This window comes from Chryseobacterium sp. KMC2, assembly GCF_016756935.1.
GTDB lineage: Bacteria > Bacteroidota > Bacteroidia > Flavobacteriales > Weeksellaceae > Chryseobacterium > Chryseobacterium rhizosphaerae.
The window spans coordinates 1-230,341 of the sequence record NZ_JAESIT010000009.1 but is presented as its reverse complement, the minus strand read 5'-3'; the positions used below and the strand labels follow the sequence as shown (position 1 = coordinate 230,341).

Annotated in this window: 208 protein-coding genes, 16 tRNA genes and 1 riboswitch; of the genes, 123 read left to right on the top strand and 101 right to left on the bottom strand. The window is 36.1% G+C overall.

The window, feature by feature from the left end:
* From JML65_RS13015 to JML65_RS12890, 26 genes are all read left to right on the top strand, one after another.
* A partial coding sequence (locus tag JML65_RS13015; RefSeq protein ID WP_202271101.1) for a hypothetical protein occupies window positions 1-605 on the top strand: 605 nt, incomplete at its 5' end.
* Window positions 596-2,974, top strand: a complete 2,379-nt coding sequence (locus JML65_RS13010) for a hypothetical protein (protein WP_202271100.1) — start codon at window positions 596-598, stop codon at window positions 2,972-2,974. The genes JML65_RS13015 and JML65_RS13010, both read left to right, overlap by 10 nt.
* Entirely contained in the window at window positions 2,964-4,658 is a 1,695-nt protein-coding gene (locus JML65_RS13005) for an APC family permease (RefSeq protein WP_202271099.1), read from the top strand. Before JML65_RS13010 ends, JML65_RS13005 begins: the two co-directional genes overlap by 11 nt.
* On the top strand, window positions 4,648-5,670 hold the full coding sequence (locus JML65_RS13000) for a soluble NSF attachment family protein (RefSeq protein WP_228406229.1): 1,023 nt from the start codon (window positions 4,648-4,650) through the stop codon (window positions 5,668-5,670). The genes JML65_RS13005 and JML65_RS13000 overlap by 11 nt, the downstream gene beginning before the upstream one ends.
* Before the next feature lie 156 nt (window positions 5,671-5,826).
* Window positions 5,827-5,955, top strand: a complete 129-nt coding sequence (locus tag JML65_RS12995) for a penicillin-binding protein (protein WP_167449355.1) — start codon at window positions 5,827-5,829, stop codon at window positions 5,953-5,955.
* A gap of 568 nt (window positions 5,956-6,523) precedes the next feature.
* A tRNA-His gene (locus JML65_RS12990) sits at window positions 6,524-6,596 on the top strand.
* A 5-nt stretch (window positions 6,597-6,601) separates the two neighbouring features.
* Window positions 6,602-6,675 (top strand) — tRNA-Ile (locus JML65_RS12985).
* Window positions 6,676-6,682: 7 nt separating this feature from the next.
* Window positions 6,683-6,756: transfer RNA gene (locus JML65_RS12980), tRNA-Arg, on the top strand.
* Window positions 6,757-6,824: 68 nt separating this feature from the next.
* Window positions 6,825-6,896, top strand: a tRNA-Pro gene (locus JML65_RS12975).
* Between the two features lie 90 nt (window positions 6,897-6,986).
* Window positions 6,987-7,060 (top strand) — tRNA-Ile (locus JML65_RS12970).
* A 5-nt stretch (window positions 7,061-7,065) separates the two neighbouring features.
* Window positions 7,066-7,137 (top strand) — tRNA-Asn (locus JML65_RS12965).
* A 483-nt stretch (window positions 7,138-7,620) separates the two neighbouring features.
* Window positions 7,621-7,704: transfer RNA gene (locus JML65_RS12960), tRNA-Tyr, on the top strand.
* An 81-nt stretch (window positions 7,705-7,785) separates the two neighbouring features.
* Window positions 7,786-7,857, top strand: a tRNA-Glu gene (locus JML65_RS12955).
* Between the two features lie 236 nt (window positions 7,858-8,093).
* Window positions 8,094-8,169: transfer RNA gene (locus JML65_RS12950), tRNA-Leu, on the top strand.
* 71 nt (window positions 8,170-8,240) lie between these two features.
* Window positions 8,241-8,313, top strand: a tRNA-Phe gene (locus tag JML65_RS12945).
* Between the two features lie 66 nt (window positions 8,314-8,379).
* Window positions 8,380-8,452: transfer RNA gene (locus JML65_RS12940), tRNA-Gln, on the top strand.
* 8 nt (window positions 8,453-8,460) lie between these two features.
* A tRNA-Trp gene (locus JML65_RS12935) sits at window positions 8,461-8,531 on the top strand.
* 109 nt (window positions 8,532-8,640) lie between these two features.
* Window positions 8,641-9,126, top strand: coding sequence for a ribonuclease H-like YkuK family protein (locus JML65_RS12930; protein ID WP_047489429.1), 486 nt, complete (start codon window positions 8,641-8,643; stop codon window positions 9,124-9,126).
* Between the two features lie 141 nt (window positions 9,127-9,267).
* A complete protein-coding gene (locus JML65_RS12925; RefSeq protein ID WP_237390876.1) occupies window positions 9,268-9,639 on the top strand; it encodes a cyclic-phosphate processing receiver domain-containing protein in 372 nt (123 codons plus the stop codon).
* 6 nt (window positions 9,640-9,645) lie between these two features.
* Window positions 9,646-10,659 carry an RNA ligase, Rnl2 family gene (locus JML65_RS12920; protein ID WP_115918055.1) on the top strand — a complete coding sequence of 338 codons (1,014 nt, stop codon included), beginning with the start codon at window positions 9,646-9,648 and terminating at the stop codon, window positions 10,657-10,659.
* Between the two features lie 242 nt (window positions 10,660-10,901).
* A complete protein-coding gene (locus tag JML65_RS12915) occupies window positions 10,902-11,465 on the top strand; it encodes a metallophosphoesterase (protein ID WP_084086766.1) in 564 nt (187 codons plus the stop codon).
* A 150-nt stretch (window positions 11,466-11,615) separates the two neighbouring features.
* Window positions 11,616-12,167: a 3'-5' exonuclease gene (locus JML65_RS12910; RefSeq protein WP_047489426.1), complete on the top strand. Its 552-nt coding sequence runs from the start codon at window positions 11,616-11,618 to the stop codon at window positions 12,165-12,167.
* Window positions 12,168-12,286: 119 nt separating this feature from the next.
* A complete protein-coding gene (locus JML65_RS12905; RefSeq protein ID WP_237390875.1) occupies window positions 12,287-14,260 on the top strand; it encodes an AAA family ATPase in 1,974 nt (657 codons plus the stop codon).
* Between the two features lie 316 nt (window positions 14,261-14,576).
* Window positions 14,577-17,108 carry a DUF6493 family protein gene (locus JML65_RS12900; protein ID WP_202271098.1) on the top strand — a complete coding sequence of 844 codons (2,532 nt, stop codon included), beginning with the start codon at window positions 14,577-14,579 and terminating at the stop codon, window positions 17,106-17,108.
* Window positions 17,089-19,788: a DUF6493 family protein gene (locus JML65_RS12895; RefSeq protein WP_202271097.1), complete on the top strand. Its 2,700-nt coding sequence runs from the start codon at window positions 17,089-17,091 to the stop codon at window positions 19,786-19,788. The genes JML65_RS12900 and JML65_RS12895 overlap by 20 nt, the downstream gene beginning before the upstream one ends.
* A gap of 4 nt (window positions 19,789-19,792) precedes the next feature.
* Window positions 19,793-21,142: an SWIM zinc finger family protein gene (locus tag JML65_RS12890; RefSeq protein WP_202271096.1), complete on the top strand. Its 1,350-nt coding sequence runs from the start codon at window positions 19,793-19,795 to the stop codon at window positions 21,140-21,142.
* Between the two features lie 76 nt (window positions 21,143-21,218).
* Here the strand turns inward: JML65_RS12890 and JML65_RS12885 are convergent, their stop codons facing one another.
* The 3 genes from JML65_RS12885 to JML65_RS12875 all read right to left on the bottom strand — a co-directional run bounded on the left by JML65_RS12885 (window position 21,219) and on the right by JML65_RS12875 (window position 23,989).
* Window positions 21,219-22,643, bottom strand: coding sequence for an MFS transporter (locus JML65_RS12885; protein ID WP_202271095.1), 1,425 nt, complete (start codon window positions 22,641-22,643; stop codon window positions 21,219-21,221).
* An 82-nt stretch (window positions 22,644-22,725) separates the two neighbouring features.
* Window positions 22,726-23,535 (bottom strand): helix-turn-helix domain-containing protein, encoded by an 810-nt coding sequence (locus JML65_RS12880; protein ID WP_202271094.1) that lies wholly within the window; start codon window positions 23,533-23,535, stop codon window positions 22,726-22,728.
* A gap of 7 nt (window positions 23,536-23,542) precedes the next feature.
* Window positions 23,543-23,989: a VOC family protein gene (locus tag JML65_RS12875; RefSeq protein ID WP_047489409.1), complete on the bottom strand. Its 447-nt coding sequence runs from the start codon at window positions 23,987-23,989 to the stop codon at window positions 23,543-23,545.
* Window positions 23,990-24,384: 395 nt separating this feature from the next.
* Here JML65_RS12875 and JML65_RS12870 point away from each other — a divergent pair, with 395 nt between their 5' ends.
* A complete protein-coding gene (locus JML65_RS12870) occupies window positions 24,385-25,902 on the top strand; it encodes a TROVE domain-containing protein (RefSeq protein ID WP_202271093.1) in 1,518 nt (505 codons plus the stop codon).
* A gap of 1,349 nt (window positions 25,903-27,251) precedes the next feature.
* Here JML65_RS12870 and JML65_RS12865 read toward each other — a convergent pair.
* Together JML65_RS12865 and JML65_RS12860 are read right to left on the bottom strand one after the other, a co-directional pair.
* Entirely contained in the window at window positions 27,252-27,590 is a 339-nt protein-coding gene (locus tag JML65_RS12865; RefSeq protein ID WP_047489406.1) for a hypothetical protein, read from the bottom strand.
* Window positions 27,591-27,601: 11 nt separating this feature from the next.
* The gene (locus JML65_RS12860) at window positions 27,602-28,030 is read right to left on the bottom strand and encodes a transposase (protein WP_202271092.1); all 429 of its coding nucleotides are present in this window, start codon (window positions 28,028-28,030) and stop codon (window positions 27,602-27,604) included.
* Between the two features lie 586 nt (window positions 28,031-28,616).
* Here JML65_RS12860 and JML65_RS12855 point away from each other — a divergent pair.
* The 10 genes from JML65_RS12855 to JML65_RS12810 all read left to right on the top strand — a co-directional run bounded on the left by JML65_RS12855 (window position 28,617) and on the right by JML65_RS12810 (window position 37,556).
* Entirely contained in the window at window positions 28,617-30,155 is a 1,539-nt protein-coding gene (locus tag JML65_RS12855; RefSeq protein WP_202271091.1) for a SulP family inorganic anion transporter, read from the top strand.
* Window positions 30,156-30,485: 330 nt separating this feature from the next.
* Window positions 30,486-31,154: an HAD family hydrolase gene (locus JML65_RS12850; RefSeq protein ID WP_202271090.1), complete on the top strand. Its 669-nt coding sequence runs from the start codon at window positions 30,486-30,488 to the stop codon at window positions 31,152-31,154.
* A 7-nt stretch (window positions 31,155-31,161) separates the two neighbouring features.
* Window positions 31,162-31,986 carry a phosphoribosyltransferase family protein gene (locus tag JML65_RS12845; protein ID WP_202271089.1) on the top strand — a complete coding sequence of 275 codons (825 nt, stop codon included), beginning with the start codon at window positions 31,162-31,164 and terminating at the stop codon, window positions 31,984-31,986.
* Entirely contained in the window at window positions 31,976-32,533 is a 558-nt protein-coding gene (locus JML65_RS12840) for a TerD family protein (protein ID WP_047489391.1), read from the top strand. The genes JML65_RS12845 and JML65_RS12840 overlap by 11 nt, the downstream gene beginning before the upstream one ends.
* Window positions 32,534-32,535: 2 nt before the next feature.
* Window positions 32,536-33,705: a toxic anion resistance protein gene (locus tag JML65_RS12835; RefSeq protein WP_174772382.1), complete on the top strand. Its 1,170-nt coding sequence runs from the start codon at window positions 32,536-32,538 to the stop codon at window positions 33,703-33,705.
* 16 nt (window positions 33,706-33,721) lie between these two features.
* Window positions 33,722-34,669: a hypothetical protein gene (locus JML65_RS12830; RefSeq protein WP_202271088.1), complete on the top strand. Its 948-nt coding sequence runs from the start codon at window positions 33,722-33,724 to the stop codon at window positions 34,667-34,669.
* Window positions 34,670-34,743: 74 nt separating this feature from the next.
* Window positions 34,744-35,352: a TerD family protein gene (locus JML65_RS12825; RefSeq protein WP_047489388.1), complete on the top strand. Its 609-nt coding sequence runs from the start codon at window positions 34,744-34,746 to the stop codon at window positions 35,350-35,352.
* An 87-nt stretch (window positions 35,353-35,439) separates the two neighbouring features.
* Window positions 35,440-36,480, top strand: coding sequence for a TerC/Alx family metal homeostasis membrane protein (locus JML65_RS12820; protein ID WP_047489384.1), 1,041 nt, complete (start codon window positions 35,440-35,442; stop codon window positions 36,478-36,480).
* A 131-nt stretch (window positions 36,481-36,611) separates the two neighbouring features.
* The gene (locus JML65_RS12815) at window positions 36,612-37,139 is read left to right on the top strand and encodes a TetR/AcrR family transcriptional regulator (RefSeq protein WP_202271087.1); all 528 of its coding nucleotides are present in this window, start codon (window positions 36,612-36,614) and stop codon (window positions 37,137-37,139) included.
* Window positions 37,140-37,142: 3 nt separating this feature from the next.
* Window positions 37,143-37,556, top strand: a complete 414-nt coding sequence (locus JML65_RS12810; RefSeq protein ID WP_084086755.1) for a nuclear transport factor 2 family protein — start codon at window positions 37,143-37,145, stop codon at window positions 37,554-37,556.
* A gap of 47 nt (window positions 37,557-37,603) precedes the next feature.
* Here the strand turns inward: JML65_RS12810 and JML65_RS12805 are convergent, their stop codons facing one another.
* The gene (locus JML65_RS12805) at window positions 37,604-38,614 is read right to left on the bottom strand and encodes a catalase (protein ID WP_047489374.1); all 1,011 of its coding nucleotides are present in this window, start codon (window positions 38,612-38,614) and stop codon (window positions 37,604-37,606) included.
* Between the two features lie 222 nt (window positions 38,615-38,836).
* Here JML65_RS12805 and JML65_RS12800 point away from each other — a divergent pair, with 222 nt between their 5' ends.
* The 5 genes from JML65_RS12800 to JML65_RS12780 all read left to right on the top strand — a co-directional run bounded on the left by JML65_RS12800 (window position 38,837) and on the right by JML65_RS12780 (window position 42,763).
* Window positions 38,837-39,271 carry an FKBP-type peptidyl-prolyl cis-trans isomerase gene (locus JML65_RS12800; protein ID WP_052188618.1) on the top strand — a complete coding sequence of 145 codons (435 nt, stop codon included), beginning with the start codon at window positions 38,837-38,839 and terminating at the stop codon, window positions 39,269-39,271.
* 157 nt (window positions 39,272-39,428) lie between these two features.
* Window positions 39,429-40,379, top strand: coding sequence for a hypothetical protein (locus tag JML65_RS12795; protein WP_047489373.1), 951 nt, complete (start codon window positions 39,429-39,431; stop codon window positions 40,377-40,379).
* Between the two features lie 66 nt (window positions 40,380-40,445).
* Window positions 40,446-40,856 (top strand): Rrf2 family transcriptional regulator, encoded by a 411-nt coding sequence (locus JML65_RS12790; protein WP_202271086.1) that lies wholly within the window; start codon window positions 40,446-40,448, stop codon window positions 40,854-40,856.
* A 59-nt stretch (window positions 40,857-40,915) separates the two neighbouring features.
* Window positions 40,916-41,569 carry an NAD(P)-dependent oxidoreductase gene (locus tag JML65_RS12785; RefSeq protein WP_202271085.1) on the top strand — a complete coding sequence of 218 codons (654 nt, stop codon included), beginning with the start codon at window positions 40,916-40,918 and terminating at the stop codon, window positions 41,567-41,569.
* A gap of 18 nt (window positions 41,570-41,587) precedes the next feature.
* Entirely contained in the window at window positions 41,588-42,763 is a 1,176-nt protein-coding gene (locus tag JML65_RS12780) for an MBL fold metallo-hydrolase (protein ID WP_202271084.1), read from the top strand.
* A gap of 153 nt (window positions 42,764-42,916) precedes the next feature.
* Here JML65_RS12780 and JML65_RS12775 read toward each other — a convergent pair whose 3' ends face one another.
* Window positions 42,917-43,951, bottom strand: coding sequence for a M23 family metallopeptidase (locus JML65_RS12775; protein ID WP_202271083.1), 1,035 nt, complete (start codon window positions 43,949-43,951; stop codon window positions 42,917-42,919).
* Window positions 43,952-44,195: 244 nt separating this feature from the next.
* On the opposite strand from JML65_RS12775, the gene JML65_RS12770 reads away from it, so the two are divergent.
* From JML65_RS12770 to JML65_RS12755, 4 genes are all read left to right on the top strand, one after another.
* Window positions 44,196-45,218, top strand: a complete 1,023-nt coding sequence (locus JML65_RS12770; protein ID WP_052188629.1) for an NAD(P)H-dependent glycerol-3-phosphate dehydrogenase — start codon at window positions 44,196-44,198, stop codon at window positions 45,216-45,218.
* Window positions 45,219-45,516: 298 nt separating this feature from the next.
* The gene (gene mqo / locus JML65_RS12765; protein WP_202271082.1) at window positions 45,517-47,022 is read left to right on the top strand and encodes a malate dehydrogenase (quinone); all 1,506 of its coding nucleotides are present in this window, start codon (window positions 45,517-45,519) and stop codon (window positions 47,020-47,022) included.
* A gap of 76 nt (window positions 47,023-47,098) precedes the next feature.
* A complete protein-coding gene (locus JML65_RS12760) occupies window positions 47,099-47,497 on the top strand; it encodes a hypothetical protein (protein ID WP_047489356.1) in 399 nt (132 codons plus the stop codon).
* A gap of 5 nt (window positions 47,498-47,502) precedes the next feature.
* Complete coding sequence (locus JML65_RS12755) at window positions 47,503-48,369, top strand: AadS family aminoglycoside 6-adenylyltransferase (RefSeq protein WP_202271081.1); 867 nt, start codon at window positions 47,503-47,505, stop codon at window positions 48,367-48,369.
* A 1-nt stretch (window position 48,370) separates the two neighbouring features.
* Here JML65_RS12755 and JML65_RS12750 read toward each other — a convergent pair whose 3' ends face one another.
* Window positions 48,371-49,951: a GMC family oxidoreductase N-terminal domain-containing protein gene (locus JML65_RS12750; protein WP_202271080.1), complete on the bottom strand. Its 1,581-nt coding sequence runs from the start codon at window positions 49,949-49,951 to the stop codon at window positions 48,371-48,373.
* Between the two features lie 133 nt (window positions 49,952-50,084).
* On the opposite strand from JML65_RS12750, the gene JML65_RS12745 reads away from it, so the two are divergent.
* From JML65_RS12745 to JML65_RS12730, 4 genes are all read left to right on the top strand, one after another.
* Window positions 50,085-50,702 (top strand): DUF1684 domain-containing protein, encoded by a 618-nt coding sequence (locus tag JML65_RS12745; protein WP_202271079.1) that lies wholly within the window; start codon window positions 50,085-50,087, stop codon window positions 50,700-50,702.
* An 8-nt stretch (window positions 50,703-50,710) separates the two neighbouring features.
* Window positions 50,711-51,184: a GNAT family N-acetyltransferase gene (locus tag JML65_RS12740; RefSeq protein WP_202271078.1), complete on the top strand. Its 474-nt coding sequence runs from the start codon at window positions 50,711-50,713 to the stop codon at window positions 51,182-51,184.
* A gap of 73 nt (window positions 51,185-51,257) precedes the next feature.
* On the top strand, window positions 51,258-52,067 hold the full coding sequence (locus JML65_RS12735) for a glucose 1-dehydrogenase (protein ID WP_202271077.1): 810 nt from the start codon (window positions 51,258-51,260) through the stop codon (window positions 52,065-52,067).
* Window positions 52,068-52,142: 75 nt separating this feature from the next.
* On the top strand, window positions 52,143-54,797 hold the full coding sequence (locus tag JML65_RS12730) for an MGH1-like glycoside hydrolase domain-containing protein (protein ID WP_202271076.1): 2,655 nt from the start codon (window positions 52,143-52,145) through the stop codon (window positions 54,795-54,797).
* Window positions 54,798-54,827: 30 nt separating this feature from the next.
* Here JML65_RS12730 and recO read toward each other — a convergent pair whose 3' ends face one another.
* From recO to JML65_RS12710, 4 genes are read right to left on the bottom strand one after another with little or no spacing between them, the layout of a single operon-like run.
* Window positions 54,828-55,514 carry a DNA repair protein RecO gene (gene recO, locus JML65_RS12725; protein WP_202271075.1) on the bottom strand — a complete coding sequence of 229 codons (687 nt, stop codon included), beginning with the start codon at window positions 55,512-55,514 and terminating at the stop codon, window positions 54,828-54,830.
* On the bottom strand, window positions 55,514-57,769 hold the full coding sequence (locus JML65_RS12720) for a hypothetical protein (protein WP_202271074.1): 2,256 nt from the start codon (window positions 57,767-57,769) through the stop codon (window positions 55,514-55,516). Before JML65_RS12720 ends, recO begins: the two co-directional genes overlap by 1 nt.
* Before the next feature lies 1 nt (window position 57,770).
* Window positions 57,771-58,721, bottom strand: a complete 951-nt coding sequence (locus JML65_RS12715) for a bifunctional metallophosphatase/5'-nucleotidase (RefSeq protein ID WP_202271073.1) — start codon at window positions 58,719-58,721, stop codon at window positions 57,771-57,773.
* A complete protein-coding gene (locus JML65_RS12710; protein WP_202271072.1) occupies window positions 58,721-59,479 on the bottom strand; it encodes a 5'-nucleotidase C-terminal domain-containing protein in 759 nt (252 codons plus the stop codon). Before JML65_RS12710 ends, JML65_RS12715 begins: the two co-directional genes overlap by 1 nt.
* Window positions 59,480-59,586: 107 nt before the next feature.
* Between JML65_RS12710 and dapA the strand changes: the two genes are divergently transcribed.
* The 4 genes from dapA (at window position 59,587) to JML65_RS12690 (ending at window position 62,405) form a co-directional block, all read left to right on the top strand.
* The gene (gene dapA, locus JML65_RS12705) at window positions 59,587-60,459 is read left to right on the top strand and encodes a 4-hydroxy-tetrahydrodipicolinate synthase (RefSeq protein ID WP_202271071.1); all 873 of its coding nucleotides are present in this window, start codon (window positions 59,587-59,589) and stop codon (window positions 60,457-60,459) included.
* A gap of 132 nt (window positions 60,460-60,591) precedes the next feature.
* The gene (locus JML65_RS12700; RefSeq protein ID WP_202271070.1) at window positions 60,592-61,095 is read left to right on the top strand and encodes a GNAT family N-acetyltransferase; all 504 of its coding nucleotides are present in this window, start codon (window positions 60,592-60,594) and stop codon (window positions 61,093-61,095) included.
* A gap of 289 nt (window positions 61,096-61,384) precedes the next feature.
* Window positions 61,385-61,966 carry a helix-turn-helix domain-containing protein gene (locus JML65_RS12695; RefSeq protein WP_047489319.1) on the top strand — a complete coding sequence of 194 codons (582 nt, stop codon included), beginning with the start codon at window positions 61,385-61,387 and terminating at the stop codon, window positions 61,964-61,966.
* On the top strand, window positions 61,959-62,405 hold the full coding sequence (locus JML65_RS12690) for a response regulator (protein ID WP_084086741.1): 447 nt from the start codon (window positions 61,959-61,961) through the stop codon (window positions 62,403-62,405). Before JML65_RS12695 ends, JML65_RS12690 begins: the two co-directional genes overlap by 8 nt.
* Window positions 62,406-63,008: 603 nt before the next feature.
* Here JML65_RS12690 and recG read toward each other — a convergent pair.
* The 6 genes from recG to JML65_RS12660 form a co-directional block, all read right to left on the bottom strand.
* Window positions 63,009-65,093 (bottom strand): ATP-dependent DNA helicase RecG, encoded by a 2,085-nt coding sequence (recG, locus tag JML65_RS12685; RefSeq protein WP_202271069.1) that lies wholly within the window; start codon window positions 65,091-65,093, stop codon window positions 63,009-63,011.
* A gap of 115 nt (window positions 65,094-65,208) precedes the next feature.
* Entirely contained in the window at window positions 65,209-65,742 is a 534-nt protein-coding gene (locus JML65_RS12680) for a thioredoxin family protein (protein WP_047489311.1), read from the bottom strand.
* Window positions 65,743-65,788: 46 nt separating this feature from the next.
* Window positions 65,789-67,264 carry a peptide MFS transporter gene (locus tag JML65_RS12675; protein ID WP_115920446.1) on the bottom strand — a complete coding sequence of 492 codons (1,476 nt, stop codon included), beginning with the start codon at window positions 67,262-67,264 and terminating at the stop codon, window positions 65,789-65,791.
* Between the two features lie 44 nt (window positions 67,265-67,308).
* Window positions 67,309-67,980 (bottom strand): DUF1016 N-terminal domain-containing protein, encoded by a 672-nt coding sequence (locus tag JML65_RS23855; RefSeq protein ID WP_237390874.1) that lies wholly within the window; start codon window positions 67,978-67,980, stop codon window positions 67,309-67,311.
* A 62-nt stretch (window positions 67,981-68,042) separates the two neighbouring features.
* Entirely contained in the window at window positions 68,043-69,797 is a 1,755-nt protein-coding gene (locus JML65_RS12665) for a peptide MFS transporter (RefSeq protein ID WP_047489302.1), read from the bottom strand.
* Window positions 69,798-69,930: 133 nt separating this feature from the next.
* On the bottom strand, window positions 69,931-71,586 hold the full coding sequence (locus tag JML65_RS12660) for a peptide MFS transporter (protein WP_202271068.1): 1,656 nt from the start codon (window positions 71,584-71,586) through the stop codon (window positions 69,931-69,933).
* A 286-nt stretch (window positions 71,587-71,872) separates the two neighbouring features.
* On the opposite strand from JML65_RS12660, the gene JML65_RS12655 reads away from it, so the two are divergent.
* The 4 genes from JML65_RS12655 (at window position 71,873) to JML65_RS12640 (ending at window position 75,726) form a co-directional block, all read left to right on the top strand.
* Window positions 71,873-72,061, top strand: a complete 189-nt coding sequence (locus tag JML65_RS12655) for a hypothetical protein (RefSeq protein WP_202271067.1) — start codon at window positions 71,873-71,875, stop codon at window positions 72,059-72,061.
* Between the two features lie 70 nt (window positions 72,062-72,131).
* Window positions 72,132-73,694, top strand: a complete 1,563-nt coding sequence (locus JML65_RS12650) for a vitamin K epoxide reductase family protein (RefSeq protein WP_202271066.1) — start codon at window positions 72,132-72,134, stop codon at window positions 73,692-73,694.
* Window positions 73,695-73,702: 8 nt separating this feature from the next.
* Window positions 73,703-74,521 carry a GLPGLI family protein gene (locus tag JML65_RS12645; RefSeq protein ID WP_202271065.1) on the top strand — a complete coding sequence of 273 codons (819 nt, stop codon included), beginning with the start codon at window positions 73,703-73,705 and terminating at the stop codon, window positions 74,519-74,521.
* 77 nt (window positions 74,522-74,598) lie between these two features.
* On the top strand, window positions 74,599-75,726 hold the full coding sequence (locus tag JML65_RS12640) for a TlpA family protein disulfide reductase (protein ID WP_202271064.1): 1,128 nt from the start codon (window positions 74,599-74,601) through the stop codon (window positions 75,724-75,726).
* A gap of 188 nt (window positions 75,727-75,914) precedes the next feature.
* Here JML65_RS12640 and JML65_RS12635 read toward each other — a convergent pair whose 3' ends face one another.
* Window positions 75,915-78,044 (bottom strand): S9 family peptidase, encoded by a 2,130-nt coding sequence (locus tag JML65_RS12635; protein ID WP_202271063.1) that lies wholly within the window; start codon window positions 78,042-78,044, stop codon window positions 75,915-75,917.
* Window positions 78,045-78,166: 122 nt separating this feature from the next.
* On the opposite strand from JML65_RS12635, the gene JML65_RS12630 reads away from it, so the two are divergent.
* Both JML65_RS12630 and JML65_RS12625 read left to right on the top strand, forming a co-directional pair.
* A complete protein-coding gene (locus tag JML65_RS12630) occupies window positions 78,167-78,640 on the top strand; it encodes a hypothetical protein (RefSeq protein WP_202271062.1) in 474 nt (157 codons plus the stop codon).
* Between the two features lie 11 nt (window positions 78,641-78,651).
* Complete coding sequence (locus JML65_RS12625) at window positions 78,652-78,840, top strand: DUF6496 domain-containing protein (protein WP_047489275.1); 189 nt, start codon at window positions 78,652-78,654, stop codon at window positions 78,838-78,840.
* Between the two features lie 77 nt (window positions 78,841-78,917).
* Here JML65_RS12625 and glgP read toward each other — a convergent pair whose 3' ends face one another.
* Window positions 78,918-80,582 carry an alpha-glucan family phosphorylase gene (gene glgP, locus JML65_RS12620; RefSeq protein WP_202271061.1) on the bottom strand — a complete coding sequence of 555 codons (1,665 nt, stop codon included), beginning with the start codon at window positions 80,580-80,582 and terminating at the stop codon, window positions 78,918-78,920.
* Between the two features lie 204 nt (window positions 80,583-80,786).
* Between glgP and JML65_RS12615 the strand changes: the two genes are divergently transcribed.
* The 5 genes from JML65_RS12615 (at window position 80,787) to JML65_RS12595 (ending at window position 87,521) form a co-directional block, all read left to right on the top strand.
* The gene (locus JML65_RS12615) at window positions 80,787-81,584 is read left to right on the top strand and encodes a hypothetical protein (protein WP_047489269.1); all 798 of its coding nucleotides are present in this window, start codon (window positions 80,787-80,789) and stop codon (window positions 81,582-81,584) included.
* Between the two features lie 158 nt (window positions 81,585-81,742).
* On the top strand, window positions 81,743-83,848 hold the full coding sequence (locus JML65_RS12610) for a T9SS type B sorting domain-containing protein (RefSeq protein ID WP_202271060.1): 2,106 nt from the start codon (window positions 81,743-81,745) through the stop codon (window positions 83,846-83,848).
* A gap of 98 nt (window positions 83,849-83,946) precedes the next feature.
* Window positions 83,947-84,537: a DUF1572 domain-containing protein gene (locus JML65_RS12605; protein WP_084086857.1), complete on the top strand. Its 591-nt coding sequence runs from the start codon at window positions 83,947-83,949 to the stop codon at window positions 84,535-84,537.
* 67 nt (window positions 84,538-84,604) lie between these two features.
* The gene (gene mtaB, locus JML65_RS12600) at window positions 84,605-85,951 is read left to right on the top strand and encodes a tRNA (N(6)-L-threonylcarbamoyladenosine(37)-C(2))-methylthiotransferase MtaB (RefSeq protein ID WP_202271059.1); all 1,347 of its coding nucleotides are present in this window, start codon (window positions 84,605-84,607) and stop codon (window positions 85,949-85,951) included.
* A 52-nt stretch (window positions 85,952-86,003) separates the two neighbouring features.
* On the top strand, window positions 86,004-87,521 hold the full coding sequence (locus tag JML65_RS12595) for an FMN-binding glutamate synthase family protein (RefSeq protein WP_047489261.1): 1,518 nt from the start codon (window positions 86,004-86,006) through the stop codon (window positions 87,519-87,521).
* 70 nt (window positions 87,522-87,591) lie between these two features.
* On the opposite strand, the gene JML65_RS12590 is transcribed toward JML65_RS12595, so the two are convergent.
* Window positions 87,592-88,335: a hypothetical protein gene (locus JML65_RS12590; RefSeq protein WP_202271058.1), complete on the bottom strand. Its 744-nt coding sequence runs from the start codon at window positions 88,333-88,335 to the stop codon at window positions 87,592-87,594.
* A gap of 55 nt (window positions 88,336-88,390) precedes the next feature.
* On the opposite strand from JML65_RS12590, the gene JML65_RS12585 reads away from it, so the two are divergent.
* Window positions 88,391-88,828, top strand: a complete 438-nt coding sequence (locus tag JML65_RS12585) for an RNA-binding S4 domain-containing protein (RefSeq protein WP_115920283.1) — start codon at window positions 88,391-88,393, stop codon at window positions 88,826-88,828.
* Between the two features lie 14 nt (window positions 88,829-88,842).
* Here JML65_RS12585 and JML65_RS12580 read toward each other — a convergent pair whose 3' ends face one another.
* The gene (locus JML65_RS12580) at window positions 88,843-89,358 is read right to left on the bottom strand and encodes a shikimate kinase (protein ID WP_047489542.1); all 516 of its coding nucleotides are present in this window, start codon (window positions 89,356-89,358) and stop codon (window positions 88,843-88,845) included.
* Window positions 89,359-89,472: 114 nt separating this feature from the next.
* Between JML65_RS12580 and JML65_RS12575 the strand changes: the two genes are divergently transcribed.
* The 4 genes from JML65_RS12575 to JML65_RS12560 all read left to right on the top strand — a co-directional run bounded on the left by JML65_RS12575 (window position 89,473) and on the right by JML65_RS12560 (window position 90,246).
* Window positions 89,473-89,545 (top strand) — tRNA-Lys (locus JML65_RS12575).
* A gap of 38 nt (window positions 89,546-89,583) precedes the next feature.
* Window positions 89,584-89,666: transfer RNA gene (locus JML65_RS12570), tRNA-Leu, on the top strand.
* Window positions 89,667-89,719: 53 nt separating this feature from the next.
* Window positions 89,720-89,792: transfer RNA gene (locus JML65_RS12565), tRNA-Lys, on the top strand.
* A 115-nt stretch (window positions 89,793-89,907) separates the two neighbouring features.
* The gene (locus JML65_RS12560) at window positions 89,908-90,246 is read left to right on the top strand and encodes a hypothetical protein (protein ID WP_202271057.1); all 339 of its coding nucleotides are present in this window, start codon (window positions 89,908-89,910) and stop codon (window positions 90,244-90,246) included.
* A 53-nt stretch (window positions 90,247-90,299) separates the two neighbouring features.
* Here the strand turns inward: JML65_RS12560 and panC are convergent, their stop codons facing one another.
* A complete protein-coding gene (panC, locus tag JML65_RS12555) occupies window positions 90,300-91,148 on the bottom strand; it encodes a pantoate--beta-alanine ligase (protein ID WP_047489249.1) in 849 nt (282 codons plus the stop codon).
* Window positions 91,149-91,320: 172 nt separating this feature from the next.
* Here panC and JML65_RS12550 point away from each other — a divergent pair, with 172 nt between their 5' ends.
* The 9 genes from JML65_RS12550 to JML65_RS12510 all read left to right on the top strand — a co-directional run bounded on the left by JML65_RS12550 (window position 91,321) and on the right by JML65_RS12510 (window position 101,911).
* The gene (locus JML65_RS12550) at window positions 91,321-92,091 is read left to right on the top strand and encodes a glycogen/starch synthase (RefSeq protein WP_047489246.1); all 771 of its coding nucleotides are present in this window, start codon (window positions 91,321-91,323) and stop codon (window positions 92,089-92,091) included.
* Window positions 92,092-92,105: 14 nt separating this feature from the next.
* Window positions 92,106-93,734, top strand: coding sequence for a DUF4270 family protein (locus JML65_RS12545; RefSeq protein ID WP_202271056.1), 1,629 nt, complete (start codon window positions 92,106-92,108; stop codon window positions 93,732-93,734).
* Window positions 93,735-93,769: 35 nt separating this feature from the next.
* Window positions 93,770-95,623 carry a glutamine--fructose-6-phosphate transaminase (isomerizing) gene (glmS, locus tag JML65_RS12540; protein WP_047489243.1) on the top strand — a complete coding sequence of 618 codons (1,854 nt, stop codon included), beginning with the start codon at window positions 93,770-93,772 and terminating at the stop codon, window positions 95,621-95,623.
* 108 nt (window positions 95,624-95,731) lie between these two features.
* Window positions 95,732-97,153 carry a gliding motility lipoprotein GldK gene (gene gldK / locus JML65_RS12535; protein ID WP_047489237.1) on the top strand — a complete coding sequence of 474 codons (1,422 nt, stop codon included), beginning with the start codon at window positions 95,732-95,734 and terminating at the stop codon, window positions 97,151-97,153.
* A 54-nt stretch (window positions 97,154-97,207) separates the two neighbouring features.
* Window positions 97,208-97,906, top strand: a complete 699-nt coding sequence (gldL, locus tag JML65_RS12530) for a gliding motility protein GldL (RefSeq protein WP_047489234.1) — start codon at window positions 97,208-97,210, stop codon at window positions 97,904-97,906.
* 50 nt (window positions 97,907-97,956) lie between these two features.
* Window positions 97,957-99,546, top strand: a complete 1,590-nt coding sequence (locus tag JML65_RS12525) for a GldM family protein (RefSeq protein ID WP_047489231.1) — start codon at window positions 97,957-97,959, stop codon at window positions 99,544-99,546.
* 20 nt (window positions 99,547-99,566) lie between these two features.
* The gene (gldN, locus tag JML65_RS12520; protein ID WP_047489230.1) at window positions 99,567-100,505 is read left to right on the top strand and encodes a gliding motility protein GldN; all 939 of its coding nucleotides are present in this window, start codon (window positions 99,567-99,569) and stop codon (window positions 100,503-100,505) included.
* Window positions 100,506-100,560: 55 nt separating this feature from the next.
* Window positions 100,561-101,592 carry an NAD(P)/FAD-dependent oxidoreductase gene (locus JML65_RS12515; RefSeq protein WP_202271055.1) on the top strand — a complete coding sequence of 344 codons (1,032 nt, stop codon included), beginning with the start codon at window positions 100,561-100,563 and terminating at the stop codon, window positions 101,590-101,592.
* A gap of 58 nt (window positions 101,593-101,650) precedes the next feature.
* Complete coding sequence (locus JML65_RS12510) at window positions 101,651-101,911, top strand: SemiSWEET transporter (protein ID WP_202271054.1); 261 nt, start codon at window positions 101,651-101,653, stop codon at window positions 101,909-101,911.
* A 56-nt stretch (window positions 101,912-101,967) separates the two neighbouring features.
* Here JML65_RS12510 and JML65_RS12505 read toward each other — a convergent pair whose 3' ends face one another.
* From JML65_RS12505 to JML65_RS12495, 3 genes are all read right to left on the bottom strand, one after another.
* Window positions 101,968-102,396, bottom strand: coding sequence for an META domain-containing protein (locus JML65_RS12505; RefSeq protein WP_202271053.1), 429 nt, complete (start codon window positions 102,394-102,396; stop codon window positions 101,968-101,970).
* A gap of 34 nt (window positions 102,397-102,430) precedes the next feature.
* Window positions 102,431-102,820, bottom strand: coding sequence for a hypothetical protein (locus JML65_RS12500; protein ID WP_047489223.1), 390 nt, complete (start codon window positions 102,818-102,820; stop codon window positions 102,431-102,433).
* A 473-nt stretch (window positions 102,821-103,293) separates the two neighbouring features.
* On the bottom strand, window positions 103,294-104,283 hold the full coding sequence (locus tag JML65_RS12495) for a hypothetical protein (protein ID WP_202271052.1): 990 nt from the start codon (window positions 104,281-104,283) through the stop codon (window positions 103,294-103,296).
* A 687-nt stretch (window positions 104,284-104,970) separates the two neighbouring features.
* Between JML65_RS12495 and JML65_RS12490 the strand changes: the two genes are divergently transcribed.
* The 4 genes from JML65_RS12490 to JML65_RS12475 all read left to right on the top strand — a co-directional run bounded on the left by JML65_RS12490 (window position 104,971) and on the right by JML65_RS12475 (window position 111,233).
* Window positions 104,971-105,357 (top strand): hypothetical protein, encoded by a 387-nt coding sequence (locus JML65_RS12490; RefSeq protein WP_202271051.1) that lies wholly within the window; start codon window positions 104,971-104,973, stop codon window positions 105,355-105,357.
* A 151-nt stretch (window positions 105,358-105,508) separates the two neighbouring features.
* Window positions 105,509-106,591, top strand: a complete 1,083-nt coding sequence (locus JML65_RS12485; RefSeq protein WP_374709642.1) for an efflux RND transporter periplasmic adaptor subunit — start codon at window positions 105,509-105,511, stop codon at window positions 106,589-106,591.
* Between the two features lie 21 nt (window positions 106,592-106,612).
* The gene (locus tag JML65_RS12480) at window positions 106,613-109,804 is read left to right on the top strand and encodes an efflux RND transporter permease subunit (protein ID WP_115920297.1); all 3,192 of its coding nucleotides are present in this window, start codon (window positions 106,613-106,615) and stop codon (window positions 109,802-109,804) included.
* Window positions 109,776-111,233: a TolC family protein gene (locus JML65_RS12475; RefSeq protein ID WP_202271049.1), complete on the top strand. Its 1,458-nt coding sequence runs from the start codon at window positions 109,776-109,778 to the stop codon at window positions 111,231-111,233. The genes JML65_RS12480 and JML65_RS12475 overlap by 29 nt, the downstream gene beginning before the upstream one ends.
* 434 nt (window positions 111,234-111,667) lie before the next feature.
* Here JML65_RS12475 and JML65_RS12470 read toward each other — a convergent pair whose 3' ends face one another.
* The gene (locus JML65_RS12470; RefSeq protein ID WP_157969921.1) at window positions 111,668-113,344 is read right to left on the bottom strand and encodes a helix-turn-helix domain-containing protein; all 1,677 of its coding nucleotides are present in this window, start codon (window positions 113,342-113,344) and stop codon (window positions 111,668-111,670) included.
* Window positions 113,345-113,648: 304 nt separating this feature from the next.
* Between JML65_RS12470 and JML65_RS12465 the strand changes: the two genes are divergently transcribed.
* The 6 genes from JML65_RS12465 to JML65_RS12440 all read left to right on the top strand — a co-directional run bounded on the left by JML65_RS12465 (window position 113,649) and on the right by JML65_RS12440 (window position 119,216).
* Complete coding sequence (locus JML65_RS12465) at window positions 113,649-113,915, top strand: hypothetical protein (protein WP_123863356.1); 267 nt, start codon at window positions 113,649-113,651, stop codon at window positions 113,913-113,915.
* A 391-nt stretch (window positions 113,916-114,306) separates the two neighbouring features.
* The gene (locus JML65_RS12460; protein ID WP_084086722.1) at window positions 114,307-114,534 is read left to right on the top strand and encodes a hypothetical protein; all 228 of its coding nucleotides are present in this window, start codon (window positions 114,307-114,309) and stop codon (window positions 114,532-114,534) included.
* A 64-nt stretch (window positions 114,535-114,598) separates the two neighbouring features.
* The gene (locus JML65_RS12455) at window positions 114,599-115,849 is read left to right on the top strand and encodes a radical SAM protein (protein WP_115920300.1); all 1,251 of its coding nucleotides are present in this window, start codon (window positions 114,599-114,601) and stop codon (window positions 115,847-115,849) included.
* Complete coding sequence (locus JML65_RS12450; protein ID WP_202271048.1) at window positions 115,843-116,658, top strand: hypothetical protein; 816 nt, start codon at window positions 115,843-115,845, stop codon at window positions 116,656-116,658. Before JML65_RS12455 ends, JML65_RS12450 begins: the two co-directional genes overlap by 7 nt.
* A gap of 4 nt (window positions 116,659-116,662) precedes the next feature.
* On the top strand, window positions 116,663-117,541 hold the full coding sequence (locus JML65_RS12445) for a hypothetical protein (protein WP_202271047.1): 879 nt from the start codon (window positions 116,663-116,665) through the stop codon (window positions 117,539-117,541).
* Between the two features lie 142 nt (window positions 117,542-117,683).
* Window positions 117,684-119,216: a M20/M25/M40 family metallo-hydrolase gene (locus JML65_RS12440; protein WP_202271046.1), complete on the top strand. Its 1,533-nt coding sequence runs from the start codon at window positions 117,684-117,686 to the stop codon at window positions 119,214-119,216.
* Window positions 119,217-119,245: 29 nt separating this feature from the next.
* On the opposite strand, the gene JML65_RS12435 is transcribed toward JML65_RS12440, so the two are convergent.
* On the bottom strand, window positions 119,246-119,677 hold the full coding sequence (locus JML65_RS12435) for a MoaF-related domain-containing protein (protein ID WP_202271045.1): 432 nt from the start codon (window positions 119,675-119,677) through the stop codon (window positions 119,246-119,248).
* 330 nt (window positions 119,678-120,007) lie between these two features.
* On the opposite strand from JML65_RS12435, the gene JML65_RS12430 reads away from it, so the two are divergent.
* Window positions 120,008-121,234: a right-handed parallel beta-helix repeat-containing protein gene (locus tag JML65_RS12430; protein ID WP_202271044.1), complete on the top strand. Its 1,227-nt coding sequence runs from the start codon at window positions 120,008-120,010 to the stop codon at window positions 121,232-121,234.
* Window positions 121,235-121,438: 204 nt separating this feature from the next.
* The gene (locus tag JML65_RS12425) at window positions 121,439-122,134 is read left to right on the top strand and encodes a hypothetical protein (protein ID WP_202271043.1); all 696 of its coding nucleotides are present in this window, start codon (window positions 121,439-121,441) and stop codon (window positions 122,132-122,134) included.
* 103 nt (window positions 122,135-122,237) lie between these two features.
* Here the strand turns inward: JML65_RS12425 and JML65_RS12420 are convergent, their stop codons facing one another.
* Complete coding sequence (locus JML65_RS12420; protein ID WP_202271042.1) at window positions 122,238-123,041, bottom strand: DUF2490 domain-containing protein; 804 nt, start codon at window positions 123,039-123,041, stop codon at window positions 122,238-122,240.
* Window positions 123,042-123,371: 330 nt separating this feature from the next.
* Here JML65_RS12420 and JML65_RS12415 point away from each other — a divergent pair, with 330 nt between their 5' ends.
* The gene (locus JML65_RS12415; RefSeq protein ID WP_237390873.1) at window positions 123,372-125,846 is read left to right on the top strand and encodes a TonB-dependent receptor; all 2,475 of its coding nucleotides are present in this window, start codon (window positions 123,372-123,374) and stop codon (window positions 125,844-125,846) included.
* A 69-nt stretch (window positions 125,847-125,915) separates the two neighbouring features.
* Here the strand turns inward: JML65_RS12415 and JML65_RS12410 are convergent, their stop codons facing one another.
* The 6 genes from JML65_RS12410 to JML65_RS12385 form a co-directional block, all read right to left on the bottom strand.
* Window positions 125,916-126,644: a hypothetical protein gene (locus tag JML65_RS12410; RefSeq protein WP_202271041.1), complete on the bottom strand. Its 729-nt coding sequence runs from the start codon at window positions 126,642-126,644 to the stop codon at window positions 125,916-125,918.
* Window positions 126,645-126,759: 115 nt separating this feature from the next.
* The gene (locus tag JML65_RS12405) at window positions 126,760-127,674 is read right to left on the bottom strand and encodes a hypothetical protein (protein ID WP_202271040.1); all 915 of its coding nucleotides are present in this window, start codon (window positions 127,672-127,674) and stop codon (window positions 126,760-126,762) included.
* Between the two features lie 86 nt (window positions 127,675-127,760).
* Window positions 127,761-128,303, bottom strand: coding sequence for a helix-turn-helix domain-containing protein (locus JML65_RS12400; protein ID WP_202271039.1), 543 nt, complete (start codon window positions 128,301-128,303; stop codon window positions 127,761-127,763).
* Between the two features lie 340 nt (window positions 128,304-128,643).
* The gene (locus JML65_RS12395) at window positions 128,644-129,057 is read right to left on the bottom strand and encodes a hypothetical protein (protein WP_047489169.1); all 414 of its coding nucleotides are present in this window, start codon (window positions 129,055-129,057) and stop codon (window positions 128,644-128,646) included.
* Between the two features lie 216 nt (window positions 129,058-129,273).
* Window positions 129,274-129,360 (bottom strand) — tRNA-Ser (locus JML65_RS12390).
* Window positions 129,361-129,415: 55 nt separating this feature from the next.
* The gene (locus JML65_RS12385) at window positions 129,416-130,432 is read right to left on the bottom strand and encodes an asparaginase (RefSeq protein WP_202271038.1); all 1,017 of its coding nucleotides are present in this window, start codon (window positions 130,430-130,432) and stop codon (window positions 129,416-129,418) included.
* An 81-nt stretch (window positions 130,433-130,513) separates the two neighbouring features.
* Between JML65_RS12385 and JML65_RS12380 the strand changes: the two genes are divergently transcribed.
* The 3 genes from JML65_RS12380 to JML65_RS12370 are packed head-to-tail and all read left to right on the top strand — an operon-like array spanning window position 130,514 to window position 132,472.
* Window positions 130,514-131,182: a TrmH family RNA methyltransferase gene (locus JML65_RS12380; protein ID WP_202271037.1), complete on the top strand. Its 669-nt coding sequence runs from the start codon at window positions 130,514-130,516 to the stop codon at window positions 131,180-131,182.
* Between the two features lie 4 nt (window positions 131,183-131,186).
* On the top strand, window positions 131,187-131,618 hold the full coding sequence (locus JML65_RS12375) for a hypothetical protein (RefSeq protein ID WP_123863359.1): 432 nt from the start codon (window positions 131,187-131,189) through the stop codon (window positions 131,616-131,618).
* Complete coding sequence (locus JML65_RS12370) at window positions 131,618-132,472, top strand: hypothetical protein (RefSeq protein ID WP_202271036.1); 855 nt, start codon at window positions 131,618-131,620, stop codon at window positions 132,470-132,472. Before JML65_RS12375 ends, JML65_RS12370 begins: the two co-directional genes overlap by 1 nt.
* On the opposite strand, the gene JML65_RS12365 is transcribed toward JML65_RS12370, so the two are convergent.
* The 3 genes from JML65_RS12365 to tsaD are packed head-to-tail and all read right to left on the bottom strand — an operon-like array spanning window position 132,469 to window position 134,569.
* On the bottom strand, window positions 132,469-133,164 hold the full coding sequence (locus JML65_RS12365; protein WP_202271035.1) for an RsmE family RNA methyltransferase: 696 nt from the start codon (window positions 133,162-133,164) through the stop codon (window positions 132,469-132,471). The two genes, JML65_RS12370 and JML65_RS12365, sit on opposite strands and share 4 nt — an antisense overlap.
* Window positions 133,161-133,556 carry a hypothetical protein gene (locus JML65_RS12360; protein WP_202271034.1) on the bottom strand — a complete coding sequence of 132 codons (396 nt, stop codon included), beginning with the start codon at window positions 133,554-133,556 and terminating at the stop codon, window positions 133,161-133,163. The genes JML65_RS12365 and JML65_RS12360 overlap by 4 nt, the downstream gene beginning before the upstream one ends.
* Window positions 133,553-134,569 carry a tRNA (adenosine(37)-N6)-threonylcarbamoyltransferase complex transferase subunit TsaD gene (gene tsaD, locus JML65_RS12355; RefSeq protein WP_047489148.1) on the bottom strand — a complete coding sequence of 339 codons (1,017 nt, stop codon included), beginning with the start codon at window positions 134,567-134,569 and terminating at the stop codon, window positions 133,553-133,555. Before tsaD ends, JML65_RS12360 begins: the two co-directional genes overlap by 4 nt.
* 4 nt (window positions 134,570-134,573) lie before the next feature.
* Between tsaD and JML65_RS12350 the strand changes: the two genes are divergently transcribed.
* From JML65_RS12350 to JML65_RS12340, 3 genes are all read left to right on the top strand, one after another.
* Entirely contained in the window at window positions 134,574-139,364 is a 4,791-nt protein-coding gene (locus tag JML65_RS12350; RefSeq protein ID WP_202271033.1) for a translocation/assembly module TamB, read from the top strand.
* Window positions 139,365-139,498: 134 nt separating this feature from the next.
* Window positions 139,499-139,969 carry an Lrp/AsnC family transcriptional regulator gene (locus JML65_RS12345; RefSeq protein WP_202271032.1) on the top strand — a complete coding sequence of 157 codons (471 nt, stop codon included), beginning with the start codon at window positions 139,499-139,501 and terminating at the stop codon, window positions 139,967-139,969.
* Window positions 139,970-140,037: 68 nt separating this feature from the next.
* On the top strand, window positions 140,038-140,415 hold the full coding sequence (locus JML65_RS12340; protein ID WP_047489138.1) for a hypothetical protein: 378 nt from the start codon (window positions 140,038-140,040) through the stop codon (window positions 140,413-140,415).
* Between the two features lie 37 nt (window positions 140,416-140,452).
* Here JML65_RS12340 and gwsS read toward each other — a convergent pair whose 3' ends face one another.
* From gwsS to JML65_RS12315, 5 genes are all read right to left on the bottom strand, one after another.
* Window positions 140,453-141,523 carry a grasp-with-spasm system SPASM domain peptide maturase gene (gene gwsS / locus JML65_RS12335; protein ID WP_202271031.1) on the bottom strand — a complete coding sequence of 357 codons (1,071 nt, stop codon included), beginning with the start codon at window positions 141,521-141,523 and terminating at the stop codon, window positions 140,453-140,455.
* 239 nt (window positions 141,524-141,762) lie between these two features.
* The gene (locus JML65_RS12330) at window positions 141,763-142,662 is read right to left on the bottom strand and encodes a hypothetical protein (protein ID WP_202271030.1); all 900 of its coding nucleotides are present in this window, start codon (window positions 142,660-142,662) and stop codon (window positions 141,763-141,765) included.
* Between the two features lie 294 nt (window positions 142,663-142,956).
* Window positions 142,957-143,859 carry a grasp-with-spasm system ATP-grasp peptide maturase gene (gene gwsG / locus JML65_RS12325; protein ID WP_202271029.1) on the bottom strand — a complete coding sequence of 301 codons (903 nt, stop codon included), beginning with the start codon at window positions 143,857-143,859 and terminating at the stop codon, window positions 142,957-142,959.
* A complete protein-coding gene (locus JML65_RS12320) occupies window positions 143,837-144,709 on the bottom strand; it encodes a hypothetical protein (protein ID WP_202271028.1) in 873 nt (290 codons plus the stop codon). Before JML65_RS12320 ends, gwsG begins: the two co-directional genes overlap by 23 nt.
* A gap of 47 nt (window positions 144,710-144,756) precedes the next feature.
* Window positions 144,757-144,954: a TIGR04139 family peptide modification target gene (locus tag JML65_RS12315; RefSeq protein ID WP_202271027.1), complete on the bottom strand. Its 198-nt coding sequence runs from the start codon at window positions 144,952-144,954 to the stop codon at window positions 144,757-144,759.
* Between the two features lie 603 nt (window positions 144,955-145,557).
* On the opposite strand from JML65_RS12315, the gene JML65_RS12310 reads away from it, so the two are divergent.
* The 4 genes from JML65_RS12310 to JML65_RS12295 are packed head-to-tail and all read left to right on the top strand — an operon-like array spanning window position 145,558 to window position 147,687.
* Window positions 145,558-146,091, top strand: coding sequence for a DUF4303 domain-containing protein (locus tag JML65_RS12310; RefSeq protein WP_202271026.1), 534 nt, complete (start codon window positions 145,558-145,560; stop codon window positions 146,089-146,091).
* Between the two features lie 41 nt (window positions 146,092-146,132).
* Window positions 146,133-146,675, top strand: a complete 543-nt coding sequence (locus JML65_RS12305) for a hypothetical protein (RefSeq protein WP_047489114.1) — start codon at window positions 146,133-146,135, stop codon at window positions 146,673-146,675.
* Between the two features lie 33 nt (window positions 146,676-146,708).
* A complete protein-coding gene (locus JML65_RS12300; RefSeq protein WP_202271025.1) occupies window positions 146,709-147,191 on the top strand; it encodes a hypothetical protein in 483 nt (160 codons plus the stop codon).
* Window positions 147,166-147,687, top strand: a complete 522-nt coding sequence (locus tag JML65_RS12295) for a hypothetical protein (RefSeq protein ID WP_237390872.1) — start codon at window positions 147,166-147,168, stop codon at window positions 147,685-147,687. The genes JML65_RS12300 and JML65_RS12295 overlap by 26 nt, the downstream gene beginning before the upstream one ends.
* 111 nt (window positions 147,688-147,798) lie before the next feature.
* Here the strand turns inward: JML65_RS12295 and JML65_RS12290 are convergent, their stop codons facing one another.
* The 3 genes from JML65_RS12290 to JML65_RS12280 all read right to left on the bottom strand — a co-directional run bounded on the left by JML65_RS12290 (window position 147,799) and on the right by JML65_RS12280 (window position 150,258).
* The gene (locus tag JML65_RS12290; protein ID WP_047489107.1) at window positions 147,799-148,746 is read right to left on the bottom strand and encodes a transketolase family protein; all 948 of its coding nucleotides are present in this window, start codon (window positions 148,744-148,746) and stop codon (window positions 147,799-147,801) included.
* Between the two features lie 30 nt (window positions 148,747-148,776).
* Window positions 148,777-149,631, bottom strand: a complete 855-nt coding sequence (locus JML65_RS12285) for a transketolase (protein WP_262484699.1) — start codon at window positions 149,629-149,631, stop codon at window positions 148,777-148,779.
* A gap of 108 nt (window positions 149,632-149,739) precedes the next feature.
* The gene (locus JML65_RS12280; RefSeq protein WP_202271024.1) at window positions 149,740-150,258 is read right to left on the bottom strand and encodes a hypothetical protein; all 519 of its coding nucleotides are present in this window, start codon (window positions 150,256-150,258) and stop codon (window positions 149,740-149,742) included.
* A 318-nt stretch (window positions 150,259-150,576) separates the two neighbouring features.
* On the opposite strand from JML65_RS12280, the gene JML65_RS12275 reads away from it, so the two are divergent.
* On the top strand, window positions 150,577-152,805 hold the full coding sequence (locus JML65_RS12275; RefSeq protein ID WP_052188613.1) for a reprolysin-like metallopeptidase: 2,229 nt from the start codon (window positions 150,577-150,579) through the stop codon (window positions 152,803-152,805).
* 105 nt (window positions 152,806-152,910) lie between these two features.
* On the opposite strand, the gene JML65_RS12270 is transcribed toward JML65_RS12275, so the two are convergent.
* From JML65_RS12270 to JML65_RS12205, 14 genes are all read right to left on the bottom strand, one after another.
* Window positions 152,911-154,470, bottom strand: a complete 1,560-nt coding sequence (locus JML65_RS12270) for a sodium:solute symporter (protein WP_202271023.1) — start codon at window positions 154,468-154,470, stop codon at window positions 152,911-152,913.
* A 185-nt stretch (window positions 154,471-154,655) separates the two neighbouring features.
* Window positions 154,656-154,943 carry a GNAT family N-acetyltransferase gene (locus JML65_RS12265; protein ID WP_002984420.1) on the bottom strand — a complete coding sequence of 96 codons (288 nt, stop codon included), beginning with the start codon at window positions 154,941-154,943 and terminating at the stop codon, window positions 154,656-154,658.
* 1 nt (window position 154,944) lies between these two features.
* Window positions 154,945-155,340, bottom strand: a complete 396-nt coding sequence (locus tag JML65_RS12260; protein ID WP_047489096.1) for an OsmC family protein — start codon at window positions 155,338-155,340, stop codon at window positions 154,945-154,947.
* Window positions 155,340-155,558: a (4Fe-4S)-binding protein gene (locus JML65_RS12255; protein WP_047489091.1), complete on the bottom strand. Its 219-nt coding sequence runs from the start codon at window positions 155,556-155,558 to the stop codon at window positions 155,340-155,342. The genes JML65_RS12260 and JML65_RS12255 overlap by 1 nt, the downstream gene beginning before the upstream one ends.
* 1 nt (window position 155,559) lies before the next feature.
* Window positions 155,560-156,138 carry a TMEM175 family protein gene (locus JML65_RS12250; RefSeq protein ID WP_047489088.1) on the bottom strand — a complete coding sequence of 193 codons (579 nt, stop codon included), beginning with the start codon at window positions 156,136-156,138 and terminating at the stop codon, window positions 155,560-155,562.
* On the bottom strand, window positions 156,131-156,670 hold the full coding sequence (locus JML65_RS12245; protein WP_202271022.1) for an NADPH-dependent FMN reductase: 540 nt from the start codon (window positions 156,668-156,670) through the stop codon (window positions 156,131-156,133). Before JML65_RS12245 ends, JML65_RS12250 begins: the two co-directional genes overlap by 8 nt.
* A 24-nt stretch (window positions 156,671-156,694) precedes the next feature.
* A complete protein-coding gene (locus tag JML65_RS12240; protein WP_115920906.1) occupies window positions 156,695-157,594 on the bottom strand; it encodes a pirin family protein in 900 nt (299 codons plus the stop codon).
* Between the two features lie 55 nt (window positions 157,595-157,649).
* Entirely contained in the window at window positions 157,650-157,961 is a 312-nt protein-coding gene (locus JML65_RS12235; RefSeq protein WP_047489077.1) for a GNAT family N-acetyltransferase, read from the bottom strand.
* Window positions 157,962-158,210: 249 nt separating this feature from the next.
* The gene (locus JML65_RS12230) at window positions 158,211-159,086 is read right to left on the bottom strand and encodes a pirin family protein (RefSeq protein ID WP_202271021.1); all 876 of its coding nucleotides are present in this window, start codon (window positions 159,084-159,086) and stop codon (window positions 158,211-158,213) included.
* Window positions 159,087-159,347: 261 nt separating this feature from the next.
* Window positions 159,348-160,754 (bottom strand): MFS transporter, encoded by a 1,407-nt coding sequence (locus JML65_RS12225; protein WP_202271020.1) that lies wholly within the window; start codon window positions 160,752-160,754, stop codon window positions 159,348-159,350.
* A 141-nt stretch (window positions 160,755-160,895) separates the two neighbouring features.
* A complete protein-coding gene (locus JML65_RS12220; protein ID WP_047489069.1) occupies window positions 160,896-161,708 on the bottom strand; it encodes a hypothetical protein in 813 nt (270 codons plus the stop codon).
* A gap of 324 nt (window positions 161,709-162,032) precedes the next feature.
* A complete protein-coding gene (gene asnB / locus JML65_RS12215) occupies window positions 162,033-163,700 on the bottom strand; it encodes an asparagine synthase B (RefSeq protein ID WP_047489066.1) in 1,668 nt (555 codons plus the stop codon).
* A gap of 319 nt (window positions 163,701-164,019) precedes the next feature.
* Complete coding sequence (locus tag JML65_RS12210) at window positions 164,020-165,687, bottom strand: GLPGLI family protein (RefSeq protein WP_202271019.1); 1,668 nt, start codon at window positions 165,685-165,687, stop codon at window positions 164,020-164,022.
* 168 nt (window positions 165,688-165,855) lie between these two features.
* Window positions 165,856-167,061 carry an RsmB/NOP family class I SAM-dependent RNA methyltransferase gene (locus JML65_RS12205; protein WP_047495226.1) on the bottom strand — a complete coding sequence of 402 codons (1,206 nt, stop codon included), beginning with the start codon at window positions 167,059-167,061 and terminating at the stop codon, window positions 165,856-165,858.
* Between the two features lie 277 nt (window positions 167,062-167,338).
* Between JML65_RS12205 and JML65_RS12200 the strand changes: the two genes are divergently transcribed.
* Window positions 167,339-167,683 (top strand): zinc ribbon domain-containing protein YjdM, encoded by a 345-nt coding sequence (locus JML65_RS12200; RefSeq protein ID WP_047495223.1) that lies wholly within the window; start codon window positions 167,339-167,341, stop codon window positions 167,681-167,683.
* A gap of 332 nt (window positions 167,684-168,015) precedes the next feature.
* Here the strand turns inward: JML65_RS12200 and JML65_RS12195 are convergent, their stop codons facing one another.
* Window positions 168,016-168,951 carry a sulfate/molybdate ABC transporter ATP-binding protein gene (locus JML65_RS12195; protein ID WP_202271018.1) on the bottom strand — a complete coding sequence of 312 codons (936 nt, stop codon included), beginning with the start codon at window positions 168,949-168,951 and terminating at the stop codon, window positions 168,016-168,018.
* Window positions 168,952-169,026: 75 nt separating this feature from the next.
* Between JML65_RS12195 and JML65_RS12190 the strand changes: the two genes are divergently transcribed.
* Together JML65_RS12190 and pheS are read left to right on the top strand one after the other, a co-directional pair.
* The gene (locus JML65_RS12190) at window positions 169,027-169,686 is read left to right on the top strand and encodes a YceI family protein (protein WP_084086693.1); all 660 of its coding nucleotides are present in this window, start codon (window positions 169,027-169,029) and stop codon (window positions 169,684-169,686) included.
* A gap of 127 nt (window positions 169,687-169,813) precedes the next feature.
* On the top strand, window positions 169,814-170,824 hold the full coding sequence (pheS, locus tag JML65_RS12185; protein WP_047495215.1) for a phenylalanine--tRNA ligase subunit alpha: 1,011 nt from the start codon (window positions 169,814-169,816) through the stop codon (window positions 170,822-170,824).
* 269 nt (window positions 170,825-171,093) lie between these two features.
* Here the strand turns inward: pheS and JML65_RS12180 are convergent, their stop codons facing one another.
* A complete protein-coding gene (locus JML65_RS12180; protein WP_084086692.1) occupies window positions 171,094-171,864 on the bottom strand; it encodes a DUF3108 domain-containing protein in 771 nt (256 codons plus the stop codon).
* 153 nt (window positions 171,865-172,017) lie between these two features.
* On the opposite strand from JML65_RS12180, the gene JML65_RS12175 reads away from it, so the two are divergent.
* A complete protein-coding gene (locus tag JML65_RS12175; protein ID WP_047495207.1) occupies window positions 172,018-173,073 on the top strand; it encodes an NAD(P)/FAD-dependent oxidoreductase in 1,056 nt (351 codons plus the stop codon).
* Window positions 173,074-173,085: 12 nt separating this feature from the next.
* Window positions 173,086-173,415 carry a 2Fe-2S iron-sulfur cluster-binding protein gene (locus JML65_RS12170; protein WP_047495204.1) on the top strand — a complete coding sequence of 110 codons (330 nt, stop codon included), beginning with the start codon at window positions 173,086-173,088 and terminating at the stop codon, window positions 173,413-173,415.
* A 75-nt stretch (window positions 173,416-173,490) separates the two neighbouring features.
* Here JML65_RS12170 and JML65_RS12165 read toward each other — a convergent pair whose 3' ends face one another.
* The 5 genes from JML65_RS12165 to JML65_RS12145 all read right to left on the bottom strand — a co-directional run bounded on the left by JML65_RS12165 (window position 173,491) and on the right by JML65_RS12145 (window position 179,108).
* Entirely contained in the window at window positions 173,491-175,641 is a 2,151-nt protein-coding gene (locus JML65_RS12165; RefSeq protein WP_202271017.1) for a prolyl oligopeptidase family serine peptidase, read from the bottom strand.
* Between the two features lie 120 nt (window positions 175,642-175,761).
* Window positions 175,762-176,343: a TIGR00730 family Rossman fold protein gene (locus JML65_RS12160; protein WP_084086689.1), complete on the bottom strand. Its 582-nt coding sequence runs from the start codon at window positions 176,341-176,343 to the stop codon at window positions 175,762-175,764.
* A gap of 79 nt (window positions 176,344-176,422) precedes the next feature.
* Window positions 176,423-177,865 carry an aminoacyl-histidine dipeptidase gene (locus tag JML65_RS12155; protein ID WP_202271016.1) on the bottom strand — a complete coding sequence of 481 codons (1,443 nt, stop codon included), beginning with the start codon at window positions 177,863-177,865 and terminating at the stop codon, window positions 176,423-176,425.
* A 125-nt stretch (window positions 177,866-177,990) separates the two neighbouring features.
* Window positions 177,991-178,482, bottom strand: coding sequence for a hypothetical protein (locus JML65_RS12150; RefSeq protein ID WP_047493839.1), 492 nt, complete (start codon window positions 178,480-178,482; stop codon window positions 177,991-177,993).
* Window positions 178,483-178,502: 20 nt separating this feature from the next.
* Window positions 178,503-179,108, bottom strand: coding sequence for a hypothetical protein (locus tag JML65_RS12145; RefSeq protein WP_047493842.1), 606 nt, complete (start codon window positions 179,106-179,108; stop codon window positions 178,503-178,505).
* A 465-nt stretch (window positions 179,109-179,573) separates the two neighbouring features.
* Between JML65_RS12145 and recR the strand changes: the two genes are divergently transcribed.
* Window positions 179,574-180,185 (top strand): recombination mediator RecR, encoded by a 612-nt coding sequence (gene recR, locus JML65_RS12140; RefSeq protein WP_047493845.1) that lies wholly within the window; start codon window positions 179,574-179,576, stop codon window positions 180,183-180,185.
* Window positions 180,181-181,020 (top strand): glycosyltransferase family 2 protein, encoded by an 840-nt coding sequence (locus JML65_RS12135; RefSeq protein ID WP_202271102.1) that lies wholly within the window; start codon window positions 180,181-180,183, stop codon window positions 181,018-181,020. The genes recR and JML65_RS12135 overlap by 5 nt, the downstream gene beginning before the upstream one ends.
* Window positions 181,021-181,071: 51 nt before the next feature.
* On the opposite strand, the gene secG is transcribed toward JML65_RS12135, so the two are convergent.
* The 3 genes from secG to JML65_RS12120 all read right to left on the bottom strand — a co-directional run bounded on the left by secG (window position 181,072) and on the right by JML65_RS12120 (window position 185,087).
* Window positions 181,072-181,425 carry a preprotein translocase subunit SecG gene (secG, locus tag JML65_RS12130; RefSeq protein ID WP_047493852.1) on the bottom strand — a complete coding sequence of 118 codons (354 nt, stop codon included), beginning with the start codon at window positions 181,423-181,425 and terminating at the stop codon, window positions 181,072-181,074.
* A gap of 310 nt (window positions 181,426-181,735) precedes the next feature.
* On the bottom strand, window positions 181,736-183,766 hold the full coding sequence (locus JML65_RS12125) for a M16 family metallopeptidase (protein ID WP_202271015.1): 2,031 nt from the start codon (window positions 183,764-183,766) through the stop codon (window positions 181,736-181,738).
* A 7-nt stretch (window positions 183,767-183,773) separates the two neighbouring features.
* Complete coding sequence (locus JML65_RS12120; protein WP_202271014.1) at window positions 183,774-185,087, bottom strand: M16 family metallopeptidase; 1,314 nt, start codon at window positions 185,085-185,087, stop codon at window positions 183,774-183,776.
* A 287-nt stretch (window positions 185,088-185,374) separates the two neighbouring features.
* Between JML65_RS12120 and JML65_RS12115 the strand changes: the two genes are divergently transcribed.
* Window positions 185,375-187,705 carry an ATP-dependent helicase gene (locus JML65_RS12115; protein ID WP_047493862.1) on the top strand — a complete coding sequence of 777 codons (2,331 nt, stop codon included), beginning with the start codon at window positions 185,375-185,377 and terminating at the stop codon, window positions 187,703-187,705.
* A 518-nt stretch (window positions 187,706-188,223) separates the two neighbouring features.
* Complete coding sequence (locus JML65_RS12110; protein WP_237390870.1) at window positions 188,224-191,001, top strand: TonB-dependent receptor plug domain-containing protein; 2,778 nt, start codon at window positions 188,224-188,226, stop codon at window positions 190,999-191,001.
* 81 nt (window positions 191,002-191,082) lie between these two features.
* Here JML65_RS12110 and tenA read toward each other — a convergent pair whose 3' ends face one another.
* From tenA to JML65_RS12070, 8 genes are all read right to left on the bottom strand, one after another.
* On the bottom strand, window positions 191,083-191,733 hold the full coding sequence (tenA, locus tag JML65_RS12105) for a thiaminase II (RefSeq protein WP_202271013.1): 651 nt from the start codon (window positions 191,731-191,733) through the stop codon (window positions 191,083-191,085).
* Window positions 191,720-192,553: a bifunctional hydroxymethylpyrimidine kinase/phosphomethylpyrimidine kinase gene (gene thiD / locus JML65_RS12100; protein ID WP_202271012.1), complete on the bottom strand. Its 834-nt coding sequence runs from the start codon at window positions 192,551-192,553 to the stop codon at window positions 191,720-191,722. The genes tenA and thiD overlap by 14 nt, the downstream gene beginning before the upstream one ends.
* Window positions 192,550-193,185, bottom strand: coding sequence for a thiamine phosphate synthase (gene thiE / locus JML65_RS12095; protein ID WP_202271011.1), 636 nt, complete (start codon window positions 193,183-193,185; stop codon window positions 192,550-192,552). The genes thiD and thiE overlap by 4 nt, the downstream gene beginning before the upstream one ends.
* A complete protein-coding gene (gene thiM, locus JML65_RS12090) occupies window positions 193,182-193,979 on the bottom strand; it encodes a hydroxyethylthiazole kinase (RefSeq protein ID WP_202271010.1) in 798 nt (265 codons plus the stop codon). Before thiM ends, thiE begins: the two co-directional genes overlap by 4 nt.
* Before the next feature lie 67 nt (window positions 193,980-194,046).
* Window positions 194,047-194,140, bottom strand: a riboswitch (TPP riboswitch).
* Window positions 194,141-194,186: 46 nt separating this feature from the next.
* The gene (locus tag JML65_RS12085; RefSeq protein ID WP_179140069.1) at window positions 194,187-196,028 is read right to left on the bottom strand and encodes a carbon starvation protein A; all 1,842 of its coding nucleotides are present in this window, start codon (window positions 196,026-196,028) and stop codon (window positions 194,187-194,189) included.
* A 210-nt stretch (window positions 196,029-196,238) separates the two neighbouring features.
* A complete protein-coding gene (locus tag JML65_RS12080; protein WP_202271009.1) occupies window positions 196,239-197,270 on the bottom strand; it encodes an alpha/beta hydrolase in 1,032 nt (343 codons plus the stop codon).
* 21 nt (window positions 197,271-197,291) lie between these two features.
* Complete coding sequence (locus JML65_RS12075; protein WP_047493883.1) at window positions 197,292-197,675, bottom strand: DUF3037 domain-containing protein; 384 nt, start codon at window positions 197,673-197,675, stop codon at window positions 197,292-197,294.
* The gene (locus JML65_RS12070; protein ID WP_047493885.1) at window positions 197,662-198,435 is read right to left on the bottom strand and encodes a HipA family kinase; all 774 of its coding nucleotides are present in this window, start codon (window positions 198,433-198,435) and stop codon (window positions 197,662-197,664) included. The genes JML65_RS12075 and JML65_RS12070 overlap by 14 nt, the downstream gene beginning before the upstream one ends.
* A gap of 70 nt (window positions 198,436-198,505) precedes the next feature.
* On the opposite strand from JML65_RS12070, the gene JML65_RS12065 reads away from it, so the two are divergent.
* A complete protein-coding gene (locus JML65_RS12065) occupies window positions 198,506-199,345 on the top strand; it encodes an alpha/beta fold hydrolase (protein ID WP_202271008.1) in 840 nt (279 codons plus the stop codon).
* Between the two features lie 67 nt (window positions 199,346-199,412).
* Window positions 199,413-199,928, top strand: a complete 516-nt coding sequence (locus tag JML65_RS12060) for a hypothetical protein (protein WP_052188740.1) — start codon at window positions 199,413-199,415, stop codon at window positions 199,926-199,928.
* Between the two features lie 60 nt (window positions 199,929-199,988).
* Here JML65_RS12060 and JML65_RS12055 read toward each other — a convergent pair whose 3' ends face one another.
* From JML65_RS12055 to JML65_RS12015, 9 genes are all read right to left on the bottom strand, one after another.
* On the bottom strand, window positions 199,989-200,813 hold the full coding sequence (locus JML65_RS12055) for a flavin reductase family protein (RefSeq protein WP_115919660.1): 825 nt from the start codon (window positions 200,811-200,813) through the stop codon (window positions 199,989-199,991).
* Between the two features lie 86 nt (window positions 200,814-200,899).
* Window positions 200,900-201,316, bottom strand: a complete 417-nt coding sequence (locus JML65_RS12050) for a GxxExxY protein (protein WP_047493895.1) — start codon at window positions 201,314-201,316, stop codon at window positions 200,900-200,902.
* Window positions 201,317-201,414: 98 nt separating this feature from the next.
* Window positions 201,415-202,662, bottom strand: a complete 1,248-nt coding sequence (gene fahA / locus JML65_RS12045; protein ID WP_047493899.1) for a fumarylacetoacetase — start codon at window positions 202,660-202,662, stop codon at window positions 201,415-201,417.
* Window positions 202,663-202,724: 62 nt separating this feature from the next.
* Window positions 202,725-203,186, bottom strand: coding sequence for a hypothetical protein (locus JML65_RS12040; RefSeq protein ID WP_047493902.1), 462 nt, complete (start codon window positions 203,184-203,186; stop codon window positions 202,725-202,727).
* A gap of 70 nt (window positions 203,187-203,256) precedes the next feature.
* Window positions 203,257-204,387 (bottom strand): 4-hydroxyphenylpyruvate dioxygenase, encoded by a 1,131-nt coding sequence (gene hppD / locus JML65_RS12035; RefSeq protein ID WP_047493905.1) that lies wholly within the window; start codon window positions 204,385-204,387, stop codon window positions 203,257-203,259.
* A gap of 237 nt (window positions 204,388-204,624) precedes the next feature.
* The gene (locus JML65_RS12030; RefSeq protein ID WP_047493907.1) at window positions 204,625-205,416 is read right to left on the bottom strand and encodes a hypothetical protein; all 792 of its coding nucleotides are present in this window, start codon (window positions 205,414-205,416) and stop codon (window positions 204,625-204,627) included.
* A 136-nt stretch (window positions 205,417-205,552) separates the two neighbouring features.
* Window positions 205,553-206,827 (bottom strand): acetyl-CoA hydrolase/transferase family protein, encoded by a 1,275-nt coding sequence (locus JML65_RS12025; RefSeq protein WP_047493911.1) that lies wholly within the window; start codon window positions 206,825-206,827, stop codon window positions 205,553-205,555.
* A gap of 198 nt (window positions 206,828-207,025) precedes the next feature.
* Window positions 207,026-208,537, bottom strand: coding sequence for a succinate CoA transferase (locus JML65_RS12020; protein ID WP_047493914.1), 1,512 nt, complete (start codon window positions 208,535-208,537; stop codon window positions 207,026-207,028).
* Between the two features lie 322 nt (window positions 208,538-208,859).
* Window positions 208,860-210,011, bottom strand: a complete 1,152-nt coding sequence (locus JML65_RS12015) for a homogentisate 1,2-dioxygenase (RefSeq protein ID WP_047493917.1) — start codon at window positions 210,009-210,011, stop codon at window positions 208,860-208,862.
* Between the two features lie 123 nt (window positions 210,012-210,134).
* Here JML65_RS12015 and JML65_RS12010 point away from each other — a divergent pair, with 123 nt between their 5' ends.
* The gene (locus JML65_RS12010) at window positions 210,135-212,204 is read left to right on the top strand and encodes a TonB-dependent receptor plug domain-containing protein (RefSeq protein ID WP_202271007.1); all 2,070 of its coding nucleotides are present in this window, start codon (window positions 210,135-210,137) and stop codon (window positions 212,202-212,204) included.
* Complete coding sequence (locus tag JML65_RS12005) at window positions 212,201-212,662, top strand: thiol:disulfide interchange protein (RefSeq protein WP_202271006.1); 462 nt, start codon at window positions 212,201-212,203, stop codon at window positions 212,660-212,662. The genes JML65_RS12010 and JML65_RS12005 overlap by 4 nt, the downstream gene beginning before the upstream one ends.
* A 281-nt stretch (window positions 212,663-212,943) precedes the next feature.
* On the opposite strand, the gene JML65_RS12000 is transcribed toward JML65_RS12005, so the two are convergent.
* Both JML65_RS12000 and JML65_RS11995 read right to left on the bottom strand, forming a co-directional pair.
* The gene (locus tag JML65_RS12000) at window positions 212,944-213,420 is read right to left on the bottom strand and encodes a cupin domain-containing protein (protein WP_202271005.1); all 477 of its coding nucleotides are present in this window, start codon (window positions 213,418-213,420) and stop codon (window positions 212,944-212,946) included.
* Window positions 213,421-213,423: 3 nt separating this feature from the next.
* Window positions 213,424-214,413 carry an NADP-dependent oxidoreductase gene (locus JML65_RS11995; RefSeq protein ID WP_202271004.1) on the bottom strand — a complete coding sequence of 330 codons (990 nt, stop codon included), beginning with the start codon at window positions 214,411-214,413 and terminating at the stop codon, window positions 213,424-213,426.
* 170 nt (window positions 214,414-214,583) lie between these two features.
* Between JML65_RS11995 and JML65_RS11990 the strand changes: the two genes are divergently transcribed.
* Window positions 214,584-214,973 (top strand): winged helix-turn-helix transcriptional regulator, encoded by a 390-nt coding sequence (locus JML65_RS11990; RefSeq protein ID WP_047493989.1) that lies wholly within the window; start codon window positions 214,584-214,586, stop codon window positions 214,971-214,973.
* Between the two features lie 67 nt (window positions 214,974-215,040).
* Here JML65_RS11990 and JML65_RS11985 read toward each other — a convergent pair whose 3' ends face one another.
* The 4 genes from JML65_RS11985 to JML65_RS11970 form a co-directional block, all read right to left on the bottom strand.
* On the bottom strand, window positions 215,041-215,895 hold the full coding sequence (locus tag JML65_RS11985; RefSeq protein WP_202271003.1) for a glycine betaine ABC transporter substrate-binding protein: 855 nt from the start codon (window positions 215,893-215,895) through the stop codon (window positions 215,041-215,043).
* A gap of 1 nt (window position 215,896) precedes the next feature.
* Window positions 215,897-216,724, bottom strand: a complete 828-nt coding sequence (locus tag JML65_RS11980; protein ID WP_047493936.1) for an ABC transporter permease — start codon at window positions 216,722-216,724, stop codon at window positions 215,897-215,899.
* Window position 216,725: 1 nt separating this feature from the next.
* The gene (locus JML65_RS11975; RefSeq protein ID WP_047493939.1) at window positions 216,726-217,976 is read right to left on the bottom strand and encodes a glycine betaine/L-proline ABC transporter ATP-binding protein; all 1,251 of its coding nucleotides are present in this window, start codon (window positions 217,974-217,976) and stop codon (window positions 216,726-216,728) included.
* A 540-nt stretch (window positions 217,977-218,516) separates the two neighbouring features.
* Window positions 218,517-218,882: a DUF1304 domain-containing protein gene (locus JML65_RS11970; RefSeq protein ID WP_047493942.1), complete on the bottom strand. Its 366-nt coding sequence runs from the start codon at window positions 218,880-218,882 to the stop codon at window positions 218,517-218,519.
* Between the two features lie 65 nt (window positions 218,883-218,947).
* Between JML65_RS11970 and JML65_RS11965 the strand changes: the two genes are divergently transcribed.
* The 3 genes from JML65_RS11965 to JML65_RS11955 all read left to right on the top strand — a co-directional run bounded on the left by JML65_RS11965 (window position 218,948) and on the right by JML65_RS11955 (window position 220,463).
* Window positions 218,948-219,520: a Crp/Fnr family transcriptional regulator gene (locus tag JML65_RS11965; protein WP_047493945.1), complete on the top strand. Its 573-nt coding sequence runs from the start codon at window positions 218,948-218,950 to the stop codon at window positions 219,518-219,520.
* Window positions 219,521-219,583: 63 nt separating this feature from the next.
* Entirely contained in the window at window positions 219,584-220,012 is a 429-nt protein-coding gene (locus JML65_RS11960; protein WP_237390868.1) for a DoxX family membrane protein, read from the top strand.
* A 7-nt stretch (window positions 220,013-220,019) separates the two neighbouring features.
* Complete coding sequence (locus JML65_RS11955) at window positions 220,020-220,463, top strand: carboxymuconolactone decarboxylase family protein (protein ID WP_047493948.1); 444 nt, start codon at window positions 220,020-220,022, stop codon at window positions 220,461-220,463.
* 266 nt (window positions 220,464-220,729) lie between these two features.
* On the opposite strand, the gene JML65_RS11950 is transcribed toward JML65_RS11955, so the two are convergent.
* From JML65_RS11950 to JML65_RS11925, 6 genes are all read right to left on the bottom strand, one after another.
* The gene (locus tag JML65_RS11950; protein ID WP_202271001.1) at window positions 220,730-221,698 is read right to left on the bottom strand and encodes a cyclase family protein; all 969 of its coding nucleotides are present in this window, start codon (window positions 221,696-221,698) and stop codon (window positions 220,730-220,732) included.
* Between the two features lie 78 nt (window positions 221,699-221,776).
* On the bottom strand, window positions 221,777-222,760 hold the full coding sequence (locus JML65_RS11945) for an aldo/keto reductase (protein ID WP_047493995.1): 984 nt from the start codon (window positions 222,758-222,760) through the stop codon (window positions 221,777-221,779).
* A gap of 175 nt (window positions 222,761-222,935) precedes the next feature.
* Window positions 222,936-223,610: a type 1 glutamine amidotransferase domain-containing protein gene (locus JML65_RS11940; protein WP_202271000.1), complete on the bottom strand. Its 675-nt coding sequence runs from the start codon at window positions 223,608-223,610 to the stop codon at window positions 222,936-222,938.
* 80 nt (window positions 223,611-223,690) lie between these two features.
* Window positions 223,691-223,978: a putative quinol monooxygenase gene (locus tag JML65_RS11935; protein WP_202270999.1), complete on the bottom strand. Its 288-nt coding sequence runs from the start codon at window positions 223,976-223,978 to the stop codon at window positions 223,691-223,693.
* 2 nt (window positions 223,979-223,980) lie between these two features.
* The gene (locus JML65_RS11930; protein WP_202270998.1) at window positions 223,981-224,865 is read right to left on the bottom strand and encodes an NAD-dependent epimerase/dehydratase family protein; all 885 of its coding nucleotides are present in this window, start codon (window positions 224,863-224,865) and stop codon (window positions 223,981-223,983) included.
* Window positions 224,865-225,479, bottom strand: a complete 615-nt coding sequence (locus tag JML65_RS11925) for an NAD(P)H-dependent oxidoreductase (RefSeq protein WP_202270997.1) — start codon at window positions 225,477-225,479, stop codon at window positions 224,865-224,867. The genes JML65_RS11930 and JML65_RS11925 overlap by 1 nt, the downstream gene beginning before the upstream one ends.
* A 261-nt stretch (window positions 225,480-225,740) precedes the next feature.
* Here JML65_RS11925 and JML65_RS11920 point away from each other — a divergent pair, with 261 nt between their 5' ends.
* From JML65_RS11920 to JML65_RS11910, 3 genes are all read left to right on the top strand, one after another.
* Window positions 225,741-226,487 (top strand): metallophosphoesterase family protein, encoded by a 747-nt coding sequence (locus tag JML65_RS11920; RefSeq protein WP_202270996.1) that lies wholly within the window; start codon window positions 225,741-225,743, stop codon window positions 226,485-226,487.
* A 393-nt stretch (window positions 226,488-226,880) separates the two neighbouring features.
* The gene (locus JML65_RS11915; RefSeq protein WP_237390867.1) at window positions 226,881-227,768 is read left to right on the top strand and encodes an alpha/beta fold hydrolase; all 888 of its coding nucleotides are present in this window, start codon (window positions 226,881-226,883) and stop codon (window positions 227,766-227,768) included.
* 254 nt (window positions 227,769-228,022) lie between these two features.
* A complete protein-coding gene (locus JML65_RS11910; RefSeq protein ID WP_047493969.1) occupies window positions 228,023-228,922 on the top strand; it encodes a LysR family transcriptional regulator in 900 nt (299 codons plus the stop codon).
* On the opposite strand, the gene JML65_RS11905 is transcribed toward JML65_RS11910, so the two are convergent.
* Together JML65_RS11905 and JML65_RS11900 are read right to left on the bottom strand one after the other, a co-directional pair.
* Window positions 228,896-229,363, bottom strand: coding sequence for a GNAT family N-acetyltransferase (locus JML65_RS11905; RefSeq protein ID WP_202270994.1), 468 nt, complete (start codon window positions 229,361-229,363; stop codon window positions 228,896-228,898). The genes JML65_RS11910 and JML65_RS11905 overlap by 27 nt on opposite strands.
* Window positions 229,363-229,797 carry a GNAT family N-acetyltransferase gene (locus JML65_RS11900; protein ID WP_202270993.1) on the bottom strand — a complete coding sequence of 145 codons (435 nt, stop codon included), beginning with the start codon at window positions 229,795-229,797 and terminating at the stop codon, window positions 229,363-229,365. The genes JML65_RS11905 and JML65_RS11900 overlap by 1 nt, the downstream gene beginning before the upstream one ends.
* Window positions 229,798-230,341: the final 544 nt, after the last annotated feature.

Genomic DNA, 230,341 nt, shown 5'->3' with positions numbered 1-230,341 from the left:
TTACCGATGAACAGGTTATAGCTTCGGAAATTCATCAGTTTCCAGATTTTTTACTGTATGAGCTGCATGATGGTCTTTTATTCCGGAAAGATGCGTTGGTTCCAAGTAAAAAGATGCGCTCTGCTTTACTTTGGACGCCGATAGATAAGGCATTGTGCCTTACATTTCCGGCTTCTAATCAAAATTATTTCGGAATTAGTGAAAAAATTCAGATCCGCTTAAAAGAAAATAATGAAGAACAGCCGGTAATTGCTTTATTAAGCCGAATATCAGATATTAGTGAAAGCATAGCCGGAACAGCAAAATTTAAGCTTGAAAGAATAAACTGGACAACCATAGGAGATAAAGCACTGTTCTTAGGAACGCCGTTATTAAGCCTTCCGGGAAAAACATATTGGACAAAAGACAAGCATCTTCTGCCTTCAGGTTTGGATTTTGAGTTTAAAAATATGAGTACATTTTTACAGCAGAAATATAATAAAGAATCAGACGGGTGGCTTTTATGGGATGAAAATGGAAATTATTTTTCCTTAAAGGATACTGATTTCCGTCAGTTGTCTGTCAGCTCATTCCGTCTTACTGAAAAATCAAAAGAATGGAATTAAAGGTATACTTCCAGTCCTATGAAAATTATTTCTGGGAATGGAAAACCGATGAAGATGTTCCCGGAGATTCCGGGTATCATGATCATAACCTGCTCTCTGTCCCGGGAGTGGGAGCCATTGCTTACAGACCCTATGTAATGGAAATCCTGAAAGAGCTGCAGCTGCAGGGATGGCCTCCGTTTGGAGCATTGCTTATGGTTTTATATGCCATGCAGGAAGGATATACCGATTTTGAAACTCCCTTAAAACGTACAGCTGACTTCTACAGTATGGGGAATTTTGAGTTTAATGCAGTAAGAGAAATTGAATTTCTTGAAAAAATAAAATCACTCCCCAAAACTTATAAACAGGGACAAAATAGAATTATACTTTTGCAGATTCTCTTTAAAGATGTACATCACAGGATCTCTTCTGTGAATGCAGAACTTAATCTGAATGCCTATTATAAAAGACCTCACGAACTGGCTTCAAGTGCAGAAAAAAAATATGCCGGACCATCTGTTTTGAATAGAGATTTAAAAGCATTGGATCTCAATGAGAAATTTCCTACCGTTCAGTCTATCATTGATGCAATGAAAGGACTTGTGGAGGAACCTGAACTGGATGATGAACTGGTACAGGAAGAAACAACCTCAGATACAGATAAAGACTTTATCAGGGAATTGGTGGAAGAGCCCAAAACATTTCAGGTAGGAAGCCTTATCAAAAGGATCTGGAGCGGACTGAAAATTCCGATGCGTCACCTTTCTCCGGGAGAGCAACCCATTGGAGGAATTTCTGATATGACTAATAAAGGCGACTTTCACAGAATGCTTCTTTCAGAATTTGCCAATGAAGATGAAATATTTATGAGCCGTGTGGCCAATAATGAGGCCCTTTATATACAAAGAGAAATTCCCCCTGAAGAAAATATTTTTGAGCGGGTAATCCTGATCGACACCTCCCTTAGAAATTGGGGAACCCCAAAAGTGTTGGCTTTTGCTTCAGCTTTGGCAATTATTAAACATCCCAAAGCCCATTCAGAATGCAGGGTTTTTGCCTTGGGACAAGATAGTGTTCCGATGTCGTTCAACAAGGTAGAAGAAGTTATTGAAAACCTTAACAAAGTGAGCCCCGTTCTTGAGGTTTCAGAGACACTGGAAAGTTTTTTTAGCGGACAGTATTCTGAAAAAGATATTGAAGTTTTCTTTATTACCCATCAGGAAAATATAAAAGATGAAAAGGTTCAGAGAGTAATCCATGAAAACAGAGAAAAACTCAAATTTCTGGTAACAACTACATCAGACGGCGAGATCAATTTTTATAAACATGATAAAGGAGCAAGAAAACATATTCAGAAAATAAAGCTTCCTCTACAGGAGTTATGGGCTAATCCGCCACGAAGAAAGCATGTGGCTGAAAATATCAATGGGAAAAAAACGGATCTTCCTCAAAATTATCCTATTTTATTTCCAATGCCTGTCAGTAAGATCGCTCAGTTTTTATATGAAGGGGAATTTTTTGTTTTAAGTTCCAAAAAGCATTTGCTGAAAACCTATCTGTCAGATAACTATTATGACAGACATTCTTATGACTATTATAAAACATTCCATGGCTGTGAGGTTTTATTTGAAAAGATTTCTGTAAAACCAAGAGGACAGTTTGCATTGGCGAAAAATAAACAGCAGCATTTTATCCTGTGTCAATATCAGGCCGATAAAAAATTAATTTCCAAGCTTAACATCAATACAAAAGAATATTCTGAGCAGAATCTCACCGGAATGAATATTGGAGACTCCTATGAACTGCTGTATTTTGGTAAAAGTTTTTATCTGTACCATTCTGCCAATCCAGTTCATTACAAAATAAATATTGATGGAAATGTTTCGCTGGAAGCTATTTCCGGTAAGGAAAAAGAGATAGAAAGAAACAAAGCGAAAGTTGAGGTGGAAGTAGCCAAACTCGATAGAAGCGGATTAAAAATTATCAATAGTTTTAATAAAATAGGAATTAATGAAAATCATAATCTGGTGATTTCAGATAATGAGCTTAGCAGTCTCTACGAAAATTCATTAAATCTTAGCAAAAACAAATCTGAAATTAAAATTTTTGCAGAGCAGAATAAAAATAAATTTACCTTTCCCGATGGAAGCGAAATTATTACAGATTCCCGGGGAATACTGACTTTTATAAGCAGTAATAAAAGAATTGAAGAGTTTTTTGTTCCCTCCACAGCATACGGATTTTTATCGTTGGCTACGTATACAGAATTTGGAGGTTCAGAATATTATCTTCCCGAACATGCCTTGTTGAAAGTGAAAACTATGGAAGAAATGTGTTCCCGGTTTTTAAAAGCATTTATAGAACAGATCTTGGATTATGGAGCTTAGAATTAAACCTTTTCCGAAAAACAGATATCCTAAAAAAGGGCTTTTAATTAAAGGCTCTTCACCTGTAGTATGGCTTCAGGAAATGGAGGTACTTGAGATCAACCTAAATCACGTTCAATCTTTTGCTATCCCATCAGATATTCCCAATTTACTGTATGGGTGTTTTCTTATTTTTAACGATCAAATTCCACATGAGATTGGGAGAAATGCTTACTTTCAGTCGGTAAATGACAGGTTTTTTATACCTGAAAATACAACCTTTTATCCTAAGATTAATCCGGAAGACTGGGAACATCTGGATTCCCGGCTTATCATTATGCATCCAGAGTTTGGATTGGTCAAACTATCGGAAGAAATCGATTGGATTACTTTAATTCAGGAACCTGACAAAATAAAGGAAATAATCAGAAAACCATTAAGTGGTGTTCATATTCCTCAGAACATTGAGAGCTATACTGTAGAAATGGATGATGAAAAAATCCTGGAAGCATTACAGCCAAAACAAACTGAAGAAGAATGGATGAAAAACCTGCCTTTTGATCTCAAAAAGGTAATGGCCGGAAATAAAAAAGAAATTGAAAAGTATTTAAAATATATTGAAAAATATCCTGAAAGAGCTATCGAGCTAGGAGTTCCTTTGGATATTATGGGAACTTCCAGAGGAGATGGTTTTGAAAAATTTACCTGGTTTGAAGGTTTATTTGGAAGCTCTGATGGTAAACCTGAAACTAAAAGGGTGAGAAACTCAAGACGGATTTTTTGGGCAGTATTGGTGATTGCTGTTATTTTAAGATTTGCATTGCCATCCGATAAAAATAAGAAAGAGCAGGAAGAGACTGGCATTTCTTCAGGAAGTATTGTTACCGATGCAGTCAAAGCCCCTTCAGATATGGTGGCCTTTCAATCCGGAATCTCGGAAATAGATCAGAAAATTGATTCTATATATCAGGAAAAAAGAACAGCCTTATCTAAGGAAGTACGTGTGGCGAGTACAATGATAGCGGCCAAAGAGAAGGAAAGGGAACAGTACAGAAAAGCAGGAGGAAGAAGCCTTAATGAAATCAGTCCTGATATAGACAAGCTTGTTACCAAAGAAAAACAGAGCAGGGATTCTCTCAAAATAGTGTACACCAAGAAGATTAAAAAGCATATTGAAGAGAGAACAGAAAAACTGAAACGGAGGCTTTCAGATTCCCTGAAACAATATAGCAGAGGAGAACCTGTCAATGGAGATGTGGTAAAATACCTGGTCAAGAAGAAACAAGTCCTGATGGCAGATTCTTTAGGACGACTTTATGGTACCATAGATCTCATAGATGCTTCTTCAGCACCTGTTGGAAAATCTAAGGTAAAAGGAGTGGAAGCAGGAGGGAGCAAGCCGGAAGAAAAGGCTCCGGTTTCAGATATTCTTTATCTGATTATTTTTATGATTGGTGCAGTGGGAATCTATCTCTTTATCTTTAAGAAAAAAGCCTTACATCTCGGAGGTGATAATGTACCGGGCTGGATAAAATTTCTTTTAATTGCCATACTTATCACCATGTTGGTATACCTGTTTTATCCGTTGGTGAAAATGTTTGGTTATAACTGGTTTGTATGGGCCCTTATCATTTGTGTTATATTACTTCTTTACCGTCTGTTCAGGGAAGATAAAACCATTTTAAACACTGAAGATGATGAATAAACAGAAATTTATAGACAAATTCATGGCTGCCTTTGTCCTTTTAGTGATGTTTAAGGTGATCGGAATCGTAGCCCAGCTATTTCATGAAAGTTTCTGGAGTGTGGTGGGTACTTTGGTGATTTTCTTAGTAGTGGCATTTATTATCCTTATTGTAATTGCTGCTTTAAAAGATAAAGAACGGAATGCACAAAACTCAGGAAAAAGAGGTGCAGGTGGAGGAAGCTTTTATCTGGAAAGCTCATTGTTTGACAGAATAAGAAGTAAATATGAAGAACTCGCTGAGAAATATATTGCAGAAAAAGAGTATAAAAAAGCAGCAAGAGTCTACATGAATTTACTTCAGGATAATTACAGAGGAGCAAAAACCCTGGAAGATGGGGCATTTTACAATGAAGCTGCGGCGGTATATCTTAAGAAATTAAACAATAAATCTGATGCTGCCATCTGCTATGAAAAAGCAAAACAATACAAAAAGTCTATTGATCTTTACAAAGAGATGGAGCAGAAGGAGAAGGTAGGTGATCTTTATAAAAAAATCAATGACCTTGAAAACGCCCATACTTATTACCAAATGGTTGCTGATGACTATACAGCCAATAATCAGATGGTAAAGGCTTCTTTGGTCTATCGTAAAAAGATGGAAAATAGAGAAGAGGCACAAAAAGTATTGTTGAAAGGATGGGAGGAGGATAAAGATCCTTTCAACTGCCTGAATAACTATTTTGCCAATATCCATGATGTTCAGAAGCTGGAAACGGAAATTAGGAATTTATATGAAAAGACTCCGGATTATAAAAAGATGACCTACCTGGATGCCATGAAACATGAGTTCAGAAAAGATCCGAAATTACAAACAACAACCAGAAACATTGCTTATCAAATCATTGCCGAAAAAGTAGGAACACGTTCGGAAATTGTAAACGAACTGAAATTTTTCAATCCCGATGACGAGGTGATCCTGAAAGATATCTCCAGATTTAAGACCGGAAGAAATAAGATGTTCAGACATTGAAAGTAAATGTTACATTTAAAATCCATTAGAAAATAGTACGAATTTTAAAGCCAGGTGTAGCAAAAAAATGAGCGCTCAAAACAACTGTTTTATTACCCCATCCTGTGAAAATTATAAAATAATTACAAAAAAGATTTATCTTTGCCCCAGAAAATTATGACAATACAAAGAGCACATATCAATGCAGAACTATGCGGACGCCCATCTACAAAGGGGTTATTCGGATATGAATGGACGATATGGAATGAGGCAAAATGTGCTGACTTTGGAAATTATTTACTGTAAACCCGTAAAAATTTAATCAAAATACTGCAAAAACGCCTCGATTTTTCGAGGCGTTTTTTGTTTTTTAGGTCAGAAATTATTTAGAATGAAAAAAAATAACCATAAACATGAAAATTTAATAACTAACAATGAAACTTTAATACGATAAAATAGAGTGATAAGCAACCCGGTGAGAGACAGTCATTTAGGTAATTAAGATATCCGCAATATATTGCGGACAGGTATTTCTTATTCTTAAAATACGATATAATCCACTGATTTTCAATGAGTTAATTTGAAAATTTATTTGCGGGTTTCAAAAAATCATATTTACTTTGCAACCGAAAATTGAAAGCAACAGGTTTTCAGAATTTCAAAAAATAATTTAAAAACAAACAAAAAATAAAATGAAACAATTACATAACATATTCAATCTGTATTCAAGAGTATTCGGACAAGAGCCGATATCTCCTCTGTGTATTATTGATGGTGGAATTGTGGATAAAAGGTGCTTATATACGTGGGTCAGTGAATGATTTCTTACGTTAGAATATATAAAGCACCTCCCGAAAAGAGGTGCTTTTTTTATGGTTTCTTTAGCTTATTTGGTAAAGCGCCGGTCTGTGGAACCGGAGAACAGGGTTCGATCCCCGAAGATACCCAAAATGATCTCATAGCTCAAGTGGTTAGAGTATCGGTCTTATACACCGAAGGTTGAAGGTTCAAGTCCTTCTGAGATTACAAAAATGGTTCCGTAGCTCAACTGGATAGAGCATGGGTTTTCTAAACCCAGGATTAGAGGTTCGACTCCTTTCGGAATCACAAAGATTCACGGAAAATTTCAGCTCCGACTGTCTCTCGGAAAAGAATTTTGAAGTGAATCTGTAAAACTGGAAAGATAACGGTGGTTGTTTACCCGTCTTGGACGCGGGAGGTCGCAAGTTCGAATCTTGCTTTCCAGACAAAAAAGTGAATAAGTCAATGGTAAATGTTGCTATATAAGTGAATTAAAAAACAACCATAAAGAACACTGACTGTTCACATAGTAAAATGATTTCGTAGCTCAAGTGGTTAGAGTGTCGGTCTGATACACCGAAGGTTGAAGGTTCGAGTCCTTCCGGAATTACAAAAGATTTTGTAGCTCAATGGTAGAGCACCGGTTTGTTAAACCGGAAGTTGAAAGTTCGAGTCTTTCCAGAATCGCAGATAATAAAATGTTAATTGTTTCAGGAGAAAAGTAAAAGTTTGTCGAGAGCAGAAGATCTTTACGCCAAACACGAAAATTATAGACAAGCTTTTTCCTTCTCCCACAAACTGATTGCCATTGATAAAAAAAGAAGAGTTTGTCGAGCGTAGAAGTTCTTATATCAAATAAAAAATAATGACAGGCTCTTGTTTTTAAATATCTAAACGAGATGATAGTGGTAAAAATCAATCCATTACCATTCATCATTTATCATCTGATGGTTCGTCGAAGTGGAAGAGTCGGGGCGGTCTGCAAAACCGTTGCATATGCTGAGTGGGTTTGAATCCCATAGCCATCTCAAATAACTAAAATGAGATTAGTTCAGGAGAAAATATAAAAGTTTGTCGAGCGTAGAAGTTCTTATATCAAACAAAAAAATAAAGACAAACTTTATTTCCTCCCTTGGAAAACGGGACTCATTGCTAGTTACTCATGAAAATGGAAGTACGCCGAAGTTGGAGAGTCGGGGCAGACTGTAAATCTGTTGCTTCATTGCTGAGTAGGTTCGAATCCTACTACTTCCACAACCGCTGATAATGTAATGGCAGCATGCAGGAAATATACTCTTGTTGTTTAGGTTCGATTCCTGATCAGTTGGTTTTATTGCTCTATTCGTCTAATGGTGAGGATGCCTGCCTTTCGAGCAGAAAATAAGGGTTCGATCCCCTTATAGAGTACAGAATGTACATGAACTGGTCAATATTGAATGACAATGATACCATGAAAATTCAAGTTTGAAAATACATTTGGCCAGTCATCATGCACATGGAAATTAGGAAAAGAGAAAGGTTTGTCAAGCGCAGTTGATCTTTACAAATACTAACAGGCATAGTTTTTAAATAGACAGAGCTTTCTCAAACCTAAATAAGTAATGAATAATCATTGAAAAACAAATCATTACTAATAAAAAACTGCGGGAATGGTGGAATGGCAGACACACCTGATTTAGGATCAGGGTTTTAAGAGTTCGAGTCCCTTTTTCCGTACCAAAACATAAATGATAAGCAATGAGCAATGAGAAAATTAATAATTATCGATGACTCATTACTTATAAAAAGCCGGAAGAGTGGTGTACAAGGTGTGCACGTTAGTCTGAAAAACTAAAGGTACAGGTTCAATTCCTGTCTGTTCCACAAAACATGAATGATAAGTAATCATTACTTCCTGATTAGTTCTGGCATCGCTTATTACTCATAGCCTGATTCATAGTGTAATGGTTGAGCACACAAGATTTTGATTCTTGTAGTTTAGGTTCGAATCCTAATGAATTAACATCATCCACTCCGATATTGTAATGGTAGCATTTCAGTCTCCAAAACTGACAGTATTGGTTCGAGTCCAGTTCGGAGTGCAAAAAAATGAAGAGTCAATCCGCATTGCGGTCAGTTTTTTAAATTCACTGTTGGCCATTCATCAATCAGTAATCATTTATTAATTATCAATAAACATATGTAGAAAAAATGGAAACGCAACAACAAACATGGCAGAATATGAACGGAAAGATTTTCCAACACTCTATCACACAGCTGGTAGAAGAAGCCATCATTCGCGAATTGGCAAACGGACACCGTCTGAAAGTATGCGTGGGATCAGATTCTCATGTATATGGAGAAGCCATCAATTATGCTACGGCAGTAGTATTTATTCGTGAAGGAAAAGGAGCGTTTACCTTTATTAGAAAAGAAAGAGAAATACAGAGTATCAGTATCAAAGAGAGAATGCTGAATGAAGTCAACAAATCTGTGGAAATTGCCTACACAATTTGTTCTGTATTGGATACCTATGGAGTAGAAATGGAGGTACACGCGGATATTAATACCGATCCTGATTTTAAATCCAATGTAGCATTAAAAGATGCGATGGGATATATTCTGGGAATGGGATATGTCTTCAAAGCAAAGCCTTTTGCTTTCGCAAGTTCCAATTGTGCTGATATGATGGTATAAGGAGATATTGTGATCATTGATTCATATGGTAAAAAGTAAATAAAAGAACCTTTAAAAATTAATAACCATGTTTTTCTTAGTTCAGTCTAGTGCAAATTGGGAGCAGTAAGAAATGCAAGTTATAAAGATTAAATTATAGAAATGACAAAAAGATTATTATTTCTGGATGATATAAGGTTTCCTGTTGAAGCATATCATTATACCAAACAGGAAATTTTTCTCAGAAAAGACTGGCATATCGTTCGGAATTACGAACAGTTTGTCAATAGGATTTTGGAAAAAGGACTTCCGGAAATGATCTCTTTTGACCACGACCTTGCAGATGTAAGTTATCTGAAAACAGATTCCCCGGAAGGTGTTGAAAAAACAGGATATGAGTGCGCCAAATGGCTGATAGAATTTTGTATGGATAATTCTTTAGACTTACCCAAATTCTACTGCCACTCGATGAATCCTGTAGGAAAGGACAATATTATGAGCCTTTTAAAAAATTTTAAAACTATTAAAAACTAAAAAAAAATGATTTTCAAAACATATAACTCTATAGAAAATGCTTACCAGGCCCGCGTGATCGAACAGATCAGGATGCAGGGTTTTGGAGATGAGGTTTTCATCGTACAGGAAAAAGTTCACGGTGCCAATTTCTCATTCTTTACCGACGGAAAGGAAATTAAGATCGCGAAGAGAACTGCTTTTATTGAAAAAGATGAAAAATTTTTCAATGCCCATCAGATTTTGGAACGTTACAGGAAAAATGTAATTAAAGTGTTTCAGAAAGTGAAAACTATTGATCCGAATGTTGAAACTATAGTGATCTATGGCGAATTGTTCGGTGGTGGCTACGAACATAAAGATGTAGAACCGGTAAAAGGTGCTGTAAAAGTGCAAAAAGGTATTGAGTATGCCCCTTACAACGAATTTTATGCTTTCGATATCAAATTAAACGGAGTCACTTATCTGGATACAGAAATGATCAATTCAATTTTTGAGGAAACGGGATTTTTCTATGCTAAGACCTTGTTTCAGGGTAGCCTGGAAGAAGCTTTGAGGTTCCCTAATGTTTTCAATTCTAAAATTCCAACCTGGTTAGGGTTACCGGAAATGAACAATATGTGTGAAGGAACTATTGTAAAGACTTTGAAAACGAAATATTTTGGAAACGGTGCAAGAGTCATTCTAAAAAATAAGAATGAAAAATGGATTGAAAAATCTAAAATGGTGAGAAAACAGGCTAAAACCGTTCAAAAACAAATCCATTTTAGTGAAACAGCTCAGAATATTTGGGAAGAAATACAAAGGTATGCAACAGTCAACAGGCTGAATAATGTAGTGAGCAAGATTGGTGAATTTGAACCTAAAATCATAGGGAAAGTTATCGGTCTTTTTGCTCAGGATATTTTGGAAGATTTTGAAAAAGACTTTCCGGCAGTCTTCACAACCATTGAAAAAGAAGAGCAGAAAAGAATCAACAAAAAGTTGAATGCATTAGTCATTGATTTTATCAAAGAAGAATTGATGACCGTTAAAGTTTAGTTTCGGTATTTTTTACCGGAACTTTTTTATGTATAAAACCTAAACCACAAAAGAAGGTAAGCATTTAGTTATTTTTTAGTCACGATGAATCGTTTGAGAAGAACACCTATGTTATTTTGAAAATACTTGATTTTCATAATACATCCAGTTGGTCATTCCGTAGGAATCTCAACAGCAAATAAAGAAGATCAGATGACTATTTATTGTGAAGTCCTTTGGTGGTTAAACAACAATTAAAAAAAATGAAACCTAATATATTTTTTACCGCAGACCATCATTTTGGTCACGAAAATATTATAAAATTTTCCGAAAGACCTTTTGAGTCTTTGGAACATATGAATGAAGAACTGATTAAAAGATGGAATGAGAAAATCGGACCCGGGGATACCGTGTACCATTTGGGAGATATCAGTTTAGGAAAACCTGATTTTACTAAAGAAATTTTAGACAGGCTGAATGGTAATATCCATTTAATAAAAGGAAATCATGAAGGGGCAGCATTGACTTACCCCAAACGGTTTGCTTCGATAAGGGATTACCATGAGCTTAAGGTTGATGAACCCGAGAACGGTAATGGAAAACAGAAAATTATTCTCTTTCATTACGCCATGCGCACCTGGAACGGATCCCATCGTGGAATCTGGCAATTATACGGGCACTCACACGGAACATTACCGGATGATGAAATGGCGTTGAGCTTTGACGTAGGGGTAGACTGTCATGATTTCTATCCGGTTTCCTATGAGGAAGTTAAAGAAATAATGAAAAAGAAAAAATGGACACCTCCATTTGGACCGAGAGAATAATGAGTGAGTTATAGAGCAGGAGAATTTTTGCCCCAAAAGCTAAACGTAAGGTTAGGTATTTAAATTTCCCGACCTCTTGAATCTTGGTTCTTGGTTCTTGAATCTTAGCTCTTAACCTTTTAATTAAAACATTTTAAAAAATTTAAACAAGTGAAAACAACAGAAAATATATTAATTGTAGACCTGGAAGCAACGTGCTGGGACAACCGCCCGCCCAGAGGTCAGGAAAGTGAGATCATCGAAATCGGGGTTTGTATTATGAATGCAAAGACTGGAAAGATCTCTAAAAATGAAGGTATTTTGGTGAAGCCGCAATACTCGAAAGTAAGCCCTTTTTGTACGGAACTTACAACCCTTACCCAGAACATGTTGGATAACGAAGGAATCATGCTGGAAGATGCATTTGACATCCTGAGAGCAGAGTACGATTCTGAAGAATTGACATGGGCCAGCTATGGAAACTACGACCTGAATATGCTTAAAGATCAGGCACAGAGATTTTATCTGGATTATCCCATGGGAGATGACCATATGAATGTGAAAACCTTATTCGGAGAGATTCATCCTACCATAAGAAAAAGTGTCGGGATGAACAGGGCCCTAGGTGAATTGGGACTTACATTGGAAGGAACCCATCACCGGGGAGTTGATGATGCCAGGAATATTGCAAAGATTCTGCACTGGTGCCTGAAAAACTATTAAAATACAGTCGTCAGCTAAACGATATGATCCTATGGACTCCCTTGAAAAAGGGAGTTTTTTTATGGCTACTATTGCGAATCGCTTTTTATGATTTAACTTTGATTAAAACTTTTTATTCATTGGAGGCACTCGTCGAATTACTCGAACATACAAACAGAAGCGTATTTTTGACAGGCAAAGCAGGAACGGGGAAGACGACCTTCCTCAACGATTTTGTAAAAAAAACGCGTAAAAAGCATATCATTGTGGCACCAACGGGTATTGCTGCAATAAATGCCGGTGGCGTAACAATTCATTCGCTGTTTGCTATTCCGTCACGAACGTTTGTGCCCACCACAGAACACATTGATCCTAATCTGGCAATGAATATCAATGAGCTCTTTCCTTATTTCAAATACAGAAAAGACAAACTGGATCTTTTCCGCGAGATCGAACTGATTGTTATTGATGAAGTATCCATGTTAAGAGCAGATCTTCTGGATATGATGGATCATTCTCTGAGACGGGTCAGAAGAAATCAGCTACCATTTGGAGGAACGCAGCTTCTGCTAATAGGGGACTTATACCAGCTGCCTCCGGTAGTAAGAGATGACGCAGCCCAAATTTTATCCAAATTCTATGAAACACCGTTTTTCTTTTCTGCCAAAGCATTACAGAAAGTATCTTTGGTGACCGTAGAGCTCATGAAAGTTTACCGTCAGAAGGACGAAGAATTTCTCGATATTCTTAACGCAGTCCGGCATGCAGATATTAGCAGTCAAAAGCTTGATCAGTTGAATAGCCGGTACAAACCGGAATTTGAACCTGACAATGAATCCTATATCCACCTGTGTTCACACAATCGTATTGCAGATCATATTAACCAGAAAAAACTGGCTGAGCTCGCTGAGGATTCCCACTTGTATAAGGCTACAGTGATTGGTGATTTTAAAGAATCCCAATATCCGAATGAGGAAACTCTGGAGTTAAAAGAAGGAGCCCAGATTATGTTCATAAGAAATGATTCATCACCTGCTAAAAAATTCTATAACGGTAAACTTGCAGAAATCTCTTATTTGGATGATGAGACTGTAAAAGCCATATTACATGAAACCAAAGAAGAAATAACGCTGACGCAGGAGGTCTGGGAACATAAAAAATACAGCCTTGATGCTGATAAGAATATCAAAACAGAAGTCCTGGGTAGTTTTGAACAGTATCCTATACGTCTGGCATGGGCTGTTACCATTCATAAAAGTCAGGGACTGACATTTGATCGTGTGATTATTGATGCCGGAAAATCTTTTGCCAGTGGTCAGGTATATGTAGCATTAAGCCGTTGTCGTACACTGGATGGAATTGTTCTGAAATCTGAAATTCCGCAGAAAGCAATCTATAAAGATCCCAGGATTGAAGATTTTCAGACTGCTACCGACGCTACTGATATTCTGGAGGAGCTCCTTGAACAGGAAAAATATGATCATACGCTGCATAAAGTTCAGATGACCATAGATGCAGGATGGTTAAAAGATGCAGTAATGGTCTGGACAAATACTGCATTATCAGCAGACATTCCGGATCAGAAAAGATGGGAAGTGTTGTCAAAGAATTGTAAAGCAGAAAGTGAAAAACTTTTTAAAATATCTGAAAGATTTAAAAGGGTCATTCAGCAAATGGCCAAAAGCTTTACAGCAGGAAATAGTCAATGGTCCGAAATTGAAGATAAATGTAAAGGCGCGGTAACCTTTTTTTATAAAAGTGTGGCTGAAGATTTTTTGCTGCCTTTAAAAAATTTTTACTCAGAAACGATAGGTACTAAAGGTTTAAAAGCTTATAATGAAGAAACTAAGATATTCCTTGCTGACCTTGCAGACTATATCGACAGGCTGAAAGCATGTTATTTGCTGGATGTTGCTTTATTTGATGAAGTCAATGAAATGGATACTTCTATACTTGTTGTAAAAAAGCCCACGCACCTTATTACATTCCAATTATTTGATGAGGGAATGCCTCCTTTTGAAATTGCCGAAAAAAGAAATCTCAGCCTGGCAACAGTCTACAGGCATCTGGCAAAAATGGGTTTAACAGAAGTGGAAAGAACTTTTAAAATGTAATCCATTTTCTCGAGGTAATCAACGATATCTTTTCCGTAGTGCTGCTGAAAAACAGGATCATTTTTTAACCCATTTTTTAGAATGTAGAATAAGGTTGAAATGAAACAAACAAACCCAAGGTTTAATCTAAGGTGGGAAGTGAATTCCTGACCCCATTGTAAACATATATCTTAAATAGGGGATTTTAGTTTAATATGTAAAATATGTGGTACAACGGCTTTTATTAACTTAATATTTTGTTAAAAAAATCACTTTTATGGGATAATTTACTGCGTGTCTGGCATTTTTTGTTATTTTAGCCGCCAAGAATGAATTTATGCTTATTGAGGAGGGGTTTAAAGCCATATATTTAAACTATAAAATTAAGGAGATTGTTCCTTTTCTGAAGAAGCTTACACCGAAAGACAAAAAAGAAATTGCCGCTCTTTTAAAGAAATTTATAAATAAAGAATGGGGGCACAATAGTATTTCTGTGTTGGCGGCTTTGGCGTGCTGTAAAACCAAAAATGAATATGAAAAAGTAAGCCCGGGATATTATTCTATGCCGGTAGCACTTATTGATGAGTTATTGGAATCTTATGTTCCCGAATGGCTGGGAGAAAGCTATTCATTTTTACGAGAAGTTGGATATTTAAAAATGCTGGAATGGGAGCAGAAAGGTTATCTTACCGTGAATGATGAAATAGGTGCATCCCTGCTTACATCATCACTTTCAGAAGATGAATTATCTATCTATCCGGTTACCCTGGAGTCACATATCTGGCTTTTATTTGAATATGAAAGCAGTGTTACGGAACGTTATGGTGATAGAAACTGGAAGGATCTGTTAAAAAATCTTGTTGAGCAAAATAAAATTGACCGGAACAGGGTGCTAAAATCAGCTCTGCAGGCTATTCACTTTAATTTTTCCAAAGAATATAACGCCTGGTACCTGGAGCTTTTTGCCCATCTTGAGCCTACAGATAAAGAAATTTTGAGATTACAGGAAGAGCTGTTTCTTGTCTTTCATTCTACACAACAGTCATTGTTCTCCGGAATACTAAAGATTTTAAATCCTGTTATTACCGAAAAAGATTTTAAAACAGAAGCATTTTTAGATGCTGTAGAACCTCTGTTGACACTCTCTACCAAGAATGTTTTAAATGGGGTACTGCTGGCATTGGAAAAGATTGCCAAAAGCAATGAAGAATTCAGAGAAAAGATAGGTGTTCTTTTGATGCCTGTATTTTTAAATAAAGATAAAACGATACAGACGAAAGGAGCCAAAATTATTGTTAAATATGGTAACCCGGAATCTCATATTATAAAAGAAGAACTCAAGTATTATAAAGAGAATTTTCTTTCAGATACCCACACATTATTAGGTCAGTTTCTGATTGATGAAGAAAAACCTGAACATCAGGAAGGACAGAACTTTGTAAGTGGTTTGTGGTATGAACCACAACCTATAGCTTCTGTAGAAACGATAGAAGATTTTATATTTTTGGCTTCCCGGGTGTTCAATAACAAAGAAACTTATCATATCGATCAGTTTCTGGCAACGTTGATGAGGCTTAATCACGAACTTGAAGATGATCATTTTAATAAGCTTGAGCCCGCATTTAAAGCAGCCTATAAATTAAAAGGAACATCGGGGCTACACAATTTATTAGCTACATTTTTCATCAATTATGGCTTGCTGAAGCAAAAGAAAGCTTCTGAAGTTCTGCTGAAGGCCCGGTTAGAATTTCCCCGATTGGAAAATTGGGGTGAAAAAAGAACCCCTTTAATTTTCAAAGCCTATCAACAGTTTTTTTTAGATATTTTCGAATCCTTAAAAGAAGGAAAGAAGTTTCCGCTTCTTTCAGTTCCGGATCATACCCCCTGCTGGATTTCTGCTTTTACACTGATTGATAAAATAAAGATATACCAGGATCAGCATGAGCAGCCTATAGCTTTCGACCTTCAAATGGCTGTCCTTCGGGTGAAAAAAGAAAATCTGAAACAAGCTGAACAATATGCAAAAGAACTACTAAATGCAGAATATTTTAATTTTCTGAAACCTGTTTTTAACCCGGATTACTTTACAGACAGGTATGAGAATGCCTATCTTGAAGGTAATTTTGATTGGAAACTAAGCAGCAGAAAAGTCTATAAATGGAATAATACGGAGGAAATCCCTCAATTATTGGTAAGTATTGAAAACCGGAAAGAAATTCCGGAAGATTCAACTCTTTTAGATTATTTATTCAATTCTTATCATGGCGTTTATCATGATGACCTGACTTGTATTCTATATACAGCTCCTTATTTTTCAGGCTCTGTTTTCGCAAAAAAATATAATGAGACTTTATCCAATGCTGTTTATCAGTATGATATTAAAGGAAATATAAAATTCCTTGATGCATGGATGAAGCTGAATTTACCTTTTCAGCCTATACATTATGTATTTCTATCTGCCGGCTTGCTGAATAAAGATAGAACATTCTCTGGTATGGCTTTTGAAGTACTGATAAATAGGGCGTTTTCAAAGGATTTTGATGCCCGGGAACTAGGAATGTTAATCGGTGAAAATATCAATTTTGAATTGGCTCCGGTTAAAAGACTGACAGACGGACTGGCTGGATGTATCAATTTGAGTTCCAGACATAATCAGCTTTTTGAGAAACTGCTGATCTCCACCCTTACAGCCATTGAAAAACCTGTTTTTAATCTGAAAAAAATCCTTGAGCTTTATTATGAACTACTAAACCTGAACCAATCCGAAGCAGACGAAGCTATTGCTGATAAGCTCCAGGATTGGGAAAGAGAAAATAACCTGAAAAAAATTATTCATCAAATTAAAACACATGAAAGAAAGACTTTATGAGATCCTTAATGAGGGAAAAATACATGAGATCGTACCTTTTTTGAAACAACTTTCTGTTGACGAAAGAAAAGCACTCGTACCGACGATAAAAAAAATGGACAGGGAGATCAATAAGATCGTCATGACTAAAAACTCCTACCATACTGCCGGTTCTGTAGATCAGCATTCTATTGTAGATATTGCATCACTTGCCTGTATGGATCAGAAAAATTTTGGGAAAAACTATTGGAGTCTTTTCCGGAATATAGAGCAGACTGAGAAAATACTGGAGTGGGGATGCCCGGACTGGTTTTCAGACTTTATCAATGAATCTGTAGAGGCAGAATCTACAACATTTAATTATCAGAACGTTTTGGAATGGGCTGAGAAAGGATATATACACCCTAAACCTGAGCTGTTGGGGTATCATTTGTGCAATTATCCGAAGAACCTGGATAAACACCCTGAAACATTGAAAACCCATTTCTGGTATTTGTGTGAATATCCTTCTAAATCATTACCATTCCATAAAGAATGGTTTCCTATCATTCAAAAGCTGGTTGCAGAAAAGAAAATTGACAGAAAAAGATTTTTGAGAGAATGCCTGCTGGCTTCCAATAGGAACTTTAATAAAAATGTTACCGGTTGGTTTATGGATGCATTTACTGCATTAAAACCAACAGATGAGGAGCTTGTGGAGCTTCAGAATGAATTATTGGCAGGATTAACGTCTGCCCAATCCAAAGCAATCAATACCATATTGATACATTTGAAAAAAATAATTCAGAATCCTGAATTTAAAATAGATGAATTTTCCCATTATCTGCCTAATTTATTAAGTTCTGAAGTCAAAACCGTAGTGGCCTCCAGCCTTATCCTTACGGAAAAAATTTTTCAGAGAAGAAGAGTTAACCCGGAGATGTTGGGAATAGCTTTAAGCACGGCATTTGTAAGTAAGGATGACGGAATACAGTCTAAAGCATCAAAGATTATTATAAAATATATCCCTGTTTCTGAAAATATAAAAGAAGCCCTTTCTCATTATTCAGATAATATACTGACTAATATACGTCCTGTTTTGGCAAAGTATATTGAAGATACACAGCAACAAGAGCTGGAGGATATTACAACTGAGAAATTAGCATTAATTACCAAAGAAAACAGGGTTGAAGAACCTAAAAGCTTTGAAGATTTAATGTTCCTTCTTCCGTTGGCAATAGAAAATCCGGAAAGCTATTATTATGATATTGCGTTGGCTGGGCTCATCCGTTTTGGTGATGAAGTGAATACAGAATCTGTAATATTAATAGAACCTGTATTTCTGAAAGCCTGTAAAACAATTGCGAAATGGGAGGTTCCCTATTTTAATGTGATCCTCTGCAACCTTGTTATTAATTATGGGTTAAGCTTATTGAAGAAATTCCCATTAGAACTGAAAAACCTGGAGAAAATATATGCTAAGACGCGTGAAAATGAGGCGTCAAGAGAATCCTATTCAAGTTATTATAAAAAAATAGGCCCAATAGAAGGGGTTGGTGTAGGAGGTCTTGCTATGAACGTATTCAAGGAAATTGCCATGGATGCTTATCATAAAATCCAATCGGGTGATAAGACCCCACTGCTGTCTACCATAACCCATGCTCCTTGCTGGATTTCTCCGGTGAAGCTGGTAGAAAGATTTGAGGCCTACCAAAATAAAAATATTGAGCCTAATCCGCTGGATGTGCAGCTGGCTTTACAACGATGTGCATTAGACCATGTTTCTGAAGCAGTGTCACTGGCTGAGAAAAATCTGAAAGGAGAATATAAAGATCTCCTGTTGTTCCTGTTTGGAAAACATAAAAGCCCTAAAGGAAAATTTGAACATCCTGCCTGGTGGGTGACCGCTGGAATCACACGATCTCAAGATATTGCTTTTGATGAGTTTAAAGATTTTGGCTATGAAAATATCCCTCAGGAGTTTTTTTCCGGAATTTATGAATGGAAGACAATAGACAGTAATAAGAATTCATATTACCCTGTTGAGCTGAACATAAGCATTCCAAAATACCGTTTTGAAAAGAGAAAGGATCAGCTGCTTATGGAGTATTTCATTGCGGAGCAAAAGGATTTTTCTGAAATTCCTGCTTTTATGTGGAGTTTCCCCAATGCCCAGGCCAATATTCTTGCCAGAGTGATTAAAATATGTCTGTTCTATTCGGGATTGGCAGAAGTATATGAAAGAAATCTGGTTCTGAATACTGCCAAGGCCCTGTATCAGATTAAAAAGCCTTTGGATGAAATGGGATATCTCTTTTTGGGAACTATTTTCCTGGATGGCGATAAAACAATCAGGGGGATTGCTGCCGAAATATGGTTGGAACATGTTTCCCATCAAATGATCAACAATGCACAGTTAGGAAAAGTGATCGGCTTGCATGAAAAACTGGAATGGGCGCCTGTTAAAAGGCTAACTGATCTTATGCAGCATCATATGCTGAATGTCAGTAAAAATCATAATCATGCACTGGAAGAATTAATATCAAATATATTACTTCAAATGGAAGAACCTGTCACTAATTTAAAAAAATTACTGGAGGTTTATCACGAAGTCTTAGCTTTAAACCAGTCGGAAGCTAATGGAGATGTACAACAAAAATTAAACGACTGGAAAGAAAACTCAAGCCTGAAAAAAATCTGCAATCTTCTTCTTAAAAAATAAATTTATGGAAGATACGCTTATTTACAACTATTCCAGATCATCATCTTTGGTAAAAAAGGGAGCGCTGGAAGAACTGTTTCTTGCAAAATATAGCGAGATTCAGAAGAATACTGATGTCCCCTGTTTTTTCTGGGGCAATGTGAGACAGCCATTTATCCTGGCCCGATGCCTGATTAGTCTTTCAAATATTGTAAAGTCGAGCTTTAATCTTTCTCCATTTCAAATGGCCTTGCTTAAAGATCCTATTGTGACTGCAGGGAATGAAAGATTACGTTTTGAAGGATTTTCGCACTGTGCAGGAGTGTATGCACGTATAGATGTTCTGCCTGATGGATTGGATGGAGAATTTCTGGAAAGTGGTACTACAAATGTAGATTTTAATCAACCTATGATTAATGCTTTAGGAAGCATTCGTCCCAACGAGAGTATTGTACTTTCGGTAGGCGAAAAAGAAGTGGGCCTGTATAAAGAAGAAACAAAAGTAGTGGAGAGGAAAGTTCCTCTGCCTTTAAAATGGATCAATGGATTGGGAACGGTTCAGGTTTATTTATCCAAATCAGAAAGGCTGCATACATTCAATAAAATTCAGACACAACAGCTGTTCAGAGGAATGCCGAAAGGAGTAGTGAAATCAGACTATTACCTTATTGTAAGAGGAAATAAACCCATGTTTTCTCCTGTGAAATCTATGGATGCAGTTTGTGTGGGAGGTATTCACAGGCTTCGTCTGCTGGAACCTCTTCTTCCTTATATAGATCATATGAAGGTTTTTGCCCATCCCAATATGCAGTCTACTACATGGCAGCTTTATATGGGGAATATAAAATTCAGTTTTTCTTTATCAAGAGAAAGCTGGCGTGGATTTTCCGGAGAAGGTGCTGTATTAGATAATTTAATTAATGATGTTGCTGATGAGTGGATAGATGCATTGGATAAATATGCTTATGCCAATCAATCTTTTAGCACAACAGTTCTGGCATTGGAAGAAAATGTCAGCCTGAAAAAGGTTGCTGATCTTACAGGTAGGCTGGCAGCAATGGGAATGCTGGGCTATGATTTGGATGATAATGGATTTTTCTACCGGAAACTGCCTTTTAAACTGAGTCGTATTGTAGGGTTAAATCCCCGTCTGAAAAATGCTGAAAAATTAATTGAAGACGGAAAGGTTGAAATCTTACATCATACTCAAGAAAGAACTGAGGCCAGAGTAGAAGGAACAGGCGTTCATCATACGGTAATTATTGAAGATAAAAAAGAACGCTGTACCTGCGAATGGTTCAGTAAATACCAGGGAGAGAGAGGCCCCTGCAAACATGTTCTGGCAGTGAAAAAGATTGTGAATAAGGCCGATTAAGGTTTAATATATAGTTCCGGCAAGCCCAAAGGGCTTGCCGGAGTCCGTTAGAATAACGATAATATTCAATACCTATTTATTTTTTATTTCTAAACACTATAATTATCATCGCAAGGAGAGGGGCTAATGAAAATGTTCCGTATAATACTAAGGATGCATTTTGGGTACCTTCAAAACCTCCGGGATTTGTGATGCCTCCAATATTTGACACGAGACCTGCCAATGCAGCTCCAAAAGCTGTGGCGATGAGCTGTACTGTAGTTACTGAAGTTGAAGTCAGTTCCTCTTCTCCCTTAGGAGCTAAAGAGAATACTTTGGTTAATAAATGAGGCCAGCCGGCTCCGATTCCCATACCTATGGCAAACAGGAAAATACAGGTTAAAACAAGCTTTGTAGATGTTGAGATGATATCCATAGGAAAGGAAATGATAGTGAGCCCGGATAGACCTATAAGCATCAGGGTGCATCCGGAGAGAATCAGCTTGTTGGAAAAATCAGCCTTCACCCCCGAAAATAGTATAGAAGAGAGAGTCCAGCCGATAGCGATAAGTACGGTAAGGTATCCAGACTGTATCGGTGAGAATCCATTAAGTACCTGAGCAAAGTAAGGGACAAAAATTTCAATGGAGGTTGCAATTGTCAAAAGGGACATAACAGCATATACTTTTCCTAAAGAGGAAGAGAGGCTATAAGAACCGGAAGGAAGAAGACGGACTTCTGAATTTTTATTTTCTCTGATCTTTACCATATACAGGAAAAATAAGGCAAGAACTACTCCGGCAATATTGACTGAACTATTCTCAAAAATACTTCCGGCCGAAACAGAAAAAGAAGCAAGAACAAGCATTAAAAGTTTCAAAAAAGGAATGGAAGGAATCTCCTTTGCACTTTTTGTATTAGGAAGAATAAGGGAAGAGATGATCAGTATAACCATGCAAATAATCAAAAGAATTCCAAACGCCCATCGCCATTCATTTTGTTCCGCAAAAATTCCCCCTATAAACGGCCCTGAAAAAGCTGCAATACCCCACATTCCTGAAATGAGTGCCATAGCACGGGGCCATAAATTTTCCGAAAATACAATTCTGATCATGGCATATGACAATGCAAACAACAATCCTCCACCAAGTCCCTGTATAAACCTGCCTAGTAGTAAAATAGGCATTGATGAAGCCAGGGAGCAGACTAAGGTTCCCACTGAAAAAACCAGAATGGCCAACTGATAAGATTTTCTGGGCCCCAGCTTTGATATCCGGTTAGCAGAAATAACAGAGCCGATAACGGAAGCTACTACAAATAGAGTAGTATTCCATGCGTAATATTCTAATCCTCCAATTTCTTTTATAATAGAAGGCATCACTGTTGTAGCAAGATAAACATTGGTAGCGTGAAGCATAACCCCCAATGCCAAGGTGACGGCTTTTATTCCGTTTCCATTAGAAAATAAAGCATACCAGGAGGTATTTTCTATAGCTGTTGATCGATTGTTTGTACCCTTCATATGGTGTGATAATATAAGAGTACAAATTTCAGGACTAAGCCAAAGAAAGGCAATATCTAAACTGCGGTTTATCTGTCACATTTTACGGTTGACAACGATATGTATTAGGATTACTGCCGGTATTGTTTTTAAAAAAACGGGTGAAATAGGAAGGACTTTCGAATCCCAAAATATAGGCACATTCCTTGACAGAGCAAGTTGTATGCTTTAATAAATATTGACTTTCCAGCAACAGCCTTTCATGGATAAGTTGTAATGCCGTATATCCGGTTTCTATCTTGATGACTTCTGTGAGGTGTTTAGCCGTGATCCCTAAAAAAGAAGAGTAATCTGCCACTGTTTTCCAATGGGTAAAATTTTTGTCAACCAGTTTTTTGAACTCATAAGTGATCTGATAATTACGATTCATATTTTTTTTGAAGCCGAGCAAACAGAATTCGCAAGCCCTGTTGTACTCATATAATATTTCTAATGTGATCAGACGCACGAGATCCAGATGATAAGCTGACTGCTCTGTCAGTTCATTCCTGATGGATCTGAATTTTTCCAGCACACGGGGGAAAGAATCATCCAGAGCATAAACAGGAGGATAGTCGGTATTCAGTTCTAAAAGTTCATCTACAATCCCTTCCCGTACAAAAGTTTTATTGAGAAATGATTGATCAAAATGTAATTGAATAACTTCCAGATCAACTGAAGGATTTTCGGTAGAAAAAATTTTACCGGGCGAAAGAATAGAAATCATATTCGGACCAAGCTCAAAACTATGATGCCCGATTTTAACCAGTGTATTTCCTTTCAAGCATAATAAAACCACATAATAATTGTTTTTTTGCGGAATAGCTGCCAGAAAACGGTCAGTATCCTGGGTATAAAGGATTTCAGGATTCATATGGGATTTATTGAAGATTGATCCATTCTTCATAGGTAAGTACTCCCAGCTCTGGTTTTCCTTCACCCTCCAGAATTGAAATAAACTCAAGTTGGTTGCCATCCGGATCATTAAAATAAATGGCCAGAGCCGGCATCCATGCAAAAACCATTGGCTGAACGGTGCCGTTCTTTAAAAAATTATAAGGTTGTAAATTTTTAGTTTCTAAAAATTTCACAGAATAATTCAGGATATCTTCTTTATGGCTCGTAAATGCAAAATGTCTGGTTTGAAGATTCTCTTTTTGCTCCCATAATCCCAACATAAATTTCTTGTCCTCTCCAATCCACAAAAAGGCGATAGGCCTTGTCTCATCTCTGTGTGCTAATTGTAATCCTAATACTTTTGTATAAAACGCTACTGCCTTTTCTAAATCGCTTACCTGAACATGTGTTTCATATAATCCTGTAATCATAGTTCTAATTTTTAATCATCACAAAGCTAGACAACCGACACTTAAAAAGCTGGTATCTGTGATTTTTTAACGTGAAATGAATGATAGACGGTTTTTATAATGTATAATGTATAATGTAATCATTAAACATCATTTTCTCTGTCAATAGAAGTGAGCTTTGCCTGCTTTTCAATAGGATGACGGCAAGACCTAAAAATAAAGTGCTTAGATTTTTAACAGTAATCCGCTATAAATTTCCGATAAACACTCAGTTTCCTATGATTCAAAATAAAAATGCAAAAAAATTTTCAATAAAAATATCTGCGCAAAATGATTGCGTAATAAGGTGTTTACTTTGCATCAGAAATTAGAGAGGAAGATATAGATTCCTAATGTTTAACAAAAAAACAGTAATCATGAAATTTAATTTTTTAAGAAAAGAGACTAAAGTAGTTAGGAACTACGAAGGTGCAAAAGCGTATGTGATGACACCTGCCGAAGAATTATATAGTGCTGTTGTTACAACAGGACTGTCCAATACATCTTATGAAAAAGGAAATGACAGGTTGGAAAGAATCCAGTCTCTGGTTAAAAAAAATGATCCGGAGTTTGTGGCGAAATTAGCGGTCTATGCAAGAAGAGATATGTACCTGCGCTCTATACCATTGGTTTTGACAACTGAGCTGGCAAAGCAGACTTCAGGTACGGATTTAGTAAGCCGGACAGTGGATGGTATTGTTCAGAGAGCGGATGAAATCACAGAGCTATTGGCTTACTACCAACTTGCCAATGAAAGAACAGAAACAAAAAAACTGAATAAATTATCAAAACAGATTCAGAAAGGTTTGGTAAAATCATTCAATAAATTTGATGAATACCAGTTTGCAAAATACAATAGAAAAGCTGAGATCACATTGAAAGATGCATTGTTCCTGGTTCACCCAAAAGCAAAAGATGAGAACCAACAGGCTGTTTTCAACAAGATTGTAAATGGTACTCTGGAGGCTCCTTATACTTGGGAAGTTGAACTTTCAGTATTAGGGCAGAAGAAATTCGCTACTGACGAAGAAAGAAAAGTAGCCTTCAAAAGCAAATGGGAAGAATTGATCTTCAGCAATAAGCTGGGCTATATGGCAACCTTACGAAATCTTAGAAATATTTTAGAAGCGGGAGTGTCATCTTCAGCAATGGATAAAGTATGCCGGTACTTGGCCGATGAAAAAGCGGTTGGTAACTCAAAACAGCTACCATTCAGATTCCTGGCAGCTTATAGAGAGTTGAAAAATACTGATTCTCCATACTTGTCCTCTCTTTTGGAAGCCCTTGAAAATGCAGTAATGATAAGTGCAAAGAATATTAAAGGCTTTGGTTTTGATACTTCAGTGGTCATTGCAGCGGATGTTTCAGGTTCAATGCAGAAACCGGTGTCCAATAAGAGTAAAGTCCTGTTGTATGATATAGGATTGCTGATGTCTATGATCCTGCAGTCACAGTGTAATAATGTAGTAACAGGTATATTCGGTGACCGTTGGATGCGTGTTCCGATGCCCAAAAATAGCATTTTAAGAAATGTTGATGAGTTCTACAAACGTGAAGGAGAAGTGGGCTACTCTACAAATGGTTATCTCGTTATCGAAGATTTGATCAAGAGAAGGGAAAAAGTGGATAAACTAATGTTGTTCACAGATACCCAGATGTGGGATAGCCATGGCTTGAAAAACTCTTTTGAAGACTCCTGGAACAGGTACAAAACCATAGCTCCGAATGCGAAGCTGTATATTTTTGATCTGGCGGGTTATGGTAGACAGCCTTTAGAGGTCAGAAAAAATGATGTATACCTTATTGCAGGTTGGTCGGACAAAATTTTCGATGTATTGAATGCATTGGAAGACCAAAAATCGGCAGTAGAAATGATAAAAAAAGTAGTGCTGTAAGAGGCACTGCTTTTAAAATAAAAGATAATAAAAAACAAACTGCGTAAAAAGAATGCGTATTTAGCTTGTAATTTTGCAGTAGTAAAATACCGGTGCCGCAAGAAAAGACGTTCTTCGAATCCAAACTGACAGAGTCTTTCACCACATTGCCCGGTATAAAATAACCAATGCCGTTGATAAGAGTTCCATCGTCAACTTTTAATTGAATACCATACACTCTTATTATTCATTGCTTGGTTTTTTAATAAAAAAATTAGTACGTAATATAGAATGCGCAGAAGCTGCATAAATTTAACGAGAAATTAATAACAATGAAATTATTATAAACAACAGTAAAGGGGTAAGTGCCGTAGAGCAGAGTTACTTCGTTGGGGTAACAAAGGTACAGGTTCAAGTCCTGTTCTGTGGAATCAGATGGTGTAAAGATAGCACCTTGTTAATACGTCTCTGTTTGAATCATTGCCTTGCTCAACTTATATCAAGTGTCGTTTTAGGATCATACTTCGGAATTTTAATCATTGGGTCGCAGGTTCGAACCCTGCCTTCTCCCCCGAAAAGGAGAGGTAGCTCAGAAGGTAGAGCAAATGCACGACAGATCCTAAGAATATTACCTTGATTATTATCAAACAGCACAATGACTGATAAAAAATAAAATACATACTCAAGTGTCGTTTTGGAATCATACTTCGATTGCACATCATAAGGTCGCAGGTTCGATTCCTGCCATCCCTGTTGTAAACGGGATGTAGCTCAGAAGGTAGAGCATATGGAAAAGAAAGATTCCGCAATTTTACCTTGATGTAATAAAGAGTGCCGTAGAGAAGGCTTACTTCGGTTTAATTTGGTTCAACTCCAGAATAGGTCATGAGAATGATCTTATAAAAGTCTTCTCTTATTTTTGCCTCTTTTTATTAAAAAAAACTAACAAGTGCCGTAAAATAGTGTTACTTCGATTATCACGACGGGGACACGGGTTCGAATCCCGTCTCTTTCACAAAAAATTACGATGTGTAGTAGGAAGAGTAGCTCAGGGGTTAGAGCACGACATCACTTTTTGCTTATTGCCTTGTTTTATAAAAGAAAAGCTGGAAGCTGTGAGACATCTTTGTATCATAATTTTCTACAATGTCCGATTGATTGTTTTCTTTCAGACTTTTACAATGTCCGTCTTTGCACTTTCAGCTTTATTTTAATAATAATATAAGTGTCGTTAGGAAAAATTTCATCGTTACGCAACTATGGGAGGAATAGCGCAATCGGTAACTCCGGTAAGGCTATCCGGTTCGATTCCGGCTCAACGTACAGCCCGCTTTTTCCTTATCATTACCTTTAAAAAAAATGCCGGTAGATTATTTACCGGCATTTTTCGTTGTATTTTCAAGGTCTTCCTCAAACATCATCTTCCATTTTGAGAGTGTTGTTCTGCTTATTTTATATTTTTTAGACATATAACTGGTAGAATGCCCGTGCTTCTTTTGATATTGAAGAAGCTTCAGCATTGTCTTTTTGTCGTATGTTTTTAGCTTTTGGTTTTCTCTGGACTGCTGAAATAATTTTTCATTAAACTTCAGGACATCTTCAGAGGTATTCAGCTTTTCAAGAAGCTCTTTGATTTTAGGGTCTTGTAATTTCTCAGGATGTTCCAGTGTAAGCATATCATGGTAAATCTTTTTGTAATTCGGGCGCATTCTGTATCTGTTTATCCGTTAGTATTATCAACCTTTTGAAGCCATCGGTGGAGTGTGCTTTTAGGAATAGAATATTCTTTAATAACATCAGTTTGTGTCATCTCTCCCGAATGAATCCTTTTCATGATAAATTCTTTAATCTCCTGAGTATAAATATTTTTTCTGAAATATGGAATTTTATCAGATTTCTGCTGGTTTTTATTTACTGCAGAAGGAGGAGCATATAATATTAAGTGAGAACTATACAGTCTGAAAAAATCATACTCTAATAATTTGCTCCATCGTAGAAGAATATCCGCCTCTAGTGATTTTTTTTCGTACATCTTTTCAACAGATTCTTCATCCTTTCCCAAAAATTTACATATTCTCTCAATAGTTATTTCATTTTCATCAACTCTCTCCTTAATAAACTTTCCGATATGGATCTCTTTGTATAACATTTTTATTGAATATTATCTTGATTAAACTTATGTATGCATTGAAAAAATAGGCAGTATATATTAAAGTATGGACGAGCGGATTAGCTTGATTTTGAAGTCAATAGAGTATTGGAGTAATAATGCTCCAAAAAATGTTCAAGATGAATTTAATATCTTAAAAGAATGGGGGCATTGCCACTTTAATTGATCTTAGAATATATTTCTTATTTTCATTTGGTTGATCAACTCTCTTCTCTTTCAAACCTCTTTTTTCTACCATTTGTGTAAATAATATATAACCTATTAAAGTTTCTTCATGCAATTCTATCTATTTAAGTAGTTATTTACAAGGGGTTATGTGTTTTGATAACAAAACTTTACGTAAACATTCCCTATCAATAGTAAATAATTTGCTTAATTGTTTTCAAATTTAAACAAAAATTGGAAGTAAGCAGAATAAGAATGGTAAAAAAGTTTATTTATAGTAAAATTTTAATTAAAATTAACATATTGTATAACGGTGGTGTGAATTATTTAAAAAGATTAGAAGAAAGATCAAAAGAAAATAATTGTATGCCATTGTACAAGTACATACCTTTGTCTATCAATGAAAAATACCATAAGCTTATTCGATTTTTCGAAGAAAATCAATTATAAAAATGAATTGCTGGCAGGCTTTACCGTAGCCATGACCATGATTCCGGAATCTCTTTCATTTGCTATTCTGGCGGGGCTTTCACCACTTACAGGTCTTTATGCAGCTTTTATAATGGGACTGGTGACAGCCGTTTTAGGGGGGCGTCCCGGAATGGTATCAGGAGGAGCTGGTGCTACCATTGTTGTTCTGATTGCATTGATCCAATCTCACGGGATAGAATATCTTTTTGCAACTGTAGTATTGGCGGGCATATTTCAAATGCTGGTAGGGATCTTTAAGCTGGGGAAATTTGTCAGGCTCATTCCACAACCTGTTATGTATGGATTTCTGAACGGATTGGCTATTATTATCTTTATGGCACAGGTTGAACAGTTTAAAATTACAGGGACTAATGGAGCCGTCAGCTGGCTTCAGGGGATTCCTTTATATATTATGGGCGGATTGACTGCCTTAACGATTGCCGTAGTATATTTTTTTCCAAAGATCACAAAAGTTGTACCCGCTTCTTTGGTTGCTATTATCGTAGTATTTGCAGTGGTTCTGGGTTTTAATATTCCCACAAAAACAGTGGCTGATATTGCCCATATAAGTGGAAATCTTCCAAGTTTTCATATTCCGCAGATTCCTTTCTCTTTGGAAACATTACAGATTATTTTTCCGTATGCCCTTATTATGGCCGGAGTAGGACTGATAGAGTCACTACTGACATTGTCTATGGTGGATGAAATTACAAATTCAAAAGGAAATGCCAACAAAGAATCTGTTGCGCAGGGTCTTGCCAATATGACCAACGGCTTTTTTGGTGGAATGGGCGGCTGTGCAATGGTGGCACAGACACTGGTAAATCTCAATGCAGGATCAAGAGCCAGGTTGTCAGGGATTATCGCTTCTTTGATGATTCTGATGATCATCCTGTTTGGAGCTCCTGTTATTGAAAAAATCCCTATGGCTGCATTGGTAGGAGTAATGATGATGGTGGCTATAAGTACTTTTCAGTGGGTTTCTATCAGAATTATTAATAAAATGCCGAAATCAGATATCGTGGTAGGAATTACGGTGGCTCTGATAACGGTCATTCTGCACAATCTTGCATTGGCAGTTTTGGTGGGGGTCATTATTTCTGCATTGGTTTTTGCCTGGGATAATGCTAAAAGAATACGGGCGAAAAAATATACGGATGAAAACGGGGTAAGGCATTATGAAATATATGGCCCGTTATTTTTCGGTTCTGTCACCACATTTTTGGATAAATTTGACCCAATAAATGATCCTGATGAGGTGATCATCGATTTCAAAGAAAGCAGAGTAGTAGATATGAGCGCCCTGGATGCTCTTGATAAGCTGTCAAAGCGGTATAAACAGGAAAATAAAACATTATACCTTCGCCATCTTAGTGAAGATTGTCGCAAAATGCTTAAAAATGCTGAAGCCGTGATTGAGGTTAATATTCAGGAAGATCCCACATATAAAGTAATGCCTGAAAAATAGGTGATTGTCAACCGTGAATTTTGCTTCGCAAGCTAGCGGTGCTATGAGTGTAAATGAAAAGATTGACAAGCGTAGCGTATTGAACGTTCACGACTCCTAGATAGGTATTCATAAATTAAACAAGGACCGTAAAAAGAAAATTACGGTCCTTGTTTTTGCTTTTATTTCATTCCATAAATCATAAAATATCTTAAAACAGGAAACTAAAGTAATGCATTTCTGATAAATATTTTATCTTTGGGAATAAGTAGAAAACTAAACACTTTTTGATGATTAATAAAATTTAAATCTTTTTCAAAAAAGCTAAATAAAACTTTTAACTAAAACATATTGAAAACAGATATCGACATTCATAACCACTGTCATTTTTCCTTTGACTTGTGGCTCACATTAATCAAATCTCATCCTGAATTTAAAACAAAAAGAGTTGAGCTGTTCTCCTCGTTTTTTGATGTAGACAAACCCATAGAAGACGTTGCCAAAACTGTAAAATATTACGATGATCTTTGCAATACAATTAATGAGGTAACAGGAGGTAATATAGATACTTTTGAAATCTATCTGATGATCTTGGGCGCATTGAATATTGATATAAAGCTTTTAAATAAAGAAAAACTGAACGAATTTTATCTTAAAAGCGAAGCGCTTTTTTTAGAATACAAACCGGTAATTATTTTTGAAAATATTCATGATTTTTTTGATGATATCAAAAACCAGGGTAAAACCATTAATATTCTAAGCAATACCGGGTTTATCAAAGGTAAAACGATGAGGAAATTTCTGATTCATGAAAATCTGGATCAGTATATAGATTTTCATATCTACTCCGATGAGATAAACTGTTCCAAACCGAACCCACTTATTTTTCAGGAAGTGAAGAATAAGATTAAAGATCAGGATATTCCAATGCATCAGATTCTGCATATCGGAGACAACCCTGTGGCAGATTATAAAGGAGCGAAAGACTTCGGTTTCAGTGCACATTTACTTAAACACTAAAATAAACATGAATACAAGATACAGCTTACACCACATTCATTCTGCAGATGAGTTCACTTTCTCACCGGCAGAATACAGCTATTTCAAATATGGCGATAAGTCGTATGCTGAAAAATTTGCAAAGGAATTATTCGAGGGGTTTATCTCTCAGAATAAAGAGATTTTAGATACAGATAAAGAAATTGTGGTACTTCCAAGCCCATACATGGCAATTCCTACCGCTTCCAACTTTTTATGTTTCTTCTTTAAAAAATACCTGGATTTTTATCTCTTTCAAAAAGGAAAAAAATCAAGTATTTTATCTAAAATCAATAGAAACCATACCTATATTACAGATTATGGGAACCTTAATTTTGAAGATCGTAAAAATCTGATTGCCAATGATACTTATTATATAGATAAGGATTTTTTAAGAGGAAAACTTTGTATTTTTATAGACGATATAAAAATTACCGGAAGTCATGAATATACAGTGAACAGAATCCTGAATGAATATAAGGTAGAAGCTGATTTTATGTTCCTGTACTACGCTGAACTGATGAATTTTGACCTTGATCCTAAGATTGAAAACTATTTCAATTACTATGCAGTACAAAATGTACATCATATTGCTGAAGTGATGGGAAAATCGAGTTTTGAATTCAATACAAGGATCGTGAAATATATTTTAGGCCTTAATTCAAGTAATTTTGATTATCTTACGTCTAAAGTAAAAAAAGAACAGATGGACCTTCTTTTGGAGCTGGCCATCAGTAACAATTATCATTTAATAAAAGAATACGAAAATAACATCAATACTTTAACACAAACGGAATTATATTATGGCTATTAACTTACAAAAAGGACAAAGAGAAAACATTAACGCACCTAAATTTACTGTAGGTTTAGGATGGGATATCAATAATACTTCTACAGGAACAGCATTTGACCTTGACGCTTCTTTATTTTTACTGGGTGAAGACAAAAAATTAGTGTCAGACAGCCACTTTATTTTTTATAACAACCTTGAGTCTCCGGATAAATCAGTAATTCATACCGGGGATAACCTTACAGGAGAAGGTTCAGGTGATGATGAGCAGATTAAAATCGATCTTACAAAAATTGATGCTGCCATTCAGGAAATTACAGTAGTCGTTACTATTCACGATGCAGATGCTAGAAAGCAAAACTTTGGACAGGTAAGAAATTCTTTCATTAGAATTTTTAATTCAGATACGAATGAAGAAATCTTAAAATATGAACTGGATGAAGATTTCTCAATCGAAACGGCTGTAGAGTTCGGAAGAATCTACAACAGAAACGGAGAATGGAAATTTGAGGCTGTAGGAGCAGGACAAAGAGACGGCCTTGAGAAGTTTGTATCAATTTATCAGAAATAAGTATGGATAATCAGGAAAATCAACCCATAGATCCGCTAGGATCAATTGAACCTCTTAAAACATTTGAACCTACGCCAATGGCTCCGCCGAGTCAGCCTGTTCAAAATGCAGCACCGGCAGTTCTTGTAGACAGAGAGGGAAATGTAAGCCTTAGTCAGTTGCAGCCGGAAGAACGCCAGAAGTATGAGCTTCTTGCCAACTCCATTGACGAAGCTAATCCGGGATCTATTGTGAATTTTGGAGCTGAGCTTCAGAAAACATTATCGAACCAGAGTGACAGTTTCTTAGGAAATGTAAGAAGATCAAACTCAGGAGAAGTAGGTGTACTTATCAATGATCTTTTGGTAGAGCTTAATTATGTAGACGTAGAAGAGCTTAATGGAAATAAAGTAAAGAGTTTCCTAAGCAAATTGCCTTTCATGAAAAAGATCATGACTCAGGTGGAAAACCTATTTACGAAATACGATAAGATCATCAATAATATTGAGCAGATCTCTTATAAAGTAAATGCGGGGATCATTACTTCTACAAAAGATAATGCTGTATTGCAGACTATTTTTGAAAGCAATGTAAATTCCATTAAGCAAATTGAAGAGCTGGTAATTGCTGGAAATGTAAGAATGGAAAGAGCTGCAGGAGAGCTTGCCCTGATGGAAGCCAGCCCTGAAAGCTATCAGGATTATCAGATTGCAGATAAAAGAGATTTCATTGCAAGATTAGACAGAAGAATGGCTGATCTTAAGGTGGTACGTGTCATCATGATGCAGTCGCTGCCACAGATCAGGTTAGTACAGAATAATAATGTTTCTATTGCTGAAAAAGCACAAACAATTCTTACCACGACACTTCCGGTATGGAAAAACCAGCTTTCTCTGGCTGTTGCCATGTACAGACAGCAGCAGAATATTGAAATTCAGCAGAAAGTATCTTCCACTACTGAGGCTATCTTAAAAAAGAATGCAGAACGTCTTGGTCAGAATTCAGTGAATGTAGCCAGAGCCAATGAACAGACTATTGTATCTGTAGAAACACTAAGAGAAACAACTTCAATGCTTATCAATACGCTAAACGAAGTGAAACAGATTCAGAAGCAAGGTGCTGATAACCGAAGAAAACTGGATCAGGATCTTCAGACATTGGAGCATGAATTAAAAGCTAATGTCAGAGGTTAATTAACAGGGTACCAAGGTGGGGGATGATGCAGCAACCATATTGTCGCAAAGCAAAAGAAGGTTAACAAAGCTTAAACTTCTGGCTAATTTTTTTGAACATATTGACATAATATCCATTTACATCAAAACAGATATTATCCACAATCTGTTCCAGGAGAATACTGCTTTGGATTATAGCAAACTGGAGCTTTTTCACCTTCAATATACCGACAGCCTTATAGAATTGCTGACCAAGATCAAAAGACAGAAGGAAAATGATATGCTGACTGTCATCAATGAAATTGGTATTAATAAAAAATATATTTCAGGTTTTGAAGAAAGACGGGTAGACAGTTTTCAGACGGACAGGAAAATGTACAGTGGCGTATTTTCACAACATTTGAAAACATTGTATAAAGATCTTACGGAAGATGTTTTTACCGCCAATTGGGATAATGTACTCTATTTCCATAAGAAGTATGCTCAGGAATTTTACAGGAATGAAGCAGATGAATCGCTGCTGAAGTCTGAATCTTTTCCTGCCTATCAGTATCTGGATTATTCCATTGAAAGAAAACTGTTGGGGAGACTTAATATACAGGGATTTAAAGTACGTTTTGTTTGTGGCTACCTTTTTGGAATTCATGAGTATGAACTTTTCAAGATCTTTCAGTCTGATGATTATTTTATTTTCAGTGTAGACGAGAAGAAACTTTATCTTTTAGACAAAGAACTGGATCAACTCGATATTTCTGAAAATCAATCGAATCAGGGAACTATTATCGATCAGTTGAAAAGGAAAAATGAATACCTGGAAAATAGTATGAACGAAAGAAAACGCAGTATACCCACAGAAGTGGAAGGTGTTTTGAAAGACTATTTAAAAAACCTGGAAAATATAGATATTATGAGCAAAATATTTGATTTCGATGAAGAAACAAATATCCTGAGGGCAATGCTTAATTTGAATTTGAATAATAACTGATACGAAATTTGAAAAGTGAAAAAGCAAATCCGCTCTTTCACAAAAAAAAGTAAATAACAACTAAACATAAAAAGATGGCTATCAACTTACAAAAAGGTCAAAGAATTAACCTTAAAAAAGAAAACGGCGCAGAACTTTCCCAAGCTTGTGTAGGAATCAACTGGGGAGCAATTGAAAAAAAAGGTCTTTTTGGAACTAAAAAAGAAGCAGTAGACTTAGATGGAAGCTGTATTTTATATGATTCAAACAAAAATGTAACAGAAGTCATTTATTTCGGAAACCTGAAATCCAGAAACGGATCTGTAAAGCACAGTGGAGATGACCTTACAGGGGATATAAATGGAGATGATGGTTTGGATAACGAAGTAATCACAGTAGATTTCAGCCAACTGGAACCCAACATCGAACATGTTGCAATGGTTCTAAACAGTTACCAAGGTCAGGATTTCGGAACAATTCCTTTTGCTTCTATCCGTATTTATGAAGGATCTCCTACCAACGTAAGAGAAGTTTTTGCTAAATATGATATCGCAAACGATGCCTCTTTCAGAGGACATGTTGCTATGGTAATGGGAGTATTCTATAAGAGAAACGGAGAATGGAAGTTCAATGCGATCGGAGATCCTACAGCAGATAGAAAACTGGAACAGACAATTCAGACTGTACAGATGAATTACTTATAAACAATTATCAATCAATAGATAAATAAATTAGCAATATTTGTACCTTGTACACTTATTGCTTTTATCATATAATAACATATAACTCAAGTGGAACATCAAAGTATTTTAGAACTGCACCCTGGCCTGGTCTGGGGATTCGCGATAACGGTTGTTATCATGCTGCTCCTGGATTTAGGGGTATTCAATAAAAAAAGTCACGAAGTCTCGTCCAAAGAAGCGACCATCTGGTCTATCGTGTGGATCTCACTTTCTATGATCTTTTCAGGCGTAGTGTATTGGGTTTTCAATACAGACGGAACACCGGAAAGTCATGCTATTGCGGTAGAGAAATTTACACAGTATCAGGCCGCCTACTGGATTGAGAAAGCCCTTTCTGTGGATAACTTATTCGTGTTTATTCTTGTTTTCGGCTTCTTTAAAGTTCCGAAATACCTTCATCATAAAGTGTTGTTCTGGGGAATTATCGGTGCACTGATATTCAGAGCTATATTTATCTTTGCTGGAGTAGGACTTATTAACCTTACTTATCTTCCTGAAATGAATGTTTTCGGAAAACCGGTACAGATCAATGTAGTGATGGCCCTGTTCGGACTGTTTCTTGTGTACGCAGGAATCAAATCCTGGGGTGACGGAGGCGATGATGACGATGAAGACTACAGCAATACAGCAGGAGCAAGACTGATTAAAAGCTTCTGGAAAGTTTCTGACAATTATGATGGTGACAAATTCTTCACCATTCAGAATGGAATCAAGATGGCAACACCTCTTTTGGTAGTGGTGGGGGTTATTGAATTTACAGACGTTCTTTTTGCTGTGGATTCTATTCCTGCAATCTTTGCGATCTCAAATGATCCTTTCATTCTTTACACATCGAACATCTTTGCTATCTTAGGTCTTAGATCATTATATTTCCTACTGGCAAACTTTATTCACATGTTCAGCAAACTTCCATACGGTCTGGCCATTATCCTTTCATTTATTGGAGTTAAAATGCTTATTGCACCGTGGATTCACATTCCATCTCCTGTTTCTTTAGGAATTGTAGGAGGAGTATTGGTGATCTCGGTTCTTTTATCCATTATATTCCCTGAAAAAGAAGAAGCGGAAAAAGAAAAATTAGAAGACTAAACGTTTTTAAAATAAAAAAAGCCCTGAGAACTAAACCTCAGGGCTTTTTTTATGGCTTCATATTAAAACAGACAGACAAGTTTGTCTGTTTTGTTTTTTTATCATACATTTGTCATACAAAACAAAAAGAGATGAATTCTCCAAGAGACAGAATAATTGAAACAACATTTGATTTGTTTGTAAAACAGGGATATAATTCCACGGGTATTAATCAGATCATTTCCGATGCAGGAGTGGCTAAAGCAAGTTTTTATCTGCACTTTAAATCCAAAGAAGACCTATGTGTAGAATTTTTGAAGGTAAGACATCAGTTTTGGTTCAGCGAACTTCATCATTTTTCATCATCGGCAAAAGATCTTCAGTCTAAAATCATCAGTGCTTTTGATTTTTTAATCTATATGAATCAGAAGGAAAACTTCAGAGGATGCAGCTTTCTGAATATTTTATCAGAAATCCCAATGGATAATGTCAAAATACTCAGCGTAATTCAGTCACATAAAGCGGACCTTAGAAACTACTTTTTAGAATTGTTGGCGGATGATGTACTTTCCGATCATATGTATATGCTTTTTGAGAGCAGTATCATTGAAAGTCAGCTTTTCAAGTCTAATGAATTGATTGAGAAAACAAAAAGAATAGTCACCAATTTAATACAATAAACAATGGAACAGAAACATCCGCTTCCCCCTTTCACTCTTGAAACGGCGTTGGAAAAAATTCAAATGGCAGAAGATGCCTGGAACAGTCAGGACCCTGAAAAAGTATCTAAAGCATATACAATAAACAGTGAGTGGAGAAATAGGGATACCTTTATCAATGGAAGAGAAGAGATTGTTATATTTCTTCGTAAGAAATGGGAAAGAGAACTCCATTATAAACTCAAAAAAGAATACTGGGCACATACTGACAACCGTATTGCGGTTCGTTTTGAATATGAATATCAAACAAAAGATGGCAACTGGTTCAGGGCCTATGGAAATGAGAACTGGGAATTTGATGAAAACGGACTCATGCAGAAAAGGTATGCAAGCATCAATGATCTGTCGATTACTGAAAAAGACAGGAAGTTCAGATAAAACCAAGAGACTGTTATCATGACAGTCTTTCTTAGTGTCAGGCTAATTTATAAAGCTCCTTTTCCATGTAAGAGTTTATTTATTTTCCTTCTGGTCTGTACAGAAACCTTGTATGCTTCGTCCCGAAGCTTCTGTATTTTTCCTACGGGCTGGAAAATAGTTTTGCTTTCAAAAGGATTGAATGAAAGCAGTTCATTCGTGCAGGTTTGTGCGTTAAGCAAAGAACCTTTATTGATCTTCAGTTCACCAATTTTGACATAAGGTGAGTTTTTCCATTCCACATTCAGCTTATTGATAGGCTGATCTTTTAAGTCATAGCAGAACTGGATCAAAACATCAGCTGTGAAGTCATGAGTCTGAAAATAAGTTTTTAAGGTGTCTTTTATTTTTTGATTCTTACCCATATTCTTATCTACAGATTTTGGGCTTAATTTTATCTTGATCATATAATCCCCAAGACGGTAGGCTCCTACTGAGTGATAATCAAAAGACAGAATAAAATCGTTTTTCTTGCGCAGAAGCTTTACCATATTCTTTAAGAAAGAACCCGATAAAACTGCAGGGATTATTTTAACTGCCTGACCGAGTATAGGAAATAGACCACTCCATTTTTTCATATACGATCTGTTGATAGCAGTAAATAGCTTTAAAAAAGTGGAAACAGAATTAACAGGAAATAAAGGAAAATTGGCCAATGGGAAATTGGCGAGAAGACCTCCATTTTCATCTTTAATCTGTACTGCCATTCCATATGCAGGAATATCTTTTTTAGCATTATTAATGGTGAGCTGAGCATTGGAAAACCTGATGATAAGATCAAATTTCTCTTTATCAAAAAAAGCATGCAGCGATTCAGGAATATTGGGATTAACCCATAATGTTCCTTCAGCTACAGCATAGGTTTTTGCATGAGCATTTCTTGTAGCATAATTGACATCACTGATGGAAGAGGATTGCTCAACAAAATCTGCAATCGATTTTTTATTGATCTCCAAAAGCTTCTTTTCCTCTTCATTGAGTTCATCGAATTTCTTATTATATTTTAGTGGTGTTGGCATTTAGTTTTTAAATTCAATTATAACGCCAAGTTTCGGAATCTGTGTTAACTGAGTATTACAAATGTTTGAATTTTACTGAGATGACGCACCGAAAGCTGAAATATTAAACGGTATTAAGAAACAGGATCAGAATAAATAGTTTTAAGTGCCTGATTAATAATACTTCCTGTTTCTGACTTCCAATTTCCGGCAACAAATCTTATCTTTGTAAAAAATTAAAGTATGGGAGTAGCAGATTTGTTATTTAAACGTAAAAAAGAATTGGCAGAAAAAAACCTTAACGATGGTAAGGAATATATGGTAGAGTACGGTAAGAGAGAAAGTGTTGTACAATTGCCAAGCGGTTTGCAGTATGAAATCATTACTGAAGGAGATGGTGCCAAGCCAGGACCTAAGTCTACTGTAAAATGCCACTATCATGGAACTACTATTTCAGGTAAAGTTTTCGATAGCTCTGTAAAAAGAGGTACTCCTGCATCTTTTCCTTTAAACAGAGTAATTTCAGGATGGACAGAAGCTCTTCAGCTTATGCCGGTGGGAAGCAAATGGAGATTGATTATTCCTCCGCATTTAGCCTATGGAGATCAGGAAATCAGCAAAGAAATCGGACCTAACAGTACGCTTGTTTTTGAAGTTGAATTACTGGATATTAAATAATTCTTCTTAAAAATAGATTAAAAAATTTACCTGAACTCAGGTAAATTTTTTTATTTGTATTATATTCGTATAAATGAATCATCATAAAAGCATAGTTGTCCGGAAACAGGCAATCATGATTATGGTCATTCAGATACTGCACAAATTTTATAAATGAATGAAAAATCTATTCTACCTTTTGGCTATTTTTAGCTTAATGATATCTTGTGTTTCCAGAAAAACTCAGGCTATTCAACAGAATATATTGACCCTGAAGGATAGCTATTGTAAGGCACCCTTTAAATATAACTTTATTAACAAACTGCCTTCGTATAATTCTGACTCCATTCTGACAGCTAATAAAGAACTTAAAAATGTACTTTCTGAGCAAAGTATTCTGATCCTGAATGCCCTGAATAATCTGGATGAGGTATATAAAATTATAGAGCTTAAAAAAGATTCTTCTATTACTTCCCAGCTTAAAGTTTTGCAGCTTAAAGGAAAGATCAATAACAAGATTGCTATTTCCTTAACGGAATTGGATGCTGTTGCCGCAGAATTCGACTGTGAAGGAGAAAGGGTAGAGCAAATTGAAAATTATGTGAATGATCTTAACAGTTCCAGAAATAATAAACTGATTTTATATTCTATCATCGCAGGAGCAGCAGCTTCCATAGCCGGTGGTATTGTAAAAAGTGATGGATGGAGTAATGCAATTGATATTGGCGGGGGGGCTTTAGGAGCCGGCTTTGGGTTGGCAACACTTAACCCGAAAGGAAGAAAAGTGGAATTTATCCATAATAGAAATCTGCTGAGGGATATCTGGACAGAAAAATTGGGATCATCGAATTTTCCTCCGTTTATTTGGTATATGTACACCGAGAAAAGGTTTTCAAGCATGGAAAAAAAATCTATTATCGCCAACATAAAAGAAATATGGCTGCATTATCAGTTCGATGGTAATAAAGACGCTGCTGATCATTCGGTGATTTTCAGTGACGGTGGGATCTACAGGGCCGGAGATCTTCACAGTCGTGCATCGATGCTCAATCAGATGCAGTCTGCTACCCGAAAGATCAATCAAAATATAAGTTATCTCTTATTGGATCTGGACCGTCTTATACTGTAAGAAAAAAATAATTGTAATAAAATTTGTTACAATTAAAAAAATGCTTACCTTTGCCATGTAATTATAATGAACAATACAAGATTTGCTACGGCAGTACATATTATGACCTTATTGGCAAAAAGTCCTCAGGAGTGGCTCACTTCAGAATGGATTGCCGGTAGTATCAATGTAAATCCGGTAATTGTCCGAAAGGAGATGAGTGTATTGAGAGAAGCGGGTCTTATTGCTAGCAGACAAGGAAAAGAAGGAGGGAGCCAGCTGGCTAAGAATGAAGAATTGATTACAATTTCTGAGATCTATAAAGCGGTAAAAAATACAGAAGTATTGGGTAAAAAAAATCAGAATCCCAATCCTGCATGTAGCGTTGGAAAGGAAATCAATGTTCATTTAAATACATTGTTTGAAGAAACAGATCAATTGGTAGTTAACTTTTTAGGAGATAAATCATTGAGAGAATTCGCTGATCAGTTCGATTAAAATTTTTTTAACTATAAATGTAACAAATTTTATTACAATTTAATTTAAAATATAACATTATGAAAAAAGTAGCAGTAATAGGTGCAACAGGATTTGTAGGAGCACACGTGGTAACAGAATTAACTGAAAGAGGGTATGCGGTAGAAGCTTTGGTAAGAGATGCATCGAAGGTGAAAACACAAGATAACGTAACGGCAAAAAGCGTTGACGTAAACAATGTAGATGAATTGGCAGATGCTCTAAAAGGAAGTGATGCTGTAATCAGTGCTTTCAATGCCGGATGGACGAATCCAAACCTTTACAATGATTTCTTAAATGGTTCTGTAAACATTGAAAAAGCAGTAGGACAGGCAGGCGTAAAAAGACTTATCGTAGTAGGGGGAGCAGGAAGCCTATATACTCCGGACAACGTACAGATTGTGGATACTCCTGATTTCCCGGAAGCATACAAACCGGGAGCAACGGCAGCAAGAGATTATTTAAACAAAATCAAAGAAAATAATACATTGGATTGGACTTTCTTCAGCCCGGCAGTAGAAATGAATCAGGCTAATGTAGGAGCAAGAACTGCACAGTACAGAACATCATTGGAAACTCCCGTATTTGACGACAACGGAAGAAGCCGTCTTTCTGTTGAAGATGTAGCCGTAGTTTTAGTAGATGAATTGGAACAGAATAATCACATCCGTGAACGTTTTACAGCCGCTTACTAATTATAAAAAATAACAAATATGTTTAAAAAGAAATTATTATCCTTGGCAGTAATGCTTGGTTTTGCAAGTATTGTATGGGCTGGTAACCTTAAAGTAAAAGTCTATAATCCCGGATCTAAAGCAATTTTTTCCATTACCTCAACAATCATTTATGGGGATAAAGATGCCATACTTGTTGATGCTCAGTTTCAGAAACAATATGCGGAACAATTGGTGAAAGAAATAAAAGCAACAGGTAAAAATCTGAAAACCGTTTATATTTCACATAGTGACCCTGATTTTTATTTTGGATTGGATGTGATCAAAAAAGCCTTTCCAAATGCTAAGATTATTTCAACAGCTCAGACTGCCTATTTGATAGCTGCTTCAAAGGATGATAAAATGGCTGTTTGGAAACCACAGATGAAAGGAGATGCTCCTTCAGAAATCATAGTTCCGGAAGCTGTTACTGCCATTCCTGATCTTGAAGGAAATAAAATTGAGATCAGACAGAATCCTGAAGATCCTGCCCATAGTTTTCTCTGGATCCCGTCTTTAAAAACAGTGGCTGGAGGGATATCAGTTTCTACAGGTTCACATCTTTGGATGGCCGATACTCAAAATGTAAAAGCTATTGATCAGTGGATAGCACAGATTGATGCTATGAAAGCTTTACAGCCTCAGCAGGTGATTCCTTCCCATTTTTCAGAACAGTCACTATCTCCTCAGTCCCTGGATTTTGTTAAAGGTTATCTTGAAAACTATAAAAAAGCAGTTACAGAAAATAAAACAAGCTCTGCCATTGTAGATTTTATGGTGAAAAAATATACCACTCTTCCCGGAAAAGAGGAATTGGAAATGGGTGTGAAAGTGTTTATGGGAGAAATGGCCTGGGATTTAAAATCACCTTATCCGGCGATTGGAAATAAAGTAGAGGTAGATTTTGGAACAACAAAATTCATTCTGGATTTTAAAGATAACAAAACCATGTCATTCCTTGGAACAGCCGGACCTTCGAAAGATACCACAGATACGGTGCAATATACTGCAGTGGAAGTGGCTAAGAATGTCTTTATGGTATATTGGCATGAACCTCATCTGGGTTTCAATGTAACCCATATTCAGGATTATAATAAAAATATAATATATTCAAATATTGCAGGACCTGACGGTACATTTACCCATCCGAAAGGAAGTCTGAAGATTTTAAAATAAAAAAGAATCTGCCTATTGATTCTATTTTTCAGCACCTTTAAGATCAAGATATAAACAGTAAAACTTAGTATGAAATACATATCAATTTCATAACTCACAAAGTTTTTAATTGGATATAACAAGAAAAAGGCTGTCCGATGGGACAGCCTTTTTTTATAAATTCATAAACAGCTTCGGATTAACCGGAGTATTGTTTTTGTGTACTTCATAGTGAAGGTGAGGGCCTGTAGAACGGCCTGAATTTCCGGATTTTGCAATTACCTGGCCTACTTTTACCTTATCATTTACTTTTGAAACAAGCTGTGATAAATGTCCATATAGAGTTGCTAATCCATTTCCGTGGGAAACAATAACACAGTTTCCATAACCTCCTTTCTGTCCGGAAAAAATGATTGTTCCTGCAGCGGCAGCTCTTACATCAGAACCATATGCAACAGCAATATCTAATCCTTTATGAAACTGCATCTGATCTGCTTCAGCAGGTGGGTTGTTTTTTTCAGCAGTTGCGATGGTCTTAGAAGAAGAAGTGGTACCGGCCGCAGCTTTTGCAGCAGTGGGAGCCGGAGCAGCAGCCACAGGAGCCGCTTTTGGAGTTACCATTACCTTGATTTCCCTTTTAATACCATAGCTGTCTGTCACTTCAATAATTTTTTCCACTGGTTCAGCTTTTACTTCCGGCTTTGGAGCTGCTACCACTACAGGCTTAGACTCTGTGGCAGCACTTGTTTTTACAGAAGCATAAACAGTTTTATATGGAATAGGATTTTTTCTAATCCCAAAATTTGATGAAATATATCCGTCAGTAGGCATTCCCAAGGGAACCTGCATTAGTTTTTTCTGCAGATCCATTAAATACTGACTATATCGGTTGGCCTGTTTGGCGAGATAAATAGAGTTTGAAATGCTATCCTGACTGAGAACCATCAGTTTTTCATTAGAAATATCCTTAGATTTCAGGAAAGAATTGAGCTGTGAAACAGTCTGATCTACAAGATTAAGATCTGTTTTCATTTTCAAATAATCTACACTGTCCCTTTCAGTGTTTATTTTTACAAGATTTACTTCGTAATTTTTGTCATCCTTCTCTGAGAATAACTTGGCAATACATATCCCTTGTGCAAAAACTACTAGTAAAAGCCCTCCGAGGAGAATGTTTACGTTCTTCTTGCTGTTTAGAAATTTTTTCATATTTCCTCTCTTAGTAAGTTTAAAACGGTTTTGAAGCTGCAAATTTAATTAAAATTAGTCTTTGTGACTTATTTTTAATTAAAATTCATGATTTTTTGTATTTAACGTATAATTAGATATTTAATTGTGTTTAAGTGTTAATTTTTTCAGAAAATGGCTTTTATCATTGTTTCAAAAGCTTTGTTACGTCTATGTTTTAATATCTTTGCAGTTCACATTCCAATTTATGGCTAAAAAGAAAATAATGTCAGAATCTTCTCATCCAAAAAAGAATAAAAAAGATATTTCTGTAGGGGTAGTAGGAAGCGGAAGTTTTGCAACCGCTATCGTAAAAATGCTTGTTGAAAACTGTAAAGTTGTACACTGGTGTGTAAGAAGTGAGTTTGTAAAAGGAGCGATTGAGCTTCGTGGACATAACCCTACCTATCTTACAGCGGCTCATTTTAATCTTAAAAGTTTAAAACTGACCACGGATATCAATGAATTGGTTTCTGCCTGTGATGTTATTGTTTTGGCAACGCCATCCATTTACCTGTCTGATACGTTAGATAAAATGACGTGTGAGTATTCAGATAAAATATTTATCTCTGCTATTAAAGGAATTATTCCTAAAGTAAATGATGTGGTAGCCCATTATTTACGTGATGAATTTAAAATTGGTTTCAGAAATCAGGCAGTTATTGCAGGACCATGTCATGCAGAGGAAGTAGCAATGGAAAGACTTTCTTATCTTACAATTGCAACGGTAGAGGATGAAACTTCTGAAAAGCTAAAAGAAATTTTCAGTTCAGATTTTATCAAAGTTCAAACCAGTAAAGATATTTTAGGAAATGAATACAGTGCTATTCTTAAAAATATTTTTGCCATTGGAGCCGGAATAGCAAGTGGATTGGGGTATGGAGATAACTTTACAGCAGTTTTTGTATCCAATGCGATTCGTGAAATGGAAACCTTCCTCGAAGCCATTTATGAAGCACCAAGAGATGTGAATGAAAGTGCCTATCTGGGAGACCTTTTGGTAACCGCTTATTCACTTTTCTCAAGAAACAGAAACCTAGGAAACCTTATCGGGAAAGGATATACCGTAAAATCGGCAATCCAATCGATGAATATGGTGGCAGAAGGGTATTACGCCGCAGATTCCATCTATAAAACAGCAAAACAGAAAAAACTTAAATTACCAATTATTGATACAGTGTATGCCATTCTTTATGAAGGTAAAAATGCTGAAAAGCAGTTCAAAAAACTGACAGCGAAACTGAATTAAAAAAAGAAGGTTTGCATAAACCTTGTTTTAATATATTTTAACCTAAGCCCCCCAGCTTGGGTTTTTTTATGGATTTATTTCTGTGATGATCAAAGATAGTAGCTAAGACCCGGGACTGTATTTTTGAGTTTTTACTATTTGAAATGTTGCTATTATCAATCATTTCAATGAAGACGTATTGAAATTTTCCATGATTTTTTGTTGTTTACTAAAGAAGTCTGTTTCCTGAAAAATTAACGTGTTAAAATCGTTTCTCTTTTTAAAACTTTTCCCGAAATTTGAAGTAAAATTTAAAATTATGTCACAATCGCTTACAAGCAGAACGCCGAAACCTAGATATGACGTTGTACTGATAGGTGGCGGAATTATGAGCGCCACTTTAGCAACAATGCTCCATGAATTTGATCCCAGTCTTGAAATTGCGATCTTCGAAAGACTCGGAAGATTTGCTAAAGAAAGTACAGCCGCATGGAACAATGCCGGAACAGGACATTCTGCATTTTGTGAGCTAAACTATACCCCTGAAAAACCGGATGGCAGCATTGATATAACAAAAGCAGAAAGTATTGCTGAACAATTTGAAATTTCAAAACAATTTTGGTCTTACCTGATTACAAAGGGATATATTAAAGAGCCTAAAGAGTTTATCAATTCATGTCCACATATGAGTTTGGTATTTGGTGAAAAAGATGCGGAATATCTTAGAAAGCGTCATGATAAAATGGTTGATTCAGTTCTTTTTTCGGGAATGGAATTTTCTTCTGATCACGAGAAACTGAAAGAATGGATTCCTTTGGTAATGAGCAAAAGGAATCAATCTGAAATAATGGCAGCTACGAAAATGGATATGGGGACGGATGTCAACTTTGGAACGTTAACCCGAAAAATGGGAAGACACCTGCTTGAAGATTCTAATGTAGAGGTTTTCTTATACCATGAAGTGAAAGATATTGACCCAAGAGAAGACGGTAAATGGGAAATGAAGGTAAAAGACAGAATTCATAGCCACAAACAGGAGGTTGTTGCTGATTTTGTATTTATCGGAGCTGGAGGATATGCACTTCAGTTATTAGACAGTTCGGATATTAAAGAAAGCGAAGGCTATGGAGGTTTTCCTGTTTCAGGACAGTGGTTGGTAAGCCATAATCAGGAGCTGGTAAAAAAACATCAGGCTAAAGTATATACACAGGCAACAGTGGATGCCCCACCAATGTCTGTTCCGCACCTTGACCTTAGAATTATCGATGGCGAGAAAGCTCTTCTTTTCGGACCTTTTGCAGGGTTTTCAACAAAATTCCTGAAAGAAGGAAGTTACCTTGATCTGCCTGAAAGTGTTAATACAAAAAATTTAAAATCATTATTTGGTGCCTGGTGGCATAATATCCCGTTGACAAAATACCTTATTCAGCAGGTTGCCATGACAAAATCCCAGAGAATGCAGCATTTGAGAGAATTTGTAAAAGATGCCAAAGAGGAAGACTGGGAACTGAAAGTAGCAGGACAGAGAGTTCAGGTTATTAAAAAAGACGAAAAAGAAGGAGGTAAACTGGAATTTGGAACTGAAGTGGTTGTAAACAAGAGCGGTACTATTGCTTCTTTGTTGGGGGCTTCACCAGGAGCTTCCACAGCGGTATATGCTATGCTGAATGTTCTTGAAAAATGTTTCCCGGAAAAAATTCAGGGAGAATGGAAAGGTAAATTGCTTGAGATGGTTCCTTCTTACGGGAAGAAATTGGCAGAACATCCGGAGCTTACTGAAGAGGTGAGAAATTATACAAAAGAAAAATTAGAATTAGAATATTAACATCAGCAGTAAGCAATGGGTAGTAAGCAATACAAGCAGAATTACTCATTGCTTACTACTTATTACTTATAAAAAGGTGGAAGAAGTAGTTGTAAAGCCGCTCATAGCAAAAGAACTCCTGGAGTCCCTTCAAACGAAAATAGAAGAGGAGAAACAGGTGATTATACATTGTTGTTTTCCGGCATCACCATTCCTGGGAAATCTGATCAGGATCTGGCATTCCACGTATCTTTTTGATAATCAGTCTGAGCATAGAAGTAAGCTGATTCATGCAGAAAATATCTCAATTTCCCCTTATTGGACACCGGTTCCCTTCATGAAAGATTTTTGGTTTACCCTGATATTCTCGGGGCTTCCGAAAGACTGTAAAAGTTTTGATTTAAAAGAAGTGATTCCTGAAGAAGGAGGGTTCTTTGTAGAATCTATTAAGAGAAATTCTTCAGATGTGTATCGTGTAAAAATATCAGAATTCTGAATGATATGAAAATAAGAGAGGAAAAGCTGGAACAAATTATTCAGTGGGCTGAAAATAATCCCGATATCCGGGCTGTTCTTCTGACCAGCTCATTGGTGAATCCTTATGCTCCGGTAGATGACCTGAGTGATCTTGATGTAGAACTGGTTTTTGAAAGCCGAAAAGACTATGAATCCGGAAATAGCTGGCTTCAGCTTTTTGGAGATCCCATTTCTATGATTGAGGAAGATGATACTGTTTTTGAAGGAAGACATGCCATGAAAATGGTTTTGTACAGAGATCATGTAAAAGTTGATTTTAAGCTGTATCAGGTGTCTGAATTTATGGAAGAAGTACAAAAAGGAGCACTTCCAGAAGATTGGGATGTAGGATATAAAGTGCTGATTGATAAAGATGGCCTGACAAAAGATCTGAAACCTCCCACTTATCAGTCTATCATGATTCATAAGCCTGATGAAAAAGAATTTCAACAGCTGATGAATGATTTCTGGTGGGATACCACCTATGTGGCAAAATGTCTGAAACGGGGTGATATTTTTTATGCTAAATTCATGTCTGAGAATATCCTGAGAGCAGAATATTTGGTTAGTCTGGTTGAATGGCATATTGGTAACGACCATAACTGGGATAACATGACTACCAATAAGCATGGAAGACTTTTTAAAAAATACCTGCCTGAAGATTTATGGAGTAGAGTGGAGGCTACATTTTCCGGAAGCTCCATTGACAAAAACTGGACTGCTCTGTTTGCTTTCGCTGACCTGGTTCATGAGCTGGGAACTGCTTTAGCTCAAAAACTGAACTTTACGTATCCTTCTAAACTTGAAAGTGACATCAGAACTTATCTTCTTGAAGTAAAATCAATGCCGTGATTTAAGCAAATTCATTCCCTTTGATCAGGTTTTCAATACAGTATTCTGCAATGGCAGTAATGGTAACAAAAGGATTTACTCCAATTGTTCCGGGGATTAATGACCCATCTAAAACATAGAGATTTTCATGTTCCTTTAATTTACCATATTCATTAGTGGTTTCACTCAGTACACATCCTCCGAGCGGATGATAGCAGATATCTGCTCCAAAACCATTATTGAACAGGAAATGACTTCTGGTTCCTCCATTGGCTTTATTCATTTTTCTGACAAAGTATTTGGCATTTTCCTTCATTTTGACCGTATGGCTTTCATCCCAATTCAACTTCAGAGACCGATTGATGGTATCATATGTCACTTCTCCTTTTTTATCAACCCGGTTAATTAATAAATACAAGGCAGTGGCTACATCCATTCCCATAGGCAAAGGTGCAATCTCAGTAAAGAAGGGATGTTCCTTATCATCCCAGTTGTCAATACCACCTACCGGAATGGTAGATTGCTTTGCTCCTGTTCCTCCGGACAGAGGCTTTACCCAATTCCTTCCGGTCATAAAGTTCCCATTGTTACCCCAGTTTTTTCCGATGCCTTCGTGAAGAGGCAATCCGTTTACAGCATTGGATCGCAACAGAAGCTGTAAAGTTCCCATTGTACCTGCAGCAAGAATAAGCTTTTTACAATGGAATATTTTATCAGCAATTAGAGCACCTGATGTATCAGTCTGTTGTACGTTTACGGTATAGGTTTTATCATCATTCAGTTTTATATCATCTACCCGGTGAAGATCAAGAATTTCAAGATTTCCCGTTTCCAGTGCTTTCTTAAGATAGGTTTTGTCTAAACTGTTTTTACCATGATTGTTTCCATAGATCACTTCAGTATTAAGAGCAGAGCGGGGAACTTCATTTCGAAATTCTTTCTCCATATATTTAAAATCATATACATTGGGAACTCTCATCGTTTTAAAACCAGCCTGATGAGCTTCCTCTTCTCCCACCCGTGTAAATTTGTAATAAGGACAGTCTTTTAAAAACTCCTCATCAATGATATTTACCTTAAGCTCTTCGTGAACCAAAGGGAAATAATGATGATAAAACTTCTCTGCATCCAGCTGGGGGAAAACTTCTTTGAAATAACTTTCTTTAGGAGTTACTGCCATTCCTCCGTTAACGAGCGATCCACCGCCAACACCCCGCCCAACCCAGATATTAATATGATCAAAATCTAAACGGTCCAGGGTTCCGGTAAAAGGAGTTAAAGAAAAAATATTCATGAATGGGGCAATGCTTTTCTTTTTAAGCCAAGCAGAACTTTTTCCCGGTTTCAGCAGGTTAGAAAAAGGAATTCCTGACTTTTCCCAGTTGAGCCCCATTTCCAGCAACACTACTTTTTTTCCGGCTTCACAAAGACGTAAAGCAGATACAGCCCCTCCATACCCACTACCAATGATAACAATCGGAGCTTCTATAATTTTGTTTTGCTTATCGCTTGTCCGCTCTGCAGCCCAGAATAGATTAGATTGAAGAAAATAAAAGCCTGATACTGCTAATACACTTGTCTTAATGAATTTTTTCCTGTCCATGAGCTTTGCTTCTCAAAAAGCATGCTAACTTCACAAAAGCGTGTTTTATTTAAAACAGATTATACTTTTTATTATAATTTTAACTGTTTAAACCCTGAAAAATTCATAGTTTTACTTATAATTTATAGCATTTATGAAAAAAATTATATGGCTCTTTTTGATCCTTCCTTTTTGGGCTTTTCCCCAAAAAACGACTTCTAAAGAAGTGATGGATGTGAAAAAATTTCAGAAAGAACTCAATGCTGAATATCTGAATCCGAAAGAAACGCCCTTGCGGGGAGATAACTTTAAAAATTTTAAAGAACATCCTTTCTTTCCAATCGATATAAAATATAGAATTACGGCAAAATTTGTTAAATCAAAAGATACAAAGCCTTTTGATCTTCCAACTTCTTCAGGGAAAACAAAGTCTTACCAGGAATATGGAAAGGCAAGCTTTGAGCTGGACGGAAAGCCCTATACCCTTACTTTATACCAAAGCCTGGATTTAATTAAGCAGAAGAAATATCAGGACTATCTTTTTCTTCCATTCCGGGATGCTACCAATGAAAAAGAAACCTATGGTGGGGGAAAATATTTGGATCTGAAAATTCCAAAAGGAAATACAATAGTACTGGATTTTAATCAGTCCTACCATCCTTATTGTGCTTACAATGCCTACGATTATAACTGCCCTATTGTGCCTGAAGAAAATAAACTTCCTGTGGAAATACGTGCAGGGGTAATGTATGAAGATATCTATCATCACTAAATTTGACTATGATAAGCTTAGAATTTTATACTCCGGAACATCTTTCAGCCATTACATATACGCTGGACGAAAAGCAATCACAATTTACAGCATTAGCAGAAGAAGCTTTGCAGAGAATAGAAGAAAGGGATGATCATGATGCATTTCCTGTTACCATTTTTGAGGATGGGAATCCTGTCGGCTTTTTCGTACTTGATTTTGGTCAAGATAAGCTGGAACTGACTGATAACAAAAATTCTGTTCTGGTAAGATCATTATCTGTAAATCCTGAAATGCAGGGAAAAGGAATAGGAAAAACAGCCATGATGAAAGTGGATGATTTTATCAGAAATCATTTCAAAGATTGCCATGAAATTGTTCTTGCTGTGAATCAGAAAAATGAGTCAGCCTATCATATTTACCTTAAGGCGGGATATTCCTATGAAGGGAAAACGAGAATCGGAAGAAGTGGACCTCAGTATCTTATGTACAAGAAACTTTAAGAAAATTTTAAATTCAAAATTCCCGTCCTCCTGATTTCTTTCCATAACTTTGAGTATCACCAAATGACAAAACATGGAAATATCACTTCATAATCAGGTGGCTATCGTTACAGGAGCCTCCAGTGGAATAGGTTCAGGAATTGCAAAATCTTTGGCTGCTGCAGGCGCTGCCGTTGTTGTCAACCACTCCTCACAAAGGTCTTTAGAAGAAGCACAGGCTGTTTTAAAAGAAATTACTGATGCAGGAGGGAAAGGTATCACCTACCAGTGTGATGTTTCTAAAGAAGATCAGGTCATTGCCATGTTTCAGGATGTTGTCTCTCAATTGGGTACTGTGGATATATTGGTTAATAATGCGGGGATTCAAAAAGATGCCCAATTTACAGAGATGACAATAGATCAATGGAATGCCGTGATTGGTGTCAACCTGACGGGACAATTCCTCTGCGCAAGAGAAGCTGTCAAAGAATTTTTACGTCGGGGCATTGATCCATCCCGATCTATTGCCTGTGGTAAAATTATTCACATCAGTTCCGTTCATGAAATTATTCCCTGGGCAGGGCATGCCAACTATGCATCGAGTAAAGGGGCTGTCAGAATGCTGATGCAGACCTTAGCCCAGGAATACGGAGCGGATAGGATCCGGGTCAATTCTATTTGTCCGGGAGCCATCCAGACTCCAATAAATAAAGAGGCCTGGGAAACTCCCGAAGCACTTAATGCTCTTCTTACCCTGATCCCTTACAACAGAATCGGACAGCCGCAAGATATAGGAAACTTAGCAGCATTTCTCGCCAGTGACCTAGCAGATTATATAACCGGAACCAGCATTTTTGTTGATGGGGGAATGACTACGTTTGAGAGCTTTTCAACCGGAGGATAGGTGAGGGTTATAAGTTGGGTGTGGCAGGTTTTAAAATTTCAAAGTAGAGGATGTTGAATTACTAATGATTTCATTATGTCAGAAAAACAGAGAATTTCAGATATTTCATGGAAAAAATGGGGCCCCTATGTAAGTAATCGTGAATGGGGACTGGTACGTGAGGATTACAGCGAGAACGGGGATGCCTGGAATTATACCAGTCATAATACTGCAGAAGCTAAAACATACAGATGGGGTGAAGAAGGGATATGTGGCATCTGTGATGACCTTCAGCAATTGGTCTTTTCTGTCGGATTCTGGAATAAAAAGGATGAAATGGTGAAAGAACGGTTCTTTGGTCTTACCAACGGACAGGGAAATCATGGTGAGGATGTGAAGGAATACTTTTATTACCTGGATTCTACCCCTACCCATTCTTATATGAAGATGTTGTACAAATATCCGCAAAATGCTTTCCCATATGCAGATCTTGTGAAAACCAATGCAGAAAGAGGTAAAACAGAACCTGAATATGAGCTCATTGATACAGGAATTTTTGATACTAATGAATACTTTGATATTTTCATTGAATATGCTAAAGAAGGTCCAAATGATATTTTAATAAGACTTACCATTATCAACAAGACTGAAAAAGAATCTTCTCTTGTTATACTGCCTACCGTCTGGTTCAGAAATACATGGAATTGGGGGTATGATGAATATCAACCGGAGATGAGCGCCCATGAAGCAGATCATATCAGACTAAGTCATAAAGACCTTGAAATAAAAAATATCTATGCAAAACAATCTATAAAAACCTTGTTTTGTGATAATGAAACCAATAACAAAAGACTTTATCGGTCACCTAATACATCAGAATACTGCAAAGACGGGATTAATAATTTTATATTGACAGGGAATGCTCAGTCGGTTAACTCCCAAAATGTAGGCACAAAAGCCTCGTTCTTTATTGATGAAGATTTTAAAGGTAAAGAGTCAAAAACCTTTGAATTCAGGATGACGGATAAAGAATTGAAAGAACCCTTTAATGATTTTGATCCTATTTTTAATCTGAGACAGAAAGAAGCAGATGAATTTTATGCTGAAGTCCAGAAGGGGATTCAGTCAGAAGATGAAAAAATGGTGCAGAGACAGGCATTTGCAGGAATGCTCTGGAATAAAATGTTCTATCATTACAATGTAGAAAAATGGCTGAAAGGAGATCCTACAGAAATATCACCACCAAAATCCAGGGATAAAATAAGAAATTATGACTGGAAGCATCTAAACAATGCCCATATTATCTCCATGCCTGATAAATGGGAATATCCATGGTATGCAACCTGGGATCTGGCTTTCCATACTATCAGCTTTTCATTAATAGATCCTGATTTTGCCAAACATCAGCTTAAACTTTTCCTGTTTGAATGGTATATGCATCCTAACGGCCAGCTTCCTGCCTATGAATGGAATTTCAGCGATGTTAATCCTCCGGTACATGCGTGGGCTGTTTTCAGGGTGTTTAAAATTGATGAATATATACGAGGCAAACCGGATCTTGAATTTCTTGAAAGTGCATTTCAGAAACTGCTGATGAACTTTACCTGGTGGGTGAACAAAAAAGACAGTAACGGGAATAATATTTTTGAAGGAGGATTTTTAGGGCTTGATAATATTGGTGTTTTCGACAGGAATTCTGTGCTTCCCAATGGTGAGCAGCTCGAACAGGCTGACGGGACAAGCTGGATGGCCATGTTTGCCCTTAATATGATGAGAATAGCACTCGAACTGGCATTATATAATAAGGTGTATGAAGAAATGGCTATGAAGTTTTTTGAACATTTTCTGTCTATTGCCCATTCGTTGGATAATATGGGTGATGAAAATTTCAGCCTTTGGGATGAGGAAGATGAATTTTTTTATGATGCGATTGCCTCCAGTGACAATACCCATATGTACTTAAGGTTAAGGACAATTGTAGGGTTGATACCGATGTTTGCCGTTGAGGTCATAGATGACGAAATGATTGAAAATCTTCCCAATTTTAAGAAGAGAATGAAATGGGTACTGGAAAATAAACCGGAACTCGCTTCTCTGGTTTCCAGATGGGAAGTTAAAGGACAGGATTCTAAACACCTCTTATCTTTGCTTCGCGGCCATCGTCTAAAAAGACTGTTGAGCAGGATGCTGAATCCGGAGGAATTTTTAAGTGATTACGGAGTCAGAGCTTTGTCGAAAGAATATGAGCAAAATCCATATACTTTACAGCTTAATGAAACGGATTATTGTGTGAAATACACCCCTGCAGAAAGTGATAGCGGGCTCTTTGGTGGAAATAGCAACTGGCGTGGACCCGTTTGGTTTCCTATTAATTTTCTTATTATTGAAAGTCTTCAGCGTTTTTTCTTCTACTACAGCCCGGATTTTATGGTAGAATACCCTACAGGGAGTGGGAATTACTCTAATCTGGATCAGATAGCGGATGCTTTAAGTAAAAGACTCTCGAAAATATTTTTAAAAGACGAAAATGGGAAACGCCCAGTGAATGGTCAGTACGAAAGATTCCAGACGGATCCGGATTTTAAAGATTATATTTTATTTTATGAATATTTTCATGGTGATAATGGCCGTGGGGTAGGGGCTTCTCATCAGACAGGCTGGACGGGATTGATCGCGAAAATTCTGCAGCCAAGATTCACCAAAAAAGAAATTGCAGAATCTGAAACTGAAATGCCGGAGGAAGCGAAATAGCGAAAAATAAATTTGCTGGTTAGCTTTACTCTATTCGAATATCTGCTGTATAATTTCCAATGAAGCAGGTGTTTTAAAATCGGTGATATGATAATGGTAATAGACCAAAAGACTATCCAGGAAATCTTTCCTCACAGAAGAATGGATTTTAATGGTATAAAAATTTTGGGCAGTGAGAGCTGTTCTCCATAGTAATGAGATTTCTTCACTGAAGATGTGGTGGGTGGAACTGGCTGAAAAAGTGCCCGTTTCCGGATCTAAAAATCTTCCTTCACCAATTAAGGGAGCAACTCCCTGAATTTTTAAAACAGCAAGTAAAAAAAGAAGATGTGATTGATAATTTTTGTTGATAAGCTGATCAATAAATTCATCAATACTAAAAAATATATTGAGGTTTTTATTTTCAAACTTAAGAATCTGACTAAGGAAATCCGAAATAAAAAAAATAATGGTATTTACTTTTATATCATTATAAATATCATTGTTTTTTACCAGTTCAAACTTTGATACTGATGCTATGCCGTTACCTCTTATTGGGTTTATGGAAAAGCTGAGTTTGCTCAACGGCTGCAGCAGGGCTTTCTTTTTATTTCTCTTGGAGTAAACCCCTTTAAGAAAATAAGTCTGAAAACCCTCCTCTTCTGTAAAACAATGCAGTACAGCATCATTTTCTCCATACTTTATAAATGAAAGTAAAAATCCGTTTTGTGAATTCATTAATTGACTACCCCTATTTTGGCTGTAGCTTTATCAGAACCGTCTTCATTAGTCATTAATACAAAATAAATACCTGAAGCTACTCTTGTTCCTCTCTGATTGTTAAGATCCCATTCGTAGTAGCCACCTCTTGCCACAGCCGAATGTACTACATTTCCTGCTGCATCTACAATTCTTATGTTCGTTTTTTCTGCCAGACCTTTAATGGTAACCTTTCCCTTAAAGTTAGAATATACTACAGGATTCGGGTACACTAATACATCTCCAAAATTTGAATTTACATCTGCAACATCTCCCTGATAAGTGACAATACCGTTATAGGTGACGAAATATACTTTACCGGTCTTCTTATCTACCTTGATATCTGTTATACTATTGGTAGGAAGGGGGGAGTTTTCTTTTGTAAAATGTTTTATTGTCTTTTCTCCATTAGAAGAAAGATAGTATACACCACCACCTTCTACAGATACCCACTTATAATCCCCTGCATCCACTTCAATCTGAAGAATCTGTGAGTCTCTGAAAAGTTCTTCCGGAAGACCATTTTGTTCTATAATAATAGGGGATGCTGTAGGACTTGGAGTTTTTATCTCAGAAGCTGCGTTGGGAAGAATTCTTAACCCATTATCACTGCCAATCCATGCATCTCCGGATTTATCAAATGCTACAGATAAAGTTCCTTCACCTGCAATTCCATTAGATTCCTTTAATAAATAATCGGTATCGTCAGAAAGATTGGTTGCATTCTTATAGTCATACACCCAGAAATTATTTGTTCTCGGTAGAGGTGTCCAAAGCATATTTTCATATAGAATAGGTTTTTGTACCCCTGAACTTGAAATAGTATATTTTTTAATGATAAAATCATCTGCTGCTTTATCATAAATTCCCATTGAAGGAATACCGTTGTCGGTAAATGCAATTGAAACAAAAAGGTTGCTTTGAGCATCTGTAGCAAAACCTACAGGACGTCGGTAAAAAGGTTCTCCCCCTACATTATAATATTTTACCAATTCAAAGTCTTTGCTGCTTGCATTGTATTTCATTTTATAGACTCCATTGTTAAACATAGTATAATTGGTAAAGAATACTTCATTATTACTGATGGGGCTCATGACTGCATCGAGTACATTGACTTGCCCTACATCCGCCTTATTAAAATAGGAAGGATATATCCATTCGGTACCGTTAAAATAATAGAACCCTGGTTTTTTAGGATTTTCTACCGGGAAGTTATAGATATCTGCTCTTGCCCCACTGGAGACAAGCATCTGATTGTTATCGTACAGATTTAATTTATAGGTAAAATTAAAATACGGACCAGAAGGTTTATAAGTATTGTTACCTTCATCTTTTATTCCGGATAATACAGTTCCTCCGAACACTTTTCCACCTGCCATTGTAGCCGTGTTACAATCTTCTCCAAGACTTATAGCATTTAAAGAAATACCGTTGAGTCCAAAGGTATAGATTCTGTTATCGGTTACTACAATATTATTTGGGGTGATCACCACATCCTGAATATTTGCAAAACTGGCAGGAAGTGGAGTGGGAGTACCATTATTATACATGAATGCCGAGGTGGCGGATGAAAACACCAATTCAGATTCAGCATCTATATTTTTGAATGCTCCCGGAACTTCTGTTGTCCATGTAGAAAATACAGGGAATGTAGTATTAATCTCATGGCTTTTCAATCCTGTATTGGTTACAGAATAAATTTTGTTTCCAAATATGGTCGCTTCGTTACTGGCTTCGTATATCCCTCCACTAAGGAAAAATGCAGAATCTCCAAATTCTTTCTTTTTAAGATCAAATATAGAGACTCCATACCCTACAGAAATAACTGCCTTATCTCCTGTAATAGAAATATGGTTAACTTTTTTATTTCCATTGTAACCTGTGGCTTTAGGAATATCAACAATGTATTTAATTTCCTGAGGACTAATCACATCCATAGATCCATCGGAATACCCAATAAGACCTGTCTTGGTTTGTGAATTATAATCAAAAGCGGTGATTCCGATATTATGGAGTCCGTTAGCTTTAGACAGTTTTGTAATCTCTCCACTTCCTATAGTATAATAGAATAATCCGTTTTCTGTTGCGGCTATTATTTTTCCATTGTCTTCTTTCATGGCCAGGACATTATTGTAGGAAAACAGATCTGACCATTTTTTTGATGAAATGACCTGCGCTTTTGTAAACTGCAGGGATGCTAAAATACCAAGAGAAATTAAAGAGAGTTTTTTCATATTATGCTATTATGCTGCTGTCTATTACCTGATTGTTCCAGGAGATATGCTGTACGTTTTTATTTGTATCAAAGTGAAAATCTATTCTTCCCAAAAGAAGCCCTGCCCATCCAACCTGGTTAACCAAGACATTCTTACCTTGTCTGTTGGTGAAAGTTTGAGGCTCAGGAAGGAACGTGTGGGTATGGCCGCCTAAAATAATATCAATATTTTCTGTACTGGCAGCTAAAATTTTATCACTTATTTTATTAGGTTCGTCTTTGTAATCATACCCAATGTGGGAAAGACAGATTACAAGATCACATTTTTGGTCTTTTTTCAGAAAGTTTGAATAATGCTGTGCTACATCAATAGGGTTAGAGTATACGGTTTCTCCATATTGCTTTTTACCCACAAGACCATCCAGCTGGATGCCTACTCCAAAAATTCCTACTTTAATACCGTTTTTATTAAAGATCTTATATGGAGAAGTTTTTCCGTCAAGTATTGTATTCTTGAAATCATAATTAGAACAGATAAATGGGAACTTTGCAGTAGGAAGAACCTTTGAAAATCCATCTAAACCATTGTCAAAATCATGATTTCCCATGGTAGAAGCATCATACTTCATCATGGACATTAATTTAAATTCCAGCTCACCTCCAAAGAAGTTAAAATAGGGAGTTCCCTGAAAAATATCTCCGGAATCAAGAAGTAATACATTAGATTCCTGATTTCTGATCTGTTGAATTAAGCTAGCTCTTCTGGCAAAACCTCCCTGATTTGGGTTTTTGGTATAGCTTGCATCAAAAGGCTCTATTCTGCTATGCTGATCATTGGTATGAAGAATAGTCAGTTTAGTTGCGGATTGTAATCCAGGAATAGCTAATCCTTCCGCCTTCATCATATTAGGAGCTAAAGCCATTGCTAAAGTTCCACCACCTATTGCTTTTAAAAAACTTTTTCTATCCATTACTTTTTACCGATAAAATTTAAACGAACATCTGTATTAGGCACTACTTCCGGAGTTTTCTTGAAATATTCAATAAATAAATCTCTAAGTTTTATTCCTGTCGGAATTGATTCTCCTTTGGCAAAGAATTTCATATTATCTCCACCCAAAGCAAGATAGTCTGAGGTAGCGATATAATAGTCTTTATCAGTGTCTATTTTTTGTCCGTTAATTAACGATTGATTAAGCTGTCCGTTTTTTGTTTCAATATACAGATGGGAAACAGGGTTGTTGACCTGGGTTTTTGCATAATAATCAAAAAGACCCTGAAGATCTGTCCCTTTCATTTTCACAATAATCATCTCATTTTCGAAAGGCATTACTTCAAAAACGTTTTTCAGCATAATATCACCTTTTCCAATGGTTGTACGGATTCCTCCGATATTGATCAAGGCAGCATCTACATTTTTCTTAAGATTTATTTTTGCCCATTCATTCCCTCCTTCAAATGTATAATCTGCTAAAAGATTACCGAGATTGCTGTTGTCTCCCTGCTTTGTAAGGTCTACATTTGTATGAGAAATTTTCTGATTCATTTCCCGGTCCAGTTTCTCTTTATAAGGTTCAATTACCTTTACAAACTCCTCATCATTCTTTAGCTCGTTATTAATAGAAATATTCTGCTGGGGCTGTACGTTTGCAAGCTGCAGCGTGGATGCTGTTTTGCAGGCGGTAAGCGATGCCAGAGCAATTCCTAGTAACAAGAATTTATTTTTCATAATATCTTTTAGTATATGCAAATATAACCATATGAATAATAAAACATTATTATTTATTACAAATTCTTATTGTAAATTATTAAATTTGACAAAAATAATTCGAACAGATGAGCATTTTAAAAGGAGTAGGTGTTGCATTGGTAACACCCTTTAATGAAGATTTATCCGTTGACTTCGACAGTTTAACCAAACTTGTTGAATACAATATTGAAAACGGAACCAATTATTTGGTAGTATTGGGAACTACGGCAGAAGCCGCTACGCTTTCTGATGAAGAAAAGAAACAGGTAATTGAGCATATCATTAAGGTAAATAATAAACGTCTTCCTTTGGTATTAGGAATTGGCGGTAACAATACTCTTGAAGTAAAGAAACAGATTGAAGAAGCAGATCTTTCTGCATTTGAAGCAGTGCTTTCTGTATCTCCATATTACAATAAGCCTAACCAGGAAGGACTTTACCAACATTACAAGGTGTTGGCTTCCACAGGGAAAAAAATCATCATCTACAATGTTCCTTCAAGAACAGGGCAGAATATTGATGCAGATACTACTATTCGTATTGCAAAGGAATTTCCTAATCTGTTTATGATCAAGGAAGCAGCACCCAATATTCTTCAGTATTTTGATATTTTAAGGAAAAAGCCTGAAGGGTTTTCATTGGTTTCCGGTGATGATGAGTATACACTTCCTGTGACGTTGGCTGGTGGAAATGGTGTTATTTCTGTGATTGGACAGGGATATCCTAAAGAGTTTTCCACAATGGTACAGCTGGCTTTTGAAGGAAAGGTGAAAGAAGCTTATGAAATTCATAATAAGCTGGTTGAAATCACACGTTTAATTTTTGCTGAAGGGAATCCTTGTGGGATTAAAGTAATTCTTGCTAAAAAAGGAATTATTAAAAACCACCTTAGACTTCCTTTGGTTCCTGCTTCAGAAGGTCTTTATGCAAAGATCAAAGCTGAAATGGCAAATATTTAAATAGAATATCAAGCGTCAGCAGTGAATAGAAATTAATATAGACCGACTCATTGTTGAAAACAGATAATTGATATAATCTCATAAAGTGAAAAGTTCAGACTTTTCACTTTTTTTAATCATAAAATAAAAATAATGAAATTAATAGAAGCGACAGCAAAGGACATTCCTTTGATTCAGGATTTAGCAAGAAGATCCTGGGAAAATGCTTATGCAGATATTCTTTCGGCTGAACAGATGGAGTATATGCTTGCAGAAATGTATTCTGAGACTGAAATTGAAAATCATCTCCAAAATCCGGATTATCATTATTATCTGATTCAGGATGAAAATAACAGTTCCTTTGAAGGTTTTATCGGATATGAACACGATTATGAACCTCAGACCACAAAGCTCCACCGTATTTATCTGGTTCCGGAAAGCAAAGGAAAAGGATTTGGAAAAGAGGCACTTCAATTTTTGAATCTTAAAGTAGCTGAAAATGGAAATGAAAGAATTATTTTGAATGTTAATAAATATAATTCTGCCAGAAATTTTTATGAATCCCAGGGATACAAGGTGTTTGGGGAAGGAACTTTTGATATTGGAAGAGGGTTTGTAATGGACGATTTTTTGATGGAGTTTCTAATTCACAAATGATTGACTTAAAATCTTGTAACTTTCTCTTGTAATTCTATAACAAGTGATTTCTTTTTTTGAATCATCTTTGCTTCAGAACCAAATCACTTTTAATAATACATTCATATGCTTGGTTTTGAGCTGATTTAGCTTTTTATCAGTATATTTTTTTCATCCTTAGTGTTTAAATTCCTGTATTCTTGAATGCAGGAATTTTTTTGTGGATACATTGTCGAAAAAAAGAAACCTATTTCACATTTAATTGAAATAAATCATTATATTTACTGAAAATTTGACTTACTATAATAGGATGAAAATGTATGTAAAATTTGATTTCAACACTCTCTGTAAGAAAGTGTTAGATGAAAAACTTAAAGAACACGGGCTGAAATACAGGTTGCTGAACTTTGGAGAGGTAGAGTTTTACGAACCCCTAACGCAGGAACAACATCATCTTTTTAAGAAACATCTTGGAGAGTATGGTATCGAAATTATTGAAAGCCAGAAAACGGCTTTGGTACAAAAAATAAAAGATGCTATCGTAGAACTTGTTTTTTCTGAAGAGATTATCCCTGTAAAAGCATCTATTTATATTTCTGAAAAGCTGAATCACAGCTATGGATATCTTTCCAATCTTTTTTCAGAAGTTGCTTTTACTTCTATTGAGAACTTTATTATTTTGCAAAAAATAGAACATGCTAAAGTGTTAATTATAAGAAATAAGCAAAGCCTCACAGAAATTGCCCACAAATTGAATTACTCCAGTGTAGCTCATCTAAGTACTCAGTTTAAAAATACAACCGGAATCACCCCCTCCCAGTTTCAAAAAATACTAGGGAAAAGACGCAGAGCCCAAAATACGGCCATAAACCATAAAATGCAGTATGAATAAAGAATTTCTGAACGTAATCGTAGCAGATGATAATGAAAACACTCTAATTTTTTTTAAAAATATATTTAAAGAGCTAAAAATTTCTATAAAAGTTCAATGTTTTAACAGTGGGATATCCTTAATGAAGTATCTGAATAATGAAGAGGCTGTTATTCCTGAAATTGTCTTTATGAGGTATGAAATTCCTGAGAAAAATAGTTTAGAATGGATTGAGGAGATTAGGGATAACCAGAAGTTTAACAATATGGTAATAGCCATATATTCTGAATCAATTCCCGAAAATGAAGTGGAAGATATCTTTGTAAAAGGAGGAAATGTATATATCAAAAAACCGGAAGCATTTGATCAGCTGAAAAAAGTACTCACAGAAGTTATTACGATCAATTGGCAGTATCATACTTCGGGTTTAAATAAAGAGAATTTTATTCTGAAAGTGTAAGTAGTGATAGTTTTTTTAATTCCATTTTTTGATAATTTAACGATATTTATCACATAGTATTCACAAATAGGTGAAAATTTTATAATTAATAACTGAAATAATATAAAAAGGTTTTCAATAAAAATGCAGACTTTTGTAGTATAGAATCAGTGACACAAATTTGATATAAATAAAAGATACAGATGAATGAAGAGTAATTGTTTCACAGCAAGTATTTATATAAATCACGATGTTATTTAACAAAATGAATTATATTAATTTCCAATTATAAAGCATAGAAGATCTTTAAACAAAACGGTACAATCATGAAAACTCAAAGTAGTTGGAGACATATTTATTCGTTTCATTCCCTCGTCTCCATCTATATTCAGTTAGTTTTTATAATAAGCAAGTTGGAAAAATAATTCATTTTGTTTTTTTATAATTTATTTTAATAGTTATGGTTTGAAATCTATTCAAATAATACATAAATATTTTCACACCACATCACAAAATATTAAACCTAAACTATTAAAATAAATTTTCTTTAGGCAGACAAGAAGTAATTTCTTCTAAATAACAGTTTTATAAGGGGACCGCAGGAAAGATTTTCTGCGGTTTTTTTTATGAAATTTTGCTCCACTTATTCTTTCCTTTGTAATACCTGATGTAATAATTTTTGATGATGAGATTATCAGGTCTTGCCAGCATTGGATCAGCCTCCAGAATTCTGTCTACAGTATTTTTTGTAGTCTTAATGATTGCCGAATCATTGATAAGGTCTAATCTTTTGAAATCTACGACACCGCTCTGCTGAGTTCCCAGGATATCTCCAGGACCTCGAAGTTGCATGTCGACTTCCGATATTTTGAAACCATCATTGGTCTCTGTCATTGTTCTGATACGGGTTCTGCTTTCCTTGGATAATTTATCTGAGGTCATCAAAATACAATAGCTTTGTTCTGCTCCTCTTCCTACACGTCCTCTAAGCTGGTGAAGTTGTGAAAGACCAAATCTTTCTGCACTTTCAATAACCATTACAGATGCATTGGGAACGTTGACTCCCACCTCAATAACCGTTGTAGCTACCATAATTTCTGCTTTTCCTGAAGCAAAATAAGTCATGGCAGCATCTTTTTCATCAGGCTTCATTTTTCCATGAAGCATGGTGACATTATAATCTGAGAAGTATTCCATGACATGCTCTATCCCCTCCATCAGATTTTTGTAATCTAAAGTTTCAGACTCTTCAATAAGTGGGTAAACAAAATAAATTTGTCTTCCTTTCTTGATCTCATCTTTACAGAAATTGTACACATACGCCCTATCTTTTTCACGCCTGTGAGCAGTGATTATAGGTTTTCTCCCCACTGGCATTTCGTCAATCACAGACACATCAAGATCTGAATAAAAACTCATCGCCAATGTTCTTGGAATAGGAGTTGCGGTCATCACAAGAATGTGAGGTGGAATTTTATTTTTTGCCCAAAGTTTTGCCCGTTGTGCTACTCCGAATCTATGCTGCTCATCAATAATAGCGAGTCCTAAATTTTTAAATTTAACCTTATCTTCTAATACGGCATGAGTGCCAACCAGAATGGAAAGGCTGCCACTTTCAAGCTCCGCGTGAATGATTTTCCTTTCAGAAGCTTTGGTAGAGCCGGTGAGAAGCCGGATATTGATATTTGTTTCCTGTAATAAATCCTTCATTCCGTTATAATGCTGCTGGGCAAGGATTTCTGTAGGAGCCATCATACAGCTCTGAAAACCGTTATCCATTGCAATCAGCATGGTAAGTAATCCTACCATTGTTTTTCCGGATCCTACATCACCCTGTAAAAGCCTGTTCATCTGAATAGGCTTTTTCATATCCATACGGATTTCTTTTAAAACCCTTTTCTGAGCATTTGTAAGATCAAAAGGAAGGTGATTTTCATAAAAATCATTGAAATGATCCCCAATAATGGGAAAAGGATTGCCGTGAGACTGGGTTTTATGATGAAGCTTTTTTAAGCCATAGCCCAATTGGAAAAAGAATGACTCTTCAAATTTAAGTCTGAAGTCAGCCTTATCAAAATGCTCCATATCTTTTGGGAAATGCACATTTAGAAAAGCATGCTGCCTTGAGATAAACTTGAAGGTTTTCATTAAATATTCCGGGAAATTTTCCTCAATAAGTTGAGGAATCTCTTTGCAGATATTCCTGAGAGCATTTTGAAAGAATTTTTGGCCCAGTCCTCTTTTGGTAAGTTTTTCAGAACTTGGATAAATAGGTTTCAGGCGGACGTCACTATCTTTACTTTCCTCAGCTTCTATTTCCGGATGTGGCATAGAAAACTGTCTGTTGAAAACATTGATCTTTCCAAAGATATAGACATCACGGTTGATAGGAATCTGTTCCTTCAGCCATTTTGAATATTGAAACCATACAAGATCTATACTGCCAGTATGGTCATTAAATTTAGCGGAAAGTCTTTTTGTTTTTCCGGTCTGGATTTCCTGTATCTGGGTGATTTTCCCTTTCAGCTGGATATCAAGATTACTTTCCTCAAGCTGAGAGACTGTATAAATTTTACTTTTATCCAGATAGCGGATAGGGTAGAAGTTCAGAAGATCTTCCACGGTGGAAAGGCCCAGCACACTTTTGATGAGTTTGGCTCTTTCAGGACCTATTCCTTTTACATATTCTATTGAAGTATCTAAAGTCATTTAAAAAACGAGCCCTAATTTCGGTAAAATAGCTGGGATTTAAAATTTTTAGCACCAAAATATTGGTGTAAATATCTAAAAAAGGCTCTCAGATTCTGAAAGCCTTTGATTTATATTAGTCTTTGATTTTAGATTTGAACTTTTTCTGGTAATCTTCCCACTGTTCTCTGGTACGGATCTTTTTAAATAAATCTTTTGAGATAAGTTCCAGATAGGGTTCCAGCTCTTTAGCGGATAATTCTCCCTGTAGAATGGTGATTGGATCTCCATGCTCATCCAGGAAAACAGTACTTGGTACAGCCCCTACATTCATATATTGTGTAAACTCATGCAGAGAATTTTTTCCTTTTTTATGCTCTGTATTTGGATTTGAGAATGTTCTTCCAAAGATTTCAACACTATTTTTTTCTTCAGCATTAAATTTTACAGGATAGTAATTCTCATTTAAGATCTGGGAAATCACGGCATGGCCGTATGTTTTTTTATCCATAATCTTACACGGTCCGCACCAGTCTGCATAAAAATCAATAAGAATTTTTTTAGGATGCGTTTTCTGAGCTTTTAAAGCTTCCTCAATAGTCATCCACTTTATTTGTGCAAAACTAAAATTCAATAATAATAAGAGTACTATGCTTAAAATTTTCTTCATAATGATTTGTGATATTTATGTAAAAATAAGCATAATAGTTTATTCTTTATTTTACATCTTGCATTAATTTTTTTACGAAGGATGATAGCAAAATCAATACCACACCTGCAATTAATGCATAGATTCCCAGAGTTTTGTATCCATCAGTATAGGCGATCAGTTTACTCATATTGGTATTCCCTGTATTTGATTCAGATAAACTCGCTCCAATTTTCCCTGCTGCAAACTGCCCGAATGCACTGGCTAGAAACCAAAGCCCCATCATCATACCAAACATCTTTTTAGGAGATAGTTTTGTAATAATAGACATCCCAATAGGACCTAAACACAACTCTCCGAATGTGATAACAAGCCACGTAAAGGTAAATAAATTAAGAGATGATTTACCATCTGCACCTGCAAAATATCTTAAACTGTAGAATAAGAAAAATCCGGCAGCGAGAAATAAAAATCCAATTCCAAATTTATTAATAGTATTGGGCTCAAGTTTCTTTTTGTTTAAGCCTACCCAAGCTAATCCGATTAGAGGACTGAAAATAATAATGAAAAATGAATTCGCACTGTTGTTGATAACATTAGGATCCATACCAAATCCCAATAAGTTGTGAACAAGGTTGTCCTTGGCAAATAAAGACAATGAACCACCACTTTGCTCATAAATGGAATTAAATAGGAAGTACATGAAAATAAAAACAAAAGCAGCGATAAGCTTCTTCTGATAAGGTGTTGTCTGTTTCAGTGTTTCTAGGATAAAATATCCTACGGCAGCGATACCAATCAAATACATAAAATAGTCTGTATAATCGGTATTTTTAACCATAATAAAAATAAGAGGCATGCTTAATAAAGCTCCAATATAAACTAAAACCTCACGTAGGGTTCTTTTAGATTGGGGAAGAATTTGTAGGGGAGAATCGCCAATTGGTCCCAATGATTTTTTGGTAGCAAAAAAAGTAATTAATCCTAAAATCATCACTATTGCCGCTGCCAGGAAGCACCATGACCAGGAGTGGTATTTTCCAAGATATACACATAGTGCTCCTCCCAGAAGCCCACCAATATTAATTCCGGCATAAAAAAGACCATATCCCGCATCTCTTCGGGCATCATCTTCCTTGTAGAGTTCTCCTACCATTGAGGAAATATTCGGTTTGAAAAATCCGGTTCCAATAATAGAGCAGGTAATCCCAAAATAAAAGAAGTCATGAGGTGACAGTGCTATAATAAGATTTCCAACTGCCATAATAAGTCCCCCAAAAACCAGAGACTTTTTAAATCCTAAGATTTTATCCGCAAAAATACCTCCTATAAAGGTAAAGGCATAAATAAAAGCCTGTATGGCTCCATATTGTAAATTAGCCTTGTCTTCCAGCAGTCCCAGCTGGTCTACCATAAAAATTGTAAGAACTCCCCGCATTCCGTAAAAACAAAAGCGTTCCCACATTTCTACAGTGAATAAGGTCCAAAGTTGCTTTGGATACTTTCCTTTAAAGTTTTGTATTTCTTCTAGAGTTAAGCTCATAATGATATATGATTGTTTTTATTAGGGGTTTTTATTATCCTGATCTAGTTCAAAACGAATTCTGTCCTGATCGATGATTTGTTTAATTCTTCTTTTGGGAGGTACAGCAGGTATTTGCTGGCAAATAAATTATTTTTATCATTGAACACAGAGTATTTTACAATAGTTTCATCTTTTTCAGAAAACTGTTCGTCTGCCTTTATGCCAAAAAATTCAAAAATGTAGGTATCTTTTAAAACACTGTAGATGCTTTCTGGTGAAGACTCTTTATGTTTTAAAACTCTTTCGTAGGCAAGAGAGTTCATCTGCCTTTTTAGATCTCTTACATTCCAATTGTTTTGTACAGCTTCATTAGGATAATATTGTCTTTTATTCTTATCATCCTGGCTGGAAAGCAGTTGGTAATGAGACCAGCTCAATTGTTGAGATAATGTGTCAACAATAGGAAAAGCGATGTAAAACTTACGCATATTAGAAAGGTTTGTATAGTCAAACCCTTTTCCAAATTCTAAAGTAAGCTTCTGAGAAAGATTTTTTAAGGTGTATTTTCCGTATTCAGCACGTTCTTTTCCCTGTTGTTCATCTTCAACAATAAGTTTTCCAATCTGCCAATAAGTAAGCAGTAGTGTAGAATTCGCTATTCGAAAAACCTTTTCGCGCGACTGTCTAATGATCTCCTTTACGGATTGGAATAAAGATTCTTCGGAAATTTCCATCGTACGAAATTAAAAAAAACCTCTGACTTAGCAGAGGTTTTATTCATATTTTGTTAACACACTTAGTTTACACCGTGCATCATTTTCTTTAAGATAGGTGAAAGTAAAGCTAAAATTACTGAAGCAATACCACAAAGTACCACAAATACCATGAAGAATTCAAATAAATTGTGAATCTCAAATCCTACAAAAGTAGGGTTATGTAATGGTAACTGAGCTTTTTCAAATGCAGCTGTCTGATCAGCGGTTAATGTTACTTTTTTATCTAAAACATCCTGAAGGTTTACTCCTATTTCCTGTGCTTTTGTAAATTTATCACCTGTTGCAGGGATCAAAGCTCCTAAAGAACCTGCCAAAGCATATCCTGCCGCATTGGAAATAAAGAAAACTCCATATAATAATGAGGCGAATCTTTTTGGTGCCAGTTTACCTACCAGTGATAATCCGATTGGAGATAAACAAAGCTCTCCACAAGTTTGGATGAAGTATAGAAGCATTAACCATTTTATTGCCAGTAGACCTGAGTTTCCTAGATCTTTTACATTATGTGCTATGATAAAGTAACTTAAAGCTATTAATGCAAGTCCCATTGCTTGTTTGAATGGTGATACCGGCTCTTTTCCTTTTGCTCTTAGTTTATCCCAACACAAACTGAAAGGAACGGCTAATAGCACAACGAAAATACCATTAAAGATCTGAACCATTGATGGTGGCATATTCCACCCCAAAATGTTTCTATCAGTTTGATTATCTGCAATAAATGTTAATGAAGAACCTGCCTGTTCGAAAGCTGCCCAGAAAAAGATAATAAAGAATGAAACAATATAAATTACCCAGATTCTCTGTCTTTCAATTTTGTTTTCTGCAGAGCTCATAATAAGGAAGGCCAAAGAAATACCTGCTGAATAAATGAAAGGATAAATAACTCCTTTGATCAGTTGACCCATTTCTACAGCTTTAAATCCAATTTCTCCTACCAATGCATATCGGAAAACAAAGAATAAAACAACAAATATAAGTCCGGTAATACCTAAAGCCATTCCCGAGAATTTTGCTGTTTGAGTTTCCCCTTCTTCAAAATCTGCACTGGTATTATTTTTTGGTAATCCACCGATAGGTCTTCCTTCCGGCGTTACTACATATTTATTTTTAAGGATAAAGAATGTAATAGTTCCAATAACCATAGCAATTGAAGCTGCTAAGAATCCCCATTTAAAGGCGAAAATATCTCTTACTCCTGTTGCAGCGTCTTTTACGTCCCCTACATAAGGACAGATAAACTGACCTAAAAACGCTCCAATGTTGATCCCCATGTAGAAAATAGTGAAAGCGGAATCCAGTTTAGACTTCTCTTGTTTTGGATAAAGGCTTCCCACCATGGATGAGATGTTCGGTTTGAAAAATCCATTACCAAAAATAATAACGAATAAAGCCAGCCACATGATAAGTTTGGCGCTTCCAATATCTGCGGAAAAAGTTGAAGCACTGATGAATAATAAAAACTGACCAATGGCCATTAATGACCCTCCAATGATAATAGCAAATCTGTTTCCGATATATTTATCTGCAATAAATCCTCCTAAAAGGGGAGTTAAATAACATAAAGCTAAAAATCCACCATAGATAATAGCTGCATCAGCTTCTTTTATCAATAAGGAATTTACCATAAAGAGCGTCAAAAGAGCTCTCATTCCGTAAAAGTTGAAACGCTCCCACATTTCCGTTCCGAACAGAACCCACAATCCTTTCGGATGTCTGGAATTCTTATTCTCTACAAATTCATCCGGTTTCGGACTTATTGCTTCAATATTATCCATTTCTATTGTTAATTTTTGTTAAGACTGACAAATATAGTTTATTTTGGGTTTTTGGCAAGGTTTTAATTTTATTTTTAAATAAAAAAGCTGCAGAACCATTCTGCAGCTTTATATTCTTTATAAATACTAAGGATTAGTGCCCTTTTTCCTTCATGATTTTATTTAATCTTTTTAACATAGAAAGGCCTAAAAGAGTAGCAAATATTAACAAACCGAAATTAACAAGAAAATAATTCGTCTTATTTTCGTAGTTATACCAGGTGCTGGCAAGAATCCCTGAAAGCTTGTTTCCTACGGAGTTGGCAAGGAAGAATCCTCCCATCATCAGGGCTGTAATTCTTGCCGGTGAAAGTTTTGAGACAAAAGAAAGTCCCATAGGCGAGAGGCATAATTCCCCAATAGTAATCACACCATAACTGGCTACCAGCCATAAAGGAGAAACCTTTACGGCTCCGTTATCTCCAGCCATTACTGCTAATACCATCACCAGACAGGATAGTCCTGAAATAAATAGCCCTAAAACTATTTTAGTAGGGGTTAACGGCTCTTTGCCTTTTCGTCTTAAAAGAGCCCAAAAACCGACTATGACAGGTGTCAGAGCAATTACCCAAAATGGATTAATTGACTGGAATAATTCGGTATTGTACAGATATACTTTGTTTTCAGGATTCTTTTCAAGAGCAGCCCGCTGTTCGGGAGAAATATTTTTAAAATAAACATCTTTTCCTGTTTCTTTCCTGGTATCTCCCTTTTCATTTTTTTGAGATCTGAACTGGTTGTCATATACAGGGGTTTCTTTATCTTCATAGCTCTTCCCATCCACCATGTAAATTCCTTCCAGCGGCTTTTCTAAAGAGGCCGGAACACTTCTGTCTGTATAATAATTGGCCCATCTTGTCAAGGCAGTACCATTTTGTTTAAATACAGCCCAGAAAAACATACTGATCAGGAATACGGATAATAGGGCACCAATAGAAGCTTTTTCATCCGGTTTAGCTTTGAAATAAAGAGAGGCATAAAAGTAAATAACAGGAACGCATGCAAATATAAAGGCATCTGTGCTGTCACTCCCAAAAATATTGTTAGGAATAAACCAACCGATTGCTCCGGCAATAATAGCGGGAACAAATACTTTAAGCATAATTTCAGAAAGTTTGGTGTCTCCTTCCTGCACCGGTTTCATCTGTGCAGCATGGATATAGTGTTTTCTTCCGATCGTGAAAATTACCATACCGATCAGCATTCCTACTCCGGCAGTGATGAATGCTTCACCCCATCCGAATTTATTACGCATGAAGGCAGCAATAATATTACAGATAAATGCACCGATATTGATTCCCATATAGAAAATATTATATCCGGAATCTTTATTGGCTTTATAGGGTTCTTCAGAATACAGGTTTCCTAAAAGAGTAGAGATTGTAGGCTTAAAAAAACCATTTCCAATGATAATTAAAGCTAAAGACGAATAAAATAGAGGCAGGTCTTTGAAAACTCCCATCCCAATATATCCTGCAGCCATTAAAAATCCACCGATATAAATAGATCTGATATATCCTAAAACCCTGTCAGCTAAAAATCCGCCAATGAAAGGGGTAAGGTATGTCAGGGCAATATAGGTCCCGAAAATATCATCAGCTGTTTTGTCTGGCAGTCCAAGGCCTCCCTTCATACCTGTGGGCTCAATAACATATAGTACAAAGATTCCAAGAATCAGGTAGTATCCGAAACGCTCCCACATTTCAGTGAAAAAGAGGAAGGGTAGCCCTTTAGGATGTTTAGTCTTCATATAATCAATTTTCAAATTTCCCAAAAATAAGTTTTTAATTTCAATTGATAAAATAAATAATACTGAGCGAAATGATTAATGAAATAAATAGAAGCCCTTTATTTCTGAAAGGATAAAATTAACTTTTGTAAAACCTGATCAATTTACATCTACAAGACGTACATATTGCACATATTATGAATAAAAAATTGCAAATAATATACAATACATATCTCTCGTCGAGGTGATTTTTGTTTTTAGTTTTGAAAGGTCAACAGTGACACAGAACAATTTTATAAAAAACAACATGAAAAAAATCGATTTAAAAAAATTGAAAGGAAGCTTATCCAGAAATGAGCAGAGAACGATTAAAGGAGGTGTAAGAGCCGAAGATCCCATTACAGACTTGGGGTGTGCATGTACGAATGCACAATGTGCTGCTTCTCATGGAGGTAATGGAGATTCTTATTGCAATGGAACTTTTTGTTGCGGATAATTAAGACTCATTCTTTAAAATGGCAACAGGAAACTGTTGCCGTTTTTTGAAACGCAAATGATGTAAAAAAATGACACACAAAAGCTACACTGCTGTTATCAATTATTTAGATGATAATAAAATATATGTTGATCGGGATGAATTTGAGCTTCAGTTGGAAGGGCATCCGGATTTTCCTAGTCTTTTAGCATTTTCTGATGCATTACACTTTTTCAATATTGAAAACTACAGCTACAGAATAGATAATGACGAAAAAGATATTTTGCCTGAAAATTTTCTGGCTTTAGTAGAAGGAGAGCTGGCTGCTGTGAAAAATAAGAATGATAAATTGATAATTAATGGTTCCCCAATGAATGATTTTTTTTCAAAATGGGAAAATATAATACTTGTTATTGAAAAAGAAGGTGAACTTGCAACTACAAAATCAAAACTAAATTATTCTTATATCAATTGGGGAATCCTTATACTATTGTTTTTATTTCTTTTGGGATCTAATTCTTCCAGTATAATTTTACAATTAGCTTTCGCACTTACTTCTTTATTGGGGTTTGTTTTTGCTTATGAAGCTTATAAGAAAACCCATGGTAAAGGAACATTTATTCCGGTGGGAGTGTGCAAAAGTAATTACTTGAATACGGATTGCGACTTGGTTTTTAATTCAAAAAAATGGAAAATTTTCAATAAAATAGATTTATCTGAGATATCAATGTTGTTTTTTACCAGCCAAATAACGTGCTTCATTTTATTTTCCTTGGCAAAAGACATCGAATTCTTTTTTGCTGTCTATCAATATGCTTTATTTACCTTTATACCCATAGCTTGCTTATCTTTATATTATCAGGTATTTGTGGTCAGGAAATATTGTCCGGTGTGTATGATCATTATAACCTGTGTTTGTATCCAATTACTTGCAGCTAATCTTATACCTTTTGATCCCAAGAAAATAAATCTGGGTTCTATAATTTTATTTTTAACTGGAATTTTTGGTTCCTTAATCGTTCTCTTGAATCTAAGGATGAAAAACGAGATTGCACAGAAAAATGAAAATACCATTAAGAGAAACCTGAAATTCAGGAGAAACTATTTGTTTTTTAAAAATAACCTGTCCTTTCAGAAAAAATTAATTGATACAGATGTTTCGGGTGCTTTTGTATTTGGAAATAAACATGCCGATCAAAGTTTGACCTTTATTACCAACCCTTTTTGTAAGCATTGCAAAGAATTTTATCCTGCTTTTCTAAAGTTGGTTAAGATGTATTCTGCTGAACTGAGAATCAATATTTTCTTCGATATAGACCTTAACAGAGATGACGAGGATAATAAAACAGTTCATGTCAACCTTACCAATATATACCTTAACAGTGAAAATAAAACTGAGTTTTTAGAAGGCTTAAACAGCTGGTATGCGGTTCAGGGGTATACTGAAAATAAAAACGGATGGTATAAAAGGTATTCTAAATATTTTGGAAGTTCAGAAGTGGCACTTAATGTTTTAAAAGATCATGAAAAATGGTGCACCAACAATAGCGTTCACTTTACACCTGATATTTTTCTCAATGATATGGAATATCCCATCCAATATGAGAGAGCTGATCTGGAGTATTTTATCCCCGAGTTTTTATCAGAAAATTAAAATTGATTATGAAAAGTTTATTAATTATACTACTAGGAACTGTGATGTTTTTTTCTCAGAATAACAGGTTCATCTATGAAGTGAAATACAAGAAGGATTCAACTTCAAAAGAGATCACCAGAGAAAATTATTATCTTGATATTACAAAAGATGATCTGGCCTATTATAACAGACTGAATTATATTAATGATTCAATATTCAGTGTTACCGGGCAATATACATCTGGTAGGCTGACTTCTTTCCTTATCAAAAAGAACAATAGCAACATCTTTCAAAACTATGAATATATCGGTGATGCAACCTTCTATAAATTATCTGAAGAACCCAAACAACAATGGACTATTACAGACAGTATAAAAGTTTCTAATAATTTCCGGCTTCAAAAAGCTAGTACTCAATTCGGAGGAAGAAACTGGATCGCATGGTTTACTAAAGATATTCCAATGCCCTACGGACCTTATAAGTTTAACGGATTACCGGGATTGATTATGGAATTGTATGATACTCAAAAGAATTACTATTTTAATGTGATTAAGAGTGAAAAGATTCCGGATGATTATAAACGTAATTCATTAAATAATTATATACTCAGAGCAATTCCCGTTACGCAGAAAGATTTAAATAAACTAAGGTTGGACCTCTATTCCAATCCCTTTAAATATGTATTGAATGGAAATTTGACCATGCGCGAAGGGCAGAAATTGTTGTTGGAAGACGGAACCGTTCTCTCCAAAGAACAGCTGAAACCTGCCGAAGGTAATGAGAGAAAAAAAATAAAAGCTTTTAATAACCCCATAGAACTGGATAAGGTGGTGAAATATCCATAAATAAAATGTGAAAAATGCTGCTGTTCTCAGCTTTTTTGTGTTTTTAGTTATATTTATTATTGTAAAATAAGCTTTAAATGAAATATAGGTTTTTCATATTCAGTATCAGCCTCATTTCTCTGAATTTTTTTTCTCAGAATAAATTAATTGTTGCTGGAAAAGAGATTAAAAATCAATATCAAGAAACGCTAAAGTTATTAAGTGCATGTAATGAAAAGTATTATAAAGGGTTTACCGGAGATTCTTCTGTTATAAAAAATAATATTTACAACTTCAGTATTCCAGATTATAATGATGATATTCCCAGACCTTTTCGTTTTTTATTTAAAACTGGGAAAAATAAAGTATTTAAAGTTTCAGACATTTTTTATCTTTCTAAAAAGACTAGTAGAGTGAATTTTAATTTTGGAAATAATGAAATTATACTCAATAGAAAGGATAAGGTTTATAATGAAATACTTAATTATGAATCTTATATGAAATCATACACAGCTAAAAAAAATGAATTGGATAGCATTACGTTTCGTATTAATGAAAGCAATCATTTTAAACTTGAGAAAATAACAACAGACAGTTTGCAAAATTTATATAAAAAACTTGATCAGTCTGAAGATTCTCTGTTGTTAAGCCTGTCAAAAAAAACACCGGATTCTTATATTTTATTTTGGAGATTAGTACAAAAATTTGAATCTAAGGGATATAAAAATGGATACGATCAGATTTTCAATAATCTAAACACTTCAGTAAAGAAATCTTCTGTTGGGTTGATTTTTGATGATCAGTTAAAAAAATCAGAAAAGATAGCTCTAGGCAGTTTATTTCCTGATTTAATTTTTAATAACAGACATGTTCTGGCAGAGTTGGGTATTAAGTATACTCTTATAGATTTTTGGTTTTCTTATTGTCAACCCTGCATAGCTGATTTTCCAAAATACAAGGAAATGTATTCAAAATATCATCATAGTGGTTTTGAAATTTTAAATATCTCTACTGACAGAACTAAAGATAAAGACAATTGGAAGAGAGTAATTAAAGAAAAGGAACTTATCTGGGATCATTTTTTAGATGAAAATGGTATGAAAGCTAAGCAGTATAATATTAATAAATTTCCTACGAATTTTCTTTTGGATGTTTCTGGAAGAATTATTAAAAAAGATATTACTCCTGAAGAACTGGAAATTTATTTAAATGAGAATCTAAAGTAATGATCGCTAAATTATTTATTCAAAGAGAATGCTTTAAGGCTTATTAAATGAATGAGAGATGAAAAATAAAAGCTTTTAATAACCCCATAGAATTGGATAAAGCGGTGAAATATCCATGAACAAAATAAAAATCCCTTTCAAATTTTGAAAGGGATCTATAGTAAGTTTTATTTGTAAGAAGTACTTTCTTATAAATTGTTTAAGATAAAATCAGTCATTTTCTGATAAAGCTGTGGTCTTGTCTGTCCTCCATAAATTCCGTGATTTTTATCCGGATAAGCCATGAAATCAAACTGTTTTTTATTTTGAATCAAAGCTTCGGAAAATTCCATGGAATTCTGGAAATGTACGTTGTCATCAGCTGTTCCGTGGATCAACAGGAATTTGCCTTTCAATAAATTAGCATATTCTGTAGGTGAGTTTTTATCATATCCATCAGCATTTTCCTGAGGGGTTCTCATAAATCTTTCAGTGTATACAGAGTCATAATATCTCCAGTTGGTTACCGGTGCAACAGCAATTCCCATCTTGAAAACATCTGCTCCCTTAGTCATTGCCAAACTTGTCATATAGCCTCCGAAGCTCCATCCGAACATTCCGATTCTGCTCTTGTCAATATAAGATTGGGTACCGAACCATTTAGCCGCAGTAATCTGATCTTCAATCTCATATTTACCTAAGTTCATATACGTTACTTTCTTATATTTAGCTCCTTTATAGCCTGTTCCACGTCCATCTACACAAGCAACGATATACCCTTTCTGCACCAAATGATTGAACCACATGGCATTTCCGTTATCCCAGGAATTGGAAACCTGCTGAGATCCCGGTCCTGAATATTGGAACATGAATAAAGGATATTTCTTAGTAGGATCAAAGTTTTTAGGTTTCATGATCCATGCATTCATCTGATCACCTACTGCATTGGGAATGGTAATGAATTCCTTTTCAGCAAAATTATCAGTTTTTAATTTTTGTAACTGATCATTATTGTTCTGAAGTTCTTTTACAGCCTTTCCATTTCCGTCTTTTAAAACATAAGTATAAGGTTTTGAAGCCGTAGAAGAGGTCTCAATGAAATAATTATAATTTTTGCTGAAGTTGGCAGAATTGTTTCCTTCCGTATTAGAGATAAGCTGAGATTTTCCGTTTTCAATATTTACTTTAGAAATTACCTTGTTGATACTTCCTTTTTCAGTAGTCTGAACATAGATTTCTTTAGATTTTGGATTGAAACCATAATAATCCGTTACCTCCCAGTTTCCTTTAGTGATTTGCTTCTTAAGCTTACCATCTTTGTCATACCAGTATAAATGACGGTTTCCATCTCTTTCAGAAGCCCAAAGGAAAGAATTGTCTTCTAAAAATTCTAAAGTAGGACTATCCGTATCAATCCATTTGTCATCCGTTTCAGTAAATAATTTCTGAACAGCTCCGGTTTTAGTATTGACCTTTAAAATATCTGAAGCGTTTTGAATTCTTTCGGAAGTAATCAAAACAATTTCATCAGCTTTTGCCGTTTGAAAAACGTTAGGAATATAATAGTTTTTAAAAGATCCTAAATTCAATGGCATTGTTTTTCCGCTGTCCAGACGGTATAATTGTGCAGAAACTACAGAATTCTTTTCACCAGCCTTAGGATATTTGTAACGCATTTCAGCAGGATAAAGATTTTTTCCATAGATAGGAATATAAATTTCCGGAACCTGGCTCTCATCAGATTTTACAAATACAATAGCATCAGAATTTTTTGTCCATTCATATTGTCTTGCATGCCCGAATTCTTCTTCATATACCCAGTCTGCCAATCCATTGATAATAGAATTCTTCTTACCCTCATTGGTTATTTGTGTGATCTTTCCGGAAGTCAGATCCTGATAGAATAAATTATTATCAGAGATAAAAGCTATTTTCGTAGCATCAGGGGAAAATCTAGGTTCCTGAACAGTTTTGCCTTCATTTAAGCTGATTACTTTTCCTGATTTTAAATCTTTTACATCAAATTTTCCAAGAAAAGAATGCCTGTAAATAGGCTGGCTTCCTACTTGTAAGAGAATTTTAGACTCATCATCAGAAAATTCATAGCTTTCAAATTTTCCATCTACAAGGTTTCCTTCTTTCTGAGAAGTTTTGTAAGAATATTTTGCGATTCCTGCCGGTTCTATAACCAGATAGTTTTCGCCGTTTTTCATAGATGTAATCCCGGCAATACCCTTACCACGGTAATATCCTGAATATATTTTATCTAAAGTAATTTCCTGTGCCGATACAGTTTGGAATGCCGCAGCAATCGTAAGCGTTAAGAATAGTTTTTTCATTTCTAGCATTAATGGATTTCAAAGATAATAATTTTATTAAAATGTGTAAAAAAAGCTTTTCAAATAAGACTTTTGGCAGAAAAATTGAATATCATTAAGTATAATCAAATCAAATAATAATTATGGAAACAAATGCATACAACCAGAAACTAAACCGTTATGTATTGAATGACAGAATTGTTTATACAGGTTTTTCCAGTTTTAAAGACGCTGAAGAATGTGCCCAAAAAAAAGGAGGAACATTAGTGGAAGTGAGTTTTAAAGATGGAAATGATAACCCTCAGATTACAGATGAAGCCGGTTTAATAGAAAAAAAACTTCATTACTATGTGTATGCAGGCGATGAATATAAATTTATCCATTCATCTGATCCCGGATTTAGAAAATATGCTGATGAGTTGCAGAAAATAAAAGCAAGAAATGATAAAACAAGTCCGGATGAACGGTATTTTGCCAATTTTGAGATCGAAAATGCAGAAGACCCGATTATTATCCTGAAAAATGATCAATTTGAGTCAGTAACTTCACGAGAACGTTCAAAATATATGAAACATGCCTGTGTTTATGAATTAGGGGTATCCCTGGTAAAATCTTAAAAAAAACGATCATGAGCAAGACAAAATATTCAGATAAAGCTCAGGACAAAGTAGGAAAAGTAATGCACGAATTCAAGGAAGGGAAATTGAAATCTTCTTCCGGAGAAAAGGTGACCAACAGAAAACAAGCCGTAGCAATCGGTATTTCTGAAGCAAGAGAAAAAGGCTTAAAAGTGCCTGCAAAAAAGAAAAGCAAATAATCTTTAATGAAAAATCCGTGGAGAACTTCTTCACGGATTTTTATATTTTAATATTTAGGATTTTCCTTGTAATCTTTTTATTGCTGACCGTTATAAAGTATCCTGTAATATTCATCCGCCATGCGATCACTGTTGAACTGATCCTTTACATCATTCATTGCATTATGCTGGATTTTTCTCCATTGATCAGGATGGTCATAATATGTCGGAAGAATTTCGTTTTCAAGGATTTCATATAGTTTATGTAAATCATAATTATCCTGCTCATAGATGCTCATATTCAGATAATCTGCCTTAGGAACCACAAAAGAATTTTCTCCATGCTTGGCGAATTCAGGAATCCAGCCGTCATCTGTGGATAAATTCACAGAACCATTCATAGCGGCCGTCATTCCGGAGGTTCCGGAAGCTTCTCTGGGAACTCTCGGATTGTTTAACCATAGATCGGAACCTTGCTTTAAAGATTTACTTAAAGAAAGCTCATACCCTGTAAGCACGGCTATACTTTTATGATTTTTACTCTCCTCAACCAATGTATTGAAGATAGAAATAGCAGAATAATCCATGGGATAAGGCTTACCCGCCCATATGATCTGTACAGGATATTTAGGATTATTCAGAAGTCTGTAAAACCTGTCTTTATCATGTAAAAGAAGTTCTGCACGTTTGTATCCTGCAAACCTTCTGGCCCATACAATGGTGAAAATATCAGGATTAAATAAATTTCCTGTTTGATCAGCAACAATACTGAAGAGCTTTTTCTTTAAATGCTTTTTTCTATAATCGAAAGCACTTGCATCATTTTCATCTTTAGCATGGTAAAGAGGCTTATCTGCCCAATATTTGAATTCCTGAGCATTGGTAATGGATGTGATTTCACAGATTCCCGGATATTTACTCCACATTGTTCTGGAAACTGTTCCATGAAGCTGAGAAACCCCATTGGCCTTTCTAGCCATTTTTAAAGCACAAAGAGAATGATTAAATCGTTCATCATCCGTTCCTTCTATACTTTTTATTTCTTCCATACTGTAACCGGAAAAATAAGACATATCATAGCACAATTTGAGATTGTGCTTTTCGTTTCCTGCCTCTTCCGGAGTGTGGGTGGTAAATACTAGTTTTTCTCTGACTTTATTGAGGTCTCCATTGTATTTTTTCAACAGGTGGAATGCCGCAGGAAGTCCATGGGCTTCATTCAGATGATATACCTCTCTTTCAACGTTCATCTCTTCCAGTAGTTTAGCGCCACCTTTTCCCAGTAAAATATACTGAGCAAGCTTGGTAGATTCGTTGGCATCGTAAAGTTTGTGACAGATTGTTTTGGAAACATGGTCATTTTCCGGAACATCCGTTGAAAGAAAGAACATAGGAGCTGTATTGAAAGTCTCAGGATCAAGATACCATACTTTTACCCAAACCGGAGCACTGTGGATTTCGATCTGAAATTTTATCCCGGTGTCTACAAGAAAGCTGTACATTTTTCTTGTCCATACCGGTTGTAGTGTTTGATCGTGATTTCTTGCCTGATCATAATAACCAAATTTCCAAAGGATTCCGATTCCGATAAGGTCCTGCTTCAGGTTATATGCACTCCTCATATGGGAGCCTGCTAAAAATCCGAGTCCTCCGGAATATATTTTCAACACCTGCTCAAGGGCAAATTCCATTGAGAAATAGGCGGTTTTTTTTGAATATTGGGGATTAACGCTGTAAGGTATTTTGAAATTCCTGAAATCCATAAATGCTGATTTGTGTTAGAAGGAGCAAAGGTATTGATTATGAAAATAAACTCTACATTAATTATTTGATAAATAAACCTGGAAAGTAAATATCGGATTGTTTTTTTACTTACCTTTAAGAGTGTAAAATTTTGATTATCAAAAACTTTTAGTGGTGAAAACCGATGATTGCATGTGTTCTTTAATTCAATAAAAAAATCACACATGAAAAAGACATTTTCTGAAGAAGATCTGATAAAGAATCTAAGTTTATATTACCTGAACAGGCATTTGAAAAAAAAGCCCATAGAAAAGTACCACCGTACAATAGATGAATCTCAGCTGCATGACCGTGAAAAATATAGAAAGAAGTCCGAAATATTACTTCTCAACTCTTTTATGCATCATTTTCCCGAGGTGAAGTTTGAGGATTTCACTTGTGAAAGTCCCGATTTTATTGCGAAATTAAATGATAAAAAAATTGGAATAGAGCTGACTGAAGTCATCAATCATCTGGAAATGAAGAAGGTGGAAAGTACCTTGAATAAGATATTCCGTCAGGCAGAAATATTATTGGAACAGGAAGACACTACGAAATATCGTGGTGTTTATTTTTTAGAATTCCATACCAATGTAAGATTTGATAATCTTGAACATCAGGAAGAAAATATAATCAGTATTTACAAAAGCATTAAAAAAAATAAAGCAGTCGGCTGTGTGAAAAGTCTTCGGAAATCTTTCCACCGCAGGAATGTCTTTATCACCCATGAATATAGTATGAACCTTTTTGATGAGCTCTGCTCGGAAAAGATTTTGGAACTTATTGAAAAGAAAAATGAAAAATTTCCATACTATGACACTTCTGTAGATGAGTGCTGGCTGGTCATAGTTTCAGATATGAATTCTATTGCTTCCCGATATACTTTTATTCAGGACAAAGAACATCTGAACGAAGTGAAAAGTCCTTTTCATAAAATCTTTCACCTTGAAAATCTCTGTGGAAATATTACAAGTATAAAATAAACTAATGTAATGCTTGGATTTTACAAAGATTTATTGTTTTAATTTGTAATATTTCAAAATTATTTGAATTTTATTGTTTGTAATTAAATTATAGGTATATTTGGTATAGGTTGGTATCAGCCTGATTTAAACTGATTTAACCATAAAAACATATATCTATGAGGAAACTTTTACTTTTCATTCTTTTTTGTATATCTCAAACTTTTTATTCCCAGGCAGATTGTGCAACGGCATTAGCTGTTTGTGGAAACTCAGATATTACCTACAGTCCTACAGGATATGGTAATATAAAAGAATTGGTAAATTCTGGAAGTTGTTTGGATGCAACGGGTGAGCATAATTCAATTTGGTATAAAATTACGATTGCCACAGGCGGAACACTTACCTTTGATCTGGTTCCCAATAATCCGGATGCCGATTATGACTGGGCTATTTTTGGGCCCAATGTAACCTGCGGAAGTCTGGGAGCACCCATACGTTGTAATGCAGCAACAGTGATTGGAGTAGGCCCCTCTACAGGACTAAATATGACAAGTACGCTTCTAAGTGCTGTAGGAGGTTCTACCACTCCTTACTGTAAATATATGGATGTTTTACCCGGACAAACTTATTATTTGTTTATTGACAACTGGGTGAGCAGCACCAGCAGTACGACAGCTCCATTTTCTTTGACTTGGGGTGGTACAGCTACACTGGCATCGCCGTTTACAGATCCGAATATTCAGACGTATCCTTTTATTCCCCCAGGGATTGCTCCGGTAAATCCGGCTGATCCAAGGGAAGTTATTATATGTGGAAGTACTGAATTATTTGATTTTTCTATTTTATCCGCCGGAATACTTAATGGAAACCAAAGCTTTAGCGTGAGTTATCATACCAGTCAGAATGAAGCACTAACGGGAACTAATCCTATTACTGCTCCAAGAACAGTGAATACCACTACCGTTTTTTATTATAGTATTAGCTACACAGATGCGACAAATCCAAATAATCCACTTAATAAATGTAAACAGATCGGGAAATTTAAATTCAAAGATGGTTCTATCAAAGTGAAAAATGCTACATTGACAGCATGTAACAATAATAATATGGGTACGGCATTGTTTGATCTGACATCAGCAGACATTATTGCGAGTACTACTGTGGTTAAGAAATACTATCATTCTATGGCTGATCTCAATGCCGGAACTAATGAGATTACTACACCAATGGCATTTCTATCTGCTGAAGCTACAGTTTATGTAAAAGTAATTTCTGAGTTCGGATGTAGTGCTGTTGCTCAAATTACTTTGAAATTTTATCCACAAATCATTGTCACTGATGCTACGATAAGATCATGTTTTATTGAAACAAACCCTTCTACGGCATTATTTAATCTTACAGGAGCCAGTGTAACTACACAGCCGGGAGCCGGGAAAAAATATTATCCGTCACTTACAGACGCGATCAATCAAACCAATGAAATTTCTAATTCTTCCAATTATATTGCTCCAAGCGGATATGTATATGTAAGGGTTTATAATGCACAGGGTTGTTATAATATTGCCAGAATTACACTGGCCGTTATCCCACCGGTATATTCGGATATCCTTAAAGACAAAAACATTTGTGCAGAAGATACCACTACTTTAGATGCAGGACCTGGATTTAAAAGTTATGAGTGGAGTACAGGAGCCACTACTCAAAGCATTACCAATGTAGGAATAGGAACCTATTGGGTGAAACTTAAGACTGGAGATTGTACTGCCATACAGAATGTAAAAGTATTGCCATCTGATCAGCCAGTAGTTTCAGGAATTGATATCACGAATAATACTGTTACCGTATCTGTAACGGGTGGAAATCCTCCATATAAATATTCTATGGATAACATAAACTGGCAGGATTCCAATGTCTTCAAAAATGTATCAAGAGGTGATCATAAAGTATTTGTAAAAGATGCTTACAATTGTGACCCTATTGAAGTGGATATTGTTGTTCCGAACTTAGTGAATGTGATCACTCCCAATCAGGATGGCGTGAATGATGTTATTGATTACTCTGCATTGGCCGGTAAACAGAACTTTGTCATGGATATTTTTGATAGGTATGGAAATAGAATTTTCAGGGCCGATAGAACCAATGGTTACAAATGGGATGGCACAGAAGGAGGAAAAAAAGTATCCACAGGAACGTATTGGTATTCTGTAACCTGGAATGAGAGTGATAAAAAGAATACGCCTATCAAATTTTCCGGATGGGCACTGGTGAAAAACAGAGAGTAATAGACATGAATTATTAAATACAATACATAGATAAAACCACTTCATTTGAAGTGGTTTTTTTCTTAAAAAGTCTTATTTTAGATATCAAAATTAAAAGCATGAAGCAACTCTTTATTAAGCGTTTCGAATATTATAAATCTCTCGGTGATAAGACATTCGGACAATTGTCCGAGGAACAGATTTTCTGGCAGTATAACGAAGAAAGTAATTCTATTGCTGTCATTGTAAAACATATTGCAGGAAATATGCTTTCGAGATGGACTCATTTTTTGACTGAAGACGGCGAAAAATCATGGCGTCACCGTGATGAGGAGTTTAAGAACACTTTCAAAACAAAGCAAGAAGTTACTGAATATTGGGAAAAGGGGTGGGCATGTCTCTTTGATGCTTTAAACCAGATTACTGATGATAATATCTATTCCACGATTTATATTAGAGGAGAAGCTCATTCTGTGGTTGATGCTGTCTTCAGGCAGCTTGCTCATTATCCTTATCACGTAGGACAAATTGTATACCTGGCAAAAATGATGAAAAATGAAGAGTGGAAGACACTTTCTATTGCAAGGAATAAGTCACAGGAGTTTAATACAGAGATGATAAATAAAGTTTCAAGGGAAGAATCCGATCCCAATTCATCTCCTGTATGTTTTCAAAATAGCCCCGAAGTAAGGGATGAATACAAGCAATAGATTGAATCAATCTTTAGTTCTTATTAAAAATTACTATCTTTGCACCCATAAAATTCAGGAGTAACAAATGTCTACTTTTCACAGAACTGCCGCGTTTCACACACTTGGCTGCAAATTAAACTTTGCAGAAACATCTACTATTGCCCGTCAATTAACAGATGCAGGTTATGATAAGGTAAGCTTTGATGATAAGGCTAATGTGTATGTAATCAATACATGTTCGGTAACAGAAAATGCAGACCGTGAATGTAAACTTCACGTAAAAAGAGCAATGAAGGCTAACCCGGAAGGGCTGGTTGTTATTGTAGGATGTTATGCACAGCTGAAACCCGAAGAGATTTCACAGATTGACGGAGTAGATTTGGTATTGGGAGCGAAAGAAAAATTCAATATCCTAAGTTACCTGGATGATCTGGAGAAAACAGAAAACGAAGGAATTGTTCACTCATGTGAAATTGAAGAAACCGACTTTTTTATCGGAAGTTATTCGATTGGGGACAGGACCAGAGCCTTTCTTAAAGTTCAGGACGGATGTGATTACAAATGTACTTACTGTACCATTCCATTAGCAAGAGGGATTTCACGTTCCGATACTATTGGAAATGTCCTTAAAAATGCTACAGAAATTGCGGCAAAAGATATTAAAGAAATTGTTCTTACAGGCGTAAATATTGGGGATTACGGAAAAGGAGAGTTTGGAAACAAAAAACATGAACATACGTTCCTGGATCTTATTTCCGAACTTAATAAAGTGGAAGGAATAGAAAGAATCCGTATCTCATCTATTGAGCCTAATCTTTTAAAAGATGAAAGTATAGAACTGGTTTCGAAAAGTAAAAGTTTTGTTCCGCATTTCCATATTCCATTGCAATCCGGAAGTGATGATTTGTTGAAAAAAATGAAACGTCGTTATCTTACCAAGCTCTATAATGACAGGGTGAATAAGATTCGCGAAGTAATGCCTGATGCTGCTATCGGAGTAGACGTTATCGTTGGATTTCCGGGCGAAACTGAGGAAAGATTTATGGAAACGTATAATTTCCTGAATGAACTTCCCATTACTTATCTTCATGTATTTACTTATTCTGAAAGAGAAAATACAGAAGCGGCTGAGATGGAAGGAGTAGTTCCTGTAGCTGAAAGAAAAAAACGTAATAAAATGTTGAGAATTCTTTCTGAAAAGAAGAAAATGGCATTTTATCAGACTCAATTGGGTAAAACGCTTCCTGTACTTTGGGAGCATGAAAATAAAGATGGAAAAATGTTTGGCTTCACAGAAAACTATGTGAGAGTCCAGAAAGACTTTGATCCTGCCTTTGTAAATCAAATAGAATTTCTAAATTTAGAAAAAATCCTGTCAGATGGCACGGTTTCTGTGCAATCTTCTTACCAAAATTTTTTAGCAAAAGCATAGGCTCTTTGCAAAAATTCTACTAAATTTATTTTTAACTTTAAATACTACATTCATGAGAGATAAGTTTTTATCTTGGGGAATTGTATTAGTAACTGCTACGTGGATTGTAGCGTTACTGATCAGAGCGCACTATTGGATACCCATCCTGCTGTCCGCCATCTATGCATTAGGTGTTTACAATGCGTACCAGTCTAAACATGCTATTCTGAGGAACTTTCCTGTATTAGGGTACTTCAGGTACTTCTTTGAAAGTATTTCACCGGAAATGCAGCAGTACTTCATCGAGAGGGAGACAGATGGGAAGCCATTTCCAAGAAATCAGCGTTCTGCAGTATACAGACGTGCCAAAAATTTAAGTGATACTGTTGCTTTTGGTACACAGCTGGAGGTTAATCATAGAAAATATGAAGGAATTAAGCATTCTATTTATGCAAAGTCACCATCAGAAGAGCTTCCAAGAGTTTGGGTAGGTGGAGAACAATGTACACAGCCTTACCATGCTTCTTTATTTAATATTTCAGCAATGAGTTTTGGTGCATTAAGCGACAGAGCTCAGATCTCTTTAAATAGAGGTGCTAAAAAAGGTAATTTTTACCACAATACTGGAGAAGGAGGAATATCTCCCCACCATATGGAAGGAGGCGATTTATGCTGGCAGATTGGGACCGGTTATTTTGGATGCCGTGATGAAGAAGGAAAATTTAATCCTGAATTATTCACGAAATACTCAAACTTGCCGAATGTGAAAATGATCGAGATCAAATTGTCTCAAGGTGCTAAACCAGGACATGGAGGGGTGCTTCCGGGAGTGAAAAATACTCCGGAAATTGCAGCAATCCGTCACGTCACACCGGGGATGACCGTTATTTCACCACCATCACACTCTTCTTTTCATGATGCAGCAGGATTGCTGAAGTTTGTACAGCATCTGAGAGAGCTTTCCGGAGGTAAGCCGATCGGGTTTAAGCTTTGTATAGGAGATACTAAAGAATTTGAAGATATCTGTGTACAAATGAACGTACTGAAAATCTATCCTGACTTTATCACTATTGATGGAGCAGAAGGGGGGACAGGAGCTGCTCCGCCAGAATTTTCAGATGGTGTAGGAATGCCTTTGGAGCCGGCACTGATCTTTGTAAACAGAACACTGAATAGCTACAACGTAAGAAATAAATTAAGAGTAATTGCCAGTGGTAAAGTACTTACCAGTCTGGATATTTTAAGAGCTGTTGCTATGGGAGCTGATATGTGTAACAACGCCAGAGGTTTTATGTTCTCTTTAGGATGTATTCAGGCCTTACGTTGTAATTCCAATAACTGTCCTACCGGAGTGGCTACTCAGGATAAAATGCTGATTAAAGGATTAGATGTTACCGATAAAAGCGAGAGGGTATATCACTTCCACAAAAATACGCTTCATACCTGCAATGAATTGATTGCTGCTGCCGGAAGAAGTTCTTATGAAGAAGTAGATGCTACCATGTTTATGAGAGGTGATGAATTTGACCATCTTGCCGACTTATACTTCCCGGATATTCTGGGTAATGTAAAGCAAAAAGCTAGATCTTAAATGTAAAACAGAGTATAAAATAAAATCCCCACAATGTTTCATTGTGGGGATTTATTATTTTTTATCGAGCTTAATCAGCTGCCCTTGGTGTATTTTTATAGACCTGGAAGTTGAAGACAAAAGTCCTGTTTCTGAAAGAATACCCACTGTAATTGTAATGAGAATCTCTTGCAAAAGCAGCTCTGGACGGTACTATAATAACCCCTTGAAGATTATAGCTTTCTCCATCTGCTTTATCAAAAGCTTTATATTTCTGTAAAGCCTCATTAAAGCCTTCAATCATATAATAACTTTTTTGCTTTGCTATATCTGTAGTCGCATTTTTGATTAATTTATTGTTGTTTTTGATATAGTAGAATTTCGGATCAACTACTGGAATTCCGGTTTCACTGATGGTGTTGTAATTAGTCAAAGGTGTTTTTGCTCCATATACAATACTTCCGTTGTTATCAGTGGCTACAAAAGTCAGCGCGTTCATCATGATACGTAAACTGTCCCCTTTAGCAATTGCTACTCCATTAGTAGGCTGGGCATCAGGTCTTGTAATGAAAACCGTACCTGATGGTAAAGTTTCGTTAGGAAGAGCTGATAATTTCTTTTCATTATCATCACTGGCGTCTGTTGTACTGAAAGTTCTTACATTTCCCTGTGCATCAAGGTAATTTTCATCCATAAACTTTTTAATCGCCTGATCATCATAGCTGTTTTGGACGTTAATGTCTTCAGGTTCATTAATGGTATCTACTACATCATCTTTTTTACACGCCGTAAAACATAAAGATCCTGCAAGGATATATAAAAATATTTTTTTCATTTCAAAAAAGTTTAATTACTTTACAAATAATATAACGGCAAAAGTATAAAAAATTATGAGAATAGATAAATTTTTATGGTGCATTCGTTTTTATAAGACGAGAAGTATTGCAACAGAGGAAATTAAAAAGAACAGGGTTTCAATGGGAACGTCCGCCGTAAAGTCGTCAAAAGAGGTAAAAGAAGGAGATGTTATCAAAATTCGGAAAAATCAGATTGATTATAAAATAAAGGTAGTTCAGATTCCTAAAAGCAGGATAGGAGCAAAGCTTGTCTCCCTTCACATACAGGATGTGACAGATAAGGAACAGTATGAATTGCTGAAACTTCGTAAAATGTCCCAGGATTATTACAGGAACAAAGGGGAAGGCAGACCTACTAAAAAAGACAGAAGAGAAATGGACGAATATGTGGGTAATGATATTGATGCAGACTTTACAGATTGGGATGATTTCTTTGGAGAAACAGGTGACGAAACCGAAAAAGAAGATTAAAAATAAAAAAAGCTCTAGAGATAGAGCTTTTCTATTATTTCCTTGACGATGTCTTCAGGTTCTCTGGAATCCGTACTTAAACTGTATTGTGCCTTACTGTAAAATTGATTTCTTTCAAACAGATGCTTGGCAATGAATTCCGGAAGGTCTTCATCCGTAATATTAGCAATTATTGGTCTTTTTTCTTTCTGTTTTGAAAGTCTTTCTACCAATGTTCCTACCGATGTTCTTAAAAATATACTCTTTGAGTTATGATTGATGATCTCCATATTATTATAATAAACAGGAGTCCCTCCGCCAAGGCTTAAAACCACGTTTTCTTCAGAAGCCAGAATTTCTTCCAATGCCTCTCTTTCTAGCTTTCTAAAATAGATTTCTCCTCTTTTTTCGAATATTTCAGGAATGGTTAATTTATTTCTCCTGACGATCTCTTTATCGAGGTCAATTAATTTAAAATCTATTTTTTCGCTTAATATTTTGGAAATGTGAGATTTGCCACTTCCCATGTATCCAATCAGTGAAATTATCATGAATTTTTTTTGAACAAATTTGCGAAAAAGTTTTGAGATAAAGAAAAAAGTCATATCTTTGCACCACTTAAAACAAGGGACATTACTTAAATGAAACTTGATGCATAAGTGACCGACTCGGTAGCTCAGCTGGTAGAGCAATACACTTTTAATGTATGGGTCCTGGGTTCGAATCCCAGCCGGGTCACTAGCAATAAAAATTACTTAATTTTTTGTAATTTTATTGCCTGCGTGGTGAAATTGGTAGACACGCCATCTTGAGGGGGTGGTTTCCTAAGGATGTGCTGGTTCGAGTCCAGTCGCAGGCACTGCAAAGAAAATTTAATAATTAATAGTGAAGTAATTCACTTTAATTGTGGCCGACTCGGTAGCTCAGCTGGTAGAGCAATACACTTTTAATGTATGGGTCCTGGGTTCGAATCCCAGCCGGGTCACAAGTTTACTGAAAAGTAAATTTTTTTCATATTAATATTTTGTGATTTGGTGTTTCAAAGGTCTCCTCAAGAGGCCTTTGATTTTTTTTTGTTAATACTTAATTATAAAAGAAATATGAGTGATATTAGTATCATTGATGAAAAATTAGCCTGGATGATTCTTGTCGTATTATTGTCTGCAGGAGTTTTCTTTTTAATTTTTTTATATCACGTAGTTTGTGGCTACTTAAAATCCAATCGGGAGAAAGTAAAATTTAAAGATACCAGATCCTATGGCTATGTTTTAGGAGGAACTGCTGTAATGGGTTTTGAATTCTTTTGTCTATTATTTCTTGGAATAAAAAATGAGAGTATTGAAAATGTTGTAGTAGGAATCTTTTCTGTGGTATTATTTTTCTCTCCCGTGATTATTTGGTTATTCGGTTCTTATTATAATACATCAAAAAAACTCTGACGTTACCATCAGAGTTTGTATTCTATAAAAGCATACATATTGTATAGCTTTTTTTAATCTAAATGCATATTGTCAATTAATCTTACACCATCTACCACTACCACGATAAAGGCTCTGAAACTTCTGTCTTTATAGAAGAAATCAGTTTCTTTTAATGTGTTTTCATCGGCAATCAGGAAATATTCCAGATGCATTCCTTGCTGGTTGTCAAAAATATCCGTTACCCTTTCCTTAATTTCTGCAATCGTTACCGTTCGGAACCAGTCGTTTACTTTATTCAGGGTTTCATAAATAATTTTTGAAGCTTCTTTTCGGTCTTCGTGAAGTCTTTGGTTTCTTGAGCTTAGTGCAAGTCCGTTTTCGGCTCTATAAATGGGAACACCTGTTATTTTAACCGGGAGATGTGTCTTTTCAACCATTTTCTTAATAATGGCTAATTGTTGGAAATCTTTTTCTCCAAAATAAGCACTGTCAGGCTGTACCTGTCTGAAAAGCTCTTCTACGACGGTTCCTACTCCGTCAAAGTGTCCAGGTCGTGATTTTCCTTCCATTTCATTCTCAAGTCCATCAAAATCATAATGCTTGCTTTCTGCTTTTTCAGGATAAATATCTGCTATTTCAGGAATATATACAGCATCTACAAGCCCTGAGTTTTCAAGGATTAAAATATCTCTGTTAATGTCCCTTGGGTACTTTTCAAGGTCTTCAGGATTGTTAAATTGAGTGGGATTTACAAAAATTGATGAAATAACAAGATCATTCTCCTTTTTTGCTTCTTCATATAGAGAAAGATGACCCTTATGAAGAGCTCCCATAGTAGGGGCAAAGCCTATTCTTTTTCCCATTTCTTTCTGTCTTTCAATGAAATCCTGAAGGACTTTCCTATTTCTTATAACTTCCATAGTTTATTTTAATACTATTTCAAAAATACTAAAAATATCACATAATAAAGTGTGTTTTTAATAATTTGGAAAAGGTAATTTTCGTAAAAAAATGTTAATTAAAATAATGTTGGATGTTTTTTTGTAATTTTGCACATTAAAGCATTTTTACAAAAAATTAGATAGAAAGTTTATGCCGAATCAAAAAATACTGTACATTACTACAGAGATGTATCCATATCAGGAAGATACCAATATGGCTGCAGTGGTAAACAAAATGGCACTTAAGATGCACAATGAAGGCAATGATGTAAGAGTTTTTATGCCAAGATTTGGACAAATAAGTGAGAGGAAATTCCAGCTTCATGAGGTAATCCGTCTTTCAGGAATGAATATTATTATCAATGACCTGGACCAGCCCTTAATTATTAAAGTAGCGTCTCTTCCGGGGGAAAGACTTCAGGTTTACTTTATTGATAATGAAGAATACTTCAAAAGAAAGCAATACTATTTTGACGACGAAGAAAATCCTTTCGAGGATAACGACGAAAGAGCTATTTTCTTTGCAAGAGGAGTTATTGAAACCATCAAAAAGCTGAACTGGGTACCGGATGTTATCCACCTGAACGGATGGATGTCTTCTTTTGTCCCTATTTACCTTAAAACGTATTACGAATCAGATACTTATTTCAAAGACGCTAAAATTGTTCTTTCTCTGTATAATGAGAAAGACGCTGCTCTGGATAAAAAGATTGATGAAAAATTGAAGTTTGATAATATTTCAGGATTAAAAGCGTTAGATAATCCAACAATTAAAAGCTTTGTTATCGAAAGTATGAACTACGTGGATGCAGTTGTAAAAGGAGATGAGTTTCTGGATGAAGACCTTGACCAGGCTTTCAATGAAACAGCTACTAAAAAGTCAGAGTATCTTGACGTAGATTCTATAAACCAACTTTATTAAAAAACACATTTTTAATGACTCATAATCTTAAAAAGACATTCGCCGTACTTTTACTGGCGATTTTCGGAAGTACCATTCTTTATAACTGTGAACCGGATGTAGATTCCCTTGGGGAACAGCTGTTTATAAAAGATCAGGTAGATGGTAATGAAACATTATATGATCTTATTGCATATAATATTGATAATCATGATTCCATCAGAAGTGATGCTTCTAAATTGATCAGTGAACAAAATGCTGCAGGAGGATTCACAACCGTTGGTGTTCTGGGAGCTTTTACCGAAAATCAGTTTGGAGGACAAAAAGCATCTTATATTACACAATTGAGAATGCCTACCGATAACTTTGATTTTACCGGACCTAACGCAAAAGTAGACTCTGTTGTTCTGGTGATGAAAACACCATACTATATCACAGACTCAGTAAAAGCACCTGGTGCTTATGACAGAAGTGATTTCCCGGTAGGAAATGAAACGGTACCGGTTTCTATAGATAAAAAGACATATCCTGTTTTTAAATATGGTAAAATAGGGGGGCAGTATAACTCTATGACCATAAATGTACATGAGGTTACAACTTTCCTGGATGCTAACGCTAAACCTTTCACCCGTTCAAATGTAGATGTGAGCACGGGCGGATTATTAGGTTCAGCAGTATTTGACGGTAGAGTAAGTACGATAGCCGTGACTAAAAAATCTGACAATACAGCTGTATTCAATTCAACTAATGATTTTAGAATGAGATTGGATAAAGACTTCTTCCAAACCAGAATTGTAGATAAAAAAGGAATGCCTGAATTGCAAAATACAGCAAACTTTATCAGATATCTAAGAGGAATCAAGATTTCAGTAAGTGAAACGGATAAATACCTTTTCCAGTTTTCGCCTAATGATATGGAGATTGTGATGTACTATAAATATGATAAAACAGATAATGGTACAACGACTCGACCACAAACTACACTTAAATTTAATTTAGGAGGAGGTAATGTCCACATAGGTCAGTATGCTTACAATAGAACAGGATCGCAAGTTTCATCTGCATTAGCAGCAAGTAATGATACCACTGGTGATCCGAAGCTTTATGCTCAGGGAATGGGAGGACCTTCTATAGGAGTGAAAATTCCGGAAGAGGCTATTAATAAGCTTAAAAGTTTATATGAAAAAGATAAAGCAGGAATTGTAAGTGCAAAAATCAGAATTTATGTAGATCCATTAACATGGTCTAATAAACATTCGAAATTTGGAGACAGTAGATTTTCACTCCTTCCGGTAAATAAAGATAAAGGAAAAGACGGCGAGTTTGTTTCGCCAGGCTTTACTTCAGATTTAATGGCAGGATTCCCTCTTTATCTGATCAATGAAAAACCAGCGTATTATGACTTTGTGATAACAAAGACCATTAAAGGTATTGTTGAAGGTCCTGCAGATGGTATTAAAATTACTACGGATAATGAGTATCAGTTTAAAAATAATGTATTACTTATCAATCAGGGTGCATTTGCAAGAATTGTAAGTTCAGGAGCCTATTTTGGACCAACATTTACAACAAGAGCATTTGATATGAATAGAACGATATTGGTCGGAAGTGACAAAAGTGCGAATAGAATTCAGCTAAGAGTTACTTACGGTACAAAAAAATAAACAAAAAAAATAACAACACACTAGACAAAATAAATATGTGCGGAATAGTAGGATATACAGGTTTTCAAGACGCTTACGAAATAGTAATCAATGGTCTTAGAAGATTAGAATACAGAGGATATGACAGTGCAGGAATTGTTTTAGAAAATACTGAAAAGAAATTTTCAGTAGAAAAAACAAAAGGTAAGGTTGATGATTTGGTGAATATTTCAGCAGAATTGAAAGGAACAGCCAAAATTGGGATGGGACATACACGTTGGGCGACTCACGGTGTTCCAAGTGACAGAAACTCACACCCGCATTTGTCAAATAATGGAAAAATAGCTATTGTGCATAATGGTATCATTGAGAATTATGATACTATTAAAAAAATGCTTACTGAGAAAGGGTATACTTTCCAATCAGAAACTGATACTGAAGTATTGGTGAACCTTATTCAGTATTTCATGGAACTGAATCCTGAGATTGATTTCCCAACAGCGGTGAGATATGCATTGAATGAAGTATATGGAGCCTATGCAATTACTGTACTTCATGAAGATTATCCTGGAGTATTGGTAGTGGGAAGATTAGGTTCGCCTCTAGCAATAGGAATCGGAGAAAATGAATACTTTATTGCTTCAGATGCTTCTCCTTTTGTAGAATTTACAAAAGAAGCAATTTATCTGGAAGAAGGACATATGGCTATCATTTCTCTTGAAAAAGGAGTAGATATTAGAACAATCAATGAAAACTCTAAGATCGAGCCGGAAATCCAAAAGCTTAAACTGAGCCTGGAGCAAATTGAAAAAGGAGGTTACGAGCATTTTATGCTTAAAGAAATCTTTGAACAGCCAAAGTCTATCCATGATACAATGAGAGGGAGACTTCTTGTAGATGAGGGAGTTATTAAAATGGCTGGAATCTGGGATCATGTTGAAAGATTCAAAAATGCCAACAGGATTATTATTATAGCTTGTGGTACTTCTTGGCATGCAGGACTTATCGGAGAATATCTTATTGAAGAATATGCAAGAATTCCTGTTGAAGTAGAATATGCTTCAGAATTCAGATATAGAAATCCTATTATCACTGATAAGGATGTGGTTATAGCAATTTCTCAGTCTGGAGAAACAGCAGATACAATGGCTGCTTTAAAGCTGGCAAAAGAAAAAGGTGCATTTATATATGGTATATGTAATGTGGTAGATTCGTCTATTGCTAGAATTACAGATGCAGGTTCTTATACCCATGCAGGTCCTGAGATTGGGGTAGCTTCTACCAAAGCATTTACTGCTCAGCTTACCATTCTTACACTGATTGCATTTAAATTAGGTAAACATAACGGAAACTTGGGGAATGCTGAATTTATGAGCTTAATTGCTGAATTAGATGCTATCCCTAAGAGAATTGAAGAAGTTTTAAATGCTACCCATGAGCAGGTTCAGGAAATTGCAAAAGATTTCGTGGAAACTACTAATTTCCTATACTTAGGAAGAGGGTACAACTATCCTGCGGCCTTAGAAGGAGCCTTAAAATTGAAAGAAATTTCTTATATCCATGCAGAAGGATACCCGGCAGCAGAAATGAAGCATGGCCCTATTGCGTTGATCGATGAAAACATGCCAATTGTTATTATAGCACCTAAAAAAGGTCATTATGATAAAATTGTAAGTAATGTTCAGGAAATTAAGGCAAGAAAAGGGAAAATTATCGCTGTAGTCAACAAAGGAGATCGCCAGGTAAGTGAGATGTCAGATTATGTGATCGAAATTCCTGAAACTTCAGAATGTTTCTCTCCAATCGTTGCATCAGTGCCCCTACAGTTGCTTGCTTATTATATTGCAGTTTATAGAGGTGCAAACGTTGATCAACCGAGAAACTTAGCAAAATCTGTTACTGTTGAATAAAAAGTTGTTGTAAATAAAATAAATTTAGATTTCTTCCGTTATTTCAAAAAAAATCTTAAAAGTTTCTTAAAAAAATTATATATTTACGGCTTAATTATAAAAATTAACATGAAAAGGATATTTCTTTTATTATTGTCTGCATCGGTAGCATCGGTATCTTGTTCAGGTGGTGGCAGCTCTTCTGTAGGGAAGCCTGGAACAAAAGGAGAATTGATACCAAGAGAAAAAACGAAATCATTTGTTGCGGAAAGACCATACGGAATGGTCGCAATTCCTGCAGGTTCATTTGTTGCTGGTCTGGCAGATCAGGATCCAACACATACACCTGAAAAAACAGCATTGAAAACCGTTACTGTTTCATCTTTCTTCATGGATGAAGCAGAAACTACCAACTCAGAATACAGGGTATTTATCAATTATGTAAGAGATTCTATTGCGAGAACTTTACTTGCTGAAGCTGCCGGAGAAGGTGGAGATGAAGGCGGACGTAAAGGAGCTAGCATAGGAGATTACGCATACCTTGCTAAAAAAGAAGAAAATTTAACACCTTATCAGGAATATATGGAAGGCCAGGGAGGCCGTGAAGATGGAACCTATGATGCAAGCAAAAGATTAGATTGGAAAATTCCATTACATTGGAGTACTTCAAAATATCCGGATGTAGAATATGCAGAGGTTTTAGAAGCATTGTACTTGCCTGCATCTTCCAGAATTGGAAACGAAAGAATTTTAGATGTAAGTAAGCTTAAATATACTTACCGTTGGGGAGATATGGACGCTGCAATTGCAGATAACGAAAGAGGAGTTAATTACCTTAAAAGCGAAAGTATCGCGATTTATCCGGATACTACAGTTTGGGTAAAAGATTTCCACTTTGCTTACAATGAGCCATTATTTGAACAATATTTCTGGCACAAAGCTTACAAAAACTACCCGGTAGTTGGAGTAACATGGGATCAGGCAAGAGCTTATTGTAGCTTCAGATCTAAATTGAAAACTGATTACAACGAAAGTTTAAAAAGAAAAAAACAAAGACCATTGCAGTTCCGTCTTCCAACAGAAATTGAATGGGAATATGCTGCAAGAGGTGGTATGCAAAATGCCACTTACCCTTGGGGAGGTCCATATTTAATGGATGACAGAGGTTGCTACTTAGCGAACTTTAAGCCTAAGAGAGGTAACTACATGGAAGACGAGAAAAAAGGGACTTATACATATACAGCTCCAGTTAAGAAATTTAAGAAAAATGGATTTGGGTTGTTTGATATGGCTGGAAACGTTTCTGAATGGACAGTATCTGCATATAACAATTCTTCATATGGATTCTCTTCTACATTAAATCCTTCTACAAAAGATAAAAAGGATACTAAAAAATCTGTAAGAGGTGGATCTTGGAAAGATATAGGATATGCATTGATGACGGGAGCAAGAGATTGGGAAAGAAAGGATTCTGCTAGAAGCTATATCGGATTCAGAACTGTTCAGGATATTCCTGAAGCAGCTGTGAAACCAAGAAGAGTTAACAGATAACGAGACAATTATTTTTCAAAACAATTTTATTTAACATAAAAAAACTAACTCAATATGTTTAAGACTAAAGATGCTTGGATGAATTTCTTTTATTCATTCGGTGCTGCAATTGTAATTCTTGGAGCTTGGCTTAAAATTACTCACATTACCTTGGGACCCATTAATGGTAATATAGCTCTTACAGTAGGGCTTATTACAGAGGCAATTATCTTTATCATTTTTGCATTCGACCCTCCAAAATCTGAAGAGTCTTATGCATGGGAAAATGTTTATCCTGAACTATTAGATAAGCATGCTAACCCAAACCCTTTACATTCTAATGTTTCTTCTAGAAATAACAATGCTGCAGCTCAATTTGCTGAATTGGAAAATTCTCTTTCTAAGAAATTAGATAAAATGCTTGAGGATGCTAAATTGGATGTTCAGTTATTTGACAGATTAAGAACAGGAATTGATAAATTTTCAAATTCTGTAGATCAAATTAACCAAACTGTAGATGTATCAGCTTCTACGCATAAATATAATGATCAGTTGAATAAAGCTGCTCAGCATATGGAAAGCATGAATGCTCTTTATACTATGCAACTTGAGAATGGTAAAAAACAATCTGAGTACGCAAACAAATATGTTGCTGATATGCAGAAATCTGCAGAGCAATCTGAAAAATTCAACCAAGAGCTACAAGGTTTAACCTCTAATCTGAATAATTTAAATAGAGTTTATGGTGGTATGTTAACTGCTATGAAGTCTTAACTCCTAAACCATTTCTAAATAACTATTTAATCTAAAAAAAGAAACAGAGAATGGCACAAGGAAAACAGACCCCTCGTCAGAAGATGATCAACCTGATGTATCTGGTGTTCATCGCGATGATGGCCCTAAACATTGATGCAGAAATCATCAGATCATATTACGACTCTACCAGAGCATTAAATGAAACCAGAACTTTAACAGAAAGAAAGAACGAGAAAATCTTTGAAAAGACGCTTGAAGCTAAAGCTCAGCAAGTTCCAGATACTTACGAACAGCCTTGGGCACAGTACAAAGTATTGAAAACTAAGATTGATGCGTTGGTGAAATCTTCTCAGGATATCAAAGATCTTTTGAAAAAGCAATCTGAGTTTCATGATAAAGATAAAGACGGAAAAGATGTTGATGTAAGTGAGAATTTTGCAGCACTTAACAATAACGAAGCAACTACAGAATATTTCTTTAAAGAAGGAGATGAAAATACACCTTCAAAGAATGCATTAGACTTAAAAGCTAAAATTGATGATGTAAGAAACTACATTAATGCTACTTTTGGGAACAATGCTCAGCTTAAAGATTTAGTAGAAAGAGCTAATAAATCTCTTATTGCAGAATATCCTAAAGGAAAATCTCCAAATGATAAGACCTGGTTTCAGAATAAATTCTATCACCAGCCTTTAATTGCAGCTATTTCCAATTTAGAGATTATCCAAAATGATGCCAGAAATGTTCAGTCTGATGCATTGGCGTTATTACTTCAGGAGAAAGTAGATGCAAGCATTAAATTTACAAGTTATGAAGCTATTGTTGCAGGTCCGGTGGATATCCAGGCTGGTAAGCAGGCTGAAGTAAAAGTAATGTTGGGTAACTATTCTAACAGTAATAAAATCAGTATCTCAGGTGTAAGCAAACTGGAGAACGGAAAAGGTATTATTCCTATCTCTGGTGCTGGTATCGGTGAACATAAATTAGGAGGTGTAATTACATTGACAGATGCTACAGGTAAAGCTCAAAACTTCCCTTGGACGCATACTTACAACGTAATTGCAGGACCAAGAGAAGTAAAACTTGAAAAAGGATTATTACTTTCTGCTGACAAAATGAATGTAATGTATAGAGGACTTGAGAACCCTGTTTCAGGATCAATCTTAGGGGCAGACAATGCTAAACTTTCATTATCAGCTCCGGGAGCATCTGTGAAAAGTACAGGTCCTGGTAAATGGAATGTAAAACCTGGTGCTGGTACTACAGTTAAGTTGACATTATCAGGTCTTGATCCTTATGGTAAATCAGTATCTCAGGTATTTGAATATAGAATCAAGAATGTACCGCCACCACAGGGACAAATGAGAGGACAGAATATATTGTCGATGCCGGCAACTTCTATCCCGAACCAAACTGTACAGGCAACTATTCCTGACTTTGACTTCCCAGTATCATTCACTGTAACTCAGTTTATGGTAAGAGTACCTGGAAAAGCAGCATTGCTGATCCATGGAAATTCTTTAGGTGAAGCAGCTGGATTAGTTAGAAACTTAAGATCAGGAGATGTATTTTCAATATTTGATATTAAAGCAACAGCTCAAGGTTTAGAAGGGCAACAGATTAAAAACATTACTCCTATATTAATTAATGTTCAATAGGACTAAAATTGTAATTTATTATGAAAAAATATATTAGCACCCTTTTAGTATTAGTTTCGGGATTTGCTTTGTCCCAGACTATTCTGAACGCTTCTTCTCCAGAAGAGTTTAGAAAGATGAGAGAGGAGAATAAACAGAAAGTCGGTGATACAATTATTGATAAAACAGTAAAACCTCTTGAATATGGTTTTGTAGAAGATAAAGATATCCTTAAGAGTATGTTTGTTTGGGAAATCATTGATATGAACGATAAGATCAATCAGCCGTTCTATTATGATAATCCGGATGGATTGCTTTCTACACCTACAAGATCTTTATATAAATTGTTGCTTGATGCCGCTTTAAGTGGTAAAATTGAGCAGGTTTACAACGACGAAAATTTTGTAGATAAACTTACTCCGGAAGCCATTAAGAAAAGATTGGTTAATGTGAAAATCAGTGATGCAGCGATTGATATCCTGAACTCTGGAAGACAGTTAACTGAGCAGGAGAAAAAAGAATATACCGATATTATTGAAACGACTACTGATAAAGTAAAAGTTCTTAAAATTATGGGTATGTGGTTCATTGATAAGAGAGACGGACAGATGAAATACAGACCTCTTGGTATTGCAGCTATGGGTCCTGACCCGGCAGTACAGGGAGTGATAGGTCCTGATGGTAAGCCACTTGCGAGCAATGATGAGCTTATCGATCTATTCTGGATCTTCTATCCGAATGCAAGAGATATCTTAGCAAACAATTATGTTTTCAACAGAAAAAACTCTTCAGCTGATTTATCTTTCGATGATATTATCAATGCGAGAAGGTTCTCTTCTGTAATCTACAAATCTTCAGCTGGTTTAGGAGATGGTACTATTAAGGACTATATCCCTAGAGATGCTGATGATCAGCTAGATGAAAGCGACAGAATCAAGACGCAGATCCTTGAAATGGAAAATGATATGTGGAATTACTAAATTTCACTTGATATTTATAGAAAACCTGAGTACTTTTACTCAGGTTTTTTTTATTATGAGAAATGTAGATTATATTATAGTGGGGGATGGATATGCAGGACTTTTCTTCGCTCACCAGCTAATTAAAAACAATAAGTCCTTTGTAATATTCTCGGAAGGAAGAAAAAGTGCTTCTCAAATCTCAGCCGGTATCATTAATCCTGTTGTTCTTAAGAAGTTTACAACCTTCTGGAAAGCTCAGGAACAGATTGATTTCCTTAAAAATACGCTGGAGGAAATAGAATCATATACAGGAGAAAATTATTTGGTAGAAAAATCTATCCATAGAATTTTTCATGATGAAAATGAACAGAAATTATGGCTGAAGAAATCAGAAAATGAAGAATTATCTGGTTTTCTTACTAAAAATTTTGAGTCTTTAAATGGGGTAAAAAACGATTTTCTCAGCGGAAAGGTGTCTCAGTCAGCCAGGCTGAATGTTAATGGGTTTTTTGAGGGTTTATTCAATTATTTTGAAAAAAATGACCTTTTGGTAAAAGAAAAATTTGAGTATGAGAAACTGAATCCTTCTGAATCTTCTTATCGGGATTTTACTTTTAAAAATATTGTTTTCTGTGAAGGAATGGGGGTGAAGGAAAATCCTTATTTTTCAGAAGTTGCTGTCATTCCAAATAAAGGACACCACATTAAAGTGAAACTTTCCGAAGCTGTGCCGGATATCACCATCAAAAAGAAACATTTTTTATTTCCTGTTGGAAACGGGCTGCATTTCTATGGTGGAACATATGATAGAGAACAGCTGCACCATCATATAGATGAATCTGCGGTAAAACAGTTGGTAAATGGTCTCTCAGAATTTTATTCCCATGATTTCGAAGTGGAAGAAGTTCATTTTGGTTTCCGCCCGACAGTAAAGGACAGGAGACCTATCATTGGCCGGCATGAGTCATTAAAAAACTTATATGTCTTTAATGGCATGGGGGCAAGGGGAATTCTGAATGGATGTTATTTTTCAAAAAACCTTTATGATTTTATCGAGAATGATATTCCTCTTCATGAAGAAGTTTCTGCAGATAGGTTCAAATAATCAGAATTTTTCTTGATCCTGACATTCTTTAATTCTTATCAACAGAAAAAACAGAACCATGAATGAAAATATATTAGGAATTGTTGCAGGGGTTTTAACCTCTATTTCAATGATTCCCCAGCTTATAAAAGTGATCAAGGAAAAGAATGTGGAAGATATTTCTCTTCTTATGCTCCTTGTTCTTATTTCGGGACTTTCTCTCTGGGTGTGGTATGGTTTTATGAATGATGAATTGCCCATTATTGTTTCCAATTCATTTGCAGTTTTGGTCAATATAAGTCTTTTAATCTGTTATATAATATACAACAAGAAAGGATAAAAAAAGACGCTCTGCAATTGCAGAGCGTCTTTGTATTTTTATTGTGATTTCAATACTTACTGAAGTACAAATTTAGCTAAAGGAGCCATTCTTGCTTTGTTTAAAGACAAAGTATTCCCGTTTACAGAATAATTATCTGCAGAAAGTAAAGCCTTTGTAAATTGATTTTCAATATCAAGATCTTCACATGCCATCATAGTAGACATTCCCTGATTGAATTTAATTCTCATAATATCAGGCTTTATTTCAAAAGTACCTCCAAGACCGTTGCATCCTGCATGTCCTTCATATCTCATACCATTGGTGTCAAGCTTAAAATGAGGATTATTCTTAGGATTTTTTAACTGAATGGGTTGTCCGTTAAGTTCAACAAGTTTCCATGTCTTTCCTGTAATATCTGTAGACTTCTGTACTGCAGGAGTTTTACAGGCAACAAGAAATACAGCAAGAAAAAGAGCTGATAGGTAGTAATACAAGTTTTTCATAAAGTTTAATTTAAATGTATGTTTAACTCTTTAGCTAATATGATGCCATTTTAGCCGGGCCAGATTCTTTTTTATCCTTTTTAAGATGAAAGAGAACCATGTCTACATTTTTCTTCAAAAAAGTAATATTGCCTTTAATTTCAGAATACTGATACTCTTCATTTGAAGCGGTATATTCTGGCAAAGCTTCACTTTTTTTGAGATCATATGTTTTGCCATTCAAATGTACTGTTGCTGTATTTTTAGTACTGTTTATGGTAACTTCTATTTTTTCTCCATAGCTATCTACATAAACATTTTTAGAAATATCATCCTTGTTTTCCGGTGCAGCAGTTAGAATGTCGGCTTCTTTACCGGGGTGTTTACACGCTGTTGAGGAAAGAATTGTCAAACCCAAAAGGATTGATGGTAATAAATTTTTCATAGTGATAAGTGATTTTAAAGTGTTTCATGAATTGTGGTGTTAATACTATATAAATTTACAACTATTTTTATAAAAAATATGTTAGTTTATGTAAAATTAACACTATGTTTTAATCGGATGTGTTTTTATGTTTATTAGAAACAGATCTTTTGAAACAGAATAATAGTGATGAGGGATTTAAGTTTTAGTTGGTAAAAGCAGAGAAGTATATTCTGCTCATTCTAAATGAGATAAAGTATAAATTTTTCATTTTGTATTTGTTGTTTTAATTTTCGGCAAAAATAATTCAAAAAGAAGAGAATAACAATAGGATTTTGTAAATAATTGGAAATCATGATAAAAGTTAGTTTTTTATAATAGATTCTCCTTATCAAAACGTACGTCATCAGGCAATGACAGCCTATTCATCAATAAAAAAGAAGAACTGAATTCTTCAGTCCTTCTTTTGGATCATATGAAGCAGGTGAAGTTGATTAAGGAGCTTTAACCTGATCTATGGTGAAAAATGCTTTTGTTGTGTTGCATATGCCGCCAGGACATGTTGTTGCATTTCCTGCACTGGCTGGAGTAGAGGAACCCATCATAAAGTACATTTTGTAGAAAACTTTATCATTACCATCGGTGGTAGTCCATGAATAGAGTCTTTGTTCCGGAACGCCACTGGCATATACACCAGGATCTCCCCAGTATGGATTGGTAAGGGCTGTTTGTATTCTTGCTCCGGTTGTTGCATCAATTAGTGCCTGTGAAGTAGTTGCATTATCACCAGCCCATGCTGCAGATGGTAATCTCAGTTGGTTTTGCTGGTATCCTCCAGCCCCGGACCATAAATAATGCCCGTTTGAAATGATATCTACTGTTGGAATATCATTATTTCTGATCTGTAAATTAACATCAGCAAATAGACTTCCTGAAGGAATAAAGCAACGTACAGAAAATCTGCCGTCAGGTGTTGTTACAACAATGGCGTAGCCGGCTCTGCCATTATCTGTGGTGGCTGTCAGGGGCCCCATTACAGCTTTAGTCTCTACAGTGGCATTAACACCGCTGTTATCTGTTGTAGAGTCTAATTTTTGCCATTGTATGCCATCCCAAAAGTAGTACCCTGTTTTTAAGGGAGTTGAAGAAGTATTGTAAACCAATAGTCCCGTAGCATTAGGATTGGCGCTAAGCTGCATATTGGCAGAGGTGAGGACCACTCTGGGTGGTAAAATCCCTTTGTTGGGAGAATTCACTTCCAACATGGCGGAAGGATCGGGAGTAGTGGTTCCGATTCCTGTACTGCCACTGGAAGTTACAATTACGTCATTGGCCTGTTGAGTGGAGGAGGGAGCTCCTGTTGCGGGATTGTCTTTTGCTCCGTCTACATGAAATGTGTTTTGAGGATTGGAGGTGTGTATCCCTACCTGTGCGTTAAGGATTGAAACAAAAACTAATCCCAGTAAAGATAAATTCTTTCTCATAAGTAAAATATTTTGGTTGTTGTGTGTAGGTTTGTTAAAATACAAGTCAAAAATTGGGAAGCCTATTTCCGCGGTATTATAAAAACTATCGGCTTTTAAAGGAAAAGCACAGCTAGGTAAATATAAATTTGGAAAAATGATTGTACCTGGTGATGTGAAGACGGAAAAGGAATTTACTAAAGAGCAGAGCACCTTATAACCCTCAGAAAAATTAGGGTGAAAATTCTCTTTTGGATAATTTGAAATATAAACTAAATTTATCATATTTAGTTGTTTATTTTTATAAATATACAAATTATTATAAATTAATTGACAAAATAATTTACTTATTGTGTATAATTTTCTATTTTAAGTTCATGTTTATATAAATCAAGTATAGGTGAATAAGGTGAAGTGAAAAAGCGATAAAAAGCCTGTACATCTATGAAAATTGCATATAGGATTGAAAAAAGGAACTAAAGAGTATTCTTATACATTAAGAGGAGTGAATACATAAAATGTCAAAAAAAACTATCAGAAATTTATAATTTATAAAATAAAGAATAGCTTGTCATTTTTCTTTCAGACAAACAGGAAAGTAAAAAAAATACTATATAATTTCTACATTCAGGTTATTTAAAGAATCGTTAAATTTTGTTAATCTACTATGATTATATCATAATCTAAATGTACATTTGCGACTTCAAAATGAGAAACTTTATAGTATATTTTTTAACAAGCCTTTTTCTGCTCTTTATAGTGGAAAGCAAGCTTAACGTTAAAACACTTCGCAATGACTATTCAGGTCATGTTTCTCATCACATTCCTAAAAGAGCTAACCGTCTGAACCAGACTTACGAAAAACTATCAGTTCAGCAGAAGGCAGACAATGTAGACAATTCCACTTTAGAACTTACCGAAAATGATTTTCAGCTGTCTGATGTATTTCAGGCTATTGTTGTTTTTAGCGGTATTTTCAGTTTGGTCTATATTTTCGGATTAAAAAGTTATAAACAGTTTAAACCGCACATTCACGGTTTTGTTTTTGGTGTTTCGGCCAAAAAGTTTCTTTTCATCCGTTCCATTAGAATTTAGAAATTCATTTTTCCGTTTATTTTCTGCCTGATGTCAGGTGGAGAGTTTTCTTGCGTTGTGACCTTCCGGTAATCATCACACCGTAGCATTCCCGATTACCATTCTTATTTCTATTCAAACATTAACGATTTATATAAACTCTAGAATTATGATAAAAAGAGTTGCCCCAGGCATTGCTTTAAGCATTCTGCTACTGGCTGTTGGCTGTACCAAGAAAAAAGAGGAAAAAGAAGAAACCTCTATTTATCCGGTAACGTCCCCGGTAGTCCAGGATACTGTAATTAATAAAGAATATGTTGCTCAGATCCAGTCAGTGAAGAACATTGAAATCCGGGCACAGGAAAAAGGTTTCCTTGAAAAGATTTTCGTAGACGAAGGACAGTATGTACAGGCCGGACAGACTTTATTCCGGATTATGCCTAAACTGTATCAGGCAGAGCTATTAAAGGCACAGGCAGAAGTAGAACAGGCGTCTATTGAATTGAAAAATGCCAGTACACTGGCCAATAACAATATTGTGTCTAAAAATGAAAAAGCGATGGCAAAAGCTAAATTGGATGCTGCCAATGCAGAAATGAAGTTAGCACAAATCCACCTCTCATTTACGGATATCAAAGCTCCGTTTTCCGGGGTGATCAACAGAATCCCTTTAAAACTTGGAAGTTTGGTAGATGAGGGAGATCTTCTTACTTCATTATCAGATAATACCAATATTTATACTTACTTCAATGTTTCAGAACCTGAATATTTAAGCTACCAGACTCATGTGGCAGATCGTGGCAGCAATGAAGTGGCATTGATTACTGCTAATGGTGAAACCTATACCCATAAAGGAGAAATTCAGACTATCGAAGGAGAGTTTGATAATGAAACCGGAAATATTGCTTTCCGTGCAAAGTTTCCGAATCCGGAAAAACTGCTGAGAAATGGGGAAACCGGTAAAGTTCAAATGGTAATGCCGGTTCACAATGCATTGATCATTCCTCAAAAAGCAACGTACGAGATTCAGGATCAGAAATATGTATTTGTCATTGATAAAAACGGAACCGCAAAATCCCGAAACATTAAAATTGCTTATGAACTTCCGGATCTCTATGTTGTAGCTTCCGGGCTGTCAAAAGGAGATCAGATTCTTCTGGAAGGAGTTCAGAAAGTGAAAGACGACCAAAAGATAAAAACAAAATTCCAGGATCCTAAAAAGGTTCTTCAATCATTGAAATTAAAAGCAGAGTAGTCTACTCTAAAATGAAGAAGTATGTTTAAGAAATTCATTCGCAGACCTGTTCTGTCTATTGTAATCTCATTGATTATAGTATTTTTAGGGATTCTGTCCTTAGTGAAACTTCCTGTGACGCAGTTTCCATCCATTTCTCCACCTAAAGTTAATATTACGGCAGAGTATCCGGGAGCCAACAACGAGCTACTGATCAAATCCGTAGTGATTCCGTTGGAAAGAGGATTGAATGGTGTTCCCGGTATGAAATACATGACCTCGGATGCCGGAAATGATGGGGAAGCCTCTATTCAGATTGTATTTGATCTGGGTACAGACCCCAATGTTGCTGCAGTAAATGTACAAAACAGGGTATCTTCGGTAGTGAACAAATTACCTCCGCTGGTCGTACGTGAAGGGGTGAAAATTACCCGCGAAGAGCCCAATATGTTGATGTATATTAACCTCTACAGTGATGATCCCAAAGCTGACCAGAAATTCCTTTTCAACTATGCAGATATCAATGTAATGTCTGAATTGAGAAGGGTAAGTGGAGTAGGTTTTGCCGATATCCTTGGAACCCGTGAATATGCAATGCGTATCTGGCTTAAACCGGATAGGCTTACAGCATATAATATTTCAGCTGATGAAGTGATGGAATCACTGAATGAGCAGAGTTTGGAGGCTTCTCCCGGAAAAACAGGAGAAAGTTCAGGAAAACGTTCTCAGTCTTTTGAATATGTTTTAAAATATCCGGGACGTTTTAATAATGAAAAAGATTACGGAAATATTATTCTAAAGGCGAAACCTGATGGAGAATCCGTAAGGTTAAAAGATGTCGCGGATATAGAGTTTGGAAGTTCCATGTATGATATTTATTCTACGTTAAATGGAAAACCTTCTGCAGCAATTACGGTAAAGCAGTCCTATGGATCCAATGCTAGTGACGTTATCAAAAATGTAAAAGCATTGATGAAGGATCTTGAAAAAAATAACTTTCCAAAAGGAATGCACTATGATATCAGCTATGATGTTTCCAGATTCCTGGATGCTTCTATGGAAAAAGTGATACATACCCTGTTTGAGGCATTTATATTGGTGGCTATTGTTGTATTTCTTTTCCTTGGAGACTGGCGTTCAACGCTTATTCCTGCACTGGCAGTTCCTGTTTCACTGGTAGGTACATTTGCTGTAATGTCTGCATTTGGAATTACCCTGAATATGATCTCACTCTTTGCCCTGGTAATGGCAATCGGGGTCGTAGTGGATGATGCGATTGTAGTGATTGAAGCCGTCCATGCCAAGATGGAAGAAAAACACCTTTCTCCTTTAAAAGCAACTGAAGAGGCGATGCATGAGATCAGTGGTGCTATTATCGCTATAACATTGGTAATGGCATCCGTATTCATCCCGATTGCATTTATGTCCGGACCTGTTGGGGTATTTTATCGCCAGTTCTCTATTACAATGGCATCGTCTATTATTTTATCCGGAATTGTAGCGCTTACGCTGACTCCTGCATTATGTGCTTTAATTCTGAGAAATAACCACGGAAAAGCTAAAAAGAAAACTCCGATTTCCATATTCCTGGATAAATTCAATAATATTTTTACGAAAGGAGCCGGAAAATATGAGAAAATGCTTAATAAAACGGTTACGAAAAAAACAATTACGTTACCATTATTACTGGCTTTTTGTGCTTGTACTTATTTTCTCAGCAACTCCCTTCCTTCAGGATTTATTCCCGCGGAAGATCAGGGGATGATTTATGCAATTATCCAGACTCCACCAGGATCTACATTGGAAAGAACGAATCAGATTGCAAAGGAACTTTTAAGAGAATCTGAAGATATTGACGGGGTACAGTCTGTTTCTTCACTGGCAGGATATGAAATTCTGACCGAAGGAACGGGATCTAACTCGGGAACTTGTCTGATCAACCTTAAAAGCTGGGAAGAACGTAAAGAATCAGCCTCAGAAATTATTGAAAAACTTGAAGAAAAGGCTAAGAATATTCCTGGAGCCAATATTGAATTCTTCCAGCCACCTTCAGTTCCGGGTTATGGGGCTGCAGGAGGTTTTGAACTCCGTCTGCTGGATAAAGCAGGAAGTGGGGATTATCATAAAATGGAACAGGTAAGTAATGATTTTGTAAAAGAGCTTAAAAAGCGTCCGGAACTCGGTTCGGCATTTACGTTTTATTCTGCAAGTTTCCCTCAATATATGCTTAGAATAGATAATGACCTTGCGGAACAGAAAGGGGTGACCATTGAAAAGGCAATGGACAACTTATCAACCCTTATCGGTTCCAACTATGAGACGAGTTTTATCCGTTTTGACAGACCTTACAAGGTAATTGTACAGGCAGGACCCCAGTATCGTGCGCTGCCAACAGATCTGTTGAAATTATATGTTAAAAATGATAAAGACCAGATGGTGCCATATTCAGATTTTATGAGACTTGAAAAAGTGTATGGATTATCTGAAATTACAAGACATAATATGTATAACTCGGCGGAGGTAAGTGGAACTCCGGCTCCCGGATACAGTAGTGGACAGGCCATTAAAGCCATTCAGGAAGTTGCGGATAAAACACTTCCAAGAGGTTTTGGTATAGACTGGGCCGGGATTTCTAAAGATGAAGTAAGCCGTGGAAATGAAGCTGTATTTATCTTTCTTGTGTGTTTAGGATTCGTTTACCTGATCCTTTCTGCACAGTATGAAAGTTTCATTCTTCCGTTACCGGTGATTCTATCTCTTCCGGTAGGTATTTTCGGAGCATTCTTATGCTTAAAGCTTTTAGGGCTGGAAAACAATATCTATGCACAGGTTGCCATGGTAATGCTTATCGGGCTTCTGGGTAAAAATGCGGTACTGATTGTAGAATTTGCGGTACAGAAGAAAGCTGAAGAAGGTATTCCGGTAGCAAAAGCAGCGATTGAAGGTGCTGCAATCCGTTTCCGTCCTATCCTGATGACCTCATTTGCGTTCGTTGCCGGGTTAATTCCGTTGGTAATTGCAACCGGGCCTGGTGCAGTGGGTAACCGAACGATTGGTACTGCTGCCGCAGGAGGAATGTTGATAGGAACCATTTTCGGATTAATGATTATTCCGGGGTTATATTATATTTTCGGAACGATTGCGGATAAATCGAGATTGGCACGATATGAAGAGGAAAATCCTTTAACAGAACAAACTGAACCTTATGAACATGATGGAAAATTTGAAGACTAAAAATATAATCACAACCATTGCTTTATCTCTTGTTCTGGCAAGCTGTAAAGCTCCGATGGCGACAGTCATAAAAGATGAGGTTAAAGAGAATATACCTCAAAATTTTAACCAGGAAGAACAGCAGGATGCTAATAATAACAGCGGAACAACACCGTGGAGACAATTCTTTACTGATCCCAATCTTGTAAACCTTATTGAAATCTCTCTAAAGAACAATCAGGAACTTCTGATCACGCTTCAGGAGATTGAAATTGCCAAGAGTGGTGTGTTAGCTAAAAAAGGAAAACTGAGCCCAACTGTTTCTGCCGGGATAGGTGCCGGGCTGAAAAAAGCCGGGCGTTATACCAGTGAAGGGGCAGGGGATGCCACAACAGAAATAGAACCGGGAAGAGAAATGCCGGATCCACTGGGAAATTTTGAAGGAGGATTAATGGCGAATTGGGAGATTGATATCTGGAAAAAGCTCAGAACCGAGAAAGAATCAGCTGTTGCTCACTATCTTTCTACAGTGGAGGGGAAAAATTTTGTGTTGTCTAATCTGATTGAAGAGGTAGCTGACAGTTATTATGAGTTGCTGGCTCTTGATAATCAGTTGGATATCATACAGCAGTACATTAAGCTTCAGCAAAAAGCTTTGGAAATTTCCAAAATCCAGAAGGAAGCTGCAGCGACAACAGAATTGGCGGTGAAGAAATTTGAAGCCGAACTGGCCAAGTCGAAAGCTGCAGAATATACGATCCGTCAGCAAATTACTGAAAAGGAAAACGGTATCAATGCTTTGCTAGGAAGATATCCACAGCCGATTGTAAGGACAAAAGAAAGTTTTATGTCTACAATTCCGCAGACGGTTTATACGGGAATTCCATCACAATTGCTTTCCAACCGTCCGGATATAAAACGTGCAGAACTTGAATTGAAATCTTCAAAATTAGATGTGGAGGCAGCAAGAAAAGAGTTTTATCCTTCATTGGAAATATCTGCAACCCTGGGATTGGAGGCCTTTAAACCATCTTATTTGGTTAAAATGCCGGAATCTATCGCCTATAATCTTGTTGGAGAGATGGCTGGACCACTGATCAACAAAAGTGCTATCAAAGCCAATTTCCAAACAGCTGATGCAAGACAGGTTCAGGCGCTGTATGAGTATGATAAAACGATTTTGAATGCGTATCTGGATGTTGCCAATATGATGTCCAAGATCAAGAATATAGACCAGTATTATCAATTAAAATCCCAGGAAACCAAAGCATTGGATCAATCCATAGATATTGCCAACCAATTGTTCCGAAATTCCAGAGCAGATTATCTTGAAGTTCTGTTGAACCAAAGAGATGCACTGGATGCAAAAATGGAACTTATTGAAGCCAAGCAAAAACAGCTGAGTACAGTAGTAGATATCTATAAAAGTTTAGGTGGAGGCTGGAAATAAAAAACATCATAATTCAGTAAACAGTTAATGTTTGGGGCCAATTCTTTTTGGGATTGGCCCTTTTTGTGTTTTGATGTGATCATTTTATAGGTATTTTAACCATGTATTATCCAGAGTACATTGAAAATTTATGGCCTAAATGATAGATTCCGGTACTTTTATCTCTACTTTCAATCATTAAAATAAATAAGATTCAAAACCTAGTTTATAAAATCTTATTCTCTTGTAAATCAGTAGAAAAGAAGATGCGTTTTTTTAAGTTTTTTAAGTTTTTGGGTCTTCTTTTTTAAGTTTTCAACCCTCCGGAGGCCCCTTGTTTTGATATTATATCAGGATAATAACTAATTTAGCTTCAGCGTTAGAGCAGATGGTAAAACCCATAAGGGAAATAGAGCCATTTTAAAATAAGGGACACAGTTTACATTAACAACATATTAATCATTTTTTAATTCATTATCCGTAGCGATTATATCGCTTTCCAATTCTTTATTGGAATTAAGCTTTTTCAAGAAAAATGAAGGGGAAACCCCGAATTTTTCTTGAAATTTTTTTGAAAAGCTTTGCGAATTACTGAATCCTGCCTTACTTGCAATATCCTGTATAGAGTATCTTCTACTCTTTTTACTTCCCCGCCAAAGATTCATGACATAATTAAGCCTTAAATCATTGAGATAGGTTTTGAAATTTTGCTTTTTATAATGGTTGATAATTTTAGAAAGATAGGCGGTATTGGTTCCACACTGTAGTGAAAGGCTTTCCAGATTTACTTTTTTCTTTAAAAAGTCTTTATTCTTTTCAAACAGATCAAGTTCTTTAAGAACATTTTCTACAAGTTTTGGATTGATATCAATATCATCAATATCATCCAGGATATCCGGTTCTGTATCAGAATCGGAATCAATATCATAAGCGTCTATAAATTCTGCTGTCACAGGATCTTCGTCAAGAAGTTCTTCATCTAAATCTTCACTACTCTTGATACTGATAAATTCTTTGTACAGTTTCTGGTATTTATTCCTTTTCTTAATTCCTTTATAGATAATGGATATAAGGAAAATAATAAGTCCAATTCCGATGGCAATACTGATCTTATATATGATCTTGCCCTTTTTTATCTTGTTTTCTAATATTGTTTTGGTTTCGATTAGTTTTTTATTATCAAACTCTTTGTGCATGGTGGAAAACAGGAGTTTGTAATCCTTTTCGTATTTAGCATCAATTGATAATAGTTTCTTTACGTATTCCAGCTCTTTGTCCTTATCACCGGTTTTCTCATAATACTTGATCAACATTTCAAACGCAGAACGGAATTTCGGGTCTATTTTCCCCGTTTTATCGTAGGCATCATCAATCTGCTGTAAAAAAGTATACGCCTGCTTAGTATTACCCTGTTCCCAATAGCTGAGGGCAAGGTAAAGTTTATCCGTTAAATGCTGAAATTGGTCTGTGTATAGCTTTTCTGCAGAAGTTATTTTTCTGATGGCTTCACTATAATTCTTATTGTAATATTCATCAACTCCTTCTGCTGCCAGAAAATAAGGGTAATATCCTGATTGGTTGGTGTTTTTAATAAAATCCATTCCTTCTTTTACTAAGGCGCTGTTATTGTCTCTTTTCAGATACCAATTGGTTTCAATAAGAGCAAGCTGTCCATATGTAAAATATAAGTGGGATTCTTCAGTATTTATTGATTTGAGATTCTTTAAGGCAGGTTTTAAGAGATTGTAGGCTCCATCATAATCTCCCATATACAATTTAACCCTTGCCAGAAAGGTAATTGATTTGTTGATGGCCAGCTGATTATTGGTTTTTGAAAGCATACTATATGCATTGATATAGTTATCCAGCGCTTCAGGATAATTTTCTATGCTTTCACCATTCATCCCCAACCACATATAAGCTTCTCCAATCAGCTTATCGTCTTTCAGCTCTTTTGCGGTTATTAAAAGACTATCTAAGTAGTTCTTCTGATTTTTCGCTCCCATCAATGCCGCATTTTCATAGGCATCATAAAGTTTCTTAAATTCCTTATTTTTTTTAGAATTCTTTATTTGAAGTGAAATTTTTTTCCATTTTTCTTCGTCACTGAGCGAATCTTTCGCTTTTTCCATTTTTTGTCCTCTTATTAATGAAGAACAAAAAATGCTCAGTATTAAGCATAATTGAAAAAGTGGTAGAAAATATATTTTTTTCATTCTAGAAAATTACAAAAATCACAAAAAAAACTCTAACAAAAATAGTGATTAATCTTTTAAAAATACAAAAAAGTAAAACATTGATATTTAGTTACTTATAATAATTGTGTGGTTGATTTTTTTATGATTTAATATATTTTTTTTAAGAAATGACACTTGTTGATAATTAAATTTGTAGTTTCGGCTACTAGGATTACATAAATTGTATAAAAAAACTGTTATGACAAAAAGGATATTTCTACTAAGCATATTATACGCATGTGCTATTGCATTTTTAACTGTATCGTGCAGACAGGATGATGACCAAGACCTCCCTGCACCAACAGCAAAAATGAAGCCAACAAGTAATTCTGAAGAGTTACAGAGAAGCAGTCCTATGAATGCGTCAGATTCTTTAATTATGAAAAATAGTTGGGAAAATACCGAAGAGTCTGCTTATGACGGAGGACCAAAATCTCCACCAATTCCTCCAGTAAAAGTTCAGTAAGCTTAAAAAATAACTAATAACTATACGATGAATCACTTATTTCTACCCTTTCTTTTATTTGGGGTAATTTCTTCTTGTTTTCATATGCAGAGAATAGCAGAAGTAATTACTTATACAAATCGTTTATAACAGCCTTTAACATTCTTTTGAAAGACAAGATGGTTTACCCATACCTTGTTTATCTAACGTGAAAATTGCCAATCAGAATATACCCCTTAGACTAAGGGGGAATTGCTGAGCAAACTAACCAACAGATATACAATGTACAGCTGTTACCATCAGCATCAGCATAACCAACACAAACACTATAATAATTGCTCATTTTATAAATGAGGGGCGATTGCCATGTCCTTACTGATGGCATTTATTTTATTAATCTTAAATTTTTTTTATGAAAAAAAGAGTTAAACTAGTTTCAAACTTAGAGCACAAAAGCATTTTAAAAGAAACTATTCAATCTTCAGGTACAGAGAAGATGGATCTGTACAAAGCTGTTTTCGGAGGAAAGGGGATCACCAATCCTGGAACCGGAATTGGACTGGATAATTGCAATGTTGCCGTTGAAGGCGGTGGCGGATCTGCAGCGTACAGCAAGTATGATCCATTTTTAAGAGTATAAGTACTCTTTTTATTCTCCATTAGCTAAAAACCGGCTAATGGAGAGTTTCTCTTAAATAAAATTTATGGAAAATATTGTCTCATTTGTTTTAAAGGTTGCGAGTAGATGCAACCTCAATTGTTCTTACTGTTACATGTATAATCTGGGCGATAAAACCTATCTCTCCCAACCTAAATTCATGTCTATGGAAACAATTACAGTTTTTGCTCAAAAACTCCATACCTATTGCCAAGAAAAGAAGGCAAGATATGTTCAAATCGTATTTCATGGTGGGGAACCTATGTTGTGGGGTAAAGAAAATTATAAACAGGCCATTGAAATTTTTACAACCATTGTAAAAGATGTGGATTTTGGCTTTGCAATGCAGACAAACGGCGTAAGCCTTACCCATGATTGGTATAAACTGTTTAAAGAACTTAATATCCGGGTGGGAATCAGCATGGACGGTCCCAAAGAACACCATGACAGATACCGCGTATTTCATAATGGAAAAGGATCTTATGAAAAAGTAGTAAAGGCTATAGAGCTTGGAAAGCAATATGGCATGAGTAATATCCTGTCTGTTGTTAATCTGAATATTTCTCCTTCAGAATTTTATCAGGAAGTGAAAAATTTAGGAGTACCGAGTTTTAACCTGTTATTACCGGATGGGCACTATGATAATTTACCCGATAGTTTTGAAAAATTAAAAGTAAATACATTACATCATACTCCCTATGCTGATTGGCTTATTGAAATATTCGAGATATGGAAAACAGATAGTGACAGACCTATGATACGTTTTTTCCGGACGTTGATTGAACTGATCATGGGAGAGCAGACAGGCGATCAAATGGTGGGAAGGCTGACCAATGGTGTCGCTGTTTTGGAAACAAACGGAGCACTTGAAGTGTCGGATTCTATCCGGGCCTGCTATGAAGGAATTACTAGGAATGACCTGAATATTCATACCCATTCTATTGACGATCTGTATAATGATCCATTATTTGAGGTCTTTTTTCACAGTCATAATATGGTGAATGATACATGTCTGACCTGTCCGATATATGATATATGTGGCGGTGGGTTCCTGGGAAACCGTTATTCCAATGAGGAAGGTTTTGATAACCCTACCATTTACTGCCATGATATGATAAAACTGGTTTCTCATATTCAAAATGATATCGTCAACAGCCTTCCGGATGAGGTCTGTGCTTCTTTGGATGCTAGCGAGGCTCATTATGAAGAAATCGTAGAAGAGCTAAAAGAAATATCACTTATAAAAGCTCATGATGAAATAAAAAACAAATTAAAATCATTTAGTTTAGTATGTTAAGAAAAGGACTTCAATTATACAATAGCGGGATTGATAATATCGGACAGCAGATCTTAATCAATACCGGTACTGAATCGGCAGAGCATATTACAACTGTTGAATATTCCGGTAATGCTTTTATTCCCAAAAAAAGCTGGAGACCCCTTACCCGAAAAGAGCACAGCATTATCATGACCAATGATCATTTTAATCCACTGTCAAAATCGGTTTCTGTGGGAAGAATTCCCCAAAAAGTAATTAATCTTATTAAAAAGTTACAATTATCAGAATGTACAAGTCTGTTTGATATTGAACCTAAATTTCAGGAGAACGAAGAACTCGTTATGAAGATCAATAAAGAACTGGATGAGTTTTTGAAAAATAAATCTTCAGTTCAGCAGTATAAGTTCCATCGTATTGCCAAAGCCCAGCCTAACAGAGAAACGACAACTTTTCATTTTATAAATAAAGAATATATCCGATATACAGGTCTGCATATTGATGAGAGCCGGAAATTTACTCCTCATACGGCTTATAAGTCAGACAACAGGATATCTATTAATATCAGTAGCGAATCCCGTTATCTGTATTATATCAACCTGAGTTTAAGACAAATTTATAAACTATACCACAGAAGAAAAATAACCACAGAAAATATTGTAGAAAATTTCTTAAATGACTTTCCTGATTATCCTGTAATCAGATTAGAAATAAAACCTTATCAGTATTATATTGCTCCCACTGATAATTTTATCCATGACGGAAGCACTTTAGGAAATAAAGAATTTGATATCACCATCGTTTACACTGGAAAATTTGATAATTATTAACACTATGAAATTAAAAAGCGGAATAAAGATTTTTTGTACGGACAGGAAATTTGAGGAAACTGTAACAATTAATACCGGCAGTCATTCCAGTAAATACAGACAGCCTACCAAGGTTTCATTTGGAGAAGTAGATTTCGAGCCACAATATGAAGATGAAGCTTATCTTCCCAAAAGGGATTGGGGAAAAGTGGAGGGGCAGGTTGTATCCAGAATCCAGACGGCCCGCTTTCTAAAAGATTATAATACTGCTGCTATAGGGAGAATTCCTGAAGAATTGCAAAGTTTATGTAAGCAGCTTAATCTTCACGGAGCGACCAGTGAAAAGGAAGTTCTTGAATGCTTTTACAATAATAAAGAAATCGTAGAGCGACTGAATGAGGGATTAAATGATTTTTTACAAGACCTATCTGCAGATTATTCTTTTCACTGTATTGCAGCCGGTTACCCTAACTGTGAAACCACTTCGGTAGACAGAAGGAATCTGCGGGAAGGATATCAGCCGCATGAGATGAGGTTCATTGGACTTCACAAAGATTCTTCCGACCGGAAAATGACAATCGGATCATCTCATAGACATGGTAATCGTCTAACAATCAATCTTGGTCAGGAATCAAGATATTTTTTATTTATCAATCTGACCATGATCCAGATCTATAATATGCTGAAGAAAAAAACTGATGTAAAAAAAGAAAATATTACCAATAAGAATATCATTGAGTATTTTTTTAAATATTTCCCGGACTATCCGGTACTTAAAATAGAACAAAAACCCTATGATTTTTATATAGCTCCTACGGATAATTGTATTCATGACGGTTCTACATTAGATACAAAGACTTTAGATATTACCATGGTATTTCTAGGACACTTTACTATGTTATAAAAATTGGGTAGTGGGTTTTTAGATATGCCACATAATTGGTTTTCATTTCCTCTGATTTTCGATATCTGACTGGAATTATTGCTGCAGCAAAAAGACTTTCTTATATTTATAGAACCAAACCATCATACAAAATCAGTTGATCATGAAAAAAGCTCTTCTAATTGTTTTAGGTATTCTTGTTATCCTCGTTGCTGTCTTACTTATTAAAACGTATACTTATCCGTTTAAGAAAAATACAGCTGAAGCCGGAGAAGGATGGAAGCCTGTGAAAAATGATTCAGCCATAATGAGATTTTCCAACGGCATAAAAATTCCAACGGTATCCACCGGGAGTTTGGGAGAATTCAACTATACACCTTTTGATGAGTTTAAAGAATATCTGAAAAGATCATATCCATTGGTTTATCAGAATACAGAGAATTTCGAAGTAAATAAATATGGATTGGTATTCAGGCTGAAAGGAAGTAATCCTGCTCTTGAGCCTATCCTGTTTCTTTCCCATATGGACGTTGTACCTCCAGGAGATGCTGATATAAAAAACAAAGAAGAAAATATATTCCGTCCCGATGATAAAGTACTGCCTCCTGTTTCAAAAGTTGCTGAAGATTGGGATTATTCCCCTTTTGCAGGAGTGGTTGCCAATGGCAGGATTTATGGAAGAGGAGCAATAGACATGAAAGGTATGCTCTTCTCCCTGATGGAGTCTATGAACAATTTGATTAAAAGTAAACAAATTCCGCAACGTGATATTTACCTTGCTTTCGGTTTTGATGAAGAAGTAGGGGGACAAAAAGGAGCTATTCAGATTGCTGATTATTTTAAGAAAAAAGGATTGAAGTTTGATGCAGTATATGATGAAGGAGGGTTGATTATGCAGAAAGGAAGTGTAGCCGGAATAGATTCTGATGTTGCTGTAGTAGGATGTGCTGAAAAAGGATTTCTTTCTGCAAAAATAAAAGTAAAAGGACTCGGTGGGCATTCATCCATGCCTCCTATGGAAAGTGCTATTGGAAAAGCTGCTGTTATTATGCAGCGTCTGGAAGATGATCAGATGAAACCCGTGATTACCCCACTAATCAAAGAGTTTTTTGATAATATCGGTGGTGCTATGCCATTCTCCAGCAGACTTGCAATTGCCAACCAATGGCTTTTAAAACCTGTGCTGTTATCTCAGCTTACCAAAAATAATACAACCAATGCGTTGGTACGGACGACTACAGCTTTAACCATGATGAAAGGAAGTGATGGAACGAATGTCCTTTCTCCGGAAGTTGAATTTGTTGTTAATTTCAGGCTCCTTCCGGGAAATACGGTCAAAGATGTCAGAGAACATATTGCAAAACTTACACAGGGGTTCGATGTTGAGGTGGAAGAGATTGATAATACACGGGAAGCTTCAAAAATATCACCTACCAATACCAAAGCATACCAACTGATACAAGCCGGAATAAAGGAAATTCATCCGGGAGCTATTGTTACTCCTTATCTTACAATGGCAGGAACAGATGCAGCAAAATATGAAATTGTGAGCAAGAATGTATACCGGTTCATGCCAATCAAAATAAACAGTTCGGAGCAGCAAAGTATTCATAGTACCAACGAATATCTCAGCATAGAAAACTATCTGAAGATGATCCATTACTTTGAATATATGATGAAAAACTATGACAGGTAGCTACCCTGATGCAAATGGGTAACGTATTGCTATTTTATCTTTTTTATTTTACCGGGATTAACATATAAACTACCATTCTGACTACCATGAGTGTAAAGGTTCATGGTTTCAAAATCGAGTACAGCAGATATGCCCAATCCACTTTTTTCAATCCACGAGATGAAAATCTTAGTCTGATCTAATGGTGAATACACATATGTATCCGTTTCTTCAGTGGCACCGGGATAGTCCCCTTTAATTAATTTCCAGTGGACCATTGAATCTGATAGTAACGTGATATGATAAGTGTATTCTTTGTACTTCCATTCGTAAGTGCTGCCAATTAAATTCCGGATATTTACCATATTGTTGGTCTTGTTCGTTATTTCTTGCTTCTTTTCAGTTTTTGGTTTTTCTGTACAGGCATTTGAAACCAGAGAAGCCATCACTATTAAAAATAGGGTTAATAAATTCTTATTCATCAGATTTGTTTTAGTTGTTTTAGTTGTTTTTTCTTTTAGTAGACCTTACTCAAATATCTGAAAGTTTAATAAAACAAACAAATAAAAACTAATTTGCTTTAATGAGGAAGGAGTCTTTAATGGATTGATTATTCGTTGATTGCAAAAGTCTTTAGAAGGTTTTAAAGGTAAAACAGAGTAAATGATCCGATTTATTAATATGGTAGATAAAAAGGATTATTTTTTTTAAAACTTTTTTTAGAGAATATGGATTTCGGGCAAGGAACAATATAAAATACGTCAAGTTCTGTCGCATTCATCATATATATTTGTAAGACAAATTACAATATTATGATTTATACAGAAGATTTTTTCGCACAAAACAGTCCATATCCAAATGATGATTTGGTGCAGTTAGTTGATAATTTAACCAAGGAAAATGTTAATTACAAAAAAATTGCCGTTTGGATGGATGGTACTTCCATAAACTCGTCTAACGAAGCAAATTTAATTGATGGGAAAATTTATAGAAAGAAGGGAACCGAGTATTATGTGAATACGCTCATTTTATCAGGTTCAGAATTAAATGCCGGTCTTTTCGGGGTAAAGGCTGATGGGATTACAGATGATTCCGACGCATTACAAAAGGCTTTTGACTTTTGTGGGAAGAATGGCTGGAAGCTGAAGTTGCCTATTGGGGAAATTGTTATATCAAAGAATATAGTGTGTGCTATAACAACTAATGCCGTTACTGATGTCAATCGATTTCAATTAGTTGGTTCAGGAGTTAATTTAACATTTTTCCGTTCAATTGGAACGACAGGAGGATTGCATTTTATTTCAGATGGTCCTAAAGGTTCTAGTTATTTGACGATTTCTGGATTTACAATTACAAGACCAAATGTAACAAATGCTTCCGGTGGTGCTGGTGTGTATGTAAAGAATATTATGGAGCTTACCATAAAAGATGTCGAGGTATTTAAATTTAATATAGGAATGCAGATAATGGATACCTGTTCTTCTCTTTTTGAAAATGTAAAAACTCATTGGGGTGACAAAGGTTTCTATAGTGAAGAGGTGACTGTTACCCCTCCCAATTTACTAACATTTATTAATTGTCATTTTAATTCAAATGCTGTTAAAGGAGTAGAATTATATAGAATACATAATGTGAAGTTTGATGGATGTGGATTTGAGGGTAATGGTGGAAATGCCTTAGAGGCTTCATTTGCAACAGCTAATGGAAGGGTGGGATTAAACTTAATCAATAACTACTTTGAAGGAACTTCTAATGGTGTTGATGTTTATTATACTTTAAATAGCGGTGGAACAGCGAATTTCATTGGCAATACATTTAATAGATTAACAGCCAGTATTTATACTTCAGTTTTTGTTCTTTCGAATACTGCTGAAAAAAGTTACTTGAACTTTGTAGGAAATGGGTTTATGAATGGTGGCAAATTTATTCCCAACGGAGATAAGCCTGCTGTTTTAATAACCGGGAATACAGCCAATATTCATTATACAGATACTAATTATTATGAAACACCTTCAGATGAGCTCATCTGCCTTCCATAATATATAGTGTGAAGAATATTCAAAATATTTCTCAACTATAAGCCAGATCATTGATCTGGTTTTTTCTGTAAAAAAGATAAAAAGGTTCATTATTATGACATAGCTTTTGGAAAGAACTGGATGTTGGTCAGAGAATAAAAATAAAAACACGTCAAGTTTTGTCGCATTACGACAATAGCTTTGCTTTATCAAAATTACAGAGCTATGGAATTGCCATTTTACTTAAACTTTAAAGACTTTGAAAGTTATTATTACGACAACCTTGAAAAATGGTTTGAAGAATATCATAATACGAGTGAAACAGATTATCTGAAAGCTCTTGCAGCTTTATATAGTCCTTATCTGTATTACAATTTTGCAGAAGATAGAGTACAGGCAGATGCTTCTATTGAGGTTAAAGATTGTTTTTTTCCTTATCATGAAAAAATTGGACTCTCTTTTTGTACAAGCTGTGAAAATGGAAAATCATCTAAAAAAGGACTAAGCCATGTATTTGAATGGAAAACCGTTTCAATGATGGAGTATGCCCAGCATATTCTGGATAAAATCAACCGATATTGTTCAAAAAACAGCAATGCCCTGAATGGTGGTAAAAATATCCTGGATTATATCAATGAGCATGATATTGTAACCTCCAGAGAAGGAGTTGGATATTGTATCAACTACAACAAACATCAAATGGCTGTTCCTTTCCTGAAAGCTTATCTTCCTTACTATGGACAAACGGTCAATATGGCTGTATACCGGGATTTTATTTTCTCTCTTGTAGAAATAGCAGAATTTATCGATCAGAAGCTGAAAACAGTGCAGGCCTTTGAGCATACCATTTATGTACATTCAAAATCAGAAGCTAAATTTAAAGTACAGATGAGTAGGCAGTTCCTTACCCTATGCAATTAAATGAAACCAAATATTCATACTAATTATATTGTTGAAAAACCCTGGTTTTTCAAACAAAAATCCCAATCAGGAATGATCGGGATTTTTTATGATATCAAATAGATTAGTTCTTATGATAGGGGATATTCCAGATAATATCCGCTGCCAGATAATGAACACCCCCGTGATGAATACTTCTGCTATCTCTGATAAGGTCATTCATATAGCCTACATCTACAGTAAAAGGAGAGTGGGGAATCGTAAACATATAATAGGCTGCAATACGCATTTCACGATATCTAAAAGAAGTCCACTGTGGATCCGGTTCGTTAAGGTGGCTTATAGAAAACAGGGCTTCGGCACTTAATGCTAATTTCTGGTTATTTGTTGGTGATAGATTGTACGTCAGCTGACTTTTGATACGGGTTCTCAATTGGAAATCCTCTTCCACTTTGCTAAAATCAGCAGCGAAAAATTTTCTGAATTCCTGTCGGACCGTATTTTTTAATTTCCACTTTTTTCCAAGATCAAAAGTATAGGCATATCTTCCGTAGATCCTGAATTCCTGTTCCGTGCTTTCTTTTTCATAAGGGGCACTGCTTTCATATTGAGGTTGACGCCGATAGCTAAGAGCATAGCTGTATTGCTGATGTGGGGCAAAAGAATGGTAAACCTCATGGTTTACTACAAGAATAGCCTGTTTGGAAAGGAGGTTGTCATTGTTCGGACTGCTTTTACGGCCTATAGCAATATAGCTTAAAGCTTGCTTTTTTCCTAATGAGTCCAGCTGACGCTTTACTCCAAAAGCTGTCCATAATGCTGTATTGGCATCACCCAAACCTGGTGGACTGATCTGTGCTTTTAAGGTATTTCCTATAAAACCAATTAAAAATAGGGTTGCTAAAATTTTCTTTATACTACACATCATGGATCACTTCTTCAATATTAATGTTTAATGTCTGCGGGATCATAAGAATGAATGACTTACAAAAAGAGTATTTCTCATTACAAAGTTATAAGAGGCTACGCACTCATTGTTTACTTAAATTCTTTTAATACTATTTAAAAACATGACAAAACTAGCCGATGATTTAGGAAAAATTTAGGAATGCATAGAATTTGTAATACTTATGGAATCATAGTTCAGGGATAGCATTATTTATTTTATTTAGAATAAGTCAAATTAATATTGTGGGTGAGGTTTGTATTCTGTTATTTTGCATTTTCATTTATAATTATTTTAAATAAGGCTGGAAAAATGATAGGATGTAGTGAAAATGTACCTCTGCTAAAGGAAATAATCAATCCTGGAAAAACAAAAAACACCAATAAACTTTTAAAAACTAAAATGCCGCAATGGACCAAGCTCCTCTTCATCTTGGTTTTTTCTCTGATAAATCTGGTAAAAGTGTATGCACAAGATACTCAGGGTGGAATTGGTGGAAAAGTGAATATGATTGACGGGCAGCCTCTGAGAGCAATATCAGTTTCATTATTGGGTACGGATCATCAGACGTTGACAGATGATGAGGGAGCTTATCGTTTTGTGAATCTGAATACGGGCAGTTATACTGTAAAATTTCAAATTTTAGGAAGTAAAGAGATCCGTCTTCCGGTTGAGGTGAAAGCAGGTGAGACAACAACATTGGATTATCAGCTGACAAAAGAAAATATCCTTGCCATTCAGGAAGTGGTCATTATGAAAAATACCAATAGGTTTTCCAAAAAAGAAAGCGGATTTGTCGCCAGATTGCCCTTGAAAAACTTAGAAAATCCTCAGGTCTATAATACGGTTACTAAAGAATTGTTTCAGGAACAGGTGGCTGTAGATCTGGGAAGTATTTCTAAAAATGTACCTGGTGCAGGAGTACCTATGATTGCTAATCAGGGAAGAGTAACATTCCGTTCAAGGGGATTTGAAACAGAACCTAATGCGCGGAATGGTGTGGCTGGAGCCGCTTTCTCGGTAATTGATCCTGTAAATTTGGAACGTATAGAAGCTATTAAAGGTCCTTCAGCAACTTTATTTGGAAAAAGTGTTGCCAGTAGTTATGGAGGGGTATACAATCGCGTTACAAAAAAACCTTATAATGATTTTGGTGGTGAAATAGGGTACGTGGGTGGAAGCTGGAGCTATAACCGACTGACCGTGGACGTTAATACACCGGTCAATAAAGACAGAACCGCTCTTTTTCGTCTGAATGCTGCAGGAACTTTTGAGAAAAGTTTTCAGGATCTGGGATTCACTAATTCTTTGGCTATTGCCCCAAGCTTTTCTTACCAGATCAATGACCGTATGGCACTTCTTTTAGATGTAGAATTCAATCAGGCAAAAGGAACTTCCGTAGTACGTTTTAACCCTTATACTGGAAGTAATAAAACTCAGTCTATTGCAGATATGAAGTTTCCTTATTATAAAAATTTCTTAGGTGATGATCTTGCCTATGAAACACAGATGATGAATATTTTTGCCCAGCTGAATTATAAAGTTTCGGAAAACTGGACTTCACAAACGATACTATCAAGAGCCAGATCAACAATTAATGGATATATCTCTGCGATCAACGGAAAAACAGACTCTACGGCCAGTGCTCAGGTAATGGTAGGAACTACCTCTTTTATTGCAACAAATATTCAACAGAATTTCATCGGAGATTTTCATATAGGACGCTTTAGAAACAGAATGGTAGTAGGGCTGGATTATTATAATAATTCTAATCATTTTGACCGTTATCATACAAACACTAAAGTATTTAATTTTGTTCATCCTTCAGCAGACTTTAGAGTAAATCACAATACAATTGATGCTCTTACTGCAACTTCTGCTATGAGAAAGGAAAATAATGGTGATAATACTTATGCAGCCTATGTTTCGGATGTATTTAATATTACAGATCAGCTTATGGTAATGGCTAGTTTGAGGGTCGATCGGTTCCAGTTCAAAGGAGTATATGATATTACTACAGGGGAAATTAAAGGCGGGTTGAGTAATAGCGGAGCACAGTCAGGACCTTATGGACAGACTGCATTTTCACCAAAATTAGGAGTGGTTTATGAAGTTCTTAAAAATAAACTTTCATTATTTGGAAACTATATGAATGGCTTTAATAATGTTAGTGGAGTAGATATAAGCGGTAATACCTTCAGGCCGGAATATGCTAATCAACTGGAATTTGGGGTGAAAGGAGATGTTTTCAATCATAGGTTGGTAGGTACTTTGAGTTATTATAATATCCGTGTGGACAATATTTTAAGAACCAACCCTGATGATATTAATTACTCAATTCAGGATGGGACACAGCTTAGTAAAGGAATAGAAGCAGAGCTAACTGCTAACCCTTTCGATGGATTGAATATTGTTGCCGGTTATGCCTATAATGACAGTAAATATACCAATGCAAACCCTTCCGTTAATGGTTTAAGACCTGCGTTATCTGGTCCTGCGAATATGTTCAATTTCTGGATCAGTTATCGTATTTCCCAAGGTAAGCTGAAAGGCTTAGGAATTGGTGGTGGTGGAAATATGGGATCTTCTTCTTTTCAGACCAATACACAAACTGCCAAAGTGATTATTCCTTCTTATAAAATGTTTGATTTAGGGATTTTCTATGATCAACCTAAGTATAGAGTGGGATTGAAATTTGATAATATTACCAATGAAAAAGCCTGGTCTGTTCGTTTAACACCACAAGCTCCTGCACGTTTTCTTGGAAGTGTTTCCCTTAAATTCTAAAATGAAAGTTATACATAGAAAAGCCCTGATGAATGCATCAGGGCTTTTTATATTTTTTATCTAATTATTTTAGTCGATCCAAAGACAGTAGTTATTGCGATATCGTATTTTACCATATGCTTTGCCTTGAAAAGTTCCGGGTGTGTTATCAGACCAATCCTGTCGGATGACATAGAGCCCAGGCATAGTAGGCTTAAAAACCACCTGCTGACTTTCATTAACCAGAATGTTCTTCTCCCAGTTTTCAGGGTTAAATATTCGCAGAAGCGTTCCTTTCTCTGCCGGTTTCAAATTGCGATAAGGAAAAATAGTATAAATACCATTTTTCTCCTGAAGGATAATATCCATAAACTGAACAGGTATCATATTATTGGCAGAATGACTTCCCACATTATAAGCGCCACACATAAAATCAATAGGGCGTATATTTTCATGTGAATTTTTGGAGCGCATAAGAACAGGAAGCTGATCATTCATTCCTAATATTCGATAAGTTCCTTCCTTATCTGGAGTAAAGCTCCCTTCCCAATGATCTTCTTTAGGCTGTAATTCAATCTTTAATTTTTCCCCTTTATCATTAAGAATAAAAAAATTAAAATGCTGTATTTCCTTAAACTCTGGACCATTGGTACGGTGTCGCTCACTTAAATCATCAATAAAACCGTAGCATACCTGGATTTTGACAACTTCATTCACTTTTCCTGATCCATGTATTTCCATCCAGTAAGCACTTGCTTTTATAACCTGAGGAAATAGAAAAACCATTGAAAATAATAATAAAGAGATAGGTTTTTTCAAACTGTATATTTTGATTGGTAAATATTTTGTACCCATAAAATCAAGGAAGTTGTTAATAATTGAAGGACAAATTTAAAGAAAGAATGTAAAAAGGATGGATTAAAAAAACATCTTTTTATTCAATTCCCAGTCTCTCTTTGGTGCAATCAATGTAGATTATATTTTTTAAAAAGATTTTATTACCCAGCATTCCTGTCATGCCGGAAAACTTCATCAGCATATATTGGGTCTGGGAAAATCCTTCCACATAAGTGATTTCATGTAAAGGAATGTCTTTGTTTCCCAAACGGATACTATGGTTGCTTTCAGTAGTGTAAGTGGTTAAAATATGAGGTCTGGACTGTGCTTTTTCTATGATCACTTTGGAATGAGGTAATTTTAAATCCTGCCAGTTTTCTTTGTTAGTCAACAGTTCATAAGCACTTGTTCCCGAATCGAACAGGAATTTTTCCTCTTTCCCTTTTAAAGTTCCTCGGATAATAATTTTCCTCTTTTTGAATTTAAAATCGATGAGGTTCTTTTTAAATTCAGCTGGTTCATGGGCTATATTGAAAACAATAAAGTTCTTTTTAAAATTAATCATTGTTTTCCTGTTTTCAAGAATATCTGCTCCCAGTGTCCCGATTATTTTAATAGAATCTCTGGGGTCTGTTTTTCTTCCCGTATCTGAAATTTTAATTTGATCAGAAGAGATCTTTGATTTTCCAATATAGAACAAAGAGGTAGCTAATTTATTATGAACTGTAATTCCCTTCAGGTTCTTTATTGAATGGCTGTAAAATTCTGTATAGGCAGCCCCGGTATCAAACTGCAGATAATAAGTTATGGAGTCTTCAGGAAAATGTATGGGTAAAAGCAAAGCAGATTTGTGGTTGCCTGGCCATACGATCGGAATATTCCCGCTTTCGTTTTCGATGTTCAGGTAGTTCTTTTCCGGAGTGAATTTTTGATCAAAATAAATATAACCACCCAATAGTAATAGGGTGATCATCCCTAAAATAGACACTGCCGTTTTTTTGATAGTTCTCATGCTGTTTTTTGTGCAAGATTCGGAAATACAAATCTGTTTCTACACAAAAACAGGCCGACACTTGTACGACACTTGTACGACTTTTATTATAAAAAATTGGTTTTCAGTTTGATATGAATATCATGTTTTTTGTTTAAACTGATGCCATTACTGATGATGATCAATATTTTCACAGAAAGAAACAGCATGATGAGAATGATGAAAAGTGGAAACTTCCATGAGAAAAACTTTTGTATAAATGGGCTGATGATCAGCGAAGCTGAAAAAGCTGTTGCCAGTATAATTTGGATACATACCATACTTTTCCCCAGTTCTTTATTGTTTGAATCCTTTGTTTGGTAGGTTAGGATAAGAGGAAAGATGACACCGCCAAACGGAATGATCATACCTGATAAGATAGAGAGGTTAATTATTTTTGCCCTGTTGATATTCTCCTGTTCTTTGGCCTGATCAATAAGATGTTCGGGATGGGTATCCAATGCCTGAGCAATAGCTTTCAATGTGAAACCTTTTAGCATACCTCCGGCTTCTACTCTTTGAACCGTTCGCAGAGAAAGACCCGATTGTTCAGCAAGCTCATTTTGGGTCATATTTTTTGCTTCCCTCAAAATCTTGATCTGATTTTTCATGATTAATATAATGGCCGTTTTTTAGAATATTTTCAGTTGCTAAAGTAGCGAAAAAGGGATATAGGTAAGTAGCGAATGAATTGAAAAATGTTTTTTGTGGAAAACTTGTGGAAAACATGTTGATTGTTTGTGAACAACCTTCGCGTTTATCTCCTTAATTGTGATGGATAATGAAATAATACGCTGTATATCAGTTGTTTTGTTTGTAATATTTTTTTGAACGATAATAAAATATAAATTGCCCCAGTATTCTTTTTGCAGGTACAAAATGTATGATATAAACCTACATCTTGATGATTACAAAAAATACTGTGGCAATTGGGGAATATAAAATAGTTTATTAATTTCCTGTTTTGCACATAGCATCCCAGGTTGTCCAGAAATGCGCATTGATAGCACCAATAAGTGGATGAGTGCTGTCAGCAACAATACCCACCATGGAAGCACAGTTAGAATTGCATCCTATTTCATTGTAGCTTCCTGCCTGAGGAGGAATTTGTCGCCAGGTGCCTGTTGAACCACTTAATAGTTCTACTTTAATATCAAAGATCCCTGAAAGGTTAGGGGTTTGGATTTGTTTGGTAGGATTGTCACTGGAGATAGAATCGCTCCAATTTCCCTGTGAGAATGTTACTCGCCATGTAGTGATCATTACAGAGGTGTCGTTTTGAGGGGAAAGATAAACCCAGAACTGGGCACCGCCCCCAAGTTGAACCTGGCCGGATGAATTTGCGTTTACACTGGTTGTTGTCATGGTAATTTAAGTTTGGTTGGTTATTTCTATTTCAAAGTAACAAAGAAGAGAGCAGATGGTGTAGAGTACAAATAACCAATTGTAATTTTGAGTATAAATACCTATGCTTTAAGAATATATCAACCGTTGTTTTTATATATGGAAAGTATTTCGGGGTTTGATATATCCCACAAAAAATAAGCCCATGCTGTTTTAGCATGGGCTTATTTTAACTTGCAGAAAGGAAGGGATTCGAACCCTCGATACAGTTACCCGTATACTACCTTTCCAGGGTAGCTCCTTCAACCACTCGGACACCTTTCTTTTTGAGATTGCAAAAATAGAGTATTTTCTTGAATATCCAAATTATTATTGCAATTTAATCTGTAATTTCTCCACAAAGACTCCTTGTGAAGTGATCGGCAAAGCTTCCAGGGTAATTAGGGTTATCAATTAAGTGCATTGCCTTGGTAATGGCTGTTTCAGCTGTCATGTCCCTGCCGCTGATAGCACCTATTCTTGAGAAAATATTACTGTTCTCATACTTTCCAAAGGAGATACCCCCTGAAATACACTGGCTTACCACTACGATTTCTGTTCCATTATTTCTGATTTCCTGAAGGGCTTCCTGGGTTTTTTCACTGCTGAAAATAGTTCCGGAACCAAAAACCTGCAGAATAAGCACTTTCATTTTGGGGATTTCTCTGAAATGGCTCAAGTGCATTCCCGGGAAAATTCTCCAGAATAAAATATCTTCTGAAATATGTTCATCAACATGAAATTCTACTGCCGGATCACATCGGAAAAGGTTGTCTTTAATAATATTTAAATGTACTCCAGATTGTCCTAAAATAGGATAGTTTGGACTTGCATAGGCATCAAAATATTCTGCTGAATATTTCAGTGTTCTGTTTCCTCTTAACAATTTGTATTCAAAATAGACCGCCACTTCCTGGATAACAGCTTCATCATTTTCATATAGGCTGGCGTAATAGAGACTGGTCAAAAGATTTTCCTTAGCATCTGTTCTCAGATCACCAATAGGGAGCTGAGATCCCGTCATGATCACCGGTTTTCTTAATCCTTTTAGCATAAAGCTTAATGCAGATGCCGTATAAGACATGGTATCTGTTCCGTGCAGGATCAGGAAACCGTCAAAGTCATTATAGTTTTTAAGGATGTAATTGGCAATAATTTTCCATTCCTCGGGTCCCATATCTGAAGAGTCCAGCGGTTTGGCGAAAGGATGAACAAAAACCTCACATTCCATGAGCTTCATTTCAGGCATCTTTTCAAATATATTTCCAAAGTCAAAGGCGCGGAGGCTACCGGTTTCATAATCTTTTTCCATACCGATGGTTCCCCCGGTATAGATGAGCAGGACTTTTCGCTTCATGTACTATTTTTAATTAAGAATTTGAGGCAGGTTAAGGTTCATAGCCCAAAATTACGTTAATTTGCAAAGATTTGAAAATGGATGAAAGATTTAGCAGAAACTTTTGAGTATTTAAAACAATTTTTAACAGACGAAAGACTGTCCAAAATTGAACATTTCTCCCAGGAAAGTTCAGATTTTATACTTCCTGTGATGGATGACGTGTATCAGTTCAGAAATGCGGCAGCTATTATAAGGTCCGTAGAAGCCTGTGCTTTTCACAAAGTGATTGCGATGGAGGAGGAGAATGTTTTTAATCCTAACCTTACGGTAACCAAAGGCGCCGAAACCTGGGTAGAGGTTGAAAAAGTCCCAAAGAATATAGCTTCCTTACAAAATATCAAAGACAGAGGGTATAAAATACTGGCAGTATCCCTGGAAAAAAATGCAGTTATGCTTCCTGATTATGAAATTACGGAACCTATAGCACTTGTTTTTGGAACAGAATTGAAAGGTGTTTCTCAGGAAGTAATAGATTTTGCAGATGAAACACTGGCTATTCCTATGTATGGCCTTACCAAAAGTTTCAATGTTTCCGTAGCAGCAGGAATCTGTATGTATGAGCTGAAACAGAAACTGATGAGATCGGGAATTGATTATAAACTGAATGATCAAAAACGTCTGGAAATGAAACTTCGATGGGCTGTGAACTCTATAAAAAGCGGGAAAGAAATTCTGGCAAAGTACCGTAAAGATCATAATATGCAATAGCCTGATGAAAAAATATACCCAATACTTATTCTTTTTTTCACTTATTATGTCTTTGACCAGTCTTGCTATTAAAGAAAAAGGTTATAATGAAATATATCCTTTTGCAAGCTGGAAACTGTTTACTGTACCAAGTGGGGGAGAAGCTTCCGGAGAAAGATATAAACTCTATGGAATCAATCATGGTGATACCATAAGGATTTTAAATACTCCTGTTAAAAGCTATGAAGCCAATGATGAGGAATTTATTGTCAACACCTATGGCGGGAAGATTGACCACAATGAAGATAAAAAGGGAAATATGAAGAAGCTTTTGATTTTTGCCAAAGATACAAGACCTGAATTTCAGGAGTATCTTTTGTATAAAGAAACATACAGCCCCCGTGAGATAGGTGAAAAAAAGATGAAAATTGATAAAAAAATTATTACGAGACTTTAATGAACTACCCTCAGCTTACCGTATTTAATTATAAAACGGTTTATTACGTATTAAGAGTATTCAGTCTATATTGGCTGGCGGTTCAATTTCTGAAGTTTATTGAATTGGAAAATAGGCCAAAAGAAATTTATGATCCTGTTTTTGGGTTCGAAAAAATGATATTTCCTGAGTTTCCCGGGATATATATAGCTACCGGGCTTATTGTTGCCTGTGGGGCATTTATAATAGCTTCTGTTTTTAAACCCTCTTATGTGTTTAATATCATGATCTTTTTATTAATGGCCGTTATAAACCTTCCATTGTCCGCTAACTTTGGAGTTCATCATGACAATCATGTAATCATCCTGGTTTATTTTCTCAGTATTTTTTTACTGCCCAAAAATCTTGAAGATAAAGACTATAAACTGGTACAATATTTCTATCTGGGTGTTTTGATGACCTATACGCTTGCCGGGATGGGTAAGTTTTTAGGGACGGCTAAGAATATCATTAAGCATACCCCCAAACTTACATGGCTGGATAAAAATGCAGCAAAGCTGAATACTTATGATAATTATTGGGCAGCCGATATGGCAATCCCTGATTGGATGAAAGAAATATATGCCTATGAAAACTTTTGGGTAGTATTGACGGTGGTGGGAATTGGCCTTCAGTTCCTTTGCTTTTTAGGAGCCTTTAACAGGAAGTTGCTGACCTTTTTTATGCTGTTTCTTTATATATTCCATACCTACACAGCAAAGTTTGTACTGGCAGATTTTGAGAATACAAACTATTTACTTCTTGTCATTTTCTTCCCGTATCACATCTTACCCCCTCTTTTCAAAAGGGGTGAAGCTAAAGTACTCAACACTTAAATCATTTTATTATAATTCCAGGCGGCAACAAATACACCTGCAGTCTCTGTTCTCAGTCTTTGGTTACCCAGAGATACAGCTTTTATATTGTTTTCGGATAAATATCCGATTTCTCTTTCGGAAAAATCACCTTCAGGGCCTATCAGGAAAGTATAATTTTCAGATGACGGAATCTTGTTAAGGTCAACTCTTTCCAGGTTTTCGTGGCAGTGTGCTACAAAAGTATTTTGAGGATCAATGTTTTTCAGAAAATCAGATAGCTTGATAGAATCATTGATCACAGGAAAATGAAATCTTAGACTTTGTTTTGACGCGGCAATACTCTGTTTTCTGATTTTATCAATATTGATATTTTTACGTTCCGTTTTTTCTGTAATGATGATGCTGATCTCTGAAATCCCCATTTCTACAGCTTTTTCTACGAAAAATTCTATCCTGTCAATATTTTTTGTGGGAGCAATAGCAATATGAAGCTTGGGGTCGAAATCAGACAGGTTTTCTTTGATTTCCAATACCTCAATACCTGCTCTTTTACCTTCTATGATAAGTTTCCCAGAAGCTAAACGCCCTTTTCCATCAGTCACATGAATATCTTCACCCGCTCTCATGCGGAGAACTTTTACAATATGCTGTTGTTCCTCGTCGTTGATGATGACCTTCTGACCTTCTATTTCTCCGTAAAATAGTTTCATATATCCTGCGTTAAGAATGCAACTCCTGTTTTTATTGTAGTGTAAATGTCTGTATCACAGTCACGGTAAGTACAGATGAAAATTTCTTCTTTCCAACTGTTATTGATGAAAATTAAATTCAGGTATTCCTGTTTTCTTAAATTATTTTTAATAGATAAATAATCCCCTTCTTTCGGAGTGTAAGGAAAACTGAAAAGATTCTCTGCATTTATTTTTTCTATGATTTCCTCTTTTACATCCTGAATATATCCTTTTTCAGAACTCGATGGAAGGTAATCTAAAGAATTTCCCGGATCATCATTTTTCCCCGTAATAGTTTCTAATACCCAATAATATTTTGAGTTCTTTTTAGAATGGGTTCCGAGTACTTTTTCTTCTAAGAGTATTTTCATAAATCATATTTTGCTGTTGCTGAAGTTCTCAGGTCTGTAAATTCACCTTTGTCAAACTTCAATTTTGCTACCATAGCAATCATGGCTGCATTGTCTGTTGTATATTCAAATTTTGGAATGTAAATATTCCATCCCAATCTATCCTTATTGTCTTCCATTGCTTTTCGTAATGCAGAATTGGCAGAAACACCGCCTGCAATAGCAACTTCTTTGATGTTGAGGTCTTTAGCAGCTTTCTCAAGCTTATTCATTAGGATCTCAATGATAGATCTTTGTACCGAAGCACAAAGGTCGTTAAGATTTTCTTTAATGAAATCCGGGTTTTTTCGGACTTCTTTCTGGATAAAATATAATACTGATGTTTTAATACCACTGAAAGAATAATTGTATTCTTCTAGTTTGGGTTTATTAAATGTAAAAGCATGAGGATTTCCTTCTTTGGCAAGTCGGTCAATAATAGGACCGGCAGGATAATCCAGATCAAAAATCTTTCCTATTTTATCAAATGCTTCTCCTGCAGCATCATCAATTGTTTTTCCAATGATTTCCATTTCAAAATAATCTTTTACCAGTACAATCATGGTATGACCCCCACTTACGGTAAGACATAGAAAAGGAAAGGCTGGCGGCATAGGATTTGCATCCTCAATAAAATGGGCTAAAATGTGAGCTTGGAGGTGATTTACTTCTATTAAAGGGACATTGAGGCTCATTGCCAAAGATTTAGCAAATGATGTTCCTACAAGAAGTGATCCTAAAAGTCCGGGACCGCGTGTAAATCCTATAGCTGAGATTGCATTTTGTTGTATATTTGCTTTAGTAAAAGATTTTTCAACAACGGGGATAATATTTTGCTGATGAGCTCGTGAAGCTAATTCAGGAACTACACCACCATATTCTTTATGGATGGCCTGGCTTGCGGCAATGTTTGAAAGAATAGAATTCCCCTTGATGATAGCTGCTGAGGTGTCGTCGCAAGACGATTCAATACCTAAAATTATAGAGTCGCTCATAATAATGGCAAAGTTAGAGAATAATAACGAGAATGAGAATAAAAAATCTGTAGCTGAAAACCTAGGGGATCAGGTACAGAAAACTGTTGATAATGTTGAGGAAAAGGTTAGGGAAACAGTAAAAGAAGCCTCTGAACTTGCTTCAGACGCTATTCATCATCCTGTAGAAACAGCTGAAGAATTCGGTAAGCAGGCAATGAAAGACGTCACCAGCTATTCCTGGTGGGCAAAGCTTCTTTTGATTCTTTTCTGGCTGGGAATTGTTGTTGTGGGTGGAATCCTGATAACGATCAATCTTCCGGTCACCAAACAATGGGCGGCCAATCAGGCATTGAAGCTTGTTAACAATGACTTTAAATCCGGTTTTTCTACAGAAAGTGTAGATGTCAATTATTTCGGAAATGTAACTATCAAAGGATTAAAAGTAAAGGATTATAAGGGCCTGAATTTTATTACGGCACGTGAATTTCGAGCCGATTCAGACTGGATATCTCTTGCGGTAAATGCCATTTCAGGGAAAAGCAATTCTTTAAGCTTTAATTCTCTGACCCTCGTGAATGCCGATGTAAAAGTAATTACCTATAAAGGAGACAGTATTTCCAATTTTGTACGGTTTACAGAACTTTTTGATGATGGTAAGAAAAGAGATCCTAAAAAGAAACCTTTTGAGCTGAATTCAAGGATACAGATTATTGATTCTAAAGTTTCCATTGTGAATCAGAATTCTCCGGGAGAACAGGGGAAGTGGCTTACTGCTACAAAATTTAATTTAAAAGCACCGAATCTTAAAGTTAATGGTCCTAATGTATCTGCATTGATCAACAATATGTCATTTGTGACCTCAAGATGGGGGAAATCACATATTGTAGATACTTTTTCAACGGAACTTTCTTTAACCCACCAGTTTTTATCATTAAAAGATTTAACATTAAATACCGATCATACCTTACTTCAGGGGGATATCAAATTTAACCTTCATGATGGTTCATGGTCTGATTTTGCTGATAGAGTTCGATGGGATATGAATATTCAGCAGGGAAGTCAGGTAAGTGGATATGACATCAGCTATTTTGTAACCAACTGGGATAACAGTAAGCCATTCAATATTGCCGGAAAAATGACAGGCCCTTTGAATAAGTTTCATCTTGAAAACTTTCTGATCAGAAATCCTGATGTCAATATTGCAACCCAAACTATGAAAGTTGATAATCTGCTGAAAGGAAATTTTGCTATTGAAACCAAAAACCTTTCTGCTGATTTTACCTATAAGGATTTAAAAGCAATGATGCCTTCATTTATTTCTAAAAAAATGAAAAATTTTGCTGATGATTTTGGAAAACTGAAGTACAATGGAACAGCAAAAGTAACCCCGGAACAGGTTTATGTGGAAAACGGGAATTTACTGACAGGAATTGGGCAGGCTAAAATATCCAAATTATCACTTACAGCGTATAGCAGTACGATGCCGAAATATTCAGGGTATCTTGAGGTAAAAGATCTTAATACTTCTGTTATTACTAAGAATAAAACAGTGGGGCTGATTTCGGGTAAATTTGATCTTAACGGACAAAGCTTCGATGTTAATACCATGCGTCTGACTACTAAATCTCAGATTGCCAGTATTGAAATTATGGATAAGGTGATCAGTAACCTGTATCTTGACGGTTTATTGGATCATAAAAAATACAACGGACTTATTACGGTAAATGATGATCAGGCGAAGGCAACAATCAAGGGACTTATCGATTTCAGCACGTCTAAAGTTGCGATGGATGTCAATGCAGATGTAGGTTATCTGAATATGAATTATTTTACCAACAAACCGGGAAGCCAGATTGTAAGCGGGAAGGTAGATGGTAAAATGTCTATGTCTTCCATTAATGACCTTACCTTAGATGTAAACGCTAATGACCTTCAATTTGCTACTGCAACTCAAAAATATACAATCCCCAATGCCAAAATAAAAACATTTGTTGATGGAGGAGGGCGTGTCATTGATGTAGATGCTCCGGGAGCAGCCACAGGAAAAATCTCTGGAAGATACAGTCTTGCAGATCTTGCCGGAATGGTAGAAAACGGAGTAGGAAAAATATTGGTAGGTCCACCGCCAAGAAAGTTGTACCGTGGGCAGAATTTTGCCTTGAACTTTGATATACAGCAGGGATTGGTTAATTATTTTCTGCCGGATCTGAAACTTCCTCATGGGGCTAAAGTAGAAGGAGAATATGATGGCAATTCCAATAATTTAATTTTAAATCTGGATGCTTCTTCTTTGAAATACATTATGACAAAAGAAGATGAAATTACAGATGCAGATAAGGCTTTAGCGGCCTCAAATCCGGATTATAAGATTAATGACCGTAAAAATATCAGCAAAGACAGTGCTGTAGTGGATAGTGTTAAAGTTCGAATTAATACGGCAGACCTTAATCAGCAATTGTATGCCAAAATAAACAGAGTCATATATAATAAGAATGTCATTAAAGACTTTGAACTTAAAGGTAATAATGAAAACAGCAATACCCTGCATTTATCAACAGTATTTAAGCATGGCAGTCCGGAAGATGAGATTGAAGATAAACTCAAGGAATATGCTATCAACGTTGATCAGTCTACAGATGCTGCCGGAGACTATGTTTTCAGGTTTGAGCCTACTGAAGTTAAATTCAATGAAGTTACCTGGGCAATAGATACCAGTCCTGAGCTTAATCATTCCATTACCTATAGAAAGAAAACCGGCGACTTTGATATCAGAAACCTGAGGGTATATTCTGATAAAAGTGCCTTGTTTATTAAGGAAGCCCAGTTTAAATCGGCTAAAGATTTCTATGTAGATGCTGACATTAATGATTTTGCCATAGAGAAACTTCTGGATATGCAGTCCGGAGGGAATGGTATGGATATAAAAGGTCTTGCTAATGGAAGTGTAAAGATCAAAATGGATAAGAGCACACTCCAGCCTTTGGTAGATCTTAATATTGATGATATTAAAATGAATGGTAATGATATGGGGGATATCTCCATTTCTGCCACCAACGGTTTCTCACTGAATGTTTATGATATTGATGTAAAAGTAAATTCAGCAGGTGTACTTGGAAACAATAGTCTGAATCTGACGGGTACCGTTAATAATAATACTGCTTCGCCGATTATTGACCTGACAGCGGAAATGCGGGATTTTGATCTTTCATTTACCCAACAGTTTGTCCATACGGTTTTTGGAAATTTAAGAGGAAAGGCAACGGGAGATCTTAAAATTAACGGTAAGCTCAATAATCTTGATTATAGTGGGGATATTGCCTTAAAAGATTTTGGATTGAAATTATTGTTCACGGGAGTAGACTATTCATTTGATGATACTGTCATTCAGTTGACCCGGGGACTTGCGATCCTTAACAATATAGAGGTACATGATGGCAGATCGAATTCTAAAGGAAATATTTCCGGAGCGATTCAGTTTGAAACTCTTTCTTCAATGGGGGTCAACCTGGTAATGAGAGCAGACAATCTATTGGTACTGAACAGTACTCAGAAGGATTCTGACTTATTCTGGGGAAGAGTATATGGTCAGGGAGATCTCTATGTGGACGGACCTGTTTCTGGATTGAGTATTACAACCCCTAATATGAAGGCTCTTAACGGAAGTACCTTTACCTTTAATTCCGGCTCTACATCCAATGTGGAAGAGTTTAAAATGCTGAGGTTCCTGAAAGAAGGAAAAGACGGACTGATTACTTTGGAAGAAAAGAAAAAGACCGGGGCTAATATGAATATTGATTTTAACCTGGCTATAGATAAAGGAACCACCGTGAATGTACTTATTGGTGATGATGTAGGAAATATTACCGTAAAAGGAGCGGCTGACCCACTGAAGTTCCAGATGAACAGACAGGGGAATATAGCGATGAACGGGACATATAAAGTAGATAACGGAACTTTTGTTTCGAAAGCTATTCTTAATAAAACGTTCCAGATCGAAAAGAACAGCAGTATCAGATGGGATGGTGATGCTATGAAGCCTACCCTTGATATTACAGCCAATTACATGAGGATGGTTTCCAATGCCGGAGAGTATCTCAGTCTTGGAAAACTTCAGCCTATCAGTATTTTATTACAGGCTAACATCAGCAGGTCTCTGATAGATCCTAAAGTAGATCTTGATGTGACGGCCATGGATGTTTCCAGCCAGGTAAGGGAAACATTAGCCGCGAAAATGAGCCAGGAAGGGGAGAAGGTTCTTCAGTTTGGTTCAGTATTGCTATTGAGTACCTTTAATGTATCCAATACCGGTGGTGTGGAAGTTAATGTTGGAAACGTAGCGGAATCATCCGGATATAATATGCTTCTTAAACAGCTGGGATCTGTTCTGAATACCATGAGTAACGAATTCCAGATTGACCTGAATTATGTAAAAGGGGATCAGAATGCCAATATCGGAGATAGAGCCAATGCAGGAGTAAGTGTAGCTCTTTCACCAAGGGTAAATGTGAAAACAGGATTGGGTATTCCGTTAACAAAAACTGAGGGAACACAGACGAATTATCTCTCCGGAGAGGGATCTATAGAGTACGATCTTTCTAAAAAGAATGACGGTACGCTGGTCCTGAGAGGGTATTCAAAACCTACCAACATTGGTATGGTAAGTACCAACGGTTCTGCTAATCAAGCCTATGGAATGGGAGTTGTATGGAGTAAAAGCTTTAATTCTTTGTTTAAAAAGAAGAAAAAAGATAAAAAACCTTCTGAGGCTAAAAGTGAAATAAAAACAGATTCTATAAAATCAGCAGGGAAATAATCTGAATATTTTAATGATTTTTATCATCCGTGTTAATTATTGTTAATGTTTGATATAATTTTTTTAGTTAAATTATTTTTTATAAATTTGCAAAAAATACATAGATTTTTTAAAGAAATTGTAATTTAACTAATATGAACTATCAACTGGACGAAATAGACAAGAAGATTCTTGATTTCTTAGTAGAAAACACAAGAATGCCTTTTACAGAAATTGCAAAGCAGATGGATGTTTCTGCTGGAACAATTCACGTAAGAGTGAAAAAGATGGAAGATGCAGGTATTATTTTGGGATCATCTCTTAATATTGATTATGGTAAACTAGATTATCATTTCACTGCTTTCATCGGGATACTTTTGACAAAATCAAACCGTACTCAGGAAGTACTGAAAGAATTGTCAATAATTCCTAACGTAATTGAAGCTAGCGTTATTTCAGGAAAATATAATATTTTCTGTAAAGTAAGAGCTAAGAACACCGAAGATGCAAAAAGAATTATCTACCAGATAGATGATATTCAGGATGTAATGAGAACAGAAAGTATGATCTCTATGGAAGAGTACTTGAGTGACAAAAACAGACTGATCAACGCGATCTCAATCTAATTCAAATTTTAAACGAATTATTATAAAAGAACTTATGAAATCTCTCATAAGTTCTTTATTTTTGTACTATGGAAGAATACAGCTATTTTGATGAAGATCCGAAGAAGGGATGGGGATTTGTACTGGCATTTGCTGCCCTGATGTTATTTACGATTATGGGACTTGGAATTGATGTGGATGAATACTTACAGCATGAATACCTTGAAATTCCAAGATGGTACTTTTACGTTATCTTTTCCATTGATCTGTTTATGATGATCGGATTGGTATTGATGTTCTTCTACAGAAAAGTGGGGATCTTTATGTTCCCGGCACTGCTGGTGCTGCATTTCTTTATGCACAATTATTACCTGTCTACTTTCTTATATACCGATGTTACCAATCTTTTCCTTTTTACAGGATTTGGAATGCTGGCTATTATCCCGAAATGGAAATTTTTCAGATAACAGATACTTTGTATTGGGTGAGAGTGGAAGAGGTTTTTTACAGCGCTCTATACTGTTGAATGGCCTTTGATTTTAATGGGTTTTGGGTCCATTCTTCCCATTCTCCGGAATAAGGGTTATACCCACACTTCAAAGGTTTTGATATATCCAGTCCATCTTTGTTTATATGAGTCAGCTCTGTATACGCTCTACAGTCTGTACAGATATTCCTGAACTCACAATCTTTGCAGGTTTCTATATGATCTTTGGTGAGATTCCAGTATTTTTTAAATCCTGGCTGCTTTAAAACTTCTTCAAGGCTGTTGTGGTTAATATTACCATAGATTTCCGGCATTAAAGGACAGTTTTTAATATTACCGTTGATATCAATTCCGATTTTTTTGTGTAAACATGAATTATGATTGATAGCTTCAAGAACTTTTGGAAGATTGGTATTGAAATATTTTAGATCTACTTTTCCGCAGGAAGATATCTTTACATCCTGTTGTATGAAATTGACGGTAAATCTAAGCCTATTGTTTACTTTAAAAGATGAAGAGGCGGAATTGTAGAATACAAGGTTGTGAATTCTGGAAACCTTTTCACTCAGTTCTTCAAGATAATGATGATCGAGCTGGTGATGATGTGATGAGAAAATCTCAATATTCTCTAAAGAGGTGTTTGTAAACAACTGGTCAATCTTCAGAAGCTCATCAAAAGAAAATTGACTTGTAGAGAAAATAACAAGATGTCTGATTCCCAGATTTTCGATCGAATGTTTTACTTGATGCAGAATATCTACATTCCCGAGCTCTATAAAAATATTAGAAACTGTACTGTACTCGTTGTATTCATAAGATAATGGAGAAAAATTATGATCCCAGTCGTTTTCAGTGATGAAGCCATATTCTTTTTCAAGCAGTAGATCTACATATTCATGTACAATCTCTCTGGACTCCTGATCATAATTTCTGAGGATATGGTCAATAGGATGGGCTTTAAGTTCTTGTATAAGCTCATACAGCTCCAGCGGATACAGTTCTGACGTGTTTCTTTGTAAATCCGACACCAGGATTCTTCTTGCCCCTTTTGTGATAAAAATAGTGCTGAATAGATTGAAGTATTTCATGTTAGTCGTATGAGGAATTTATTGGATTTCAGTTTTACATCGTAGTATATGACTTTTCTCTCTTTTTATTTTTTACAACTTTCACATATTTATAGATAAGAAAGAGAAGGTATTTTTCTTTTGTTTTAATTCAAAGCACTTCTGCTTCTTCGTGAATACTATGAAGCTTTTATCCATCCTGAACCACCACTTTATGACCTCGGTTGTGGTAATCTCTTTATTTTGAGAAATAATCAGAATCATTTTTCCGTTTTATTATAATCTTTAATAATAGCATTTCCGTGTTTCATACTTGGCAATCCTATGCTTTTTCGGTTACGATTGATAGCTGCAGAATCTTTTACAGGATTTTGTCCTACATATATGTAATAAGGAGTATCTTTTTTAAGGACATACAGATAATATCGGTCTATCATAGCAGCATAATCCCGGGGAGGGCATTCACCTGATTTTACATATTCTAATATTTTGGTTTTGAAATATTGGTGATATTCGCCATAATTAGCTATATGAAGCAACAACGAACCTGAAGGTATTAAAAAATCACCATTCCATAAACCTATTTTCTGTAGACTGGGAAATCCCTCATTCTCAAACATCCACTTCAGCATTTCAGCATTTTTTTTGTCATTTTTGAACAAATCTTCATAGTTTGAATCTTTACGACTACCCTGATCACGCTTAAATGCAACGGTGAATGAATCTATCATTTTTTTATTAAGGCCTTTCTCCCATTGTGAAATTTCTTTTTCCATTTCCCGCCTGTCTATGCCATAGTTTTGATAGAGTTGAATAAAGCTTGCATCTTTATTTTTATATTTCCAATTAGGAGCAACCAAAGGGATTAGTTTATAGAGGCTTTTTTTTCCACCAAAGTTTTTATGTTGCTGATCGGCAAGCCTGATGTAGGTTTCATATTCCTGAATACGGTCCTGGTTTTTTGGGGAATATTTTTTGAATAGCTTTTTATATTGTCTGATAACTGTTAAAGTATCCTTCTGGAAACGGTAAATGCTGTCTATGTCATTCACCTTGTTATAATAGGTGATATAATTTAAATTTCTGTTCTTGCATGCAGAAAGAATTAAAAAAATAATAATTAAGATACATGAAGAATAGCTCTTAATATATTTTACCATAGATTATACAGATTAATGTTTAGGGTTGAATACAAATGAAATTGAGCACTTTTTTTCAGCTCGCAATATTGAATTTAAAAATAATTTAAAATATTCTATAATATTCTATAATATTCTATAATAACCGGGTAAGAGACTTTATGGGCATTTCCCTCAAAAGATAATCTGTTTGGAACTTCTCACATGGTACATAATTTCCGGTACTATTATTTTTGTTATTTTTTTTAGTTCTAAGCTCTTCAATATATTTGAAGGTAAGAGGTAATTTATTTTTTTCTTTTTTAAATAACTTTTTCATAAATATTGTGCTATTTCTTTTTCCAATGAATAGTTACAAGCAGTTGATAAGCCCAAAAATTGGCCTAGAGGATTAACCTCTAAAAAGTAGAATGTATTCCCACTTTTTATAAAATCTATAGACCCGCAGTTCAAGTCCAATAACTCCATAAGCTGATGTGTTTTTTGTTCAATACTTTCAGGTAGCTGATAGGGTACTTTTCTGTTGGGTTTTTTATAATTATATTTTCTAAAATCGGTTTTGGTCTGTTCATCGCTTTGAGAAATAATAGCTGTAGACCACGTTTTACCACTTAAATAAAAGCTCCTGATTTCAAAATCTTTCTCAATTTTTTCTTGAAAAAAAGTAATAAAAAAATTTTCTTTTTCTTTTTCCTCTATTATTGAAGTGTATATAATAGCATCTGAATACTTATTGATAGAATCTAATATAACATTTTCTGTAATCGCTTTTGTAATCGTTGTATTGACAACTACTTCATCGGTGTTTTCTGCTAAAAAGTACTTTGGAACGTTTAATCCTGCTTTTTGAGCTTGTTCTAATACGAACAGCTTATTCACATGACTATTAGTTTGTTTGTTGATCGTTTTTTTTGATTCTAACGTTTTTATTACATAATCTTCCAGCCAATGTTGAGTTTCATCCATATGAATATTAATAGAATCATTATCGTAAGATAGACGCTTGAATTTTAATCTCCCTCTTCTGTACCATGTACTGGTGATTTCATCCAGGAAAAACTGATGTCTTTCACTTACCATATAAATTCTTTTTTTATCTGTTTTAATCTCAAAAAACTCATCTTCGTGCACACGAATAAATGGCTTTCTCATTGCTGAAAGATATTTGATGACTTGTGTTGTCGTAGTATCTCCGTTATTCGATATAATGAGTATCATTTTCTTTCAGTTTTTTAAAATAATCCTGTCTTATCTTAGCACTGTGTTTCATGCTCGGTATTCCCAGGGTTTTCCGATTGCGGTCTGTCTGTATACTATCTTTCACAAGAATCATATTAAAACCATATAATGTGGTATTGTTGTGAGATCCCATATCCGTATCCACCATTCTCGCATAATCACGGGGTGAGCAGTCTCCTGATTTAACAAATTCCAGTAACTTTTCGCTTATATAAGGATAATGTTTTTTAGATTCAACCATATGGGTTATAAAGGTTGGCATAGGGAACCATCCTATTTTTTTTGATGTAGGGAATCCATTATTTTTAAATGTCCAGATAAGAAGCTTTGCATTTTTTTCTACGTTTTTCCTGACCAGTGCAGTATCATCAGGTCTTCCCTGTTGATCCCGAATCAAAGCAATTCTGAAAGAATCAACCAATTTTTTATCCAGTCCTTGTTTCCATTCTGTTATTTTTTGTTGTACTTCCGTACTATTTATTCCATATTTCTTAAAAAGTGGAAGGTATTTCTTGTATTCATGATTATATGGAGCTACTAAAGTTATTAGTTGATATAAGCTTTTCTTTCCTCCGAAATCTTCATTGTATTTGTCTGCTAGAGCTATATAAGTGGCATATTCTTCAATACGATCTTGATTTTTGGGAGTATATTCCTTGAAAAGTTTTCGGTATTCTTTAATAGCCAACTTAGGATTATTGGTAAACCTATAGATGCTGTCAATTTCGTTGACCTTATTATAATAGATAATATAATTTTTCCTGCACGATGAAAGAGATAGCAAAACAATAAAAAGAATACTGTAGCTAATTGCACTTTGTTTTTTCATAACTTAATTAATTAATAAAGAGGGGAGCTCACCCTCCTTATTTCTTATTAGCAAACAATTACTCTGCCTTGATATGGTCCTCCGTTATATGCATAATGGTCTGACTCATAACATCCTGACGGTGCCACATTAGATTCAATTGTGTACTGTTGAAGACTACCGTTAATAAATTTTAAATCATTTCTTTTTATTCTTTTGTTTTCCAGTGAAGAAAAGTTTTTCTTCATTCCTTTAAGCTTTTTCATTTTTTTGAATTTTTTAAGTTAATGTATTGTCTGTCATATAATCCCTGACATGGGTTAGATTATTCCCATATTAACTTTGTACTGTACACATACAATTAAATATGCAGAACATATCCATCAACGTTGATTTTTCAAAGCTAAATATAAATACATCACATGATAGGGATATGATTTGCAATTATTTTGCAATTTTAATAGGAAAATGTGCATATTTAAAAGGTGAAGGAAGTACGTGTTTTTAAATGAATTTCAAAGCTTAAAGAAAATATAAAAGGTATTGAAATAATAAGGCAATAAGTATTCATATAATGTTTTAAACTTTGAAAAAATTTCAATTGTACACAATAATGCAAGGCTACTGATAAGTTGTTTTTGGAAATATTTTTGTGTTATATATTCGTCATTTAGATAGTCTTTCTGAAGCATTAAATCTTATTAGTCTTGTTAATTTTAAACTCCTCCAAAGATTCGGATCCATTAACATCAGGGTTTGAAATGATGAATAAAGTAGCTATAATCCTGAAAACAGACATAGCTTTATGAAAATTAGTATGCTGGTTTAGTAGGATAAGGGTACTTTTATCGGCTCTTTAAAAAAGAAGTATGGATTTCGAAATTTTAAAACAACAGATAGAAAAAGCGGCGAAGAAAGCTTTTTTGGAAATGTATGCCCAGCATGGTGCGGAGAAGATTTATAGTTTTGCATTATACAGTGATGAAGGAGCTATGACCGTATGTCCTGCTACAAATACCTTTACGATGCTTGAAAATGCAGATGAAGATGATGCGTTGTATTATAAATATGAACCCGCTGAATGGACATATGAGATGGATGGGGCAGAGGAAGAATTCAATGATATCTGTACTCAGTTGAGAACAGAACTTGATAAGCATGATGAAGATGATAAATGGTTTGAAGGATTTCAAAGCAAATTATATTCAAGCTGTATTGAAGTGTTGGAAAAACTTAAAAATGAGAATTTCTTTAGCCAGATTACGGGTGAAGATATATTTCTGATTTTTACAGTTTCAGAATATGAATTTGAAACGGAAGATTTGAAAAATATCATTACGAGGCTCAACGATAATGAATATAAAAATGAATACCTGACCTGGATGAATACATGGGGGAGCTGATCCCCAATATAGAGTAAGAAAACACCTTAGATTATAAAAATATGAAACTGAATAAAATAATTGTTTCAGATACCTCTTTCAATAGCAACGAACCTTATGACGTGATTAGTTCTAATATTTCCGTTATCAATCTGCTGAATGAAGAAGGTATGGAACAAGATCATATGCATGAAGATTCAATAACCAGCTACTTTATTGATTACTATCTGTCCCAATATAAAAATGGGAATTTTTCCCAGTTTGTCTGGAATTCGGGATGGTCGTCTGAACTTAACGGAATTATAAAAGATGGGCTTAAAAAAATAGGGGCTCACAAAAATCTGGATTTATTTCTTGAGCAGTGTTTCAAGGTAGAAAATTTAGAAGAAGGAGAACTTCAGAAGTTTTTAGAAAGCGAGTATTTCGGTCCCAATAAAACAAGAGACAAACTTAAAAACGATTCATTCTACAGTCTGGAGGAGGATATCGTAGATTTAAATGCTCAATGGCTTAAAAATCACCCTGATCTCGAGGTGTTAAGCATTGAAAATATGTTTGGGAAGCTGGAAAAGCTGATTGGACGGGAAATAGACAGGGAAAATTAATCCAAATCAAATAAAGAACAGAAAATATTAATTATGAATACACTAAAATATTACAAAAAAGAAGGAAACCAGTACACTTTTAAAAACCAGCCGGTGTTTGTTTTTATAGTGGCTATCTTTTTTATTGCCACTGCCATATTGTTTTACAGAATAGATGTAAAATGGTTATCCTATGTGATGATAGCCGTTGTTGTACTTATTGCGATCAATTTCTTTACAAAGAAGTTTATCATTGATATGGACCGGCAGACCATTACAGGAAAGCACACCGTTTTTAGTCCCGCAAAAACATATCACCTAAAAGATTTCACGAATTTTGAAGTTCTGGCGACGAAATATATGGGGTTTATTACCACCAATGTGCTTCTTACCATCCATTTTCATGCAGAGGGAAAAGATAAAAAATTAGTTTTAGGGCAAGCCGTTTCCCATAAAGGAATACAGAAAATGATCAATGAAACGGAAGATATTATGAACAGCAATACTTTGAATGATGAACGTAGTAGATCGGTATAGGTTCAGGGAAGACGGAAATGAAATCCGTATAATGCCCCAATACAGCTTTATCCGTTTTTTGGTGTGGTGGCTTGTAGTTGGGATTATGGCACTTCCCGTTATTTATTTTTACAGAACCCAGATGTCTTTGAATACCTTTCAAATCGCTGTGGGATTATGGGGTGTTTATATGATCTACTTTCTGTTTGATCTTATTTTCAGAATTCCGGTAACCTATATTTTTGACAAATCTCAGAAATGCATTTACAAAAAACTGTATTTCTCCAGAAAGATCATGAACTTTGATGAAATGACCTATTTTATTCATGAAGAATGGGGTACTTATTATTTCTCAATTGGAAAAAAAAGAAATCAGTTTGTGAAAAATTACAGAATCAGTAATTATTTTTCAGGTTCTAAGGCTTCAAACAGGAGGGAAGATGATTATATAGAAAAAGTATTATGCCCGGTACTGCAGGCAGTGGGAATTCCGATGAATACCGCGGGAGGACGGTAATATTCCGGATCTCATCCTTATCATGATTCAATAAGTAATGATTACCAAATACAAAAAACCCGGCTGTTTCGAAGAAACAGCCGGGTTTTTATAATAATGTTATAGCGTATCTTAGTTCGCTAAAATTCTTTTTACAGCTTCTTTTACAGCTTCAGCATCAATTTTATACTTCTTCATCAGCTCAGCAGGCGTTGCAGATTCTCCAAAAGTATCATTTACTGCTACAAATTCCTGTCTTGTAGGTCTTTTTCTTGCAAGCATTCCTGCAACAGACTCTCCTAAACCACCAAGGTAGTTATGCTCTTCAGCAGTAACGATCTTTCCTGTTTTTTCAACAGATTTTAAGATGATCTCTTCGTCTAAAGGTTTAATGGTGTGGATATTGATCACTTCACAAGAAATACCTTCTTTTTCAAGCTCTTCAGCCGCTACAAGAGATTCCCATACAAGGTGCCCTGTTGCAACAATTGTTACGTCAGTACCTTCCTGTAGCATAATCCCTTTTCCAATTTCGAAAGGCATATCTTCAGGAATAAATACAGGAACTACCGGTCTTCCGAATCTTAAATATACAGGACCTTCAAAATCAGCAATTGCCAATGTAGCAGCTTTAGTCTGATTGTAGTCACAAGTATTGATAACCGTCATTCCAGGAAGCATTTTCATCATTCCGATATCTTCCAAAACCTGGTGAGTAGCTCCATCTTCCCCTAAAGTAAGACCTGCGTGAGATGCACAGATTTTCACATTTTTTCCAGAATAAGCGATAGACTGACGGATCTGGTCATATACTCTTGAAGTAGAGAAGTTAGCGAAAGTTCCTGTAAAAGGAATTTTTCCTGTAATGCTAAGTCCTGCAGCAATACCCATCATATTAGCTTCTGCAATCCCTATCTGGAAGAATCTTTCAGGTGCTTTTTCAATGAATTTCTCCATTTTTAAAGAACCGATAAGGTCTGCACAAAGTGCTACTACATTAGGGTTTTTGTCAGCCAGCTCTGCTAATCCAGCTCCAAATCCTGAACGTGTATCTTTTTTTTCTGTATATGTATATTTCATTTTTATTTTTTTAATCGAGATGTTAAGATATTAGTAATCTGCCGGAGCTTCTAAATACAACTGCTTGAATGCTGCATCCAACTGCTCATCATTAGGAGCTTTTCCATGCCAAGCGTGGCTTCCCATCATATAATCTACACCATAACCCATTTCAGTATGAAGGATGATTACTACAGGTTTTCCTTTTCCTGTTTCAGTTTTTGCTTTCTCAAGAATAGCAATCACGGCTTCAAGATCGTTTCCGTTTTTCTCCTCAAGTACAGTCCATCCGAATGCTTCAAGTTTAGCATGAAGATTTCCTAAGCTCAATACATCATCTGTATCTCCGTCAATCTGACGTCCGTTGTAGTCAATAGTAGAGATAATGTTGTCTACTTTTTTAGCAGCAGCATACATTAAAGCTTCCCAGATCTGACCCTCCTGAAGTTCACCATCTCCGTGAAGTGTGTAAACAAGAGATTGATCTCCGTCTAATTTTTTACCCTGTGCTACACCAAGTGCTACAGAAAGCCCCTGTCCAAGAGAACCTGAAGCGATTCTGATTCCAGGAAGTCCCTCGTGAGTAGTTGGGTGCCCTTGTAATCTTGAATCCAGTTTTCTGAAAGTCTTCAGTTCTTCCACCGGAAAGAAATCAAATCTTGCCAAAGTAGAGTAGAAAACAGGTGAAATATGCCCGTTTGATAGATAAAAATGATCTTCATTTTTCCCTTCCATCGTAAAAGGAAGATGATAGTTCATCACCTTTCCGTAAAGTGCTGTGAAGTATTCTGTACAACCTAAACTTCCGCCCGGGTGGCCTGAATTAACAGCATGAACCATTCTTAAAATGTCTCTTCTGATCTGTGTAGTAAGAGATTTTAACTCTTCAATACTTTTACTCATTATATCTGATTTATTTGCACGCGAATTTACAATTTTTTACCGGCTTATGGAAATGTAAAAATCCGGATATGAAAATCCGGATTTTGACTTATGTGTATATTTTCCCTGCTTTTAACAGCCCTCGTTGAGGTAAACAGAAATTTCAGTAACAATATTATTAACAAATTTAAAATTCAACTGTGTTCCTGCATCGCTGTCTTCCAGGGTGAAATAACCGGTATCCTTTATCGGTTTTCCATTTTGATCCCAATCCGGGCGTACGCTAAAGTTGGAATAATTTCTATAAGCATTGATAAGGTCATCTCTGGTACTTCCCACTCCAATTCCACTTTTAGTTTTAAACTTTTTACTGGAGGTAGTCATATAAGTAACGGAAGGAACGCTTGGATTAGCCTCATTAATGTAATTATCGAAAATGTCAATTTGGATTGTTTCGCCGCTGTATTTTACAATGTTTTTTTTATCTCCGTCTGAAGTCTTCAGTTTGGTACCGGAAATTTTTTCAGCTTCAGCTTTTGGCATGAAAACCTTATATGGGCCAATTCTTAAAGTAGAAACTTCAAAATTATCCTGAGCATTCACAAAGCCTAGGGTTAATATGAAGACGAAAATTGAAATAATTTTTTTCATAGTTTTTAATTTTGTTTTTTATGGGGTTATACTTGTTATCTGCTGCAAAGATATCTAAAATAGACAATTCTGAGAAGCTTACGATCATTAATTCTGTCAGGAATAGGTAAGCATTCTTCTCCTTAATATGGAAAATAGAAAATTTTCACGATCAAAAAGTAAATGGATGATTATTTTGCAGCAATGTCATATTTGTTTATCTTTTTTTATAAACTTCCATTGATTTTCTGTTTTTTTAATATAATGTTTGTTGTTATTTTATTGTTTTGATAATTATTTGTAATTTGGAGTGTTATTTTAAACCACAAACTTATAAATATGAAAATTAAACAATTCCTTTATCTGGGGGTCTTCATTCTATCCATTTCCCTTGGAAAAGCACAGGACTTTTTTACCGGGATCAATGAAAGGTCCATTAAAGCAGAGCCTGAAAAAAGAACCGTACAGCCCGAGAAGTTTCTTACCTATAAACTGGATGTGGCTGGAATGAAAAGTTATTTCAATTCAGTTCCGGAACTGAGAGATAATGATGTTAAAGATAAAGCCCCTATTATTGTCTTACCTATGCCGGACGGGACCAAAGCAAAATTCAAAATTTGGAAATCTTCGGTAATGGCTCCGCAGCTGGCCGATAAGTTTCCTCAAATTGTTACTTTTACAGGACAGGGGGTGGATGACCCATATGCTACTGTAAAACTGGATTTTACGGAACTCGGGTTTCACGCGCAGATAAAATCTGTAGTAGGTGGTGATGCATATATTGATCCTTATGTAAAAAATGACGTTAATAATTATATCATTTACAAAAAAAGTGATTTAATTGATAAGCAGCCAAGCATATGCGGTACAAAGGATGAGGATGCACCATTAGAAAAAAAAAACGTACAAAAAACCGTTACCGCAAGCGTAGGGACTCAAATTAGAGTTTTCCGGTTTGCTGTGGCTTGTACCGGTGAGTATGCAAAAGCCGCCACAGGGTTAGCCACACCTACAGTTGCTCAAACCTTATCTGCGATTGTAACGACAGTCAACAGAGTGAATGGAGTATATGAGCAGGAGGTCGCTGTGAGGTTGGTCTTAATTCCTAATGAAACCAGTATTATCTTTACGGATCCCAATACAGACCCTTTTGCAGGAAATAATGATGCCTATACATTAATTGATGAAAGCCAGGCTCAAATTGATGCTATCATTGGAACTGCAAATTATGATGTAGGACATACATTTAGTACAGGCGGCGGCGGATTAGCCAGTTATGGCATATGTGATCCTGATTATAAAGCAAGCGGAATTACAGGCAAATCTAACCCTGTTGGTGATCCTTATGATATTGATTATGTTGCTCACGAAGTAGGACACCAGTTTTGGGGACCTCATACTTTTAACGCAACCACATCAAGTTGTAATGGCAATCGTAGTAGCAGTAATGCTGTAGAACCCGGAAGCGGAATCACCATTATGGCATATGCAGGTATTTGTGGCAGTATAAATAATTTAGCGCCTAATAGTATTTCTATTTTTCATACCCGCTCATTCCAGTCTATCACAACAGCAGTTCAGTCATCAACATGCCAGGTGACAATTCCTGCTGCCAATACAGCTCCTATTGTAAATGCCGGGAATAATTATACCATTCCTAAGAGTACTCCTTTTAAATTAACAGGCTCCGCAACAGATGCTGAAAATAATGGACTTACCTATTGTTGGGAACAAAATGATACGGGGCCGGCAGGAAACTGGAATGCTCCAGCCGGAAATGCTCCTTTATTCAGATCATTTATGCCTACTACTGTTCCTTACAGATATTTTCCTCAAATTACAGATGTGATCAATAATGTTTCTACCAGAGGAGAAATTTTACCATCCTATGGAAGAACTATGGAATTCAGACTGACTGTAAGAGATAATAATGCCGGTTGTGGCGGAGTTGCCAATGATGATGCCTCTGTTACTGTTGACGGAAATTCAGGACCATTCTTAGTAACAGCACCTGCTTCCGCTGTAAACTGGAATGGTGACACTTCTCAAACAATAACCTGGGATGTAGCAAATACAACTGCAGCTCCTGTAAGTTGTGCCAATGTAAGTATTTTACTTTCAACAGACGGTGGTCTTACGTATCCTATCACGATCGCAGCTTCTACACCAAATGATGGCTCGGAAACTGTAACCATTCCTAATGTGAGCACGGCACAAGCCAGAATTATGGTTGCTGGAGAAGGAAATGTCTTTTATAATATTAACCCTGTTAATTTCACGATTAGTAAGGTATTAGGGGTTAACGAAACTAAAGGAAACAACGATGTATTTGTAGTGTATCCTAATCCAAGCAAAGGCCTTCTGAATATCAAGTTTACCAATTCAAATGAAATCTATGATATTGCGATCTATGATGTAAGTGGTAAATTGGTATTGAGCAAGTCCAATAATAAAGCGGATCATGATCAAGTGGGTACCTTTAATTTAACCCACTTAGTTAAAGGTGATTATTTAATTAATGTTAAAACTAAAAATATGGATAAAACCATCAAATGGATTAAAGAATAAATACCATATTAATTATACAATAAAGGCTGTTTTACTCGTAAAACAGCCTTTATTATTTTTATTATTTATCAGGTTATTGAGCTAATACTGGCTCAATGAGTCTGGTTAAACCACTCTTAAATATTGTTTATCCTTTACCATCCATAAACCGATAAACGTCAACAGTCCATTCAGAACAATCAGTTCTACACCAATCCGGTAATCGGTATAAGAAGTTACCGCAAAATTGATCAGATAGGTAAGGACAGGAGCTAAAATGGTTACGATAAGAATAGAATATTTTCTTGATATTTTAAATTTGGTAAAAATTCCGAAAGCAAAAAGACCTAAAAGCGGTCCGTAAGTATATCCGGCAACTTCCATAATAAGATAGACAATCGATTTATCATTCATCGTTTTGAAAACCATAATCAGGATAAAGAAAACCACGGTGAAAATCAAATGTACTTTCATACGAAGGTGTTTTTTTTCTTTTTCAGATTTGGTTTTGTCTTCATTAAGATTTAAAAGGTCTACACAGTAAGAGCTTGTCACAGCTGTTAAAGCTCCATCTGCTGAAGGGAATAATGCTGAAATTAAACCGATAATAAAAATGATGGAAATAGCCATCGGGAAATATCCCTGAAGTGATAAGGCCGGGAAAAGGTCGTCACCCATAATGTTTTTTATATTTCCTGATGCGTCTTTAAATCCGAAAATATTGGTCACCGTTTCAGAATTTATCACTCCATATTCTGCTCCGTTTTGCAATGCAAAAAGATAAAGTAAACCGCCTAAAAATAAGAACGCAAGATTTACAAACAGAAGCGTTCCTGCAAAAGTCAGCATGTTTTTCTTTGAGTTCTTAAGGTTATCCACAGAAATGTTTTTTTGCATCATTTCCTGATCCAGACCCGTCATAGCAATCGTAATGAAGATTCCTCCCAAAATTGTTTTTAGAAAAAATGTCTTGGAATTGGGATCAAAATTGATAAAATGGGTATAGTTTTTCTGTTCTAAAATAGTATAGGCTTCACCAAATGATAAATTCAGATTGGATAAAATATAGACAATACACGCCACCAAACTGATGATCATAAAAGAGGTCTGTAATGTATCCGTAATCACAATAGTTTTTACCCCGCCTTCAAAGGTGTATAAAAGAACCATCAGCAAAAGCACAAGAGCAGTAACCCAAAAAGGAACACCTAATCCCTCAAGTAAAAATATTTGTAAAACATTCACCACCAGATATAACCTTGCAGTAGCACCTATAGCTCTGGATATGATAAAAAATATAGATCCTATTTTATGGGCTTCCACATTAAATCTTTTTCCAAGATAGGTGTAAATGGAAGTAAGGTTCATCTTATAATACAATGGAAGGAGTATGGCTGCAACAATAAAATACCCGATGAAAAAACCAATCACCATCATATAATATTCGAAACCTCCAAAAATATATTCTGAGCCGGTCATTTTTCCGACTGTTCCCGGAACGGAAATAAAAGTAACCCCACTTAAGCTGGTTCCTATCATTCCAAATGCAACGAGCCACCATTTACTTTTTTTATTACCGATAAAAAAGGACTGATTATCAGAATTTCGGCTTGTGAAATAAGAAATCACTAAAAGGCCGATGAAATAGATAAAAACAAATAGCAAAAGGATAGTTCCGGAATTCATGCTTATATTTTAAATTTCAGCAAATATATAAAAAAGATCAGTCGTGAATGAGGAATTTACTTCACAGTCGATTTTTATAGGTTGATAACATGAAATATTTGCAGGTTTTGCATTTAAAACAGGAAAATAAAAAACCTTCCAGATACGTACTGAAAGGTTAATATGGTAAGGGTGGAGAATAGTGATTAATTCACTAAAACATCTTGTAATTCCTCACTCTTCTGGAAGCTTGCTTTAGCGAAAGGGCAGAGGGGGATAATCTTCTTGCCGTTCTTTCTGGCAAAATCTACAGCTGCCAAAAGCATTTCTTTACCTACTCCTTTTCCGTTGTAGGCTTCTTCCACTTCAGTGTGGTCAATAATAAATCTTTCTTCTCCTGCCCAAGTGTAAGTCATCATTCCTGCGCGTCTTCCATCTATGAAAGCTTCAAAACTTCCGTGTTTCTCGTCGTTGTTTTGTTTTACTTCGATCATGTTATGAGAATTTAGTTAGTATTTCTATATCGTTGGTTAGTATTTTATGAACAGGGCAGGCATCGGCAATAGTGTGCAGTCTTTTCATCTGCTCATCATCCAGAACTCCTTCAAAGGTAATGTCTCTTTTGAAAATTGCTCTTTTGGTCAGCGGATAATTTTCAAGCTCTACCTCTACATTGATGTTTTCCACATCCCACTCCTTTCTTTCGATATACATTCTTAAAGTGGCCGCTGTACAGCTAGCCAGAGAGGTTGCCAGAATTTCCATAGGGTTGAAACCTTTGTTCTGCCCACCTTTATCAATAGGTTCGTCAGTGATGATTTTATTATCACCAGCTGTTACCTCTGTATAATATTTTGTTTTTCCTAAACTAGCTTTTACTGTTACCGCCATTATTTTTGTGTGTTGAATTTATAACTTAATGCTCCTGACGGGCATTGATCTATTTGTTCTTTAAGTTCTCCAGGTGTTGCATTTTCTGCTTTTATCCAGGGTCTGTCTTTAGGATTATAGACTTTAGGAAGCATTTTTACACATACAGCCGAGTGGATACACTTTTGAGGCTGCCAGATGACAGTAATGTCGCCGTTGGGATATTCGTGTGTTTCCATATTAATTTTCTTTTAATGTTTTTTCGATTCTTCTGTCCGGAATCAGCCATATGAGAGCCACGATATAATAAAAACCTATGGCAATATAAGGATAAAAAAATGAAGTAGCGATTCCCAGAACGTAAAATATAATAGAGATGTATTCTTTATATTTCGAATGTATTGCTTCTTTCAGCTTTGAATTTTCTCCCTCACACCGGATGATGACATGCTCCAGAATGGTGTAGGCAATAGCAGCCATGATAAGCCCGAAACCATATGCGGCCACTGGATTTTTGGCAAAATGGGTTGTTCCAATCCACTCTGTTGCAATAGGCATCATAGAGAGCCAGAACAGAAGGTGAAGATTCGCCCAGAGAATACTGCCGTTTACTTTTTTTACCGTCTGAAACAGATGATGATGGTTGTTCCAGTAAATTCCTACATAGATAAAGCTGAAAATATAGGCTAGAAATTTAGGAAGAAGAGGCTTGAGACTAGACCAGCTACTACCTTCAGGTACTTTCAGTTCAAGTACCATAATGGTAATGATGATGGCTAAAACGCCGTCACTGAATGCTTCCAGTCTTCCTTTATTCATTAGCTTTTATCTGAGATTTAAAATTTTCTATCTTAGTTTTCAAATCATTCAGCATATCGGGATTGATAACACCGGTTTCAAGGTCGAAATTTTCATAAAATTTGGGCAATGAAAAAGTATCCTTGATATCTGCTGCAAACTGAGGGAAAAACGTTTTGGCTGTATTCATTACATTTCCGCCGCCATAACCGCCGGGAGAGGTACTCATCAAAAGCATGGGCTTGTTCTGAAATACCTTAACATTAATCCTTGAGGCCCAGTCGAAAACATTTTTAAATGCTGCGCTGTAAGATCTGTTGTGCTCTGCAAGAGAACAGATAATGACATCACAGTCTTCAATCACTTGGAGAAACTGATGCGCCTCATCCGGAAAACCTTTCTTTTCAAGATCTACGGAAAAAACAGGCATGCTGAAATTATTGAGGTCAATAAAATTGATCTCTTCATCCTGAAAATCCTTTAAGACAAACTTTACCAGTTCTCTGTTGATGGAAGTGGAAGAAGTACTTCCTGCAAATGCTAATATTTTCATGGTTTTTTATACTGCTGGCTGAATTTATTTTCTGTTTAAAATAGCTTTAGGAAGTGGAACGTATTCCTGCTCGTCACCAGGAACCAAAGGAAATGCCTCATGATTCTGATCGTTCCAGTTTACTTTAGCTTGGTCTAGCATCTCTTTATCAGAGTTTACAAAATTCCAGAATATAAACCTTTCCTCATCAAAAGGTTCTCCTCCGAAAAGATAAACTGTTCCTTTTTCACTCATCTCGAATTCACAAAGTGTTGTATCCTTTGCAATCATCAGCTGTTTTGATCCATAAGAGTTTCCATCCGTGGTTACTGTTCCATCCAGAACATACATGGCTGCTTCCCCATAAAGATCTTTTCCTATGCTTATTTTTTTTGCTTCTTTTGTTTTAATCTCAAGGAAAAAAAGTTTGCTGTGTACAGGAACAGGAGATGTTCTTCCAAATGCCTCACCGGCAATAAGTTTGTACTGAATTCCATCCTCTTCCCAAACTGGAATATCATTTTCTTCGATGTGGTGAAAAGTAGGTTCAGACTGCTCGAGATGCTTTGGAAGACCTACCCAGATCTGAAATCCGTGAAGCCTTTTATCGCTGTGTCTTAAATATTCGGGGGTTCTCTCAGAATGTACCACACCTTTTCCGGCGGTCATCCAATTAACAGCACCGGGCTTTATTTCAACCGCACTTCCTATGCTGTCTCTATGAAAAATAGATCCTTCAAGCAGGTAAGTTAATGTTGATAACCCGATATGTGGATGCGGTGGAACATCGAGATTTTGATAATCTTTTAGCTCCGAAGGGCCCATATGGTCGATAAAAACGAAAGGGCCTACCGCTCTTTTCTCACGGAAAGGAAGAAGTCTTCCTACCAGGAAATTTCCGATATCTGCTGCTTTTTCTTCGATGATAAGTCCAATATTTGACATTGTATAATGATACTTTTTTATGGTTTAATTTAATTGAAATACTTGTAGGATGGAATTAAAGTTGATGATATCCTTCAAATTTTTCATCAACAATACGCTTCCATTCCGGATGTTTTTTGATATAAGCGAAAACGTAAGGACAAAATGGTAAAAGTTTCTTTCCGCTTTCCTCAATAAAGTTCAATGTTTTTTCTACAACGGCTACCGCTGCCCCGGTTCCTGCAAGCTCAGGCTCGGCCTCCGTATGGATAAGTGCAATTTGATGAGTCGTTTCGCGATAATCAATGAATGCATAATGTCCGTTAAATTCTATTTCAAATCTTGTATCTGCTTTTACAAGAGGTATATTTTCAAATTCTGGTTTCATAAACTGTGGTATTAAAAAATGATAGGCTGAAAAATCTTCTCTGATGGATAAAAATGACTGATGACTAAACCTTACAGATTTCTGTAGTCTGTAAGGCTGTCAACAAATCATATATTATCTACTGTAATAATTTTTTAAATATTGTTTATTAAATACTGAGTCTATTAAATAAACATCCTATGGTTAACCTAACATTATATAAAGTTAGTAAAAAAGGAATAAGTAAAGATTAAGAGAAATTTAATTCTGCTAATCTTCCAGGTAACCGAATTTTCCGGTATTAAAATCTTCAAAAGCCTGCATGATTTCTTCTCTGGAATTCATTACAAATGGACCATGAGGATAGATAGGTTCACTGATCGGTTCACCGCTTAAAATTAAAACAACAGCATCTTCAGTAGCTTCGATCGTGAAAGTGTTGCCTTCATTCTTAAACAGTGCCAGATGATCTGCTTTTACTTTTTCTTCTCCATTGATGATGATACTTCCCTCAATCACCAACGCGGTGGTATTGAAGTGTGCCGGGAAATTAAATTCTGCTTTTCCCCCTGCTTTAAGTTTTGCATTCATCATGTTAATGGGAGTGAAAGTAGTGGCAGGACCTTTGTGTCCTTGATATTCTCCTGCAATAACTTCTACCAGTCCATTGCTCCCTAAATCTACTCTTTCCATGTTGGAATTTTCAATAGCCTGGTATTTTGGACTGCTCATCTTGTCTTTTGCAGGAAGATTGACCCAAAGCTGAACCATCTGAAAAATTCCTCCTTTTTTTGACCACTCAGTTTCGTGATATTCTTTATGCAAAACTCCTTTTGCAGCTGTCATCCATTGTACATCACCTTCACCTATAATTCCTCCTCCACCGGCACTGTCGTGATGTTCTACTTTTCCGTTATAGGCAATGGTAACTGTTTCAAAACCTCTATGCGGATGAACTCCTACACCTCTGGGTGTATCTGTGCCGTTAAAATGAAATTTTGAATTGTAGTCAAGCATAATGAATGGATCCATTCTTTTCATGTCTAATCCATGTACTCCCGGTATAAAATTATGAACTCTAAAACCGTCACCTACAAAATGTGCAGGTCTAGGAGATACTACAATTTCTACTTTTTTAGTTGCCATAATATTGTTGATTTATATACACAAAAATACCATAGCTAAGACTAAAATACATTGATCTGTGTTAAGTTCGTAAGAAAATACAGGTGTACTCACAAAATGATCGCAAGATGAAAACTGCCGGGTAAATGAATGGATGCATGGAGATATTATATGGTTTGGACATACATCTTTATCAACCAGAAATGACAAAAAATTAAGCTTTGAATTTCATTTAAATGGCAGATAATGAGTATTGTAGGTGTGTGTTCTTTTGAAAATGAATTAGTCTTCTTTCGATTTCATATTTTTACCATCCGAAACATGAAGCCTTCTGAAAACAAAGCCGGATAAAATAGTTAATATTCCAACGGTGAGAAAAGTCCAGCGGAAGGCATTGTGAATTTCACCATTGATAAGATCTGTATTTTCAAATATTTTTAAAACAATCAGCCCGAAAGCAATTCCAAAACCAATGGCGAGCTGTTGGTTGACAGATATTAAAGAATTACCACTGCTGGTCTGAAAATTTCTGAGATCTGCAATGGAAATTGTATTCATGGAAGTAAACTGAATAGAGTTAAAGAACCCCAAAATTGCAATAATAGGAACAAACCAGTATAAAGAAGTATGGATGTCAGGAATAGCCAAAAGACAGATCAGGGTTCCAATGATGAATGTATTGATCATTAAGGTCTGCCGATAGCCATATTTATCAAGAATTTTGATGACTGAGGACTTTCCGAAAATTGCCGTTAAAGCCATTGGAGCAATGATCCATCCGGAAGTAACGGCAGACTGTTTATAGGCAATCTGAATCATCAGCGGAAGGAGTAGTGGCACCGAGCTGATTCCAAGTCTTGTGGCAAGGTTTCCTACAATTCCTACACGGAACGTTCTTACCTGAAATAAATTCAGAGGGAAAATAGGATTTCCTTCTCTTCTTGCATGTTTATAGTAATAATAAAGAAACAGGAAGCCCATAATGAAAACCAGAAGGACTGGGGTGATGTTCTGTATATCTCCAAAAAGTTCCAACGAAACCGAAAGCAACAGAGAAGCGGCGGCAAAAATTAAAAAGCCTTTTAAGTCGAAATCTACATTCTCAGATTTATAATTCGGCATAAATTTTAATCCCAAAACAATTCCTAAAACTCCAATGGGTATATTGATCAGGAATATCCAGTGCCATGAAAGATAATCAACCATATAACCACCCACCAACGGACCCAGTACCGGACCGATAAGTGCGGGAATAATGGCAAAATTCATCGCTTTAAGCAATTCATTTTTATCAAAGGTTTTAATGAGGGCCAGCTTACCAACAGGAGTCATTAAACTTCCCCCAACTCCCTGAACAACCCTTGATATCACAAGCTGTGTTAGATTCTGAGACAAGGAACAGAATAAAGAGCCGAGGCTGAATAGGATTAAAGAAAAAATAAATATTTTTTTTGTTCCAAACCTGTCTGCCAAAAATCCACTGGCAGGCATGAAAACGGCTAAGGTAAGAACATAGCTGATGATAGCGTTCTGCATATTAAGTGGAGATTCATGAAGGTCCTTTGCTATGGAGGGCAGAGATGTATTCAGAATCGTTGAATCCAGCATTTGCATAAAAATCGCTGTAGCCAGGATCAGTGGAAGAATTTTCTTTATTGAGGTCTGTTGTGGAGTTGTCGCTTCTGTCATTTTATATAGGCTGAAATATCTAAAATCTTCCAGGCTTATTTATTTGAAGAAAAATGCTTGCTTTAAGCAGTTTGAATCTTTAGATAAAGAAATCCATATAAAATTAAAAAAGTCCTGCGAGATATCACAGGACTTTTTGATTTATTTTCTAGGTTTTTCTACTCCTTTCCACTCATCACCGGCTTTTCTGTACTGGCTTAGAATATAAGTTTTGAAATCTTTTGTTTTGTATTCAATATTATCGGTATTCTGCTCAAACGGCATGATATAATAATAATCTACGTCTGTTTTATCGGACTTGTTTCCTTTTTTTACAGAAGGAACATATTTGGAGAACTTATAACTTGGAAGATATTGTCTTAATCTTGTGTAGAAGGCCTTATCTTCTTTTTCGTTAGGGATGATGTCTACAATGTTGAAATCATCTTTTTTCTTATCAATCCAAAGATAGTATGTTTTCTCTTCTCCCATATTTCTGTTGTTAGAATTAAAAGCAAACAATTCTTTTGGAACCAGTTCCTTGATTTTTTCCGGATCAACTTTAGTGTAGTATTGTCCCTTAGAAGGATCTACATACGTTTCAAGATTATACATTAAAACAGAATTGTTTTCAAATTTTTTATTCTTAAAATATTGATTCAATGATAATTCTGCCGTAGCTCTCAATTCTTTACTTCTGTCATCCAGTTTTTTAGTAGGGTTCTGAGGATTTACTTTCTTCACAAACTCATATAATACTGCAGGTTTTACATCTTTAAGGTGAGGATACGTTTTAAGCTGTTCTGCTTTTACCAGCCAGTAGAATTGTTGATAATAATCATCTTTATCAACATCTTTCACACTTTTGTAGGCTAAAGCCAGCTTTTTTGAATTCAGGTATTTGCCAAATTTTCCCTGTCCAAAAGCAAAACTTATAGATAATAAGGCAAACAAAACAGTAAGGTTTCTTCTCATTTTTTTATAATTGATATTTTCGTTTTCCAAATATAATTATTTATTAGATATTATTTTTGATTGTCACCTAAATTCTGTCGATATTGTTGCCGTTAATTCAAAAGAAAATCCTGTATTGCTACAGGATTGATAAATTATTGCATTAGAAGTTAGATGATAGAACCAGGAAGTTAAAATAAAAAACTTCCAAAATCAGGGTACATTCTGCTTTGCAAGTACATGACGAATCAATATAATGTCATAATTAATAAGCATGGATTTACCATTCACTCTGATCTGTCCTTATATTTCAAATTTCGATCACCTAAGCTCTAAAGCTGTATCTTAATAAGATGTTTCATGTACTTTTACGGCTCTTCCGCTTGGGTCGTTCATTTTTTTGAATGCTTCGTCCCATTCCAGAGCAATAGGAGTGGAGCAGGCTACAGAAGGTACAGAAGGCACCGTTGCAGCTGCTGTTTCACTTGGGAAATGCTCTTCAAAAATAGTTCGGTAGCGGTATTCCTCTTTGTTTTGAGGCGTGTTCAGCGGGAATCTGAATTTTGCATTAGCCATCATTTCATCCGTTACTTCTTTTTCTGCTACTTCTTTTAAAGTATCGATCCATGAATATCCCACACCGTCTGAGAATTGTTCTTTCTGTCTCCAGGCAATAGAGGGCGGAAGAAGATCTTCAAATGCTTTTCTCAATACCCATTTTTCAATTTTACCTTCAGCGATATTGATCATTTTATCTTTTGGGTTAAGAGTCATCGCAATATCCATAAATTCTTTATCCAGGAAAGGAACCCTGCCTTCTATTCCCCAGCTCATCAATGCTTTGTTGGCTCTCAGGCAATCGTAAAGGTGAAGCTTGCTCAGTTTTCTTACGGTTTCATCATGGAATTCCTTGGCGTTAGGCGCTTTATGGAAATACAGATATCCACCAAAAAGTTCATCAGAACCTTCCCCGGAAAGTACCATTTTGATTCCCATAGATTTGATGACTCTTGCCAACAGATACATTGGGGTAGAAGCCCTGATGGTTGTCACATCATAGGTTTCCAAATGATAGATGACGTCACGCACAGCGTCAAGTCCTTCCTGAACGGTAAAGTTGACTTCATGATGAACAGATCCGATATGTTCTGCCGCTTTTTGTGCTGCTGCAAGGTCGGGGGATCCTACAAGTCCTACGGCAAAACTGTGAAGTCTTGGATACCATGCTTCCTGAGTGTCACCACTTTCAACTCTTTGTCTTGCAAATTTCGCAGTAATAGCAGAAATTACTGAAGAATCTAAACCTCCGGAGAGAAGTACTCCATAAGGAACATCGCTCATCAATTGTCTGTGGACAGCATCTTCAAGACCTTTTCTGATCTTGGCAATATCAGTGGTGTTATCTTTTACATGATCGAAACTTTCCCAATCTCTTGTGTACCATTGCTGAAGTTCGCTGCCATCTTTGCTGTATACTAAATGTCCTGGTAAAAATGTTTCTATTGTTTTACATACTCCTTCCAGTGCTTTTAACTCGGAAGCTACATAATAATTGCCGTTTCTATCCCATCCCTGATATAGAGGACAGATTCCCATATGGTCGCGGGCAATCAGGTATACTTCGTTTTCAGTATCGTATAATGCGAATGCAAAAATCCCATTCAGTTTTTCAACAAAATCTTTTCCGTATTTTCTGTAAAGGGCTAGGATCACTTCACAGTCAGATTGAGTCTGAAATTCATAATCAGGAAATTCTTCTTTTAATTCTCTATGGTTGTAGATTTCACCGTTTACAGCTAATACTACTTTTCCGTCTTTCGTAAATAAGGGTTGCTTTCCTGAAGTAGGATCCACAATAGCAAGTCTTTCGTGAGAAAAAACAACTTTCTCATCCTGAAATACTCCACTCCAATCCGGTCCCCTGTGACGGATTTTTTTTGACATTTCTAAAACCTGAGGTCTTAATATTTCGGTTTTTTGTTTGGCGTCAAATAGACATACAATTCCACACATGTTCTTATTATTTATGAAACAAAAGTAAATGTGTTGTTTATAAATAACAATAAAAAATGTTTAAAAGTTAATTTTTTTAATTAAATGCTTTTTTAAAAAGAAAAATATTAACTATTTGTATTGATTTATATGTTTTTGATTAATTTTTTTCGTTAGCAAGATGCCTCTAATATCCATATACAAAATAAAAATGACATATTTATTAATATATGGTAATTTATTTAATGAATTTTAACCCTTACTTTGTGGCTCGAAATAATTTTTTTTCATCATTTGTGTTTTTACCTTCTTGCAATTCTCATGCAAGAAGGTTTTGTTTTTATTGTACCCCTAGTAAGGTTCCGGAAACATTCCATGAACTGAAACTTGTTCCTTCCGTAGGGCCTTGAGGAATTTTAATCTGTATACTGTGCTTTCCTGCTTTCAGGTCGCCAAGAGGAATGAAGTTTGGGTTGGTAACCGTTCCGGGACACCAGTTTGACCTGCTGAGGTCTGAAGAAGAAAGGCCGTCCTGAAAATTTCCCGAAGCCGGATTGTATAAACGGTAAGAACCACAATCTGTTCTCCACGGCACAAAGGAAAAGACTGTTTTTCCATCCATAGAAATTGTATTGACTTTCGGAATAAATTCATCACCGTTTTCCCAACCTCCATGTCCGGTAGTAGTGTATCTCAGCTGAGCATTTTTTATTTCTTTTTCTAATGTGAAATCAACCCAAAGACCCTGATCTTTATTAAACATCGTAGAATAATCCTGACCCGCCATCTCCATAATATTTAAGGTATTGAATAAAGGAATAGTCACATTGTTCTTATGAACAGCCTGATCGCTTTTATGGATTGTGATTTCGAGACTGACTTTGTGTCCGCCTTTATCATAATTACCAATAAATACTCCTACCCAAAGTTCCTTTCCCGATAAAGAAGGTTTCAGTTCTGTAATATCCTGTCGGTAAGGATTTATAGTTTGCCAGGTTTTTCCTTTTAATTGGATATGATTAAACTGCTGGATTCCAAAAGGAGTAAAAAATCTCATCATTTCCACAGCAGGATTATAATCTTTTGTAGCAGATACCCCGTAGTACTGTTTTCCGTTTCCATTGTCAAAGGCAGGAAGTGTTTTTATTCCTTTCTCTAGACCATCCAAAAAAGATAATGCTTTGTCTTGTGGAATAAAAAAAACAGTTCCGGTTCTGTCGTAGGCATCACCGTTCGATTGCTGCTTCAGCTCTGCAAAAATATTTTCGCCTTCCCCAATAGCAGGAAATTTAATCTTTTTAAGGATAATTGTTCCGTTGGCATATCTTTTTATCTTTTCATCAGATTTGGAGGCTTCTGAGAAATTGACCGTTTCCTGATCAAAAACTTTCAATGTTGTAAATCTGCTTTTCCACAGCAGATCTTTATATCCTAATACATCTGTGGACTGTATAGGGGTATTGATGATCTTTTCAATCCCCGTATTTTTTATTTTCTTGATAGAATGGGCGGTAATTAATGAATTTTTATTTCTCTCAACCTCTAATACCAACCCCAGATCCTGTCCTAAAGCAGAGGGCCCGCCTTTAAGGTTTAAATCGTTGGTATACCAAACTTCAATAGTATTTGAATTGACTTTGGTAATGGCTTTTTTACAGATATAACCCAGGATCTTTTTGGTTTCGCCTGTGATTTCAAAATTCTGTTTTCCTACAGACTCTGTGTCTGAACTGGAAATAATTTCTCCGGGTTTTAAAAAAACATAGGAAACAATTGTATTGGAGGGTCTCTCAATCTTGGTTACCTCAAAAGGATAACTGCTTTTCTGTTCTTTAATTGTGTTGTTTAGAATAAAGCTTTCTTTTCCGTTAACCCAAGCTATTATAGCTGGTTGATCGGATTGTAATTTCCCGTTATAGGAACTTTGATATTGGATTTCATAAGTCTGTGCAGAAATCAGACTCATTAAGAAAATGGTGACAATGGAAAAAATAATTCTTCTAAACATAAATACACGAATTTGCTACAAAGTTATTTTAACTTTCCGTAGCATCAAAACGGTTATAATCTATAGAATAGGTAGACAATAGAGCGGAAATGTTACATGCGTGTATTAAAAAAAGAAAAACTACTCCAAAATGGAGTAGCTTTTGTTTTTATAGGGTAGGGAAAACGACTAAGATAGTCTTTCAATCAAAGCCATATAGAATCCGTCATACCCTTCACTTGGCATTACTTTTTCGTCCTTGATCATTTTATATCCCGGATTATTTTTTAAGAATTCTTCTACCTGTCCATTATTTTCAGACGGTAGGATAGAACATGTTGCATATACCATTTTTCCTCCTACTTTAAGCATTTTGGAGTAATCCTGAAGGATTTGCTGTTGTTCTTTTTTAATTCTGTCAATAAAAGCCTGATCAATTTTCCATTTGCTGTCAGGGTTTCTTTTTAAAACACCAAGTCCTGAACAAGGTGCATCAATTAAAAGTCTGTCTGCTTTCTCGTGAAGACGCTTGATAACTTTATTATCAGCAATCATACGGGTTTCAATATTATGAGCTCCCGCTCTTTTTGCACGACGTTTCAACTCAGCCAGTTTCCATTCAAAGATATCCAATGCCACAATCTGACCTTTGTTTTTCATTAATGCTGCCAGGTGAAGTGTTTTTCCACCTGCTCCTGCACAAGCATCAATCACTCTCTGACCTTCTTTTACATCAAGGAAATAACCGATTTTTTGCGAAGATGCATCCTGAACTTCAAATAAACCTTCCTTAAATGCTGTTGTAAGGAATACATTCTTTTTCTCTTCCAGCTGAACAGCATCAGGATAATTCTTGATAGAGAAAGCTGTAACACCCTCATCAGAAAGATCAGAAATAAGTTCCTTAGTAGTTGTTTTTAAAGAGTTGGTTCTAAGAACTGTAGGGGCCTGTTCGTTCAAGGCAATCATTTCTCTTTCCCATTTAGCACCTAATTCTTTTTCAAGAGTTTCTGCTAACCATTCAGGGATAGAATGCTCTATTGCTTTTGTAGGAACTGTATTCTTTTTAAGTTTAGTAAGAATGTCAGCAATTTTAATACCGTCAAATTCTTCAAACTTTTTATAGTTGGTCTTGCTCCAAAGCAGGTATGCAATGATAAGTTTATAAATATTGTTGGGCTTTATACCTTCGCCCATATAGTACTCAAGGCGTTTTTTCCAACGGATAATATTGTAGAAAATCTCGGAAACAACGGCTCTGTCCTGGCTTCCCCATTTTCTGTTAGCTTTTAATAGTCTCTCGATTACTTTATCAGCGTATTTATTTTTCTCGAAAAATGTTTCTTGTAAAGCATCGTGAATTCCGATCGCTAAGTTTCTGTGAATAAGTTCCATAAGTTTGCTTCGCTGTTTTGAATCTGCAAAAATACGAATTAAAGTTGACACTTGAGGTGTCCGGGTTTCGGGTTACCAGATTAAGGGCGCTAAATTGAGGTTTTAAAATCCATGGAATAACGGATTTGCTTTACCATCAATTATTCTTTTCGAATGTTCTGAAAATATCTTTTCCCTTACGTCTAATATTTAACATCTGACATCCGAAACCCTTTATCTTACTCATTGGTCTTGACTCTATCATACAAAAAGCTCTACCTTTGCAAAAAATTAAAATATGAGTGATACAGTACTTTGCCCAAAATGCAGCTCGGAGTTTACCTATCCAAGTGATAATATGATGGTATGTTCCCAGTGTTTCTATGAATGGAACCCTGAAGAAGTTGCTTCTGAAACAGCTTCGGAAGGAAAAATATTGGATTCAAACGGTAATGAACTTCAGGATGGAGATTCTGTAGTAGTGGTTAAGGATCTTCCTGTAAAAGGGGCACCAAAACCTGTAAAAGCTGGTACTAAAGTGAAAAATATCCGCTTAAGACCGGGAAGTGATCATAATATCGACTGTAAAATAGATGGATTTGGAGCAATGGCTTTAAAGTCGGAATTTGTAAAGAAAGCGTAAGCCATTGATTTAAAAAAATTGATGCTTATCGCCCGGATATAAAAAAAGGAAAAGATTGGACAGTGTAATCTTTCAATAGACCTAATTGCAAGACTGCTAATGTCTGGTCTAGGAAGGCAGAAAGAGAATTAACCAAAAATTTCCTTATGCTGTGGAAATACAAATGTAAGAAAAAGTTTCATAAACAGTTTCTTATGTTTGTATTTTTTTTATCCACAAATTGTGGATAAGTGTAAGATTATCTTTGAGTTATATATTGATAAAGACTGCTGGTAAAGCAAAGGAGGGGGTGAATAACCAACAATAAAAACAGACTTATGTATTGAGTATATTTATTCAAATGCTATCGTAATTGTATCCACTAATTTTTCATCAGTATAGATAATCAGTTCCTTATCCTTCGCCATAATTTTGTTCCAATAATAATTTCCTGCAAAACGGCTTTCAAGCACGTCAGCATTAAGCCCATCCTGGGAGATTCTTATTTCTTTGGGATAATAAGAAAACTTTGATAACCCAAACGTCTGAGCTTCATCTTCACTGAAGATATTCACTTCACCAAATAGCTTGGCAACATATGTGTTGTAAGGATTTCTGTAAGTCTCTTCGGGACTGTCATTCTGAATTAGTCTTCCGTCCTGAAGAATAACGATCTGATCAAGCCATGGCATAATATCCTGAAGCTCGTGGGTAGAAATAATCAAAGAAATACCCTGTTGTTTTACATATCGGAAAAGTCGCTCACGAAGCTCAATTTTTCTTGGAAAATCAAGATTGCTGAACGGTTCATCCAGGATAAGGAGTTTGGGCAGTACGGAAAGTGCTCTGGCAATGGCAACTCTCTGCTGTTGTCCTCCGCTTAAGTTTTTAGGATGTACATGAGCAAATTCCTGAAGTCCTACCACTTCCAGGAGTTCCATTACAGTTTCTTTTTTTTGAGTTAAGTTGATATTAGAAATGAATTTCCCTACATTTTCGGCTACGGTAGCATAAGGCATAAGGTCAAAATTCTGTGCTACAAATTTCATTTCAGACTCCCCGGGAACAAGATTTCCTTTGGGGCCTAAAAGCCGGGTTCCGTTAAAAATGATCTCGCCACTTCCCCAATCAAAAAGCCCATAAATAAGGCTGAGAAGGGTAGATTTTCCGCATCCGCTTTCTCCTGCAAGAGCAATAATTCTGTTCTCTTCAAACCTGAGGTTAAGGTTTTGAAACAGGGGATTATCTTTGGTGTAGGAGAAAAATAAATTGTTAATTTCTAATAGCATATTACAAATGTAAGGTTTTTATGAAAACACATTTTTTTTTATTATATTAGCGGGAGTAATAAAAATATATCAAAGATGAGAAAAAAACTGTTTTCATTAGCTATTCCTGCTTTATTTGTGGCGGCTGTTGTCATTTCTTGTAAAAAAGACAAACCGCTTACCAGTGAAAGTAATGAAGTGACCACTACCAAAGATGGTAGCCAGTATACTTTGGATACGCTAAACAGTAAAGTTGAGTGGAAAGGGTACAAGGTATTTAAATCTGAAAATACCAGCCATTTTGGAACGATCAAGTTTGAAAGTGGTGATGTTACCGTAAAAGATGGAAAACTGGAAAGCGGTAAATTTGTTGCTGATATGAATTCTTTAACTTCCGTGGACTTAAAGGACAGTCCTGAAGATTTAGGAAAACTAAATGGTCATCTTAAAAGTGGTGATTTCTTTGAAGTAGAGAAATTCCCGACAGCTTCTTATGAAATTACAAAAGTAACACCGTCTACAGAAGGTGATTATAATACGCTTTTAGATGGAAACCTAACCATTAAGGGAATTACAAAACCAGTTCAGTTTAAAGCCAATGTTTCTGTAAAAGAAGGCGAAGTGAGCGTAGCAACTGAACCGAAGGATATTAAAAGAGAAGAGTTTGGAGTGAAATTCCAGGCTCCGGCTGAAAACGGGGTTCTTAAAGATGAGGTAACTCTTCAGATCAGCGTTAAAGCTTTAGAAAAGAAATAATTTTTTTATTTAAGTGAAATAAGTGATTGAAGTCTGCCTCCCGAAAAAGAGGCAGATTTTTTTATGAGTCAATTAATTATTAAACTTAAAATCGTATTTTTGCAAAACATTTTGAAAGGGTAAAATAATGATAGAAAAGATAGAAGAACTACTGATCGAGGTAAACGGCTTCAATACTACATCTAAAGAAGAGATAGAAAACTTCCGTATTAAGTACAGCGGTAAGAAAGGAGTTCTTAATGATTTTTACGAAACATTAAAAGAAGTTCCTAACGAGCAGAAGAAAGATTTCGGACAGAAGATCAATACTTTGAAACAAGCTGTGGCTGTAAAATTGGAAGATTTGAAAAATGCTTCCGCATCTTCTGTTGTTATAGAAAAAGAAGATCTTACAAGACCTGCTTTTCCATTGGAATTGGGCTCAAGACATCCGATCAATCTGGTGAAAAACAGAATTATTGAAATCTTTAAATCGATTGGATTTGCAGTAGCGGATGGTCCTGAGATTGAAGATGACTGGCATAACTTTACGGCGCTTAACCTTCCGGAATATCACCCGGCAAGAGATATGCAGGATACTTTCTTTATTGAGCAGAATCCGGATATCCTTTTGAGAACGCATACTTCTTCCGTACAAACCCGTTATATGGAAGAAAATCAGCCACCAATCAGAATTTTATCTCCGGGAAGAGTATTCAGAAATGAAGCCATCTCTTCACGTTCTCACTGTATCTTCCATCAGATAGAAGGTTTATATATTGATGAGAATGTAAGTTTTGCTGATTTAAAACAAACCATTCAGTTCTTTACAACAGAACTTTTCGGAAAATCTAAAATCAGAATGAGACCTTCTTATTTCCCGTTCACAGAGCCGAGTGCTGAAATTGATGTGTATTGGGGATTAAATTCCGAAACCGATTACAGAATCACGAAAGGAACAGGCTGGCTGGAAATTATGGGATGTGGAATGGTAGATCCTGCCGTTCTTAAAAATGTAAATATAGACTCTGAGAAATATTCAGGATATGCATTCGGAATGGGTATTGAAAGAATTACCATGCTTCTTTACCAAATGAGTGATATCAGAATGTTCTTTGAAAATGATATCAGAACATTAGAACAGTTTAAATCTTTATAAAAAACAAACCTCCGGAATTTCCGGAGGTTTTTGTTTTTAATTACTGACTTAAGAAACAAAACGTAATTAAAAACAGATCTTATTGAAAAATTTACACGTGTCCTGTTTGCTGTAAAGGGGGGAATCTTACTTCTTACTCCTTTATCAGTACAGCATCAGTATTCTCCTGCTGTTATAATAAAGACAACCGAAATCCGGGATATATTACATGGGGAAAATAAAAATGTCTGTAAAAAATTACAGACACTTGTTATTTTAAAGACTAAAGTTTATTTGCTAAACTTTAATGGATATTTTACATTTTTAAAATCATCAATACTTGCTTTCAGGGAACCTACAGCCAATTCCGCTTTCAGCAGCATAGGGATGTGATTAGAATCATTGGAAACCCACATCGTTACTCCTTCTTTTTCTTTAAATACCCTTCCGCTTTTTACAGAGGGAATAATCTTAAGACAGTTGATCGTCCCGAATTTTGTTTTCAGGTTTTCTGTTCCGGTAACTTTCAGCTGGAAAGGAAACATTTCGTCATCAATCCATACATTCATGTTGATGACCGTTCCTACTTTTAATTCGTCCGGTGCTTTACTTCGCAGATAATAAAAAGAGGATAGCATATCCTGAACTCCTTTTACTGATTTTATAACCTTGGAGCCATTAGCAGGCTCTTTTTTATCAGTTAGTATCAAAGTATTGTTATCATGATTAAAGGCGGTCTCAAAGTGCTGACGATAGCTTCCTTCCCGTACATTTCTTACATAAAAACTCGGAAGCCCCGTTTCTATATTGATGAAGCTTTCATATAAATCTTCCACCTTAAAAAATGCTTTTACAGCTCCAGTAGTTTTTCCGGTACCTTTTACATAGAGGTGAGGAATATTTTTGTAGTTGGTTTTTTGGGTGGTAAGGTTGGCGCTACCGGCATTCAGAAAGCCATAGTGGATTCTGAAAGTAATAGATTCACCATCTGCTATATTGTTGAGCTGGGCCGAGCCCAAAGCGAATATAAATACAGCAAAAAGATTTAAGATTTTCTTCATAGTTATGTCATTTACAAAAATATTGCCAAATTTAATATCTTAAAAGATAGTTATTTGACAAATCTCAGGTTTTTATTTAGAATCAATTAAATATGCTTCGCATTAAAATTAGTAAATTTGCAGTTACAAGTATAATTAAATTATCTAAACATTATGATAACCACTGATATATTGATCATAGGTGCAGGACCTACAGGACTTTTTGCAGTTTTTGAAGCTGGTTTATTAAAAATGAAGTGCCACATTATCGATGCGCTTCCTCAACCGGGAGGGCAATTGGCGGAACTTTATCCTAAAAAACCTATTTTCGATATTCCGGGGTATCCTTCAGTGAATGCTGGAGAATTGGTGGATAATCTTATGGAGCAGATCAAACAGTTCCAGCCTGGTTTTACTTTAGGGGAAACAGCTGTTTCTTATACAAAGGTTGATGATGAATGGTTTGAGGTGATTACAAACAAAGGGACTGTTCACAGATGTAAGGCTATTGCTATTGCAGGAGGATTAGGAACTTTCGAGCCTAGAAAACCTACATTCGAAAATATAGCTGATTATGAGGAAAAAGGACTTGAATATTTCGTTAAGGAACCTGAACACTTCAGAAATAAGAAAGTTGTTATTGCCGGAGGTGGAGATTCAGCTCTTGACTGGAGTATCTTCCTTTCTAATGTAGCCAGTGAAGTTACTTTGATCCACAGAAGAAATGAGTTCAGAGGAGCTTTGGATTCTGTAGAAAAAGTACAGGATTTAAAGAACCAGGGGAAAATCAAATTAATCACTCCTGCTGAGGTTATCGGTATTAAAGGTGACGGAAAAGTAGAAGGGATCACTGTACAAAAGGATGGTGAGGAAGCTTATGATATTGAAACGGATTATTTTATTCCATTATTCGGATTAACTCCAAAATTGGGTGAGATCGGAAACTGGGGATTACAAATTGAGAAAAATGCGATCGTTGTTAATAACGCTCTTGATTACCAAACCAATATTGACGGTATTTATGCCATCGGAGATATCAATACCTATCCTGGAAAACTGAAGTTAATTCTTTGTGGTTTCCATGAGGCTACATTGATGTGTCAAAGTGTTTACAACAGATTAAATCCAGGGAAAAAATTCGTATTGAAATATACTACAGTAAGTGGAGTAGACGGATTTGACGGAAGCCGTAAAGAAGCAGAGAAGGCTGTTGTGAAAAAAATTGACTAATTTTGCAGAATTATGTCAGATGTTAATATTAAAATCACCGATAGAGAAGGTGTAACCCACGATGTTATTGCTCCTACGGATATGTCCATGAACCTAATGGAAATCATCCGTTCGTATGAATTAGCTGAAGAAGGTACTATTGGTGTATGTGGTGGAATGGCTATGTGTGCTTCCTGCCAGGTGTATGTGATTAATGATCCGGGCTTAGAGCCAATGGGAGATGAAGAAGATGCTATGTTGGCTGAAGCTTTCCATGTGAAAGATAACAGCAGATTAGGATGCCAGTTACATATTGCAGATGCAATGGAAGGACTTGAAGTGGAAATTGCCCCTTATCCTTAGAAAATATTTTTTAATCTTAATAAAAACCCGCCCGAATGATTTCGGACGGGTTTTGTTTTTATGAATTATTTACTTTTATTTCTTAGCCGGTTGAAACTTCGGGTGTCCCACCTGCCATAATGCAAAAGCAAAAATATCAGCATATTCTTTGAAGACGACTTCAAGATCACTCGTGAAATGGCCATTTTCATAATTCGCATATAATAAAACAGGTTTACCGGAAGATGTACTGTTCTGTAATACGGCAGCAAATTTTGCAGGTTCCCAAGGGGTAATTCTAGAATCGTTCATTCCGGTACTGACAATAACAGCTGGATATTTTATCCCCTTTTTTACCTTGCTTTGAGCGTCCATTTCAATAAGGTGCTTGGTATCTTCAGGATCTTTTAAACTTCCGACTTCCGGAATCTGATTGGCTCCGTTAGCTGAGTTCTGTGAACGGAGTACATTGGTCATTCCTACTTCTGCAATAGCAACGGCAAATAAATCAGGTCTTTCGGTAATGGCTCTTCCGATAAGAACACCTCCCATACTGCCTCCATTTCCGATGAGTTTTGAAGGAGAGGTATATTTTTGGTTAACAAGATATTCCGAACACGCAATGAAGTCTTTCCAGGTATTAGGCTTTTTAGCCTTCATTCCGTCTTTGTGCCAATTTTCACCTTTCTCACCTCCTCCTCTTACATGAGCTACAGCCACTACTGTACCTTGCTCAAGCAATACTGATAATCTATTGGAAAAACGAGGTGTAGAAGATATTCCATAACCGCCATATCCGGTAATGTAAGCAGGGGTACTTCCATCCATTTTTATGTTTTTGGGATAAATAATAGAAAGAGGAACCATGGTTCCGTCATGACTTTTTACTTCCACTTCTTTTACTTCGTATGATGCATAATAATCCGGGTAGTTGCTGTCTCCGTTGAAATACTTGCTTTTTATCGCTTTATCATTTTCAGGGCTATAATCGTAAAAGGTAGCAGGAGTAAGCCAATTACTGTTATAACATTGTAGATTGTCATTTTCACGGGCATTAAGAGCAGCGGAATAATTGATTCCGCTAGGCAGAGGCGCTTTTTTTCTGGTCAGTGTTTTAAGATCTATCAGGTACTTATCCTGAATAATTCCATTGCTTAGTGAGTAGACTAAATAATTTTTAGAGCTGTGAATAGAGGTGATTACAGAACTGCTTTCAGGAACGATAACTTTAGCATTATCGAAATCGGGGTTTGATAGACTGGTTAATCCTATTTTATAATTTGGTGCATTCTTATGGCTAAGGAAAAACAGTTGATCCCCGCTGATGAATGTTTGTACGATATCATCCGATGGTTTTACGATTTGTTTCCATTTGATTTTTTTATCTTTAATGGAAGAGAAGGGTGCATAGAATACCGGGCTTTCTGATTTCGTAGAACCTATTCTTAAGATTATGGATTTATAATCATCACTAAAGGAAACTTCAGGAAATTGTTCTGTCAGAATACTAAGTTCAGGATATTCTTCTCTTGCTCCCAATACAATATCTTTGTCCTGGTTGGTACCGATCTGATGGATCAGAGCCTTCATTTCTTTCAAAAGCATATTGCTATTGGGATCTCCTGTACTCATTTTAGTATAGGTTATATATTGCCCGTCGGGGGTGAACTCAAAATTAAACTCACTCCAGATAGGAGCCAGTACATCATCAAGGAATTTTTTAGTTTTTAAATCTAAAATTCTAAGCTCACAAATCTCACTCCCGGACTTAGAAAATAATAAGGCTATTTGATTCCCTTTGGTATCTACCGTGAAGTTAGTGATCTGTGCATCTTTTTTATAGGTTTCGGGATCAAAAATCAAAATTTCCTTTCCTGTAGAAACATCTTTGGCGTAAAGCTTGGAGAGCTTTTCATTTTTTTTCGTCTTAACATAGAAATAAAGGTTTCCTCTTTGTGTTGCGTAGCCATAAGAGTCGCCTCCCATTTCCTGAACCTGCTTCATACGATTGTAAAGAGCATCACGATTGGGGATTTTATCAATAATAATATGGCTGTAGTCTGACTGGGCCTTAAACCATGTTTTTACTTCAGGACTTTTCAGGTCTTCCAGCCATTGATAATTGTCAGTAATCTTTGTTCCAAAATAATCATCCGTTGCAGGTTTTTCCGGAGTTTTTGGGTAATTAAATTGGGCGAAACCGATCTGGCTTAAAAATAGACAGCCTGTTAGAAATACATTTTTCATGGTATTATTTCTTTTGATAGTGATAAAAAATTAATTGCAAAAATACTAAACTATGTCTAAGAAATAATGATGGATCTATAAAAAGAAGGAATACTCTAAAAATATTCCTTCTTTTTATAATTAAACTTCCTCTTTAGAAATCCATTTTCCAACTGTAGGAGGCTGGTAGGTATTCATTTTTTCCAGCAGGTCATCAATCGTATTACTGATTAGAAGCATATCTTTGTTAACCTGTTTTAAAAATCCTTTATCGACCATATTTTGAACCAGTTTGATCAGGTCATCATAAAAACCGTCAATATTCAAAATACCAATGGGCTTTTTGTGAAGTCCGAGTTGTGCCCAGGTAATCATTTCAAAAAATTCTTCTAAGGTTCCGTAGCCCCCCGGAAGAACGATCACCCCGTCACAGAGCTCATTCATTTTGGTTTTCCTTTCGTGCATCGTTTCTACAAGAATAAGCTCAGTGAGATTCTTGTGCGCGATTTCCTTGGATTGCAAAAATTGAGGAAGAACCCCTGTTACTTTTCCGTTTTCACTTAAAGTACCATTGGCTATTGTTCCCATTAAACCTGTTTCCGAACCGCCATAAACCAATTGTATATTTTTCTTGGCTAAGGTTTGGCCCAGTAAAAAAGCTTGTTCTTCATAAATTTTATCTGACCCGAAACTTGAGCCACAGAAAACTGTTATACTTTTCATATTTTAAATGCTTTTTATAAAATTAAAAATATCCAAAATCATAAGACTTTGGATATTAAATATCGTTTATATTACCATTTTATTTTTGAGGAATATTAGCTAAAATATCCTTTAAAAAGCTCCAGAATTTCTGAGCAGAAGGAATATTAGCTCTTTCATCAGGAGAGTGTGCCCCTCTGATGGTTGGCCCGAAGCTTACCATTTCCATTTCAGGATAGTTGGCTCCGATAATTCCACATTCCAATCCTGCGTGGCAAGCTACTACATGAGGTTTCTCACTGAATTTTTCAGTGTAGATTTTCTCCATGAGCTGTACGATCTCTGATCCCGGTTTTGGTTTCCATCCCGGATAAGAACCGCTGAATACCACATCCATTCCGGCTAGTTCTGCTACAGATTTTAATTGCTCTGCTACAGAATATTTAGACGAATCTACAGAAGACCTTGTCAGGTTTAAGATTTTAAGTTCACCTCCTTTTAATTCAACTCTTGCTACATTATTAGAAGCTTCTACAAGGTCTGCCACATCCGGACTCATTCTGTATACTCCGTTATGAAGTGACTTCAATGTAAGAATTACTTTTTTTGAATCAGCTTCAGAAATAGCTTTATCCGATGAGGTGGAATTTTCAATATTAATCTGAATTCCAGGTTCTACTGAAGCGAATTCTTCTAAGATATCTTTTTTAAGAGCTGTAGCTTCTTCTATGAATTCCTGAGCGTTTCTTACCGCAATGATTGCAGCACCTTCTCTTGGAATAGCATTTCTTAATCCACCGCTGTCTATAGAGATCAATTCAATATTTTGTTTCTCTAAACCGCTGTAAAGAAGTCTTCCCAGAATAATATTTGAATTTCCGAATCCTTTGTGGATATCCATTCCGGAGTGTCCTCCCTGTAATCCTTTTACTTCAATTCTTACCGTTTGTCCTTTTGGAGCTTCCGTCGCATAGCTTTGAGTAATGGTAACGTCTACACCTCCTGCACAGCCTATGTCAATCTCATCATCTTCTTCTGTATCAAGGTTCAATAAAATTTCCCCTTGTAATTGACCTGGCTTTAAACCAATTGCTCCGGTCATTCCTGTTTCTTCATCAATAGTGAATAAAGCTTCCAAAGCAGGGTGTGGGATATCCGAGCTTTCAAGAATAGACATGATCGTAGCTACTCCTAAACCGTTATCAGCTCCTAAAGTTGTTCCTTTTGCTTTTACCCAGTCCCCATCAATTTCCATTTTGATACCTTCTGTTTCAAAATCAAAATTGACATCATTATTCTTTTGGCAAACCATATCCAGGTGTGATTGCAACACAATAGATTTACGGTTTTCCATTCCTGCAGTAGCCGGTTTTTTGATAATTACGTTTCCTACTTCATCTACAGTAGTTTCCAGTCCAAGGTCTTCACCAAATCCTTTGATGAAAGCAATTACTTTTTCCTCTTTTTTTGATGGTCTTGGAACTGCATTTAATTTGGAGAAGTTTTTCCAGATTATTTGCGGTTCTATATTAGATAATGCCATTGAAATTTATTTTTCTCAAATTTACGAAATTAAAAATGCTTCCGTAGGATACAGAAGCATTTTTTATGAATTGTAAATGAGCCAAAAGCTAATTTGTGAATCGGCCTTTTACCCTTTTTGTTGTATTAACATCCACATTCTCCGTAGATAGGTGTCGTGAAAACCGTTCCATCCGGTTTTTCAATCGTCAGCGTGCCCTCAAACAGTAAAGCTTCTTCGCCTTTTATTTTTTTACCTTTTACAGAGATTTTATAATCACCATTTTCTATTTCTTTGGTCAATTCTTCATCCACTTCCATATCGCTTGAAGAGATCAGGTTCATAGCCAGTCTTTTACCGTCAAGTTTCATATACGCTGTTTTGCCGGCATCATCAGCATAGATGTATTTTTCAGCTTCAAAGTCAGCTTTATTAATGGCAAAATAACATGAACATTCTTTAATTTCTTTTGGAAAAGGTATGTTTCCAACCAGAATTTTTCCTGAAGAAGTATCTGTTGCTGCAGAGTCTTTCACAATACTTAAAGAATCGGCTGGAGCGGTCCCTGAAACTGTTTCTTTATCCTTTTTACAGGCTACTAATAGAAACGCAGAGAAAAAAATGATTAGGTATTTCATTGGTTTGTGGTTTTATATTCTTAACCTCTTGCTCTTTCCAAAAGGGTCATCATCAATAATGAAAGGATTACTAAGCTTTCTTCTTCATCATCAATGTCAATTAATCTATCCAGTTGGAATCTTCTTCCAAAGAATGAAGGCATTTTCTTTAATTTAAAATAAGCTTTCCCATCAATACCTGTTACGGTGTACGAAGGATTAAGGAAATAACCGGTAAACATTCCGATAATAGGAAGTTCGCCCACAAAACTATCCCAGAATCTTACCCATGCACTGTCTTCCTGTACTTTAAATTTAGGCTGATCATTAGCATCCAGAACATCATAGCTTGCTTTCCATATAGAACGCATTCCTTTTCTTGCCAGTCTGCCGAAGTTTTTATTGTCAATAAGGTCATTTAAAGAATAAGAAGCATTGAAATCAATCCATTTATTAGCCCTGATTCTGAACAATTCCTTAGATTTAGTCTCGTCATTGAAAACAACAACATCTTCCTTTAGTTTAAACATTTTCTGACGTACATACGCGACATAATTTCCATTCTTGTCAGTAATGTTAAAGTCACTTGCTAATGTAGTGATTTTGAATTTGAAATCCAGTGGATAATTTAAGTTTTTAAGTACCATGTTAGTGTATTTTTTTCATATTAGGCCGCAAATATAGAGGTTTTTTTAGAGTTATAGGGTATAGGAGGGGAGTTATGTTTTGCTGTAGAATGTAAATAGGGTAGATAGATGGGATGGGTGTGGAAATTGAGAGTAAGGAGCCGGGTGTTTAAGAGTTAAGAGTCAAGAACCAAGAATAAAGAATAAAGAATAAAGAATAAAGAATAAAGAATAAAGACCTCAGATGTAAATAAAAAAGAATTTTTGAATATCAAATATCAAATATTAATTATACATTATACATTATACATTATACATTATACATTATACATTTTAAAAAATAAAGAACAGCAAAGCCTATTGATTATTGTCTGATTATCCCCTTTCATTTTTCCTTCGCAGAACCTGAGTTTCGTCATCTATAATTCATAATTATAACTGATAAATTATCACTTTTCCTCAACTATAATCCTTATTTTTGTATCTATGGATTACCCAAGTAAAGTGCTGGCAAAGGCGGTTGATGAGATTTCAGGTTTACCCGGGATTGGCAGAAAGACAGCCTTAAGATTAGCATTACATTTATTGAAACAGCCGAACTCAAGAGCCGTGAGCCTTGGGAACTCACTGATTAATCTGGTTAATGAAATTAAGTACTGTAAGGAATGTCATAATTTTTCTGATTTTGATATCTGTGAGATTTGCAGTAATGAGAAGAGAAACGGCGAATTGATCTGCATTGTTGAGGATGTCAGAGATGTGATAGCCATTGAAAATACAGGAAAATATACAGGGAAATATCTGATTTTGGGAGGGAAGATTTCTCCAATGGAAGGAGTAGGACCAAGCCAGCTGAATATTCCAAGTATTGAAAGAAAATTAAATGAAACCAAGGTTAAGGAATTTATTTTTGCTTTGAGTGCCACCATGGAAGGAGATACCACTGCTTATTATATTTACAAAAAGTTCAAAAATTTTAATGTAAATTTTTCAAGCATTGCAAGAGGAATTTCAGTAGGAGATGAGTTGGAATATGCCGATGAAATTTCATTGGGAAGATCTATTATCAACAGGTTACCGTACAACGAAAAGGATTAATATGAAGTTGTCTGTTATTATTGTTAACTACAATGTTACCCAATTACTCAGAAACTGTCTTTTGTCTATCCAGAAGTATATAAAAGAAGTGGATTTTGAGGTTATTGTTATGGATAATGCTTCTACAGATACCTCCTGGAGAGACCTTATTGCGGAATTTCCAATGGTGCATTTTATTTCTTCTGAGATTAACGGAGGATTCTCCAAAGCAAATAATCAGGCGATCAGTTTAGCGAAAGGAGAATATGTTTTGCTCCTTAATCCGGATACAGAATTGGAGGGCTTTTATATGAGGGAGCTGCTGGATTTTGCAGATTCTAAATCTGATTTCGGGTGCCTTGGGGTACGCATGCATGATGCTCAGGGAGATTTTCTGCCTGAAAGTAAACGATCAGTACCGGATATGTTTAATTCTTTTGAGAAGCTGTTTGTCAATTTTAAGAAAAATAATTCAAAATCATATTACAGAAGCGACATTGAGGAGTATGCTGTTGCTGAAGTAGAAGTCATAACAGGAGCCTTTTTATTGATTAAGAATGAGGTGTACCAACAGATTGGTGGGCTGGATGAAGCTTATTTTATGTATGGGGAAGATATAGACCTTTGCTATACATTGTTGAGAAATCATTATACAAACTATTATTATGGTAAGGCTTCCATCCTTCATCATAAAGGTGAAAGTACCATTAAAGATGATGTCTATCTGAAAAGGTTTTATGGAGCCATGCAGATTTTCATTGACAAGTATTATAAAGAAGAAAAGCCTGTACAGTATTCATTCTTAAAGGCAGGATTGAAACTCCGACACCAGGTTGAAAAGATCAAGCTAAAATAAAAAAGCAACTCAATTTGAGTTGCTTTTGTTCTATGTAAAGTAATAACTTTCTTATTTAGCTGGGGTTACAGGAGCCTGAACCGGAGCTGTAGTTGTAGAAGAAGCAGGAGCTGATTGCTTAGCCGGAGCTTCCTTTTTTACAGGTTGTTGTGCAGGAGCCGCTTGTGACGGTTTACCGGTAATCACAACACTTAAAAGAATAAGAACAATGATTGTTCCGCCTAGAGTCCATGTTGCTTTTTCCATGAAATCATTGGTTCTTTGTACTCCGAACTGTGCAGATGATGCACCTCCGAATGTACTGGAAAGGCCTCCTCCTTTAGGATTTTGAGCCATAACAACAATCACCAATAAAACACTGGCAATCATAATAAGAACCATCAATAGTGTAAATATAGTATCCATTAATTCTGATATCTTTTTGAATGGGCAAATTTAACCTTTTTTTACTGAACGACAAAAAAAGATGACAGTAAATGTGAATCAAGTGCAAAAGTTTAGAGATCAGACAATACTTTTGAGCTTAAAATTTAAGATTGGAAGAAAATATAAACAGCAAAGCAGGCGGTGCATTACATCTTTAGACTGCTTTAAGGCCACTTAAGGGTTATTCTCTTTTTACATACAGATTCCGGATCAAATTTGAATTTTATCTTATCGGCAAAAATAAAACGGCAGCTTCTCTGCTGCCGTTTTATTGATATATCTGAAAATTTTACTTAAAATCAGAATCCTTAGCCTGGTTAAGCACATAGGATTGTACAGTCATATTGATTTCCATTCCTCCCATATTCTGGATGATGGTAAACGGAAACTTTACTCCTGAAACATCTTTATAGTCTGCAAAACTGGTTGGAATAGCACCTCCTTCTCCCATTTTTATTTCTCCGGTTTTTAGACCCGTTTTTACACTGTAGTAATAGGTTTGTTTAGCTCCTTTTATCACGTAGGAATCTTCATTATTATATTTTTCAATTCCTGCGAGTTTAAAATCAGAAGATTTTGCAAAAGTCAGTTCCGGGAAAAGTTCCGGTTCTGCCATAGAAGCCTTTTGCTTGTCATTTAGAGGGATTTTTTGTCCTTGCGTTTCTGCATATCCATCTTTACCGTCAAAAATGATTTTCTGGATGGTATTGCCCATCATTTTCATATCCATAGCCATTTTTCCACCTTTGGCCTGAGTAAGCTTCATGCTCATATCCATTCCCTGAAGTTTGGTAGTGGCATCCGCTGTGATGGAAGTTACTTTCTGAACAGCTACTAAACCGCCAATGGCATTGATGTATTTATCTGCAACAGAGGCAATAGTCACACTGGTATCTACTTTCTGTGCCGCAGGTTTTGCTACGGGGTTCGCTTCTTTATCGAAATATTTTACAGGATATCCTAATTTTTCTAATCCTTCAGAAATATCCGATGCTTTACCGGCGATGAAAATTCTGCTTTGGTTGGGAAGAATCGTTGTTTTCACAGCATTGGAAACATCGGCAGCTGTTACTTTGTCAATAGACTTTAAATAGTTGGTATAAAAATCTGAAGGAAGATTCTGAATTTTTTGGTTTACAGCAAATCTTGCAATTGTTTCAGGCTTTTCAAGAGACATGATGAAAGAACCTTTCAATTTGGCCTTAGCATTTTCCAATTCTTCAGGTTTTACGGTAGAAATGGCATTAAGCTCATTCATTAATTCTTTTACAGCTTTATCCGTAACCTCATTTCTTACGCTGGTTTCAGCTGAAAATTCCGGAGAATATTTGCTTGCAGTCATGCTGGAATAAGCTCCATAAGTAAACCCGTTTTTTTCTCTAAGATTCATGAAGAGCCTGGCTTCACCTCCGCCACCTAAAATATAGTTGGCTATTGTAGCAGGGAAGTAATTAGGATCCTTCATTTTAAGACTGTTCAGGTTGCTTACCGATAATACAGACTGTACCGCGGTAGGAACATCCACGACATTCACTTCTGTTTTGGAAAGATTGGAAGCCGGTTCTAAAGCAGCAAATTTTGTATTTGATTTTTTCCAGTTTCCAAAAGCCTTTTCAATCAAAGGTTTCACCTGATCAAATTTTACATCTCCTACAATCACTAAATATGCATTATCCGGAGTATAATATTTGTTGTAAATATTTTGTACATCTGCCAGCTGGATCTTGTTGATGGATTCTACCGTTTCAAATTCTCCTCTTGACGTGTTTTTTCCATATATCAAGGCATTAGAAACTTTTGAGGCAATAGAAGATGCATTTTTTTCATCAGCTTTTAAGCCTTCAATAATTCTTTCCTTTGCATTTTGAATTTCTTCTGCAGAGAACTTTGGATTAACGATTGCATCAGCCATAAGTCCCAATACTTCCGGGAAATATTTTGAAAGCGAGTTGGAAGTAGCTCCGGTAGAGCTAAAGCTGATATTAGCTCCCAGAAAGTCCACTTTTTTATTAAACTCATCTTTGCTTAGATTCGTGGTTCCATTGTCCAGCTGTTCTGCCATAAGGTGGCTTACACCAGCTATGTTTCCTTCATAGTAAGGAGGCCTGTCCATAGAAAGAGTTGTATTAACCCTTGGAAGTTTGTTGTTTTCAACAACCATTACAGTAAGCCCGTTGCTTAGCTGGAAGGTTTTGGGTTGGGCAATGTTGATGGCAGGAGTAGGCCCCGGTTTTGGCATTGCATTGATGTCAATTTTTTGTGCGGAAAGCATTCCTGCAAATAAAAATGCCGCTGCTATATAGGTAAATTGCTTTTTCATGGGTAAATTATTTTTTCTCAGGAACGTAGTTGATAATGACTCTTTGGTTGGAATTCAGATATTTTTTAGCTGCATTTTGAAGATCTTGTTTGCTAATAGATCTGTAAATGTCTATTTCTTTATTGATAAGATTGGTATTTCCCATCAATACATGATTAGTAGCTAACGATGCAGCTATTCCCTGAATACTTGAGTTCTGGTTGACAAACTGATTTTCAAACTGGTTCTGAAGCTTTTGATAATCTTCATCAGAAATTAAAGTCGTCTGAAGTTTTTTGATCTCTGCATCAATATCAGCCTGTAGAGTCTGTTTGGTAGTCTGTCCCATCGGAATAGCAAAGAATGCGAAAATACTGTAATCTTCAAGTCCCTGGTTAAAAGCAGCTACCTGAAGTGCTTTTTTCTCCTGATCTACTAGCTTTTTGTATAAAACAGATGATTTTCCACTGCTTAAGTAAGAAGAAAGCATATCTAATACATAAGCATCTTTCTCTTTATTGGCCGGTGTTCTGTATGCGAAAACATAAGCCGGAAGCTGGATGTTGGGATCAGTTGCTGTAACTTCTTTTTCCTGAGTGATAGGGGCATCTTTAGGGAAATCTTTTGGATAAAGAGTTCCTTTGGGAAGACCGCCGTAATATTCCTGAATCCATTTTTTTGTTTGTTCAGGTTTGATGTCTCCCGCCACCACTAATGTAGCATTGTTGGGAACATAGTATTTTTTATAAAATGCCTGGAATTCTTCAAGCTTCGCAGCATTAAGATCATCCATAGACCCAATAGTAGGCCAGTTGTATGGGTGATTGGTGAAAAGATTTTTCTGGATAGTTGGGAAAAGATTTCCATAAGGCTGGTTATCCATTCTCATTCTTTTTTCCTCTTTTACTACTTCTCTCTGAGTGTCCACTCCAATTTGATTGATTACAGAAGCACGCATTCTTTCTGATTCCATCCAAAGACCCAGCTGCTCGTTGTTGGAAGGGAAGGTTTCATAGTAATATGTTCTGTCATTGGTTGTATTGGCATTGTTCTGTCCTCCGTTTGAAGAAACGATCTTAAACCATTCACCTCTTTTGATGTTGGGAGTCCCTTCAAATAAAAGGTGTTCAAAGAAGTGTGCAAAACCGGTTCTGCCTTTCACTTCATCCTTTGCTCCTACGTGATACATAACCCCTGTAGTAACTACCGGAGCAGAATTATCCTGATGAAGAATTACGTGAAGACCGTTCGGAAGATCATACTCTTCAAATTTGATTTGCTGAGCATTCAGTATCATTCCGAAGAAAGCTACGGCAGCAGCAGAGAGAAATCGCTTTTTCATAAAGTTAGAAATTGTTTACCAATTAGTAGGAAAAGTGAATTAAATGTTACAGAAATAGAGTTATAAGCTAAAAAGAATAAGTAAATGATGAATCGTTAGCTCGCCTGGCTGATCCATTAATTCAAACTTTATGAATTATAACTGCCGGTTGTAGCGTTTTGCCTCAAGTTTCCCATCTCTAAGTCTCTTATGTCCACTCCAGACCCTATAATTTCTAACTTCTCTAATCAAAGTTTGAATTCTCCTCTGAATACATTAATTTTGTACTCCCAAATTTTTTTTGCAGTATGGATTATCTGAAAGGACTCAATGAATCACAATATGAAGCCGTTACCTCTTTACAAGGCCCTCTGATGGTGCTTGCAGGAGCCGGTTCCGGGAAAACACGTGTACTTACTATGCGTATTGCCCACCTGATCAACAATAAGGTGGATCCTTTCAATATCCTGGCTCTTACCTTTACCAACAAAGCGGCACGTGAGATGAAAGAGCGTATCGCAAAAGTAGTGGGAGACAGTAATGCAAGAAGCCTTTGGATGGGAACTTTTCACTCTGTTTTTGCAAGGATTTTAAGAATAGAGGCTCATTACCTTGGTTACCCTTCCAACTTTACTATTTATGATCAACAGGATGCTCTGAACGTAATTAAAAAAGTCCTGAAGGATATGAATATCGATGCTGATCTTTATAAGCCCAAGAAAGTTCAGGCAAGAATCTCTACTTATAAAAATAACCTGATTACGGTAAAAGCTTATTTCAATAATCCGGAACTGATGGAAGCGGATGAAAAGGCCAATATGAAGTTTATCGGACAGATTTATCAGAGATATGTAGATGCATGCTTTAGAAATGGAGCTATGGATTTCGATGACTTGCTGTTAAAAACTAACGAATTATTAACCCGTTTTCCGGAGATTCTGGCAAAATACCAGGATAGATTCAGATATATTTTGGTAGATGAGTACCAGGATACGAACCATTCTCAGTATCTTATTGTAAAAGCACTGGCTTCAAAATTTGAAAATATCTGTGTGGTAGGAGATGATGCACAGTCTATTTACTCTTTCCGTGGTGCCAATATCTATAATATCTTAAACTTTAAAAAAGATTATCCGGATGCGGTAACGGTTTCTCTGGAACAGAATTACCGATCAACCCAAACGATTGTAAATGCTGCCAATGTAGTTATTGCAAAAAACCTTCAGCAGTTTAAGAAAAATGTTTTCAGTGATAACGAAGAAGGGGATAAAATCAAAATTTACCGCTCACTTTCTGATGCTGATGAAGCGAATTTTGTGGCCGGAAATATTTGGGAACTTCGGAACCGTGATCAGAGAAAATACAGCGATTTTGCTATTTTATACAGAACAAACTCTCAGACAAGAGCATTTGAAGATGCTTTGAGACGTAAAAATATTCCCTATAAAGTATATGGTGGTCTTTCTTTCTATCAAAGGAAAGAGGTGAAAGACCTTATCGGATACCTGCGTCTTTTGGTCAATGAAAATGATTCTGAAGCGCTGATGAGAATTATTAATTATCCGGCAAGAGGGATAGGGGAAACCACACAGAATAAATTGATCGTCTTTGCGGATGCTCAAAATGTTTCTGTGTCAAAAGTATTGGATAATCTTCCGATGTATGCCCCTCAACTGGGTTTAAATAATGGTGTTTTAAACAAGCTGAATGACTTTTGGTCTATGATCAAGGCATTCCAGGTGTTATTGAAAACCGAAACTGCGTATAGCGTAGCCATGGAAGTAGCAAAGCGAAGTGGTTTAATTAAATTCTTAAAAGATGATCAGACTCCGGAAGGAATTTCCAGGGTAGAAAACGTTCAGGAATTAATGAACTCTATGCAGGGATTCATTGAAGAGCAGATGCAGCTTGAGGATGGAGATCCAAGTCTTCCCAATTTCCTTGAAAATATTGCTCTTTCGGCAGATACACAGGATAAAAACCTGGGTGATGATATGGTTTCTTTAATGACCATTCACCTTTCAAAAGGACTTGAGTTCCCGGTAGTTCATCTGGTGGGACTTGAAGAAAACCTTTTCCCGAGTTTCATGAGTTCTGCAACCCGTGAAGATCTTGAAGAAGAAAGACGATTATTTTATGTAGCATTGACAAGAGCTGAGAAACAGGTGTTTTTCTCTTATGCTGTTTCCCGTTTTCAATGGGGAAAAATTACAGATGCCGAACCTTCGAGATTTTTGAGTGAGATAGATGATGAATTTATCGAGTTCATTAATCCGGCAATGGAAAAAAGATTCATCAATAATTCCGGGGTTAAATCCAATATTTTTGATGAATATCCATCAGAACAAAAGACGTTCAAAAAAGTTGAGAAAAAAACAATTGCTAAAGGAGAGCAATCACAGCCGGCTCAGGAAGTAAGAAAGCTAAAACCTGTAAGTACCGCTAAAATTATCAATCCTAGTGGAGCTTCTTCTCAGGATATTGAAGTAGGAGATAAAGTGAGACATGACCGTTTCGGAATCGGACAGGTGACTTTCCTGGACGGAACTGATCCTCAAAACATCAAGGCCAAAGTTGTTTTCATTCATGAAGGAGAGAAAAACCTGATCCTTAAATATGCTAAATTAACTAAGATTTAGAACTCATAGTACTATCGATATAGAAAAACGGATTCAATTTTGAGTCCGTTTTTTTGTTGTTAATACAAGGCTTTACAACCAGGAATCAATCATTGACCATTCACTCTCAACTTTCAAATCTTAACTCATTTTCCTAGAACAACTCATTTATTATTTCTGGGACTCATTCCATTATTCAATAGAAATGGGCTTTAGCCCATTTACAAAAAATGATTTTCCAATAGGGCTTTAGCTTAAACTTAAGAATGGCAACATACGCAAGATAATGATACGGGCTTCTGTTTGGGCTAAAGCCAATGGATGGTTTCCTATTTTTACAAAGAACCGGCTAAAGCCCGTCTTTATTGAATATCATTTTTTTATTAAAATCTCTTTGAATTTATCTAACTTTAATAAGGGATAGAAAGAAACGATAATTATTTTTTACAAAAACAAAGTCTATTAATTTTGTAGACTAGTGAATATATTTTACATTTGCACCCTGTAAAACATAAATGGTTAATCAAATTCTAAACTATATGAGAAATAAAAAAACTATTTTTTCAGCTTCTGTTTTATTTTTTCTGGGATCCTATGCTTATGGCCAGGAAAAAGACAGTATAAAAGTACATAAAGACACCATACAAACGAATAATGTAGAAGAGGTAGTGGTTTTAGGTTCACGTGCCGGAGCAAGATCAAAAGTAGACAGCCCGGTTCCTGTGGATGTATTCAATATCAAAGAATCTTCGGCTATTCTTCCCCAATCTGGGATAGGGCAGATTCTGAACGCGCTGGCTCCTTCTTTTACTTCTACAATTCAGACCAATTCTGATGGGACGGATCACCTGGATCCTGCTCAGTTGAGAGGATTGGGACCGGATCAGGTATTGGTATTGGTTAATGGAAAAAGAAGGCACACTTCAGCTTTAGTCAATGTAAACGGAACACCCGGAAGAGGAACGGTAGGAACAGATTTGAATGCTATTCCGGCTTTTGCCCTTAACAGGATTGAGGTTCTGAGAGATGGTGCGGCTGCTCAGTATGGCTCAGATGCCATTGCCGGAGTTATTAACCTTGAGCTTAAAAAAGATACCGGAAAATTAACCGGGCAGGTGAGCTACGGAGGAAATCTGACCCCTACAGCCAACGACCATACCGGAAATTTTGACGGTCAGAATGTTCAGGTAGACTTGAATTACGGTAATAAGATAGGAACAAAAGGTGGTTTCTTTAATATCACTTGGTCTTCTCAGTTCAGAGAACCTACTTCAAGAGCCGGTGCAGAAAGCGGAACGATTTATAATGCCTATAATGCTATTGAACAGCGTGCTTTAAATAATGGGGTTAATCTTTCTTCTCTTTTTAATAATATCAATAGTACCCCGAATTCACAACAGATCATCAACTCTATTCATCAGTATGCTCAGGGGGTAAACTACTTTACTGCCGATCAGCAGGCTGCCATTCAGGGGGCATCTACCATCCAGGATATAAAAGACGGAAACGGAAATGTTATTCAGAAAGGACTTCAGTCTTTATTGAATTTTGATGTTACTGATCAGGAACTTGCTTACAGAGGACTCACAAGAAAGGATTTCAATATGCAGGTAGGACAGTCTAAGCTGAACAATCATCAGCTTTTTGTCAATATGGAAGTTCCGATCAATGATAACTGGAAAGTATATTCTTTCGGAGGATATAGCCTAAGACATGGTACTTCCGGAGGGTTTTACAGAAAACCTAACCAAAGCAGAACATTTACCGGGCTGTCTGCTAACGGTTATCTGCCTCAGATTGGAACGGATATTCAGGATATTTCACTGGCTGCAGGGATCAAAGGGAAATGGGATGGCTGGAATATTGATTTCAGTAACACTTTCGGGCAGAACTCATTTACTTATACCATTCAGAATACCGGAAATACATCTTTGCGCTTTGCATCACCCAATGAATTTAAGGCCGGAGGATTAAAATTTTCCCAAAATACGATTAATCTGGATTTTTCAAAAAAATATGATGTCTGGGAAGGAATCAATGTTGCATTTGGAGCAGAACACCGTTATGAAAATTTTAAAATAACAGCAGGAGAGGAAGCTTCTTATGCTACATATGATACTTCAGGAAATGTATGGACGGGGAATTCTCAAAGGCCCACCGACTTCTTTGGGGCAGCACTTCCCGGCGGCTCTCAGGTATTCAGCGGATTTAAGCCTGCCAATGCAGTAGACAAAAACAGACAGTCTGTAGCGGCGTACGCAGATGTGGAATTTAATTTTACCAATTGGTTATTGGTGGATGCAGCTGCGCGATATGAAAACTATTCTGATTTCGGATCTACTTTTAATTATAAATTGGCTTCAAGAATAAAGGTAGCCCCCAATTTCAATGTAAGGCTTGCCGGATCTACAGGATTCAGAGCGCCTTCTATTCATCAGATTTATTATAATGTAACTTCTACTTTATTTACCAACAATCAGCTTCTGGAAGTAGGAACTTTCAGTAATGATTCGGCGGTAGCAGGATTATTGGAAATCCCGAAACTGAAACAGGAAACCTCAAAATCTGCAAGTGTAGGATTTACCTATAAAATTCCTTCTGTTAATTTGACCTTTACAGCAGACGGGTACTTTACGAGAATAGACAACAGAATTATTCTTACAGACCAGTTTTTAAGAGCAGATGTACCTGCTGCTGCACAAAAAGTCTATGATGATTTAGGTATTAACGGAGCACAGCTTTTTACCAATGCTATTGATACGGAAACCAAAGGGGTGGATGTGGTTATTTCACATAATGTCAGAGTTTCAGGCTTAAAACTGGATAACAGCTTTGCAGTCAATCTTAGTCAAACTAAACAGGTAGGAGACATTCATTCTTCAGGACTTCTACAGTCTGCAAAGCTTGAAAAAGTGTATTTCTCAGAAAAATCCAGAGTATATCTGGAAGAAGCCGTACCGAGAGTAAAGGCCAGCCTTTCTCATACCCTTTCATGGAAAAATGCGAGCTTCTATCTTAGAAATACGTATTTCGGAAAAGTAACGGGAGCAGATATTATTGATGCCAACGGAGACGGAATTATCGGATTCAATGAGCATCAGCAGATTGGAGACAAAATTATTACGGATCTTTCTCTGGCATATCAGTTTACCAAAAACATTGGACTGACACTCGGTGTAAACAATTTATTTGATATTTATCCTACTAAAAACCTTCCTGCGTCTACTAATAATGACCAGTTTGTTTATTCACGTTCTACTTCTCAGTTTGGGCAGAACGGGAGATATGTTTTCACAAGACTGAATTTTAATTTTTAATGGTTATAAAAATTTGAAGGGAGACTGTTCTGAAAATGAACAGTCTTTTTTTATGTCTGAAATTTCGGTTTGTTTACGGAATTACTTCCATGTTTTTAATTCATAAGCTGCTTCCCAGAAATAATATTCCATTCTGGAGGCGGTTATAAAAGCTTCGGTCATTTTTTTTCGTGTTTCCTCAGTGGTTTTTTCTGCTATTGTATCACAGATGAAAATAGCCTGGTCTACGGCAGCTGAAAACTCTTCTCCGGAATAGGTGGCAATCCATTGTTCATAAGGATTGTTGACGGTATTATGGTTTTGATAAATATAATTTCCAACCTCTCTGTAGATCCAAAAACAAGGAAGCACGGCGGCAATGGCAATTTCTACAGATTCTAAGGCAGCGGTACTTCTCAGAAAATGAATGTAATGATGGCAGGCAGGCTGTAAAACACCTTTATCTGTAAGTCCGAAATCTTTAAAATAAGATTCGTGCAGTGCATTTTCCACTACAATGGCATTTTCAGCAAACCGCATATAAGTAAGAACATCCTGGAGATCCGGAATTTTTGCGGCAATCAGGGAGAGGGTTCTGCCAAAATGTTCAAGGTATAATGAATCCTGAGCCATATAAAAACGGAATTTTTCCTGAGGTAAGGAACCCTCTGATAATTCTTTGATAAAAGGCATGCTAAGAATAGACTGGTAATATTCTTCTATTGTTTGCCAGGTTTGTTCAGACCATTTCATTTTTGATGAGTTTTTGAGGATTAAAAAAGTGGTTAAGAGGACCATTGCCATATCCTGTCTGTACATCTATGCTGTTTTTTATAGCCTCGTAAACATAGTCCTGTCCTAAAGAAACAGAATCATGTAAGCTTTTTCCCTGAGCCAGGTAAGCAGCTATTGCAGAAGAAAGAGTACAGCCGGAACCATGGGTATTATTGGTGTTTAGTTTCAGCGTTTCAAAAGTATGGTATTGTCCATGTTCATCATAGAATAAAGAGGTGATGGTTGAGGTTTCCTGATGGCCACCTTTGAGAAGTATGCTCTTGCAGCCTAGCTGTTTTATTTTTTCACCTGCAGTATATAAATCTTCCAGCGTTTCGACTTTCATGCCGGCTAAAATTGCTGCTTCATCCATATTGGGGGTAATGATATCAGCAATTGGAAATAGTTTTTCTGTGATCGCTGTGATGGTTTCCTCCTCAATAAGCCTATGCCCGCTGGTAGCTACCATTACAGGGTCAAATACAACCGGAATTCTTTTATACTGTGATAATGTGGAAACAATAGTCTCAACCAACTGTGGAGTATGTACCATTCCTATCTTAATGGCATCTGGAAAAATATCATCCAGAATCGCTTTGATCTGATCGGCTACTGCTTCCACAGGAATAGGATATATTGTTCTTACTCCCTGTGTATTTTGTACAGGCAAGGCCGTTAATACTGAGGTGGAAAAGCAGCCTAAAGCAGAAGCTGTTTTGATATCTGCCTGAATACCTGCGCCACCACTTCCGTCAAAACCTGCAATGGTCAATACGGACGGGTATTTGTATTTTTTCATTTTAAAATTTCATTTTTTAATTCATATGCTGCTTTCTGGGGATTTGCAGCGCCACATATTGCGGAAACCACTGCAAGGGAGTCTGCTCCGGCGTTGATGACTTCCTTCGCGTTTCCAAGATGTATACTGCCTATGGCGACCAGCGGTTTTTCTGTAAGCTGTCGGATTTTTGCAACACCTTCAAGACCCCATTCTGTAATGGTATCTGTTTTGGTATGTGTTTTAAATACAGGGCTTATACCAAGATAATCAGAAACCATTGTCTGTTCATTTTCAAGCTGGGCCAGGTGCTCAATAGAATATCCAATGATTTTATTTTGGATAGAAGGTTGTTGTCTTAAAAAAGTAGGTGCAGTATCGCTATTCCCAACATGAATACCCGCAGAATTTACTTTTTCAGCAACTTCTATATGATCATTAATAATGAGGGGAATGCCATACTTTTCTGTAATTTCCATAAGCTTCTGGGCTTTTTGGAGGAACAATTCGGTACTGTCATTTTTTTCTCTGAGCTGGATAATATCCACTCCGCCCAAGATGGCTTCTTCGGCAACTGTCAGAAAGTTTTTTCCAATGCAATCGGCTTCAGAAATCACAAGGTACAGTTGATAGGGGAAAGGATGCAGGCTCATTTTTGTTCTATCTTTAGGTTTTGGATGAATTCTTCTTCTGTCATATTGTACAGTTTATCAATCAGGTTAACCTGAAGACTTCCGGGGCCTTTACTTTGCTGGACAGCCAGTTCTCCAGCAATGCCTATTAATGCCATTGCAGCAGCGACACCCAATGTTTTATCTTCCACACTACCTATAAACGCACCTGTTAATGCTGTAGCAGAACATCCAAGACCTGTTACTTTAGTCATAAGCGGATGTCCGTTTTTAATGAAAAAGCTCTGCTGTGGGCTTATAATAATATCCGTTTCACCGGAAATACAGACTGTTGAATGGTAGTGTTGCATCAGTATTTGAGCAGCATGAACCGCGTCATTACTTTGAGCGGTACTATCTACTCCTTTAGTAACAGTGGTATTAGCTTTGGCCAGTGCAATAATCTCTGAGGCATTTCCTCTGATAACACTAGGTTGATATTGTAAGAGTTGTTGTAAAACCTGATCACGAAAAGAGGTTGCTCCAGCACCCACAGGATCTAAAACCCATGGTTTATTTACGGAATGTGCTGTTTCAGCTGCCAGAAGCATAGACTCTGACCAATATTCATCTAACGTTCCTATATTGATCACCACGGAATGGGCAATACCGATCATTTCTTTGATCTCAGACCGGGCATGTGCCATAATGGGAGAGGCTCCAACAGCCAAAAGGGCATTGGCTGTATTGTTCATGACTACATAGTTGGTGATGTTGTGAACCAGGGGAGATTTTTGTTTTACAAGCTGCACTTGCTGCCAAAGTATTTTTTCCATTGTTATCTTATCATTAAAATAAAAATAGCTTTAGGAAAAAATCCAAAACAAAAACCACATGAGCGGGTCATGTAATTTTGCTTTTCCCTACGTCGGTGTAAGCCGTATCAGGTTCAAAGGGACTCTCTCAATTCTTTTTCAGAATACCCCTAAAGCAAAACAAATGTATAAAAATTATCAGACCGGGCAAAAACCTTCCCCGTAATTTTATCTTTCCACAAGTTCCTTTACCTGTTCTCCATAAAAATCTGTTTTTGTAGTATTGATTTTTAAGAGCTCATACCATTTTATAAAAGCTCCGATAAAAACAATAAGCATCAGTACCATAGCTGTTACTGCTAAAGCAGCCAATAAGTACTGTTCTTTTGGAATATAGATCGTAGCAACCTGGATATAGCCGGCCCAAAAAGTAATTCCAGCCATAAAAACACCCGGAATAGCCGAGCATAAAGCATATTTTCCTCTGTTCATCCTGATCAGCATAGTCGTACAGACAATCAATCCGCAAGCGGCAAGTAATTGATTGCTGATCCCGAATAGTGGCCAGATACTGCTTACATTTCCGGTGTATACCAGGTATCCCCAGGCAAAAGTGAAAAGAAGGCTGCTGATAATAATTCCGGGAACCCAGTTTTTATCATTGAATTTTGGAATCACAGAACCCAGCATTTCCTGTAAAAAGAAGCGCCCGACTCTTGTTCCTGCATCAATGGCTGTCAGGATAAATACGGCCTCAAACATAATGGCGAAATTATACCAGTATGCGGTTAATTGATCCATATAAGGGATCTTATTAAAGATGTGAGCCATTCCCACGGCAAGTGATACGGCCCCGCCAGTTCTGCCATGAAGATCAATACCAATCTTTTGTGAATAATAATCTATGTCCACTCCATGTAAGGCAGGATGTGCTGCTAGAAAAGCATCATATGATTCTTTTGGAGTGTTGATGGCAAAATAATCCCCCGGCATTAATGTACATGCAGCAATGAGAGCCATTAGTGCAACAAAACCCTCTACAAGCATGGCACCATAGCCCACAAAAAGAATTTCTCTTTCTTTATTAAGCATTTTTGGAGTTGTTCCCGTAGCAATGACAGCATGAAATCCCGAGATAGCACCACAGGCAATCACAATAAAAATAAATGGAAGCACAGGGCCACCAATGACAGGACCTCCTCCGTTTACAAAAGCGGTAAGTGCCGGCATCTGTACAGTAGGATGAATGACAATAACTCCTATAGCCAACATAATGATCGTTCCTATTTTTAAATATGTAGAAAGATAATCACGAGGAACCAATAATAACCAAACCGGTAATACAGAAGCTAAAAAACCATATAATGGAATAGCAATGGAAATGGTCTTGATATCCCATGAAAATAAATTATTCATAGTGGGATTCTGCATGAGGCTGTGTCCACCAATAATTCCCGCTATTAAAAGAATTCCGCCTAAAATACTGGCAAAGAGTACACTGTTCTTTTTATACCGCATGATCAGTCCCATAATCACTGCAATAGGCATTGTGATCACCACTGTAAACAAAGACCAGGAAGCTTCATGCATGGCATTGATGCATGCCAGGGATAGCCCAGCCAGGGTAAGGATCAAGATAAATAAGATGGCAAACCCTGCTACTGTACCGGTTGCTTTACCGATCTCTTTCGAAGCTATGGTGGCAAGACTCTGCCCTTTATGCCTTACGGAAGCAAATAATACCACCATATCATGTACACCACCTCCCAATACACAGCCAATTAAGATCCATAGGGCACCGGGCAAATAACCAAACTGTGCAGCCAGAACAGGACCTACCAAAGGGCCTGCAGCAGCAATAGCTGCAAAGTGATGTCCGAAAAGTACATTTTTATTCGTAGCAACATAATCTTTTCCGTCTGCAAATTCAACAGCCGGAGTTGTATGCTGGTCATTGAGGCGAAGAACTTTATTGGCGATAAAGATGCCATACACACGATAAGCTATAGCAAAAATGAGGACTGATGCAAAAATGAGAGTAAGCGCATTGATATTGTTTAGGAAATCCATATCATTTTGATTTTTGTAGTGAATAATTAAAATTGAATCCTATTTTGTTATTAATAATTCAAATATTATCCAAGTTAATTATTTTAAGTGTAAAAATTGATGATATGTATACTAATTTAGCAAATTTGCAATTTGTGTGTGTTTTTTGTTAATTTATAATATTGATTATCAGTTGATATGTGTGTGTCCTGCTTGTTTTGTGTATATATATTATTTTTTCTGAGAAATGATGAAATCTACCATCTGATCTGTGAGCCTGTCAAGATAGGGTTTGTCGGTAGTACTGAAGCTGTGGACTCCATTATCCACAACGACTAAGGAAGTCTGGATATTTGCTCTTTTTAATCTTCGGTAGAGCTTTTTTGATTGACTTAAAGGGACAATCTTGTCTTTATTGCCCTGCATAATTAAAGTAGGAACCCCACCTGAAACAACATTAACCGGAGATACGGTTTTGAAATATTCTATTATCTTTTGCTGATCTTTGTCTATATCATATCCGGAAAGTCCTTTGACCAGGTTCTTTTGTAAACTGATAATCTTTTTTGATAGTAATCCCACCATAAAAACGGGAATAGTGCCTGTTTTGGTGTGAAAAAGCTTATTCAGATCAGCAGGGCCATAATGATCAATAACATAATTGACACTCGAAGGATAAGATGAAAGTTCAGGACTTCCGATAAATGTATCATCTGGAGTGTATGCAGCCATCAGGGAAAGGTGAGCACCTGCAGATGTCCCGAAAATTCCAATATTGTGAGTGTCGAAATTATATTTTTCTGCATTTTTTCTGACCCATCTTATGGCATCCTTAGTGTCTTCCAAAGGTTGAGGGAAGTGAGTGCTGTCATTTAACAGGGTATAATTTATACTGATCACTGCATATTGCTTTGCGATCAGTTTGGCCATTGTGTTTTCCACATAATCATCTTTAAGGATCACTTTGTCGCCTTCTACCCATCCTCCTCCATGAACGTAGATCAATACGGGAAGTTTACTGGGTACATTACCTTTAGGTGTATAAATATCCAGTTGAAGAGGATTTCCTTTTTTGTTGGTTTTGTAAATTATATTTTCAGAAACAGTGGCTATTTCCGGAAGCAGGGTAGTCTTTACACGCGAAGCCTGGGCTGGATTTTGTGAAAAAGTTTGTGAAAAGGATAAATGCGAAAAACTTAAAAATACAATAAAAAACAGGTTTGTAAAAAACCTGTTGATAGATATGGCGTATGATAATTTCATAATGAGTCTTTTTGAGGCATATTATTTTACTAATTCCTCAAAAAGCTTACCAAAAGTAGTATTTAAATCTCTGGATTTTCCGGGATGAGGTCTTGAGGTCTGCACTACTGAACTTCGTACAGCGGTCAGCCATCGGAAGCGTTCTGGGATATCGAACAGTGCAATAGGACCGCCCTCTTTATTTCCTTCAGCGATTTTCTGAAAACTTTCCAGGTTTTGAATGATATCCTCATAATCCAGTTTGCTATGCATCAGCTTGAACTTATCAGGGCACAAATGGAATGCTACACGGATAAATTTTTCTTTTTTTGAAAACATAACGAGTCCTATATTGAAAAATTCTTCTCTTTCAACCTTCGGTACTAAGCGTATTACCGCATATTCATATATTTTATCCTCTTGCATTTTTGGCTTCGTTTACAAAGATTTGAGAATTTTCTAATCTGGTTTTCATAAACTGAAAATAGATCTCACGGATTTCATCAGGTGTTTCATCAGCGTCATTCCAATGTAACCAGTCTTCAGGAATTGTGTTGACAATCTCTCTGAAAAAAGTATCATTTAATATGCTGTGGGCAAACTGGTCAGCTTCATCCAGTTTTTTTGCTTTCGGAAGCAATACATGGTCTTTCACATATTTGAATGGTGTTTTTGCTGCTGTATCGAAATTCTGCCACGAATGATGGAAATAGAAAGAGGCCCCGTTGTCAATTATCCAGAGTTCTTTATTCCACATCAGCATATTGGTATTTTTAAAAGTACGGTCAATGTTGGTAATAAAGGCATCCAGCCAAACAATTTTTGAAGCCAGAAGAGGATCAACAGACACTCCCGGATCATAAGTGATAGATCCTGAAAGATAATGCAGTCCCAGATTTAAGCCTTCAGAAAACTTGAGCAGATCCTGGATCTCTTCATCCGCTTCTGTTCTGCCAAAGTCTGCATCAAGATTTACAAAAACGAGCTCAGGAATTTTAAGCCCTAAAGCTTCCGTGATTTTGCCTCCCAACAATTCAGAAATCAGCATTTTAACTCCATGGCCTGCGCCCCGGAATTTTAAAACATATTTGAAATCATCATCAGCTTCTGCCAGAGCAGGTAGTGAACCTCCTTCTCTTAATGGCAGAATGTAACGTGTGACGGTTACCGTTCTTAAATTCTGCATACCGCAAAAATAAGGTTATTTTTTAATAGTTTTTTTCATAAATTTCGATTAAAATTAATTCTCTTATTGTATGGATCTTACTGTCAAAAAGAATATACATTTGGAAAACACTGAGACAAGAAGCTTTCTTGCGGATGTTTTTTATATGAATGCCGAAAAGAAATTGCCATTAGTGATATTTGTTCATGGCTATAAAGGCTATAAGGATTGGGGAGCATGGGATGTAATGGCTGAGAAATTTGCTAAAGCCGGCTTTTTCTTTGTAAAATTCAACTTTTCTCACAACGGAACAACGGTTGGGGATTCCCATAATTTTGCAGACCTTGAGGCTTTCGGAAATAATAACTATTCCAAGGAACTTTCCGATCTTGGTGTGGTAATTGATCACTTTATCAAAGAACCTCAGGTAGATGATCAAAAAATAATTTTGATGGGACACAGCAGAGGAGGTGGAATTTCTATTATTAAAGCATTTGAAGATGAGAGGATCAATGGGTTGATTACCCTGGCCAGTGTAGATACCCTGGAACGTTTCCCTAAAGATGAAGCATTAGCGAACTGGAAGCAGGAAGGAGTTTATTATGCATTGAATGGACGGACAAAACAGGAAATGCCTCATTATTATCAGTTTTATGAGGATTTTGAGCAAAATGTAAACCGTTTTGATGTGGAAAGAGCTACAGAAATGGCTAAAGTTCATATGTTAATTATTCATGGAACTCAGGACGAAGCGGTAGAAGTAAAACAGGCAGAACATCTTCACCTGCTTCATCCGAACTCTGAACTGTTTCTTATTGAAAATGCCAATCATACCTTTGGAGCCAAAGAGCCCTGGATAGAAAATGACTTACCAAAAGATCTGAATACTGCAGCAGAAAAAAGTATTGAATTTATAAAATCAAAAATGTAATACGTTCCATGTCGGTAATCATAGATCAGAAATTCTGCCATGATATTAACCACCATATAAATTAATTATGAAAAAACTTATTGCAGGCGTATTCGCCTTATCGTTATTGGCAACAGCTGTCTCTTGTAAAAAAGAAACTAAAACAGAATCCTCAGCAAGCAGAGATACGTTGGCTACCGTAATGCCTAAAGATTCTACAGGAATTCCAAAGACAGACTCAGCAGCTGTCCCTTCCCAGGTTACAGCCTCCACAGACAATATTATTACTAAAAATGTAGGTAAATATCCGCATGATATCAAGTTGTTTGAGGACAAAAGCCTGACAGAAAGATTGAAAAAAGTGGTAGGTCCTGAGTATGCTGAAATGGTAAAATTCTTTAATGTAGAAAGCCGTATTGTTTCAGAGAACGGAATCTATAAACTGGATGGTTGTAAACAACATGACTGTCCGGGGTATTCTACTTCCATCTATTATGATGTAAAGAATGATAACCTGAATGTGGCTATTGATAAAAATGGAAAAGTAAGTGACTTTGCCGAAAAAGGTAAAATTACAGTTTCAGAAACACTGAAAGCAAAATAAAGAGGAGCATAAGCTTCCTTCGTTATTTAAAATAAAAAAGCCTGAAATCTCAGGCTTTTTTTATTTTATCGTTAGTACTATCCAGGCTTCTTCAATTTTACTTTCCAATAATAACTTCTGTGCATCCGCATGAATATGTTCATCCGCATGAAAGTCTCCTGTTGGCAATACTTCTACATTGGCAAGCATTCCAAGGTCATTTCCTGTGAAAATCTTACTGTATTTAATAGAATCAGGCAGAAGATCAAATCCAATTCCCTTTGTAACCAGGGGTTTTGGAACTTCAAAAAGACTGTTTTCATTGCTTCGGGAATACCAGTTGCCTCCTAGGCGGGCTACCATATCGAGTTTTTTCTGATCCAGGTTTCCAGCCTCATTCAGGTATTCTTCTCTGATATGAATCTTCTGAACTTCACAGATCACAAGATTTCCGGCTCCTCCCTGATCACCCAAAGATTTTACTTCTAAAACCTTGCATTCAAAATTGACCGGACATTCCTCAATCAGCTTAGGTTGTACCAAATCAGCATCTTTCATTGTCAGCCCTGATTTTATAAACTCATTGACTCCGGTTTCATATTCTGTGGAAGCTAAGGAAATTTGCTGAACAATTGGAAAATTTACTGTTCCAATCACCACTTCCTGAACTTCAAGAACATTTTCCAGGGTATGTTTGGTTGTATTATCACGCACTCTCCTCGATGGTGAGAAAATCAAAATCGGAGGAACGGTACTGAACATATTGAAAAAACTGAATGGTGATAAATTGATCGTACCATTTTTATCTACCGTAGAAGCCAATGCAATCGGGCGCGGTGACACGGCGGTCTGCATGATGGTTTGCAGCTGTACGGCGGTTATTTCAGAGGGGATTACTGTTTTCATATTTTTACTTTTAACACCTAAGTTATTTTTAGTTATTTCTTATTGCGTTTTATTGAAGTACACTTAAGTTTGAAAATCTACGATTTTCATTCTTTTGGAAGATCTTTAAATATTTTGGACGCAAAGGATTCACAACCTTCATGGTAAAGGTTTGTAACATTGAAGTTGACTAAAATTGAACGAGGTGCTTTTAAAAGGTTCATATAGTTTATAGTTTGTGCTTTATGAATTTGATGAATTTCGGCAACTGATTTTAACTCTAAAACGATTAATTCTTCAATTAAAAAGTCACATTTTACCTTACAATTTATATGGTTTCCTTTATAGGAAAATGGAATCTCAAGTTCACTTTGATATTTTAAACCTAACAGATCAAACTCTTTTTCTAAACATTGATGATAAACCTCTTCGTACAAACCAGGACCCGCTAGTTTATGTACTTCTATACAAGCGCCAACAATTTTGTAGGATAGCTCATTAATCAATTTTTGAGTAATCATCATGTGAGAAAAAAATGAAAATCGCAGATTTTCAAAAACTAAAGTGAACTCAATTTTTCCATTATTATTTAGCTTAAAAAACTAAAGTGTTTAAATAATTATTATACGGTTGGGATAATTTTACCTGAAACTTCACCAAAACCTACTCTTACACCATCTTTCTCAGCCCATGCTTTCATGGTAACCGTATCATTGTCTTCAATGAACTTTCTTTCTTCTCCGTTGCTTAATGATAAAGGGTTTTGTCCTCTCCATGTCAATTCAAGCATAGAACCGAAAGATTTTGGATCGCTTCCTGAGATAGTACCACTGGCATACAGATCACCTACCTCAACGTTGCATCCGTTTACAGTATGGTGAGCCAGCTGTTGCGTCATATTCCAGTACATGTGTTTGTAATTGCTTTCACTGATGAGGTTTTGTTCCCCATTTTCAGGCTGGATATAAACTTCAAGATTGATATCGTAGTTTTTGTCTCCTTCAAATTTTAAATAGTCTAACACTTCAGGGTCCTGTGTAGGAGAAGCGGTTCTGAATGGTTCCAGGGCTTCCAGGGTAACTACCCATGGTGAAATAGATGAACCGAAATTTTTAGCAAGGAATGGGCCTAGTGGCACATACTCCCAAGACTGTATGTCTCTTGCAGACCAGTCGTTGAATACCACCATTCCAAAAATAGCATCTTCAGCGTCTTTTGTAGAAATGCTTTCTCCCATCTCAGTATTTTTGTTGATGATGAAGGCCATTTCCAGTTCAAAATCCAATTGTTTACAAGGACCAAAAACAGGTTTTTCCACATCTGCAGGTTTCATCTGTCCTTTAGGACGATTAATGTCTGTTCCGGAAATTACAATTGAAGAAGCTCTTCCATGGTAACCTACCGGTAAGTGTTTCCAGTTTGGTAATAAAGCATTGGCAGGATCACGGAACATTTTTCCAACATTGGTAGCATGTTCAATGCTGCTGTAGAAATCAGTGTAGTTAGGAATGTGAAGAGGCATCATCATTTTCACTTTGTCAAGATCATAAAATGCTTCTTCAATGGTTTTCTGGTCTTTTGAAAGAGCAGAACCTTCCTGTAATAGCGTTTGAATTTTTGTACGAACAGCATTGGTAACCGGTTTACCCAGTTCAATAAATTCGTTGATGGTGTATGCTTCAAAAACATTGTCATCCAATCCTTCAATGTCTTCAAAATATCCAAGATCATACAAGGTTGCCAGATCTATAATCTGATCTCCGATCCTTGTACAGCATCCGATATATTCTTTATTAAAAACTGCGACTCCGAAAGGGATATTATGTATAGAAAAATCCGAATTTGAGGAATAGTCTACAAATGATTTCATAAGTTTATTAGATTTAAGTTAGATTAAAATAGCACCCTGAGAAACAGCTGTTTTCAAGATATTTATTTTGCCTTTTTCGAGTAGGATTCTTCATCAATCCATCGGTCTCTGGTATTGACATCAATGAGATAAAGAATATCCTTTTGCTTGGTGAGCATCAGGGTTTTAGTTACCGGCAGTGGAATTTTTTTATCTTCAAGCTTATCTGCTCTTAAAGAAATAATGTTTTTCTTTCTGATGATGTCACCTGTAAAAACATTGGAACTGCTTTCTCCGGTAGCTTTATCATCAAAAACTTCTACATAAGTAGCATTATTTCCTTTGATGATAATAAAATCTCTTTCCGTGTGGTCTGCCTCATCTTTAATGAAAACAAACTTTTTATTGTCAATATTTACATTGTCGAGATTCTGATTGATGCCTCTTCTTTCTTCAAGTTTGGTAAGAATTGCATCCAATGTTCCATATTGAGCTTTTAAGCCCAATGTTCCAAGGAATAGAGTTCCTATTAAAATTTTTTTCATATGCTGTGTTTTTATAAAAAAGTTTTGTCAAGACTTTGCATCCTGACAAAACTTAGTATATACTGTAAAATTAAAGATTTCCTCTTCTGTCCTGTTCTCTTTCCAGTGCTTCAAATAACGCTTTAAAATTTCCGGCACCAAAACTCTGTGCACCATGTCTTTCAATGATTTCAAAGAATAGGGTAGGGCGGTCTTCTACAGGCTTGGTAAAAATCTGAAGTAAGTACCCTTCTTCATCATGATCAATAAGTATACCTAAACTCTGTAATTTCTTAAGATCTTCATCAATATGACCTACTCTTTCAGGAACCATATCATAATAAGCTTCAGGAGGAGCGGAAAGGAATTCTACCCCACGTTTTTTTAATTCCGTGACTGTGTGGATGATATCTTTTGTAGCAACAGCAATGTGCTGTACCCCTTCTCCTTCATAGAAATCAAGGTATTCTTCTACCTGAGATTTCTTTTTACCTTCTGCAGGCTCATTGATAGGGAACTTTGCAAATCCGTTTCCGTTTGACATTACCTTAGACATCAAAGCAGAATATTCTGTGTTGATCTGTTTATCATCAAAAGAAAGGATATTCACAAATCCCATTACTTTTTCATACCATTCTACGGTAGGAATCATTCTGTTCCAGTCTACATTTCCTACGCAGTGGTCTACATACAATAAACCGGCTTCTTCAGGGTTGTAGTTGCTTTCCCATTTTTCATATCCTGGCATGAAAGCTCCTTTATAGTTTTTTCTTTCAATAAACATGTGAATCGTTTCTCCGTAAGTATAGATTCCGGACATTCTTACTTCACCATGCTCGTCAGTAAGTGTTACAGGCTCTAAATAGGGCTTTCCACCTCTTTTTGTAGTCTCTTCAAAAGCTGCATAGGCATCATCTACCCAAAGTGCCAAAATTTTTACTCCGTCACCATGTTTTTTTACGTGCTCACTGATTGGAGAGTCAGACTTAAGTCCGGTAGTTAAAACCAATCTTATTTTTCCTTGTTGAAGAACATAAGATGCACGGTCTCTTACTCCTGTTTCAGGACCCGCATAAGCTACAGACTGAAAACCGAAAGCGGTTTTATAATAATGGGCAGCCTGTTTTGCATTTCCTACATAAAACTCAATATAATCTGTACCGTTAATCGGTAAAAAATTCTCTGCTTGAGCAATTTTTTCGGCAAATGTTAGTGTTGACATGTTTTCTTTTTACTTTTATTTTATTGGTATGCAAATTACAAAAATCTTGGACATAGGGAAAATAATAAACAGAAATCCTGGTGTTTATTTAACATAAAGTTAAAGAAGAGTTCATTTAAGTATATTTAAGTTTCTTAGGTTTAGAATGGACCTCCTACATTTGTAATACAAAAGACAAGTGAAAAATAATATTTCGAACATGAAAGCCGCAGAAGATTTTCTGCGGCTTTCTTATTTTTATAAAACTTCTATTTTCCTGTTTAAGCTTCCTGCATCAGGATTGTAATTATCCCAGATCTTCCAGGTGTCATCTACCTTTCTGATAAAGTAAATTTGGGTGCTCAGCTGATTGACAAAATGCTCTTCGCCGGTTTCTCCTACTTTGAACAGAAGATTCCAAAACTCCTGAGATTCCAGTATTTTTTTATCAGGCTCATCTGTAACAATGTGGATGTCAAAAACTTCGTAATTGGACCGATTGTTTTTTGTGACCAGTTGAAAATCTTTGTCACACAGCTCTTTACTGTATAATGATGCCCTTTCTAGAAAAGGGGAATCATTAAATACCAGATCTTTAAAGATACCGGTATTATGATTAGGAAACTGTTTGTAAAACTCAAAAGCGGTGGCACAGTAATCATAAACCATTTGGGTTAGAAATGAATGATCATCAGCTTCCTTATCTTCCTGTTTTTTATGCCTCATAGAAAGGATGTAATCATTAAGATCTTTGTATCCCAGAAAGATACATATCTTGTCCAGAGTTTTTAAAAATCTGAGGTCGCTATGGGTTTTGTCCTGGTAATCGTTTTCAAAAAAACGTTGTAAAGTAACATGTGAAATAGTATTTCCTATTTCAAATTTTTTCCCTCCCTTCAATTCTTCAGCTTCTGATAATTCTTCTTTAATAATTTCGGAAAGGATAATATAATGGCTTCTTTTCCATTCACTCACATTCCCCAAAACAGAATTCCTTACCTTCGAATGCTTTTCAACTTCTTCTCGTATCGAATTATATATCGTTTTCAATTTCCTTGTTTTAGAATGATTTTATCAAATATACTGCCAAAAGGTTAATGTTTTATTATGATTCATGGAGTCTGGCATGAAAATACTTTTTTGATTCTAAATAAAAACAACTTTTAAGAGATTATCTGTTTGATTATTAATGTTTAAATCTTTCGAAAGCGGCTCTTTCCAGCATTTCTCTGTCATCCGGATGCGCAATACTGATCAGCTCTTGCGCCCTCTGGCGAAGATTTTTGCCATAGAGGTAAGCTGTTCCATATTCCGTAACTACATAATGAATATGACCCCTGGTAGTAACTACCCCTGCTCCCTGTTTAAGATATGGGACAATTCTGGAAACTCCTTTTCGGGTTCTTGAAGTGATGGCAATAATTGGTTTTCCGTCTTCACCCAATGCTGCTCCTCTCATAAAGTCCATCTGTCCTCCGATACCACTATACTGCATGGTTCCTATAGAGTCGGCACATACCTGGCCGGTAAGATCAATCTCAATAGCTGAGTTAATGGCTACCATTTTTTTATTTTTCATAATGTTAATGGGGAAATTAACTTCGCTCACATCTCTGAATGCAAAAACCGTGTTATCATCTACATAATCATATAATTTTCTGGTTCCAAAGCAGAAACTTGTGATGGTTTTATTGTCGTTATAGCCTTTGTATTTGTTGTTAATTACATCATTCTGAATAAGATCAATGACTCCATCACTGAGCATTTCGGTATGAATACCCAGATCTTTATGATTGCCCAGGCACTTTAAAACGGCATCGGGAATTGTTCCGATACCCATCTGAAGGGTAGACCTGTCTTCAATAAGCTCGGCTACATTTTTTCCTACAAGCATTTCTTCAGGACCTACTTTTGAACCATAATCTACTGTGGGAAGCTCTTCTTCATGCCATACCAGCTTATGAATCCTGCTGATATGGATCATTCCGTCTCCATGAGTTCTCGGCATTCTCGGGTTAACGATTGCAACGATGATTTTTGCAGTATCCACTGCTGATCTTGCAATATCTACAGAAGTTCCCAACGTACAGAAGCCATGTCTGTCAGGAGGTGAAACGGTTATTAAAGCCACATCCAGAGGCAGTATATTTTTTCTGAATAAAATAGGAATTTCGCTGAGAAATACGGGAACAAAGTCTCCTCTGTCTGAATTGACAGCATCACGAACCGGTGTGGAAACAAATAAAGAATTGACAAAGAAACTGTCTTTATATTCGGGTTTTGCAATTTCTACATTTCCCTGTTGGGTAATAGAAACCATTTCTACATTTTCCAACCGATGAGATTGTCTCGCCAGTTCATCAATAAGGTAGTTAGGAGTACATGCACTGCCATGGAAAAATACCCTGTTTCCACTTTTTATAGTATATATTGCTTCTTCAGCGCTTATGTAATTATGCATATTTTATTTTTTTTGATATTAATTTTTTATCTCATAAACACCTATCTTCTCTCAAAGATAAGCTTTATCGTCTTTACTTATTCTAAATATTGTAAGCGAATTAGAAGATTTTTATCATGTTAAACATAAAGAATTTAAAGAAAAAGCAAAAGACCGGATGCACTGCATTCGGTCTTTTTATAGGGTATCATTAATTTCTTAATTTAAAATAGGAGCTTCAGTTTTCTGCTTCATACTTCCTGTTTCAGAAAATCGCAAATGCCAGCTAAAAGCTTCTTCAAGTAAGTGAGGAGTGTGGCCACCTCTTTCACAGGCTCTGTCAAAGTAGGACTGCAGCTCTTCTCTATAATCAGGATGCACACAATGGTCAATTATTTTCTGAGCCCTTTCTCTGGGAGCTAAACCTCTTAAATCAGCCAGCCCGATATCGGTAACCAAAATGTCAACATCATGCTCTGTATGATCGGTATGAGAAACCATTGGAAGCACGTGGGAAATATTGTTTCCTTTGGAAGCAGCCTGAGTTACGAAAATACTTAAGTAAGCGTTTCTTGCAAAATCTCCGGACCCTCCGATTCCGTTCATGATTTTTGTTCCGCCAATATGGGTGGAATTTACATTTCCGTAAATATCAAATTCAATTGCTGTATTGATAGCAATGACTCCTAATCTCCTGATCAATCCTGGAGTATTGGAAATATTCTGGGGTCTTAAAACAAATTTTTCTCTGTATTTTGAAAGGTTTCCTAATACTCTTTCATAGCATTCCTGAGAAACCGTAATGGAAGATGCGGAAGCAAAACTTAGTTTACCGGAATCAATCAGATCAAAGGTACTGTCCTGAAGCACTTCAGAAAACATAGTAAGGTCATAAAAATTACTGTCCTTAAATCCTGTAAGAACGGCGTTGGCCACTTTACCAATTCCCGCCTGAAGAGGAAGTAATCTGTCTGTAAGACGTCCCAGAAGAACTTCATTTTCAAAGAAACCGAGGAGGTGCTTTGCAATAGCGGTTGTTTTTTCATCCGGTTCTGCAATATCTGCAGGGCTGTCTTTAAGGTGGGTAAAAACAATAGCCTCAATTTTATCAGGATCAATAGGAATACTTTTTCTTCCGATTTTGTTCCATGGGGCGACAATAGGAATAACGTTTCTGTAAGGATAATCTTCAGCCTGGTAGATATCGTGAATACCATACACTTCCTCAGGAACTTCGGTATTGATCTCGATGATGACTTTTTTGGCCAATGCCGCAAAAGTGACTGAGTTTCCTACAGAAGTTGTAGGGACAATGCTCCCGTCTCTTTCGATGTAAGCTGCTTCAATCACCGCCAGATCAATAGTCTGTAGGTTTTTAGTGTGAAGTAGTTCGGCACTTTCACTTAAATGCTGATCAATGAAGAGAATTTCGCCATTATTAATCTTATTTCTTAAAATGGGATCTACCTGGAAAGGCATCCTTTTCTTTAATACATTAGCTTCTGCTAATTTGCCATCGGTACCATGTCCTAATGAAGCTCCGGTCATTAGAGTGACCTTAATGTCTTCAGTTTTTCCTCTTTCAGCTAATGCCGGCAAAATTGCTTTGCTGTCACCTGCTTTTGTAAAGCCGCTAGATCCTATGACCATACCGTCTTTAATCATTTTTACAGCGTTTTCAGCTGTTGTCACTTTTTGGTGTAGACTTTCTAATCTGATTCTTTCTAACATGTAATCTTGATTTTGTGGTAACCACCATTACTTAGGATGTGTTATGAAAAATAATGGTGATTATAAATGTTAACCATCTCTCACAAATTTACGAAAAAAGACCCTTTAAATAAAGCATTCAAAGGGTCTTTTATATGTATTCAGCAGTACTTTTTATAAGAAATTGTTTAGGCTCTTTAGTATGGGATACATCTATTAGAATTTTTAACTCAAAATTTAAGATTCAATGTAGTTAAAAGTCACAGAACCTGTGTTTTAAACATTTTTATGAAACTTAAGGGCTATTTTTCTTGTTCAGCCTAAAGAATTAAAATCGTTTCAATTATTCCAGCCATGAAGTTTTGTATGACGGATCTTCCACTTTCAAAGCTTCTTCTGTAATTTTCAAAGGACGGAAGGGATCTACCATTACGGCATATTCTTCAGTAAATTTTTTACCAATACTTCTTTCCATAGCCCCCGGGTGAGGTCCATGTACAATTCCACCCGGATGAAGAGTGAAATCCATCAGGTCAATGTGGTTACGGCTCATAAAGTCTCCTTCTGTGTAGAACAAAACCTCATCAGAATCAATATTGGAATGATTGTAAGGAGCCGGAATAGCCATTGGATGGTAATCATACATTCTGGCACAGAATGAGCACACTACAAAATTATGAGCTTCAAAATTCTGGTGTACCGGTGGGGGTTGGTGAATTCTTCCTGTAATAGGTTCAAAGTTTTTGATATTGAATTTATAAGGATAAAAATATCCGTCCCAGCCTACTACATCAAATGGGTGTGTTGCATAGATGAAGTCTGTAATCTGGTTTTCTTTTTTTACTTTAATTAAGAATTCTCCCTTTTCATCTTTGGGTTCTTTGAAAACAGGAGCAATCATGTCTCTTTCGCAGAACGGAGAGTGTTCCAAAAGCTGTCCGAATTCATTTCTGTATCTTTTCGGAGTATAGATAGGAGAGTGGCTTTCCAGAACAAAGAACACCGTATTTTCAGACTGTAATTCCACCTGATAAATGGTTCCTCTCGGAATGATAAGATAATCACCAGTTACGAATTCAAGATCTCCTACAAATGTTTTTAAGATACCGGCTCCTTCATGAACGAATAAAAGCTCATCACACTCGGCATTTTTATAGAAATAATCCATTGATTTTCTCGGCTTTGCCAATCCCATTTTCAGGTCATTATTCATCAAAAGGATCTTTCGGCTGTCCATAAAATCATCTTCAGGAGTGACATTCATTCCCTTGAACATTCTTGGGGTAATATTTTTTTCTACCGCAATTTTCGGTGTCACATCCTTAGGTTCCCCAATTGATTTTATCTGTGTAGGGCGGTGAATGTGGTATAGCAGAGAAGAGATACCGTGAAAGCCTTCTGTTCCGAAAAGCTGTTCATAGTAAAATTTATCTTCCGGAGACTTAAAGATGGTATGTCTTTTTGGTGGGATGTTTCCCGATAAATGATATCTCATTTTACTTTTATATGTAGTTTCTCAAATTTAATCATTTTTCACGAATTGACTCAACCAAAATATTCAACATAGTGTTTCGTGTTTCAAAAATAATTGTTAGATTTGTCTAACAATTTTAATTTCATGAAACGAATATTATTTTCTATTACTTTTTTATCATCCTATTGTTTCTCTCAGGAGACAGACAGTTTAAGTTTACATCAAAATAAAAACATAGATTCAACCAGAATTTCAAAAAAAGAAATTAAAACCAGCAGTATTGAAGATGTAGTGGTTACCGGAACCATAAAACCGATGAGCAGATCCAAAAGTCCTGTGGCAGTAGAGATTTACAGCCAGAAATTTTTCCAGAAGAATCCTACTCCAAGTATTTTTGAAGCCATTGCTATGGTAAATGGAGTAAAACCTCAGCTGAACTGTTCCGTTTGCAATACGGGGGATATTCACATCAACGGACTGGAGGGTCCTTATACCATGATTCTGATTGACGGAATGCCTATAGTAAGTTCGCTTTCTACGGTATATGGTCTAAGTGGAATTCCGAACAGCCTGGTGGATAGGATAGAGGTGGTAAAAGGCCCGGCTTCTTCTATTTATGGTTCTGAAGCCATGGGCGGAGTAATCAATATTATTACCAAAAACGCATTGACAGCCCCAAAATTGAGCGTGGATCTGATGACTACGACATGGAGTGAGAATAATCTGGACTTCTCTACAAAGTTTAATGTAGGGAAAAACGCGGCGTCCTTGCTAAGTTTAAATTATTTCAGTTTTCAGGAAAAAATAGATCAGAATAAAGATAATTTTACCGATACCACTTTACAGAGCCGAATTTCTGTTTTTAACAAATGGAATTTTAAAAGAAAAGAAAACCGCCAGGCGAGCTTTGCCATGAGATATCTATATGAAGACCGTTTCGGAGGAGAAATGCAGTGGAATAAATCCTACCGGGGAAGTGATGAAGTATATGGAGAAAGTATTTATACCAACAGAGCAGAGGTTTTCGGTTTGTATGAATGGCCTATGAAAGAGCATATTGTCACTCAGTTTTCTTACAATTATCATGACCAGAATTCTTTTTATGGAGCTAATCCCTTTAATGCACTTCAAAAAGTGGCTTTTGTACAAACGTATTGGGACAGAAGTTTTGGGAAACATGATATCACGGCCGGGCTTACCTTCAAAAGAACTTTTTATGATGATAATACACCGGGAACGCTGGGAGCAGACGGAATCACCAATGCACCGATGAAGTCTCCGATCTGGGGAGCATTTATTCAGGACCAGTGGGAAATTAATGATAAAAATACGCTGCTGTTGGGCTACCGATATGATTATGATAAAGTACATCATTCGGTGCATTCCCCAAGATTGGCATGGAAATTTTCACCGAATCCTTACCATACTCTGCGTTTCAACTTTGGAACGGGGTTTAGGGTTGTGAACTTGTTTACCGAAGACCATGCAGCCTTAACGGGTTCCCGTGAAGTGGTCGTAAAGTCTGATCTTAAACCTGAAAGGTCGGTTAACGGAAACCTGAACTATATCTGGAAAATTCCTGTGGGTACCCGTATGGTGAATCTTGATGCTTCTGCATTTTATACCTATTTCAGTAATAAAATTGTAGGTGATTTTGATTCTGATCCTGATAAAATTATTTATGATAATCTTCATGGATATGGAATTTCAAGAGGAGCTTCCCTGAATGTAGATTTCAGCTTCAGCTTTCCTTTAAGTGTCAACTTAGGAGTAACTTATCTTGACGTATATCAGAAATTTGATAATGAAAATCAGAAAACACAACAACTGCATGCCCCAAAATGGAGTGGAACCTATAACCTGACGTATAAATTCCCAAGTAATCTGACGGTAGATTTTACCGGGCAGTTTTATGGTCCCATGAGACTTCCTGTTTTACCTAACGACTTCCGTCCCGAATATTCACCATTCTATTCTTTGGCCAATATTCAGGTTTCAAAGAGCTTTAAATCCGGTTTTGAAGTGTATTGTGGAGTGAAAAATTTATTCAATTTTACTCCCAAAGATCCTTTAATGAGACCGTTTGACCCATTTGATAAACATGCTGATGATCCCATCAGCAATCCCAATCATTATACTTTTGATACGGCTTATGGGTATGCTCCTATGCAGCGTATCAGAGGGTTCCTGGGAGTAAAATATACTTTGAAATGAAAAAATTAGCTTTATTTTTAATGTTAGTGCCCTGTTTTTATCTGTCTCAGATGAAGACAGGCACTTTTTCTGAAGTAGAGGTTTTGCAAAAAGAAGATGCCAGGCCTACTGTTATTCATCTTTATACAGACTGGTGTGCGGTTTGTAAAATTGAATCTTTCCGTTTGAGCAAAGATAAAGACCTTGTTACAATGATGAATGACCATTTTTATTTTATCAATTTTGAAGCAGAAAAAACAAAAGAAAAAATTTATTTTCAGGATCATGAGTTTAATTATTTATCCAATGGGAGCTCAGGAATCCATGAGTTGGCACTGGCATTGTCAAAAAATAAAGATCAGCCTGTATATCCACTGTGGATCATCCTGGATAAAAACCAAAAATTGGTCTATTATCATGAGGGACAGTTTACTGCTGAAAAAATGAAACAGAAGCTGTTGGAAATTTTTGCTTTGTAAGTAGGGTGGTTTTTGTTGGAAAACGCAAGGTCGCAATTTTTTCTTTTTATTATGCTTTAAGGTGCAAGGATTTTATCTGTGATAAAATTGTATATTCCTAATACTATATTTGTAAATCCTTGCTGAAAACCTTTGATTCCTTTCACCTTTGCGTTTGTCCAATCTTATAAAGTTTTTTTCATTTCCCGCAGATCCCGCAGATTTTTTCTTTAACGTATTTTGAAATTAGTGAGAACTACTTCAATCTTTCAATTTTTAAATAATTAAATCTTTCAATTATTCTACCCCTGAGCACTTGCATCTATTAGCACTGCCAGCTGAATACACGGTTCGTTTGAGCGGTTGCTCCAGGCATGATTGGTTCCTCTCTGAATGACAATATCTCCCGGTTTCAGAAGTGTTTCGCCTTCTTCCATGATGAGGTAGAGTTCACCGGAAAGAATAATAATATAATCCAGTGTCGGTGTCTGATGCATCATCGGATGAGGTTCATTCTTTTTCCATTCTATCCCCAGATCTTTATCCGGAGGTACCACTACATATCGAAAGTAGGTTCCATTCTTTGGCGTTTGCGGAAATCCGGTATTAGGAATTGGGGTTTCAAAGTCTAAGCCTGCCGGCGTTTGTTGGGTATTCCATACATCGGAAATAATAAGTCCGGGGAAATGTTCTACTGCATTTGCTACAGGCTGATCTTCGATAATAACAGATTTTCCGCTTTGAATACCTGTTACAATGCGTCTTGGTATTTTATTCATAAATTAATGTTTCATAATGAGTTTATGGCCCTGGGCCTGATTATTTTTAAGAAGAGAATGAGCCTGAAGGACCGTTTCTAAGGATAAATTCCCTATAATTTTATATTGCGGAGGAAGAATAGCTCCGTTTTCAATGAGTTTTGATATTTCCTCCAAGCTGTTTTTGTAATATCCATAATCTTTCACCATACTGTAGGTGTAATTAGAGATATTCATAATCAAACTTCCTTTGTTGAAAAGGTGCTCATGGGCCTCTTTAGTCACCAGGGCGGTAACGTCTACATAGGTTCCGTTGATTTTTAATACATTGGCTGTGACTTCTGACATATGATTGCCTACCAGGTCTATTCCAATATCGAAAGACTGACCCTTATTTGCTTTTAAAAGGTTTTCAATAAGGTTTTCCTCTTTATAGTTGATGATCTGATGGCTTTCCAGCCCCATATTGAGAAGGATTTGTCTGTTGGCTTCACTGCCAACCGTTGCAATGATCTTCCGGATATGATTAGCCAGTAATAATTTGATCAGGAAAGAGCCCAACCCTCCTGTAGCGCCTGTTACAAGAATGGTATTTTCGGGGTTTAATTTCAACCGTTTAAAGATCTGCAGAGATGTGAGGCCAGCGGATGGGATAGATGCGGCCTGTTCAAAGGATATATTTTGAGGTTTGAGAGAAACAATGGCTGCCGGAACACTGATATATTCTGCATAGGTTCCGTTGCTGCCCATAGAGCCGCTTCCTGAGAAAACTTCATCTCCAATATTGAATTCAGAGACCTCTGTTCCTTTTTCTACAATAATTCCGGACAATTCCCGGCCCAATATTGGTGAACTGATCAGTTTTCGCTCCAGTTCATTTTCCAGCATCTGATAATCGATGGGGTTGAAGCCACTTGCTTTGATCTGAATTAAAACTTCATTACTTTTTACCTGTGGTATTTCTATATTCCCATCTTCCAGTTGGAAATTTTTATTTAAGATAACTACTTTCATATGTTGATATTTATTTTTTTAAGGTCATATGCAATCGCAAGATCATCTGTTTGCATTTGAGAAATCATAGCGATTTCACCCCGTTCATTTGATACACAAATGTAAAGAGGGAATAGTTTATATTTGCTACTAGTTAACAAATGGTAACTAGTTACCTTCATGAAACTATTATGGCAAAAATCATTGAAAACGGAATAGAAAGAGAAGCGAGCTGCACGGAAGAATTGTTCGCGATGCGTGATAGTCTGGATGTATTAGGCGGAAAATGGAAACTGATGATCCTGCGATACCTGACCAACAGGCCTGATCAGAAAATTCATTTTAAAAAACTGGAGCGCAGCATTGAAGGAATTTCTGCTAAAATGCTGAGCAAAGAACTGAAAGAAATGGAAATCAACCTTCTTATTACGAGGACGATTCAGGATACAAAACCCATCACTGTTACTTATGCTGTTACCGAATATGGGAAGTCGGTATTTCCGGTGACGGAGACATTGGTTAATTGGGGAATACTCCATCGGGAGAAGATCAAAGAATCCATGAATTCTTCTGAATCATAGATGACAAAAAAATCCTCAGACTCCTGAAGAGTTGAGGATTTTAGATGAGGGTAATAGTACCGGTCCGTTACTTTTTATCTAGCCATAATTTTACCAGTTCAGGATGTTCTTCCACCCATTTCATGGCAGTGGCTTCCTTATTTTTACTGTGTTCCATTTTGAGTAAAAGATCAGCCATATGTTCATCATCAAAATGTACTTTAGCAAAGAATTTGGTCAACTCCGGATGATCTTTACCAAAGCTTTTTCTGGCGTAAGTTTTAATCTGTTCAGCTTCACCAAATACCTTTTTAGGATCATGAAGAAACTTAAGTTTCATTTTTCCAAACATCCAGTGAGGCTGCCATCCAGCTACAACAATCCATTGTTTACGTTGTATGGCATTCTGTAATTCAGTGATCATAGCAATGGTAGAAGAGTTGATTTGTTTATAATCCAGTTTATAGTCGATAATAGCCTGATCTGTTCCGGATGTCAGTCCTGCTCCTTTCTCAATTCCAATGATTCTCTGATTGAATTGATCCTTATGCTGATTAAGCTCTTCAATGGAATTAACAGGAATGTATTCCGGGACTACCAATCCTATACGGCCGCTATCATAATTTGTTCCTATATTCACTAGTCCCGGAAATTTAGCTACCTTTTTAGCGTGCGTGTAAGGTAGCCAAACTCCCATAAAAAGATCCGTATCTTCATTATTCATCGAAGCCAGAATCATATCTGTAGAAGCTTTTTGAATAATAACATGATATCCCTGCTGATCCAAAATAGCTTTGGCAACATGCGTCATGGCAACATCTTCTGCCCAGCCATCTACCATCCCGATGGTGATATATTTAGAGTTTTTTATATTTTCACATGAATTTAATATAGAGCATATTCCCATTAAAATTGGGAAAAATAGATATTTTAAATTTTTCATCTTATTGTTTTTTCTTTACAAATCCTTGAGTAATCCGGTCGAGGATAATAGCTAAAATCACAACGGATAATCCACTTTCAAATCCTAATCCGATATCCAGATTATTGATTCCTTCCAATACTTTTTCACCTAAACCGCCTGCAGCAATCATTCCTGCAATAACGACCATAGATAAGGATAACAGTATCGTTTGATTGATCCCTGTTAAAATCGTTTTCATGGCTAAAGGAAGTTCTACTTTAAATAATATCTGGCGGTTGGTAGCTCCAAAAGCCCTCGCTGCTTCCACAATATCTTTCGGAACAGCTTCAATTCCCAATGTCGTTAACCGTACAGCTGGTGGCATCGCAAAAATAATCGTTGCAAAAGCACCCGGTACTTTACCGATACTGAAAAATAATACAGCCGGAATCAGGTAGACAAATGCGGGCATTGTTTGCATTAAATCCAGTAATGGGCGGATAATTTTTGCGGCTATTTTGCTTTTGGCAGCCCAAATTCCTAAAGGGATTGAAATGATCAATGCAGTAATGGTTGCTACAAAAATAAGGGCAAGGGTTTCCATGGTTTCTTTCCATAATCCCATTAAAAATATTAAACTCAATCCAGCTACAGTCACCACAGCGATGCCTTTTCCGGCTTTCCATAATGCCAATAGCGTAAAAAAGAGGATGATAACATAAAAGGGAGTGTTTACCAAAACCCATTCAATCCCCATAATAGAGGAGTTTCCTACATGTTTTATAATATCAAATACAGGTTTTCCATTTTCTGTGAGCCAATTGATTGCAGTTTCTACATATTGACCTATATCTATAGTTTTATTCATCTTATTGATTGTTTGCGATTTCTTTTAATTCAATGATCTCTTCTTCGTTAAACTTTGTAGCTTCTATGATGAGAGATAGCTGGGTGATAAGACCTAAGAATTTATTGTTTTCATCTACTACGGCAATGGCTGATTTACTTCCGGAAATTAGCGGTAACATTTCTTCTACAGTCACCTCCGGATAAACGGAAGGAACGTTGCTGTTGATAACCGATTCTACCGTGGGTTCTTTTTTCTTTGCAATTCTGACGATATCATTAAGCGTGACAAACCCCAGAAATTTATTTTGAAAATCTACAACAGGTAAGTTTTCTAAACCTGTTGCTCTCATTTTTCTTAAGGCACCTTCAGGTCCGTCTTTTCTAAAACGCACTACCGTAGCTTTGTCAAACATCAAAGATTTAGCGGTAATAATTGTTTTACGATCCACTTTCTCTACAAAGGCTTTTACATAGTCACTGGCAGGATTGGTTAAAATATCCTCGGCTGTTCCTATTTGTTCTATGACACCATCTTTCATAATGACGATACGGTCTCCAATTTTAATGGCTTCGTCCAAATCATGTGTAATGAAAACAATGGTTTTTTGCAATGTATTTTGCAATTCAAGCATTTGATCCTGCATTTCAGATTTTATCAAAGGATCCAGTGCGGAGAAAGCCTCATCCATCAGCAATACTTCAGGGTCGTTGGCCAAAGCTCTGGCTAATCCCACTCTCTGCTGCATTCCTCCTGAAAGTTGGGAAGGAAACTGGTTTTCGAAGCCATTTAATCCCACAATATCCAGTGCTTTCTGAGCTTTTTCATCACGGGAAGCTTTATTTTCTCCCCTGATTTCCAGGCCGAAACCTGCATTGTCTAAAATAGTATGATGGGGTAGTAATCCAAATTTTTGAAATACCATACTCATTTCCGTTCTTCTTACTTCCAGAAGCTCTTTATTATTTTTACCGGTAATATCATCATCATTGATAAATACTTTTCCTGAAGTGGGCTCATTCAGCCTGTTAAGGCAGCGTAGTAAAGTGGATTTTCCACTTCCTGATAATCCCATAATCACAAAGAATTCACCTTCATAGATTTCAAAACTGGCTTTGTTGATTCCTACCGTGCAGCCTGTTTTTTCAAGAATTTCCTTTTTGGAAAAACCTTTGTCTAAAAGTTCCTGTGCTTTTTCTTTGTTTTTGCCAAAAATAATAGTCAGATCTTCAACTTTAAGTTTTACTTTTCTACTGTTTTCATTTTTTTCCATATTCAGAATTTTTCAATTAATAAATGATATAAGAAATTGTAAACCAATTTATTATTATGCCTTTATCTTAGTTGTTCTGTTGATGGTAATAGTAAAAAACATCTATATAAGCTTCTGGTGATAAAAGCTTTTCACAAAAAAATAAGACCATAAAGACCCCAGGCCTTATGTTTATTTTAAATATGTCAATAGATTATACTCTAGAAAAAGAGTGTATCATGTAAAAAGAAATTAATCTTTTACATAGATTCTACAATTAAATTACTGATGAAGTAATTAAAGATATGTGTACTGAACAACTTGAATTTCTACATTCCATCAAAATGCAGATCAGCATAAAAAATCTGTATATCAATTTCTTATGACGGTGCAAATTTACAAATTTTATATTAAATGGATTTTTTGAGCCTTAAGAAGCTGGTTTTAAGTCTAATGATGGAACAAGATATTCATAGCAATTTTACCCTTATCATTCAAGATAAAAGAGCACTTATAGAATCAATATTTTTAAGAAATTTTTTTAGAATATGGCCGATGAAATTATTTCAGTAAAACAGCAATAATTGCTAGTATTGCAGGAAGTGCCTGTACAAAAAATATCTTTTTGGTAGCAGAAATAGCCCCATAAATTCCGGCTACAGCTACACATCCTAAAAAGAATAATGCCACATTATCCTGCCATTGAGGGTCTTTGATCAGAAATGACCAGATGAGTCCGGCAGCCAGAAAACCGTTATACAGGCCCTGATTGGCTGCAAGCCCTTTAGTGGGCTTAAACATTTCTGCAGGCAGTGCTGCTTTGAAAACTTCTTTACCTTTTGTTTCCCAGGCAAACATTTCCATCCAGAGAATATAGATATGTTCTAACGCAACAACTGCTATTAGAATTTTAGCAATGAGTTCCATGATTTACGATTTTGTCATTGTAAAACTAAAAAAATAAAGTTAAGTTTGAGTATTTAAATCTAAAGATGGATAGTTTTAAGATACATTTAGACAAATTTATCAGTGTAACCGAAGAGGAATATGTTTCTATTCTTTCTTTTTTTAAGGTACTGGAAGTCAGAAAAAAGCAAAACTTAATGCTTAATGGAGAAATTTGTAAACATATGTATTTTGTCAATAAAGGCTGTCTAAGAAAATTCTTCATCAATGAAAAAGGGGTAGAGCAAACTACTGAATTTGCTATAGAAAACTGGTGGATCACAGATACATTTGCTTATGAAAGACAAATACAGTCTGATTTTTCTATTCAGGCAGTGGAACATTCTTCTATTTTGGTCATTGATCTGGAAAACCAGGAGCTGTTACTGCAGAAGCATCCTATTATGGAGCGCTATTTCCGAATGATTTATCAAAGAGCTTATGCTGCATCAGAGAGGAGAATACGATATTTGTATGAAATGTCCAGAGAAGAATTATATGTTCATTTTAGTACATTATACCCTTGGTTTATTCAAAGGATTCCACAATATCTGATCGCTTCCTTTTTAAATCTTACTCCGGAATATCTCAGCGAAATCAGAGCAAAATTACGATCTTAAACCAGTTTAAGTTTTTTACCATTTATAATTTGGAAATTTGTCATGTTATTAAAAGCCAATACAATGACAGATCAACAGAATCAATTTTCGCAGTTATTTTTAAGATTAGCACTTTCAGTGACTATGCTCTCTGCAGTAGCAGATAGATTGGGTTTTTGGGGCGCCAACGCTGCATGGGGAAATATGGCCAATTTTGAAGCATACACAAGAAAACTGACATTTTTTCTTCCCGAAGCTTTAAGTACTGTGTCAGCATATGCTGCAACATGTTTGGAAATCCTATTTCCACTGATGCTGATTTTAGGTTTTAAAACAAAAATTGCGGCATATGGAAGCGGTTTTCTCTTGTTGATTTTTGCAGTGTCAATGACTATTGCATTGGGGATCAAAGCCCCCCTTGACTATTCTGTTTGGGTAGGATGTGCAGGGGCATTTTTATTGGCTTCTCAACAACAATATTCCTTTAGTATAGATCAATTAACCAAAAAATAATATCATAATGAGCGCAAGATTAAATATTGCAACAGTAGATTCAGCAGCTTATAAAGCGATGATGGGATTGGAAGGATACCTACAGACTATTTCTTTAAACCACATTCAGAAAGAATTAATTAAAATCAGGGCTTCACAGATTAATAAATGTGCTTTTTGTCTTGATATGCACACGAAAGATGCCATTAAATATGGTGAAACCCCTCAAAGAATTTTTATCCTTGACGGGTGGAGAGAAGCCAAAGATTTATTTACAGAAGAAGAGCAGGTACTTTTGGAAATGACAGAAGAGATCACTTTGATCAGCCATGCAGGTTTGACAGAAGAGACTTTCCAAAAAGCCAAGTCAATTTTTGATGAAAATCAGATCGCACAGATCATCATGGCTATTGTAACCATCAATGCATGGAACAGAATTGCGGTAAGTACTCATCTTCCGATTGCAAAATAGAAATAAAGTAAGAAAGCTGGAAACATGGAGAAGGAAGTTCATGAGGACGGTTTCGCTGCTTGTCGTTTACTTTGTAAAAGAGCTTTTCAAAACTGAAAAGCTCTTTTTATGTAAACACAATGAGGCGGAGTAGTCCTTGCCAGGTATTAATTCTAAAAATAAATTCTATGGGTTAGTCTTATTTTTTCAAAACACGAATCACTTTGTCTCACTGTTTATTACAGCATATTATAAGTTCTTTTATTGCTGAGAAATACGTAATGGATTTAATAGATAGCTACAGGGTTTACATTCACCTGAGTAGATCCTACATATAAAGGTTGTCCCAGTACAAACAGAAACTCCCATACTTTTTGTTTTACCAATGGGCGGCTGTCAATCAGTTCCAGATTGTAGATTCCTTTTTTGGCGAGCATAAATTGGTTGATTGGAAATTCTTCCTTACTTTTTGGATTCGGATAGACTTCTGAAGCCCACGTATCACCACCAAAAGCAACAATTCCCTGGTCTGCAAGCCATTTTGCGGCTTCCATCCCGATTCCCGGCTCTGTTTCCAGAAACTTTTTATTGTCTTTACCTATCAGTTCAAGCCATCCGGTATTGAAAAGAATGATGTCTCCTTTTCTTAAACTCAGTCCCTGTTTCTTTAAAACTGATTGAATATCATCTACGGTAAATTCTGTTCCTCCCGGAACGATTGATTTTCCATAATGAGCGGTCATATCAAGGACTATACCTCGGGTAACAAAAGGAGGAACTTTTTCGACTCCCAGTTTTTTTACCCCTTCTACACTTACAAAATCGGTAGCTTTATTTCCGTTGTAGTAGATATTGTCAATACCGATATGCCCAATACCATTAAGCTGTGTTCCCACTCCGGTCCAGCCGTTTACCAGTTCATCATTGAAGGTGAATTTATTGGGGCCTATACTTTTTCCGGCCTGTTCTCCGGGTTGGATATTGTATAAATTGAAACTTCTGTGTCTGAAAGCAGGAAGATTTTTATCAATAGGAACGGCAAGAGCTAGTGTTTTACCCTGTTTTACCAGTCCTAAAGCTTGTTTTACTACCTCAGGGGTCAACAGGTTAGCGGCTCCTATTTCATCCTGTGCCCCGTAAGCAGAAGGGTGCCACGATTGATCTTCAGGATTGACCAGGGTTTGAGCCTGTAATGTTACGCTGTTTATAGTCAATAGGGTGACTAATCCGAACATTTTGATCAGATTCTTTTTCATTTTTTTTATGATTTATGAGGTAAGAGAAATGAAGCTGGAAGTTCTTATCAGTATGTTGATTGTACTTCCAGCTTTATATTATATTTCGCTCAAAGCAGAATTGATAACGTTCAATTCTTCCTGTGAAAGATCAATAGACATTGTCTTTGCGTTTTCAATAGCTTGCTGAGCATTTCTTGCTCCTGCCAATACTACGGTGATTGCAGGTTGCAGCGTTGTCCATCTTAATACCAGCTGAGAAAGGCTGGCTCCTTTTTCCTGAGCAATAGGTTCTATTTTTTCTAAGAACGTTTTTACTTTATTTACATCAAACTGGGAGAAATAACCGTTTCTGTGGTCGTTGTCTTTCAATTTGTTTTCTTTGAAATATTTACCTGTTAAAAGACCTCTTTCCATAGGACTGTATACGATAATTCCTGAATTGTTTTCCAAAGAATAAGGAACAAGATCATTTTCAATACTACGGTTCAGCATACTGTAAGAGACCTGGTTGCTTGCCAGTTTCAAAGTTCTGTTGGCTTCCTCCATCTGAGCTACACTGTAGTTACTTACTCCTGCAGAACGGATTTTTCCCTGTTGGATTAATAGTTCCATGGCTTCCATTGTTTCACTGATCGCAGTAGTGCTGTCCGGCCAGTGAAGTTGTAAAAGATCAATATAATCTGTGCCTAATCTTTTTAAACTTTCTTCAACTTCTTTAATGATATTTTCTTTGGAAGCTAGCTTATAAACAGGGATTGTTTTCCCTTCGTCTTCAGCATCAAAGAAAAATTCTCCTTTGCCATTGTTGCTTCCGTCCCATACTAAACCAAACTTTGTAAGTAATTGGATTTTTGAACGGTCTTTCCCTTTGATGGCTTCCCCGATCATTTCTTCACTCAATCCGAAACCATAGAATGGTGCAGTGTCGATAGAAGTTACCCCGTGGTCCAGCGATGCATGAATAGAGTTTATAGAATCCTGTTTTTCATTACCTCCCCACATATTGCCACCGATGGCGAAAGCCCCGTGTGTGATGGTTGATAATTCTAAATCTGTATTTCCTAATTTTCTATATTCCATTTTTTTTATTTTAAAATTTTGTTTATCCCTTATTAAAACCACTCCTTCAAATCTTTGATTTACCACCTCTAAGGAAGAGAGAGCTCTTACAGTTTTAATTCTGACAGTAGTAAAGGTTTTTGAGAGTACTTAAGTACTTCTTAAGTGTTAGGTTTTAAGGATTAAAACTGAGTTGTTATTTATTTAGTTCTTTTAAAATTGCTTCTCCAACGCTTTTTGCAGATTGTGGATTCTGTCCTGTAATCACTCTTTGATCAGCTACTACATGATTCTGCCAAAGACCTGATTTTTCAAATTTAGCTCCTCTTTCTTTCAGTTTATTTTCCAATAAGAAAGGAACAACATCTGTCAATTTTACTTCAGATTCTTCTTCGTTGGTAAAAGCATTGATTTTCTTACCGTCAACGAGGTACTTCCCGTTCTTAAGCTTAATATTTACCAGGCCTGCAGGACCATGGCATACACCTGCTACAATACCGCCATTTTCATAAATAGTTGAAGCGATATTTGCCAATTCAGTATTATCTGCAAAATCCCACATTGCTCCATGTCCTCCTGCATAAAAGATTGTTGAATAATCTTTAGGGTTAACCTGAGATGGAGTCAAGGAATGATCAATCTTGTTTTTATATTCTTTATTTTCCCAAAACTCTTTGTTGACAGGATCTTTTAAATCGAATCCATCTACCGGAGGAGTTCCGCCTTTAGGACTTACAAAATCGATTTCATAACCTGCCTGGTGAAGAACTTCCCATGGATGAGAAACTTCTCCCAAATAGTATCCTGTGTCTTCACCCGTATTGCCTTTCTTATCATGGCTGGTTACGACAAATAAAATTTTCTTTTTCATATGACTCGTTTTTTGGTGTTGTGCCTGAATAAATCCTATCATGAACAGGCTAAGACATAAAAGTGCCAGCTTTTTCATAATTAAATAATATTCGTGATATAAATTTGAGGTTTTTCCTGAAGCTTTATATCAACCAAAGCTCCGAAAGCCTGAATATAAGGCTGCTGATTATGCTGTGCCAGCCCTTCTTCACTTTTCCAGATTTCATAGAAAATAAACTGGTTTTTATCTTCAATCCCCTGATGAAGGGTATACAACTCGCAAGCTTCTTCTCTTCTCGTTTCTTTTACCATATTCTGAAGAACTTCCAGTACTTCTGCCTGATGCTCTTCTTTGGATTTTATTATTGCTGTAAGGTAAATTTTCATAATTAAATAAAATTTTCGATTGATTTATATTGAGGGGCCCATCCCAATTCTGTTCTTGCTTTATCGGAATTACATAAACTGTTTGATGCAAATCCAAAATATCCACCCGCGGGACCAAATTGATCTACAGCATCTTGTATGCTGACAGATTGTGCAGGCTGTAATTTATAGTGCAGGCTTATGTGCTCAGCCAGATTTTTGATTGTTGAAGAACCGTTTTCTGCATAGTATATTGAACCGGGTTTTGCTTTTTCCAAAGCAAGTACATACATATCGGCTAAATCCTCAACGTGAAGGTTCGACCATATATTTTCACCTTTTCCAAAATAAACTCCAAATCCTTTTTCTTTGGATAAATTGATTAAAGCCGGAAGCTGAATGCTGTCTTTTTTCAGACCTAATCCCTCTCCGTAAACCATGGTTGGTACAATGACTATGCTTCTTATATTTTTTTTGGCGGATTGAAGCACATAATTATTGATTAATACCCTTGACGCCATTTCCAGCCTTGGATTCAGAGGGAAGTCTTCTGTAAAAATAAAGTCATTTTTTTCTCCGTTTTCTTTTCCTCCGAAAATGGCTGAGCCTGAGGTGAAAATAAAAGTTTTTCCACTCCCTTCCAAAGCATTTATAAAACTGTCTGCAGCATAGGCATCATCAGCGGAATCAGCAGTGTGGATAACGGCATCAACATGAGAAATTGCAGCATTCAGAATGGCTTCGTCATGTATATTTCCTATAATAGGTTCGATTCCTAACTGCTGTAGCTTTTCTGCAGCGGATGCATTGCGGACAAGCCCTGCTACGCTGTAGTTTTTTTCTAATAGTTTCTTTGCAACAGTACCACCAATATAACCGGTAATTCCTGTTATGAGTATTTTTTCCATTAGGCTAATTGTGGTTTTAGTTCCTGTTCAAATACGTTTTTAACATGCGCTCTGTAAAGCTTCATATCACGTTCTATATTGGCATTCTTTTCCACATCATGAAAGTGGAAGCTTTCCATTTTTTTTAAAGAAACAAAGGCATTCATTCTATGGAACCCAAATAATGGTCCTTCGTCTACACTTTTCTCACTGAAAAACTCTCCGGGAAGTGTAAAGGCTGTTGCAGGAGCGTTCCAGCTTGTTGTCAGCATATATTTTCTACCGCCAAGCATTCCTCCGGTACCATAGTTGATCTGCGGATTTACTGCATTTCTCCCGTCACTCATATAAATTCCTTTTGCATGACCTGCAGTGAAAACTTCATCAATATATTTTTTAAGACCATTCGGAAGCTGAAACCACCAGATCGGAGTGTGGTAAATGATATAATCTGCCCAAACAAATTTCTTTACTTCCTCATGTTTATCATAACCCTCACTTACGTTGGTGATCTGTACTTCTATGTTATCAAATGATTTTAGAACCTCTAGTGTATTTTCTGCGATAGTGTCATTATATTTTCCTCCGGAATGTCCAAAATTTTGCCCTCCGTTGATGATTAATACTTTTTTCATTTTTTTATGATTGTTTAAATTTTATGATGCAAAGTTAGGATGGATGGTTGTATAATAAAAATAGTATAAATTATACCGAAGTATTATAATAATGATAGTTTTAGTTTTTTGGATTCATTGGTTTTATTCGTTGTGTAAAAATTCACAATTGGATTTATGCAGCAAAACTGACCATTCATGGTTTTATGGTAAAATGTCATCTCCTATCTGAGCCAAAATTCCTTTCTCTCTTGTACATTTGTTATGATAAACAGAATGAATATGATACAGATTGCAGTTTTTAGTGATGTGCATGGAAATCTTCCTGCGTTGGATTCGGTGTTAGAGGATATGGAGAAAAGGGGAATCCGTCAAAAATTCTGTTTGGGAGATCTTGTAGATTTTGCTCCCTGGGGAAATGAAGTTACTGAAAAAATTAAAGACCTGAATATTCCCTGTCTAATGGGAAACCATGACGAAAGAATTGCTTTCGATATTCCTGTGGTTCCCTTATCTAAACATACCGAAGAAGAAACTCTTGCCCGTTTCGTTGCAATTGATCACTCTAAAAAATACATTACGGAATCAAATAAGAAGTTTCTTTCTGAGCTCCCTTTTCATTTGCAGTTAAATTATAAGATAGGGGAGAAGCACTGGAATATTCAACTTGTGCACTCAAGTTTATCGAGTAATGACACTTATCTGTATGAATCTGAAAGCGATGAGGTTTTTATAAAAATGTTGGAAGAATCCAGATCTGACGTTATTGTAATGGGACATACCCATTTATCATTTAAAAAACAGTTTGAAAATAATAGCTGGGCTCTTAATTGTGGATCTGTAGGGCGCTCTAAAGAAGAGAACAGATTAGCTTACTATTTAATTTTAACTTTGGATGAAGAAAAGATTATTCCGGAGATCATACAACTGAGCTATCCGCTTGATGAAACAGTTCGCCGGATTGAAGAAAGTGAAATTCCGGATTATTATGCCTCATTTCTAAGAAATGAACAGGTATCAATGTCTTAATTTTTTTTGAATATATATATATTGTATAGTTCTGAGGGGTATTATATTCATATTTTCTGAGAAAAACCACATTTCTTTTGTGCTATTGAGACATTCCCGGTTCATAAAAGGGATAATAAAATTTTATAGATTGAAAATATTGGATTTTACTGAGTTTTTTTGGAACTGTCAAGTAAAGATTAATTGTGTTTTTAATGTCTGATTTACAGTGTTTTGTAATTATTCGAACTTTGATTTGCAGGGAGTCGAACTTATTTTTTTATTAAAATCAGTTCGACTTTTTTTATTCGGTCTTTTCTGAAAATACTCTGAAGGATATTTGTGTCAAATTAAAATTTAGAAATCATGAAAAAAACAAGCTTTTTTATTTTTTTACTATTATCAGTATTTTGTATGTCACAATTACACAAAGGAAAAATAGACACTTTGCTTACTCCGGAAATTGGCGGAATAAAACAAGCTATAGATATTAAGACAGATGACTCCGGGAAACCTATACTGCTCTTTTTATCAGGAGGACCCGGAAGCTCAATGCGGAAAAATGCAAATTCTTTTACCGACCTTTTAAAAAACAGTTTCACCATTGTTCAATGGGATCAGAGAGATGCCGGAAAAACGCTGGAATTAAATCCTTCACCGGTCCAGCCTTCCGTTGAATTGATGGGGAAAGATACTTATCAGGTTATCAATTTCCTGAGAAAAGAATTAAAACAGGAGAAAATATATCTGTTAGGAAGCTCATGGGGGAACGCTTTAGGTTTCTACATCGTCAGAAATCATCCTGAGCTGTTACATGCTTATTTTGCGGTAAATCCTGTTGTAAGCCAGTTAGCAAGTGAGAAAGAATTGCTTCAGATTTTAAAAGATTATTTTAAAGAAGATCCTGTTGCCACTAAAGAGCTAGGAAGTGTACATATTCCATTCACGGTAGATGAGGACCTGTTTTATTTAAGAAAATGGCTCTTTTACAAAGACGGAAAAAAATATGTAACCGGTGAGGATTTCAAAAAAGGATTTCTTCAATGGTCAAAAACCTGGTCACCTGCATGGAATGAAGTGATGCATATTGACCTGCCCAAGACGTTAAAAAAAGTGGATTGTCCTATTTATTTCTTTGTGGGTAAAAACGATGTTCAAACTTCCACGAGAATTACAACTGACTATTTTAGAAAAGTAAAAGCACCCCGAAAAGATCTGTTTTTATTCGAAAATTCAGGACATCAGATACATAAAGATGAACCGGAAAAATTTCAGAATACAATCATTCATGTATTAAAGTAATCAAAATTTTAGAGGAAAGTTGAAGGGCGGAAGATGGGAGAGTGAAGCTTGCAGTTGCTATTGAAGAGATTATGTATTGTTGTTATCGGGTTAAGTAATTTAAATGATCAGTAAAATCAATAAAGTCAGTTATTATTGTTTAGAAAGCATATTAGCTCCTCTCTTCCAATTTCAAGCTTCTTGATATTATTAAAATAGCAATTAGTATTATAATTATTTTGTAATTTTGCATCAGAATATTAATAGATTAAATTATGGTCAATTTAGAATGGTATCGTACTTTTAAGGCGATCTATAAAACCGGGACATTGACTGGGGCAGCTGATGCTTTATTCATATCACAGCCAGGGGTGAGTTTACATTTAAGTTCACTGGAAGCTTATGTGGGATATAAATTGTTTGACAGAACGGGTAGGAAGATGATTCCAACAGAGCGGGGTAAAGTATTATTCAACGCAGTTGCTGAGCCTATTACCAAACTGGAAGATGTAGAGAAAAATTTCCAGAAATCTACGGAAAAACATACTCCAACCATCAGTGTGGGAATGTGTTTTGAAACTTTTCAGACGACTTTGGAGCAATATGTTTCTTCTTTGCCTTTTAATCTGATCATCAGCTTTGGAGAATATCCGGAAATGCTTGACCAGCTGGATAAAGGAATATTAGATCTTATCATCACTCCTAAAAAAGGATCTTCTCCTAATATAGAACATGAAGCTTTTTCTTCTGAACAAATTGTTTTGGTAGGGGGAAAAGAGGTGGATACAGATAGTTTTAAAAAGATTTTGAAAACAAAGGATGGGGAACAGATAGAAGAGTGGCTGAAAAAAGAAAAATGGTATGGAACCACGGGAGATATGGAACATCTATTCCAGTTCTGGACATTGAACTTTGGGCATAAGCCAAATTTTCGCCCGAATTTCATTGTTCCGAATTTAAACTCAATCATCCGTTGTCTGAAAGGAGGAGCCGGATTAGCGGTTATTCCTGATTTTTTATGTAAGAATGAAATTGAGAGCGGAGATGTAAAACTCATTTGGGAAGGGAAGAAAAAGCTGGAAAATACCCTCTATTTCGGATGCAGAAAAAAGACCAACTATCAATCGGAAATAGAACATATTAAAGGACTATTCCGCAAGATGATGGGTAAGTAAAATCATATCCCGCATTTGTAATCCGTTTTCATAAATAGGATCAGGATAATTTTCAATAAAGAAATCCTTGAGAATACCCTTTTTGATGAACCCGTTTTTCTCATAAAATCTGATCTGTTGGAAGCCTGTATCCGAGGTCCCAACAGTCAGCGTTTTATAGGAATATTCTTTTGCAATTTCCTTTGCTTTATTTATCAAAATACTTCCGATTCCTTTGTTTCTATAAGGGTCTACAACAGCAATATTTTTAATTTCCAATTCGGTATCACTGTTTTTGTACAATGCCATAACAGCAACATCCTGCAGGCCGTCCTGTAAAAGATAGATGTCAGAGTTGAAAATATATCGGTCAATAGCTTCTACAGTTTCATCTGCTAATAAAAGCAGCTTATAGGGAATTTCCGAACCTGATTCAATGCGGGTGAAAGTGAAATTTTCCATTACAAACTCATATGAATAATTGGATACTCCTTTCCTGAACCATCTTTTTCTGATCTTCCTACTGTTTGGAAACCCATCTTCTCATAAAATCCAATGGCTTGGGGATTCTGTTCGTTAACATCTACTTTGGTAAGGCCTGTTTTCTCTTTCATGAATTGATAAAGAACCTTTCCATAGCCTTTCCCACGGACTTCATTATGGATAAAAAGCATTTCCAAATTACCTTCAGCAACAGATGAAAATCCTTTACTTTCACCATTTTCAATAATTAAATAGACCTCCAGGTTGGGTAGATAGTCCCTTGGAATGGCTTCTTTGAAATACGTAAAATCTTCTTCAGAAAGAAAATCGTGGGTAGCCTTTACAGCAGATTCCCATATTTCCATGATTTTCGGATAATCTTCGGAAGTGGCAAGCCTTATTTGATGTGACATGATTTAAAATTTAGGCAAAAATAGAAAATTAGAAGTTAGGAAAAAGAGTTTATAATGTGTTGGAAAAACGCAAAGACGCAAAGAAGTTTCATGGTAAACAGTTTTTAAGACGCAAGAAAATCAAAGATTTTCAGTAAGTCTCATCAAGTAGAGTATTGCAGTTTTAGATTAGCAGCATTCCATTTTATCGAAGATAAAATCTTTGCGTCTTATGGCGTAGGGTATGTAAAAACCTTTGCGCCCTTGCGTTTCCAATATTAAATGAATTTTTTATGTTATAATGTGTTGGGAAAACGCAAAGACGCAAAGATTTAATAAGCAGGACTGTTTTTAAGGCGCAAGAAAATCAAAGATTTTCGGTAAGTCTTGTCAAATAGGATATTGCGGTTTTAGATTAGCAGCATTCCATTTTATCGGAGATAAAATCTTTGCGTCTTATGGCGTAGGGTATGTAAAAACCTTTGCGCCCTTGCGTTTCCAATATTAAATGAATTTTTTATGTTATAATGTGTTGGGAAAACGCAAAGACGCAAAGATTTAATAA

Excerpts from the sequence above, each read along its gene's own strand:
- JML65_RS13010 (WP_202271100.1), top strand. The coding sequence starts at position 596 with ATGGAATTAAAGGTATACTTCCAGTCCTATGAAAATTATTTCTGGGAA.
- JML65_RS13005 (WP_202271099.1), top strand. The coding sequence starts at position 2,964 with ATGGAGCTTAGAATTAAACCTTTTCCGAAAAACAGATATCCTAAAAAA.
- JML65_RS13000 (WP_228406229.1), top strand. The coding sequence starts at position 4,648 with ATGATGAATAAACAGAAATTTATAGACAAATTCATGGCTGCCTTTGTC.
- JML65_RS12995 (WP_167449355.1), top strand. The coding sequence starts at position 5,827 with ATGACAATACAAAGAGCACATATCAATGCAGAACTATGCGGACGCCCA.
- JML65_RS12930 (WP_047489429.1), top strand. The coding sequence starts at position 8,641 with ATGGAAACGCAACAACAAACATGGCAGAATATGAACGGAAAGATTTTC.
- JML65_RS12925 (WP_237390876.1), top strand. The coding sequence starts at position 9,268 with ATGACAAAAAGATTATTATTTCTGGATGATATAAGGTTTCCTGTTGAA.
- JML65_RS12920 (WP_115918055.1), top strand. The coding sequence starts at position 9,646 with ATGATTTTCAAAACATATAACTCTATAGAAAATGCTTACCAGGCCCGC.
- JML65_RS12915 (WP_084086766.1), top strand. The coding sequence starts at position 10,902 with ATGAAACCTAATATATTTTTTACCGCAGACCATCATTTTGGTCACGAA.
- JML65_RS12900 (WP_202271098.1), top strand. The coding sequence starts at position 14,577 with ATGCTTATTGAGGAGGGGTTTAAAGCCATATATTTAAACTATAAAATT.
- JML65_RS12895 (WP_202271097.1), top strand. The coding sequence starts at position 17,089 with ATGAAAGAAAGACTTTATGAGATCCTTAATGAGGGAAAAATACATGAG.
- JML65_RS12890 (WP_202271096.1), top strand. The coding sequence starts at position 19,793 with ATGGAAGATACGCTTATTTACAACTATTCCAGATCATCATCTTTGGTA.
- JML65_RS12885 (WP_202271095.1), bottom strand. The coding sequence starts at position 22,643 with ATGAAGGGTACAAACAATCGATCAACAGCTATAGAAAATACCTCCTGG.
- JML65_RS12880 (WP_202271094.1), bottom strand. The coding sequence starts at position 23,535 with ATGAATCCTGAAATCCTTTATACCCAGGATACTGACCGTTTTCTGGCA.
- JML65_RS12875 (WP_047489409.1), bottom strand. The coding sequence starts at position 23,989 with ATGATTACAGGATTATATGAAACACATGTTCAGGTAAGCGATTTAGAA.
- JML65_RS12870 (WP_202271093.1), top strand. The coding sequence starts at position 24,385 with ATGAAATTTAATTTTTTAAGAAAAGAGACTAAAGTAGTTAGGAACTAC.
- JML65_RS12865 (WP_047489406.1), bottom strand. The coding sequence starts at position 27,590 with ATGCGCCCGAATTACAAAAAGATTTACCATGATATGCTTACACTGGAA.
- JML65_RS12860 (WP_202271092.1), bottom strand. The coding sequence starts at position 28,030 with ATGTTATACAAAGAGATCCATATCGGAAAGTTTATTAAGGAGAGAGTT.
- JML65_RS12855 (WP_202271091.1), top strand. The coding sequence starts at position 28,617 with ATGAAAAATACCATAAGCTTATTCGATTTTTCGAAGAAAATCAATTAT.
- JML65_RS12845 (WP_202271089.1), top strand. The coding sequence starts at position 31,162 with ATGAATACAAGATACAGCTTACACCACATTCATTCTGCAGATGAGTTC.
- JML65_RS12840 (WP_047489391.1), top strand. The coding sequence starts at position 31,976 with ATGGCTATTAACTTACAAAAAGGACAAAGAGAAAACATTAACGCACCT.
- JML65_RS12835 (WP_174772382.1), top strand. The coding sequence starts at position 32,536 with ATGGATAATCAGGAAAATCAACCCATAGATCCGCTAGGATCAATTGAA.
- JML65_RS12825 (WP_047489388.1), top strand. The coding sequence starts at position 34,744 with ATGGCTATCAACTTACAAAAAGGTCAAAGAATTAACCTTAAAAAAGAA.
- JML65_RS12815 (WP_202271087.1), top strand. The coding sequence starts at position 36,612 with ATGAATTCTCCAAGAGACAGAATAATTGAAACAACATTTGATTTGTTT.
- JML65_RS12810 (WP_084086755.1), top strand. The coding sequence starts at position 37,143 with ATGGAACAGAAACATCCGCTTCCCCCTTTCACTCTTGAAACGGCGTTG.
- JML65_RS12805 (WP_047489374.1), bottom strand. The coding sequence starts at position 38,614 with ATGCCAACACCACTAAAATATAATAAGAAATTCGATGAACTCAATGAA.
- JML65_RS12800 (WP_052188618.1), top strand. The coding sequence starts at position 38,837 with ATGGGAGTAGCAGATTTGTTATTTAAACGTAAAAAAGAATTGGCAGAA.
- JML65_RS12795 (WP_047489373.1), top strand. The coding sequence starts at position 39,429 with ATGAAAAATCTATTCTACCTTTTGGCTATTTTTAGCTTAATGATATCT.
- JML65_RS12790 (WP_202271086.1), top strand. The coding sequence starts at position 40,446 with ATGAACAATACAAGATTTGCTACGGCAGTACATATTATGACCTTATTG.
- JML65_RS12785 (WP_202271085.1), top strand. The coding sequence starts at position 40,916 with ATGAAAAAAGTAGCAGTAATAGGTGCAACAGGATTTGTAGGAGCACAC.
- JML65_RS12780 (WP_202271084.1), top strand. The coding sequence starts at position 41,588 with ATGTTTAAAAAGAAATTATTATCCTTGGCAGTAATGCTTGGTTTTGCA.
- JML65_RS12775 (WP_202271083.1), bottom strand. The coding sequence starts at position 43,951 with ATGAAAAAATTTCTAAACAGCAAGAAGAACGTAAACATTCTCCTCGGA.
- JML65_RS12770 (WP_052188629.1), top strand. The coding sequence starts at position 44,196 with ATGTCAGAATCTTCTCATCCAAAAAAGAATAAAAAAGATATTTCTGTA.
- mqo (WP_202271082.1), top strand. The coding sequence starts at position 45,517 with ATGTCACAATCGCTTACAAGCAGAACGCCGAAACCTAGATATGACGTT.
- JML65_RS12755 (WP_202271081.1), top strand. The coding sequence starts at position 47,503 with ATGAAAATAAGAGAGGAAAAGCTGGAACAAATTATTCAGTGGGCTGAA.
- JML65_RS12750 (WP_202271080.1), bottom strand. The coding sequence starts at position 49,951 with ATGGACAGGAAAAAATTCATTAAGACAAGTGTATTAGCAGTATCAGGC.
- JML65_RS12745 (WP_202271079.1), top strand. The coding sequence starts at position 50,085 with ATGAAAAAAATTATATGGCTCTTTTTGATCCTTCCTTTTTGGGCTTTT.
- JML65_RS12740 (WP_202271078.1), top strand. The coding sequence starts at position 50,711 with ATGATAAGCTTAGAATTTTATACTCCGGAACATCTTTCAGCCATTACA.
- JML65_RS12735 (WP_202271077.1), top strand. The coding sequence starts at position 51,258 with ATGGAAATATCACTTCATAATCAGGTGGCTATCGTTACAGGAGCCTCC.
- JML65_RS12730 (WP_202271076.1), top strand. The coding sequence starts at position 52,143 with ATGTCAGAAAAACAGAGAATTTCAGATATTTCATGGAAAAAATGGGGC.
- recO (WP_202271075.1), bottom strand. The coding sequence starts at position 55,514 with ATGAATTCACAAAACGGATTTTTACTTTCATTTATAAAGTATGGAGAA.
- JML65_RS12720 (WP_202271074.1), bottom strand. The coding sequence starts at position 57,769 with ATGAAAAAACTCTCTTTAATTTCTCTTGGTATTTTAGCATCCCTGCAG.
- JML65_RS12715 (WP_202271073.1), bottom strand. The coding sequence starts at position 58,721 with ATGGATAGAAAAAGTTTTTTAAAAGCAATAGGTGGTGGAACTTTAGCA.
- JML65_RS12710 (WP_202271072.1), bottom strand. The coding sequence starts at position 59,479 with ATGAAAAATAAATTCTTGTTACTAGGAATTGCTCTGGCATCGCTTACC.
- dapA (WP_202271071.1), top strand. The coding sequence starts at position 59,587 with ATGAGCATTTTAAAAGGAGTAGGTGTTGCATTGGTAACACCCTTTAAT.
- JML65_RS12700 (WP_202271070.1), top strand. The coding sequence starts at position 60,592 with ATGAAATTAATAGAAGCGACAGCAAAGGACATTCCTTTGATTCAGGAT.
- JML65_RS12695 (WP_047489319.1), top strand. The coding sequence starts at position 61,385 with ATGAAAATGTATGTAAAATTTGATTTCAACACTCTCTGTAAGAAAGTG.
- JML65_RS12690 (WP_084086741.1), top strand. The coding sequence starts at position 61,959 with ATGAATAAAGAATTTCTGAACGTAATCGTAGCAGATGATAATGAAAAC.
- recG (WP_202271069.1), bottom strand. The coding sequence starts at position 65,093 with ATGACTTTAGATACTTCAATAGAATATGTAAAAGGAATAGGTCCTGAA.
- JML65_RS12680 (WP_047489311.1), bottom strand. The coding sequence starts at position 65,742 with ATGAAGAAAATTTTAAGCATAGTACTCTTATTATTATTGAATTTTAGT.
- JML65_RS12675 (WP_115920446.1), bottom strand. The coding sequence starts at position 67,264 with ATGAGCTTAACTCTAGAAGAAATACAAAACTTTAAAGGAAAGTATCCA.
- JML65_RS23855 (WP_237390874.1), bottom strand. The coding sequence starts at position 67,980 with ATGGAAATTTCCGAAGAATCTTTATTCCAATCCGTAAAGGAGATCATT.
- JML65_RS12665 (WP_047489302.1), bottom strand. The coding sequence starts at position 69,797 with ATGGATAATATTGAAGCAATAAGTCCGAAACCGGATGAATTTGTAGAG.
- JML65_RS12660 (WP_202271068.1), bottom strand. The coding sequence starts at position 71,586 with ATGAAGACTAAACATCCTAAAGGGCTACCCTTCCTCTTTTTCACTGAA.
- JML65_RS12655 (WP_202271067.1), top strand. The coding sequence starts at position 71,873 with ATGAAAAAAATCGATTTAAAAAAATTGAAAGGAAGCTTATCCAGAAAT.
- JML65_RS12650 (WP_202271066.1), top strand. The coding sequence starts at position 72,132 with ATGACACACAAAAGCTACACTGCTGTTATCAATTATTTAGATGATAAT.
- JML65_RS12645 (WP_202271065.1), top strand. The coding sequence starts at position 73,703 with ATGAAAAGTTTATTAATTATACTACTAGGAACTGTGATGTTTTTTTCT.
- JML65_RS12640 (WP_202271064.1), top strand. The coding sequence starts at position 74,599 with ATGAAATATAGGTTTTTCATATTCAGTATCAGCCTCATTTCTCTGAAT.
- JML65_RS12635 (WP_202271063.1), bottom strand. The coding sequence starts at position 78,044 with ATGAAAAAACTATTCTTAACGCTTACGATTGCTGCGGCATTCCAAACT.
- JML65_RS12630 (WP_202271062.1), top strand. The coding sequence starts at position 78,167 with ATGGAAACAAATGCATACAACCAGAAACTAAACCGTTATGTATTGAAT.
- JML65_RS12625 (WP_047489275.1), top strand. The coding sequence starts at position 78,652 with ATGAGCAAGACAAAATATTCAGATAAAGCTCAGGACAAAGTAGGAAAA.
- glgP (WP_202271061.1), bottom strand. The coding sequence starts at position 80,582 with ATGGATTTCAGGAATTTCAAAATACCTTACAGCGTTAATCCCCAATAT.
- JML65_RS12615 (WP_047489269.1), top strand. The coding sequence starts at position 80,787 with ATGAAAAAGACATTTTCTGAAGAAGATCTGATAAAGAATCTAAGTTTA.
- JML65_RS12610 (WP_202271060.1), top strand. The coding sequence starts at position 81,743 with ATGAGGAAACTTTTACTTTTCATTCTTTTTTGTATATCTCAAACTTTT.
- JML65_RS12605 (WP_084086857.1), top strand. The coding sequence starts at position 83,947 with ATGAAGCAACTCTTTATTAAGCGTTTCGAATATTATAAATCTCTCGGT.
- mtaB (WP_202271059.1), top strand. The coding sequence starts at position 84,605 with ATGTCTACTTTTCACAGAACTGCCGCGTTTCACACACTTGGCTGCAAA.
- JML65_RS12595 (WP_047489261.1), top strand. The coding sequence starts at position 86,004 with ATGAGAGATAAGTTTTTATCTTGGGGAATTGTATTAGTAACTGCTACG.
- JML65_RS12590 (WP_202271058.1), bottom strand. The coding sequence starts at position 88,335 with ATGAAAAAAATATTTTTATATATCCTTGCAGGATCTTTATGTTTTACG.
- JML65_RS12585 (WP_115920283.1), top strand. The coding sequence starts at position 88,391 with ATGAGAATAGATAAATTTTTATGGTGCATTCGTTTTTATAAGACGAGA.
- JML65_RS12580 (WP_047489542.1), bottom strand. The coding sequence starts at position 89,358 with ATGATAATTTCACTGATTGGATACATGGGAAGTGGCAAATCTCACATT.
- JML65_RS12560 (WP_202271057.1), top strand. The coding sequence starts at position 89,908 with ATGAGTGATATTAGTATCATTGATGAAAAATTAGCCTGGATGATTCTT.
- panC (WP_047489249.1), bottom strand. The coding sequence starts at position 91,148 with ATGGAAGTTATAAGAAATAGGAAAGTCCTTCAGGATTTCATTGAAAGA.
- JML65_RS12550 (WP_047489246.1), top strand. The coding sequence starts at position 91,321 with ATGCCGAATCAAAAAATACTGTACATTACTACAGAGATGTATCCATAT.
- JML65_RS12545 (WP_202271056.1), top strand. The coding sequence starts at position 92,106 with ATGACTCATAATCTTAAAAAGACATTCGCCGTACTTTTACTGGCGATT.
- glmS (WP_047489243.1), top strand. The coding sequence starts at position 93,770 with ATGTGCGGAATAGTAGGATATACAGGTTTTCAAGACGCTTACGAAATA.
- gldK (WP_047489237.1), top strand. The coding sequence starts at position 95,732 with ATGAAAAGGATATTTCTTTTATTATTGTCTGCATCGGTAGCATCGGTA.
- gldL (WP_047489234.1), top strand. The coding sequence starts at position 97,208 with ATGTTTAAGACTAAAGATGCTTGGATGAATTTCTTTTATTCATTCGGT.
- JML65_RS12525 (WP_047489231.1), top strand. The coding sequence starts at position 97,957 with ATGGCACAAGGAAAACAGACCCCTCGTCAGAAGATGATCAACCTGATG.
- gldN (WP_047489230.1), top strand. The coding sequence starts at position 99,567 with ATGAAAAAATATATTAGCACCCTTTTAGTATTAGTTTCGGGATTTGCT.
- JML65_RS12515 (WP_202271055.1), top strand. The coding sequence starts at position 100,561 with ATGAGAAATGTAGATTATATTATAGTGGGGGATGGATATGCAGGACTT.
- JML65_RS12510 (WP_202271054.1), top strand. The coding sequence starts at position 101,651 with ATGAATGAAAATATATTAGGAATTGTTGCAGGGGTTTTAACCTCTATT.
- JML65_RS12505 (WP_202271053.1), bottom strand. The coding sequence starts at position 102,396 with ATGAAAAACTTGTATTACTACCTATCAGCTCTTTTTCTTGCTGTATTT.
- JML65_RS12500 (WP_047489223.1), bottom strand. The coding sequence starts at position 102,820 with ATGAAAAATTTATTACCATCAATCCTTTTGGGTTTGACAATTCTTTCC.
- JML65_RS12495 (WP_202271052.1), bottom strand. The coding sequence starts at position 104,283 with ATGAGAAAGAATTTATCTTTACTGGGATTAGTTTTTGTTTCAATCCTT.
- JML65_RS12490 (WP_202271051.1), top strand. The coding sequence starts at position 104,971 with ATGAGAAACTTTATAGTATATTTTTTAACAAGCCTTTTTCTGCTCTTT.
- JML65_RS12480 (WP_115920297.1), top strand. The coding sequence starts at position 106,613 with ATGTTTAAGAAATTCATTCGCAGACCTGTTCTGTCTATTGTAATCTCA.
- JML65_RS12475 (WP_202271049.1), top strand. The coding sequence starts at position 109,776 with ATGAACATGATGGAAAATTTGAAGACTAAAAATATAATCACAACCATT.
- JML65_RS12470 (WP_157969921.1), bottom strand. The coding sequence starts at position 113,344 with ATGGAAAAAGCGAAAGATTCGCTCAGTGACGAAGAAAAATGGAAAAAA.
- JML65_RS12465 (WP_123863356.1), top strand. The coding sequence starts at position 113,649 with ATGACAAAAAGGATATTTCTACTAAGCATATTATACGCATGTGCTATT.
- JML65_RS12460 (WP_084086722.1), top strand. The coding sequence starts at position 114,307 with ATGAAAAAAAGAGTTAAACTAGTTTCAAACTTAGAGCACAAAAGCATT.
- JML65_RS12455 (WP_115920300.1), top strand. The coding sequence starts at position 114,599 with ATGGAAAATATTGTCTCATTTGTTTTAAAGGTTGCGAGTAGATGCAAC.
- JML65_RS12450 (WP_202271048.1), top strand. The coding sequence starts at position 115,843 with ATGTTAAGAAAAGGACTTCAATTATACAATAGCGGGATTGATAATATC.
- JML65_RS12445 (WP_202271047.1), top strand. The coding sequence starts at position 116,663 with ATGAAATTAAAAAGCGGAATAAAGATTTTTTGTACGGACAGGAAATTT.
- JML65_RS12440 (WP_202271046.1), top strand. The coding sequence starts at position 117,684 with ATGAAAAAAGCTCTTCTAATTGTTTTAGGTATTCTTGTTATCCTCGTT.
- JML65_RS12435 (WP_202271045.1), bottom strand. The coding sequence starts at position 119,677 with ATGAATAAGAATTTATTAACCCTATTTTTAATAGTGATGGCTTCTCTG.
- JML65_RS12430 (WP_202271044.1), top strand. The coding sequence starts at position 120,008 with ATGATTTATACAGAAGATTTTTTCGCACAAAACAGTCCATATCCAAAT.
- JML65_RS12425 (WP_202271043.1), top strand. The coding sequence starts at position 121,439 with ATGGAATTGCCATTTTACTTAAACTTTAAAGACTTTGAAAGTTATTAT.
- JML65_RS12420 (WP_202271042.1), bottom strand. The coding sequence starts at position 123,041 with ATGATGTGTAGTATAAAGAAAATTTTAGCAACCCTATTTTTAATTGGT.
- JML65_RS12415 (WP_237390873.1), top strand. The coding sequence starts at position 123,372 with ATGATAGGATGTAGTGAAAATGTACCTCTGCTAAAGGAAATAATCAAT.
- JML65_RS12405 (WP_202271040.1), bottom strand. The coding sequence starts at position 127,674 with ATGAGAACTATCAAAAAAACGGCAGTGTCTATTTTAGGGATGATCACC.
- JML65_RS12400 (WP_202271039.1), bottom strand. The coding sequence starts at position 128,303 with ATGAAAAATCAGATCAAGATTTTGAGGGAAGCAAAAAATATGACCCAA.
- JML65_RS12395 (WP_047489169.1), bottom strand. The coding sequence starts at position 129,057 with ATGACAACAACCAGTGTAAACGCAAATTCATCCGGCCAGGTTCAACTT.
- JML65_RS12385 (WP_202271038.1), bottom strand. The coding sequence starts at position 130,432 with ATGAAGCGAAAAGTCCTGCTCATCTATACCGGGGGAACCATCGGTATG.
- JML65_RS12380 (WP_202271037.1), top strand. The coding sequence starts at position 130,514 with ATGAAAGATTTAGCAGAAACTTTTGAGTATTTAAAACAATTTTTAACA.
- JML65_RS12375 (WP_123863359.1), top strand. The coding sequence starts at position 131,187 with ATGAAAAAATATACCCAATACTTATTCTTTTTTTCACTTATTATGTCT.
- JML65_RS12370 (WP_202271036.1), top strand. The coding sequence starts at position 131,618 with ATGAACTACCCTCAGCTTACCGTATTTAATTATAAAACGGTTTATTAC.
- JML65_RS12365 (WP_202271035.1), bottom strand. The coding sequence starts at position 133,164 with ATGAAACTATTTTACGGAGAAATAGAAGGTCAGAAGGTCATCATCAAC.
- JML65_RS12360 (WP_202271034.1), bottom strand. The coding sequence starts at position 133,556 with ATGAAAATACTCTTAGAAGAAAAAGTACTCGGAACCCATTCTAAAAAG.
- tsaD (WP_047489148.1), bottom strand. The coding sequence starts at position 134,569 with ATGAGCGACTCTATAATTTTAGGTATTGAATCGTCTTGCGACGACACC.
- JML65_RS12350 (WP_202271033.1), top strand. The coding sequence starts at position 134,574 with ATGGCAAAGTTAGAGAATAATAACGAGAATGAGAATAAAAAATCTGTA.
- JML65_RS12345 (WP_202271032.1), top strand. The coding sequence starts at position 139,499 with ATGAACTATCAACTGGACGAAATAGACAAGAAGATTCTTGATTTCTTA.
- JML65_RS12340 (WP_047489138.1), top strand. The coding sequence starts at position 140,038 with ATGGAAGAATACAGCTATTTTGATGAAGATCCGAAGAAGGGATGGGGA.
- gwsS (WP_202271031.1), bottom strand. The coding sequence starts at position 141,523 with ATGAAATACTTCAATCTATTCAGCACTATTTTTATCACAAAAGGGGCA.
- JML65_RS12330 (WP_202271030.1), bottom strand. The coding sequence starts at position 142,662 with ATGGTAAAATATATTAAGAGCTATTCTTCATGTATCTTAATTATTATT.
- gwsG (WP_202271029.1), bottom strand. The coding sequence starts at position 143,859 with ATGATACTCATTATATCGAATAACGGAGATACTACGACAACACAAGTC.
- JML65_RS12320 (WP_202271028.1), bottom strand. The coding sequence starts at position 144,709 with ATGAAAAAACAAAGTGCAATTAGCTACAGTATTCTTTTTATTGTTTTG.
- JML65_RS12315 (WP_202271027.1), bottom strand. The coding sequence starts at position 144,954 with ATGAAAAAGCTTAAAGGAATGAAGAAAAACTTTTCTTCACTGGAAAAC.
- JML65_RS12310 (WP_202271026.1), top strand. The coding sequence starts at position 145,558 with ATGGATTTCGAAATTTTAAAACAACAGATAGAAAAAGCGGCGAAGAAA.
- JML65_RS12305 (WP_047489114.1), top strand. The coding sequence starts at position 146,133 with ATGAAACTGAATAAAATAATTGTTTCAGATACCTCTTTCAATAGCAAC.
- JML65_RS12300 (WP_202271025.1), top strand. The coding sequence starts at position 146,709 with ATGAATACACTAAAATATTACAAAAAAGAAGGAAACCAGTACACTTTT.
- JML65_RS12295 (WP_237390872.1), top strand. The coding sequence starts at position 147,166 with ATGATGAACGTAGTAGATCGGTATAGGTTCAGGGAAGACGGAAATGAA.
- JML65_RS12290 (WP_047489107.1), bottom strand. The coding sequence starts at position 148,746 with ATGAAATATACATATACAGAAAAAAAAGATACACGTTCAGGATTTGGA.
- JML65_RS12280 (WP_202271024.1), bottom strand. The coding sequence starts at position 150,258 with ATGAAAAAAATTATTTCAATTTTCGTCTTCATATTAACCCTAGGCTTT.
- JML65_RS12275 (WP_052188613.1), top strand. The coding sequence starts at position 150,577 with ATGAAAATTAAACAATTCCTTTATCTGGGGGTCTTCATTCTATCCATT.
- JML65_RS12270 (WP_202271023.1), bottom strand. The coding sequence starts at position 154,470 with ATGAATTCCGGAACTATCCTTTTGCTATTTGTTTTTATCTATTTCATC.
- JML65_RS12265 (WP_002984420.1), bottom strand. The coding sequence starts at position 154,943 with ATGATCGAAGTAAAACAAAACAACGACGAGAAACACGGAAGTTTTGAA.
- JML65_RS12260 (WP_047489096.1), bottom strand. The coding sequence starts at position 155,340 with ATGGCGGTAACAGTAAAAGCTAGTTTAGGAAAAACAAAATATTATACA.
- JML65_RS12255 (WP_047489091.1), bottom strand. The coding sequence starts at position 155,558 with ATGGAAACACACGAATATCCCAACGGCGACATTACTGTCATCTGGCAG.
- JML65_RS12250 (WP_047489088.1), bottom strand. The coding sequence starts at position 156,138 with ATGAATAAAGGAAGACTGGAAGCATTCAGTGACGGCGTTTTAGCCATC.
- JML65_RS12245 (WP_202271022.1), bottom strand. The coding sequence starts at position 156,670 with ATGAAAATATTAGCATTTGCAGGAAGTACTTCTTCCACTTCCATCAAC.
- JML65_RS12240 (WP_115920906.1), bottom strand. The coding sequence starts at position 157,594 with ATGTCAAATATTGGACTTATCATCGAAGAAAAAGCAGCAGATATCGGA.
- JML65_RS12235 (WP_047489077.1), bottom strand. The coding sequence starts at position 157,961 with ATGAAACCAGAATTTGAAAATATACCTCTTGTAAAAGCAGATACAAGA.
- JML65_RS12230 (WP_202271021.1), bottom strand. The coding sequence starts at position 159,086 with ATGGCAACTAAAAAAGTAGAAATTGTAGTATCTCCTAGACCTGCACAT.
- JML65_RS12225 (WP_202271020.1), bottom strand. The coding sequence starts at position 160,754 with ATGACAGAAGCGACAACTCCACAACAGACCTCAATAAAGAAAATTCTT.
- JML65_RS12220 (WP_047489069.1), bottom strand. The coding sequence starts at position 161,708 with ATGAGAAGAAACCTTACTGTTTTGTTTGCCTTATTATCTATAAGTTTT.
- asnB (WP_047489066.1), bottom strand. The coding sequence starts at position 163,700 with ATGTGTGGAATTGTATGTCTATTTGACGCCAAACAAAAAACCGAAATA.
- JML65_RS12210 (WP_202271019.1), bottom strand. The coding sequence starts at position 165,687 with ATGTTTAGAAGAATTATTTTTTCCATTGTCACCATTTTCTTAATGAGT.
- JML65_RS12205 (WP_047495226.1), bottom strand. The coding sequence starts at position 167,061 with ATGGAACTTATTCACAGAAACTTAGCGATCGGAATTCACGATGCTTTA.
- JML65_RS12200 (WP_047495223.1), top strand. The coding sequence starts at position 167,339 with ATGAGTGATACAGTACTTTGCCCAAAATGCAGCTCGGAGTTTACCTAT.
- JML65_RS12195 (WP_202271018.1), bottom strand. The coding sequence starts at position 168,951 with ATGCTATTAGAAATTAACAATTTATTTTTCTCCTACACCAAAGATAAT.
- JML65_RS12190 (WP_084086693.1), top strand. The coding sequence starts at position 169,027 with ATGAGAAAAAAACTGTTTTCATTAGCTATTCCTGCTTTATTTGTGGCG.
- pheS (WP_047495215.1), top strand. The coding sequence starts at position 169,814 with ATGATAGAAAAGATAGAAGAACTACTGATCGAGGTAAACGGCTTCAAT.
- JML65_RS12180 (WP_084086692.1), bottom strand. The coding sequence starts at position 171,864 with ATGAAGAAAATCTTAAATCTTTTTGCTGTATTTATATTCGCTTTGGGC.
- JML65_RS12175 (WP_047495207.1), top strand. The coding sequence starts at position 172,018 with ATGATAACCACTGATATATTGATCATAGGTGCAGGACCTACAGGACTT.
- JML65_RS12170 (WP_047495204.1), top strand. The coding sequence starts at position 173,086 with ATGTCAGATGTTAATATTAAAATCACCGATAGAGAAGGTGTAACCCAC.
- JML65_RS12165 (WP_202271017.1), bottom strand. The coding sequence starts at position 175,641 with ATGAAAAATGTATTTCTAACAGGCTGTCTATTTTTAAGCCAGATCGGT.
- JML65_RS12160 (WP_084086689.1), bottom strand. The coding sequence starts at position 176,343 with ATGAAAAGTATAACAGTTTTCTGTGGCTCAAGTTTCGGGTCAGATAAA.
- JML65_RS12155 (WP_202271016.1), bottom strand. The coding sequence starts at position 177,865 with ATGGCATTATCTAATATAGAACCGCAAATAATCTGGAAAAACTTCTCC.
- JML65_RS12150 (WP_047493839.1), bottom strand. The coding sequence starts at position 178,482 with ATGAAATACCTAATCATTTTTTTCTCTGCGTTTCTATTAGTAGCCTGT.
- JML65_RS12145 (WP_047493842.1), bottom strand. The coding sequence starts at position 179,108 with ATGGTACTTAAAAACTTAAATTATCCACTGGATTTCAAATTCAAAATC.
- recR (WP_047493845.1), top strand. The coding sequence starts at position 179,574 with ATGGATTACCCAAGTAAAGTGCTGGCAAAGGCGGTTGATGAGATTTCA.
- secG (WP_047493852.1), bottom strand. The coding sequence starts at position 181,425 with ATGGATACTATATTTACACTATTGATGGTTCTTATTATGATTGCCAGT.
- JML65_RS12125 (WP_202271015.1), bottom strand. The coding sequence starts at position 183,766 with ATGAAAAAGCAATTTACCTATATAGCAGCGGCATTTTTATTTGCAGGA.
- JML65_RS12120 (WP_202271014.1), bottom strand. The coding sequence starts at position 185,087 with ATGAAAAAGCGATTTCTCTCTGCTGCTGCCGTAGCTTTCTTCGGAATG.
- JML65_RS12115 (WP_047493862.1), top strand. The coding sequence starts at position 185,375 with ATGGATTATCTGAAAGGACTCAATGAATCACAATATGAAGCCGTTACC.
- JML65_RS12110 (WP_237390870.1), top strand. The coding sequence starts at position 188,224 with ATGAGAAATAAAAAAACTATTTTTTCAGCTTCTGTTTTATTTTTTCTG.
- tenA (WP_202271013.1), bottom strand. The coding sequence starts at position 191,733 with ATGAAATGGTCTGAACAAACCTGGCAAACAATAGAAGAATATTACCAG.
- thiD (WP_202271012.1), bottom strand. The coding sequence starts at position 192,553 with ATGAAAAAATACAAATACCCGTCCGTATTGACCATTGCAGGTTTTGAC.
- thiE (WP_202271011.1), bottom strand. The coding sequence starts at position 193,185 with ATGAGCCTGCATCCTTTCCCCTATCAACTGTACCTTGTGATTTCTGAA.
- thiM (WP_202271010.1), bottom strand. The coding sequence starts at position 193,979 with ATGGAAAAAATACTTTGGCAGCAAGTGCAGCTTGTAAAACAAAAATCT.
- JML65_RS12085 (WP_179140069.1), bottom strand. The coding sequence starts at position 196,028 with ATGGATTTCCTAAACAATATCAATGCGCTTACTCTCATTTTTGCATCA.
- JML65_RS12080 (WP_202271009.1), bottom strand. The coding sequence starts at position 197,270 with ATGAAATTATCATACGCCATATCTATCAACAGGTTTTTTACAAACCTG.
- JML65_RS12075 (WP_047493883.1), bottom strand. The coding sequence starts at position 197,675 with ATGCAAGAGGATAAAATATATGAATATGCGGTAATACGCTTAGTACCG.
- JML65_RS12070 (WP_047493885.1), bottom strand. The coding sequence starts at position 198,435 with ATGCAGAATTTAAGAACGGTAACCGTCACACGTTACATTCTGCCATTA.
- JML65_RS12065 (WP_202271008.1), top strand. The coding sequence starts at position 198,506 with ATGGATCTTACTGTCAAAAAGAATATACATTTGGAAAACACTGAGACA.
- JML65_RS12060 (WP_052188740.1), top strand. The coding sequence starts at position 199,413 with ATGAAAAAACTTATTGCAGGCGTATTCGCCTTATCGTTATTGGCAACA.
- JML65_RS12055 (WP_115919660.1), bottom strand. The coding sequence starts at position 200,813 with ATGAAAACAGTAATCCCCTCTGAAATAACCGCCGTACAGCTGCAAACC.
- JML65_RS12050 (WP_047493895.1), bottom strand. The coding sequence starts at position 201,316 with ATGATGATTACTCAAAAATTGATTAATGAGCTATCCTACAAAATTGTT.
- fahA (WP_047493899.1), bottom strand. The coding sequence starts at position 202,662 with ATGAAATCATTTGTAGACTATTCCTCAAATTCGGATTTTTCTATACAT.
- JML65_RS12040 (WP_047493902.1), bottom strand. The coding sequence starts at position 203,186 with ATGAAAAAAATTTTAATAGGAACTCTATTCCTTGGAACATTGGGCTTA.
- hppD (WP_047493905.1), bottom strand. The coding sequence starts at position 204,387 with ATGTCAACACTAACATTTGCCGAAAAAATTGCTCAAGCAGAGAATTTT.
- JML65_RS12025 (WP_047493911.1), bottom strand. The coding sequence starts at position 206,827 with ATGCATAATTACATAAGCGCTGAAGAAGCAATATATACTATAAAAAGT.
- JML65_RS12020 (WP_047493914.1), bottom strand. The coding sequence starts at position 208,537 with ATGTTAGAAAGAATCAGATTAGAAAGTCTACACCAAAAAGTGACAACA.
- JML65_RS12015 (WP_047493917.1), bottom strand. The coding sequence starts at position 210,011 with ATGAGATATCATTTATCGGGAAACATCCCACCAAAAAGACATACCATC.
- JML65_RS12010 (WP_202271007.1), top strand. The coding sequence starts at position 210,135 with ATGAAACGAATATTATTTTCTATTACTTTTTTATCATCCTATTGTTTC.
- JML65_RS12005 (WP_202271006.1), top strand. The coding sequence starts at position 212,201 with ATGAAAAAATTAGCTTTATTTTTAATGTTAGTGCCCTGTTTTTATCTG.
- JML65_RS12000 (WP_202271005.1), bottom strand. The coding sequence starts at position 213,420 with ATGAATAAAATACCAAGACGCATTGTAACAGGTATTCAAAGCGGAAAA.
- JML65_RS11995 (WP_202271004.1), bottom strand. The coding sequence starts at position 214,413 with ATGAAAGTAGTTATCTTAAATAAAAATTTCCAACTGGAAGATGGGAAT.
- JML65_RS11990 (WP_047493989.1), top strand. The coding sequence starts at position 214,584 with ATGGCAAAAATCATTGAAAACGGAATAGAAAGAGAAGCGAGCTGCACG.
- JML65_RS11985 (WP_202271003.1), bottom strand. The coding sequence starts at position 215,895 with ATGAAAAATTTAAAATATCTATTTTTCCCAATTTTAATGGGAATATGC.
- JML65_RS11980 (WP_047493936.1), bottom strand. The coding sequence starts at position 216,724 with ATGAATAAAACTATAGATATAGGTCAATATGTAGAAACTGCAATCAAT.
- JML65_RS11975 (WP_047493939.1), bottom strand. The coding sequence starts at position 217,976 with ATGGAAAAAAATGAAAACAGTAGAAAAGTAAAACTTAAAGTTGAAGAT.
- JML65_RS11970 (WP_047493942.1), bottom strand. The coding sequence starts at position 218,882 with ATGGAACTCATTGCTAAAATTCTAATAGCAGTTGTTGCGTTAGAACAT.
- JML65_RS11965 (WP_047493945.1), top strand. The coding sequence starts at position 218,948 with ATGGATAGTTTTAAGATACATTTAGACAAATTTATCAGTGTAACCGAA.
- JML65_RS11960 (WP_237390868.1), top strand. The coding sequence starts at position 219,584 with ATGACAGATCAACAGAATCAATTTTCGCAGTTATTTTTAAGATTAGCA.
- JML65_RS11955 (WP_047493948.1), top strand. The coding sequence starts at position 220,020 with ATGAGCGCAAGATTAAATATTGCAACAGTAGATTCAGCAGCTTATAAA.
- JML65_RS11950 (WP_202271001.1), bottom strand. The coding sequence starts at position 221,698 with ATGAAAAAGAATCTGATCAAAATGTTCGGATTAGTCACCCTATTGACT.
- JML65_RS11945 (WP_047493995.1), bottom strand. The coding sequence starts at position 222,760 with ATGGAATATAGAAAATTAGGAAATACAGATTTAGAATTATCAACCATC.
- JML65_RS11940 (WP_202271000.1), bottom strand. The coding sequence starts at position 223,610 with ATGAAAAAGAAAATTTTATTTGTCGTAACCAGCCATGATAAGAAAGGC.
- JML65_RS11935 (WP_202270999.1), bottom strand. The coding sequence starts at position 223,978 with ATGAAAATTTACCTTACAGCAATAATAAAATCCAAAGAAGAGCATCAG.
- JML65_RS11930 (WP_202270998.1), bottom strand. The coding sequence starts at position 224,865 with ATGGAAAAAATACTCATAACAGGAATTACCGGTTATATTGGTGGTACT.
- JML65_RS11925 (WP_202270997.1), bottom strand. The coding sequence starts at position 225,479 with ATGAAAAAAGTATTAATCATCAACGGAGGGCAAAATTTTGGACATTCC.
- JML65_RS11920 (WP_202270996.1), top strand. The coding sequence starts at position 225,741 with ATGATACAGATTGCAGTTTTTAGTGATGTGCATGGAAATCTTCCTGCG.
- JML65_RS11915 (WP_237390867.1), top strand. The coding sequence starts at position 226,881 with ATGTCACAATTACACAAAGGAAAAATAGACACTTTGCTTACTCCGGAA.
- JML65_RS11910 (WP_047493969.1), top strand. The coding sequence starts at position 228,023 with ATGGTCAATTTAGAATGGTATCGTACTTTTAAGGCGATCTATAAAACC.
- JML65_RS11905 (WP_202270994.1), bottom strand. The coding sequence starts at position 229,363 with ATGGAAAATTTCACTTTCACCCGCATTGAATCAGGTTCGGAAATTCCC.
- JML65_RS11900 (WP_202270993.1), bottom strand. The coding sequence starts at position 229,797 with ATGTCACATCAAATAAGGCTTGCCACTTCCGAAGATTATCCGAAAATC.